The sequence below is a fragment of the Mucilaginibacter lutimaris genome (genome assembly GCF_042676625.1).
Classification (GTDB): domain Bacteria; phylum Bacteroidota; class Bacteroidia; order Sphingobacteriales; family Sphingobacteriaceae; genus Mucilaginibacter; species Mucilaginibacter lutimaris.
In genome coordinates this window covers 1,497,306-1,727,991 of sequence record NZ_JBHTIA010000003.1, presented here as the reverse complement: position 1 = coordinate 1,727,991, position 230,686 = coordinate 1,497,306, and the positions used below count along the sequence as shown (strand labels likewise).

At 43.3% G+C, this 230,686-nt stretch carries 197 protein-coding genes, 2 tRNA genes, 1 other RNA gene and 2 riboswitches (2 of these 202 only partly in view); of the genes, 102 read left to right on the top strand and 98 right to left on the bottom strand.

Features of this window, described 5'->3' with window-relative positions; all coding sequences use genetic code 11:
* The 14 genes from ACFQZI_RS08655 to mqnE all read right to left on the bottom strand — a co-directional run.
* Positions 1-359: the start of an SDR family NAD(P)-dependent oxidoreductase gene (locus tag ACFQZI_RS08655; RefSeq protein WP_377141186.1), read on the bottom strand. The gene continues 436 nt to the left of window position 1, outside the view; only the first 359 of its 795 coding nucleotides appear in the window; its start codon is at positions 357-359; its stop codon lies beyond the left edge, outside the window.
* Between the two features lie 233 nt (positions 360-592).
* Entirely contained in the window at positions 593-1,840 is a 1,248-nt protein-coding gene (locus ACFQZI_RS08650; RefSeq protein WP_377141181.1) for a tetratricopeptide repeat protein, read from the bottom strand.
* A 67-nt stretch (positions 1,841-1,907) separates the two neighbouring features.
* Positions 1,908-3,014: a tetratricopeptide repeat protein gene (locus tag ACFQZI_RS08645; protein WP_377141178.1), complete on the bottom strand. Its 1,107-nt coding sequence runs from the start codon at positions 3,012-3,014 to the stop codon at positions 1,908-1,910.
* Between the two features lie 3 nt (positions 3,015-3,017).
* On the bottom strand, positions 3,018-5,660 hold the full coding sequence (gene gyrA, locus ACFQZI_RS08640) for a DNA gyrase subunit A (RefSeq protein WP_377141175.1): 2,643 nt from the start codon (positions 5,658-5,660) through the stop codon (positions 3,018-3,020).
* A gap of 240 nt (positions 5,661-5,900) precedes the next feature.
* Complete coding sequence (locus ACFQZI_RS08635; RefSeq protein ID WP_377141172.1) at positions 5,901-7,208, bottom strand: serine hydrolase domain-containing protein; 1,308 nt, start codon at positions 7,206-7,208, stop codon at positions 5,901-5,903.
* 49 nt (positions 7,209-7,257) lie between these two features.
* Complete coding sequence (locus ACFQZI_RS08630; RefSeq protein ID WP_377141169.1) at positions 7,258-7,653, bottom strand: hypothetical protein; 396 nt, start codon at positions 7,651-7,653, stop codon at positions 7,258-7,260.
* A gap of 2 nt (positions 7,654-7,655) precedes the next feature.
* Positions 7,656-8,570 (bottom strand): oxygen-dependent coproporphyrinogen oxidase, encoded by a 915-nt coding sequence (hemF, locus tag ACFQZI_RS08625; protein WP_377141166.1) that lies wholly within the window; start codon positions 8,568-8,570, stop codon positions 7,656-7,658.
* Positions 8,571-8,691: 121 nt separating this feature from the next.
* A complete protein-coding gene (locus ACFQZI_RS08620; protein ID WP_377141163.1) occupies positions 8,692-9,936 on the bottom strand; it encodes an MFS transporter in 1,245 nt (414 codons plus the stop codon).
* Between the two features lie 117 nt (positions 9,937-10,053).
* Positions 10,054-10,251 carry a cold-shock protein gene (locus tag ACFQZI_RS08615; protein WP_067061679.1) on the bottom strand — a complete coding sequence of 66 codons (198 nt, stop codon included), beginning with the start codon at positions 10,249-10,251 and terminating at the stop codon, positions 10,054-10,056.
* 226 nt (positions 10,252-10,477) lie between these two features.
* The gene (locus ACFQZI_RS08610) at positions 10,478-10,951 is read right to left on the bottom strand and encodes a hypothetical protein (RefSeq protein ID WP_377141159.1); all 474 of its coding nucleotides are present in this window, start codon (positions 10,949-10,951) and stop codon (positions 10,478-10,480) included.
* A 268-nt stretch (positions 10,952-11,219) separates the two neighbouring features.
* Positions 11,220-12,026, bottom strand: a complete 807-nt coding sequence (locus ACFQZI_RS08605; RefSeq protein ID WP_377141157.1) for an SDR family oxidoreductase — start codon at positions 12,024-12,026, stop codon at positions 11,220-11,222.
* A 51-nt stretch (positions 12,027-12,077) separates the two neighbouring features.
* On the bottom strand, positions 12,078-12,821 hold the full coding sequence (locus ACFQZI_RS08600) for a menaquinone biosynthetic enzyme MqnA/MqnD family protein (RefSeq protein ID WP_377141154.1): 744 nt from the start codon (positions 12,819-12,821) through the stop codon (positions 12,078-12,080).
* A gap of 12 nt (positions 12,822-12,833) precedes the next feature.
* On the bottom strand, positions 12,834-13,460 hold the full coding sequence (locus ACFQZI_RS08595) for a histidine phosphatase family protein (protein WP_377141151.1): 627 nt from the start codon (positions 13,458-13,460) through the stop codon (positions 12,834-12,836).
* 83 nt (positions 13,461-13,543) lie between these two features.
* Positions 13,544-14,737, bottom strand: coding sequence for an aminofutalosine synthase MqnE (gene mqnE / locus ACFQZI_RS08590; RefSeq protein WP_377141148.1), 1,194 nt, complete (start codon positions 14,735-14,737; stop codon positions 13,544-13,546).
* Positions 14,738-14,928: 191 nt separating this feature from the next.
* On the opposite strand from mqnE, the gene ACFQZI_RS08585 reads away from it, so the two are divergent.
* The 5 genes from ACFQZI_RS08585 to ACFQZI_RS08565 all read left to right on the top strand — a co-directional run bounded on the left by ACFQZI_RS08585 (position 14,929) and on the right by ACFQZI_RS08565 (position 21,557).
* Positions 14,929-16,044 (top strand): trans-sulfuration enzyme family protein, encoded by a 1,116-nt coding sequence (locus ACFQZI_RS08585; protein ID WP_377141145.1) that lies wholly within the window; start codon positions 14,929-14,931, stop codon positions 16,042-16,044.
* Between the two features lie 145 nt (positions 16,045-16,189).
* Positions 16,190-16,301: riboswitch (SAM riboswitch) on the top strand.
* 235 nt (positions 16,302-16,536) lie between these two features.
* Complete coding sequence (locus ACFQZI_RS08580) at positions 16,537-17,850, top strand: O-acetylhomoserine aminocarboxypropyltransferase/cysteine synthase family protein (RefSeq protein ID WP_377141142.1); 1,314 nt, start codon at positions 16,537-16,539, stop codon at positions 17,848-17,850.
* A gap of 88 nt (positions 17,851-17,938) precedes the next feature.
* On the top strand, positions 17,939-18,994 hold the full coding sequence (locus ACFQZI_RS08575; protein WP_377141138.1) for a homoserine O-acetyltransferase family protein: 1,056 nt from the start codon (positions 17,939-17,941) through the stop codon (positions 18,992-18,994).
* Complete coding sequence (locus ACFQZI_RS08570; RefSeq protein ID WP_377141135.1) at positions 18,994-20,226, top strand: homoserine dehydrogenase; 1,233 nt, start codon at positions 18,994-18,996, stop codon at positions 20,224-20,226. Before ACFQZI_RS08575 ends, ACFQZI_RS08570 begins: the two co-directional genes overlap by 1 nt.
* Before the next feature lie 131 nt (positions 20,227-20,357).
* Complete coding sequence (locus ACFQZI_RS08565; protein ID WP_377141132.1) at positions 20,358-21,557, top strand: glycosyltransferase family 87 protein; 1,200 nt, start codon at positions 20,358-20,360, stop codon at positions 21,555-21,557.
* 83 nt (positions 21,558-21,640) lie between these two features.
* On the opposite strand, the gene ACFQZI_RS08560 is transcribed toward ACFQZI_RS08565, so the two are convergent.
* From ACFQZI_RS08560 to ACFQZI_RS08550, 3 genes are read right to left on the bottom strand one after another with little or no spacing between them, the layout of a single operon-like run.
* Positions 21,641-23,164: a 2-oxo acid dehydrogenase subunit E2 gene (locus tag ACFQZI_RS08560; protein ID WP_377141130.1), complete on the bottom strand. Its 1,524-nt coding sequence runs from the start codon at positions 23,162-23,164 to the stop codon at positions 21,641-21,643.
* A gap of 50 nt (positions 23,165-23,214) precedes the next feature.
* Positions 23,215-24,456: a competence/damage-inducible protein A gene (locus ACFQZI_RS08555; protein WP_377141127.1), complete on the bottom strand. Its 1,242-nt coding sequence runs from the start codon at positions 24,454-24,456 to the stop codon at positions 23,215-23,217.
* 3 nt (positions 24,457-24,459) lie between these two features.
* Positions 24,460-27,168, bottom strand: coding sequence for a putative LPS assembly protein LptD (locus ACFQZI_RS08550; RefSeq protein WP_377141124.1), 2,709 nt, complete (start codon positions 27,166-27,168; stop codon positions 24,460-24,462).
* A gap of 94 nt (positions 27,169-27,262) precedes the next feature.
* On the opposite strand from ACFQZI_RS08550, the gene ACFQZI_RS08545 reads away from it, so the two are divergent.
* The 3 genes from ACFQZI_RS08545 (at position 27,263) to ACFQZI_RS08535 (ending at position 29,692) form a co-directional block, all read left to right on the top strand.
* On the top strand, positions 27,263-28,183 hold the full coding sequence (locus ACFQZI_RS08545; protein ID WP_377141121.1) for an N-acetylmuramoyl-L-alanine amidase family protein: 921 nt from the start codon (positions 27,263-27,265) through the stop codon (positions 28,181-28,183).
* 25 nt (positions 28,184-28,208) lie between these two features.
* Entirely contained in the window at positions 28,209-29,153 is a 945-nt protein-coding gene (locus tag ACFQZI_RS08540) for an MlaD family protein (protein ID WP_377141118.1), read from the top strand.
* Between the two features lie 155 nt (positions 29,154-29,308).
* Entirely contained in the window at positions 29,309-29,692 is a 384-nt protein-coding gene (locus ACFQZI_RS08535) for an SRPBCC domain-containing protein (RefSeq protein ID WP_377141115.1), read from the top strand.
* A gap of 135 nt (positions 29,693-29,827) precedes the next feature.
* Here ACFQZI_RS08535 and ACFQZI_RS08530 read toward each other — a convergent pair whose 3' ends face one another.
* From ACFQZI_RS08530 to ACFQZI_RS08520, 3 genes are all read right to left on the bottom strand, one after another.
* Complete coding sequence (locus ACFQZI_RS08530; RefSeq protein WP_377141112.1) at positions 29,828-31,186, bottom strand: OmpA family protein; 1,359 nt, start codon at positions 31,184-31,186, stop codon at positions 29,828-29,830.
* 258 nt (positions 31,187-31,444) lie between these two features.
* Positions 31,445-32,287 (bottom strand): maleylpyruvate isomerase N-terminal domain-containing protein, encoded by an 843-nt coding sequence (locus ACFQZI_RS08525; protein ID WP_377141109.1) that lies wholly within the window; start codon positions 32,285-32,287, stop codon positions 31,445-31,447.
* A 12-nt stretch (positions 32,288-32,299) separates the two neighbouring features.
* Positions 32,300-32,728 carry an OsmC family protein gene (locus tag ACFQZI_RS08520; protein WP_377141106.1) on the bottom strand — a complete coding sequence of 143 codons (429 nt, stop codon included), beginning with the start codon at positions 32,726-32,728 and terminating at the stop codon, positions 32,300-32,302.
* Between the two features lie 94 nt (positions 32,729-32,822).
* Here ACFQZI_RS08520 and ACFQZI_RS08515 point away from each other — a divergent pair, with 94 nt between their 5' ends.
* Complete coding sequence (locus ACFQZI_RS08515) at positions 32,823-33,299, top strand: hypothetical protein (protein ID WP_377141103.1); 477 nt, start codon at positions 32,823-32,825, stop codon at positions 33,297-33,299.
* Here the strand turns inward: ACFQZI_RS08515 and ACFQZI_RS08510 are convergent.
* The gene (locus tag ACFQZI_RS08510) at positions 33,296-33,730 is read right to left on the bottom strand and encodes a DinB family protein (protein ID WP_377141100.1); all 435 of its coding nucleotides are present in this window, start codon (positions 33,728-33,730) and stop codon (positions 33,296-33,298) included. The two genes, ACFQZI_RS08515 and ACFQZI_RS08510, sit on opposite strands and share 4 nt — an antisense overlap.
* 85 nt (positions 33,731-33,815) lie before the next feature.
* Between ACFQZI_RS08510 and ACFQZI_RS08505 the strand changes: the two genes are divergently transcribed.
* The 5 genes from ACFQZI_RS08505 (at position 33,816) to ACFQZI_RS08485 (ending at position 42,331) form a co-directional block, all read left to right on the top strand.
* Positions 33,816-35,054, top strand: coding sequence for a nucleoside recognition domain-containing protein (locus ACFQZI_RS08505; protein ID WP_377141097.1), 1,239 nt, complete (start codon positions 33,816-33,818; stop codon positions 35,052-35,054).
* Positions 35,055-35,192: 138 nt separating this feature from the next.
* Positions 35,193-40,415: a PKD domain-containing protein gene (locus ACFQZI_RS08500; RefSeq protein WP_377141094.1), complete on the top strand. Its 5,223-nt coding sequence runs from the start codon at positions 35,193-35,195 to the stop codon at positions 40,413-40,415.
* Positions 40,412-41,455 (top strand): PorP/SprF family type IX secretion system membrane protein, encoded by a 1,044-nt coding sequence (locus ACFQZI_RS08495; RefSeq protein WP_377141091.1) that lies wholly within the window; start codon positions 40,412-40,414, stop codon positions 41,453-41,455. Before ACFQZI_RS08500 ends, ACFQZI_RS08495 begins: the two co-directional genes overlap by 4 nt.
* A gap of 34 nt (positions 41,456-41,489) precedes the next feature.
* A complete protein-coding gene (locus tag ACFQZI_RS08490; RefSeq protein ID WP_377141088.1) occupies positions 41,490-41,900 on the top strand; it encodes a hypothetical protein in 411 nt (136 codons plus the stop codon).
* 23 nt (positions 41,901-41,923) lie between these two features.
* Complete coding sequence (locus ACFQZI_RS08485; RefSeq protein WP_377141085.1) at positions 41,924-42,331, top strand: OsmC family protein; 408 nt, start codon at positions 41,924-41,926, stop codon at positions 42,329-42,331.
* 1 nt (position 42,332) lies between these two features.
* On the opposite strand, the gene ACFQZI_RS08480 is transcribed toward ACFQZI_RS08485, so the two are convergent.
* Positions 42,333-42,950 carry a TetR/AcrR family transcriptional regulator gene (locus tag ACFQZI_RS08480; RefSeq protein WP_377141082.1) on the bottom strand — a complete coding sequence of 206 codons (618 nt, stop codon included), beginning with the start codon at positions 42,948-42,950 and terminating at the stop codon, positions 42,333-42,335.
* Between the two features lie 99 nt (positions 42,951-43,049).
* A complete protein-coding gene (locus tag ACFQZI_RS08475) occupies positions 43,050-43,535 on the bottom strand; it encodes a DUF4126 family protein (RefSeq protein ID WP_377141079.1) in 486 nt (161 codons plus the stop codon).
* Between the two features lie 130 nt (positions 43,536-43,665).
* Between ACFQZI_RS08475 and ACFQZI_RS08470 the strand changes: the two genes are divergently transcribed.
* Positions 43,666-44,202 (top strand): hypothetical protein, encoded by a 537-nt coding sequence (locus ACFQZI_RS08470; RefSeq protein WP_377141076.1) that lies wholly within the window; start codon positions 43,666-43,668, stop codon positions 44,200-44,202.
* Between the two features lie 58 nt (positions 44,203-44,260).
* Here the strand turns inward: ACFQZI_RS08470 and ACFQZI_RS08465 are convergent, their stop codons facing one another.
* From ACFQZI_RS08465 to ACFQZI_RS08450, 4 genes are all read right to left on the bottom strand, one after another.
* Positions 44,261-47,683 carry an efflux RND transporter permease subunit gene (locus ACFQZI_RS08465; RefSeq protein ID WP_377141073.1) on the bottom strand — a complete coding sequence of 1,141 codons (3,423 nt, stop codon included), beginning with the start codon at positions 47,681-47,683 and terminating at the stop codon, positions 44,261-44,263.
* A gap of 23 nt (positions 47,684-47,706) precedes the next feature.
* Entirely contained in the window at positions 47,707-48,813 is a 1,107-nt protein-coding gene (locus ACFQZI_RS08460; protein ID WP_377141070.1) for an efflux RND transporter periplasmic adaptor subunit, read from the bottom strand.
* A gap of 34 nt (positions 48,814-48,847) precedes the next feature.
* The gene (locus tag ACFQZI_RS08455; RefSeq protein ID WP_377141067.1) at positions 48,848-50,263 is read right to left on the bottom strand and encodes a TolC family protein; all 1,416 of its coding nucleotides are present in this window, start codon (positions 50,261-50,263) and stop codon (positions 48,848-48,850) included.
* A gap of 90 nt (positions 50,264-50,353) precedes the next feature.
* Positions 50,354-50,980 (bottom strand): TetR/AcrR family transcriptional regulator, encoded by a 627-nt coding sequence (locus tag ACFQZI_RS08450; protein ID WP_377141064.1) that lies wholly within the window; start codon positions 50,978-50,980, stop codon positions 50,354-50,356.
* Positions 50,981-51,095: 115 nt separating this feature from the next.
* On the opposite strand from ACFQZI_RS08450, the gene purB reads away from it, so the two are divergent.
* Together purB and ACFQZI_RS08440 are read left to right on the top strand one after the other, a co-directional pair.
* The gene (gene purB / locus ACFQZI_RS08445; protein ID WP_377141061.1) at positions 51,096-52,442 is read left to right on the top strand and encodes an adenylosuccinate lyase; all 1,347 of its coding nucleotides are present in this window, start codon (positions 51,096-51,098) and stop codon (positions 52,440-52,442) included.
* Positions 52,443-52,598: 156 nt separating this feature from the next.
* A complete protein-coding gene (locus ACFQZI_RS08440) occupies positions 52,599-53,150 on the top strand; it encodes a NifU family protein (RefSeq protein ID WP_377141058.1) in 552 nt (183 codons plus the stop codon).
* A gap of 382 nt (positions 53,151-53,532) precedes the next feature.
* On the opposite strand, the gene ACFQZI_RS08435 is transcribed toward ACFQZI_RS08440, so the two are convergent.
* From ACFQZI_RS08435 to ppk1, 9 genes are all read right to left on the bottom strand, one after another.
* A complete protein-coding gene (locus tag ACFQZI_RS08435; RefSeq protein WP_377141055.1) occupies positions 53,533-54,339 on the bottom strand; it encodes an inositol monophosphatase family protein in 807 nt (268 codons plus the stop codon).
* A gap of 26 nt (positions 54,340-54,365) precedes the next feature.
* The gene (locus ACFQZI_RS08430) at positions 54,366-55,544 is read right to left on the bottom strand and encodes a prolipoprotein diacylglyceryl transferase (protein ID WP_377141052.1); all 1,179 of its coding nucleotides are present in this window, start codon (positions 55,542-55,544) and stop codon (positions 54,366-54,368) included.
* A gap of 33 nt (positions 55,545-55,577) precedes the next feature.
* Positions 55,578-56,897, bottom strand: a complete 1,320-nt coding sequence (gene mtaB, locus ACFQZI_RS08425) for a tRNA (N(6)-L-threonylcarbamoyladenosine(37)-C(2))-methylthiotransferase MtaB (RefSeq protein ID WP_377141049.1) — start codon at positions 56,895-56,897, stop codon at positions 55,578-55,580.
* A gap of 370 nt (positions 56,898-57,267) precedes the next feature.
* Complete coding sequence (locus tag ACFQZI_RS08420) at positions 57,268-57,729, bottom strand: PH domain-containing protein (protein ID WP_377141046.1); 462 nt, start codon at positions 57,727-57,729, stop codon at positions 57,268-57,270.
* A 202-nt stretch (positions 57,730-57,931) separates the two neighbouring features.
* On the bottom strand, positions 57,932-58,423 hold the full coding sequence (locus ACFQZI_RS08415; RefSeq protein WP_377141043.1) for a DUF6265 family protein: 492 nt from the start codon (positions 58,421-58,423) through the stop codon (positions 57,932-57,934).
* Positions 58,423-59,811: a S41 family peptidase gene (locus ACFQZI_RS08410; RefSeq protein WP_377141040.1), complete on the bottom strand. Its 1,389-nt coding sequence runs from the start codon at positions 59,809-59,811 to the stop codon at positions 58,423-58,425. The genes ACFQZI_RS08415 and ACFQZI_RS08410 overlap by 1 nt, the downstream gene beginning before the upstream one ends.
* 147 nt (positions 59,812-59,958) lie before the next feature.
* Positions 59,959-60,525: a UbiX family flavin prenyltransferase gene (locus ACFQZI_RS08405; RefSeq protein ID WP_377141037.1), complete on the bottom strand. Its 567-nt coding sequence runs from the start codon at positions 60,523-60,525 to the stop codon at positions 59,959-59,961.
* A gap of 160 nt (positions 60,526-60,685) precedes the next feature.
* The gene (locus tag ACFQZI_RS08400) at positions 60,686-61,573 is read right to left on the bottom strand and encodes a Ppx/GppA phosphatase family protein (RefSeq protein ID WP_377141034.1); all 888 of its coding nucleotides are present in this window, start codon (positions 61,571-61,573) and stop codon (positions 60,686-60,688) included.
* Positions 61,570-63,621 carry a polyphosphate kinase 1 gene (ppk1, locus tag ACFQZI_RS08395; RefSeq protein WP_377141031.1) on the bottom strand — a complete coding sequence of 684 codons (2,052 nt, stop codon included), beginning with the start codon at positions 63,619-63,621 and terminating at the stop codon, positions 61,570-61,572. Before ppk1 ends, ACFQZI_RS08400 begins: the two co-directional genes overlap by 4 nt.
* Before the next feature lie 155 nt (positions 63,622-63,776).
* Here ppk1 and ACFQZI_RS08390 point away from each other — a divergent pair, with 155 nt between their 5' ends.
* Positions 63,777-64,268: a YajQ family cyclic di-GMP-binding protein gene (locus ACFQZI_RS08390; protein WP_377141028.1), complete on the top strand. Its 492-nt coding sequence runs from the start codon at positions 63,777-63,779 to the stop codon at positions 64,266-64,268.
* Positions 64,269-64,281: 13 nt separating this feature from the next.
* Complete coding sequence (locus ACFQZI_RS08385; protein WP_377141025.1) at positions 64,282-64,728, top strand: DinB family protein; 447 nt, start codon at positions 64,282-64,284, stop codon at positions 64,726-64,728.
* A 115-nt stretch (positions 64,729-64,843) separates the two neighbouring features.
* Here the strand turns inward: ACFQZI_RS08385 and ACFQZI_RS08380 are convergent, their stop codons facing one another.
* Entirely contained in the window at positions 64,844-65,281 is a 438-nt protein-coding gene (locus ACFQZI_RS08380) for an Hsp20/alpha crystallin family protein (protein WP_377141022.1), read from the bottom strand.
* Positions 65,282-65,415: 134 nt separating this feature from the next.
* Here ACFQZI_RS08380 and ACFQZI_RS08375 point away from each other — a divergent pair, with 134 nt between their 5' ends.
* Positions 65,416-65,862, top strand: coding sequence for an acyl-CoA thioesterase (locus tag ACFQZI_RS08375; protein ID WP_377141019.1), 447 nt, complete (start codon positions 65,416-65,418; stop codon positions 65,860-65,862).
* A 380-nt stretch (positions 65,863-66,242) separates the two neighbouring features.
* Here the strand turns inward: ACFQZI_RS08375 and ACFQZI_RS08370 are convergent, their stop codons facing one another.
* Together ACFQZI_RS08370 and folB are read right to left on the bottom strand one after the other, a co-directional pair.
* Complete coding sequence (locus ACFQZI_RS08370; RefSeq protein ID WP_377141016.1) at positions 66,243-67,643, bottom strand: FAD-binding oxidoreductase; 1,401 nt, start codon at positions 67,641-67,643, stop codon at positions 66,243-66,245.
* A 1-nt stretch (position 67,644) separates the two neighbouring features.
* Entirely contained in the window at positions 67,645-68,001 is a 357-nt protein-coding gene (gene folB / locus ACFQZI_RS08365; protein ID WP_377141013.1) for a dihydroneopterin aldolase, read from the bottom strand.
* 428 nt (positions 68,002-68,429) lie between these two features.
* On the opposite strand from folB, the gene ACFQZI_RS08360 reads away from it, so the two are divergent.
* Together ACFQZI_RS08360 and ACFQZI_RS08355 are read left to right on the top strand one after the other, a co-directional pair.
* Positions 68,430-69,611 (top strand): acyl-CoA dehydrogenase family protein, encoded by a 1,182-nt coding sequence (locus ACFQZI_RS08360; RefSeq protein WP_377141010.1) that lies wholly within the window; start codon positions 68,430-68,432, stop codon positions 69,609-69,611.
* A gap of 216 nt (positions 69,612-69,827) precedes the next feature.
* Positions 69,828-71,822: a tetratricopeptide repeat-containing sensor histidine kinase gene (locus tag ACFQZI_RS08355; RefSeq protein ID WP_377141007.1), complete on the top strand. Its 1,995-nt coding sequence runs from the start codon at positions 69,828-69,830 to the stop codon at positions 71,820-71,822.
* Here ACFQZI_RS08355 and ACFQZI_RS08350 read toward each other — a convergent pair.
* The gene (locus ACFQZI_RS08350; RefSeq protein ID WP_377141004.1) at positions 71,790-73,145 is read right to left on the bottom strand and encodes a GH1 family beta-glucosidase; all 1,356 of its coding nucleotides are present in this window, start codon (positions 73,143-73,145) and stop codon (positions 71,790-71,792) included. The genes ACFQZI_RS08355 and ACFQZI_RS08350 overlap by 33 nt on opposite strands.
* 292 nt (positions 73,146-73,437) lie before the next feature.
* Between ACFQZI_RS08350 and ACFQZI_RS08345 the strand changes: the two genes are divergently transcribed.
* The 6 genes from ACFQZI_RS08345 (at position 73,438) to ACFQZI_RS08320 (ending at position 77,564) form a co-directional block, all read left to right on the top strand.
* A complete protein-coding gene (locus ACFQZI_RS08345) occupies positions 73,438-73,902 on the top strand; it encodes a DinB family protein (protein WP_377141001.1) in 465 nt (154 codons plus the stop codon).
* A 4-nt stretch (positions 73,903-73,906) separates the two neighbouring features.
* Positions 73,907-74,320, top strand: a complete 414-nt coding sequence (locus ACFQZI_RS08340) for a hypothetical protein (RefSeq protein WP_377140998.1) — start codon at positions 73,907-73,909, stop codon at positions 74,318-74,320.
* Positions 74,317-74,976, top strand: a complete 660-nt coding sequence (locus tag ACFQZI_RS08335; protein ID WP_377140995.1) for an SCO family protein — start codon at positions 74,317-74,319, stop codon at positions 74,974-74,976. The genes ACFQZI_RS08340 and ACFQZI_RS08335 overlap by 4 nt, the downstream gene beginning before the upstream one ends.
* Positions 74,976-75,401 carry a c-type cytochrome gene (locus tag ACFQZI_RS08330; RefSeq protein ID WP_377140992.1) on the top strand — a complete coding sequence of 142 codons (426 nt, stop codon included), beginning with the start codon at positions 74,976-74,978 and terminating at the stop codon, positions 75,399-75,401. The genes ACFQZI_RS08335 and ACFQZI_RS08330 overlap by 1 nt, the downstream gene beginning before the upstream one ends.
* Before the next feature lie 127 nt (positions 75,402-75,528).
* An RNA gene (gene rnpB / locus ACFQZI_RS08325) (RNase P RNA component class A) lies at positions 75,529-75,901 on the top strand.
* A 274-nt stretch (positions 75,902-76,175) separates the two neighbouring features.
* Positions 76,176-77,564, top strand: a complete 1,389-nt coding sequence (locus ACFQZI_RS08320) for a sigma-54-dependent transcriptional regulator (protein ID WP_377140989.1) — start codon at positions 76,176-76,178, stop codon at positions 77,562-77,564.
* 57 nt (positions 77,565-77,621) lie between these two features.
* On the opposite strand, the gene ACFQZI_RS08315 is transcribed toward ACFQZI_RS08320, so the two are convergent.
* Positions 77,622-78,353 carry a DUF3667 domain-containing protein gene (locus tag ACFQZI_RS08315; protein WP_377140986.1) on the bottom strand — a complete coding sequence of 244 codons (732 nt, stop codon included), beginning with the start codon at positions 78,351-78,353 and terminating at the stop codon, positions 77,622-77,624.
* A gap of 76 nt (positions 78,354-78,429) precedes the next feature.
* Entirely contained in the window at positions 78,430-78,852 is a 423-nt protein-coding gene (locus ACFQZI_RS08310; RefSeq protein ID WP_377140983.1) for a BLUF domain-containing protein, read from the bottom strand.
* A gap of 205 nt (positions 78,853-79,057) precedes the next feature.
* Between ACFQZI_RS08310 and ACFQZI_RS08305 the strand changes: the two genes are divergently transcribed.
* The 4 genes from ACFQZI_RS08305 (at position 79,058) to metE (ending at position 83,627) form a co-directional block, all read left to right on the top strand.
* On the top strand, positions 79,058-79,255 hold the full coding sequence (locus tag ACFQZI_RS08305; RefSeq protein ID WP_377140980.1) for a hypothetical protein: 198 nt from the start codon (positions 79,058-79,060) through the stop codon (positions 79,253-79,255).
* Positions 79,249-80,331: a DUF5690 family protein gene (locus ACFQZI_RS08300; RefSeq protein ID WP_377140977.1), complete on the top strand. Its 1,083-nt coding sequence runs from the start codon at positions 79,249-79,251 to the stop codon at positions 80,329-80,331. The genes ACFQZI_RS08305 and ACFQZI_RS08300 overlap by 7 nt, the downstream gene beginning before the upstream one ends.
* A 66-nt stretch (positions 80,332-80,397) precedes the next feature.
* Positions 80,398-80,877 carry a hypothetical protein gene (locus ACFQZI_RS08295; RefSeq protein ID WP_377140974.1) on the top strand — a complete coding sequence of 160 codons (480 nt, stop codon included), beginning with the start codon at positions 80,398-80,400 and terminating at the stop codon, positions 80,875-80,877.
* Positions 80,878-80,934: 57 nt separating this feature from the next.
* Positions 80,935-81,128: riboswitch (cobalamin riboswitch) on the top strand.
* A 171-nt stretch (positions 81,129-81,299) separates the two neighbouring features.
* Positions 81,300-83,627, top strand: coding sequence for a 5-methyltetrahydropteroyltriglutamate--homocysteine S-methyltransferase (gene metE / locus ACFQZI_RS08290; protein WP_377140971.1), 2,328 nt, complete (start codon positions 81,300-81,302; stop codon positions 83,625-83,627).
* Between the two features lie 188 nt (positions 83,628-83,815).
* Here metE and ACFQZI_RS08285 read toward each other — a convergent pair whose 3' ends face one another.
* The 3 genes from ACFQZI_RS08285 to ACFQZI_RS08275 form a co-directional block, all read right to left on the bottom strand.
* Positions 83,816-84,877 carry an SGNH/GDSL hydrolase family protein gene (locus tag ACFQZI_RS08285; RefSeq protein WP_377140968.1) on the bottom strand — a complete coding sequence of 354 codons (1,062 nt, stop codon included), beginning with the start codon at positions 84,875-84,877 and terminating at the stop codon, positions 83,816-83,818.
* 144 nt (positions 84,878-85,021) lie between these two features.
* Entirely contained in the window at positions 85,022-87,385 is a 2,364-nt protein-coding gene (locus ACFQZI_RS08280; protein ID WP_377140965.1) for an endonuclease MutS2, read from the bottom strand.
* On the bottom strand, positions 87,385-87,756 hold the full coding sequence (locus ACFQZI_RS08275; protein WP_377140962.1) for a DUF4296 domain-containing protein: 372 nt from the start codon (positions 87,754-87,756) through the stop codon (positions 87,385-87,387). The genes ACFQZI_RS08280 and ACFQZI_RS08275 overlap by 1 nt, the downstream gene beginning before the upstream one ends.
* Before the next feature lie 43 nt (positions 87,757-87,799).
* On the opposite strand from ACFQZI_RS08275, the gene ACFQZI_RS08270 reads away from it, so the two are divergent.
* The 4 genes from ACFQZI_RS08270 to ACFQZI_RS08255 all read left to right on the top strand — a co-directional run bounded on the left by ACFQZI_RS08270 (position 87,800) and on the right by ACFQZI_RS08255 (position 91,081).
* The gene (locus tag ACFQZI_RS08270) at positions 87,800-88,480 is read left to right on the top strand and encodes a YggS family pyridoxal phosphate-dependent enzyme (protein ID WP_377140959.1); all 681 of its coding nucleotides are present in this window, start codon (positions 87,800-87,802) and stop codon (positions 88,478-88,480) included.
* Positions 88,481-88,545: 65 nt separating this feature from the next.
* Positions 88,546-89,019 (top strand): GNAT family N-acetyltransferase, encoded by a 474-nt coding sequence (locus ACFQZI_RS08265; protein WP_377140956.1) that lies wholly within the window; start codon positions 88,546-88,548, stop codon positions 89,017-89,019.
* A gap of 3 nt (positions 89,020-89,022) precedes the next feature.
* On the top strand, positions 89,023-89,838 hold the full coding sequence (locus tag ACFQZI_RS08260) for a DUF3298 and DUF4163 domain-containing protein (RefSeq protein WP_377140953.1): 816 nt from the start codon (positions 89,023-89,025) through the stop codon (positions 89,836-89,838).
* Positions 89,825-91,081 (top strand): aspartate kinase, encoded by a 1,257-nt coding sequence (locus ACFQZI_RS08255; protein WP_377140950.1) that lies wholly within the window; start codon positions 89,825-89,827, stop codon positions 91,079-91,081. The genes ACFQZI_RS08260 and ACFQZI_RS08255 overlap by 14 nt, the downstream gene beginning before the upstream one ends.
* Positions 91,082-91,085: 4 nt before the next feature.
* On the opposite strand, the gene ACFQZI_RS08250 is transcribed toward ACFQZI_RS08255, so the two are convergent.
* From ACFQZI_RS08250 to ACFQZI_RS08230, 5 genes are all read right to left on the bottom strand, one after another.
* On the bottom strand, positions 91,086-91,790 hold the full coding sequence (locus ACFQZI_RS08250; RefSeq protein WP_377140947.1) for a DUF92 domain-containing protein: 705 nt from the start codon (positions 91,788-91,790) through the stop codon (positions 91,086-91,088).
* 108 nt (positions 91,791-91,898) lie between these two features.
* Positions 91,899-92,075, bottom strand: coding sequence for a hypothetical protein (locus ACFQZI_RS08245; protein ID WP_377140944.1), 177 nt, complete (start codon positions 92,073-92,075; stop codon positions 91,899-91,901).
* 131 nt (positions 92,076-92,206) lie between these two features.
* Positions 92,207-92,560, bottom strand: a complete 354-nt coding sequence (locus ACFQZI_RS08240) for a DUF6686 family protein (RefSeq protein ID WP_377140941.1) — start codon at positions 92,558-92,560, stop codon at positions 92,207-92,209.
* Positions 92,561-92,628: 68 nt separating this feature from the next.
* Positions 92,629-93,243: an HmuY family protein gene (locus ACFQZI_RS08235; protein ID WP_377140938.1), complete on the bottom strand. Its 615-nt coding sequence runs from the start codon at positions 93,241-93,243 to the stop codon at positions 92,629-92,631.
* 28 nt (positions 93,244-93,271) lie between these two features.
* The gene (locus ACFQZI_RS08230; protein WP_377140935.1) at positions 93,272-95,362 is read right to left on the bottom strand and encodes a TonB-dependent receptor plug domain-containing protein; all 2,091 of its coding nucleotides are present in this window, start codon (positions 95,360-95,362) and stop codon (positions 93,272-93,274) included.
* A 96-nt stretch (positions 95,363-95,458) separates the two neighbouring features.
* Between ACFQZI_RS08230 and ACFQZI_RS08225 the strand changes: the two genes are divergently transcribed.
* The 3 genes from ACFQZI_RS08225 to ACFQZI_RS08215 all read left to right on the top strand — a co-directional run bounded on the left by ACFQZI_RS08225 (position 95,459) and on the right by ACFQZI_RS08215 (position 98,088).
* Positions 95,459-96,427, top strand: coding sequence for an AraC family transcriptional regulator (locus tag ACFQZI_RS08225; protein ID WP_377140932.1), 969 nt, complete (start codon positions 95,459-95,461; stop codon positions 96,425-96,427).
* A 34-nt stretch (positions 96,428-96,461) separates the two neighbouring features.
* Positions 96,462-96,938: a DUF4112 domain-containing protein gene (locus tag ACFQZI_RS08220; RefSeq protein WP_377140929.1), complete on the top strand. Its 477-nt coding sequence runs from the start codon at positions 96,462-96,464 to the stop codon at positions 96,936-96,938.
* Between the two features lie 310 nt (positions 96,939-97,248).
* Positions 97,249-98,088, top strand: coding sequence for an MBL fold metallo-hydrolase (locus ACFQZI_RS08215; protein WP_377140926.1), 840 nt, complete (start codon positions 97,249-97,251; stop codon positions 98,086-98,088).
* 30 nt (positions 98,089-98,118) lie between these two features.
* Here the strand turns inward: ACFQZI_RS08215 and ACFQZI_RS08210 are convergent, their stop codons facing one another.
* The gene (locus ACFQZI_RS08210) at positions 98,119-98,322 is read right to left on the bottom strand and encodes a helix-turn-helix domain-containing protein (RefSeq protein WP_377140923.1); all 204 of its coding nucleotides are present in this window, start codon (positions 98,320-98,322) and stop codon (positions 98,119-98,121) included.
* Between the two features lie 2 nt (positions 98,323-98,324).
* Positions 98,325-98,969: a DUF2975 domain-containing protein gene (locus tag ACFQZI_RS08205; RefSeq protein WP_377140920.1), complete on the bottom strand. Its 645-nt coding sequence runs from the start codon at positions 98,967-98,969 to the stop codon at positions 98,325-98,327.
* A gap of 216 nt (positions 98,970-99,185) precedes the next feature.
* Here ACFQZI_RS08205 and ACFQZI_RS08200 point away from each other — a divergent pair, with 216 nt between their 5' ends.
* The 6 genes from ACFQZI_RS08200 to smc all read left to right on the top strand — a co-directional run bounded on the left by ACFQZI_RS08200 (position 99,186) and on the right by smc (position 106,290).
* On the top strand, positions 99,186-100,046 hold the full coding sequence (locus ACFQZI_RS08200; RefSeq protein WP_129875191.1) for a sigma-70 family RNA polymerase sigma factor: 861 nt from the start codon (positions 99,186-99,188) through the stop codon (positions 100,044-100,046).
* Between the two features lie 62 nt (positions 100,047-100,108).
* The gene (gene nfi, locus ACFQZI_RS08195) at positions 100,109-100,813 is read left to right on the top strand and encodes a deoxyribonuclease V (protein ID WP_377140916.1); all 705 of its coding nucleotides are present in this window, start codon (positions 100,109-100,111) and stop codon (positions 100,811-100,813) included.
* A gap of 15 nt (positions 100,814-100,828) precedes the next feature.
* Complete coding sequence (locus tag ACFQZI_RS08190) at positions 100,829-101,170, top strand: hypothetical protein (protein WP_377140913.1); 342 nt, start codon at positions 100,829-100,831, stop codon at positions 101,168-101,170.
* Positions 101,148-101,804 (top strand): ATP-binding cassette domain-containing protein, encoded by a 657-nt coding sequence (locus ACFQZI_RS08185; RefSeq protein WP_377140910.1) that lies wholly within the window; start codon positions 101,148-101,150, stop codon positions 101,802-101,804. The genes ACFQZI_RS08190 and ACFQZI_RS08185 overlap by 23 nt, the downstream gene beginning before the upstream one ends.
* An 8-nt stretch (positions 101,805-101,812) precedes the next feature.
* Positions 101,813-102,607, top strand: coding sequence for a PhzF family phenazine biosynthesis protein (locus ACFQZI_RS08180; RefSeq protein ID WP_377140907.1), 795 nt, complete (start codon positions 101,813-101,815; stop codon positions 102,605-102,607).
* A gap of 140 nt (positions 102,608-102,747) precedes the next feature.
* A complete protein-coding gene (gene smc / locus ACFQZI_RS08175; protein WP_377140904.1) occupies positions 102,748-106,290 on the top strand; it encodes a chromosome segregation protein SMC in 3,543 nt (1,180 codons plus the stop codon).
* Positions 106,291-106,361: 71 nt separating this feature from the next.
* Here the strand turns inward: smc and ACFQZI_RS08170 are convergent, their stop codons facing one another.
* The 4 genes from ACFQZI_RS08170 to ACFQZI_RS08155 are packed head-to-tail and all read right to left on the bottom strand — an operon-like array spanning position 106,362 to position 109,575.
* Positions 106,362-107,960, bottom strand: a complete 1,599-nt coding sequence (locus ACFQZI_RS08170; protein ID WP_377140901.1) for a S41 family peptidase — start codon at positions 107,958-107,960, stop codon at positions 106,362-106,364.
* A 59-nt stretch (positions 107,961-108,019) separates the two neighbouring features.
* Positions 108,020-108,637 (bottom strand): HAD family hydrolase, encoded by a 618-nt coding sequence (locus ACFQZI_RS08165; protein ID WP_377140898.1) that lies wholly within the window; start codon positions 108,635-108,637, stop codon positions 108,020-108,022.
* Positions 108,618-108,914: a hypothetical protein gene (locus ACFQZI_RS08160; protein ID WP_377140895.1), complete on the bottom strand. Its 297-nt coding sequence runs from the start codon at positions 108,912-108,914 to the stop codon at positions 108,618-108,620. The genes ACFQZI_RS08165 and ACFQZI_RS08160 overlap by 20 nt, the downstream gene beginning before the upstream one ends.
* 1 nt (position 108,915) lies before the next feature.
* Positions 108,916-109,575, bottom strand: a complete 660-nt coding sequence (locus tag ACFQZI_RS08155; RefSeq protein ID WP_377140892.1) for an ABC transporter ATP-binding protein — start codon at positions 109,573-109,575, stop codon at positions 108,916-108,918.
* A gap of 181 nt (positions 109,576-109,756) precedes the next feature.
* On the opposite strand from ACFQZI_RS08155, the gene sucC reads away from it, so the two are divergent.
* The 4 genes from sucC to nhaA all read left to right on the top strand — a co-directional run bounded on the left by sucC (position 109,757) and on the right by nhaA (position 113,636).
* Positions 109,757-110,950 carry an ADP-forming succinate--CoA ligase subunit beta gene (sucC, locus tag ACFQZI_RS08150; RefSeq protein ID WP_377140889.1) on the top strand — a complete coding sequence of 398 codons (1,194 nt, stop codon included), beginning with the start codon at positions 109,757-109,759 and terminating at the stop codon, positions 110,948-110,950.
* A 238-nt stretch (positions 110,951-111,188) separates the two neighbouring features.
* Positions 111,189-111,719, top strand: a complete 531-nt coding sequence (locus ACFQZI_RS08145) for a YceI family protein (protein WP_377140886.1) — start codon at positions 111,189-111,191, stop codon at positions 111,717-111,719.
* Between the two features lie 120 nt (positions 111,720-111,839).
* Complete coding sequence (locus ACFQZI_RS08140) at positions 111,840-112,460, top strand: L-threonylcarbamoyladenylate synthase (protein ID WP_377140883.1); 621 nt, start codon at positions 111,840-111,842, stop codon at positions 112,458-112,460.
* A gap of 33 nt (positions 112,461-112,493) precedes the next feature.
* Positions 112,494-113,636: a Na+/H+ antiporter NhaA gene (nhaA, locus tag ACFQZI_RS08135; RefSeq protein ID WP_377140880.1), complete on the top strand. Its 1,143-nt coding sequence runs from the start codon at positions 112,494-112,496 to the stop codon at positions 113,634-113,636.
* Here nhaA and trpA read toward each other — a convergent pair.
* Positions 113,626-114,396 (bottom strand): tryptophan synthase subunit alpha, encoded by a 771-nt coding sequence (gene trpA, locus ACFQZI_RS08130; RefSeq protein WP_377140877.1) that lies wholly within the window; start codon positions 114,394-114,396, stop codon positions 113,626-113,628. The two genes, nhaA and trpA, sit on opposite strands and share 11 nt — an antisense overlap.
* A 19-nt stretch (positions 114,397-114,415) precedes the next feature.
* Positions 114,416-114,871 carry a hypothetical protein gene (locus tag ACFQZI_RS08125; RefSeq protein ID WP_377140874.1) on the bottom strand — a complete coding sequence of 152 codons (456 nt, stop codon included), beginning with the start codon at positions 114,869-114,871 and terminating at the stop codon, positions 114,416-114,418.
* 166 nt (positions 114,872-115,037) lie between these two features.
* Here ACFQZI_RS08125 and ACFQZI_RS08120 point away from each other — a divergent pair, with 166 nt between their 5' ends.
* Genes ACFQZI_RS08120 through lepB form a run of 4 tightly spaced genes read left to right on the top strand, consistent with a single transcriptional unit; the run spans position 115,038 to position 120,293 of the window.
* Positions 115,038-116,537 carry a sodium:solute symporter gene (locus ACFQZI_RS08120; protein WP_377140871.1) on the top strand — a complete coding sequence of 500 codons (1,500 nt, stop codon included), beginning with the start codon at positions 115,038-115,040 and terminating at the stop codon, positions 116,535-116,537.
* Entirely contained in the window at positions 116,534-118,831 is a 2,298-nt protein-coding gene (locus tag ACFQZI_RS08115) for a family 20 glycosylhydrolase (RefSeq protein ID WP_377140868.1), read from the top strand. Before ACFQZI_RS08120 ends, ACFQZI_RS08115 begins: the two co-directional genes overlap by 4 nt.
* A gap of 43 nt (positions 118,832-118,874) precedes the next feature.
* Positions 118,875-119,582 (top strand): LOG family protein, encoded by a 708-nt coding sequence (locus tag ACFQZI_RS08110; protein WP_377140865.1) that lies wholly within the window; start codon positions 118,875-118,877, stop codon positions 119,580-119,582.
* A 45-nt stretch (positions 119,583-119,627) separates the two neighbouring features.
* Complete coding sequence (gene lepB, locus ACFQZI_RS08105) at positions 119,628-120,293, top strand: signal peptidase I (protein WP_377140862.1); 666 nt, start codon at positions 119,628-119,630, stop codon at positions 120,291-120,293.
* Positions 120,294-120,350: 57 nt separating this feature from the next.
* Here the strand turns inward: lepB and ACFQZI_RS08100 are convergent, their stop codons facing one another.
* Positions 120,351-122,261, bottom strand: a complete 1,911-nt coding sequence (locus tag ACFQZI_RS08100) for a TlpA family protein disulfide reductase (RefSeq protein ID WP_377140860.1) — start codon at positions 122,259-122,261, stop codon at positions 120,351-120,353.
* A 275-nt stretch (positions 122,262-122,536) separates the two neighbouring features.
* Here ACFQZI_RS08100 and ACFQZI_RS08095 point away from each other — a divergent pair, with 275 nt between their 5' ends.
* The gene (locus tag ACFQZI_RS08095) at positions 122,537-123,799 is read left to right on the top strand and encodes a TCR/Tet family MFS transporter (protein ID WP_377140857.1); all 1,263 of its coding nucleotides are present in this window, start codon (positions 122,537-122,539) and stop codon (positions 123,797-123,799) included.
* Here ACFQZI_RS08095 and ACFQZI_RS08090 read toward each other — a convergent pair.
* Together ACFQZI_RS08090 and ACFQZI_RS08085 are read right to left on the bottom strand one after the other, a co-directional pair.
* Entirely contained in the window at positions 123,783-124,376 is a 594-nt protein-coding gene (locus tag ACFQZI_RS08090; protein ID WP_377140854.1) for a DUF502 domain-containing protein, read from the bottom strand. The genes ACFQZI_RS08095 and ACFQZI_RS08090 overlap by 17 nt on opposite strands.
* Positions 124,377-124,449: 73 nt before the next feature.
* On the bottom strand, positions 124,450-126,909 hold the full coding sequence (locus ACFQZI_RS08085; RefSeq protein ID WP_377140851.1) for a bifunctional UDP-N-acetylmuramoyl-tripeptide:D-alanyl-D-alanine ligase/alanine racemase: 2,460 nt from the start codon (positions 126,907-126,909) through the stop codon (positions 124,450-124,452).
* A 58-nt stretch (positions 126,910-126,967) separates the two neighbouring features.
* Between ACFQZI_RS08085 and ACFQZI_RS08080 the strand changes: the two genes are divergently transcribed.
* From ACFQZI_RS08080 to ACFQZI_RS08060, 5 genes are all read left to right on the top strand, one after another.
* A complete protein-coding gene (locus ACFQZI_RS08080; RefSeq protein ID WP_377140848.1) occupies positions 126,968-127,450 on the top strand; it encodes a regulatory protein RecX in 483 nt (160 codons plus the stop codon).
* Between the two features lie 98 nt (positions 127,451-127,548).
* Positions 127,549-127,621: transfer RNA gene (locus ACFQZI_RS08075), tRNA-Gly, on the top strand.
* Positions 127,622-127,671: 50 nt separating this feature from the next.
* Positions 127,672-127,756 (top strand) — tRNA-Leu (locus ACFQZI_RS08070).
* Between the two features lie 60 nt (positions 127,757-127,816).
* Positions 127,817-128,326: a hypothetical protein gene (locus tag ACFQZI_RS08065; protein WP_377140846.1), complete on the top strand. Its 510-nt coding sequence runs from the start codon at positions 127,817-127,819 to the stop codon at positions 128,324-128,326.
* 71 nt (positions 128,327-128,397) lie between these two features.
* Positions 128,398-129,300 (top strand): metallophosphoesterase family protein, encoded by a 903-nt coding sequence (locus ACFQZI_RS08060; RefSeq protein WP_377140843.1) that lies wholly within the window; start codon positions 128,398-128,400, stop codon positions 129,298-129,300.
* Between the two features lie 42 nt (positions 129,301-129,342).
* On the opposite strand, the gene ACFQZI_RS08055 is transcribed toward ACFQZI_RS08060, so the two are convergent.
* Entirely contained in the window at positions 129,343-129,774 is a 432-nt protein-coding gene (locus ACFQZI_RS08055) for a VOC family protein (protein WP_377140840.1), read from the bottom strand.
* Positions 129,775-129,932: 158 nt separating this feature from the next.
* Positions 129,933-130,526 (bottom strand): dihydrofolate reductase family protein, encoded by a 594-nt coding sequence (locus ACFQZI_RS08050; RefSeq protein ID WP_377140837.1) that lies wholly within the window; start codon positions 130,524-130,526, stop codon positions 129,933-129,935.
* A gap of 353 nt (positions 130,527-130,879) precedes the next feature.
* Between ACFQZI_RS08050 and ACFQZI_RS08045 the strand changes: the two genes are divergently transcribed.
* A complete protein-coding gene (locus ACFQZI_RS08045; RefSeq protein ID WP_377140834.1) occupies positions 130,880-131,815 on the top strand; it encodes a hydroxypyruvate isomerase family protein in 936 nt (311 codons plus the stop codon).
* Here ACFQZI_RS08045 and ACFQZI_RS08040 read toward each other — a convergent pair.
* The 6 genes from ACFQZI_RS08040 to ACFQZI_RS08015 form a co-directional block, all read right to left on the bottom strand.
* Positions 131,812-133,929: a T9SS type B sorting domain-containing protein gene (locus tag ACFQZI_RS08040; RefSeq protein WP_377140831.1), complete on the bottom strand. Its 2,118-nt coding sequence runs from the start codon at positions 133,927-133,929 to the stop codon at positions 131,812-131,814. The two genes, ACFQZI_RS08045 and ACFQZI_RS08040, sit on opposite strands and share 4 nt — an antisense overlap.
* A 52-nt stretch (positions 133,930-133,981) precedes the next feature.
* Positions 133,982-135,181 (bottom strand): hypothetical protein, encoded by a 1,200-nt coding sequence (locus ACFQZI_RS08035; RefSeq protein WP_377140829.1) that lies wholly within the window; start codon positions 135,179-135,181, stop codon positions 133,982-133,984.
* A gap of 70 nt (positions 135,182-135,251) precedes the next feature.
* Positions 135,252-136,061, bottom strand: coding sequence for a helix-turn-helix domain-containing protein (locus tag ACFQZI_RS08030; RefSeq protein WP_377140826.1), 810 nt, complete (start codon positions 136,059-136,061; stop codon positions 135,252-135,254).
* A gap of 85 nt (positions 136,062-136,146) precedes the next feature.
* A complete protein-coding gene (locus ACFQZI_RS08025) occupies positions 136,147-137,031 on the bottom strand; it encodes an oxidoreductase (protein ID WP_377140823.1) in 885 nt (294 codons plus the stop codon).
* 103 nt (positions 137,032-137,134) lie between these two features.
* On the bottom strand, positions 137,135-137,569 hold the full coding sequence (locus tag ACFQZI_RS08020; RefSeq protein WP_377140820.1) for a GNAT family N-acetyltransferase: 435 nt from the start codon (positions 137,567-137,569) through the stop codon (positions 137,135-137,137).
* A gap of 75 nt (positions 137,570-137,644) precedes the next feature.
* Positions 137,645-138,496 carry a helix-turn-helix domain-containing protein gene (locus ACFQZI_RS08015; protein WP_377140817.1) on the bottom strand — a complete coding sequence of 284 codons (852 nt, stop codon included), beginning with the start codon at positions 138,494-138,496 and terminating at the stop codon, positions 137,645-137,647.
* 127 nt (positions 138,497-138,623) lie between these two features.
* Between ACFQZI_RS08015 and ACFQZI_RS08010 the strand changes: the two genes are divergently transcribed.
* Entirely contained in the window at positions 138,624-139,607 is a 984-nt protein-coding gene (locus ACFQZI_RS08010) for a phytanoyl-CoA dioxygenase family protein (RefSeq protein WP_377140815.1), read from the top strand.
* 66 nt (positions 139,608-139,673) lie between these two features.
* Here ACFQZI_RS08010 and ACFQZI_RS08005 read toward each other — a convergent pair whose 3' ends face one another.
* The 4 genes from ACFQZI_RS08005 to ACFQZI_RS07990 form a co-directional block, all read right to left on the bottom strand.
* Positions 139,674-140,099, bottom strand: a complete 426-nt coding sequence (locus ACFQZI_RS08005) for a MarR family winged helix-turn-helix transcriptional regulator (protein ID WP_377140812.1) — start codon at positions 140,097-140,099, stop codon at positions 139,674-139,676.
* Between the two features lie 37 nt (positions 140,100-140,136).
* Positions 140,137-140,679, bottom strand: coding sequence for a DUF4199 domain-containing protein (locus ACFQZI_RS08000; protein WP_377140809.1), 543 nt, complete (start codon positions 140,677-140,679; stop codon positions 140,137-140,139).
* A 114-nt stretch (positions 140,680-140,793) separates the two neighbouring features.
* A complete protein-coding gene (locus ACFQZI_RS07995; protein WP_377140807.1) occupies positions 140,794-141,258 on the bottom strand; it encodes a response regulator transcription factor in 465 nt (154 codons plus the stop codon).
* A gap of 74 nt (positions 141,259-141,332) precedes the next feature.
* Positions 141,333-141,791 (bottom strand): hypothetical protein, encoded by a 459-nt coding sequence (locus tag ACFQZI_RS07990; RefSeq protein ID WP_377140804.1) that lies wholly within the window; start codon positions 141,789-141,791, stop codon positions 141,333-141,335.
* Between the two features lie 70 nt (positions 141,792-141,861).
* Between ACFQZI_RS07990 and ACFQZI_RS07985 the strand changes: the two genes are divergently transcribed.
* Both ACFQZI_RS07985 and ACFQZI_RS07980 read left to right on the top strand, forming a co-directional pair.
* Entirely contained in the window at positions 141,862-142,785 is a 924-nt protein-coding gene (locus tag ACFQZI_RS07985; protein ID WP_377140802.1) for a glycosyltransferase family 2 protein, read from the top strand.
* Positions 142,782-143,957: a glycosyltransferase family 2 protein gene (locus ACFQZI_RS07980; RefSeq protein ID WP_377140799.1), complete on the top strand. Its 1,176-nt coding sequence runs from the start codon at positions 142,782-142,784 to the stop codon at positions 143,955-143,957. The genes ACFQZI_RS07985 and ACFQZI_RS07980 overlap by 4 nt, the downstream gene beginning before the upstream one ends.
* 24 nt (positions 143,958-143,981) lie before the next feature.
* Here ACFQZI_RS07980 and ACFQZI_RS07975 read toward each other — a convergent pair whose 3' ends face one another.
* Both ACFQZI_RS07975 and ACFQZI_RS07970 read right to left on the bottom strand, forming a co-directional pair.
* The gene (locus ACFQZI_RS07975) at positions 143,982-144,878 is read right to left on the bottom strand and encodes an SMP-30/gluconolactonase/LRE family protein (RefSeq protein ID WP_377140797.1); all 897 of its coding nucleotides are present in this window, start codon (positions 144,876-144,878) and stop codon (positions 143,982-143,984) included.
* Complete coding sequence (locus ACFQZI_RS07970) at positions 144,878-146,398, bottom strand: alpha-L-fucosidase (protein ID WP_377140795.1); 1,521 nt, start codon at positions 146,396-146,398, stop codon at positions 144,878-144,880. Before ACFQZI_RS07970 ends, ACFQZI_RS07975 begins: the two co-directional genes overlap by 1 nt.
* Positions 146,399-146,866: 468 nt before the next feature.
* Here ACFQZI_RS07970 and ACFQZI_RS07965 point away from each other — a divergent pair, with 468 nt between their 5' ends.
* The 3 genes from ACFQZI_RS07965 (at position 146,867) to ACFQZI_RS07955 (ending at position 150,809) form a co-directional block, all read left to right on the top strand.
* Positions 146,867-149,014 (top strand): glycoside hydrolase family 3 C-terminal domain-containing protein, encoded by a 2,148-nt coding sequence (locus ACFQZI_RS07965; RefSeq protein ID WP_377140792.1) that lies wholly within the window; start codon positions 146,867-146,869, stop codon positions 149,012-149,014.
* Positions 149,015-149,021: 7 nt separating this feature from the next.
* The gene (locus ACFQZI_RS07960; RefSeq protein WP_377140790.1) at positions 149,022-149,477 is read left to right on the top strand and encodes a DUF4268 domain-containing protein; all 456 of its coding nucleotides are present in this window, start codon (positions 149,022-149,024) and stop codon (positions 149,475-149,477) included.
* Positions 149,478-149,606: 129 nt separating this feature from the next.
* A complete protein-coding gene (locus ACFQZI_RS07955) occupies positions 149,607-150,809 on the top strand; it encodes a DUF763 domain-containing protein (RefSeq protein ID WP_377140787.1) in 1,203 nt (400 codons plus the stop codon).
* On the opposite strand, the gene ACFQZI_RS07950 is transcribed toward ACFQZI_RS07955, so the two are convergent.
* Complete coding sequence (locus tag ACFQZI_RS07950; protein WP_377140785.1) at positions 150,801-151,328, bottom strand: DUF4142 domain-containing protein; 528 nt, start codon at positions 151,326-151,328, stop codon at positions 150,801-150,803. The genes ACFQZI_RS07955 and ACFQZI_RS07950 overlap by 9 nt on opposite strands.
* A gap of 183 nt (positions 151,329-151,511) precedes the next feature.
* On the bottom strand, positions 151,512-154,085 hold the full coding sequence (locus tag ACFQZI_RS07945) for a phosphoenolpyruvate carboxylase (RefSeq protein WP_377140783.1): 2,574 nt from the start codon (positions 154,083-154,085) through the stop codon (positions 151,512-151,514).
* A gap of 189 nt (positions 154,086-154,274) precedes the next feature.
* Here ACFQZI_RS07945 and ACFQZI_RS07940 point away from each other — a divergent pair, with 189 nt between their 5' ends.
* Complete coding sequence (locus tag ACFQZI_RS07940; protein ID WP_377140781.1) at positions 154,275-156,434, top strand: FUSC family membrane protein; 2,160 nt, start codon at positions 154,275-154,277, stop codon at positions 156,432-156,434.
* Positions 156,435-156,524: 90 nt separating this feature from the next.
* Here ACFQZI_RS07940 and ACFQZI_RS07935 read toward each other — a convergent pair whose 3' ends face one another.
* Positions 156,525-157,013: a PRC-barrel domain-containing protein gene (locus ACFQZI_RS07935; RefSeq protein WP_377140778.1), complete on the bottom strand. Its 489-nt coding sequence runs from the start codon at positions 157,011-157,013 to the stop codon at positions 156,525-156,527.
* Positions 157,014-157,034: 21 nt separating this feature from the next.
* Positions 157,035-157,682, bottom strand: coding sequence for an OmpA family protein (locus tag ACFQZI_RS07930; RefSeq protein WP_377140775.1), 648 nt, complete (start codon positions 157,680-157,682; stop codon positions 157,035-157,037).
* A gap of 354 nt (positions 157,683-158,036) precedes the next feature.
* Between ACFQZI_RS07930 and ACFQZI_RS07925 the strand changes: the two genes are divergently transcribed.
* Positions 158,037-159,584 carry a M20/M25/M40 family metallo-hydrolase gene (locus tag ACFQZI_RS07925; RefSeq protein ID WP_377140772.1) on the top strand — a complete coding sequence of 516 codons (1,548 nt, stop codon included), beginning with the start codon at positions 158,037-158,039 and terminating at the stop codon, positions 159,582-159,584.
* Positions 159,585-159,761: 177 nt separating this feature from the next.
* Here ACFQZI_RS07925 and ACFQZI_RS07920 read toward each other — a convergent pair whose 3' ends face one another.
* From ACFQZI_RS07920 to ACFQZI_RS07910, 3 genes are all read right to left on the bottom strand, one after another.
* The gene (locus ACFQZI_RS07920; RefSeq protein ID WP_377140769.1) at positions 159,762-160,487 is read right to left on the bottom strand and encodes a ThuA domain-containing protein; all 726 of its coding nucleotides are present in this window, start codon (positions 160,485-160,487) and stop codon (positions 159,762-159,764) included.
* A gap of 44 nt (positions 160,488-160,531) precedes the next feature.
* On the bottom strand, positions 160,532-162,241 hold the full coding sequence (locus ACFQZI_RS07915) for a GMC oxidoreductase (RefSeq protein WP_377140766.1): 1,710 nt from the start codon (positions 162,239-162,241) through the stop codon (positions 160,532-160,534).
* Positions 162,242-162,333: 92 nt separating this feature from the next.
* Complete coding sequence (locus tag ACFQZI_RS07910; protein WP_377140764.1) at positions 162,334-163,368, bottom strand: L-dopachrome tautomerase-related protein; 1,035 nt, start codon at positions 163,366-163,368, stop codon at positions 162,334-162,336.
* A gap of 309 nt (positions 163,369-163,677) precedes the next feature.
* Here ACFQZI_RS07910 and ACFQZI_RS07905 point away from each other — a divergent pair, with 309 nt between their 5' ends.
* The 3 genes from ACFQZI_RS07905 (at position 163,678) to msrB (ending at position 169,971) form a co-directional block, all read left to right on the top strand.
* Complete coding sequence (locus tag ACFQZI_RS07905) at positions 163,678-166,023, top strand: penicillin-binding protein 1A (protein WP_377140761.1); 2,346 nt, start codon at positions 163,678-163,680, stop codon at positions 166,021-166,023.
* A 69-nt stretch (positions 166,024-166,092) separates the two neighbouring features.
* Positions 166,093-169,317 (top strand): tolB protein precursor, encoded by a 3,225-nt coding sequence (locus ACFQZI_RS07900; RefSeq protein WP_377140759.1) that lies wholly within the window; start codon positions 166,093-166,095, stop codon positions 169,315-169,317.
* 165 nt (positions 169,318-169,482) lie between these two features.
* Positions 169,483-169,971, top strand: coding sequence for a peptide-methionine (R)-S-oxide reductase MsrB (gene msrB / locus ACFQZI_RS07895; protein ID WP_377140757.1), 489 nt, complete (start codon positions 169,483-169,485; stop codon positions 169,969-169,971).
* On the opposite strand, the gene ACFQZI_RS07890 is transcribed toward msrB, so the two are convergent.
* Entirely contained in the window at positions 169,961-170,266 is a 306-nt protein-coding gene (locus tag ACFQZI_RS07890) for a GIY-YIG nuclease family protein (RefSeq protein ID WP_377140754.1), read from the bottom strand. The genes msrB and ACFQZI_RS07890 overlap by 11 nt on opposite strands.
* 142 nt (positions 170,267-170,408) lie before the next feature.
* Here ACFQZI_RS07890 and ACFQZI_RS07885 point away from each other — a divergent pair, with 142 nt between their 5' ends.
* The 6 genes from ACFQZI_RS07885 (at position 170,409) to ACFQZI_RS07860 (ending at position 174,947) form a co-directional block, all read left to right on the top strand.
* The gene (locus tag ACFQZI_RS07885) at positions 170,409-171,188 is read left to right on the top strand and encodes an XRE family transcriptional regulator (protein WP_377140751.1); all 780 of its coding nucleotides are present in this window, start codon (positions 170,409-170,411) and stop codon (positions 171,186-171,188) included.
* Between the two features lie 121 nt (positions 171,189-171,309).
* Complete coding sequence (locus ACFQZI_RS07880) at positions 171,310-171,669, top strand: periplasmic heavy metal sensor (protein WP_377140748.1); 360 nt, start codon at positions 171,310-171,312, stop codon at positions 171,667-171,669.
* Between the two features lie 64 nt (positions 171,670-171,733).
* Entirely contained in the window at positions 171,734-172,861 is a 1,128-nt protein-coding gene (locus ACFQZI_RS07875) for an aminotransferase class I/II-fold pyridoxal phosphate-dependent enzyme (RefSeq protein WP_377140746.1), read from the top strand.
* Positions 172,854-173,465 (top strand): dethiobiotin synthase, encoded by a 612-nt coding sequence (bioD, locus tag ACFQZI_RS07870; RefSeq protein ID WP_377140743.1) that lies wholly within the window; start codon positions 172,854-172,856, stop codon positions 173,463-173,465. Before ACFQZI_RS07875 ends, bioD begins: the two co-directional genes overlap by 8 nt.
* Positions 173,466-173,509: 44 nt before the next feature.
* The gene (locus ACFQZI_RS07865) at positions 173,510-174,397 is read left to right on the top strand and encodes a 3-hydroxybutyryl-CoA dehydrogenase (protein ID WP_377140741.1); all 888 of its coding nucleotides are present in this window, start codon (positions 173,510-173,512) and stop codon (positions 174,395-174,397) included.
* A 94-nt stretch (positions 174,398-174,491) separates the two neighbouring features.
* On the top strand, positions 174,492-174,947 hold the full coding sequence (locus tag ACFQZI_RS07860) for an SRPBCC family protein (protein ID WP_377140738.1): 456 nt from the start codon (positions 174,492-174,494) through the stop codon (positions 174,945-174,947).
* A gap of 146 nt (positions 174,948-175,093) precedes the next feature.
* Here the strand turns inward: ACFQZI_RS07860 and ACFQZI_RS07855 are convergent, their stop codons facing one another.
* From ACFQZI_RS07855 to ACFQZI_RS07840, 4 genes are all read right to left on the bottom strand, one after another.
* On the bottom strand, positions 175,094-176,488 hold the full coding sequence (locus tag ACFQZI_RS07855; RefSeq protein ID WP_377140735.1) for an arginine decarboxylase: 1,395 nt from the start codon (positions 176,486-176,488) through the stop codon (positions 175,094-175,096).
* Positions 176,489-176,694: 206 nt separating this feature from the next.
* The gene (locus ACFQZI_RS07850) at positions 176,695-177,204 is read right to left on the bottom strand and encodes a protease (protein ID WP_377140732.1); all 510 of its coding nucleotides are present in this window, start codon (positions 177,202-177,204) and stop codon (positions 176,695-176,697) included.
* Positions 177,205-177,318: 114 nt separating this feature from the next.
* The gene (gene ctlX, locus ACFQZI_RS07845) at positions 177,319-178,242 is read right to left on the bottom strand and encodes a citrulline utilization hydrolase CtlX (protein ID WP_377140729.1); all 924 of its coding nucleotides are present in this window, start codon (positions 178,240-178,242) and stop codon (positions 177,319-177,321) included.
* 99 nt (positions 178,243-178,341) lie between these two features.
* On the bottom strand, positions 178,342-179,784 hold the full coding sequence (locus tag ACFQZI_RS07840; protein ID WP_377140727.1) for an arginine deiminase family protein: 1,443 nt from the start codon (positions 179,782-179,784) through the stop codon (positions 178,342-178,344).
* Positions 179,785-180,302: 518 nt separating this feature from the next.
* On the opposite strand from ACFQZI_RS07840, the gene argS reads away from it, so the two are divergent.
* A complete protein-coding gene (gene argS, locus ACFQZI_RS07835) occupies positions 180,303-182,072 on the top strand; it encodes an arginine--tRNA ligase (protein ID WP_377140724.1) in 1,770 nt (589 codons plus the stop codon).
* A 118-nt stretch (positions 182,073-182,190) separates the two neighbouring features.
* Here argS and ACFQZI_RS07830 read toward each other — a convergent pair whose 3' ends face one another.
* Positions 182,191-182,484 (bottom strand): hypothetical protein, encoded by a 294-nt coding sequence (locus tag ACFQZI_RS07830; RefSeq protein ID WP_377140721.1) that lies wholly within the window; start codon positions 182,482-182,484, stop codon positions 182,191-182,193.
* A 918-nt stretch (positions 182,485-183,402) separates the two neighbouring features.
* Here ACFQZI_RS07830 and ACFQZI_RS07825 point away from each other — a divergent pair.
* The 6 genes from ACFQZI_RS07825 (at position 183,403) to ACFQZI_RS07800 (ending at position 190,907) form a co-directional block, all read left to right on the top strand.
* Positions 183,403-185,496, top strand: coding sequence for a HEPN domain-containing protein (locus ACFQZI_RS07825; protein ID WP_377140719.1), 2,094 nt, complete (start codon positions 183,403-183,405; stop codon positions 185,494-185,496).
* A complete protein-coding gene (gene cobA, locus ACFQZI_RS07820) occupies positions 185,493-186,278 on the top strand; it encodes a uroporphyrinogen-III C-methyltransferase (protein WP_377140716.1) in 786 nt (261 codons plus the stop codon). Before ACFQZI_RS07825 ends, cobA begins: the two co-directional genes overlap by 4 nt.
* The gene (locus tag ACFQZI_RS07815; RefSeq protein ID WP_377140713.1) at positions 186,256-187,761 is read left to right on the top strand and encodes a TSUP family transporter; all 1,506 of its coding nucleotides are present in this window, start codon (positions 186,256-186,258) and stop codon (positions 187,759-187,761) included. Before cobA ends, ACFQZI_RS07815 begins: the two co-directional genes overlap by 23 nt.
* A 4-nt stretch (positions 187,762-187,765) precedes the next feature.
* Positions 187,766-188,503 carry a phosphoadenylyl-sulfate reductase gene (locus tag ACFQZI_RS07810; RefSeq protein ID WP_377140710.1) on the top strand — a complete coding sequence of 246 codons (738 nt, stop codon included), beginning with the start codon at positions 187,766-187,768 and terminating at the stop codon, positions 188,501-188,503.
* 60 nt (positions 188,504-188,563) lie between these two features.
* Positions 188,564-189,469 carry a sulfate adenylyltransferase subunit CysD gene (gene cysD, locus ACFQZI_RS07805; protein WP_377141752.1) on the top strand — a complete coding sequence of 302 codons (906 nt, stop codon included), beginning with the start codon at positions 188,564-188,566 and terminating at the stop codon, positions 189,467-189,469.
* A gap of 187 nt (positions 189,470-189,656) precedes the next feature.
* The gene (locus ACFQZI_RS07800) at positions 189,657-190,907 is read left to right on the top strand and encodes a sulfate adenylyltransferase subunit 1 (protein ID WP_377140707.1); all 1,251 of its coding nucleotides are present in this window, start codon (positions 189,657-189,659) and stop codon (positions 190,905-190,907) included.
* Positions 190,908-191,063: 156 nt separating this feature from the next.
* Here ACFQZI_RS07800 and ACFQZI_RS07795 read toward each other — a convergent pair whose 3' ends face one another.
* The 3 genes from ACFQZI_RS07795 to ACFQZI_RS07785 form a co-directional block, all read right to left on the bottom strand.
* Positions 191,064-191,402 (bottom strand): zinc ribbon domain-containing protein YjdM, encoded by a 339-nt coding sequence (locus tag ACFQZI_RS07795; RefSeq protein WP_377140704.1) that lies wholly within the window; start codon positions 191,400-191,402, stop codon positions 191,064-191,066.
* A gap of 346 nt (positions 191,403-191,748) precedes the next feature.
* Positions 191,749-192,141 carry a hypothetical protein gene (locus tag ACFQZI_RS07790; protein ID WP_377140701.1) on the bottom strand — a complete coding sequence of 131 codons (393 nt, stop codon included), beginning with the start codon at positions 192,139-192,141 and terminating at the stop codon, positions 191,749-191,751.
* A gap of 182 nt (positions 192,142-192,323) precedes the next feature.
* Positions 192,324-195,278, bottom strand: coding sequence for a TonB-dependent receptor (locus ACFQZI_RS07785; RefSeq protein WP_377140698.1), 2,955 nt, complete (start codon positions 195,276-195,278; stop codon positions 192,324-192,326).
* A gap of 286 nt (positions 195,279-195,564) precedes the next feature.
* Between ACFQZI_RS07785 and proB the strand changes: the two genes are divergently transcribed.
* The 6 genes from proB (at position 195,565) to ACFQZI_RS07755 (ending at position 203,032) form a co-directional block, all read left to right on the top strand.
* A complete protein-coding gene (proB, locus tag ACFQZI_RS07780; protein ID WP_377140696.1) occupies positions 195,565-196,644 on the top strand; it encodes a glutamate 5-kinase in 1,080 nt (359 codons plus the stop codon).
* A 1-nt stretch (position 196,645) separates the two neighbouring features.
* Positions 196,646-197,893: a glutamate-5-semialdehyde dehydrogenase gene (locus ACFQZI_RS07775; RefSeq protein WP_377140693.1), complete on the top strand. Its 1,248-nt coding sequence runs from the start codon at positions 196,646-196,648 to the stop codon at positions 197,891-197,893.
* 66 nt (positions 197,894-197,959) lie between these two features.
* Positions 197,960-198,631 (top strand): TIGR02117 family protein, encoded by a 672-nt coding sequence (locus tag ACFQZI_RS07770; protein WP_377140690.1) that lies wholly within the window; start codon positions 197,960-197,962, stop codon positions 198,629-198,631.
* 216 nt (positions 198,632-198,847) lie between these two features.
* Positions 198,848-199,936 carry a tRNA 2-thiouridine(34) synthase MnmA gene (gene mnmA / locus ACFQZI_RS07765; protein ID WP_377140687.1) on the top strand — a complete coding sequence of 363 codons (1,089 nt, stop codon included), beginning with the start codon at positions 198,848-198,850 and terminating at the stop codon, positions 199,934-199,936.
* 207 nt (positions 199,937-200,143) lie between these two features.
* Positions 200,144-202,543, top strand: a complete 2,400-nt coding sequence (gene topA / locus ACFQZI_RS07760; protein WP_377140685.1) for a type I DNA topoisomerase — start codon at positions 200,144-200,146, stop codon at positions 202,541-202,543.
* 84 nt (positions 202,544-202,627) lie between these two features.
* Positions 202,628-203,032 carry a hypothetical protein gene (locus ACFQZI_RS07755; RefSeq protein ID WP_377140682.1) on the top strand — a complete coding sequence of 135 codons (405 nt, stop codon included), beginning with the start codon at positions 202,628-202,630 and terminating at the stop codon, positions 203,030-203,032.
* Here the strand turns inward: ACFQZI_RS07755 and ACFQZI_RS07750 are convergent.
* Complete coding sequence (locus ACFQZI_RS07750) at positions 203,029-204,522, bottom strand: gluconokinase (protein WP_377140679.1); 1,494 nt, start codon at positions 204,520-204,522, stop codon at positions 203,029-203,031. The genes ACFQZI_RS07755 and ACFQZI_RS07750 overlap by 4 nt on opposite strands.
* A gap of 293 nt (positions 204,523-204,815) precedes the next feature.
* Between ACFQZI_RS07750 and ACFQZI_RS07745 the strand changes: the two genes are divergently transcribed.
* The 10 genes from ACFQZI_RS07745 to ACFQZI_RS07700 all read left to right on the top strand — a co-directional run bounded on the left by ACFQZI_RS07745 (position 204,816) and on the right by ACFQZI_RS07700 (position 216,743).
* The gene (locus ACFQZI_RS07745) at positions 204,816-205,205 is read left to right on the top strand and encodes a response regulator (RefSeq protein ID WP_377140677.1); all 390 of its coding nucleotides are present in this window, start codon (positions 204,816-204,818) and stop codon (positions 205,203-205,205) included.
* The gene (locus ACFQZI_RS07740; RefSeq protein ID WP_377140674.1) at positions 205,183-206,274 is read left to right on the top strand and encodes a sugar transferase; all 1,092 of its coding nucleotides are present in this window, start codon (positions 205,183-205,185) and stop codon (positions 206,272-206,274) included. Before ACFQZI_RS07745 ends, ACFQZI_RS07740 begins: the two co-directional genes overlap by 23 nt.
* Positions 206,275-206,288: 14 nt before the next feature.
* Positions 206,289-206,957 carry a TolC family protein gene (locus tag ACFQZI_RS07735; RefSeq protein ID WP_377140671.1) on the top strand — a complete coding sequence of 223 codons (669 nt, stop codon included), beginning with the start codon at positions 206,289-206,291 and terminating at the stop codon, positions 206,955-206,957.
* A 3-nt stretch (positions 206,958-206,960) separates the two neighbouring features.
* A complete protein-coding gene (locus ACFQZI_RS07730; protein ID WP_377140669.1) occupies positions 206,961-209,111 on the top strand; it encodes an exopolysaccharide transport family protein in 2,151 nt (716 codons plus the stop codon).
* Positions 209,112-209,162: 51 nt separating this feature from the next.
* Positions 209,163-209,300, top strand: a complete 138-nt coding sequence (locus ACFQZI_RS07725) for a hypothetical protein (RefSeq protein WP_377140666.1) — start codon at positions 209,163-209,165, stop codon at positions 209,298-209,300.
* Positions 209,301-209,303: 3 nt separating this feature from the next.
* Positions 209,304-210,806: an O-antigen ligase family protein gene (locus ACFQZI_RS07720; protein ID WP_377140664.1), complete on the top strand. Its 1,503-nt coding sequence runs from the start codon at positions 209,304-209,306 to the stop codon at positions 210,804-210,806.
* Positions 210,807-210,817: 11 nt separating this feature from the next.
* The gene (locus tag ACFQZI_RS07715; RefSeq protein ID WP_377140661.1) at positions 210,818-211,432 is read left to right on the top strand and encodes an acyltransferase; all 615 of its coding nucleotides are present in this window, start codon (positions 210,818-210,820) and stop codon (positions 211,430-211,432) included.
* A gap of 14 nt (positions 211,433-211,446) precedes the next feature.
* A complete protein-coding gene (locus ACFQZI_RS07710) occupies positions 211,447-212,790 on the top strand; it encodes an oligosaccharide flippase family protein (RefSeq protein ID WP_377140658.1) in 1,344 nt (447 codons plus the stop codon).
* A 21-nt stretch (positions 212,791-212,811) separates the two neighbouring features.
* Positions 212,812-213,999: a glycosyltransferase gene (locus ACFQZI_RS07705; protein ID WP_377140656.1), complete on the top strand. Its 1,188-nt coding sequence runs from the start codon at positions 212,812-212,814 to the stop codon at positions 213,997-213,999.
* Positions 214,000-214,112: 113 nt separating this feature from the next.
* A complete protein-coding gene (locus tag ACFQZI_RS07700; protein ID WP_377140653.1) occupies positions 214,113-216,743 on the top strand; it encodes a non-ribosomal peptide synthetase in 2,631 nt (876 codons plus the stop codon).
* 61 nt (positions 216,744-216,804) lie between these two features.
* Here the strand turns inward: ACFQZI_RS07700 and ACFQZI_RS07695 are convergent, their stop codons facing one another.
* Entirely contained in the window at positions 216,805-217,185 is a 381-nt protein-coding gene (locus tag ACFQZI_RS07695) for a VOC family protein (RefSeq protein WP_377140650.1), read from the bottom strand.
* 113 nt (positions 217,186-217,298) lie between these two features.
* Here ACFQZI_RS07695 and ACFQZI_RS07690 point away from each other — a divergent pair, with 113 nt between their 5' ends.
* Positions 217,299-222,920 carry an alpha-2-macroglobulin family protein gene (locus tag ACFQZI_RS07690; RefSeq protein ID WP_377140647.1) on the top strand — a complete coding sequence of 1,874 codons (5,622 nt, stop codon included), beginning with the start codon at positions 217,299-217,301 and terminating at the stop codon, positions 222,918-222,920.
* Positions 222,921-223,100: 180 nt separating this feature from the next.
* On the opposite strand, the gene gloA2 is transcribed toward ACFQZI_RS07690, so the two are convergent.
* The 5 genes from gloA2 to ACFQZI_RS07665 form a co-directional block, all read right to left on the bottom strand.
* Positions 223,101-223,493: an SMU1112c/YaeR family gloxylase I-like metalloprotein gene (gene gloA2, locus ACFQZI_RS07685; protein WP_377140645.1), complete on the bottom strand. Its 393-nt coding sequence runs from the start codon at positions 223,491-223,493 to the stop codon at positions 223,101-223,103.
* 1 nt (position 223,494) lies between these two features.
* Positions 223,495-225,720 carry a phosphoribosylformylglycinamidine synthase subunit PurL gene (purL, locus tag ACFQZI_RS07680; protein ID WP_377140642.1) on the bottom strand — a complete coding sequence of 742 codons (2,226 nt, stop codon included), beginning with the start codon at positions 225,718-225,720 and terminating at the stop codon, positions 223,495-223,497.
* Positions 225,721-225,902: 182 nt separating this feature from the next.
* Positions 225,903-226,727, bottom strand: coding sequence for an energy transducer TonB (locus tag ACFQZI_RS07675; RefSeq protein WP_377140640.1), 825 nt, complete (start codon positions 226,725-226,727; stop codon positions 225,903-225,905).
* Positions 226,728-226,899: 172 nt separating this feature from the next.
* The gene (locus ACFQZI_RS07670; RefSeq protein WP_377140636.1) at positions 226,900-227,481 is read right to left on the bottom strand and encodes a DUF4468 domain-containing protein; all 582 of its coding nucleotides are present in this window, start codon (positions 227,479-227,481) and stop codon (positions 226,900-226,902) included.
* A 67-nt stretch (positions 227,482-227,548) separates the two neighbouring features.
* Complete coding sequence (locus ACFQZI_RS07665) at positions 227,549-228,592, bottom strand: porin (protein ID WP_377140634.1); 1,044 nt, start codon at positions 228,590-228,592, stop codon at positions 227,549-227,551.
* 567 nt (positions 228,593-229,159) lie between these two features.
* Between ACFQZI_RS07665 and ACFQZI_RS07660 the strand changes: the two genes are divergently transcribed.
* Positions 229,160-230,686, top strand: partial view of a glutamine synthetase III family protein gene (locus ACFQZI_RS07660; RefSeq protein WP_377140632.1) — the 5' portion only. Its footprint extends 648 nt past the window's final position; only the first 1,527 of its 2,175 coding nucleotides appear in the window; the start codon lies at positions 229,160-229,162; its stop codon lies off the right edge, out of view.

Sequence of the window (230,686 nt, the reverse complement as noted above, 5' to 3'; positions counted from 1 at the left end):
AAACGCACGCCGCTTAAAACGTTCACTTCAAAAAATCTTAACCAATCTTCATCAGTGATGTTTTTAAATTCTTTTGGTTCAAAAATGCCCACGTTATTTACAAGGATATCAACCTCGGGTAACTGCGAAATTAAATTTTCTATTTGCTGCTTGTCGCTAAAATCCGCTGCAATGCCTTTGATGTTTTGGTTGCCGGTTTCTGCTTTTAACTTTTCTGCAACGTCATCAACTTTGGCTTGATCGCGGCCGTTAATATAAACCGTAGCGCCTTCGGCTGCCAATGACTTAGCAATTGCATAACCAATGCCGGCGGTTGAGCCTGTTACCAATGCTATTTTGTTTTTTAGTTGTAAGTCCATAGTTTTTGTGATTGCTTATACAAGTTTAGATATTTATCGTAACGGAATCTACGTCAGCAATACAAATATGTTATGAGAGTGACATATAACGTTTGATGTGGGATTTAACTGATAAATAAGAACTTATTCACACTCTAATATTTGTTACATAATTAACATTATGTTAAGTAATTAAATATAATAATAGCCCGTGTATTGCACGGGATATTATTATTGGCCTCCTCTATGAGGAATTATTTTTTCTGTAAAGCGTTTATCTGCGCGGTAACTTTAGCTGCATTAGCACTATCTTTTTTACCCTGGTAATATGTACGAAGGTTATTCAAAGCATCGTATGATGTTGGCTGCAATTCAACAGCTTTTAACAAATATGGTTTAGCAAGGTCAAACTGCGCGTTTGCTTTTAGCATAGCTGCATCATAAGCTTTTTGTTGGTTGGTTGGTAATTTATTTGCGGCATTATATATTTCTATCGCAGGCGATATAATAATGTAACCCATGTTTAGATTAGCCTCAAAATAATTAGGATCTATTTCCAGCGCCTTTTTATACATTTCTGTTGCCTTAGCAAAATTTTGATCTCTTGTAGCTTGTAAACCTGCTTTGCTTGCAGCCGGTGCCTTCGCGATTTTTTGCCCGGCAGCATCACCTAAGTTTGAATATACCAAGCCTGCATAATAGTAAAGGCTTTTGTTTTTAGGGTCATTAGCCTGGGCGCTCAAAATTTTATCAAGCACTTCTTTTTGTTTGCCTTGTTGCAGGCTTATCTCAATTTCGGTCCTTCTTAACGCAGCGTTATTTGGATATTTAGCCAAGCCTTCGCCAATAGCTTTTATAGCACCGGTAGTATCCTTATTATCCAAGTAAATACCAACAAGGTCGCTGTAAGCGTTTTCTGCTTTAGAGTATTTTGTGGTAACCAACTTGCTGTAATTGGTGATTGCAGCAGGATAGTTTTTAGAGTTTAACGCGGCTAAACCTGTATATAGTATAGCGTTAGTATCCTCTGGCATTACTGTGCGGAAAAAATCAAACGACTTGTAAGCCAGGTCATATTTACCGCTTTCATATTCTTTTACACCCTTATTCAACTGATAGCGGGCTAACACGATGTTGGCGTTATCTATTAGTTTTTTGTTTTCGCCCTTTGAATCCAATTCTTTGGCTTTAGCATTGGCTTCAGCAGCGGTGGTAAACAATGGTAACGAGGTTGTAGCTACCGAATCTAATTCGGCAAGTGTAGCGTAAACGTTAGCTTTTACAGCAAACATTTGCGGCATAGTAGCGGCTTTTTCGTTGGCAGCGGCTTTATCTATAGACTCTTTTGCTTTTTTTAAACTTGGGATAGCCAATATTGGTTGTGACCTTAAGCTTTCAAATTTTTCGTATTCGGATTGCGCGTTGTTGATGTCGCTTTTTTGAGCAAAGGTTGTTGCGGTAACGAGGCTCAAAAGGCCAAGAATTAGAAATTTAATTTTCATTCTACAGTGTTTTAAATTGGTAATGTTTAATTACAGCCGTTACTGATCAGCCATAAAATATAGTGTATTAGTTTAATTGTTCTAACCGGTTGTTAATCCTATCCAACTGGGTCTGATTCCCGGTTTTGGTATAGGCTAACTGCAATAGTTCAAGGCAATTTTTATCCTTCGGTAACATTTCGTTGGCTTTTTCAAGCCACAATATAGCACTTGTTATATTTTTATCATCATTATTACCCTTAAGTGTGCTTTTCTTAAAGTAAAGTAAACCTAAATTAAACACCGGCTCGTAAGAAACACTATTTAATTCGATAGCACGCAGGTATAAAGACTCTGCCTTATCGTATTGGTTTAAATTATCGTAGCAATTTGCGGCTACAAAAGTTATTTCGGGGTTATTGGGGTTGTTATCAATTAAAGACGGTATCAAAGGCTCTAACGCTTTATACTCGCGTTTGTTATTGTAGATGTTTGCCTCGTCCTGTAACAACTGTTTGTTTTGTGGTAACAGCCTTCTCCCCTTTTTTACAATTTGTAAAGCTTTTGCCGTGTCGCCTAATGATTTGTAAATGGTTGAAGCGGTTGCCAGGTATTCTAGTTTTGTGCTATCTGTGCTTATAAGGTTCGAGTAGTATTTGGCAGCATCCTGTAAATTGCCAAGCTTGTTGCTGGCGTATGCTATATACGCGTTTACCTGCTTATAGCCCGGAGCATATTTTTTTGCGCTTTGGAAACAGCCTACAGCGTTCTTAAAATCGCCGTTACGGGTTAACGTAAAACCTTTACGGATATAGGCATTTGCCAGGCATCGCTTAGCATAATCAAGTTCGGCCTGGTATTTATATATCCTGCTCTTTTCCTGAAACTTATCAAGTAATTCGGCAGTTTGTGGCAGGAATGTTTCGGGCTGATTTAATTTGTTAAGCGAATCGGTATATAGAATGCTTGAGTTTACAATTATACGGTAAACATTCTTTTCCAGGTCCGCAGAGTCCTTTTTTGTTACCACCAAACTGTCCGCAGATTTTTTGGCATTGGCTAAAAATTTAAGATCTCCCTTTTGCTTATAAAAAGCAAGGTTGTTTACTACAACCTTTAACGCTTCGGACTGGCCAAAGGCAAAAGATGTAGTAAACAACGCCAAAATCAATAACCTGATCTTTTTGCTTTGCATTTATTATTCGGTTTTGTCATCATCGGCAGGCTCATCGTCTGCTTCAGCTGTGTCAATATCGGTGTCTGATTTAATCGGCGCATCCGGGGTTTCCGAAAGTATATCAGCATCAGTTTCATCAGCAATGGCTTTATCTTCAGCCGCTTCTGCTAAAACTGCTTCTTCCAGTTCTTCATCCTCTTCGTGCTCAACTTTAGCTACCGATGCTATCTCGTCGTTACCTTTCAGGGTAATTAACTTAACCCCTTGTGTGGCGCGGCCCATTGTACGTAATTCGCTTATGGCCATACGTATAATAATGCCCGACTTGTTGATGATCATCAGATCTTCTTTATCAGTAACACCTTTTATAGCAACAAGGTTTCCGGTTTTTTCAGTTATGTTAAGGGTTTTTACACCTTTACCACCACGGTTTGTAACACGATAATCCTCAATATCAGTACGTTTACCATATCCTTTTTCAGATACAACCAGTACGGTTGTTTCCTTATCGTCTATAGCTATCATGCCAATAACTTCGTCTTTATCGCTATCTAAGCTAATACCGCGTACACCTGTAGCCGTACGGCCCATTGGCCTAACGGTGCTTTCGTTAAAGCGTATTGCACGGCCCGACTGAAGCGCCATTACTATTTCGCTGCTGCCTGTTGTTAAAGTTGCTTCAAGTAACGAATCGCCCTCGTTGATGTTGATGGCGTTGATACCATTAGCCCGCGGACGGGAGTATGCTTCTAAAGATGTTTTTTTGATAACACCTTTGCGGGTACACATAATAATGAAGTTGTTCTCCAGGTATTCTTTATCCTTAAGCGATTTAAGCTTGATGTAAGCTTTAATATTCTCTTCTTTAGGGATATTGATGATGTTTTGGATTGCACGGCCTTTAGAAGTACGCGTACCTTCCGGTATTTCAAACACCCTAAGCCAGAAACACTGCCCGCTTTCGGTAAAGAAGAGCATGTAATTGTGGTTACTTGCTATTAACAAGTGCTCTATAAAGTCGGCATCGCGGCTATTGCTGCCAATTGATCCTTTACCACCCCTGCCCTGGCGGCGATATTCTGTTAACGAGGTGCGTTTGATGTAACCTTCACGAGAAATGGTGATAACTACATCTTCATCTTCAATAAAGTCTTCGGTTTGCATCTCTGCAGATGAGTGTACCATTTCGGTTTTACGCTCATCTCCGTATTTTTCACGTATCTCTGCCAGCTCGTCTTTGATGATCTGCATACGCAGGCCTTCATCAGCAAGTATTGATTTTAAGTACTCGATAGTTTTCATTAAGGCATCGTACTCGTCGCGGATCTTATCGCGCTCCAGTCCGGTTAAACGCCTTAAGGTCATATCCAGAATAGCGCGAGCCTGTATGTCGCTAAGCCCAAACTGGCTCATTAAGCCTTCGCGGGCTTCATCAGGAGTTGATGACGCACGAATAAGTTTAATTACTTCCTCTATATGATCAAGCGCTATCAACAAACCTTCTAAGATGTGCGCCCGCTTTTCGGCCTCGGCTAACTCAAATTTGGTACGGCGTATAACCACCTCGTGCCTGTGCTCAACAAAATGATGGATCAGGTCCTTCAAATTAAGCAGCATTGGGCGGCCATGTACCAGCGCGATATTGTTTACACTGAAAGACGTTTGCAGCGCGGTATATTTGTACAGGTTGTTAAGTACAATAGCCGCGTTTGAATCGCGTTTTATCTCATACACTATACGTATACCCTCGCGGTTACTTTCATCGCGAATGGCAGATATACCTTCAATTTTTTTCTCGTTAACCAGTTCGGCAGTACGCTCAATCATCAGCGCTTTATTCACCTGGTATGGTATCTCGCTAACAACTATACGCTCACGGTCGCTGCCGTAAGTTTCAATCTCGGCACGGGCACGTATCACTACACGGCCACGGCCTGTTTCTAAAGCCTGGCGCGGCCCTTCGTAACCATAAATGATACCTCCGGTAGGGAAATCGGGGCCTTTAACATAGGTCATCAGTTCCGAAACCTCTATTTCGCGATTATCAATAAGCGCGATAGTAGCATTAACAATCTCGGTTAAGTTATGCGGTGCCATGTTAGTGGCCATACCCACTGCAATACCCGATGCGCCGTTAACCAAAAGGTTAGGGAATTTTGCAGGCAATACGGTTGGCTCCTGTAAAGAGTCGTCAAAATTCAGCTGAAAATCAATAGTATCCTTATTGATATCGGCCAGCATTTCTTCGGCAATTTTTTGCAGCTTAGCCTCGGTATAACGCATTGCCGCGGGTTGGTCGCCATCTATCGAGCCGTAGTTACCCTGCCCTTCAACAAAGGGGTAACGTAAGCTCCAGTCCTGCGCCATACGTACCATGGCGTCATAAACTGATGTATCGCCATGCGGGTGATATTTACCCAATACCTCGCCCACAATACGGGCCGATTTTTTATATGGTTTGTTGTTTGCCAAACCCAGGTCGAGCATCCCGTACAATACACGCCTGTGAACGGGTTTTAAACCGTCGCGTACATCGGGCAATGCCCTTGATACAATAACCGACATTGAATAATCAATGTAAGCGGCCCGCATCTCTTCATCAATATTTATCGGAATTATTCTGTCTTCTTGGTGCGAATTCTCGTTTTCGGTTTCTTCAGCCATTGGTTTTTCTTAGTGGAAAATCTTAACAGTAAGTGCGTGTAAAAAAAGTGTTTTTATACGACGTGCGAATTTAAGAAAATATACTCAAAAAGCAGCGTTTTTTACTAACATTATGCAGCTTTTGCACATTCAAAAAGGCTTAAAAACATTAGTTGAATTATACCTCAAATGAACATTTACTTTAAATAAAAAAAGCCAAACCTGTGCGGGTTTGGCTTTTGGTAACTGCCGGGGTAAACATTACTTTCTAATAATCAATTCCTTAATTTTATCTGACAGGAAATGGCCGAATGGGGGTTCGGTGTTAGACAATATTACAACCGTATAACCTGTTTTATGGTACATGTTTAATTCGGTACAGATGCCTATAAAACCACCGCTGTGGCCGGTAATAAATTCGTTACCCAATTGCTGGTACTCCTGGCCCAGGCCCCACTCCCCTACATGCTCGTTCATAAACATGGCGGTGGTTGCGGGTTTAAGTAATACGTTGTTTTTTATTGCTTTAGATAACTTGTAAATATCTGTTACGGTTGAAGTTCCGCCGCCTGCGCCACCGTCAGGCATGGTTACCGTCATATCGGCGGGTTTACAAATATTGTTTAGCACGTATGTGCCAAAATCGAGACCGGATAGCCTTTCTATAATAAGGCCTAAAAGTAAAAAACCTGTGTTGCTGTACCTAAAGCCTTTACCCGGCGCGAAATGTGGTTTATCTTTTTCTATAGCCGGTAAAATATCGGACTTATTAAATTGCTTGTTGGCCATTGGGTCGTACGCGGGGTCTTCAAAGTAATCGCCCATACCCGAGGTATGCGTTAAAAGTTGTTTAACTGTTATGCCTGTTAATGCTTTGTTTTGCAATTGCGGCATAAGTTTACCCATACTATCGTTTAAACTAAGTTTACCCCTGTCGGCGAGTTGTAGTATGCTGATGGTGGTAAAAAGTTTCCCCATTGATGCCAGCCCAATTTGCTCGTTAACAGTGTTTGGCTTACCTGACGGATTGTTACCAAATGATTTGTTATAGAGCATATTGCCATTTTTAGCGATAATGACATTGCCGGCAAATACGTTTTGTGCCACAAGATGATGGATGTAACTATCAACGGAATCGAGGATCTGTTTTTGCGTTAGCGTTCCGGCTTGCAGAAAATTAGTACCGAGGCGCACCGGGCGCATGTGATGCTCCTTAAAATGCCCTGCCGAATCTGTCACCCATAAAAAGTTTAGCCACGAGCCGTAAGCTACGGTTTTAAAGATTAGCTCCGTTTCGGTAGCCGAAACATGTTTAATGGCTTTTAACATCACCTTGCCGCTACCAAAACGGTACTCGCTTTGCATCTGGCGAACGTTGTCGGCTATCTTTTTAGGATCAGTAAGTTGAGTACTGTAAAATTTGCTGTATGCTGCAGAATCATTTGTGTTGTAAACGTCTGTCAATTTCTGAAACAGGGCCTGCTCTGCTGCAGAGGGCGCTTTGCTTTGCGCAAAACAATAGCTTTGCGCAAATATCAGGATGTATAAGATTGGTTTAAGTTGTTTCATAATATCCTTATGACCCAACTTTTAAAAAACGGGTTACAGCCTGTTCAAATTATTTAACTTTTCGCCATTTTTCGAGCACTACGGTGCCATTTGGCAATACGCCGTTAAAGGTTAACGTGTCGTTTTTTATTTTGTACTGATATTTGATAGTGACGTTTAACAGTTTAGATGGCTCGGCGTTGAAGGTTTGAGTCTCCATGCAGGTGTCCTGATTTAGCCTGTAATCGCCACGCTCGTAATTGTAGGGTGGCTGTCCCTTCTCTATAAGCAAAGCGCTGTAATGGGCAGCGTCGTAATTGCGTTGCAGGGTATAATCCTTTGAAGCGGCTTCGGGTTTGCCGTTGTAAATGCCGCCACAATATTGCCAGCTGCCTTGCAAGCTATCATCTACTTTGAATCCAACTACAACAACTATCAATAAAAATGCGATTAAAATTCTTTTCATTGCTAAACCCAATTAATGCCTTTTTTTAACAGCGATAAGGTTTTTTCTTCCTCGCTGCCCGGCTGCGCCTGGTAGTTGTACACCCACTTGGCCGTTGGCGGCAGGCTCATCAATATCGATTCGATACGGCCGTTGGTTTCGAGGCCAAATTTGGTACCGGCATCGTAAACCAGGTTAAACTCGGTATAACGGCTGCGGCGCTGATATTGCCATTGTTTTTGGTCGTCGTTGAATTGCTTATCGCGGCTGCGGTTAACCAGTTCTATATAGGTGGGCGCAAACGTTCTGCCAAGTGCTTTTGAGAATTCAAATATCTCCTCCCAGGTAATATCATCGTTAGCGGTTAACCGGTCGTAAAAGATGCCGCCAATGCCGCGGGTTTCGTCCCGGTGTTTTATGTAGAAATAATTATCGGCCCAGATCTTAAAGCGCTCGTAAAAGTCGGCGTTAAACTGGTCGCAAATGGTTTTTAATTGCTGGTGGAAAAAACGCGCGTCATCCTCTACTACGTAATGCGGTGTAAGATCTATCCCACCCCCAAACCAGCGTACCGGCGGCGTGCTGTTATTGAATGACGAAGGCATCTCGAAATACCGGATGTTCATGTGAATAATGGGCACCATAGGATGATTAGGATGGATAACAATAGAGATGCCGGTGGCAAAAAAATCGTCCTGCTCTACATTTAGGGCTTTTTTTACGGTGTGCGGTAACTCGCCATGCACAGCCGAAAAATTTACCCCGCCCTTTTCAAATATATTACCGTTTTGAATAATCCGGGTACGGCCACCGCCGCCACCATCGCGTTCCCACAGTTCTTCCTCAAACTTTGCCACACCATCGCAAGCCTCAAGGGCAGCGCATATTTCGTCCTGTATCTGTTTGTAATCGGCAGTTATTTGTTCCTGGGTAATCATTAATTACTGAATTAGTGATTTATTTACTTATTGATATGAAAGAACAAACTTAAACAAACTATCGGTGTGGCCTATCAAATTTCAATACTAAATCTATCCTTCAGTAAATCAGTATATAGTTTTAACTGATTCCTGCCTCTTCTTCTATGTAGTTAAGGTCCTTGCCAAAGGTTTCTTTTAGCTGGCTAAGCGAGAATAATGAAATGACGGTAAGTATTACCATCATAATATATCCGCTGGTAACCATGCCATAATGAACTACAAAAGCATTAAAAGCCATATTAATGGGGATTAGCGAGCCACGCACAAAGTTTGGCACTGTGGTAGTAACCGTTGAACGAATATTGGTACCAAATTGCTCGGCTGCAATGGTAACAAATGTTGCCCAGTAGCCAACGGTGCAACCCATCGCAAAACAAGTCCACACGAATTTATCATGAGTAATGCCTTTTGAACCTAAGTAAACAAACGCGCTCACTACCGATAAGGTCAAAAATACCGCCATTGTCAACTTCCGCGATTTAGTAACTTGCGCCAGCAAACCGGCAAAAATATCACCGATAGCTATACCAATGTAGGTGTAAAATACACCCTCGCCTGCGCTTAAAGGCTCCGCGGCTCCTAAAGCCTTCCCAAACTCCGGAGAAAGGGTAACCAGCACCCCCACCACGTACCACAGCGGTGCGCCAATTAATATACAGTACAAGTATTTTTTAAAGCGTTCGGCACTGGTGAACAGAATAAAAAAGTTTCCTTTAGACACCTCGCTGTCCTGAACGCTTTTGAACATGCCAGATTCAAATGTGCCCACGCGCAGCAATAGCAAAACTATACCCAAACCGCCGCCAACCATGTAAGCGTGTTGCCAGCCGTGTTTCGCGACTGCATAAGCCGCAGCCGCACCAAATAGACCTATTACTGCAACTATCATTGTCCCGTAACCGCGCTTCTCTTTACTTAGAGTTTCGGTAACTAATGTAATACCGGCGCCAAGCTCACCGGCAAGGCCTATACCTGCGATGAAGCGAATGATGGCATAAGTGTTAACATCAGTAACAAACGCATTAGCGAAGTTGGCTACTGAGTACAACAATATCGACCCGAATAACACCTTTATCCGACCCATTTTATCACCTATTACACCCCATAATAACCCACCGAGCAGCAAACCAAACATTTGCACGTTGATGATAAATTGCCCCTGAGAAAGCATATCCGTATCGGCAACACCAATATCATGCAGGCTTGCCTTGCGCACAATGGTGAATATTAAAAGATCATAAATATCCACAAAATAGCCTAACGAGGCTACAAGCACCAGGAAGATAACATTGCGGGATACTTTTGTTGAGGCGGTGTCGGTCATAAATCAGGGTTGTAATAATAGATTGGCTAAGGTATAAAATGCGGGCAAAAAACAAATAAAATGCATAAAAAAACCCCTGCTTGTTAAACAGGGGCTGTATATATTAGGGGCAGGTAATTAAACTTTTTTAACGTTTACTGCCTGTAATCCTTTACGTCCTTCTTCTTCTTCGTACTCAACGTTGTCGTTATCTTTAATTGCATTTACACCACCTTGCACATCCTTAAAGTGCACAAACAGGTCTTTACCATCATCGGTAATAATAAACCCGTAACCTTTTTGTGTGTTAAACCATTTTACTTTTCCAGTTTTCATAATAATAAAATAATTGTATTAATAATTGTGTGTTAAGATCAGTAGGTAATTCAACTGAATTATAAAAATGGTTTAATAATCAATATAGAATGTACAACTATCTGTATCAAATATATAAAATTATTATATATCCAAATAAATTTATTATTAAGTTAAAATAAATTAAAAAACAAAAAAGTCATTGGCGTAAACCAATGACTTTCATTACGATATATGTAGGTGTGAATTATTTTACTTGCTGAAAGAAGTAAACACCGGCAGATGGTGTAACTCTTACCAAAACTTCTTCCTTATCATTTTTCAGATCAACAAAATATACAGTTGAATCAAAACCGTTGTCGCCGTTATCTAACTTAATAACTTCGTTGGCAAAGTAACCTTCGTATTTAGCTGCTATCTCTTTTTTAGCTTTAGCAGGCAGTTCTTTGAATTGTACGTTCTCAGTAACACCCATCAATTCGCCTTTAAGGTTGTAAAAGGCAGATTTTTTTACACCATCCAGTGTGAAAGTTGCTTTCTGAAATTTTGAATTTACTTTCCAGGTTACATTCTCGGCACGTACAAAGTCGCTGTTGAATTTTGTAGTTACAGCGTATGATACGGCATCAGAACCATCTTCTGATCTTGTTATGGTGTTAGCAGCAAAAACATTTACTGAAAACAATGCTGCGACAGCGGTAGATATAAATAATTTTTTCATGACCTTTTGTTTTAATTTTATGTAACAAATGTACGCCAGCATTGATAATATCCAAAATTTTGGATTATTATTATGAATATTTAATAAAATACATGTGTAAATAATTAAAATTTAAAAAATCATGCGTTTACTTAGTGTACTTTTAACAATATGTCAATAAAATTTGAATGTACTTATTGTAAAAAGTACACTAAGTTAATTTTATGTAATCAACCCCCATGTTTGTGACGGTAAAATGACAATTCCCTCAATAATATTAAGAGTTTATCTACCCGTTATCGGCAAAACCAGGATACAGAGACATGCCGCCGTCAGAAAAAATTGTTGTGCCTGTTATATAATCCGCATCGTCAGACGCTAAGAAAACCGCTAATTTTCCAATATCATCAGCCTGGCCTATACGATTGTAAGGTATAAGTGTTAAAAGTTTGTCTAAAGCTTCCGGAGTATCCCAGGCCGCTTTATTTATAGGGGTTTGAATGGCACCTGGTGCAATACCAACTACCCGAATCTTATGCGGGGCAAGTTCCTGCGCTATGCTTTTCATAAACATATTAATGCCGCCTTTACTTGCCGCGTAGTTTACATGCCCTGCCCATGGAATAATTTCGTGTACGCTGCTCATGCAGATGATCTTACCTGCTGCACGGCTAACACCATCAACCGGTCCCCTCTTTATAAACATTTTGGCAGCCTCGCGCGAGCAAAGGAATTGCCCGGTAAGGTTTATATTGATGACAGTATTCCATTCATCCAGGGTCATATCTACAAATTTGGCATCCTTTTGTAGTCCGGCGTTGTTTACAAGTATATCCAACGCGCCGTATTTTTCTACAACGGCTGCAAACATGGCTTGCACTTCGTCTTCTTTACTTACATCGGCCTTGTAGGCAAAGGCTTCTCCCCCCGTGTCTGCTATCTCTGCAACAACCTCGTTGGCTGCTTCCTGGTTATGCACGTAATTTACCAAAACCTTAGCACCGGCCTTTGCAATTGCCAATGCCACGCCTTTACCAATACCGCTATCGGCACCTGTTACAAGTGCTACCTGCCCTTTAAGTTTTTGTATTTCCATATTGTAGATTAAAGCGTTGGTTAAACAATATGGTTTTAAAAGAATAAAAATTTATAAAGCCTTTATATAATCTAAAAACAGGTAAAGCGCTTTTTTCTTATCCTCGGTCAACTCAAAATCAAGTTTGTGCATCAGGTAATCCTCCAGGTCAAAATCTGCGCGTTGGGGCAGGGTTTTCAAAAGCTCGTGCCTGTGGGCAAGGCCATGGCGCAGCGCCTGGTTAAATTCTTTAATAAAATCTTCTGCAATGGGTTTGTTAGCTATCCAGGCGGCAAATACAAACGGCAAGCGTGTAAATTTTTGCCACTCTTCAGATAAATCGTAAACGTATTTGTATTGGTCTTTTTTGCCGAATGTGCGGTCGCCAATTTGTACGAAGGCCGTATATTCATCTTGCGAAGCGGAGTAATCTAAAGCGTCCGTAATTAATTCGGGTTTTATTTTCCAAAAGTTTTTCAGCAGAACCTTAGCAAGGTTGTTTGAGCTACGCGATTCAGGGTCCAGTTGTACGCGTTTTACATGATGTATCTCGCAATTACTAAAAATAAATACCGAGTTTACCGCGCCAACCGCGCCAATGCAATAGTTAGATACTATCTCCCATTTGGGCAGGCTTAAAGTTGCGGCTACAGGTATTAAACCTATATCGGCCCTGTCGTCTATCAGTTTTTGGGCGCAGTCTGATGGTATGTCTAAACTCAGGTCTATCTTATCTATAATGGCCGAATTTTGCAGGCCGTATAAAAAGGGTTTGGTGTTAGTATAGCTAACAGCAGAAATTCTAATCTTATTCACTTATCGTTCTCTCTATGCGTTTTTTAAATGTTTGGCATTGTTGGCTTCAACAATTTCAAACTTGCTACCATTGTAAGTTACTTTATAAAGTACAAGGTTTTGGTGCGGAAATGTGTCCATTTGGGTAAGCGGCTGCTCTGTTAAGATACACATCAGCAAACGCAGCGCGCGGCCATGCATACAAATCAATACCGTTTTTTCTTCCGGATGGCTCATAATGATGTCCATTGCCTGGCGCTGGCGTTCCTCCACTTCGTTAGGGCTTTCACCGCCTTCAAATTTGGCATCGAGGTTACCATCTAACCAGTTGCGCATCAGGTCTAAAAACGCGGCTTTAGTTTCGGGCGTTGCAGGCTGGCCCTCGTGTATTCCCCAGGCAAGCTCATCAAGCCCTTCCAGTTTTTCGTATGGGATGCCAAGGTCAATAAACTGCTGGATGCTTTGCTGCGTGCGCTTTAATTTAGATATGTAGATCTTATCGAAAGGTACATCTTTATAAGCCCGGTAAAACAGGTTGGCCTGGTTTCGACCCTCGTCGTTAAGGTCTGTATCGCGGCCGCGGCCCTGCACAATTCCTTGTTTGTTTAAATCCGTTTGGCCGTGGCGTACTATGTATAATGTCTTTTGTACTTCGTTCATTTGTTCAGTAGTTCATTTGTTCATTGGTGTCAAACGGTTCAAATTTGCTTACTAATAAACTAATGAACCATTAGACCAGTGAACTAATTAATAACCGGCAGTTTATAAAAGCGCGGTTTTTCTGCTTCTGCAAACTGGTAGTCGTTGTAATCAGTTACCACATTATAAAGCGTATCGCGCTCTATTGGGTAACGGCCTGCATTTTTAATCAATTCAACCAGTTCTTTGGTGCTCATGGCCGGTTTTTGCTCCTCGGCACCCGCCATCGAATAAATTTTAGTTGTATCATCAAGTGTACCGTCAATATCATCTACCCCAAAGTTTAGGGATAATTGCGCGGTGGTACGGCTTATCATGGCCCAGTAGGCTTTAACGTGGTCAAAATTATCCAGGTAGATCCGTGCAATGGCATAGTTACGCAGATCCTCAACCACAGTTGATTCGGGCACGTTGCTCATCTGGTTATCCTGGTTACGGAACTTTAGGGGAATAAACGTTTGGAAGCCGCCCGTTTTATCCTGCAACTGGCGCAATTGCTCCATATGATCAACCCGGTGATGGTATTTTTCTATATGGCCATAAAGCATGGTGGCATTTGAACGCATACCCAGTTTATGCCATTCCTCGTGTATAGCCAGCCACTGTTCGCCCGTACATTTGTCTTTAGCTATCTGCTCACGAATTTCGGGATGAAAGATCTCCGCTCCCCCACCCGGCATCGATTCCAGACCGGCTTCCTTCATCAGCTTCATCCCTGTAGCGTAATCCATCTTCGCTTTTTTAAAGATGTAATGATACTCAACTGGTGTTAGCGCCTTAACATGCAGATCGGGCCTGTGGGCCTTAATGCGGCTAAACAATTCGGCATAAAATGGTACATCATATTGCGGCAATACGCCACCTACAATATGCACTTCGGTAACGGGTTGGTCGTCGTATTTTTTTACAATGTCCAGCATCTCGTCCATAGTGTACTCCCAACCGTCGGCACGCTGTTTTATCAACCGGGAATAAGAACAGAATTTACAATCGTAAACGCAAAGGTTGGTTGGCTCTATATGAAAATTACGGTTGAAGTAAGTTTTATCACCGTGTTTTTGTTCGCGTATGTAATTGGCAAGTACTCCCAGGTAGCCCAGTTCGGCCTTTTCATAAAGCAGAACGCCTTCATCAAATGTGATGCGCTGGTTATGGAGTACCTTCTCAGCAATGTCTTTTAGTTCCGGTAAAAGCTGAGGGTTGCTCAGCAATACCAGCAAATTATCTGATACTTCCATTTAGAAAAATATTTGAGCAAATGTAGCAAAATGCAACAAGTTTAAAACGACAGTATAATTATATTAAGTGTTTAAACACTCAAGTATGACAGTGGTGTTACACTACGTCAAAAGCTTAAATTTCGCACCATTTTAAATTGAAAATAAATTATAAATAATTCTTACTTAACTTGGCGGCTTACACTTCTGATATGAAAATTGAAACCATTGCCATACATGCCGGTAACCATACCGATGCCTCATCTAAAGCTGTTGTACAACCTATTGTTATGGCAACTACGTTTAAACGGGATGAAGATGGCGGGTTTTCATCTGGCTATCAATACAGCCGTTCGGCCAACCCAAACCGTACTTCGTTAGAGCAGGTTTTAGCGAAATTAGAAGGCGGCACCGAAGCTGCCGCATTTTCATCAGGCAACGCCGCGGGCATGTCTGTATTTCAATCATTAGAACCAGGCACGCATATTATAGCGCCTGATGATATGTATCACGGCCTGCGCAATCAACTAAAGCAACTTTTTGCAGGGATATTGGAGTTTGACTTTATTGATGTGAATGATAGCGAGGTTTTACAGGCTCATATCAAACCAAACACAGGCATTATCTGGATAGAAACGCCATCTAACCCGCTTTTAAAAATCACCGATATAAAGAAGGTAGTTGCAACAGGCCGCAAGCATAACATAAAAGTGGTTTGCGATAATACTTTTGCCACACCCATTTGCCAAAACCCAATAGCTTTGGGTGCCGACCTGGTGATGCATTCCTCTACCAAATACTTTGGCGGCCACAGCGATCTGATGGGTGGGGCATTAATTACCGCTGAAAAGAATGACTGGTGGGAAAAGATCCGCAATGTGCAAACCATGGGCGGTGCAGTGCCCTCTCCTATGGATTGTTACTACCTGGTGCGCAGTATTAAAACCCTGCCTTACCGTGTTAAAGGGCATGTAAACAATGCCCAATTGCTGGCCGCGTTTTTAGAACAACACCCGGCTGTTGAACAGGTAATGTATCCCGGGCTACCATCGCACCCGCAATATGATACTGTTAAAGACCAAATGAATTTACCGGGCGCCATGATGTCGTTCACCTTAAAAGGCGGCGAGGCGCAGGCTAAAAAGGTAATTAATTCGCTTAAAGTATTTACACAGGCCACCAGCCTTGGCGGCGTAGAAAGTTTGATAGAACACCGCGCCAGTGTGGAAGGTCCGGATACAAAGACACCTTTTAACCTATTAAGGGTATCTGTTGGATTAGAGCATATTGATGATCTGATCGCCGATATGGAGCAGGCGATGCGGTAAGAAATAAATTAAAAAATACCGGTGTTTTACGTCAATATTATAATTTATTAAAAATTTAATTTGGATTGTAAATATCCTTTGCCCTATATTTGAAACATTATTTGGTAGCGATACCACACGATCAATTTTCCCTCACACGGATTTTGGTTTATAAAGAAGCGGCGAGAGATCAGGCTCAGAGAACCGCTGGCAACCCTACAAGGTGTAGAAGGTGCCAATTCCTGTCCCGGAGAATAGTTAACCGGGGGATATAAATTTTTAATCATGAAAAGTTTAACTTACGTACAACAAAACACCTTGCAGGCCCAAACGGCTACCTCTTTAGTATACAACCAATCTCATGGCTGTATTTGCATGTGTTGCTGCTGCTGTTGATTCGGTAACACGTCCCCTTTTCTGTTTCCTGAAAAATACGTGATCTGCTGAATAGGATAGTTCTATCCTGTCGTAACCCTTAAATCTTTCTAATTAAATATCCTTAATCTACAGAATATGTCTAACTTAAAATTCGAAACACTGCAACTGCATGCCGGCCAGGAAGTTGATGCAACCACAGGCGCGCGTGCTGTGCCATTATTCCAAACTACCTCATACGTTTTTAACAGTGCTGAGCATGGCGCTAATTTGTTTGCCTTAAAAGAGTTCGGTAATATATACACCCGGTTAATGAACCCTACTACCGATGTTTTTGAAAAGCGCATAGCTGCTCTTGAAGGTGGTATTGCAGCTTTGGCAACTTCATCGGGCCAGGCTGCGCAGTTCATCGCTTTAAACAATATCTTACAGGCAGGCGATAACTTTGTTACCTCTCCTTTTTTGTACGGCGGTACTTACAACCAATTCAAAGTAGCCTTTAAGCGCTTGGGTATTGAGGTGCGTTTTGCCGAGGACGATACTGCTGAGAACATCGAAAAACACATCGACGATAAAACGAAGGCCATATATACCGAAACCATTGGGAACCCGGGTTTCAACATCCCCGACTTTGAAAAGCTTGCTGCGTTAGCTAAAAAGCACGATCTGCCGTTATTTGTTGATAACACTTTCGCAGCAGGCGGCTACCTTTTCCGCCCGTTACAACATGGCGCGCACATAGTGGTTGAATCTACTACCAAATGGATCAATGGCCATGGCACCAGCATTGGCGGTGCTATAATAGATGGTGGTACCTACGATTGGGGTAATGGTAAATTCCCGCAGTTTACAGAGCCAAGCGAAGGTTATCATGGTTTAATATTTAACGATGTATTTGGTGTGAACGGCCCATTTGGGAACATCAACTTTATCATCCGTGCACGGGTTGAAGGGTTACGGGATTTCGGCCCTTCGCAATCACCATTCAATTCCTGGTTAAATATACAGGGGCTGGAAACACTTTCGCTACGGGTGCAACGCCATGTAGATAACGCGCTTGAGCTGGCCAAATGGCTGGAAAAGCACCCGCAGGTAGAATCGGTAAATTATCCGGGGCTTGAATCATCGGCTTACCATTCCCTCGCAAAAAAATATTTAAAGAATGGTTTTGGCGCGGTGTTATCATTCAAAATAAAAGGTGATAAACAATTGGCAAACAACCTTATAGACAACCTTCAACTGGTAAGCCATTTAGCCAACGTAGGCGATGCCAAAACGTTAATTATACAACCATCAGCTACTACGCATCAGCAACTGTCAGACATCGAACAGATCTCTGCCGGGGTATTGCCGGGCGTGCTGCGTGTATCTGTTGGTATTGAGCATATAGATGATATTAAAGCTGATTTTGAACAGGCCTTCGCTAAGATTGGCCGGCTGGAATTGGCATAAGAGTTTTTTAGTTTTTTTAGTTTTTAAGTGATGTTATGAGGGGGCGGTTGTTTTAGCCTGCCGTCCCCAAAATAACGAAGAGTAACAAATGAGCACACAAAGTTTTACCTATACCGGCACGTTCGAACTGGAATCCGGCAAAAAATTGCAGGGACTTACAATTGGCTTTAACACCTATGGAAGCCTTAATAAAAATCGGGATAATGTAGTGTGGGTATGCCATGCCCTCACTGCAAATTCTGATGTTTTTGACTGGTGGAAAGGTCTTTTTGGCGCGGAAGATCATTTTAATCCCGACGAGCATTTTATTGTTTGTGGCAATGTATTGGGTTCACCGTATGGTACAGTGAATCCGCTAAGTATAAACCCTGCTACGGGCCAGCCTTATTACCTGGCTTTTCCGGAGTTTACCATCCGCGATATTGTAAAAGCACATACTTTACTGGCAGACCATTTAGGTGTCGGTAATATAGAGATATTATTAGGTGGATCGTTAGGCGGTCAGCAAGCACTTGAATGGAGCATCATAGAGCCGGAACGCATCAAAAACCTGATCCTGATAGCTACCAACGCCAACCATTCGCCCTGGGGTATCGCCTTTAATGAGTCGCAGCGTTTGGCGATAACCGCCGACCGAACTTTTTACGCCGGTACGCCTGATGGTGGCAGCAAAGGTTTAAAGGCAGCACGCAGTATAGCGCTCCTATCCTACCGCACGTACAAAACTTACGGCATTACACAGCAGGAAGATAGCGATGCCGTTACTGATAATTTTAAAGCATCCACCTACCAGGGTTACCAGGGCGAAAAACTGGTTAACCGTTTTAACGCTTACAGCTACTGGTATCTTTCAAAAGCGATGGATTCACACAACGTGGGCCGTGGCAGGCATGGTGTAGACAAGGCGTTGAGCTTGATAAAAGCACGCACCCTGGTTATCGGCATAAAATCTGACGTATTGTTCCCTATCGAGGAGCAGCAATACCTGTTCAGGCATATACCAAAATCGGCATTTGCCGAACTGGAGTCGTTTTATGGTCATGATGGCTTCTTAATAGAAACAGAAGATCTGACAAATATTATCACATCGTTTTTTAAAACCGATGTAAAAGGAAAAATAATAGAACTACAAAAAATAGCTTAATGAGCAAGAAACTTAATATTGGCCTCTTCGGATTTGGAGTAGTGGGCCAGGGATTGTACGATATCATCAAAACAAAGAACCTAAACTTAGAGATAGTAAAAATAGCTATCAAAAATCCAGAGAAAGAACGGTCGTTACCGAAAGAGCTATTTACTACCGACCGGGACGAGATCCTGAACAACCCTGAAATTAATACCGTAGTTGAACTGATAAATGATACCGAAGCCGCTTTTGAAATAGTATCGCGCGCGTTAAGCAGCGGCAAAAATGTGGTATCGGCCAGTAAAAAAATGATTGCAACGTACCTGGATGAATTGATAGAGCTTCAGCAGATACATGGCACTTCGTTATTGTATGAAGGCGCGGTTTGCGGTAGTATCCCGATTATCCGTAACCTCGAAGAGTATTATGACAACGAATTACTTCATTCCATCAGCGGTATTTTTAACGGTTCATCAAACTACATTCTTTCTAAAGGATTTTTGGAGGGCCTTGATTACGATAGCGCACTTAAACAAGCCCAGGATCTTGGCTTCGCCGAAACCGACCCAACCATGGATGTAGGCGGGTATGATGCTAAGTTTAAACTAATTATAGCAGCAGCGCATGCTTACGGTGTAGTTATTGACCCAAAGGAGGTGCTGAACATTGGCATTCAAAATCTTGCGCCTAACGATCTCCAATATGCCCGCGAGAAAAATTTGAAAATTAAATTGGTACCTGTTGCAAAAGAACTTGATGACAGGCATGTAACGCTTTTTGTTCTACCCAAGTTTGTAAACGAAACCGAGTTTTTATACAACGTAGAGTATGAATATAACGGCGTTACCGTACAGGCAGCCTTTGCCGATCAGCAGTTCTTTTTTGGCAAAGGTGCGGGTGGCCACCCTACCGGCTCGGCCGTATTGTCGGATATTGCCGCTTTACGTTACGACTATCAATACGAATACAAAAAGGCCAAGGGGGTTAATAACCTGCGGTTTACCAATAACGTAGAAGTAAATATTTACCTGCGTTACGAAGATGAGGCTTTGGTTGATTCTTTAGAATTTGAGCATATCCACGAGCGTTTTTACTCGGGCAGTTACAAATTTGTAATAGGCAAAATCAATTTGCAAAAACTAATAGATAACCAACAGCGCATAGCAGATACAAAAGCCTTCGTGGCATTCGCCGACCAACTGACTGGCGTGGCTTTAGCCGCAGAGAAACTACAGGCGGCAGAGGCATAATAATACTTTGCGCACTTTTAATTAAAGAGATTGAACCGGTAATGCCGGGCAATCTCTTTTTTATTTACGGTATATCTCCATTTCTGTTTATACCAGCCATTACGTATCATTGCAAAATTTAAAACCCTGTTATGCAAAAGCTAAAAAGCATCCTGTTTGATAAAAGATTTATACTTACACTTTGGTTTGGCTTGAGCCTTTTTGCCGTTATGAAGGATATCATAGCGCATCCCGAAAACAAGCTAACCACGCATAACAATTATATTATTTATAAGCATAACTTCCTTAACCTTATACATCAGCAAAAACTTTTTGGGCCCGAGCCGCAGTACTATTTCGACCTTAATCACTATGGTCCCGTATTCGGGTTAGTAATTGCACCCTTCGCGGTTTTGCCAAATCAAATAGGTGTTGTGCTCTGGACTATGTTCCTCGCCTTTATCTTATATTATGCCATAGTTAAACTGCCTTTAAACAATTCGCAAAAGTTGGTTATACTGTTACTGAATGTAAATAGTTTAATGGGGTCATCGGGCAATGTGCAGGTTAACCCCCTTATTGTGGCGCTGGTCATATTCAGCTTTATTTTCATCAGGAAGCAACAAGATTTCTGGGCCGCATTGATGATCATTTTAGGTACCGCAATTAAACTGTACGGTGTGGTTGGATTGGCCTTCTTTTTCTTTTCAGATAATAAGCTCAAGTTTATTGTAAGCCTTATTTTTTGGTCGGCGGTGTTGTTTGTATTGCCTATGCTGGTATCATCACCGGCCTATATCATCCAAACTTACCGCGATTGGTACCCCGACCTGTTAGCTAAAAACGCGGCAAACCTAACCTCCACCAGGGGAAATGTAAGCGTAATGGGTATGATCGCAAAGATCTTTTCAATTAGGAATTTGTCAAATACACTTATATTGATCCCCGCTGTGTTGGTTTTTGGCGCATCAATGTTAAGAATAAAATATTGGCACAATATTAAGTATCAATTACTTCTGCTGGCCTCTGTGTTGATTTTCACCATTATATTCAGCACCAGTTCCGAACCGCCAACCTATATTATAGCGTTTATTGGAGTGGGTATCTGGTATGTAAACCTGGGCAGGCCAATTACCGGTTACGAACGTTTTTTGATCATATTCGCTTTAGTAGGCACCAGCTTCTCCGCGTCTGATCTGATGCCCGCGTACCTGAGAAAAAATTACTTTATCCCGTATGCGTTAATGGCGCTGCCGTGCCTGGTAATATGGCTAAAATTAATTTATGAAATGCTTACGCGCGATTTTGATAAAAAGGAAGAAACCTTGCAAATAAGAACTGTTACAACATAACTGCAAACAACAAAAGGCTTCCGTAACAGAAGCCTTTGTTTTTGTAGAAACTCACAAATTAAATTAACTATATATTACTTGAACTATAAACTCCTGTTAGTATCCCAGTTTTCCAGGTAATGGGCTACCCTGCTCACAAACGAGCCTCCCAAGGCGCCATCAACCACACGATGGTCGTAAGATAACGACAGGAACATCATGTGCCTTATAGCTATTGCATCGCCCTTTGGGGTTTCTATAACGGCCGGTTTCTTTTTAATAGCGCCTACAGCTAAAATTGCTACCTGCGGCTGGTTAATAATAGGCGTACCCATTACATTACCAAACGAGCCAACATTCGTAATAGTGAACGTACCATCGCGCACATCATCGGGCTGTAATTTATTGCCGCGGGCACGGTTTGCCAAATCGTTAACAGCCTTAGTAATACCTAACAGGCTCAACTCATCGGCTTTTTTAATAACCGGTACAATTAGGTTACCACTTGGTAAGGCAGTTGCCATACTTATGTTAATATCCTTTTTCTTGATAATTTGCGTACCGTTTACAGATACGTTTATCATCGGGAAATCTTTAATGGCTTTTACAACTGCCTCAATAAATATAGGGGTGAATGTTATTTTTTCGCCTTCGCGCTTTTCAAATGAATTTTTAATTTTTTCGCGCCACAGCACAAGTTCGGTAACATCGGCCTCAACAAAAGAGGTAACGTGCGGCGAAGTTTGCTTACTGTAAACCATATGCTCGGCTATAAGCTTACGCATGCGGTCCATTTCAATTAGCTCATGCCCACCGGATACTGATGTTGCAGCGGGTTGAGGGGCGGCTTTTGCTCCGGCCTGCGGTTCTGTTGCCGGTGTCTGTACGGTCTCAGGTTGCGGCAACGTTGCTTTAGGCGCTTCGGTTTGCGGCTGCGGTGTGTTATTTACAGGTTGTGTAGCTGCAACAGCTTGTTGTGATTGTTCAGCAGCATATCCCTGTTGCGGTGCAGAAACGCGTGAACCGCGTTTTTGGATGTACGCCAACAGGTCGTCTTTTGTTAAACGGCCTTCGGCGCCGGTACCCGGTATCTGGTCAAGTTCATTATTGCCAATACCTTCCTGGCTGGCAATACTTTTTACCAGCGGAGAATAAAATCGATTACTATAAGTTACCGCATCTGCAGTGGTTGTTTCCCTTTGTTCTATTTGGTTAATGCCGGGGATTTCCGCGATCTGCGCAGGTTCTTCAACAACCGGCTGTTCGGCTGGCTGTGCTGTAAATTGAGATGCCTGGTCTGCAGCGGGTGCAGGTGCCGGTGCCGGCTTTGATGTAGCCTGAGGTTGGGACTGAGGAATAGGTGGCGGTATGTTATTAGCGTCTGCTTCTTCCGTTTCTATAACGGCAATTACAGAACCTACCTGTACTACCTCATCCTCCTTATAAAGTTGTTCAACTAATTTTCCTGAAACAGGCGACGGAACTTCGGAATCTACTTTATCAGTAGCAATTTCCATAACTGCCTCATCTGCTTCTATATAATCACCTGGTTTTTTAGTCCATTTAATTATCGTTGCTTCAGCAACGCTCTCACCCATTTTTGGCAGTAATAATTGGTATTTGGCCATACTAAAAACGATAGTTCTCTTGTCAAAAGTAGGCAAATATAATGGTACTGCTAACTTTCTTTCATTAAAGTATTCAACATAAATAATGCCCCTACAGCGCTTCTTTCAATGTTTTGTAAACGCTTATTTCCAAATGTGAATTTCTTTGCCACCGTTTTTCCGGCTTTTGCAACTGCTATCCATACGGTACCTACGGGCTTGTCTTCGCTACCCCCACCCGGCCCTGCAATACCGGTTATCGCTACCGAAAAATCCGACTTAAACTGTCGTAAAGCGCCCTCCGCCATTTCTGTAGCAGTTTGTTCACTTACTGCCCCAAACTGGTAAAGCGTTTCGTTTTTTACTCCCAAAATATTTTCTTTTAGGTCGTTAGAATAAGTAACCGCACCACCCAAAAACACTTGCGATGATCCCTCGTGCTGGGTTAGTAAATGTGATACATAACCACCGGTGCAGCTCTCGGCAACAGATAAGGTGAACTCTCGTTGGGCCATATAGTTTAGTATAACTTTTTCAAGCGGTATGTCTTCACCGGCAACTACGTTGGCTCCAACGCGCTCAATTATCCGGCCGGCAAATTGTTCTAATTTATCTTGTAAAGATGTTTCATCGCCGCCATAGGCGCTTAACCTCAGGCGCACCTGGCCCATTTTGGGCAGGTAGGCCAATTTTATGTTTGGCGGCAGGTCGTTCTCTATATCAGCGATCTTCTCGGCCAGGAAAGATTCCCCCTCGCCCACCGTTAGAATGGTTTTATGAATAATAACAGGCAGCTTTAACGTTTGCTTCAATTTAGGTATTACTGCGTCCTCCATCATGTTCTTCATTTCGAAGGGCACACCCGGCATCGATACATATATTTTACCGGCAACATTAAACCACATGCCGGGAGCTGTACCGTTATTATTGAGTATAACCTCGCAATTAGCGGGAACCTCGGCCTGTTTGCGGTTAACCTCAAGCAAGGGGCGGTTGTATCTTTTAAATATGTTCTCTACATTCTGCAGGGCTTCATTATTTAAAACAAGGCCGACGCCAAAATACTCAGCTATTGTAAGTTTGGTGATATCATCTTTTGTAGGGCCAAGGCCACCGGTTATTAATATAATATCGGCACGCTGCGCGGCTTCGGCAAGTGCCTTTAGTATATGTTGTTTATCGTCAGATACGGATGAGATCTGTTTAATCCTGATGCCCTCTTCATTCAACTTTTGAGCCATCCATGCCGAGTTGGTATCTACTATTTGTCCTATCAGTATCTCGTCGCCAATGGTTATGATCTCTGCCAGCATGGTTTAATTAAAGTTTTGATTGTTGGTGTAATCGCTTCGTTTGCTCAGTTTCAGATCCTGCAAAATTGATGCCTTAACCTTAAGCGTTACGTTGTATGATTTATAAAAACCAAATGGCAGCCACTGCACCGATAGGTCCCAGCAATGCAGATCGCGGTAGATAGCAAATGATGTGGCGCTGCTTAACTGCCTGGCCTTAATATCGTAACTGCTGTTATATTGTATCTTCCACTTTTGGGTAAGGCTCACATCGCCGCTCACCATTATGGTATTACTTGTAGAACTGTTTATAACCTGGTTCGAATACGAATAGCTATAGTTTATAGATATATTCCAGGGGATGTTAAAATCAATGTATGCGCCGGGGTCGCTGTTTATCATGGCAAGCCTTTGAGCCTGGTTTGGGTCCATTGTTGCCAGGGTGTTGCCAACAGGCTGCACGGTTTTAGGCCTGAATGTAGCGGGATTTAACGCGCCGCTCATAGAGAATGTGAAGCTTTGTAATAACGGGAATTTACCATCCTGCCAGCTATAACGGTTTACACGCCTGATGTATTTTCTCACCTGGTTAGCAGATATGGAGTCGCGTACCTGGGTAGTATAAGGGTCAAAAGATCCGCTAAAGTTAATATTGATCTTTTGGTTTAAAATAGCCGTATGGCCCGAAAAATTGATGTTAGCAAGCTTTAATGAATCGGCCGCGAAATTGTAAAATGTAGAGAATGTTAATCCCTGTAAGATCGGCACTTTTCTGGCTACGCCGGATGTATCGGTACTTTTAGGTTTTACTTTCGCCTCAATGGTATTATCTAACGAAAAGCCGATACCTGCCTGTTTGCCTATTGGCGGGCCACCATAAACAGATTGCTCATATATAGAATACCGCTGTGCATAGTATGGGTAAGGCACCGTAGCAGAACTTACAGCCGTACGATAAAAACCATAGCTTGGGTCGCCAAAATCCGGCTGGTAGTTAAAACTAATAGACGGGGTTGTTACGTGCCTTATGGCTATTATATTCCCTTTCCTAAACGGTATGGTACCATAAACTTTAGTAGATACCCCGGCATTTAAACTGTACTGGTAATTACGTGTAAAGCCTTGTACCGTATCCGTAACAGGTAAAACCTGCCCGGCTGTAGTACCGCGGTCAAACCTCTTGCGGATACTTTGCATGTACCATCGTTCGGAGTAGTTTATGCCAGTATTAAACTGAAAAAATTTAAGGAATGTGGCATTAAACGCTACAGGTATGGTATGTTGCAGGCCATTTTGCAGGCGTTTTGTTAAGGTGTTTGCTTTAAATAACTCGGCTTCGGGTATAGCGTTTAGTTTATTTGTACCTACCAGGCTATAACCAACCGTAATACGCTGATACCATTTTTGCTCGCCTACCCGGTCTTTTGAGTCAAACGGACTTAGTGTAGACATGTTAAAGCTGAAAGTAGGTAATTCAAGGGTTACTGTCTTTGCCGTCAGATCCTGGCTATGGCCTAAACTTACGTTTAAGTTGAATGGCGTACCAGCCCATGTTTTACCGTATGATATACTCGAACGTAAGTTATTTTGCGTTAACTGGGTAAGGTTGTAGTTGTTTTGCCCGGGGCTATTACGGTAAAAGCTTGATGTACCCGCGTTAACAGATGCGCTAAAGGTTGTACCGGGGTTGGCGTTAGGGTCTTGCGAGTGTGTCCATGCAATGTTAAAATCTTTTACAGCCGGGTCGCCTGCAAGGCCGTAATTATGCGAACCGTAGCTTAACGTTAAGCTACCGCCATATTTATATTTTTTAAGATAACGCGCGTTGGTGTTTATCTCGTACGATCCTTTGGAATACAGGGTGGCCATCGTGGTTAAGTCTATATAATCACTCAGTGCCAAATAGTAACCTATGTTACGCAGGTAAAAGCCCAGTTTTTGGTCTTCACCAAAAGTTGGTAATATTAAACCCGAGGTACGCGAATCGGGCTTAGGAAAAAAGCCGAAAGGGATTCCCAGTGGTAAGGGTACTCCGGCAATTTCCAGGTAAGCCGGGCCTGATATGATGCGATTCTTTTGGCCGATACCCTTTGTAATCACTATACCAAAGTGAGTTTCAGGGTACGGCAGGTCACAGGTGCTGAAAATGACGTTACGGTACGCCACTTCTGTTTCGTTAAGGCGTTTGGCCTGCCCGCCTGATATAAAGTTACCCTCCTGCTCAGAGGCGGGGTTCCAGATTTTACCTTTTTTGGTTTTATAATCAAATAATAACGAGTCGGATGCCACAGGCTTTTCAGTTCCCGATTTTGATAGCGGGCGACCTATATAACGCCTGGTTTTTGGGTCGATAGCGCCACGGGCAAATATCAGGTGTTTGTTTTCGTCAACCCGTATGTACTCTGCGTCAAGCTCAAAATCTTCATAAGTAACACGGGCGCGCCCATACAAGTATTTGATCTTGTTATCGTTATCAACAAAAGATGAATCTTCGGCAGTAGCTTTCACTATAGATTTCAACCCGCCCGCGCCGGGCGTAGTATCCCTGCGGGTATTTAATGGGGCGTTGTTTGGCGCCGTAAAACTGCGGCCCGTATTTTTATTTTTAGAAGGTTTAATTGTAGACTTAGGCTGAATGATTTGGCGGCCACCTACAATTTCAGGCTTTATAATTGTATCTTGGACAGCTGCATAGCTAAAACCCGCATTTGCGGACGCTGCTACGCTGACCATTGATATTAGTAAAAATGTAAAAAAAGGCCTAACTAATTTCAAAATTGATTATGAATAGTATTTTTGCAGGTACAGTTAACAGCGTTCAAAGCTAATGAAAAATAAAATATTGAACAGGTTGAAAAGAACGTTTTGTGGGTTTGCCGCGATATTATTTTGCTTCTCATTATTTTCGTTCACGCCAAAAGATCTCGTAAAAAAAGACACCGTTGTAAACAGTTTTAAACTCAAAACAGTTATTATTGATGCCGGCCATGGCGTTAAGCCAACCAATCCCCCACCCGGCCATTATTCGCCCGGTGCAAGCGGCTCTTTTTCTAACGAAAGGAATGTAACGCTTGCTATTGCATTAAAATTGCAGAAAGCAATTGAAAAAGATGTTGCGGGTACAAAAGCCGTTTTAACCCGAAGTACCGAGGAGGATGTTTCATTTGAAAAGCGTGCCGAAATAGCCAATCAAAATAAAGGGAACCTGTTTATATCTATTCATTGTAATTCACTGTCAGACAGGGTAATACGCGAACGTGTCGGCACTAAACGTGGCAAAGCGGTTTACAGGTCAGTTAGGGTGCCCGACAGGTCGGGCAAAGGTGTGTTAATGCTGGTATATGGTTTACACCGCTCGCGCGAAGAACAGAATGCTATTAAGAATAACCAGGTGGAGGAAGAATCGGGCCTTGAAGGTAATGTTTTAGACCCCAACGACCCGGTTGTAGCAATACTTACAGATGCCTATATGCGTAAATTTCGTAAACAAAGTATAAAAATTGCAAACTTAATTAACGATGAGATTGTTGGGACTGACAACAGGCGAAGCGAGGGCTTGCGTGAGCAGGGCCTTTATGTGCTTTGCCATAGTGCTATGCCTTCCGTTTTGGTTGAGACAGGCTATATAAATAACCCCGATGAAGAGGAATATTTAAACTCTGAAGAAGGGCAGGCAGAGATAGTAAATTCTATTGTGAGGGCAATAAATAAGTATAAAACCCAAATGGAACAAACTACCGCGAATTAATTTTGACAAACATCTACACACATCTATGAAAATATCAAACGAAACAAAAATTGGGGCGCTTACAGCTGTTGCCATTACTATATTAATATTGGGATACAGCTTCCTTCGCGGAAATGATGTTTTCTCGTCGGCTAATAAATTTTATGCTATTTACCGGAGTGTAGAGGGATTAACTGTATCAAAACCGGTTCTGGTAAATGGTTTTCAGATAGGCCGGGTCTCTAAGATGGCGCTTCAGGGCGATGGCCGCACTATTGTAGAGTTTAAAGTTGATAAACAATATAACGTGCCCGATAATACTTTGGCAAAGTTAGAAAGCACCGACCTTTTGGGCGGTAAAGCCATTGTTTTTGAACTGGGCAACAGCATGAAATACGCGCAAGATCAGGATACCCTGCGTGCCGATATTCAGGGCAGCCTTGCCGAAAGCCTGCAGCCTATTCAGAAAAAAGCGGAAGTGTTGATCAATAAAGTCGACTCGGCACTGGGTTCTATTAATAAGATCATGAACCCGCGTTTCCAGGCCAATGTAGACAGGAGTTTCGCCAGTATAGCAAACTCGCTGCAAACGCTGGAGAGTACAACCAAAAAAATTGATGCCATTGTGGGGGCGCAGAGTAGCCACATCAATAGTATTATGGCTAACGCGGATGCTGCATCGGGTAACTTAAAGATAAGTACTGCCAACCTTAACGGCATATCTGCAAACTTTGAAAGGTTTAGTACCGATCTGGCCAACTCTAACATTAAAGGCACATTAGATAATGCTAATAAAGCCATGGGTGGTTTACAGGCTACTATCGATAAGATAAACAGCGGACAAGGTTCCTTAGGCCTGTTAATGAATGATACTAAAATGTACGACAACTTAAACTCGGCATCGGGCAACTTAAACAACCTGTTTATTGATATTAAAGCGCACCCAAGCCGTTACGTTCACTTCTCGGTATTTGGTAAAAAAGGCGACTAAATAAAACATTAGCTATAAGGTGTTAGAGATCAGTTAAAGAAACTGATCTCTTTTTTATTTTAGTCCCCACCCTACTTCCCCTGCTAATTATTTAGTCCTCTTTTTTTGTGGAGTATTAGTTGAGGCCTCTGAAATATTTCTGCTAAATTGCGGGAGTGAAAGATCTGAAAAAATATTACCTGCTGCCTGCAACTCCCCAGGAAGTGTACATGGCCCTTACCAACCCAATTACTTTAGAATTGTGGACCGGCGAACCCGCTCAAATGTCTACTGAACCAGGTTCAGAATTTTCGCTTTGGGAAGGCAGTATTGTAGGAAAAAACATTGAATTTGAAGACGGAAAGAAAATAGTACAACAATGGTACTTTGACGGGCAAAGCGATGATTCTATTGTTACGATCAAGATCCATCCGGATAAGCATGGCTCATCTGTAGAGCTTAGGCACGCCAATATACCCGACGACGATTTTAACGATATAGTTGAAGGCTGGAACGACAGCTACTTTGGCAACCTTGCAGATTTTTTTGCAGTAGGCTAAAAAAGATTCAAGACTTTTAGAATCAAGAGTCAAGATAAAAATGTATAACAACAAAAAGAGCCGCTCCAATATTGGAGCAGCTCTTTATATTTTAAAGGTCTTGATTCCTGACTCTTGTGGTCTTGAATCTATCCGTTAGTATAAAGTAAACTCTACACGACGGTTTTGCTGACGGCCTGCTGCTGTTTTGTTGGTAGCAATTGGCTGGCTTTCACCGTAACCTGTAGCTTCTATACGTGATGCGTTAGCGCCTTTGCTTACAAGATAAGCTTTGATAGCTTCTGCACGGTCTTTAGATAACCTTAGGTTTAATGCATCAGAACCAGTATTATCTGTGTGGCCTGCTAATTTCAAGCTGAAGTTTTTATCAGTTAATAAGCGTGCAACACGGTCTAAGCTTGGGAATGATTTTTCGCGGATAGTTGCTTTACCCAAATCAAACTCAAGGTTGTTTATCGCGTCTTTAACAACACGTTTATCTTCCTCGGTGATGTAAACAACCGGTTTAGCCAATGGGCAACCAGAACCATCCACCTTAGTACCGGCAGGTGTGTTTGGACATTTGTCGTTAAGGTCTAACACACCGTCGCCATCACTGTCAACTGTTAACTTAGCTAAGTTTGCGTTTGTAGTATTTAAATCATTGCGTAATTGATCGTTTTTAGCTTTTTCAGCATCAATTTGTGCTTGTAGCATTTGTTTGGTTTGCTGGTTTTGCCATACATACTCGGTACGCATTGAGTTAACCGGGTTGTAGGTAGACATGTTAGGTGTTTTTGAACTACCCAACAAAAACTCTAAACCTGCGTGTGCATAAGAGAACCTGTCGTTTGAACTGCCTGTGGTGTAACCGTCAAAATTGTCTGACTGTACAAAGTTAACCTGGTAACCTAAATCTAAGTTTACGTTGCTTCCTAAGTTAATTTTGAAACCCAAACCCACAGGTATAAAAAATTCTTTGATAGAGTTTTCACCTGCACCGTTGGTGTAAGCAGTTGTTCCGGCACCATTTGTAATATTAGTTTTGTAACCCATGTAACCGGCACCTGCTGTTAGGTAAGGCTGGATAGATGATTTAGCATGGAACCAGCTGATGTTACCTAAAGTAACATTAGCACTTAACGCACCAGACCAACTTAATTTAGTATTAAAGCTTGTTGGTGTACCCACACCGTCCTGGCCGCGTGTACCGCTAACTTCACCACGAAGGAAATCGGCTTGTAAACCAAATGTTGGTGTGAATTGCTTTTTGATATAACCACCGTAACCGATCTCAGATTGTGGTTGGCGGAAATCCTGGCGGCCATTTGCGCCAAAAATTGTGAACGGTGTTAACAAGCCACCATGAATACCTATTGACCATGTTTTTACCGGCCCGCCAGAAAATGGCTTAACGTAGTTGGTAATGTTTACAGAATCTGTCTGCGCGAAAAGGGAACTGCCTGCAAGTAAACCTGAAAGCAGTAGGGATGCTTTTTTTAAATTTGTTTTCATATCGTATTAATTTGATGTGTCCGTTAAAATGGATACCCGGACACATGCCTCATACCAACAACGATGCCAGTAAGTGCTTCCATCACCGCTCGCTATAAACCAAAAAGGAGTTGAATGTGGCAATTTTGGAGGTAAAGTCCTACTAAATAGCTTATTATATTGAAATATTGACCAATTAAATTAAACGGTCAGGATAATTGACGATTAAGCTTATAGGAAATCTAATTGTGACTGTAAAAAAGTACATTTAAGGCTTATTTAAGCCATTACCGCTGTGGTATTAAATACGTCTTCACTAAGATTGACATCACCGGTCACAATGCTTTTTTGCATAGCCGCGTAAGGGGTAATGGCTTTTGTAAACAATCGCCAGGAGGTATCCTCGTCAATAATCACTTCAGCATCTGCATTACCAGGATGCAACAGCGATTTTGATATAATCCATTTATCAATAGTTTTGTGCAAATACCAATCACCGCCGGCATCGCCACTAATAGTGATCTTAATAATTGTTCCTCTATCAGCCTCAACATTGCGGTAGGTATGTGGCAGGGCGTACATGAAAGTATCTAAACATGGGTAAAATAATTCTTTAGTAAGTATACCCGGTTTACCAACTGCATCTCTTATCTGCTGTTGGTGGTGCCATCTCTCTGTATACTCCCGCGTAATATGAAACCAGTTCAATGATGTTTCCTCTCCTGCCCAGGCAACAGCGTGCTTCGCGTTTTCAAAAGGTTTTAAACTTTCAAGGTAGGTAATAGACTGCGCCCCGGTACTTGCTAATTGCTGAATGAGTAACTGCGGACTCATCCTTTTCATGGCGTTAACCCAGGTAGCATTTAATTGGTTAAGGTAGCCAACCAAATCCTGGTAATTATTTATAGGGTCGGTTGGTGGCGGGCCTTCGTGCCCATTCAAAAGGGCAATGCATCGCACATTGCCATCAAGCAGGTGCGCTGCAATATCTTTTACAGTCCACAAGCGTGCAACTGTGAGTTTGCTCCAGTCCTGAGGAGATAGTGAGACAAGCAGATCGATCAGCAACCTATCCAGCCTGGCGAATAAGTGCAGCGTTGGTATAGGTATTACCTGCTCCATACTTGTGAGCAGTTATTCAGCCGGGTGGATGATCACCTTCCATTGAATATCGGCATCGGCTTTATAAAGTGTAGCCGCTACAGAGCAGTATTTATTTAACGATAACTCTACAGCTTTTTTAGCTTTATCCTCATCAACATCGCCATAAATGTGAAATTCGAGGGTTATATCCTGCCATAACGATGGCTCTTTCCCCGCTTCGCGCTCGCCTGTTATCACCATTTTATAATCGGTAACATTTTGGCGTTGTTTTTTGAGGATGGCAATAACATCAATAGCAGAGCATCCGCCCAAACCCATTAAAAGCATTTGCATTGGGCGTACGCCAAAATTTTGGCCGCCGCTTTCGGGGCTGCTATCCATACGTACGGTGTGGCCGTATTCGTCTGTAGCTTCAAACCCGTAATCGCCGCTTACGCGTGATAATTTTATAGTAGGCATAGTTAAATGTAATAATTATGCTAAGGTATGCTTTTAGCAGGATATTAAAATATCAAAACCATATATTGACGCTGATTAGATAAAGTGTTAACACATGAAAAAGCTGTTACTATCTGCCATATTATTTTGCTTTGCTACGGCAGGCTTTGCGCAAACCAACCTGATATCTTACGATGACCTGAGTTATCTGCTGCACAACAACATTAATAAGGCCGATACATTTTTTATGGCTAAAGGGTATACACTCGTGAAAAAAGATGAGAAAAAGAACACCCGTAAATACGAACTTAAAATTGCGGGTGGCACTTATGTAACTAACAGTATTAGGGTTGATGGGAGGCGGATGTATATAGAAATGGAAACTAACGAGCTGGCGCAGTATAACATGATATATAACTCGGTATCACAATACATCAATAAAGAAAGCAGCACGCCCGATGTGCAAACCATTTTAGTTAAGGACCTGGGGACAATATATATTATGGTGAACGACGCTGTACCCTACAACCCCACCCGACGGGAATATACTTTGAGGATAGTAGCTGAGAAAGGTATTACGGCTTATAATTAACTCAACTGGTTTAGGTGGTGCTGCATGTGAACAATGTAATCTTCGGCTAAAAAGGCCACGGTGTTAAAGGATGGCTCATATCGGCCATTATCGCATCTCACATGTATACGTTCGGTTGGATACTTATCCAGTACTCGCGCAATTTGGCGGTTAACCAATTCCCATAGTTTTAGCAGGTCAGTTATATCAACGTAGCAGTAATGCTGCGCTTGCACCCATTCTTCCTGGTGGTATATCAGCTTAAAATCTTCCTCGTAAGTACAACGCACAAAACGCTGCAAGTTTATGTGCGCGCTATCTATAAGGTGGCCAATCAATTCCTTATTAGTCCACTTGCCTGGTACAGCTTCATTATTCCAATTTACCGTTGCAGCACCGTGGGTTAAAAAATCATCAATGGCGTTGCTCAACTTCAAGGCAGTTTCTTTCATAACGCAGCGAATTGTAATTTTTAAATCTGTTCAATCGTGTTAAATTATTCAAAAAAAATTAACTTCATCCCTTCAATAACAATCTATGGCCTTAAACTACATTTGGATAGCCTTTTTTTTGATAGCATTTGTAATAGCTTTTTGCAAATTGGTGTTTTTGGGAGATGTAGATGCGTTTAAAATATTGGTAGACGGCATGTTCGATAGCTCCAAAGCGTCGGTAATGGATATTGCACTACCCCTTGCAGGTAATATGGTGTTATGGCTGGGGATACTTAACATTGGCGAACGTGCTGGCGCCATGAACTTTTTAGCACGTATAGTTGGCCCGTTCCTTAGTCGCCTGTTTCCCGAAGTTCCTAAAAAGCACCCCGCAACCGGGCAAATGATGATGAATTTTTCGGCTAATCTGTTAGGGCTCGATAATGCCGCTACCCCATTGGGCTTGAAAGCCATGAATAGCTTGCAGGAACTTAACCCGAATAAAGAGACCGCTTCTAACGCGCAGATCATGTTTCTGGTTCTGCATACATCAGGCCTGCAACTGCTGCCGGTAACCATTATAGCACAGCGCTTTATATTACACGCCAAAGACCCGGCAGATGTTTTAATTCCCTGTATTATAGCCACATATGTAGCTACAATTGTAGGAATGATTGCGGTAGCTATTAAACAAAAAATAAATCTTTTTGATAGGGTCATACTTACCTGGCTTGGCGGGATGACGGCTTTTATACTCGCCCTGGTTTGGTACTTTACACAGTATTTAGATAAAGAGCAAATCACCACAGTATCTAAAGTATCAAGCAACCTGCTTATTTATCTTATACCCACTATATTTATTTTAGGTGCGCTATACAAAAAGGTAAACGTATTCGAAAGCTTCATCGACGGCGCTAAGGGCGGTTTCGAGGTATCGGTAAAAATAATCCCCTACCTGGTTGCCATGCTGGTTGCCATAAGTGTTTTTCGTAACAGTGGTGCGTTAGAATATTTAAATAATGGTGTGCGCTGGGTGGCTACCCAAGCCCATTTAGATACCCGCTTTGTTGATGCTATGCCGGTTGCCTACATGAAGCCCTTAAGCGGCTCGGGTTCAAAAGCCATGATGATAAATGTAATGCAAACCTACGGGCCGGATAGTTTTGCGGGCCGGCTGGGTTCTGTGTTCAACGGCTCTGCTGATACCACTTTTTATATTGTGGCCCTTTACTTTGGTTCTGTTGGTATAAAAAAATCGCGTTATGCTATCCCTGCCGGCTTATTGGCTGATTTTGCGGGCGTTATTGCCGCTATATTGATCTCTTATCTGTTTTTTGGTTAGTTAAAGCCCCCATTACTGTGTTTTAACGTCTAAATCCTTCATTTATCTGTAACAAGCTTTAATTAAATCCGTACAAGGCATAAGTAAACCATGGTTTATTTTATGCCTGGGCATTAATTAATTTTTGATATGTGATTGATGGGTAAAACTTTTATTAAAGCTTTATTTATTTTACTGCTACCCCTACTTGTAATAACGGCTGCTTCATCGGCACAAACAATTACTGTGGGCGCAGTTGACGCAGGACCCTACGGACCCGGTTCAAGTATAAGTGTGCCTTTTACCGTAACGGGCTCATGTATCAGTAACCCGGCCAATAAATTCAATCTTTATTTATCTAATGCCGCCGGAACGTTCGGTGCCGGCGAAACGCTTATAGGTTCATATACGGGATTTTACGCAACATTTGTAAATGGTATAATCCCCGCTACTGCGGCAGGCAGCAATTACCGGGTGCAGGTAAGGTCTACCCTTCCCGTAATAAACAGCGCGTCATCAAATACTTTCAGCATATCGGCTTTGCCCGGTTTAAAAGCCGGTGCTTCCTCAAACCAGATCAACGCGGCGGTAGATCCCGATATATTTGGTTCGTGTGTGGGTAGCAATAATCGTAATTATACTTTTACCAATACATCCGACGGCGGCAATCCTGCAACGGCAACTTTTTTTAACGAACTATCACAAACAAGCGAAGGTACAATACCACTTAACGGGGTGTTTATGGCCAAGGCAGCCAATTATACCGTTACCGTTAAAACAAGTAATGCGGCCGGGATCACCGGTACAAAATCTTACCAGCTTATTAATAACGTAGCCAACAATAGTTTTACCATTACAGGTAATGGCAGCGTATGTTTGGGCGCAGGTAACACGCTTGAGTACAATGTTGATATTACAGGCAATACCGGGATACAAAATAACTATCCGGGTTTGATTTATAACATTAAATGGGGCGACGGCACAGCCTCTACCTTTACACTTTGCCAAATTATTGCTGCAAATGGTAAAGTAAGCCATGCATACATTACCTCATCATGCGGCAATGTAACTAATAATCAAAAAAATGTTTTTCAGATAGATATACAGCCCACAAGCCCTTATTGTACCAATCTAACCCAGCCGGTTACCACTTATGCTAAAGTTTTGGCTCAGCCTCAAAACAGGTTCGACGCTCCTGTAGCGGCATGTTTAGGCAGCCCGGTAACATTTTCAAACAATTCTATTCCCGGTGATGACCCTAATAGTACAGCATCTGATTGTAGGAATATTGCGGCAACTTACACTTGGCTGGTTGATGGTGTGGTAGTTGCAACCGGCAGGCCACTAACCGCCCCATTAACCCATACGTTTACAACAAGTGGCAATCATGATATAACATTAAGGTTTGAAAATAACAGTGGGCTGTGTGATGCTCCCGACCTTACTAAACAGGTTTGTATACAAAAGGCCCCTGTACCCAATTTTACTATACCTGCCATATACTGCCTAACCTCGGGCCCATTACCGGTGGTTAATACTTCTGTTGTTGATGAAGTTTGTAACACCAATACTATCTATAAATGGAACCTGGTTAGCGGCCCTGCAACAGGTGTTACATTCGCCGCTAATGCAAAAACACCAAACTTTACTTTTACACAGGCTGGTGTTTACCAGTTCAGGCTGGATATAACTACCCTTAGTTGCGGTACAGTTACCGGCCCGGTAAAAGAAATAATTGTTAACGCTACCCCTACGGTCACTTTATCGCCAGATGCCGACCAGTGTGGTAAAGGCGTAACGCTTGATTTTAACCCCTCTGCTACTGTTACAAAAACTACATTAACAGGTACGGCACAGCCCTTGCCTACCACTTATGTTTGGACTGTTGCCAGCGAATCGGGCGGTACTTTTTCTTTTGCTAATGGTACCACAGCAAACAGCCAGTACCCAAGCATCACTTTTAATGATTATGGCACCTATACCATTACGGCAACACATACCAACAGCTGCGGCGGCCCGGTTAGCGCTTCGCAAAAAATAACATTTGTAGCTGCGCCAACGGTATCTGCCGGCCCGCCGCAAAATAATATTTGCGAGGGCACGCCGGTAAATTTATCAGGAACACCGGGAGTGGGTGGCCTGGTAACGGCAGTAAAATGGACCAGCTCCACCGGCGGCACATTCACTACACCAAATTCGCCCAATGCTACTTATACACCATCAGCGGCCGATATAAATGCCGGGCAGGTTCTGTTAACTTACACGGCAACCACATCGCTTGCAGCACCTTGTAACCAAATATCCAGCACAGTATTAATTACTATCGTAAAAAAAGCAACGGTAACCAGTTCAAACGCACAATCGGTTTGTAGTGGCGGCCAGTTTACATATACCATTAGATCGGCCGACCCGGCTACAACGTTTACATGGACCACAGCCTTAACATCCGGTACAGCCACGGGGTTTGGTGCTACCGGTAGCGGGGCTACTATAAACGATGTAATAACCAATAGTACTGCGTCAGATGCCGTGGTAACTTATACCATTACACCTACCTTAAACGGTTGTACAGGTACACCCTTCGCGCTAAAAGTAACTATCCAACCGTTACCTGTACTCACACAACCCGTACCTGTAGATCCGGAGATCTGCAGTAACCAGCCTGCAAATATCCCGTTGAATTCAAATATTGCAAGTACTACATATACATGGACAAGTACAGCTGGCGGGCCGGGCATCAGCGGTAACACCAACCTTACCACGGCCTCGGCGGTAACCGGCATACAGGACGTGCTTGTCAATACTTCGGCACTGCCGGGTACTGTAACCTATACCGTTACACCATACAATGGTACATGCGCGGGTACACCCAAGCAGGTAACCATAACCGTTAAACCCCTGCCCAAACAATCGATCCCCGGACCCAATGAGTCTATTTGCGCGGCAACAACTTATACCTTAAAAGGTAACGACCCTTCGCCCGGTATTGGCCAATGGACAGTTACATCAGGCCAAACAGGTGTTACTTTTAGCGGCGGCGGTACATCGCCAAATGCTGTTGCAAGCGGACTGATACCCGGCCAGGTTTATAAATTTACGTGGACAATATCGGCAGCCCCAACTTGTCCCTCAAACTCGGCAACGGTTACTATCACTAACGATTTGCAAACTGTACCGGGTACAACCACAGGTTCCACCGCCGTTTGCGCGGGCAGTAACAACGGCACGGTTACCTTAACCGGTTATGTGGGAAATATTGTTAGGTGGGAGCGTTCTATAGATGGCGGAATTAATTGGTTACCAATTGCCAATACTACACCTGCGCAAGATTACCTTAACCTAACGCAAACCACTCAATACAGAGCTGTGGTTCAAAGCGGTTCGTGTAGTATTGAAGTATCTACAGTAAGTACCGTTACGGTAAACCAACCTGTAATTGCTTCAAACGCGGGTCCGGATCAACCTGTGTGTAACACCCCAACAGTTACGTTAGATGGTAACGATCCGCTTACCTTTGGGGGCACCTGGACACAGGTTGCAGGGCCTACAGCCGGTGTGGTTATTACGGATCCCACCAATCCTAAAACTACGGTTACCGGTTTAGCAGGGGGTAATAACTATACCTTCCGGTGGACAATAAACGGCACAGCCCCCTGTGCAAGCAGCAGCGATGACGTAGATATTATCGACCGGCCCGATGTACCACCAAATTTTACCCAGAACAGGATTTCGGGTTGCGGGCCTACAACGGTGCAATTCACCAATACCTCTCCTACATTCCCCGGTGTAATTTACGCGTGGGATTTTGGTGATGGTTCGCCTGTGAGTAACGAAGTAAGTCCCATACATACTTTTCAGCCGGACGCTTCGGGCAGGGACGTTATTTACATTGTTAAATTAACCACTACGGTGAATTGTACAGCGCAGCCACCTCACACGCAAAAAATAACCATACACCCTGCTACACCAACACCGCGGATCTTTCCTGATAAAACAACAGGCTGTGGTGGCTTTACACTTACGGTAGAAAATACATCAAGGGCAAATTATGTAAATTTCAGATACGTTTTACTTGACGAAAACGGTAACATTATGCAGGAGCGCCAAACGTCAGATTCTGCTTATCACGCGCAATTTAATGTTACAGCGCCTTTAAACCCTAAAACGTATAAAGTAAAACTGATAGTAACTGATTTTTGCGGTAATACAGGCGAATCTCCTTCCATAGATATTAAAGCAAACCCTCTGGACATCAAATCGGGGATGTTTGTTACCGATTATAATAACAAGTGTTTCCCGGTAATAGTAAACCTGCATAATAACTCAACAGGTGGCAATAATTTTCAATTTCACATTACCAGTACAGATGGGTTTAGCCAGTTAGTTCCAGTTGGTTTAGACGGCACCATTCCGTATGCATTCCCTAAAGCCGGCATATATAATATTTCTATTACCGCATCAAACAGCTGCGGCATTGCAACACCTACCGATCCTAACGATTGGCGTATAGATGTATTTGAGAAACCACGCCCTGATTTTAAAGCCAATACGCCAAGCGGCGGTTGCGGTAACCTCGATGTAACTTTCACGAATACTACAATACCTGATGCATCAACCCAACCCGAAGCTTTAGCCTATGAATGGGATTTTGGCGATGGGTCGCCTCTTGGGCACCAATACTCGGGTTTTGTACATACGTATTCGGCTGCCGGTACCTATACGGTAACTTTAACTGCTACAAACACAACCACCGGCTGCTTTGATGTAATAGTTAAAACTAACGTTATAACCGTTTACCCAAAACCAATTGCCGATTTTACCGCCAGCCCGGGCTTTACAACCGCTATACCTAATTATCGTTTCACGTTTACAGATGCCACAACTATGAGTAAACCTGTTAAGTGGGATTGGGATTTTGGCGACGGGCAAACTGCTACAGGCCGTAATGTAAACCACACCTATGGCGACGTTGGTAAATTTAATGTAACGCTAAACATTGTTGATGATAAAGGCTGTACCAGTACCATTACCAAAGCAGTTGAAATTACGGGTACACCAGGTTTCTTATTCCTGCCAAATGCTTTTCAGCCAAGTGGCGATGTAACAGATCTGCAAAGGTTTATGGCTAAAGGATCGGGCATAGCTAAGTGGCAATTGCAAATATTTAACAACTGGGGCCAGCTAATATGGCAAACCACAGCGTTAGGTGGCAACGGTGAGCCTACAGAGGGCTGGGACGGCACGTTTAAAGGTGCGCCTGTGCAGCAGGGTGTTTACGTGTGGCAGGCTTCTGCTACGTTTATTAACGGCACAGAATGGAAAGGAATGTCTTACAACGGCTCGTTGCCTAAACGCAGCGGCTATATACATTTATTAAGATGATGAAGGGAACGGCTAAATATTTTATTCTATTTTTTACCATAACTGTACTTGGCTGCTTTAGTGTATCGGCGCAAGACCACATGTACTCTCAGTTTTTTAATTCTCCTATTTATCTTAACCCGGCCTTAAACGGCCAGTTCCAGGGCGATCTGCGGATGAACCTCATTTATCGTAACCAGTATACATCAATTCCCGGCAGCCTTTCCTATCTCTCGGCATCTATTGATTATAAAGTGCCTGAGTTTGGTGGTGGTTTAGGCTTGATTTTCACCCGCAGTAGTGAAGGGTCGGCTTATTTAAATAAGAATAACATTGCAGGGATATATTCGTACAGTGTAGGGTCCGAAGACTTTGTACTGTCGTTTGGTTTACAGGCAGGGGTAACCAATCGCGCGGTTGATTTTAGCAAGCTTGCATTTGGCGACCAGATAGATCCTCGCCTCGGATTCGATCCCAGCGTAGTAACAGGCGCTGCCCGGCCCGACTTTAACAACAAGTTTTATTTTGACTCGGGCGCAGGGATTAACCTTACGCTTAAAAACTTTAACATAGGGGGCGCGGCGCAACACATAAACCGCCCTAACGAGTCGTTTACAGGTACGCCCTCTAAATTACCCATGCGTGGAACTTTCCATGCCAGCTTCAGATACAACCTTACGCGCGATGATAATTTAGATGATGACGATAAATCATACATCATACCATCGGTGGTGTTTTATAAACAGGCGCAGGCCCAGTCTATTAGTGCCGGTATGCAGTATAAACGCCGTAGTATTAACGTAGGTGCCTGGTACCGTAACGGCGGCGCGGGAGGCCCAAGCGCATTTGTTGTTTCGTTGATATTTGATTTGTTCATCAATAAAGAAGGCGGCGAAAAGTTACGTTTTGGTGTAAGCCATGATGTACCCGCCGGAGGCTTAAATTATACCAATACTAGCGGCACTACCGAGGGTAGCATTGGATACGAAACTACGCTCCCCGCCCGCTCGGGCGGCGAACATAAATTCTTTGGCGCCAGCCGTTGTTATGATTTTTATTGATGTTTTTTTATACTTTTATACACTCTAATTTTTTATGGCGAAGGATTACTTAAAGGATAAAGTAGTTAAGAAAAAGTCTGCTACCATGGCGGGCTGGCTAATTGTGTTATTTGTAATAATATTTGCCGCACTGCTTGCAAAATTTGCACTATCGGGCAGTATCAAAAATTTTAACGGTTTGCCGGATAGCGACCTCGCGTATAACGTAGCTAAGCAATACATTCTCCCTACCACACTTTCAGGAAACGTTAAGTTTTCAGACTCCGATTATAAATTCGCTAAAAGATCAGATTCGGTTTACGTTATAAAATCATTTTATACCGAAAGGCATAGCGATGGTGAAAGCTCCCGGACAGATTTTACCATAGAACTTAAGTACAACGGAGGTGCCGGTGCCAGGATGACCAACTGGACCCTGGTCAATTTAGATCAGAATAACAATTAACCATTAGCATATAATTTATTGGAATGGATGCCGAAAACGAAATATTAGTTAGCGGGGTAGCGCGTATTGCCCATACACAGTACCAAACAATTGTTAGCAGTGGTAACCACACCATAATTGCCGACGAGCCTTTAGATGTAGGTGGCACAGATACGGGCATGTCGCCATATAATTTATTGCTGGCCAGTTTGGCCAGCTGTACTGCTATAACCTTGCGTATGTATATTAACCGTAAAATGTGGATAGTTGATGAGATTGGCGTTCACCTTGATATGTTTAAAGAGCAAAGCGGGGTATTGATAGAGAGCAAATTAACTTTTAAAGGCGAATTGAATGAAGAGCAGCTTAAACGATTGATAACCATTGCCGACGCATGCCCTATTCATAAGATATTAGTAGGCAATATTGCTATAAATACAAGTTTGGCGTAAGTTAGCGTAAACCTTTAACAAAAATATCTATCAGCAGCAGGCGTTTACTGTGTATCTCATCCAACTGTTCGCGGTGTGGGAAGTTAAGTTTTTTCTGCTGAAGCACACCGCCAACCTTAATGCCGTGTAAGGCATCTAAAAATAGTTCAACCACTTCTATCTTGTTAACCGTACCCGGTATATTTCCTTTCTCAATCTCTGATTGAATAGCATTTGCAAGTAGTTTAATTTCAGCGTTGCGTATATGTGCTATGGTTTCCCAGATAGGTTCGGGTAGGTTTTGCTCGTTGAGCCTAAAATAGTCGAAGAAGTTATAGTTATTTACAATAAAGTCATGGTGGCTATTCACCTGGAAAAGAAAAGCTTCGCGCAGGTCGCTAAAATGCCCGAATTTGTCCTCAAGCTGTTTAAGATAATCGGCTGCCAGCTTACGCATAACAGCCATGTATAACTCGCTCTTGTCCGGAAAATAGTAATATAGCAGCGCTTTAGACATCGAAAGATCGCCGGCTATTTCATTCATGGTTGTTTTTGAATAGCCGTAATGAAGAAAGCGCTGGTACGAGGCTTCTAAAATTTTTTCCCGTTTTATATCCTGCTGATCGTTAGCTGTACTCATTTTGTTACTAAAGTTGTCCCCTGACTTTTTTAACAAAACTATCAATTTGCCAGCCAAATCATAATTATCAACCCAAAAGATGAAATTTAAATGAAATTGTTACAATTGTTTTGCCAGCGCTGTACCGGCGCTGACGACAATAATATCCTCTAAACTGCCGATTGCAGCGTCGGGTATTCCGGTACGTTTACCAATGCTCAGTCTCAAAAACATGCAACCAAATGCCGACCCAATTGCTGCACCACCTCCTATTAATGCGCCTATTACCGGCTGTTTATGGTTAGCTTTAAATACAGTTGCCCCACATAACGCGCCCGATATAAAACGGCCAATTAAGCCGCCTGCTGCTGTGCGCTTTGGTGCAAATGGCATTTTGTCGCCAACTAACTCACCTGCGCCTAAAACCTTAAATACTTTTGATGTTGTAATGCTTTGCATGAAAGCAAAGGGCGTGTTTTTTAAAGTTTTTGAGGGCTGCCTGCTGTATACATGGCTAAGCACAACAGGGGCTGAAAATGTACGCATACCTGCAAGAACTCCAAGAGTAGCTGCCTGCCCGTAGGCACGTGCTGGTTTAAGATCCATATTGAATTTTATTTATTACAAATGTGCAATAACCATTCCTAAATAACAGTTGACCATTTATTATAGTCCCGGTTAAGAAATATAAATCATTAATTAAATTAAGTTGTTATGTTCTACAAAACTAATCACTATGAAAATACACGAAAACAATACACTTGGCAAACTGGGGGCTGCTATAGGTAAAGGCTTATTAGCGGGTATGGCTGCTACCGCTGCTATGACACTATCGCAGATGATAGAAATGAAGATAACTAAACGCGAACCCAGTGATGCCACCGTAAAGGTTGCTGAGGATACCGCGGGATTTAAACCGGCCAGTAAAGAAGATAAGCAATTACTTTCGCAAGAGATCCATTGGAGCTACGGCACTGCCTGGGGAGTTGCGCGCGGATTGATGGGCCTTACCGGATTAAAAGGCTTACCAGCCAACTTACTGCATTTCGGGGCGGTTTGGGGCACGGCGTTGGTGATGTTGCCTAAACATGATGCGGCGAAACCAATTAACGAGCAAAATCCTAAGGATATAGCTATAGATGTGCTGCATCATTTATGCTTTAACCGCCGGCCTTGTTTACGATGCATTGGATGCCGGCAGCCGCCGCGAACGCAAAGTGAGAAAGATTATGGCAACCTTAAAAGGCTTGAAACACCGATTAAAATAAGCTGATATAAAAAAGGGCCGCAAATTTAAATTTTGCGGCCCTTTAATTTGGTACTGGTGCTGGTTATGCTTCAGCTGCTTCCAGCTTAACCTTTTCTTTTTTATCCTCTTTTTTACCAAAAAAGTAGTTTTTCATATTCACGCGGATGATGTACATACATGGTACCAATATCAATGTAATAATGGTTGCAAAACCAAGACCAAAGATCATTGTCCATGCTAACGGTCCCCAAAAGGCTACGTTATCACCACCAAAGTGAATATGAGGCGCGCCGTGGGTAAACAAGCCCACAAAATCGATATTAAAACCAACCGCCAATGGTATCAACCCAAGTATTGCCGCTGTAGCGGTTAACAATACAGGCGTCATACGGGTATGGCCGGCTTCAACTACTGCATCGTGCAGGTTAGCGCCCTGTTCTATCAGCATATCGGTAAACTCTACCAGCAAGATACCATTACGTACAACCACCCCTGCAAGGGCAATGATACCTACGCCCGTCATAACGATGGCCATGGTCATACCAAATATTGCGGTACCCAGCAGTACCCCAATAATACTGAAGAAGATCTCGCTGATGATGATAAATGTTTTACCTATCGAGTTAAACTGGATCATCAGGATGATCAGGATCAAACCAAATGAGGTAAGCATGGCTCCACCAAGGAAACTAACTGCCTCCATCTGGTCTTCCTGGCCACCACCCTGGCGTATCACTACGTTATCGTCCTTTTTAAAGTTTTTGATAGCTGCAAGGATGCTTTGATTCACTTCGTTTGCATTGTAAGGTTTAATTACGTTGGAGCCCAATGTTAACACCCTGCGCTGTTGTTTACGCTTAATGTTACTGAAGGTATTAGTGTAACGAATATCTGTAAAGGCAGATATTGGCACCTGGCGGATAGCACCACCGGTTGCTAAGTCGCGATAAGTGATCTTTAAGTTTCGCAACTCATCAATGTTACCACGCTGCTCTTCCATAGCGCGTACTTTTATCTGGTAATCATCCTCTTTCGTGTTACGGAAATCGGCTGCTTTGGCACCAAATATCGCGGTAGCTAAATTCTGGGTGATCTGCCCGGTTGATATACCCTCGCGGTTTGCACGCTCGCGATCAATGTCGAACACGATCTCAGGTTTATCATTTTGTACGTCGGCCACAAGGTTTTCAATACCGGCAATATTTTGTTTTTGCAGGTATGTTTTTAACCGGTTACCGGTTTTGATAAGAGTATCCAGGTTATCGCTGATGATCTCGATACTGATATCTTTTTGTACCGGCGGGCCGCTGTTCTCCTGCGCTACCGAAATAGTAACACCCGGAACAATGTTCTTTAGTTGGTTACGTATCTCGGTAAGGATGGGCTTGGTATCTTTACCATTACGCTCGCCAAACTCCACGAAAGCAACAGTTACTTTACCACGGTTTTGGTAATCGCCCTGGTCTTCATCCTGCGGGTCGGTTACACTCTTGGTAACGTTAGATATAATTGATGAAACGATCTCTTTGTTCGGCTCGATGATCTTGGCTACACGCTGTTCTACCTTTTTGGTAACCTCGTTGGTAGTAGCCTGGTCGGTACCAATTGGCATAGTGATGTAAACGTAGGCAAAGTTAGGGTCGCCGGCCGGGAAAAACTCAGGGGTTTTACCAAGGGTTGCCGTAAGCACAATAGAGATAATGAATAAACCGAACGTACCCACCAGCATGGTAACCGGGCGTTGCACGGCTTTCTCTAACCATTTTGCATACCAGTTCTGGAACTTAGGCCAGGCGTTCTTCTGAAATCTGTCGATGATCTTTAACAGGAAGAAGTGATTTATCAGGTATAATATGATAATCAGCACCATAAAGTTACCTAAACCAAAATTGATAAGGTATGATATTACGGTAGCAATACCCAGATAAATTAACGCGCGCTTGGTTGGCTTATCAAATTTAGGGTTATCATGTTCACCATCGTGATGTGGTTTCATAAAGTCAACAGCGAATACCGGGTTCATGATGTAAGCCACAACCAACGACGCTAACAAAGTGATGATAAGCGTTATCGGCAGGAAGAACATGAACTCACCAATGATACTGTTCCAGAATGCCAACGGTACGAATGGTGCAAGGGTAGTCATTGTACCGGAGAATACCGGAAGGAACACCTCTCCTGCTGCCATCTTAGCTGCCTCTTTAATGGGCACTTTACCATTGGCAAAAATACGGTGCGTATTCTCTATAACCACGATTGCGTCATCCACTACAATACCCAAGGCAAGCAGGAACGAGAACAAAACGATCATGTTCAGCGTAAAACCTATTGCCGGCATCACCATAAAGGCGATGAAACAAGATAATGGTACCGATAGCGCTACGAAAATAGCATTGGTTGTACCCATAAAGAACATCAGGATAACAGTTACCAATATAAATCCGATAATGATGGTATTAATCAGGTCGTTAAGTGTAGTACGGGTCTTGTCGCTCTGGTCGCCGGTTACGGTAATATTTAAACCTTTTGGGAAAGTTGATTTCTGTTTCTCTTTGATCAGGGCGTTGATCTTGTCAGACGCCTCGATCAGGTTTTCGCCCGTACGTTTACTAACGTTTAACGTAATAACGTTTTTGAATTTCTGCTGCTCGTTTGTTTTTAAACGCGCATAGCTCTCCTGTTCTAAGAACGAATCTTTGATCTCGGCAATATCGCGCAGGTAAACGGCCTGGCCCTTAGGGTTACGGATAACCATGGCGGCAACCTCATCCGCGTTTTTAAAGTCGCGTTTGATGTCGATACTGCGCCTAACACCATCAGTTTTAATCGTACCTGCCGATGCAAGTATATTTTCGTTACCAACGGCCTGGGTTATATCTGAAAAAGTGATCTGCGCGGCAGCCATCTTGTTCAGGTCAACGTTGATCTGTATCTCAGGCGTTAAGGCGCCTATCTCATCAACTTTAGAAATCTCTTTAAAGCCTTCTATCTCATCTTTCAGCAGGTCAGCATATTCCTTCAATTTCTTCAGGTCATAATCGCCCGATAAGTTGATGTACAGAATAGGCAGATCCGCAACGTTAATATCCGATACAGTTGGTTCTTTAAAATTGTTGTCATTCTGCGGCAGATCCTGGCGGGCTTTGTCAACCGCGTCCTGCACATCTATTTTGGCGTCTTTAACCTTAACATTGGCGTTAAACTCTGCCGTAATGATAGATACGTTTTGTACCGAGTTTGATGTTACCTTTTTTAATCCTTTTAACGATTTAAGTTTTTTCTCTAACTGCCTCGTTACCAGGTTCTCCACGTTTTGTGGCGATTGGCCTAAAAACTGGGTAGTAATAAATATCTTAGGTACCTGTATATCCGGGAAGTTCTCTTTCGGGAGGTTGTTGTAGCTGATAAGGCCAAGTGCTGTTATCAAAAACATCAGCACGTAAATGGCCGTTTTATTATCAATAGCCCAACTTGATGGCCCGAATTCTTTTTTAATATCTTTCATATCTGTAATAGATAAAGGTTGAATTAATTAATGGCCGACTTGCTGGCTTTTACTTTATCGCCGTCTTCAATATCGGCAGCGCCTTCGGTCACTATCTGGTCGCCTGCTTTTAGGCCTTCCAATATCTCTGTTTGGCCACCGTAGGTAATACCGGCTTTAATGGCTGTACGTTTAGCAATACCGTTATTGTTTACGTAAACGTAATCGCCTTCTTCCGAACGCTGAATAGCTTTTACAGGTACAATAATAGCGTTAGGCTTAGCGTAATCTGCAATTTTGATAATGGCAGTCATATTCGGGCGAAGCGTTTTACGGGCAGGTAATTTTACCTCAACCGCGAAGCTGCGTGATGTTGGGTCGATTGCTTTTGCCGCGAACGTTACTTTTGTTTTTAACGAATCCTTAGCATCAGGAACTACTATCAACACTTCGTTACCTGTACCAATGCTACCTGCGTAGCTCTCCGGAACATCAGCTTTTACTTTTAACATATCAGCATTTACAATGCGGATGCCGGTTGTACCCGGTTGTGCCACCTGGCCAAGTTTAAGGTCCATTTGATCTATAGTACCGTTTATTGGCGAAACTATACGGTATAGATTTGCCTGCTGGCGTAAGCCCGACAATGCTTTTTTGCTTGCCTGTAAATTGGTTTGCGCTTGTAAAAACTGCACTTCGGTACCAATTTTTTGATCCCAAAGATTTTTCTGGCGGTTGTAAAGCTGTTGGTTCAGGTCAACCTGTGCCTGCGACTGCGCTATGTTTTGCTGCAATACGCTGTTATCTAACTGCACCAACACTTGGCCACGCGATACGTGCTGGCCCGCTTTTACATATATGGCCGTAATAGTACCCGGTGATTGAGGGTAGGCAGTTACGTTATCCTGCGCATCTATTTTACCCTGTATTTGTACATAATTTGTAAAGGCGCCGCTTTTTACATCTACTACACCCACTTCGGTAGCTTTGGTAGAATCGGCAGAACCTACTTCTGCTTGCAGTTTGGTTATCTGGGCGTTGATGTCGGCCTGTTTCTTTTGCAGGTCCGCCAGTTCGGCTTTTTTGTCCTTTGATTTGTTAGAGCATGCTGCCAGTAACAACAATGCGGGTATGTATATTAATTTTTTCATTTGAGTGATTGTGTATGATTAGTTTGAGTGATTGTTATTGTATGCGCCCGTATGCTTTATCAAGGTCTACCTTGCTTACCAATGAATCGTAAAGGCTTTGGATATATTTGTTATTAGCATCCTCAAGTGCTGTTTGAGCCTGCGTAACCTCGATGCTTGAACCTACCCCCTGCTGATATTTGATCTTCGATACTCTTAATACCTCTTCAGCCAAATTTCTACTTTCTTTTTGATTGTTAAGCGATTGCAGGCCATTGATGTAAGTGATACGTGCCTGGCTGGCCTGTAAACTTAAAGCGTTTTTAAGGCTCGCGAGAGCGATCTCGGATTTTTGGACCGCTATTGCTGTTTGCTTAACCTGGTAACGGCGCTGGAAACCATTAAATATTGGCACTGTTAAGTTAAGGCCAACATAAGTTGCAGGGTAACTCGTATTAAACAACGTGTTAAAGCTATTGCTTTGGTAAGCTATAGATGAATTTAATGTTGCAGATAAAGTGGGTAAATAAGCTGCTTTTTTACGTTTCAGATCAAGCTTGTTTAAGGCAACCGCGGTTTCAGATAAGTTGTATTCGATACGTTTCCTGTAGAAAGACGTATCGTTAGCTATATCAGCAACGTCATTATTGGCTTGCAACATCACGTCGGTAAGTTTATCAGTAAGTTGCAGATCATATTCGATAGGCATCCCCATCTGGAACTTTAGCATCTGATAATTAAGTACCAGTAACCTGATGGTGTTTTCGCGGGTAGTTACCAGGTTGTTATATTGTACTTTGATACGGTCAACATCAATTTTTTCTACAAAACCTTGTTTGTTTTGTGCAGTAGTTTGATCAACCTGTAACTTCAGCTGGGCTAAGTTTGCATCTAGCAACCGTATTTGCTCATTGCTAACCAAAACCTGGTAATAAGCTTTAGTTACGCTAACACCCGTTTCAATTTTGGTACGGGTTAACGAACGTTGCGAAAGTTCCTTATATGTTTTAGAAGCCTTTAAACCAACAAGGTATGAACCATCGAACAAGATTTGATTTAAGGTTACACCAAGATTTGAGTTGTACTTTTGTGTAAAGCTTGCCGGTTGCGGCGCACCAGGTGTTGGTTGCGTAATTGGGTTACCTGCCCCATCCTTTATGTTCTTGTCAATTAATACCTGATAGATTGACGGCGTTATAAAGTCAGGAAATAAAATTGTAGGGATCTTTAAATAATCCTGAAAAGTGGCGCTACCATTAATTTGAGGCAAGCCGATACCAAAAGTTTCCTTTACTTTATATTCTGCGCTTTTAACATCAAGGCCGGCGTTAACTACCGAATCTTTATGACTAAGCGCATAGTCAACTGCTTGTTGTACCGAGAATGCGTAGCTCTGCGCAACAGGCTGCGTTTGCGAGTATCCCCGCGAAGCCCCTGTTAAGCAGATGAGTAAGATGAGTATTCGTTTCATTTGTGAGTGATAATGTATATTGTTTGTTTAATGATGATGCAGCAAAGCAAATGTTTTAATTGACAGCGGTATGTCAGCAGCGCCTTTGCATTAACTTATTTTTTCTAGATGTGCTGATTTATATTTATCCAGCAACTCGTGTCCTTTTAATGTACAAACCCCATAGTTAAAATGTTCAAGCAACTGATATTGTACCTTCCATGGGCTAAACTGCGAAACAGGGAATATCAACGAATTAAAGCCCATTTCTACCTGGTTTACCCGCATATTAGCCAATATTTTCACATCAAGATCCTCCCTGATAAAACCCTGGCTTATACCCTTCGTCAAAAGTTCCTCCAACGTTTTAACCAATACCTCGGCTTTAAATTGCTGAAACTTGCCCCACGCATCTGGGTGATACTTTTGCATATCGTGAATCACAATCGGGTTTATCCTGCCAAAAATCTCCTCAGAGCATTTCATCATGTTGATCATCTCTTCAATTACATTCGACGACATGTTGATGATGTCGGTTATCTGGCATTCATCTTCCTTTAATTTCTTTTCCACCAAGGCAATTACCAGGTCATTCTTATCATTAAAAAAATGATAGATGGTTTTTTTTGACATTCCCAGGTGCCGGGCTATATCATCCATCGTAACGCTTTTAATCCCAGCTGTTAAAAACAGCTCCTCGGCGCCAAAAATTATTCTATCTATTTGACTGTTTGACATTATTGGTCAAAACTAAGGAAACATTTTTAGATTTCAAAGTTTCCTATCCAAATTACTTCGGGCTGACAATCACTCGTTTTGCACAATTGTCTATCTTTGCAAAAAATAATTATCAATGGAATTAAATTCCCTATCTGCCATTTCCCCTATCGACGGTCGTTACCGTAACACCACAGCTCCATTAGCTGCATATTTTTCTGAATACGCCCTTATTAAATACAGGGTTTATGTTGAGATAGAATATTTTATATCGCTTTGCGAACACCCTCTGCCGCAGCTACTTAATTTTGATAAGAATTACACAGAAAAGTTACGGGACATTTACAGGAATTTTAACGAGGCTGATGCTGCAAGCATAAAAGAGATAGAAAAGACTACTAACCACGATGTTAAAGCGGTTGAATATTTCATTAAAAAACAATTTGATGCTATAGGCGGACTGGACGACTATAAAGAATTTATCCACTTCGGTTTAACCAGCCAGGATATTAATAATACTGCTATACCCTATACCTTTAAGCTTGCCCTTACTGAAGTTTATCATCCGGAGATAACCAACCTTGTTAACCAGCTAAAAAACTTCGCTATAGAATGGAATGCCGTACCTATGCTGGCACATACCCACGGGCAACCAGCTTCCCCAACACGTTTAGGTAAAGAAATTAGCGTATTTGTAGAGCGGCTTGAATACCAGCTGGGTTTACTAAAAGCTGTACCATACTCGGCTAAGTTTGGCGGAGCCACAGGTAATTTCAACGCGCACCATGTAGCATACCCGCAAATAGACTGGAAAGCATTTGGTAACCATTTTGTAAATGGTGTATTGGGCCTGCACCGCTCGCAATACACCACCCAGATAGAGCATTACGATAATTTTGCGGCCCAGTGCGATGCTTTGAAACGCATCAATAACATTTTAATCGACCTTGACCGCGATATGTGGACCTACATATCCATGAACTTTTTCAAGCAGAAAATTAAGGCCGGCGAGATAGGTTCATCGGCTATGCCGCATAAGGTTAACCCGATTGACTTTGAGAACAGCGAGGGTAACCTGGGTATTGCCAATGCCCTGTTTGAGCACCTGGCAGCAAAGTTACCTATCTCCCGTCTGCAGCGTGACCTTACCGACTCCACCGTACTCCGTAACATTGGCGTACCTGTTGCGCATACGCTTATCGCTATTAAATCAACCGTTAAGGGTTTAAATAAGTTATTGCTTAACGAGGCTGCTATCAATGCCAGCCTTGAAGCTAACTGGGCGGTTGTTGCCGAGGCTATTCAAACCATACTTCGCCGCGAAGCATATCCTAACCCGTATGAGGCGTTAAAAGAGCTTACCCGTACCAATACCGAGGTTAATGCCCAAACCATAGCGGAGTTTGTAGATGGATTGAATGTTAGTGAAACCGTTAAAGATGAAATAAAGGCGATAACGCCGCGGAATTATACAGGGATATGAGCTAAAAAGGTGAAAGCAGAAAGCGAAAAGTAAAAACATCTTTAGCTCTCTGCTTTGAATTAATCCATCGTCATCAACAGGTCAAATCACTTTTATGAGGGTGCTTTAATCAAAAACCTGATTACATTTGTTAACTATAAAAAAATTTTGACATCCATGAATATCAGCGTATATACCGAAGCCACTCCTAACCCCGCAACAATGAAGTTTATTGTAAACAAGTTGCTTATAAACGGAAGCGTGGATTATGCCACAAAAGAAAGTGCCGAGAAATCGCCTTTTGCAAAGGAATTATACAAATTCAGCTTTGTTAATGGTGTGTTTTTTGCCAGCAACTTTGTAACGGTTACTAAAACCGAAGGCAGCGACTGGGATGATATCCAGCCGATATTGAAAGAGTTTGTAAAAGGTGCTGTAGAATCTGAATTAAAGGTACAGGAAGTTGAGCAGGAAGCAGATGTTGCTTTTGAAGGTACCGAAACTGAAATAAAGATCCAGCAGATCCTTAACGATTACGTTCGCCCGGCTGTTGAGCAGGATGGCGGCGCTATCAGCTACCGCTCGTTTGATGCAGGTGTAGTCACCGTTGAGCTTCGCGGTTCATGCAGCGGTTGCCCTTCATCAACCGTAACACTAAAATCGGGTATCGAGAACCTGCTTAAACGCATGGTTCCTGAAGTTACCGAAGTAGTTTCTGAAGCGTTATAATTAATTTATTACACCGATTAGTGTAGAATCGGTCCGGTTTAATTCTGGCCGGTTTTTTTGTGCCCAATAATCAAGGTGTCCCACAATTTATGACACTACGCGAGACAAATATTCAAAGCATTAAAAATCAGATAATTGCAAATATTTAATTTACAATTTTAGTTAAAGTATTACTTACTAATAAATGATTTAAACATCTTGATTATAGTGATTTATGTTATTTAAATGAGGTGTCCCACTTGTTAAAAAACGGGACAGAATGAGACACCCTGTTTTTGTGCTTTAATATTCTGACTTGTTACACATCCCTGCAAACAAAAAAGCCAATCAGTCATATCCAATTGGCTTTTGTATTTTATCGGTGTGCTCAAAAAATCACATCTTAATTGGTGAGCTTCAAATTAAAGTACTTATCAATATACTCCAACATCTCTCCGGTAATTTTACCATTAGTTGCCAGTAGTTCGCGGGTTTTAAGCACTTCTAAACCGCCTTTAAAGTTCGCTATTTCGCCCCCCGCTTGTTGTACAATGACGACACCCGCGGCGATATCCCAGGGGTTAAGGTTGTACTCGTAAAAAGCTTCGAAACGGCCTGCTGCGGTATAAGCCAGGTCAACGGCGGCAGAGCCTATACGGCGCAGCCCATGGCAGTTGCGCATCAATTCGGTAAATAATTTTATGTAGCGTTCCTGATAACTAAAATCGTAATAAGGGAAACCCGTAGCTATAAGGCTATCGGCAACGGTGGGTTTATTGCTAACTTTTATTTCGGAATCGTTTAAGTATGCCGGGGCATCTTTATGGGCGTAAAAGCATTCGTCCTGGTTTACCTCGTAAACAACCCCTAAAACCAGTTCGTCGCCATCCTGCAAGGCAATACTCACCGAGTAGGTGGGCAAACCGTGTATAAAGTTAGTTGTGCCATCCAGCGGGTCGATGATCCAGTTATAACGGTCCCCTATTTTGGTGCTTGTTTTTTCTTCGGTAATAAAGCCTGCTTCGGGCAGTATCAGTTCCAGCCCGACAACTATTTTCTGCTCAGCAGTTTTATCAACGTACGATACCAGATCGTTAAGGCCTTTATACTCTATTTTATCGGCATTAAACGTTTTGCGTTCCTCGCGGATGAAATGGCCTGCTTCTTTAGAAACATCAACCACCTGCCTTATTATCTGGTTCAGCTGCATCCTAATTAAGTTAAAGGTGTTGAATATTAGGCGTTGGTGGCGCCTGTTCTTTTATAACGCTGGTTGCCAAAGTAAACCAATGCCGCACCACCCAATACCATAATTACCGAGATCATCTCGGCCTGGGTGAACGATATGCCCGCAACATTATATTTGGTGTTTACACGGATCAGCTCGATACAAAAACGCTCCACACCTGCCATGATCATATATACACCAAACAACACGCCCGGCGCTTTAAATTTATGGCGCAACTGCCATAGTACTAAAAACAGCAGGATGCATACTACCGACTCGTAGAAAGATGTTGGGTACACCGGTAGTTTTAATTCGTTACAAAATTTACCAACGCAATTTGGGATCAGATTGTCATGGTCGCTCATATCCACATTATGCGGAAATTTAAAGCTCCACATCCAGTCGGGCGCCCAGCTTAAAAAGCCCGGTTTGGGGTTAAGGTTAGGTATCCCCCAATCGCCGTCGCCGCTCATTTGGCAACCAACACGGCCAACGCCATAAGCAAGCATCATACCCGGCCCGCCAATGTCAAGCATGGTTAAGGGCTTTATTTTGTGCTGGCCTGCAATGTATAGCACCGCCGCGCCGCCGCAAATTAAGCCACCGTAAAAGGTAAGTCCGCTAAAGCCAACCAGCATGCCTACCGGGTCGCGCATAAATTCGCCCCAGTTTTCTAAAGCGTTAAATAATTTGGCGCCTGCAAAGCCGCAAATAGCCGCCCATAGTAGTATGCTACCCATCAACTCGTGCGTATGCACGGTAACACGGCGCTGCTCGGGTTTGGGTAAAACCTGTTTCTTATTTTCGTAGTAAGCCCAGTAAGCAAAAATAATGGCTCCTAAGATACCGGCCGGCCAGCTCCCTTGTAACGATAATAAAACCGTTTGGGTGTTATCTGTAAGTTCTTTAAAGTGCGTGGCCGCGTAAGCCAGTTTAAAAAACAGTATAAAGCCAAATATGCCGTTGCTCAATAATTCTACCCAGGTAATTTGCGCGCCAACGGTTATCGTTTTTTCGAATGGGTGAATGTACCCAAGTTTCTCTTTACGTTTAAATTCCTGTGAAAACGCCCAGTAAGCGGCCATAAAAGCTATGGCAACAAAAAAGCCGAACGTTTGAACTATTTTAAAAAATTCAATTTCGGCGCCGGTAAGATATTGAATAAGGTAATAGAGATTTGGAAACATTGGTAAATGTTAAGTTTGCTGCGAATATAATAGTTAATGCACTAATATCTCTTCGCTTTCTGTTATTTCAACATCACCATCCGGTGAAATTGCTGTTAATTGCACGTTTCTTAATTCGTTAACCAATATAGGGTCGTACTTGGTTTTCACCTTAACGTAATTACGGGTAAAACCGTGCATAAAGCCATCTTTTATATCGCCTTCAAACAGCACTTCATCACTTTTGCCTATCTGGGTCTCGTAAAAGGCACGGCGTTTCTTGTCAGACAGGATGTGCAGCATTTTGCTCCTGTCGGCACGGGTTGAGCCGGGCACTACCCCACCCATTTCAGCGGCCGGCGTATTTTCCCTTTCCGAATAGGTGAATACGTGCAGGTAAGAAATATCAAGGTTATTCAGAAAATTGTAGGTGTCCACAAAATCCTCGCGTGTTTCGCCGGGGAAACCAACAATAACATCCACACCAATGCAGCAATCGGGCATCAGCTGTTTTATTTTTGCTACGCGATTGGCATACAATTCTCTTTTGTACCTGCGGCGCATCAGCGCCAGGATCTTATCAGACCCTGATTGCAGCGGGATATGAAAGTGCGGAACAAACCTTTTAGAGGTTGCCACAAAAGCTATTACCTGGTCGTTAAGCAGGTTTGGCTCTATAGATGATATTCTGATTCGTTCAATACCTTCCACCTCGTCAAGCGCCTGTATCAGATCTAAAAAGCGGTCTTCACGTTTGCCCTCGCGGATGCCGAAATCGCCAAGGTTTACCCCCGTCAATACAATTTCTTTTACGCCCGATGCGGCAATGTCTTTAGCCTGGGCTATAACGTTTTCAATGGTATCGCTCCTGCTGCTGCCACGGGCAAGTGGTATGGTACAAAAGGTACAAGAGTAATCGCACCCGTCCTGCACTTTAAGGAAAGTACGGGTACGGTCGCCAAATGAATATGAGGGTACAAACCCGTTAGCTTGACTAACGGGCTGGTTTAAAACTAATGCTTTTGGCTTTTTGGTAAGGTCGGTAATATGATCTACCAGCTGGAATTTTTCGGCTGCGCCCAAAACCATATCGACACCCGGTATTTCAGCTATCTCTTTTGGTTTTAACTGCGCATAGCAGCCCACAATGGTAACAAACGCGTTTGGATTGATCCTGAGGGCTTCTTTAACTATCTTTTTACACTTCTTATCGGCATTATCCGTTACCGAGCAGGTGTTAACTACATAAACATCAGGCGTATCGGTAAAATTAACCGTATCAAAGCCCGCGTTGTTAAACATGCGACCAATTGATGAGGTCTCCGAGTAATTAAGCTTACAGCCAAGTGTATAAAAAGCTACTTTCTTATTCATTTGCAAGGCGCAAAGATAAGATTTTTAGAGATTAGTTGATTAGTGGTTAGAGATTGGTTGTTATTGGAGTGTAAAATTGGTTGGGAATTTAATAACGCCATGCCGAACTTGTTTCGGCACCCCAGTTGTTATGTGTAAACTTCCTAATATCCCATAGTTTACTCACCCCGACTACGCAGCGCTGGTCGACCCTCGCTGCTGCGCAAAGAGGGTGAAGAAAAAAGCTTACTACTATGTTGCTGTTGTCACCAACATGCCGCTACTCATTAGGTAATGCATGTTATTAAATGTTGTTGGTGACAATGCCAACAACGGAGGAAATATTTGGCTCACCGTTGCAACAACGGTGAGCCAAATAAAAAAATGGTAACTAAGCGCTAACCAGATTCATATTGAAAGAACCCTCAATAGCGTTATTTATTTGTTTTTTAAATTCAAAAGGGTTAGCTATAGGAGAGAAAAGTTCAACTACTCCACCGGAAGTTATTCTTACTTTTCCAAAACCTAAAATTCGGCCTAACATACCTTCTTCAATTTGCAGACCTTCTGATTTGTTAAGCTGAATCTCGCAGAATTTCCTTTTTATTAATCCGGTTTTTAAAATGACACGCTTATTAGTGACAGCAAATTCCGAAGACTGATTTACAATGATTGCCATAATGAAGCTAATAACACCAACTGTGAATAATAAGCCACAGGCCGCATATGATGCACTACCGATTAACAATCCCAAAGCCGCCCAAAATATCCCGCGAAGATAAATGATCCAATGTAATTTGGCTTTGTAAAGAACTACTTCATTGTTGCTTAAATTTTTTTCGATGAAACTCATAATATAAGGTTTAAATTTATGCTAAAATATTTAGTTTTATTTTAATTAGCAAATAAATTTATTTTTTTTAAGCTTTGTTTATAAGCCGTAAAACAAAGCTAAACCGCTCTTACCGCGCAGCGAAGAGCGGTTTTCGAGCGAAGCAATCTCCGATATCCAACGGTATGGTGAGTAATTGTCGAATTGGCCTGACCGATTGATACTACCTCCGCAGCGTATAAGCAAAGACATCTTTCTTCCACTTGCCATCCTTGCCCTTCTCATCAAGTATGCAATCCATTTTCAGCGCACTAATGCGTTTGTAGGTAATGATCACCGCTTTATCGAGTGATTCAAATACCACCTCGTTTTTGTTAACGCTTTTAGCAGGCATCAGGTAGGGTTTGTTTTTATCCTCCCAGCCTATGCTCCCTTTATTAAAATGGCGAAGCTTAAGTACTGGAATGCTATCTGTTTGCTCTATCACCATAAATTCGTAAAATACCACCTTACCATCTTTAACGCATCTGAATGTGCTCACCATGTTATCGCCCATTGGTTTACCCCAAATCTCTTCCATATCGCCCCATTCATGTTTAAGCGTCCAGTTGCCTGCCATAAATGAGAGGTCTTTAAAACCGGCTTTTTTCAACTGCGCATAAGCGGAGCAGGCAAAGAGACATATTGTAAATATCAGCAGGATAACTTTTTTCATTACTTAGCTTTTTTATTGATTTCTTTTAACGCGCGTTGTAAAACACCATCCTTACCGTTTATAACATCATCGGGTGTGCGCTCTATCTCCATATCGGGAATTACGCCTATGCCTACAAAGTCGCGGCCATCCGGATAGGTGTCGCGTTTAGTGCAAATGCGGCTTTGGCTAAGCGCGGGTAAGGCAAGCGGCATTGGCTGCCCTGTGCTACCGTATGACCGCTGGCCCATTACCGTGGCCCTGCCTTTAAGGGTGCTTAATATGATCAGGAAGTCTTCGGCGGCAGATGCGGTGTTGTTGCTTGCAAGCACAATTAGCGGCGTTTTTATCTTTTGCTCTTTAATGTCATTATTAAAGGTCATGGTGTCGCCCTGATACCAGTAATCGTTTTTTGCGGATGCTATAACCTTTTGTTGCCAGGCGCTAAGTTTGCGGTTTTTAGTTGTATCGCGTAATTGGTAAATGCCCCATGCTTTGTAAGCCGCCACATTGTCACGCGTTTTCCATGCCGAACCTACCAGAACTTTCTCGTCGGTGAAGTATTTCAGGATCTCGGCACCTATCCCCGAATCGCCGCCGCCATTATCACGTATATCCAGTATTACACCTTTGGCGGCATAAAGCTGCGGCAGCACCTTTTTAAACTCGTCAATTATCTTTTCATCACCAAAGCTGTTTAGTTTTACGTGGGCAATGCCATCTATCATGTTAAAATCCAAAAGCTTCCACGGAGTGTTGCCATTGCGCCTTACCCATTTGGTACCATAGGTGTGAAACTGATAATCGTAATCAAACAACTTACCCTTTGGAGACCGCAGTTTCAGGTGGAATACTTTACTTGAATCGGTACCATAAAACATCATTGCCGCGGCCCTATTCCACAAAACATGCTCGGTAGACGAACTGATGTACGGTATAAGTTTCTTTTCGGCGTATTCTTTTGCAGGCATGCCATCTACGCTAATAACTTCGGAACCCAGCGGGACTTTTTCTTTGTATTGAACCGGAATATCTGTAACAATAAACCGCTTATTGAAATTCTCGATGAAGATCCATTTATAGCGCGATTTGTGGGTAAGCAGTTTTTCGGGGAAGCCCAGATCAGTATGGCCGTCCTTTAATAACGCGCAGAAACGTTCCATTAGCTCGTAGTATTCCCAGGTACTTTTAGTGGCCAGCATTTGAGGTATAAAAGCCTGGTAGGTACTATCCCAATTGATTTTGGCGTGATCGAAATAAGCGAAATTCTGGCTCGCCTCCGACCAAAATTTACTTAAACCGTAAAGCTTATCCTTCATAGGGATATTATCAACGGTATCTATCTGCGCGAAAGCTGGGCGTGTAAAAAGGGTAAGTAGTAACAGTAAAGGCAGGAAGCTTTTTTTCATTGTGATATAATGGTTGTGATAACCAAATTTAATGGATTACATCAAATTAAAAAGATGGCCGGCGAATTATTTTGAAAGCAATGTTAAAGAAGTTTTTATAACAACAATTAAAACAATTCAACAATAAAGCACCCCCCACTAAATAATCTAAATCCCCTCCCACCTGTAGCTTTCATTCTCCAGGCCTGTCAGGTCTACAACGCGGTTTACTACCGTCATCGCCAGTTCTTCAATAGTTTTGGGTTTGCTGTAGTAAGAGGGTATTGCCGGGCAAATGATACCACCGGCCTCGGTAACGGTTTGCATATTACGGATATGGATGAGGTTCAAGGGGGTATCCCTTGCTACCAGTATCAGCTTGCGGCGCTCTTTTAATATCACATCTGCCGCACGGCTTATAAGGTCATCAGATACGCCCGAGGCTATGCGGCCAAGGGTACCCATAGAGCAAGGCACTATCACCATTGTATCAAACCTGGCAGAGCCTGACGCAAAGGGCGCCATAAAATCATTTTTGGCGTAGTATTTAAAGGGGTAATTGCCGTGGGTTTTGTCCTCAAGTTCAAACTCCCAAACCTGTTTAGCGTTGTCGCTCATTACAATGCCAACTTCGGCAATTTGAGATCGAAGTTGCTGCAACTTATCCAGCAGGAGTTTCGCATAAACAGATCCGCTTGCACCGGTAACCGCAACAACAATTTTCTTTTTCATCATGATATAGGTACAAATAAACGGAAGAAAAGTTACAGGCACAAAAAAGGGTCGAATAACTTGTACTCGACCCTACATCTACCTATGAAAAACATGCCCTTTGAGCGGGCAATACAAATATAATAACAGTTTCTTAATTATTAAATAATTTCTTAAAATAAATTTAATGTACTGATGGATAGTTCTTTTCGATCAAAGTTTGTATAATTCCATCTACCATTCCCACTGTTGGCACATAAATACTCTTGATATTAGCGCATTTAAGTACAGTTAAATAAATTTCGCAGGCGGGGATAATAACGTCGGCCCTATCCTGGTTTAAACCCAATACGTTTATACGGTCTTTTAGCGAAAAGCTATCCAGGTAATTATACAGCGCCCTCAACTTTAAATAGCTCAAAGCAGCGCCGTCTTTCTCCTGCGATAGTTTGTATAGCTTATTGATGTTACCGCCGGTACCAATGCCGTATATATTTTTTAGCCCTTTGGTATGCTCGCGGATAAAATCCTTCATCTCTGTCCAGGTTTCATCTTTGTCCTGGTTATCTAAAATGCGGATGGTTCCTAAATTGAATGATTGTGATGCCAGCAACTCGCCATCGCTGAATAGCGAAAGTTCGGTACTACCACCGCCCACATCAATATACAGGTAGTTTTTGCTCTTATCTATGTTTACCTCCGCGTGGCTGTTATAAATAATTTTAGCCTCGCTTTCGCCGTGCACAATTTGCAGGTCGATGTTTGCTTCGGCTTTTATTCTTTCTACCACCTGCGGGCCGTTAAGGGCCTCGCGCATGGCCGATGTGGCACAGGCCATATAATCTGTTACCTTGTAAACATCCATCAGGTTACGAAAGGCCTGCATAGATTTTATAAGGTCGATAGCTTTCTTCTCAGAAATTTCCTTGTTTAAAAAGGCGTCATCCCCAAGCCTTACCGGCACACGTATAAGGGTATTCTTTTTAAAGGATATCGATTCGTTATTCTCTATGATCTCGGCTATCAGCATCCTGACGGCGTTAGACCCAACATCTATTGCGGCGTATCTCAATTTGTGTTTTTATTTTTTAGGTAGTTGTAAATATCTATCTGTGCCCGGGTTAATACTTCCGATTTTGTTTTGTGGTATTTATTAACCGCACTGCCGGTAATATCGCGGGCTTTGGTGTTATCGTTAAGTTGTATATCAATAATATCTTTTACCTCGCGGCGCAGGTCGTCATCCAGTACCGGGAAACCAACCTCTACCCTGTTATCAATATTACGGGTCATGAAATCGGCGCTGGTTAGGTAAATAAGCTCTTTGCCGCCGTTGCCATAAATGTGTACGCGGGCATGCTCCAGATATTTATCTACAATGCTTATTACCTCAATATTTTCGCTAAAGCCTTTTTGTCCCGGTATCAAACAGCACATTCCACGTACAATTAGTTTTATCTTAACCCCGGCATTGCTGGCCTGGTAAAGTTTGTTTATCAGTTGCTCATCGGCAAGGCTGTTCATCTTAAAGGTCATGTACGCCTTTTTGCCTGCCCGGGCAAACTTCATCTCGCTATCTATTAATTTATAAATAGCCGGGCGCGAGTCAATTGGCGATACTATTAGCGTTTTTAGCCCTTTAGGCAGTACATTCCTGTTTAATGCCCTAAATATGGCTACCAGGTCGGTAGTGATCTTTTTATTGGCCGTAAGTATGGTATGATCGGCGTAGATGGCGGCCGTTTTTTCGTTAAAGTTGCCTGTAGATAAGCAGGCGTAATAAAAAGGCTTACCTTTTTCCATACGCGTAACCAGGCAAATTTTAGAGTGTACCTTATAGCCGTCTATGCCGTAAAGTACGTTTACACCCTCTTCTTCCAGTTTGTTGCTCCAGTAAATATTGTTTTGCTCGTCGAAACGCGCGCGCAGCTCAACCAGGCAGTTTACCTTTTTGCCGTTCTTGGCGGCGTTTATAAGCGCGTGGATGATCTTTGAGTTCTCGGCCAAACGATAAACGGTGATGCTGATCTCCTTAACTTTTGGGTCGATAGCCGCCTCGCGTAAAAAATGGATAATGTAATCGAACGATTGGTATGGCGTGCTGATGAGGAAGTCTTTTTTGGCAATTAATCCCATTAAACTTTTGCCGAATGAAAGATCGGCAACGGGTAATGCCGCGTTCTTTTTATATTCCAGGTCCGGCCGGCCAACGTTTGGGAACGAGATAAAATTTTTAAAATTGTGGTAACGGTTACCCGGGATAAGGCTTCCCTTTTCCAGTTTCATTTTTTTAACCAGATAGCTTACCATATCCAGCGGCATTTCGCTGTCGTAAAGCAGGCGCATTGGTTTGCCCTTACGGCGTTTTTGCAGGCTCTTACTCAGCGCGTCTACAAATTTTACGCTCACTTCCTTATCAAGGTCAAGCTCGGCATCGCGGGTAAGCTGTAATGAGTAGGCTTCTATTGAATCATGATCGAATATGAAGAAGATATCCTCTAAGTTATATCGGATAATATCATCCAGCAGGATAATAAATTTAAGGTTATTGGTCTCGGGCAGCACCAAAAACCTCGACAGGTTATCCGGAAACTCTATGAGCGCGTAGCGCGATTTTTTATTTTTAGTAAGCCTTACAAAAAAGTAGATGGCACGGTCGCGCAGTTCGGGCAGCGGCAGGCTATCATCCAGCATAATGGGCACCAGGGTAGATAGTAATTTCTCCCTGAAAAAGCTTTTTACAAACTCTCCGCGGGTTACGTTAAGCTGTTTATCGTTCAGGATAAAGATCTTTTCTTCGGCCAGCTGCTTTACAATAATATTCTCGTAAAGATTGTTGAACTTACGCTCCTGCTTTACAACAATGGTTTTAATTTGGCTCAATATTTTTTTGGGGTTGTAACCCAATATCTCTTTAGCCTTTTCGTTAAGATTGGCAAGGCGGCTTAAAGTAGCAACTCTTACCCGGTAAAACTCATCTAAGTTTGATGAAAATATGGCCAGGAACTTTATCCTCTCAATAAGTGGCACGGTTGGGTCGGCTGCTTCCTGTAAAACCCTGTCGTTAAAGTATAACCAGCTTATTTCTCTGTTTATTAAGGGAATGTTCTTAGTATCCATATTGTGATAGCAACAAAACTGCTCATTTATTTGTTAAGTTAATATTAACTTATCTGCATGTAAACATGTTTTCAATATTAACTTTAATATTTGGAAGCATTATATGCCGTGTATACAAATCTTAAGTTAGATTTGCGTTAACAAAAACCATCATTATGCCTTCATTTGATATAGTTAGCAAGATAGACGGACAAACTTTAGATAACGCCATAAACGTTGCCAAAAAGGAAATACTTAACCGTTACGATTTTAACGGTTCTAAAAGCACCATAGACCTTGACAAGAAAACCAATGTGGTTACCATTGTTACCGAGGATGATATGCGCCTTAAAGCCATTACCGACGCTATTATCAGCCGGATGGTTAAACAAAGCCTCGACCCTAAAGCGCTCGATTTTGGTAAAGACCAATATGCTTCGGGCAACATGATCCGCAAGGAGGTGACGATAAAAGAAGGCATCGATAAAGAAGCTGCCAAGAAAATAGTAAAGAAAATTAAGGACAGCGGCCTTAAAGTACAGGCATCTATTATGGACGACCAGGTACGTGTTACAGCCAAAAAGATAGACGACCTGCAAGCCGTTATAAGCTTGTGCCGTACCGAAGATTTTGGCCAGCCGCTACAGTATATCAATATGCGTAACTAACATCAACACGGTTATGATCAGAGAGACGCTTAAAAGCCTTATCATTCGCGATCTGGGAAGGCTGAAGGATGAGATATTGGCTTACCAGAACGAGGAAAAAATTTGGTATACCGAAAAAGGCATCTCTAATTCGGCCGGTAACCTTTGCCTGCATTTGGTTGGCAACTTAAATACTTATTTTGGTGCAGCATTTGGCAATACCGGTTATGTACGAAACCGGCCCGATGAATTCGCGTTAAAAAATATACCACGAGCTGAGCTAATATCCCAAATAGAGAACACGATAGCCATAATCGACAAAACTTTCGATATGATCACAGATGCACAACTGGCCGAAATTTCGACAGTTGAGCATACCCTAAAGGGTATAACCAACGAATACTTTTTTATGCACCTGGCCATGCACCTTAGTTATCATTTAGGGCAGGTAAATTACCATCGACGTTTGCTGGATAATTAATTGTGATAAAACCGGACGTAAAATAACAAAAGGCCGCCCCAATTAAGGAAGCGGCCTTTTTACTAAACCAACTTTATGAAAACAATCTTTATTACTTAAGCTTTCGCTTATTAGCTTATTTTACAGCTATTTCTCTTGTTTGAAATTTAGCTTCTTCTCTTTTTGCTACTGTTAATTTTAAGATCCCGTCTGCATAATCAGCTTCAATTTTCGAGTGATCTACGCTATCCGGTAAGGTAAATGACCTTACAAATGAATTGTAACTATATTCGCGTTTGCTGTATTTTTTAGTTTCAGCATTTGCTTCTGCTTTTTTCTCGGCAGATATGGTAAGAATATTTTTATCCAGGTTGATCTTAAAATCTTCTTTCTTTAAACCGGGTACCGCTAATTCTATGTGGAACTCATTTTCGTTCTCGGCGATGTTAACCGCAGGTACGCGTGCAACTAATTTGTCGCTAATGAAAGAATCGTTCAATAAAGAATCAAAAACATCGTTAAAGAAAGGATAAGCGTTGTTTTTAAGTCCGTTGTTAAATTTTACTAATGTCATGGCTTTATATTTTATTAAGTTTTTGTTATTAATTTCGTAGATGGTTAATCAACTGTTATACCAACAGGTTTAATCTCAATTTTGCAAGACAAAATGTCTTACATTTTTATTTATTACCGACAAAATGTCTTACAATGGCTGAAAAACTTACAGATTACAAGTATAAAACCGATATAGCCATCCGTTTTTCGGACATAGACGCGCGCGGCCATGTAAACAATGCCGTGTATCTCACCTATTTCGAGGTAGCCCGTTTTAATTACTGGCGCGATGTTGCAAAATGGGATCTAAAGGAAATTGGGATAGTAATAGGCCGGTCAGAAATTCAATACCTAAAGCCGGTAACTATTGATGATACGCTAAACTGCTATGTACGAGTAACCCGTATAGGTAACAGCAGCTTTGATGTGATGCACGTATTAACAAAAACAACCGATAAAGGGGAAGAGATTTGCACCACCTGCAAAACCGTATGCATTAGTTATGATTACGAAACCAATAAGTCTATCGCCATTGATATGAATGGCCGTAAAAATATGATAGATTATGATGAGCCGAGGCTGATCTTGAATACGAATTGATTTCGTTCCCCTCTATTTGTTATTAGAGTAACCTATTAAAGATAACATCTACTATTGACTCTCCGTTAGGAATGGCGGTGTAAATATGCAAAGCCTGTAGATGTTCATTTCTTTTTTGTTGCAAAAAAGAAACGAACCAAAGAAAAAACACGCGGCTTAACCGCGTCGCTGTTAAAGGTTGTGCTAAGACAAGGCTTCTGCTATCCGCAACGCGCTAAGGCCGCATTTGGAAAGCTAATGTTCAGTTCATCAAGCTCAATTGTTTAAACTTGATCTTTCAGAATACAACTTAGCGATGGGTTTTATACCCATTGATTTAACGAGTAGTGGCCTAAACGTCAAAAGGGACTTACCGGTGTATGGGAATTATAATTATCGCATTAATTAAATATCTTCCCCGGGTTCAAAATCCCATTCGGGTCAAACACGTCCTTAATACCTTTCCAAATGGCGAAGTGCATAGGCGTATATTTTAATGCCATGTAATCCTTTTGCACCAGGCCTATGCCATGCTCGCCGGATAGTGTGCCGCCAAGGGCTACGGTCAGTTCAAAAACTTCGGTAATGCCATCTTTCAATTTGCTATTCCAGTCGTCGTCGCTCATGCCTGCCTTTACAATGTTAACATGTAGGTTACCATCACCGGCATGGCCATAACAAACAGACTCGAAACCGTATTTAGCGCCTATCTCTTTAATGCCTTTTATCAGTTGCGGCAGAGCGGCGCGCGGCACAACGGTATCTTCCTCCTTATATATAGAATTTGATTTTACCGACACAGCCATGGTGCGCCTGATGCGCCATAGCTCTTCTTTTTGTGCCGACGTATCTGCAAATAGCACGTCCTGGCAATTATGCTGTTCTAAAACTTCGTTGATCTTCTCACAATCGGCAAATATCACATCCTGGTTCGTTCCGTCGGCTTCTATCAGCAGGAAAGCCCCTATCTCATCTTTTAGGTCGAATGTAATGCCGTCATGCTCAATTACCCACTCAATGCCCCGGCGTTCCATAAACTCCAGCGCCGATGGTACCACCCCCGCCCTGAATATGGCCGACACCGCCGCGCAGGCATCTTCATTGGTAGCGAATGAGGCCAGCATCAAAGCGTCAAGCGTTGGTTTAGGAATCAACTTAGTCACAATTTTTGTAACGATGCCTAAAGTACCCTCGCTGCCTATCAGCAATTGCGTTAAGTTATAGCCTGACGCATATTTGAGCGTATTGGCACCTGTCCATATAATATCCCCGTTTGGTAAAACCACCTCCAGGTTCAGCACATATTCGCGGATGGTGCCATATTTTACCACCCTTGGGCCGCCGCTGCAATTAGCCACGTTGCCACCGATAAAACAACTCCCCTTGCTCGCAGGGTCTACAGGATAAAGCAGGCCTTTTTCTGCAACGGCGTTTATAAATACCTCGGTAATAACGCCGGGTTCAACAGTGGCCTGCAGATTTTGCTCGTCAATATCCAGGATGTTGTTAAAACGCTCCATAGATATCATTAAACCGCCCTGTACGGCTAAAGCGCCGCCAGCCAAACCAGTGCCTGCACCACGCGGCGTAACGGGTATAAGGTTATCGTTACAAACCTTCATTAAAAAAGAAACCTGCTCTACCGTTTGCGGTTTAGCAACTACCTCGGGATAATAAACAAGATCCTCGGTTTCGTCGTGGCTATAATTTTCTACTTCGGCCTGCGCGGTAAGTATATTTCCATCGCCGACAATCGCGGTTAGCTGGTTAAGTATATCGGCAGTGATTTTATTGTAACTCATGTTATTTAGTATAACTAAGGGTAATAACCGATTGTTTAATAGGCCCGCGGAATGGCGGCCTTTGCTTGCAGATGGTTACTACGGCAGTTTCTATAAAAGTAAATTCGGTTTTAATACGGTTAAGTATGCTTTGAGCCACCGTTTCTAAAACCTTACGAGTGTTACTCATTTCATCTTCAATAATGGCATAAAGCACCTCGTAATTAACGGTGTTATGCAGGTTGTCTTCATCCACGTAAATATCCGCATCAAAACCTACCTGTACATCAACCAAAAATTGGGTGCCTATCACCTGCTCCTCGGGGTAAAAACCGTGGTAAGCAAAAAATTCGGCGCCTTCTAAAGCAACTTTTATCATGTTTCAAAAGTAAAGGAATATTTGGAGGTTTAAAATTACCGGTCGCATAGTTTACTCACCCCGCCTACGCTTCGCTGGTCGACCCTCTCTGCTGCGCAAAGAGGGTGGGGAAATTTCTCATCTGTAATCTTAGCTCTTCCTCCCTCGGACAGAAGTAGTGTAATGCTTATTTTTCACCCTCTTTCCGCTTGCGGAGAGAGGGTCGCGCGCGTAGTGAGTAAACTATCAAAGCGACTTTTACACCATCTCCTTTTGAGAAGGTCGGGTTAAGGCTTGTTCTCAAAAAAGATTTTCATCTAAAAAATATGTTTAAACCGTTTAAACCTGCTTTTTGGCATAAAGTGCCTTCCGGTATTCAAAAACAAGGATTTTAGCTTTGTTTAACTCGTATTTATTCCCCTATATTTGACCAACCAATTTACCGAACCATGGCTAAGACCGACCTGTACGAAGCACCGGATTATTATCTTTTAGACGAACTTTTAACCGAGGAACACAAACTGATCCGTGCCAGTGTACGCGAATGGGTAAAAAAAGAAGTAAGCCCTATAATTGAGGATCACGCGCAACGCGCGGAGTTCCCTAAGCATTTGTTAAAGGGTTTGGCAGAGGTTGGCGCCTTTGGCCCTACCGTACCGGAAGAGTACGGAGGTGCCGGGTTGGATTATATGGCCTATGGCATTATCATGCAGGAAATTGAGCGTGGAGATTCGGGCATCAGGTCTACAGCTTCGGTACAGGGCTCGTTGGTCATGTATCCGATTTTGGCTTACGGCAGCGAGGAGCAAAAACATAAATACCTGCCTAAACTGGCCAGCGGCGAATTGATGGGCTGTTTTGGATTAACAGAACCCGACCATGGCTCTAACCCTGGGGGCATGGTCACCAATATTAAGGGTGCAGGCGACCATTACATTCTTAACGGCGCCAAAATGTGGATCTCTAATGCCCCGTTTGCAGACATTGCCATTGTTTGGGCCAAGGACGAAGAAGGAAAGATACGTGGCTTAATAGCCGAGCGCGGTATGGAAGGTTTCACCACGCCCGAAACGCATAACAAATGGTCTTTACGTGCATCGGCTACCGGCGAGTTGGTATTTGATAATGTAAAGATCCCTAAAGAAAACATATTGCCGAATGTATCGGGCTTAAAGGGCCCGTTGGGCTGCCTTAACCAGGCCCGTTATGGTATTGCGTGGGGCGCATTAGGTGCCGCTATGGATTGTTACGATACCGCCCTGCGCTACTCCAAAGAACGCGTACAGTTTGGCCGCCCGATAGGTGGTTTTCAGCTACAGCAAAAGAAACTTGCCGAAATGATAACCGAAATAACCAAAGGGCAACTATTGGTTTGGAGACTGGCCGCCCTTAAAAATGAAGGCAGGGCTACGGCTGCGCAAATTTCTATGGCTAAACGTAACAGTGTAGATGTAGCCATACACATAGCTCGCGAGGCCCGCCAAATGCTTGGCGGCATGGGTATTACAGGCGAATATCCAATAATGCGCCATATGATGAACCTTGAGTCGGTAATTACGTATGAAGGTACACATGACATCCACTTGCTAATTACAGGTATGGATGTTACTGGTGAGAACGCATTCAAATAATTCTATAAGAAATTATAGCGAAAGGTGGTAAATAATGCGTCTCAAATATTATATTTGTGTACCCATTAATGCATTACTATTTTGACTCCTTCTAAAGACAATTATGCCCATATTTTAACACGGCATGCTTGGCTCTGTATATTTTTTTTCATTTTAACATCCTGCGCGCAAAATAAGGAGGATGATGGCGAATACTCTGAAGGGTTTAAGGCTATCATGAAAACCACCGAATCTTATTGGCAGAAAGGTAAGGTAAAAGCCGGCCTGGACTATATGGATTCGGCTTTTAATAAGCTCCCCAGCCCTACTTTGGAAGATCGTTTCCGTTATTATGGTTTCCATTTTGTGTACTATCAAAAAACAGTAAGCCAGTTTGAGCGCAGCCTTGCTTATACCGATAGCATGATAGCGGTAAATAATAAAATAACCAATGCCAAGGTACATGCCCATAACATTGCCGATTATAGCTTTGCCCGGGGAGACGCTTTTTTTGAACTCAAACAATACACCGAGGCATACGAATCGTACTATCAGGGATACGCTACAGGTAAAGACCGCTCCTATTTAAATTTTGATGCCCTTGGCGATTATACCTATCGCATGGGGATGATCATGTATAAAAAAGGCCACTATCCGCTTGCGCTTAACTATTTTAAGGATTCATATAGATATTTCAAGAACTCGGGCGACGGATTTGTTGTATTCTATCGCAGGCAGGAATTGCTGGATAATTTTGGCATTTGTTTTCGCCGTATGAATCAGCCCGATAGCGCCCTTGTATATTTTAACAAGGCTTTAACGCTTATTGACAAAAACGGCTACAAATACCCAGACAGAAAATTGCACCTCGAATCGGCTAAGGGTGTTGTATATGGTAACATGGCTGATATTTATATCAGGAAAAAAAACTATGCCCAGGCTGCCGCTCTGCTTAAGAAAAGCATTGCCATTAACTTAAATCCCGGTTACGACAACCGCGATGCCCAGTTAAGCGAAATTAAGCTTGGGCAGATATACCTTGACGTTAACGAAAAAGATTCGCTGGTGAATTTGCTTAGCAATCTTCGCAGCCAGTTAGATACCGTTAAAAATGATGATGCCGAGGCTGATTATAACCGCTTACTTGGGAATTATTATGAGCAAAAAGGCGACCTGAGGAAGGCCTTAACGCATATACAGCAATATAACATTTTAAAAGACTCTATAGCACAGCGGGTCAGCAGCCTCATGCAAACGGATGTTAACCAGCAACTGGCCAACTACGAGAAACAACACGAAATAGAAACGCTTAGTAATGACAATAAGCTCCAGGTTATTTACCTGTATGTGAGTGTGTTTTTGGCGGTAATGGCTGTCATCATCATATTCCTGGTCTTTCGTAACTGGAAAAGATCTAAACGTGATGTAGAAACTGTGAACCTGCTTAATAAGCAAATAAACGAGCAAAATCATGTTTTAGAAAAGGCTTTTAATGAGTTAAACACCAGCAGCCAGGAAAAAGACCGCATACTGCGTACCGTAGCGCACGATCTGCGCAACCCTATTGGTGGTATTGCGTCCCTTACCACCATGATGGCACAGGATGAATACACTGATGAACAAAAGGAACTGATAAACCTGCTCAGAGAAACTTCCTTTAACTCGTTAGAACTGATCAACGAAATACTGGAGGCTACCAACATGAACTCGGTAGCGCTCAATTTAGAGCAGATAGAAATTAATTCGCTGGTAAATAACAGTGTGGAGCTACTGCGTTTTAAAGCCGCCGAAAAGGGCCAGACCATATTGCTTGAACCACTTAACAGGCAGCAGGAGTTATACATAAGCCGCGAAAAAATTTGGCGGGTAATTAGTAACCTGATTAGTAATGCCATTAAATTTAGCCCAACAGGCGGCGAGATAAATGTAAAGGTTGCCGAAGTTAACGGTAAAATAATTATAGCCGTACAAGACCACGGCATAGGCATCCCTGACAAGATGAAGGATGAAGTATTCAATATGTTTACCAGCGCCCAAAGGCCGGGCACATCGGGCGAAAAATCTTTCGGGCTGGGCTTATCTATCTGCAAGCAAATAATGGATAAGCATCATGGTAAAATATGGTTCGAGAGCAACGCCAACATAGGCACTACTTTTTTCATCAGTCTGCCCATCATATCGCGCAGCGTACCTACCGATCTACCTAAGCAGGTTAGCGAACCAGTGTCCTGATGATTTGATGATACGCTTCTGGGTATCAAAATTTACGTGTATTAAACCAAACCTGGGGTGGTAGCCCTCGGCCCATTCAAAGTTATCGGTAAGCGTCCATACAAAATAGCCATGCACTTTTACACCTTCCTGTTTGGCTTTTAAAACCTGCTTAATATGGTTTTGAAGGTAAGTTACGCGCCGCTCGTCGTTAACTTTTCCATTAAATACAGTATCCGGAAAAGCCGCGCCGTTTTCGGTAACAATGAGTTTCTTTATCTGCGGGTAAGCATCAAACTTTTTAAGCATTTGATAAATGGCCGGCGGGTACACCTCCCACTTCATATCGGTTAATTCTACGCCCCTCTTTTCGGCCTTCACTAAACTTGCGCCAATGTATGGGGTAAAGAAAGAGTACTTTACAATTTCGCGGGTGTAATTTTGTATGCCTATAAAATCGAAGTCGAAACTCATGTTAGCTTCGTCGCCGGGCAATATGTATTTGTTAATGCCTTTTAAAGCCGTAACCTCATCTGTTGGGTAGCCTAAGCCCAATAATGGCTCAATATACAAGCGGTTAATGAGCGCGTCGGCACGTTTGGCCGCCTGTATGTGCCGGGGCTTATCCGCAAAAGGCTCGATATATGAACAGGAGAAAGTATTGCCAATATTAGCGCCGGGCACAATACCGCGCAATAGCCTCGCCCCTGCCACAATACTTAAAACAACATGATGTATGGCCGGCAAAAAATTGCGCAGGCCTGTGCGCCCCGGTGCATGGATGCCTAAAAAATAGCCGGCGCCTGTAAATACCGCGGGCTCGTTCATTACCATCCAGTTTTTTACACGATCGCCAAATGCTTTGGCACAAATGGTGGCAAACTCCGTAAACCAGTTCACAATTTCGCGGTTCGTCCAGCCGCCTTTATCCTCAAGCGCCTGCGGCAGGTCCCAGTGGTATATGGTTACCCATGGCTCTACGCCTTGTTGCAGGCAATAATCTATTAGCTTGTTGTAATGGTCTATACCGGCCTGGTTAACGCGGCCGGTACCGTTGGGCAAAATGCGGCTCCACGATATGGAGAAACGGAAATTAGGTATATTGAGCTGTTTAATAAGATCAACGTCCTCTTTGTAACGGTTATAAAAATCACAAGCTATGTGTGGTTTATCGCCGTTTAATATTTTGCCTTTGCGGCTGCTAAAGGTATCCCATATAGACGGCCCTTTGCCATCGGCATCGCACGAACCTTCTATCTGAAGCGCGGCGGTAGAAACTCCCCAGGCAAAATCGTCGCCAAAAAGTTGTTTAGAAAGAGATGTATCCAGATTGCAGGTATCCATTAATTTGAGCTGATGCGAGCCCAAAATGTGCATTATTATTTTATAAATAAAGCGCTAAATTAAAAAACTTAGTGCATGAAAGATGAACGCATGCTTTTAAGGAACAACCATTCGCGCAGGTCGCTAACTATAGCCGCTAATTTGGTAATGATCTTCATGAGGATGTTTTTTGTTTATCCAAATGTAAAATAACAGTGTGTAGTTATCATCAGCGTATCATTATTATAATGTTAACACAATTTGTGTCCTCCGCTTATTAATTTTTTAGCGAATGATGTTTACTTTTACCGCAATGAAAAGCCACTTTATACGCCTGCTTAATTACGACCATTTTGCGAACACCCAAATGGTACAATTAATGGTAGAACAGGGCGCTACAGGCAAACCGGCAGAACTGATGGCCCACCTGCTGGCAGCGCAGCAAATTTGGTTAAAGCGCCTCCAAAGTTTGCCGGCACCACTTGCACCGCTTTGGCCCGATGCTAACGCCAACGAACTAATGCCTGTTGTAAATGCTAACTACAAAGCCTTACTGGCTTATTTTGAAAACCTACAACCGGCAGATTTTGACAGGGTGATCGCCTACAAAAATTCCGTTGGTTATTTTGAAACCATAGTGAGCGATATTATTACCCACCTCATCAATCACGGTACGCATCACCGCGCGCAAATAGGTACGCTTTTAAAATTACAGGGGGCAACCTTACCGCCACTGGACTACGTACTTTACCTGAGAAACTTAAACGAAACTGCATAATACAATGAAGAAATTAATTGCCGCCTTATTGTTAAGCTTTGTTATTTTTAGCTGTACTGATACCAAAAAACAAGAAAAAGACCTGTTTAACGAAGTTATAAAAGTACACGACCGCGTAATGGGTAAAGAACAGCTCATCATAATAAATAAAATGCAGCTGGACACCTTGATAAAAGACAGCATATCTGCCGAGGTAACCGCGGCTGCCAAATTACATACTACAGCCCTTGATAGTGCCGACTCCCGCATGGAAAATTGGATGCACAACTTCGACGCGGAAAATAAAGGCAAAAGCCACAAAGAGATAATGGCTTACCTTACCGACCAAAAGAAACAAATAGATGCTATTGACAGTAGTTTTAACAGCACTGTGGCCGCGGCGGCAAAATTTATTAAGCAAAATAAAAAAACCAAATGAGAAAATTAGCGGCATTAGCCCTTATAGCTTTAGCATTTAGCGCCTGTAAGTTTAACAGCGCCGATAAAATTACCCTGCCTATTATGGGCAACCGCGAAGCTGTTACAAAAACGGTAAATGGCAAAACAGTGGTTGATACGGTTTACCAAACCATTCCCGACTTTAAGTTTGTGAACCAGTATGGCGATACCATCACGCAAAAAAATCTGAAGGGTGATATCTACGTGGCCGATTTCTTTTTCACCACCTGCCCTTCTATATGCCCAATTATGCACCGCAACATGTTGAAGGTGTATAGCGAGTTTAAGAGCGTTCCTGACTTTAAGATCATCTCGCACACCATCGACCCAAAACACGATAGCGTAGCGGTAATGAAAAAATATGCTGATAAATTAGGTATCAGCGGCGACAAATGGTGGCTGTTGCAGGGCGACAAGGAAAAAACCTATGACCTGGGGCAGAAAAATTATTTAGTAGCTGTAAAGCAAGATGATGGTACCCCGGGTGGCTATGTGCACCAAGGTTGGTTTGTATTGGTTGATAAACAAAAGCGCATCCGCGGATATTATGATGGTACGGATGAAAAACAAGTGGCCAAGATGATAGAGGACATCAAGATCCTCCGTGCCGAAGTTAACACCGAAATAGCCCAATAATGAAGCTAAGGGTAATTGGTTTCTTAGCTCTATTGATCTGCATTATTGCCATAGCTTCATGCCAAAGCGACGAAGAACAGGAATTTAAACGTTATTATACCGGCGGCGCCGCTATCTACAAAGCCAAATGCCAAAATTGCCATGGCGCCAATGGTGAAGGTCTTTCAAGTCTGATTCCACCTCTCACCGACACCGCTTATCTCAACAAGAACCGAGCGCAGCTTGCCTGCTTCGTAAAATACGGAATTAAAGAAACTATTATAACTGTTAAAGGCAAGGCTTACGAAGGCGCTATGCCTGCCAATGTAGATATGCCTGCTATTGAAATTGCCAAAGTGATTACTTACGTAGGCAATTCCTTCGGTAACAAAATGGGTTTAATACCGGTAAATGAAATTGATGCCGACCTGGCAAAGTGTAAATAGTCCGGAAGTCAGTAAAGTTTGAAAGATAAAAGGAAATGAAATTTAATCACTTTTCGCCTTAACTGACTCTCCGACCTCCCGTCTTTCGGACTTAACTGACTTTCCGGACTAAATCCCTACCTTTGTAACCGCAAAACGTTCTATCGCTGCAGGCTTGTCCTGTAGAGGAAAGTCCGGGCAACGCAGAGCATCCTGCTTCCAAACGGGAAGGCGCCCGCAGCGGGCGACAGCAAGTGCCACAGAGAATATACCGCCCGCAAGGGTAAGGGTGAAAACGTGAGGTAAGAGCTCACGGCTTTTCCGGGCGACCGGGATCGCGGTAAACCTCAGGAGTTGAAAAACCAAATAGGTTCTGAAAGCGGTGCTGCTCGCATCCACGTCCGGCAACGGAATGTCAGAATGGGTAGGTTGATAGATCCTGCCGGCAACGGCAGGGCCAGATTAATGATAGAAGCTCCCGCAAGGGGGTACAAAACCCGGCTTACAGATTTGCTGCTGTTAAAGCCCCCGGAAGGGGGCTTTTGTTATTTAAAAGGGCGACGTTCCGAGGAGCGAGGGCAATGAGGCAATCTTCAATAAGCTTGTTGCCGACCTCTCTATCGAAGATTGCCACGCTACGCTCGCAATGACGCAATAGTTAAATGTACTTGCGACCAGCAATCAACTATTCTCTAATCCACCAATCTTTAATCTCTAAAACCAACTGCACATAATACTACACATTTTTATATATTAGCCGCAAACATTACTACCTGTTTTAAGTTTACATAACACATGGCAAAAATTTTAATAATTGACGACGAACGGTCTATCCGAAGCACCCTTCGTGAGATATTGGAATATGAAGACTACACCGTTGAAGATGTAGATAATGGCGTAGACGGCCTGGAGCTGATCCGCAAGAACGATTACGACCTGGTACTGTGCGACATAAAAATGAACCGCATGGATGGCATGGAAGTGCTAACCGAGGGCCTTAACATTAAACCCGACCTTCCTTTTATTATGATATCCGGCCACGGCACGGTTGAAACCGCTGTTGAGGCAAGTAAAAAAGGCGCGTTCGATTTTATATCTAAACCACCTGATCTTAACCGTTTATTGATCACAGTACGCAACGCCCTGGACAGGGGTAGTTTGGTGGTTGAGGCTAAGGTTTTAAAACGTAAGGTATCAAAAGTACGCCCGATTTTAGGCGAATCGCAAGCTATTTTACGCATTAAAGAAACAATTGACCGTGTTGGCCCTACCGACGCTCGTGTACTGGTTACCGGTGCAAACGGAAGCGGTAAAGAACTTGTAGCCCGCTGGCTGCACGAAAAATCTAACCGCAGCAACGGCCCTATCATTGAGGTTAACTGCGCGGCTATCCCGTCAGAGTTAATTGAGAGCGAATTGTTTGGCCACGAAAAAGGCTCATTTACATCGGCTATAAAACAACGCATCGGTAAATTTGAAAGCGCCAACGGCGGTACGCTCTTTTTGGATGAGATAGGCGACATGAGCCAGTCGGCACAGGCAAAGGTGCTGCGTGCCTTGCAGGAAAGTAAAATTACCCGTGTAGGCGGCGAAAAAGAAATTGATGTAGATGTACGCGTAGTAGCGGCAACCAACAAAGACCTGCTTAAAGAGATAGAGGCCGGTAACTTCCGCATGGACTTATATCACCGCCTGAGTGTGATATTGATCCATGTGCCACCACTTACCGAGCGACGCGAAGACATTGCCCTGCTTACCCAAAGCTTTTTGGAAGAGATATGTAACGAGTATGGCATGCCGGCCAAAAAGATATCTGACGCTGCTCTGGAAGCTCTTAAAGCCCTGCCGTGGACCGGTAACATCCGCGAACTGCGCAACATGGTAGAGCGTTTAATTATTTTGAGCGATAAAATTATTACCGATAATGATGTAAAGGCATTTGCTAACCCATCGGCCCCGGTAACTGCCGAAGCAGGTGCTACAGCAACCGCCGCCGCGCCGCAAACAGACTTTGACCAGTTCACTAACTTCCAGGAATATAAAGATTACGCCGAGCGAGAGTATATTAAATTCAAGCTCGAAAAAAACAACTGGAACGTTTCTAAAACTGCCGATGATATTGATATTCAACGCAGCCACCTCTACAGCAAGATTGAGAAATTTGGTTTGAAGAGAGGTGAATAATTCTCTTACAATTAAAAAGTCCGATACAAACATATCGGACTTTTTAATTAATAAATATTAATGTTTTATAACAGCGTCTATCACAGTCCCCAGTATTTGAATTGATGCAAAAAAGGTTATCATCCCTAAAAGATAGGCTGCTAATGATTTTATATAACCCGATATTTTTTTGGTGTTAAAAAATTGCGCGATAGCCCAGCAGCAGTAGGCTATGCCAATGATGCCGGCAATTTGCATCAGGCTAACTTTAAACAAACCTTCGGCAAGTGTAAAAACAGCGTATATCAGCATGCCCATCCCCATTACGAAACACAGCAATATCAATATCTCAAAAATGTTGTAAGGTTGTTTTCTGAAAAATACTTTTAACCATAGTGCTATAAATACACCCATAATGATGTTGGCATAGCCATAGTGGCCCTGTACCCAGGCGAACATTTTTGTGGGGGTAGAGTTTTTATCGCCGTTATAATCCACGTAGCCGTCTTCGATATGAAAAAAGTGCGTTAGAGTAGAATATATCAGCGAAGTGATAATAATAAAGATTACCGGTTTTACAAGCCTGTTCCTGTTTTCGGTTATATAACTTCTTACATTCTTTCCGGGGTGTATAAGCAGTTCTTTAATGGTATATAATATTCCCTTTTCGAGATGTAAAAGGTGTTGAATTTCGTGTGATACATAATGCGCGTCAACCCGTTTTAAAGTTTTTGGCTGGCCGCAATTCGGGCAAAATTTGTCAGAAACGATGGTATTGCAGTTTTTGCAATTAACAGTATTATCAACCATTTAAAAATTGTGAGAGGTTAGCTTATAAGTCAAAGTTCAACTATGTAAAGTATCGGAAAAAATGGATTATTACCGCTCAATACTTTACATCAAGTTCATTAGTTTCTATAAAGGCTTTTATAGCATCAATTGCAGCGCTGTTGTTACTATTAAGGTCAAGTTCCTTAACAGAGCGTAAGTATCCTACCAACTTTTGAGTTTTATCTTTATCCGCGACAGCAAAACCCATAAGCCATTTGGCAAAGCTTTTTTCTGCAATGGGTTCATCAATTAAGGTCACTACATCTTTATGCCGCTGATCGGCCTTTATCCTGGCATACAGGGCGTTTATCATATTATCCTTCCCTTCCAAAACCTGTATGAACGTCCCTTCCGAATAGAGTAAAATACCGGTTATGCCAAGTGCTTCGTTATGTAACCTCGAATTATGTAAAATGTCCATCAATTGATTTTCGTGCATCAATGTAACAGCCGTGCTAACGTAAACTATATTTTTCATGGTAGTTGCCGCAATTTACGAGTTTGCGAATGTTCTTACAACTTTTCCTTTAGGATTTGGCCGCTCAACTGTAGCCTCTTTGCACGCATTTATAAATACAGATAACCGGTTTTAAGATTAACCAGGTAAATTTTGCCATTCAAACTTATGTATATTTGACACAGCCACTAACCTGTTTTTGCATGCGATACCTTTCCCTAAAGCCATGTTATTAAAGCCAAACAAAATAACCGGTACACGTTTTCAGATAAACATCTACGCGGCGGTGACCGTATTTTTGGCCTACACCATGATATTTGGCTTTCGTAAATCGTTTACCGTAGCCACGTTTGATGGTATTACGGTAGCAGGCTACAGCTATAAAACGCTGCTTGTTTTAAGCCAGGTATTGGTTATATGTTAGCCAAGTTTTACGGCGTAAAATACATTGCCGAACTAAAGCGTACGGGCCGGGGTGCCGTTATCATATTGCTTACAGGCATAGCGTGGATAAGTTGGCTGGGCTTTGCTCTGGTGCCTGTGCCTTACAATGTTGTTTTCTTGTTTATAAATGGTTTCCCGCTCGGGATGCTTTGGGGTGTGGTGTTCTCATACATCGAAGGTCGCCGCGGTACCGATTTTATCGGCGCTACGCTTGCGGTTAGTTTTATCTTCGCGTCGGGCTTTGTACGTTCGGCGGGTGGCTGGCTTATGCTGACGTTTGGCATTACCGAGTTTTGGGTACCCTTTTTTACCGGGCTGCTTTTTGCCGCCCCGCTCCTGCTGTTTATTTACCTTATGGAGAAGATACCGCCGCCTGACGATACCGACGTTACTGACCGCATGGCACGCACACCGATGGGTAAAACGCAACGCCGGGCTTTTGTGCATAGTTTGCTGCCGGGCCTTGCCGCATGTATCCTCATCTACACTTTTGCCACCATTTTTAGGGATATCCGCGATAATTTTGGCGCTGAAATGTGGAAAGAAATGGGCTTTTTTAATCAGCCCGCCATCTTCTCTAAAACCGAAACGCTCATTACACTGGTAATACTGGTGCTGATTGGCAGTATGGTAATGATCCGGAACAGCTATAAAGCGTTGATGACAGCCCATATATTTATTGGAATAGGTTTCATTTTAGCCGGGGCATCAACCCTGCTGTTTGTTAGCCATAACCTACAGCCTATTTGGTGGATGACCATTGTAGGGCTTGGCCTGTACATGGTTTACATTCCTTTTAACGCTGTATTTTTCGAAAGGCTTATCGCTACCTTCCGTTATGCCGGTAATGTGGGCTTCCTTATTTACCTGGCCGATTCTTTTGGGTATGTGGGCAGCGTAGGCGTGCTGTTCTCTAAAGAGATCTTTAAAGTGAAGCTTAACTGGGTAAATTTCTTTTCCAATAGTGTAATCGGTTTATCGGCGTTGGGTTTATTGCTCACCGTGTTTTCGGCGGTGTACTTTGCTCGTAAGTATAAAGCGGTTGATAGGGTTTAGAAGAAGTAACTATTGGTTGATAAAGCTTTTTATCTAAATTTGGCTCGCGTAATCAGCGAATAAGCGGTGGACATTTTTGATAAAAACATTTTAAGTTTCTGGTGGGCATTACAGGAAAATCAAGTCCAATACATCGTTATTGGTGGCTATGCTGTAAAACTTCATGGCGTCCAACATCCTACCGTCGATTTAGATATTTGGTTGAACGATACCACCGAAAACAGAAAGGCTTTCAGAAACTCGCTTGTAGACTGTGCAATGGGCAACTACCTGATGATTGAGCAAATGCAATTTTTGCCAAACTGCACAGAATTTATTTTACATAACGGGCTATGGTTAGATGCAGTCACCACTGTATCCGGCTTTGATGGCCAGACTTTTAATCACTGTTTATCAAGTGCTGCTATCGCAGATATTAACGGCGTAAATGTTCCCTTTCTGCATCTCCATCAGCTTCTTACGAACAAGAAAGCAATGAACCGCGCTAAGGACCATATAGTAATTGAAGCGTTGGAAAAGTGTATAAAACCAATAGAAGAAAGTTAACACTCCTTTTCTTCATCCTTATTACTTACATTTGGGCCGATGTAAGTTCTTTACTTTCCTTCATCAACCGGTATAGGTTTTACTTAATTGTAGATTAATAGGGAATAGTGTGCAAATCACTAACTGTCGCGCAACTGTAAGTAACACAAAAGTTTTTGCCAATATACATGCCCACTGACTGTTCTAAAAATGGTTGGGAAGGGCGGCAAAAATGTTACAAGTCAGGAGACCTGCCATACCGAATTGACAATGCTTTCGCGGTATGGGGCAATGGTCGTGGTTTGATATAGTTTTCGTACAACCTGTGTTTTTTATGCAAGGGAGCGCTGTATCCATACTTTTCCATCAATCCATCCCAACAGCATTGCGAAGTTTAGCTAAACGGGCTTTTAACCGATTTATTCATTTAATCAATTAAAGCAATGCTAACGCAAAATTTAGGCTACCCGCGTATTGGTAGTCAACGCGAATTGAAAAAGGTCTGCGAGGGTTACTGGGCAGGCAAAACGGGGCACAAAAACGTGCTTACGGTAGGTAAAAACATTCGCCACGATAACTGGCTGATGCAAAAGGAGGCAGGAATAGACCTTATACCCTCGAACGATTTTTCGTACTATGATCATGTGCTTGATCATTCCCTGATGTTTGGCGCTATCCCAAAACGCTATAACGAGGTTATCCTTAAACAAGGCAAGGAAGAACTCGATCTGTACTTTGCCATGGCCCGCGGTTATCAAAAAGATGGGTTGGATGTTGTGGCTATGGAGATGACCAAATGGTTTGATACCAATTACCATTACATAGTGCCCGAGTTTTATAAAGATCAATCATTCAGGCTGTTCTCAGCTAAAATCACAAATGAGTTTTACGAGGCTAAACAGTTAGGCATCATCACGAAACCTGTACTGATAGGCCCGGTAACTTACCTGCTGTTGGGAAAAGAAAAAGAATCCGGTTTTGAAAAGATAGACCTGCTGAAGAACCTGTTGCCGGTGTATGAAGAGATACTAACTAAACTACAGGATCTCGGCGCCGAACGGATCCAGTTTGATGAGCCCTTCCTGTCGCTTGACCTTACGGAGAAAGAACAGCAGGCCTACCGCGATGCTTACAAACAGTTGCGTAAAATTTTCCCAAGATTAAAATTCATCTTGACTACTTACTTTGAGAAACTGGGCAGCAATGCCGAGCTGGTTGCTTCCCTACCTGTTGATGCCCTGCACATAGACCTGGTGCGTGCGCCGCAGCAACTGAATGAAGTGTTAGAGTTGCTGCTTCCCACTAAAACTATACTATCCTTAGGTTTAGTTGATGGCCGTAACATTTGGAAAAATGATTTTGAAACATCACTTAATATTATTAAAAAAGCAAAAGACAGGCTTGGCGATGACCGCGTTTGGATAGCGCCCTCCTGCTCGCTCATCCACTCACCTGTCGACCTGAGAAATGAGCATAATGCAGAAACACTTACACCCGAAATTAAACAATGGCTTGCATTTGCCCGCCAAAAAGTAACGGAAGTTGCCTCGCTTAAAAGCTTAGCATCAGATAGTCCCGGTGTTCGTGCCCAATACCAACTGGCCGAAAATCAATACGCTAACGGTTTACGTAAAACTTCAAGCCTTATTCATAATAATGCTGTAAAAGAGCGTGTTAAAAAGATAACCGAAAGCGATTGGCAGCGTTTAAGCGCTTTTACATTGCGTAAGCAAAAACAACAAGCATTGTTAAATCTGCCTTTATATACTACTACCACCATTGGCTCGTTCCCACAGACTGCAGAGGTGCGCAGTTGGCGTGCCCAACTCAAAAAAGGCGCTATCACCCAGGCACAATACGACCTGTATATTGCCCGGGAAACCGAAAAGACTGTTAAATGGCAGGAAGAGATAGATATTGACGTTTTGGTGCATGGCGAGTTTGAACGAAACGATATGGTAGAATACTTTGGTGAGCAGCTACAGGGCTTTACCTTTACCCAAAACGGCTGGGTGCAAAGCTATGGCAGCCGCTGCGTTAAGCCCCCTATCATTTATGGCGATGTATCGCGGCCTGATGCCATGACGGTTAGGTGGTCGGCTTATGCACAATCGCTTACTGATAAATGGATGAAGGGAATGCTAACCGGGCCTGTTACCATTCTGCAATGGTCATTCGTGCGTAACGATCAGCCAAGGTCAGAAACCTGTTCGCAAATAGCGTTGGCCATCCGTGATGAAGTTGTAGATTTGGAAGCCGCCGGTATAAAAATTATCCAGATTGATGAGCCGGCTATCCGCGAAGGCTTACCTTTGCGCCAGGCCGATTGGGCAGCGTATTTGGATTGGGCGGTAAAAGCATTCCGCATTTCGGCAAGCGGCGTACAGGACGATACACAGATCCATACACACATGTGCTATTCGGAGTTTAACGATATTATCCAGAACATTGCCGATATGGATGCCGATGTAATTACAATTGAAACATCGCGCTCGCAAATGGAACTGCTGGATGTATTTGCCGACTTTAAATATCCTAACGAGATTGGGCCGGGTGTTTACGACATCCACTCGCCACGTGTGCCCAACAGGGATGAAATGACCTACCTGCTTAAAAAGGCAAGGGCGGTTATCCCCGACGCGCAACTTTGGGTAAACCCCGATTGCGGCCTTAAAACCCGCGGTTGGGACGAAACCAAACTGGCCCTAACAGAAATGGTAGCCGCCGCGAAAGAAATGCGCGCCACTGTTACAGAGCCTGCAACTTTATAATTATATTAACGATCCCCAAATAATGTGCTAATCCAGATCCTCTCCTTTGGTGAGGATTTGGTTGAGGCATAAATATACAGACTGAAGACGAAACAATGCAAGCTTCAAAAACGCACATTTTTAAAACCGCTTTCTCGACTAACACCAACCACTATGGTCCGCTGCCCGGCGCAATCCGTGCGCATATTCTACCACTTAAACATCTTCTCTATATAAGCTATCAAATCATCCCCCATAGCTTTTTGCTCGGCAACGCTTGGGTGGCCGTTGGTGTTTTTGTAGGGAAAGAAATGGGTATATATACCCTTATCATGTAAGCCGGCAACGGCTTTTTCTATATATCCCGGCCATGGCGAACCCTCTTTAGTGGCATCCATAGCACCCAGGACACACACAATTTTAGCTTGGGGATATTTGGCTCGGATGCTTTTGATGAACCCCCGGTAATGGCTGATGATGAATTCGGGCATTGGCGGGGTATCGCCAAAGATCTTTTTAAATTGTTCGTGATTTTTGTTGGCGCTTAACCAAGAATCGTTTTGGAAGAGATTTACTACTACCAGTTCGGGCGTAAACTTATTAAAATCCCATTTGGTCTTTTCGTGAGCATACGAGCGATCGTAAATATCAGGCATTACATAATCAAACCAGCTTATCAATACGCCTATACCGCTTTTGGCAATTACGTGGAAGTCGGCGTTATAATACCTTGCCGCAACACTGGCGTAGCTTGCATAGCCGTTCTCGTAATGGTTATCGCCCCTATCCTTGCCGCTGGTATCTTCGTCGGCCATCCCGCAGGTAATAGAGTCGCCATAATATTCAATTTTGTGCCTGAATGCTGGCGGGGATAGCAATTCGCCGTCGACGGTTAGGCCATAGAACCAGGTGCGGCCCCAGTCGTATTCGGTACGTTTAAACAGTTGCAGTTTGTGCGGGCCTTTAATTAAGCCGGAGATCAGCTCATATTCCTTTTTACCTTTATCCAGCTTTAATATCTTGGCTACTTGGCCATCAACCACTACGTTATAATAATTTTGGCCGTTCTCATCGTTCAGCGTTGCTTTTACAGCCGTGCCGTTAAAGTTTATGATGACCGATGAGGCCGTCCACGATAGTTCGGCAGTACTGTCTTTCATGCCCACGCGGCCCATGTAAAAGACTTTGGAGTTGTTAAATTTTACAAGGGTTTGGGCGTGGGCATTCGTGACTGCAATAAGTAGAAATACAAATACTCTAAAATATTTCATAATTTTTTCAATTTCTATTGGTGCGTAGGGTTCCCCTCTCGAGAGGAGCAAGGGGTGTATTCTTCATTTCGCATAACACACCCCTGCCACTACACATTCCAACCACGCCCCTCTCAAGAGGGGAACTTTTATATTTAAACCTCGTTATCTTAAATATACATAAGTTATCCCATCTCCGCCCCTGTCGGGGTGTTCGTCCTCCATTCTATCTACCTGGTCATATTTTTTCAGGTACTGGCGAATCATCTTTCGCAGGATACCGTCGCCTTTGCCATGAATGATCTTTAGCGTACCAAAGCCCATCATCAACGCCCTGTCGAACAGTTTTTCAATCGCGAATAAGGCATCTTCGGTACGCTGTCCGCGTACATCAATCTCGGGACTAAAGCTGGCTATATCGCTTGTTTGGCTAACCGTGTTGCGCCTGGCCTCTTTGGGTATGGTTGATTTGGCTACTTTTTCTAATCTCTTTCTTTTTACAACAGTGCGCAGTTCGCCCATGGCAATCACCACATTTTCTTTTATCAGTTCCAGTATCTGGCCGGTGGTATCGCCGTCGATCAGTTTTACCCAATCGCCTACTTTTAGCTCTTCGTCGGCAGCGGCTTTTTGCTTTGGAACTTCGGTTTTAACTGTATTCTTCTTAACCTCGTTATTCAGGTTTTCGCGCAGGTTGCGGGTAACTTCTTTATCGGCATTGCTGCTTTTTATCTCGGCTATGGTATTTTCAACAAGTTTATTCGCGTTAAGGATGATGTTCTTTGCTTCCTGTTTGGCTTCCTTCAGCAACGCTTTACGGTTCTCATCCAAAAAGCTTTTCAGCTCTTCGTTTTCGGCAAGCAGGGTGTTTACCCGGCGCTGCTGTTTATCAAGCTTTAACTTAGTGTCAAATATCTCTTTCTTCTCGCGTTCCAGGTCTACCAATAAGCTATCCACCTTTTTTTGCCCGGCGCTTATCTTGTTTTTGGCCAGGTTAAGTACATTTTGCGGCAGGCCTATCTTTTGGGCTATCTCAAAGGCGTAAGAGCTGCCGGGCTTGCCAACCTCCAGCATATACATGGGCAGCATTTCGGTATTGTTAAACAGCATCGAAGCATTTTCGATCCCCTCGGTGTTACTGGCAAAAATTTTAAGGTTGGAGTAGTGCGTGGTAACCATCCCCCTCACCTTTTTATGATTAAGCGCTTCCAGTACAGCCTCGGCTATGGGGCCACCAAACTGCGGGTCGGTACCGGTACCAAACTCATCTATCAGTATCATGGTTTTGCCGTTGGCATCTTCCACAAACTTTTTCATTTTTGATAGGTGCGCGCTATAAGTACTCAGGTCGCTTTCTATCGACTGGTCATCACCAATGTCAACAAAAAGTTGTTTAAACACGCCTACGGTGCTATCTGCACTGGCCGGTATCAGCAAGCCTGCCTGTACCATCATTTGCAGCAGGCCAACGGTTTTCATACAAACGGATTTACCGCCCGCGTTAGGGCCCGATACCACAATCACACGGGTGGCCTCATCAATACCCACATTTAGCGGCACCACGGTTTTACGCTCTTTTTTAAAGCTGAGGTACAGAAGCGGATGGCGGGCATTTATTAGCCTCAGCTTTGCTTCATTAACCACCTTTGGCATTTCGGCCTCAATATCTATGGCAAACAATGCCTTGGCACGCACAAAATCCAACTTGGTAAGCAGGCCATGGTACGATAGCAAGAGCGGCACATAAGGCCTTAATTCATCTGTTAAAGCGGTCAATATCTTGATGATCTCGCGGCGGCGGTCAAACTCCAGGTCGCGGATGCGGTTATTGAGCGAGAAAACCTCTTCAGGCTCCATATAAACGGTTTGGCCCGATGCCGATTCGTCATGTATAAACCCTTTAAGCTTCCGCTTATTCTCTGCAAGCAGCGGGATACAGATACGGCCATCCCGCACGGTTAACGAGCCATCGGCTGTCCATCCATTTCCCGTAGCGGTTTTAAATATCTGGTCTATTTTTTTACGGGCTTCCTGCTCGGCCTTGGTAATACCCGATGTGATCTCCATCAGTTCGCGCGAGGCGTTATGGCGGATCTTCCCTTTTGGATCGATAATGGCGTCGATCTTTTTCAGGATAGCTTTCTCTATGGGCAGGTGCTCAAACAAAGCCTCAAGGTTTGGGTAAACACCGGTACGCTCATTAAAATAAGCTATCACCGCGAAAACCGTGGTGAGTGAAGCCTGTACCTGAAAAAATTCATCTTCGGACAGGAAGGAACCTTCTATACGGGCTTTGTTAGCCAGCGATTTAATATCATAAAAATTATTGATGGGCAGCGCGGCATCATTTTGCAGGATGTTCTTAAACTCGTTGGCCTGGTTCAGGAATTTGGCTATCAGGTCGTAATTGCTCATTACCTGTATCTTATCTACCATCTCCTGCCCCATAACACTCAGGCAATGCGCCTTTATCAGTTGTTTTACTTCGGTAAAGCCAAGTTTATCCGCACTGTTTTGTGGGTATAGCATTATTGAACGGGCTTTAAAGGTGTGCGCGACGCCTTATTTGTAGAATCTATTTTGGCTTTTATAATGGCATCTATCTTTACGTACATATCCTGCACCTGGTCTGGGTGGGTTGAGTAATATTTAAAGCTCTTTTTAAATTCGGCATCTGTGGTGTGGTGCTTTTTAAACACGGCATCGTACTTGGCACGGCCATATTTGTACAAACTATCGGGCATTTGGGGCACAACGTAGAGCGCACCATCGGTTAAGTGCAGGTCAGTTAGCAGGCTTATCATTTGCTGCTCCGGTATAACATCCCTGGGTACCTCTTTACTTTCGCAGGCGGTAAGGCAAATCAAACCCAAAAAAAACAAGCTTATATATTTTTGCATTCTGTAATTTAGCGGCGTTTATAAAAAACAAAATTACGTATAAATGAGCATTGCAGATAATATCAAAAGCTTAAAAAAAGAAACCGGAGAAATAAATGTGCAGTTGCTGGCTGTGTCTAAAACCAAACCGGTAGAAGACCTGCAGCAGGCATACGATGCCGGCCAGCGCCTGTTTGGCGAAAACACCGTGCAAGAGATGGTTGATAAGCAGGAGCAACTGCCTAAAGATATTGAGTGGCACCTTATAGGGCACCTGCAAAGCAATAAGGTTAAGTACATTGCGTCATTTGTAAGTATGATACAATCTGTAGACAGCATGAAGCTACTGCAGGAAATAAACAAGCATGCCCAAAAGAATAACCGCGTAATAGATTGCTTGCTGCAAATTTATATTGCCGACGAGGAAACCAAGTTCGGCTTGGGATTTGACGAAGCCATAGAGCTTTTGCGCAGCGAAGAATTTGCGGCTTTAAAAAACATCCGCATATGCGGGCTAATGGGTATTGCCACCAATACCGACAGCGAAAAACAGATAAAGGAAGAATACTACGAACTGAAGACCTTTTTTGATGGAATTAAAGTTAGCTTCTTCCGCAAGGAGGAGTCCTTTGATACGCTATCGATGGGCATGTCGGCAGATTACAAAATAGCTATTGAACAAGGCAGCAACCTGGTGCGGCTGGGCAGCACCATTTTTGGCAGCAGGGTAATAAAGACTGTCTGAATCAAAATTCACAGAATTAAAGAATTAACAGGATTGAGTTATCAAATTCAATTATCTAATAACCAATGACAAATAATTTCAATATCCGCGTTGCTGTTAAGGCAGATTGCCCGCGCCTGATGGAGCTGGTGAAAGAACTTGCCCTTTTTGAACGCGCGCCCGAAGAGGTTACGGTTACTTTGGAGGCATTTGAGGAGGCCGGTTTTGGGCCTAAACCTGTATGGAAGGCTTTTGTAGTAGAAAGCGACGGTTTGATAGTGGGTTTCGCGGTGTATTACATCCGCTACTCTACCTGGAAAGGTAGCCGTTTGTATTTGGAGGACCTGATCGTAACGGAAGAATACCGTGGCAGAGGCATTGGTAAATTGTTATTTGACAGGCTTTTTCAGGAAGTGCGCGAACTGGGCTTTAGCGGTATGGTTTGGCAAGTGCTCGACTGGAACGAACCCGCCATTAAATTTTACGAAAAATATGGCGCGAACATTGAAGCAGGTTGGTTAAACGCATCGCTATCTAAAGAACAGATAGCAAACTTATAGCTTATGAAAATTACATCCATCCTGCTTTTAGCCGTACTTGGCCTTAGTTCGTGCAAATGGGGCTCATCTCCAAATATTGATAAAGACGGCATTTTTAGGGATACGGTTACTTATACGTACCAAACTATACATGAACGCGCCGCGGATTGCGGCACCAAGCCGGATAGCACCTGTACCGTTGCAGATATCAAATACCCTGTGTTTAAAGACAAAGCGGTGTTGAACGACACCATAAAGCATAAATTATTAAACACCTTTATGCTTGGCGAGAAAGCGGACACGGGTTTAAAGGCCATGGCCACAAACTTTATTAAATCGTACAGGGATTTTAAAAAGGATGACCCAAAATCTGAAATGTATTACACACTGGAGAGTTACGCGAAAGTTATAGGTCAGGATTCGGCATTAATAACACTCGAATACGGGGGCTATGCCTACCAGGGTGGCGCACATGGCAGCAGCTTTACAGGTTTTATAAACTGGGATGGCAAAACCAACAAGCCTGTTGCCCTTGATGACATTTTAATAGACGGCTACAAACCTGAACTAAATAAAATAGCCGAGCGCATTTTTAGGAAGAATGAAAAGCTAACGCCAACCGCACCGCTTGACAATTACTTTTTTGAGAATAACAAATTTGCATTGAACGAGAATTATTTGATAACGCCTGTTGGGTTAAGGTTCATGTACAACCAGTACGAAATTAAACCATATGCGGCCGGCCAAACCGAATTAATCATCCCCTATTCAGAAATTTCTAAACTCATGCGGCCAAAATCTGTCGCTTCACAATATTTAAATAAAAATGCTGGTATTTAAGTTCGGCGGTGCATCGGTTAAGGATGCGAAAGGTGTTATTAATTTAGGCAACGTTGTTAAAAGTTACTCGGGGAATCAAATACTGGTTGTGGTATCGGCCATGGGTAAAACTACCAATGCGCTGGAACGATTAACTAATGCCTATTTTAATGGTGATGATGATATGCACCAGATCTTTGAAGAGATCAGAGAGTATCATTACCACATCGCGCACGAACTGTTTGGCGAAAACCACCCGGTGTTTGATGATATTGCCAATACCTTTGTAGAGATTGACTGGGCCATAGAAGATGAACCGCATGACAGCTTCGACTTTATTTACGACCAAATCGTATCCATCGGCGAACTGGTTTCTACCCGCATTGTGAACGCCTGGTTTAACCATACCGGCATAACCAGCAAATGGCTTGACGTACGTGGATACATTCATACCGATAACACCTACCGCGAAGGTGTGGTAGACTGGGACAAAACACGCTCGGCTATCCAAAAGGATATTCCCGCCATGTTAAGCAATGGCGTTATTGTTACTCAGGGCTTCCTGGGCGGAACGTCAGAAAATTTCACCACAACGCTTGGCCGCGAAGGGTCTGATTACACGGCATCTATTATAGCGGCCTGCCTTGGTGCGGAATCAGTTACCACCTGGAAAGATGTACCCGGCATACTAAACGCCGACCCAAAGCATTTTGCCGACACCATTAAGTTTGATGAATTAAGCTACCAGGAAGCCATAGAGATGACCTACTATGGCGCGAGTGTTATCCACCCAAAAACAATAAAACCTTTACAAAACGCCCGCATACCATTACTGGTTAAACCTTTTACCGACCCAACCGCCGCCGGAACACAGATAAAGGAAGGCGCGGTTAATAGGTTTGATAAACCAGTAATTATTGTAAAGCAAAACCAGGTACTGCTTTCTATTTCGGCTAATGATTATTCTTTTATATCCGAAAGCCATTTGAGCGAGATATTTGGATGGTTTGCCAATTACCATGTTAAGGTTAACATGATGCAAACATCGGCGCTGAGCTTTACTGCTTGTATTGATTATGCCGCCGATAAATTTGAAAAGCTTTTACAAACGTTAAAAGCCTCGTTTAAAGTAAAATATAATGACGAGCTTACACTGATAACGCTTAGGCATTATACCAATGCCGCTGTTGAGGAAGTTACGGCAGGCAAAATTGTTTTAATGAAACAAACCAGCAGGAACACAGCGCAGGTTGTATTGAAATAAACAATTATAAGTATATTAATATACAACAAGTTATCAGCGCGCAAACGCCATTTAAAAAGTTCACTTCGTTGTTGTTTAAATGGCCGCGCCTTTCCAGCGTTGCGCCCAAAACAGAATCAGCGAGGTTACCTGTTGTTCCGGCCATGATTATACCGAAGAATATAGTGTTAAGCCCCAAATTGAAGGCGAATACAAGCGCGATGATAACAGAACCGGCCAATCCTATCATTGTGCCCTCTAAACTTATTACCCCATCCCTTCCCTTTTCGCCCGGATGGAAATTTATAATATTGTAAAACCGTTTCCCGTAAACCGTACCCAGTTCTGCCGATAATGTATCGGCCGTTGCAGATGCGAAAGCCGCTGCTATAAGTATGGTTGCCAATAAAGCATTACCGGGAAATATAAAAGCTGATAAGCCCAATATAGCCGGCAAACCACCATTGGCCAGCACCTGTCGGGCATCGCGCTTTTCGGAATGTTCTTCGGTAAATATTCGCTTCTCTTTTTTTTTGTGGGCTGTTGCCAGTGTAGAGAGCAGAAAAAATATAGCCAGCATAGCAATGCCTGTGAAACCCGTACCCAGATAGATGAGCAGGGCCACTAACCCACCCGTTACAGCACCGGCCAGCGTAAGCTTACCAGTTTTATAACTGGCAAAGCAGGCAGCTATCAGGATAATGGTAAAAATAATATGGGGTATCGGCATATATTCAAACTTAACAAAATTGGTGATCGTAAGCGATAGCAAATAATTCCAAATAAAAACGCCCTTTAGTTTTTGACTAAGGGCGTTTTGTGGGTATTAATTAAAATATTAGTGTTGACTGCCGTGTTTACGGTTGCTATCGCGGTTTGATGTTTGATCGGAGCGCTGGCCGCCGCCATTGCTTATACCCTTTTGTTTTTGTGCTTCCTTAGCATCTACATATGCGCGGTCGGCGGTTGATGTTCCTTGTCCGGTTACGTTGTTTTTTGTTTCCTGGGTTTTCATAACAGATCTATTTAAGTTTACAATTAGGCCTTGCGGCCAACTGTTATAACTATGCAACAACCATACCATTTGGCGGTTTCAAGTTGCCTTATGCAAAATGAGCGTAGAGCTATCTGCAAAACCGCCTATTGCTATCTGCTAATTGTCAACTCGTTATATACTTCTAACAGATACATACTCTCCAGCATGCCGGCGTTAAAATCTTCCCACTCGGCTTGGGTAAACACAAAGTTAATATCGCGGTTTGGCGTGCAAAGTACCAGGCGCTCACTTCCATCCGGGAACGGGAAACTCCTGTCCTCAAAATTCATATCCTGCGTAAAGTTATGGAAAGCTATAAGCTGGTCGGGCGTAAAACAAAGCATCAAATTTTGATGCCATATGTTTAACATCCCGCATTCGGCACAGTGACTTATCACTGTTTGTCCTTTTTGGGTGAGTATCCTGGTTTCGCACATAGGTGTAGTGTAAGTTAGTGCCTGCATGCCCGTGGCTAACGCTCTAAAAACCACGGGCAAAAACAGGGCTTATTATCTTAATTATTCATTTTCTGTTATTCTAAAGTTGTACTGCCATTTGCCTGATAAGCAAACCTAAAGGTATAATACCTCGACGCGGGCCTCGTAGCCAGATCGGCAAAGGTTGGCGTGGTAGTATCCGGATTGCCTTTATAATAGCTTTTCATTTCCAGTTTAGCGTATTTTCCATCACTGGTTTTGATCACGATGATCTTACCCGGGGTAGCCAAGATAGCGTGTTGTGGAGCGGTCTCTGCAGTATAGGTATACCAGCCGGTTATAGCGTTTGCACCTGTAGCGTCGGTTTTATAACCATCGACCGGGGCTGTTTTTAAGTCGGCAAAGGTGCTGTTAACTACCTGTGCCTGGGTTGTGCCCGTGCCGGATGTACCACCATTTACAAAAATGCTTGTCGCGGTGAATTTTATGTCCCATTTATTGCTGGTGATGTCGGCTCCGGTAACTTCGGCGTTTTGGCTAAGGCTGTAATAAACATCGCGGCCAACGCCATTCAAGTCGGTAACGGAATTAACGCTTATGGTAACAGGCTTAACCGGTTCCGGTGTGTTGCCTTTATCTTTTGAACAAGAGGTTACCAATAAAGCAGCGCTGCTAAATAATACTAATGCAAGGGTTTTAAATTTATTCATGTTGTTTGTTTAAGTGTGTATATGATTTTTATTGTTTATTAAAATTGTAAGTGATGCCCGCATACACCAATGTGCCCGGCAGGTTGCTTATAGCGCCCGGATTTTTATAATTGCCGAGGTTATCGCCGGTTACCTGTAAACGTAATTGGTTGTTCAGGAATAGTTTTGACACCGATGCATTAAGCAGCACATAGCCTTTTACATATTCATCATTGCGGTTTACAATGCCATTGCCATCAACATCAGAGAAACCGTACCTGCCGCGATAAATAGCACGTACCGACATGGTAATGCCCGTTCTATCGTCCTGGTAAGCAATACGGGCGTTGGCCATGTATTTAGACCGGTTAAGTAAACCACCATACTGGCTTTTTTTAACCTTAATAGTTTCGCGCGTGGCTTGGTCGGTGCCAAACACCTGCCCTGCTTTAATTTTATCCAACACGTTTTGGTCATAAGCTTCCAGGTACTGCATACCGCCGGCTACCGTCCAGCGTTTCAAAAAACTGAAGCTTACATCCGTTTCTACCCCTTGCGTGTAAACTTTTTGCAGGTTGAGGTATGAAAATACCGATTGCCCGTTTGTTTTGATGGCGATGGGTTCAGAATCTATCAGGTCGCGGATGTTGTTGCGGAACGCGTTAACCGTCCACATCAAACCGTTTATGGGGCGGTAGCGGTAGCCGAAGTTGTAGGCGGTAGAACTTTCTGCTTTGAGGGCATTTAAACTGGCGGGATTTATTAGGATACTTTGAATTTGGTTTTGATCCTGTAGTTTCTGCATTTCAAGGGCTGCCTCCTCGGTGCCAAATACACTGTAGCCTACTACCGCATTGGTAAAGTTTAAATATAGCTGCCTAAAATCCGGGGCTTTATAGCCTTTGCCTGTTGATGCCAGTATCACAAACTTTTCGCTTAATTGATAGCTGGCAGCCAGCTTAGGGCTAAACTGCGAACGGTAAACACTGTGCGTATCAAAACGGCCGCCACCAATAATGTTCAGTTGTTTGAAGGGTGTCCAATCTGCCTGGCCGTATAAGTAGCCGGATTGAAAAGTTTTTTTATTGTTATAGCGGGTAGCCACAACACTTTCGTTTTGGCCTCCAATACCTCCTGTAAACCTAAGGCTGTTAATGATCTTATAATCGCCCTGTAATTCGGCACGATTAAACTTCTGATTAAAAAATGTTTCGTCGTAAACAGAGCCGTCGGCGTTATTGGTTAGCAAAGATTTTGTGCTGTAACCTGCATGGTAAAGCCTTGCATCGCCTTTAAATTTGTTTGAGAATTTATGCGTTAACCCGGCAGATATATTCAGATCTTTTTCGGTTCCGTCTCCGGTTACACGTTCATTATCTACCAAAAAATTATTGTCCGCGGTATTAGTGTAATCCCGTACCTGTACATTAAAGTTTGTTGCATCACTAAATTTATAACCCAACCGACCGTTAAAAGTGTAGCCTATAAAAGGCGATACCGTTGGACTGCCGGATTGTGGCACAAGCGTATAGCCGCCGCTACTATAACGGTTTACAAAGCCCGATAGCGATAGCTTATTTGTAGCGAAACCGCCGTTTAAAGATATATCGGCGTTTTTGTTAGTACCGTATCTGGCGGCAATACTACCCGAGCCACCCCATTGTGGCGTGGCCGATATCATATTGATAACCCCGGCCATGGCCTCGCTCCCGTAAAGCGAGGATACCGGGCCTTTAACTATTTCTATCTTATCGATATCGTTGGTTGTAATTCGGGTTAGGTCGAGGATGCCCGTGGTACGACCTATGAGCGGCATACCATCCAGCATGATCATAGTATAATCAGGGCTGAAACCTTGTATTTGTATGCCCTGTCCGTGTGCATCAGGCAACACACTTAACCCGGTCTGCTCGTTCAGGATCTCATTAAGCCTGACCATGCCGCGGTTTTTAATATCTTTATTACTGATAGTGGTTACCGGCATTGGCAATTGCATGAGGTTGCGGGCAGTACGTGTAGCAGTAACCACCACTTCTTTTAGCTTTTTGGATTTAAATGTATCTACAGATAATGTATCTACTTGCTGAGCCTGCGTAGCTAATGTGGTAAAGACAAAAAAGCAGATAACGAAATACTTCATTTATTTAGACTAATTAAAAATAATCATGCAAATTTGCTTTATCTTATGTTGTATGGTTAACGCCAAACGGATTTAAAACAACGCCAAACGGATTTTATGCACATTACTTTTAGCTCTCAGGCATCATTAACAAAAACAATAGAACTTATTTACCCTGCGGAGTTTATGGGAACAGGCAGCTTCGACGAGCGTTGCACAACCCTGAATGAAAATTGGGGTACATTCAGTATTAACGAGTTATGGTTTGATGGCATGTGTATTTGCCTTACTACTGCAAAACCTAAATTGCCCTACAACGTAAATTTCAACTGCGGCAATTTTTGCTGGATAATGAATTTTGTATTGAATGGAGACATAAACTTATGGTTTGATGGTACAAGAAAGTTATTATTTAAACAAGGTATGCATCATACATTTTTTGTATCTGCACTTAACACCAACCTGGTATTTGAAAACCAGGCGAGTTTATTAACCATTTGCCTCACCCGTAAATTTATAAGCAAACTAATTGGTAAAGAGCTGCTAACAAACAGGCTAGATACAAATGCAACAAAAACGTTTACAACAGTTGCCACCGGCGACTACCGGCACACGCGGCTGCAAGCCATTGTTAAAGAAATAATTGAAGCGTCGCAAACAGGGCATATTAAAAGAATTTTCCTGGAGTCGAGAATATTAGAAATATTATCGCTGCAACTGCAACAGGCCGAAAGCAGGAGAGCAATACCCAGCGGCTTTAGTCGCGAAGATATTGCCCGGCTGGAGGAAGCCAGGGCATACATTACTCAGAACCTACAAACGCCATGCTCGCTTATTGAACTGGCCCGCAAAACCGGCCTTAACGATTTCAAACTTAAAAAGGGTTTTAAATCATTATTTGGCAATACGGTTTTTGGTTATTTGTATGACGTACGTATGGGTACTGCCTACAACCTATTACAAAATGGTAAAAGTGTAAGCGAAGTAGCCGAACTAATAGGTTATAAGAACCCTCATCATTTTACCGCTGCATTTAAAAAGAAGTTTGGTTTTTTGCCCAGCCAAGTAAATAAACTGCGTGTTTAAAACAAATACCGCGTTCGTTTATTCCATATACAACATGGATAGATCTAAACAGGTTGTGCTTAGCGGCCAGCTTAAATGGGTAGAGCGGATAGCATCTGTAATGGATGATAAATTTAAGGTACCGGGCACCAACTTTCGTTTTGGGCTCGACCCTATCCTTAACCTAATCCCTTTCGCGGGAGATGTATCAGGCTTCATCGTATCGGCAGCGTTGCTTTATGTAATGGCAAAAAATGGTGTAAGCCGTAAGGTACTTATCCTTATGGCTATCAACATAAGCATCGATACTATTGTGGGTGCCATTCCCTTGTTGGGGCAGATCTCCGATTTTTACATTAAAGCCAACACCCGCAACATTAAACTGCTTAAAGAACATTACCAGGAAGGCAGGCATGCTGGCAACGGCAATGGTATCATCGCCATTTTGTTGATCATATTGTTTACAGTGATGGCAGCGGTAGTATACCTGGGCTATGTGCTGTTGCGCTGGCTATTTACCCAAGGTAGCTGATTGTTTACAACTTTTGGCCAGCGGTCATCAGTTTAAATTTGGTATTACGATTAAAGAACCTGGCATTGAGGCCGCGGCCGATTCTATAGCCTTAAGCCCCAATTTAATACGCAGCTCAATAAATTATTCAGGGCCGGAACGTTCAGCGTTTTGGCAAAGTAAACCATGTTTATCAGAAACGCTTAAAATAACGGTGAGGAAAGATCACCGGGAAAACTAAATTCGGCTTTTGAATAGTTTAGTGGCCCTCTATAAAAAACTCCGTTACCTCTGTGTTTAAATAAACGGTGAAATTTCTACCTTCACATCCATGAAGCTACATACTATTGACACCGGCTTTTTTAAATTGGATGGCGGCGCCATGTTTGGCGTTGTACCAAAATCCATCTGGCAAAAAACTAACCCGGCCGACGAGAAAAACCTGTGCACCTGGGCTATGCGCTGCCTGCTGGTTGAAGATGGGGACCGGCTGATATTAATAGATACCGGTATTGGCGATAAGCAGGACGAGAAATTCTTTAGTCATTATTATTTACATGGCGATGCCACAATAGACAGCTCATTAGCCGCTAAGGGCTTTCACCGCGACGATATAACCGATGTATTTTTAACACACCTGCATTTTGACCATGTTGGTGGCGCGGTTAAGCGTGACGGAGATAGGCTGCTACCGGCATTTAAAAATGCCACCTACTGGAGCAACCCGCAACACTGGGATTGGGCCGTAAACCCCAACGACCGCGAGAAAGCATCTTTCTTAAAAGATAACATACTACCTATACAGGAAAGCGGGCAGCTCAACTTTATTGATGCCGAAAATGGTATAAGCTTCACAGATGACATTAGTATAAAATTTGCTTACGGCCATACCGATGCCATGATGTTGCCACTTATAAACTATAAAGGCAAACAGGTTTTATATATGGCAGATCTGCTGCCGTCTGTTGGCCACCTGCCATTGCCTTATGTAATGGCTTATGATATGTTTCCGCTTAAAACACTTCAGGAACGTAAAGTTTACTGGAACGAAGCTGTAGATAAAGAATACATACTATACCTGGAACACGACCCTATAAACGAATGCTGCACCCTGCAACAAACCGAAAAAGGCATTAAGGTGAAAGATGTTTTCAGATTAGATGAGTTGTAATATTTCCACCTAATCTCTAATCGCTATCCTCTAATCCCTAAACTCCAGTATATCTCCCGGCTGACAATCTAAAGCCTTACAAATGGCTTCAAGTGTTTCTATACGTATGGCTTTGGCCTTACCGGTTTTCAGGATAGACAGGTTAGAAATGGTAATGCCAACTTTGTCGCTAAGTTCGTTAAGCGACATTTTGCGCCTTGCCATCATTACATCAAGGTTAATTATTATGGGCATGGCTATATAGTTAACTCCTGTTCTTCTTTAAGTTTGCTGCCTTGCGCAAAAGCTTCTGCAATAACAAATACAAATATGGCGCAAAGTACCGCTCCGTAGTTAAATGATAAAGTATTCACTACTTTTAAAGGTGGGTGTATCAGCTTAAGTTGTTTTATATAATAACTCCAATCGTAAATAAAGCCGGTGATAGTATAAGCCAGTATGTTAAATCCTATTTTCCTGATAAGACGTATACATGTTATGTCAAACATGTGTTGATTATAAATATTAGCTATCACTTTGTTAATATGATAAGCTGTATATCCTAATAAATTGATGATCAGCATCCCAGAAAGTACTTGTATAGTTTTGATCCACTCAGGCGCTTGAATATTAGGGTTAGTAAGCCTCACATGCGCGCTAACACTTATATCGCGTAAAAGATAATCGTTTCCAACTCTTAACGTGTCTCGCTTAACGCCTTGTATGATATTTCCATCCAAGGTGCTTATAAGAGCAGGCCCGGCCGGGGCAGTATCCGTTGCATTATTATAATCATTAAAGCCATCAATGGCACCTCTGTATAATTCAGGGGCATAATTTTGAATAAAGTATAGCGTAAATGCTATATAAACTAAAATTTGTAAGGTCTTGATTTTTTTCATACTAAATTTTTATAGTACAAATAAACAATATGTTTATTACAAATCAAAATTTATTTATCGAATTTCAATAAATATTCATTAAAAAACATTTAACTTTTTTATTAAAACTATTTTGATACTAATCCCATTTCTTAGTCAAATAATACTACTTTTAGAAACAAATTTGTAGCTTTGCACGTTCAATTCTAAATTAAAGAATAGAGGTTAATTAAATAAATGAGACAACTCAAAATAACTCAATCAATTACCAACCGTGAGTCGCAATCTCTCGACAAATATCTTCACGAAATTGGTAAAGTTGACCTAATAACTGCCGAAGAAGAAGTAATCTTAGCTCAAAAAATAAGAGAAGGCGACCAGGCTGCTTTGGAGCGTTTAACCAAAACGAATTTACGTTTTGTGGTATCGGTTGCTAAACAATATCAAAACCAGGGGCTTACCCTTGGCGACCTTATTAATGAAGGTAACCTTGGCCTTATTAAAGCAGCCAAACGTTTTGATGAAACCAAGGGCTTCAAATTTATATCATACGCCGTTTGGTGGATCCGTCAGTCGATATTACAGGCTATTGCCGAGCAAAGCCGTATTGTACGTTTGCCATTAAACCAGGTAGGTTCGTTAAGTAAAATAAGCAAGGCATTTTCAAAACTCGAGCAGGAATACGAACGTGAGCCCTCTCCCGAAGAGCTTGCCGACATGCTTGAAACCACCGTAGACAAAATATCTGATACACTAAGCAACAGCGGCCGCCATGTATCTATGGACGCGCCGTTTGTACAGGGTGAAGAAAACACATTACTGGACGTACTGGAAAACCAGGAGCCAAATACCGACTCTATCCTGATCAATGAATCGTTATCTGAAGAGATCAAACGTTCGCTATCTACCCTAACCGAGCGTGAGCGCGAGATCATTGTATTGTTCTTTGGCCTGGGCAGTAACCATCCGTTGTCGCTCGAGGAAATTGGCGAAAAATTTAATTTAACCCGCGAACGTGTACGCCAGATAAAAGATAAAGCCTTACAAAGGTTACGCCACACATCGCGTAGCAAGATCCTAAAATCGTATTTGGGATAAACCTTTGTTAAAAGACTAAGCCCCCGTTTAAACAAGCGGGGGCTTTTTTGTGTTATAAGGTTATGGATCCATCAGGCTATGAACACTTATCTCCTGCCGAAGCTATTGCTTACCAGGAAGAGTTACGCCATAAAATACAGATCCAGGAATTGACCACACCTATTAAGACCATTGCAGGTGCGGATATTTCCTTCGATAAAGATTCAGACATTTTATATGCCGGTATTGTTGTATTTAAGTATCCCGAGATGACGCTTATAGGCACATCAACGGCTATATCTCATACATCGTTCCCGTATATTTCGGGCTTACTGGCCTTTAGGGAAGTACCCGCATTATTTAACGCATGGAACAATTTATATACCAAGCCCGACCTGCTGGTGCTCGACGGACAGGGAATTGCCCACGAACGCCGTATGGGTATTGCCACGCACTTTGGCTTGCTTACCAATGTGCCAACCATTGGCAGCGCCAAAAGCCGCTTATATGGCAAGTTTGAAGAGCCTGCCGACAAGGCATTTGCGCAAAGCCCCATGTACGATAAAGGCGAACTGATAGGTGTTGCATTACGCAGCAAAGAACACTGCAACCCAATTTACATTTCACCGGGGCACAATATCAGCATGCAACAAAGCGTTGATGTGATAAAAAATTGTATTCGCGGCTACCGCATACCTGAACCTACCAGGCAGGCGCATTACTTAGTTAATAAGATAAGGATAGAGAACGGAGAAAGTAAAACTAAGCAGCTGGGATTGTTTGACTGATCGCTTAAACCTTACATGCCTGATATTCGCAGTTTAATAAAATATTTTTACCTGCCCATACTGCCCTGGAACATAGGTTTTAGTATAAGCGCGGTATTTTACATTGTTGCGTACGGCCCGCGTGTAAGCGGCTTTATGCTGTTTTGGAAAGCAGCGGGTTATGCTTCAACCATATTTTTACAAAGCTATACGGCTAAAAATACTTACATGTTTTACCGCAACGCGGGCTACAGTATTAAACGGATGTATGCTTATGCTTTTGCGTTCGATATGGCGATATTCATCTTGATGCTGATAATACTGTTCACCACTCTTCACTTTTTACCCCCTTACCATGCACACATTAAAAGCCGATAGTATCGAACTGGCTTTTGACGGCCGCAAAATATTGCGTGATGTGCACCTTACCTGCCAACAGGGCGAGGTAATTGGACTATTAGGGCGTAACGGTTGCGGTAAATCATCTTTACTTAAGATCATTTTTGGCACATTGCAGGCCTCGCATCGGTATGTAAGTGTTGATGACCGGTTTATACATAAAGGCTATCATTATAACCGCATAGCTTATTTGCCGCAACACAACTACCTGCCGGGTGGTATTGTAATAGAAAAGCTTGCCCGGCATATTGTTGACCCCATATCATGGGATGATTTCACCGAGCTCCCATCCTATCAACGCAGCTTTAATAAAAAAGCAGGCGAGCTATCAGGCGGCGAATTACGCCAGCTGGAAACCATGATGATCATACACAGCAGGGCCGATTTTATTTTGCTGGATGAGCCCTTTACCCACATCTCCCCCATACAGGCCGATGAATTTAAACCTGTAATTCGTGCATGTGCCGGGCGCAAGGGCATTATAGTAACCGACCATCAGTATTACAATATTTTAGAGGTGAGCGATAAAGTAATTTTATTGAGCGATGGCATAACAAAACACATTACTAATAACGATGAATTGGTTACATACGGCTATCTTAGCGGTAAATAACTACCATTATGACTATCCCTATCTATCAGGCTGATGCCTTTACCGATAAATTGTTTGGCGGCAACCCCGCTGCCGTTTGTCCGCTGGATGAGTGGCTGCCCGATGCCACCATGCAAAAGATAGCACTGGAAAATAACCTTGCCGAAACCGCATTTTTTGTAAAAAATGAAAACGGCTACCTGCTGCGCTGGTTCACGCCCGAACTGGAAATAGATCTTTGCGGCCATGCCACCTTGGCATCGGCACATATTTTATTTACGGAGTTAGGTTATGAGGGTGATACTATCTGTTTTGATACCGTTAAAGCCGGTACGCTGGTAGTAAAATGGGATGGCGATAAGTATTCGATGGATTTCCCGTCGAGGCCACCGTTCGCAGCTGATCTGCCTGAAGGATTGGTGGCTGTACTTGGCGGCAAAGCGCCGAAAGAAGTTTTACGCAACAGAGATTATGTATTGATTTATGATAACGAAGAAGATATTACCGGCATGACGCCGGATCATTCGGCATTAGCTAAAATAAACACGCTTGGTGTTATTGTAACAGCACCGGGTAAGCATGTTGATTTTGTGTCGAGATTTTTTGCCCCTGCGGCAGGTGTTCCCGAAGATCCTGTTACGGGTTCGGCGCATTGTAACCTGATACCTTATTGGGCAGGCAAGCTTGGCAAAAACACACTTCACGCCTACCAGGTAAGCGCCCGCCACGGCGAACTCTGGTGCGAATTAAAAGGCGACCGGGTGGTAATGGCCGGTAAGGCGGTGACTTATTTGAAGGGGGAGATTTACATCCCGGCGTCGTAACTTTTCCACATTGGGTGTTATTAACTCGCTTATAAATACCTCTTTAAAATATGTTAACAAGACGTATCTTTCGGGTTCAATTGCTACGAGGGTAAACTAAAAACCGCCGCCCAACAAACGTTTGCAATTACAGATAACGGATGCAGCTTACCAAATTAGAAATCAAGGGCTTTAAGAGCTTTGGCGATAAGATCACCATTAATTTTAATGAGGGTGTTACCGCCATTGTGGGCCCTAATGGCTGTGGTAAAAGCAACGTGGTCGATTCTATTCGCTGGGTGTTGGGCGAGCAGAGTACACGTGCACTGCGGTCGGAGAAAATGGATAACATTATTTTCAACGGAACCAAAAGCCGCAAAGCAGCCAACCTGGCCGAGGTATCGCTAACTTTTGATAATACTAAAAACGTACTCCCTACAGATTTTTCGCAGGTCACGCTTACACGCCGCCTTTATCGAACCGGCGAAAGCGAATACCGCCTTAACGATGTACAGTGCCGTCTGAAAGACATTACCGACCTCTTCCTTGATACGGGTATAGGCTCCGACTCATACGCCATTATCGAGCTGAAGATGATCGACGAGATCATCAATAACAAAGAAGGCTCGCGGCGTAATTTGTTTGAAGAGGCATCGGGGATCTCTAAATATAAACTTCGGAAGAAACAAACATTCAGCAAGTTAAAGGATACCGAAGCTGACCTGGAGCGTGTTGAAGACCTGCTTTTCGAGATTGAGAAGAACTTAAAAACGCTGGAGAACCAGGCAAAAAAAACCGAGCGTTATTATAAGCTGCGCGACCAGTATAAGGTGCTAAGTATCTCGCTGGCATCTTTTAGGATCGCTAATTTCAGCAAATCGCTGGCTGAGATTGAGGAAAAAGAGCAGATGCAGCGCGAGCAGAAGTCAGGCATCGCTGCACAGATAGACAAACTGGAAGCTGCCCTGCAGCAAAACAAACTGGACAGCCTTACCCGCGAGAAAAATCTTGCAGCGCAGCAAAAAGCCAGTAACGAGTTTACGGCAAAGATCCGCGCTTATGAAAGCGAAAAGCGTGTAAAGAACGAACAGCTAAAAAATCAGCAGGATAAAGAGTCGCGTTTAAAAGATGAGTTGGAGCGCGACAATAACCAATTTAAACACGTACAATACAACATAAAACGCCTTAACGAGGAGAAATTGCAGGAAGATGAAAACCTGCAAAGCATTACCTCTCGTGTGGCTGAATTAAAAGTAGCCGTTGATGAACTCCGCGCCCGGCAAGCAGAGGCCCGCAATGAGCTAAACGAACTAAACAGCATTAACGGCCGCCTGCAAAACCAGGTTTACAAAGCTGAAAAGGATATTGACATCCTGAACATACAACAACAAGCCCTTGAGCAGGAAAGCCAGCGCAATATGGAGGATGCCTCCAACAAAGAGGCCGAGCTCTCGCACTTTAACACGGTAGTTGCTGAATTGGAAGTCCGTGTTGAAACCCTAAAAAGAAATTACGACCAGGCTGTCGAGGCGGAAAATAAATTACAGGAACAGGTTGCCGAAACGGAAACTGAACTCAAGACAGTTACTGATAGCATCGCGGCCGATAGCCGTAAACTTGACGCTAAGCAAAACGAATATAACCTTACCAAAAGTTTGGTTGATAATTTAGAAGGTTTCCCCGAGAGTATCCGCTTCCTGAAGAAGAACACTGAGTGGGCTAAAACGGTTACCCTGTTCAGCGATATTTTATTTTGTAAGGAAGAATACCGCGTGGCGATAGAAAACTACCTGGAGCCGCTAATGAACCACTACGTAGTTAATACATACAACGAAGCAATAGCTGCCATTAACCTGCTAAGTAATTCGTCAAAGGGACGCGCGCAGTTCTTTATTCTTGATAATTATGAGGATATAAAACCGGTAGATAAAACGTTTGTTGACGATGCCTCAATGCCTGCCCTATCTGTTGTAGAGGTTGAAGAACGATATAAACCGCTTTGCAATCACCTGCTAAAGGATGTTTACCTGGTGAATGATGCTACCGAGCAAGACATTAACGCCATGCAACTGCCGGATGTCGTTGTGTTGATTGGCAAAAGCGGTAAGTTTAATAAATCCAAATATACCATGGCTGGGGGCTCGGTAGGTTTATTTGAGGGTAAACGTATTGGCAGGGCGAAAAACTTAGATAACCTGCTGAAAGATATAAAGCAGGCCGAAAGCCGTATCCATAATTTTAAAAATAAAAGCGAAGAACTGCAAAGCAGGCTAACTGCGCTTAAGGCATCCTATAAAACCAACGAATTACGCCAACAGCAATACGAGCTTAACCAGGTAAATACCGAACTGATAACCGTTAAAACCAAACAGGAACAATACCAGGCATTCATCGAAAACAGCCTAAACCGCAAGCAGGATATCGCCAATAAGATAGCGGGCATAAAAAACGATATTCTTACGCTTGGGCCGCAATTGCTGGAGTTAAAAGAACAAAAGCAGGCCCAATCCGAACTTATGCTGGAAAAGCAGCAGGCCTTTAACGAACTGAACGAGATGGTTACGGTGCAGTCAAACACCTACAACCAAGAGAATATCCGCTTCCATCAGCAGCAAAACAAAGTTTCGGGTTTGTTGAAAGACCTTGATTACCGCGAAACACAATTGGAGCACCTGGATGTACGCATCCGCCAAAACACTATTGAGTTAGAAAAGGCAAAAGCCGCCATTTTAGAAAACCTGCAGCAAACCGGCGATAGCGACGAAAGCCTGCTGAAAATGTATGAGCAGAAGGAAGCCCTTGAAAAAGGCACGGCAGAAGCTGAACAGGAATACTACGCCTGGCGCGCTACTATTACCGAAAGTGAGAATGAAGTATTAAAGCTCCGCCAGCGTAAAGACCAAACCGAGGCTTTGGAGAACGAATTGAAAGATGAACGCAATAGCCTTAAACTGGAGCTTAACGCCCTGCGAGAACGCCTGTCTGTAGAGTTTAACGTAGATATTAACGATCTGCTGGAGATCGATAATACCGAAGACGGTGATGAGGATGAGATCCGCGAGAAAACGGAAAAGATGAAACGCCAGCTGGATGATTTTGGCGCCATAAACCCTATGGCGGTTGAAGCCTACAACGAAATGAGCGAACGCCATGCTTTTATACAAGGGCAAAAGAAAGACCTGGCCGAGGCTAAGGCATCGTTATTGGCAACTATACAGGAGATAGATGATACGGCGAAAGAGAAATTCATGTCGGCATTTATAATGGTGCGCGAGAATTTCATTAAGGTATTCCGTTCGTTATTTAATGAGGAAGACTCCTGCGATTTGATCCTAAGCAACCCGGACGCGCCTTTGGAATCAGAAATAGATATCATTGCAAGGCCAAAGGGTAAGCGCCCGCTCTCCATCAATCAATTATCAGGAGGTGAAAAAACCTTAACGGCTACGGCTATTCTGTTCTCGCTCTACCTGCTCAAGCCTGCCCCATTCTGTATTTTTGATGAGGTAGATGCCCCGCTGGATGATACCAATATCGATAAGTTCAATAACATCATCCGTAAATTTTCTACGGAATCGCAATTCATCATCATTTCGCATAATAAGCGCACTATTGCCTGTACCGATATTATTTACGGTGTAACTATGGTAGAGCAAGGTATATCAAGGGTAGTACCTGTAGACCTGCGCGAGCTGGCGGATTAAGTGGCGTAACAGGCATAAAAAGCGAAGGCCCCAAAAGATATGTTTGAGGCCTTCGCTTTTTTTATAAATACTTATTTATGACTTGCATGATTGTTTTTATAGATCATACCCCTAAATATTTTACCTTCAGTCTCTATCCCTACTTTACGAGATTGTTCAATTGCGTTTACGCTTGATTCGCCCAAGCCTTGCACAGCTTGTGTAGACGTTGGGAAACCGCCACTTTGCAAATATTTAATGGCAAGTCCGAAAAGTTTCTCAGTTGGGTCGCCAAAATCCTTGGTGACATCATCAGACGCCAGTTTACCAGGGTATTTAGCAGTACCAGGGGTCATACCTGTATAGTAGCCACCATTGCCACCGTTGGGCGCGCTGTTTTTGGTTTCGAACTGCGGGATGTACATCTCGTATTTATTAATATCGATATCAAAGAAACCAACTGGTTTGCCATAAGTGGTGGTACCAATAAGGTTCACATTAAGCTGCGATATGGGCAACAGGTTATTAATGGTAAGCTCGCTGGCAGATGCGGTTGAGCCCGTTACTATAAAGAATACGTGATTTAAGTTAAGTGATGTAGGTATACCATCTTTAGAGAACGGAACGGTATTGCCTGCAACAGAGTAATCAAAATCAAAATAAGTATACGGCTTTTGGGTATCAGGGTCTTTACGTACCTGGTTTTTCAATAGTGTAGCCTTACGGTCAACCATGGTTTGGTTAAAGTAGTAGCTAAACATAGTGCCACTTGTTTTAGAGGCCGGGGCAATAAGGTTACTTAAATACTCGGCAGTAGAAACATAACCACCACCATTGTAACGTAAGTCTACAACCAGGTCGGTAACACCCGCTGCCGCAAATTTGGCAAATGCTTCGTTAAGTTTGGGCCTCGCGTTGGCATCAGATGTAAAGCTGTTAAAGACAAAATAGCCTACTTTTTTCCCATTACCGGCATCAACCACAGTAGTGTTTAAAACAGGGTTAACATTGTAAGTAGCAGTAGACATGGTTACGTTAAATGTTGTGAGATCCGGCTTTTTAAGTGTTAAAGTAATATTTGAGGAATTAGTGTAAGCGTTTATCAGGAAATTAACGTTTGTGCCGCCGTCGTATTTTAATCCGTCACCGGTACGGCCATTTATAGCTGTAATTTGATATCCTCGTTTTAACCCTGCAACATCAGCAGGTGACCCTGGGTAAACATATTTGACTCTTATATCAGTTGTGTTGTTGATATCGCCTATCCAAACCGGTGCAAATCCAAAATCGCCCTTTACTCCATTGAGTTCGCCGGATACGCTCCCGTCATCAATAAAGGAATATTTGGCGTATCCCGGTGCCGGTGCATAATATTCGTAAGGTTTGTTATCGTTTTCAGGATTTTTACTATACTGTGTCAAAGCGTCAATCTCTGTTTGCAAAGCATCAAGGTCGTTTGCACCACTAAAAGAGCGTGGCTTAAATGCCGCGTAGGTTGGCAAACTGGTGTTCCAGTAATATACCTGCTGCGCGTATAAAAACACCGAATCTTTGATCAGATCAAGCGTAGAGCCGGTTTTAGACGGTTGGTCGGTACCACCGGTATTATCGGGCGTAATTTTTTTGTCCTTAGAGCAAGAAGCAAATACTATTGTTGCCGATAGTATTATTAGGTAAAATAATTTCCTCATAGTTTAATTAATTATATCGGAGTAACGGTGTTATTATTATAATATTATCTAAAGTGTAACTATATTATTTCTGCAGCACATATATGGTCGATTCCGCAAGCTTCTGCGCATAACCTATCTGTTTCAGAGCCTTCTATCATGATCAGGTCGCGCCTTTCTAAATTATGTTCTTTCATTAATAAATGTAGTACATCCGGCTCGGGCTTTGGTAAGCTTTCATCGGCAAAATAACATGTTAAATAAGGTTCTAATCCGTGCCCCTCTACCTGCCGCATCTTATTAAGTTGTTGCTGTGGGTTGCCATTTGTAACTATAAATAGCTTTTTACGATCGGTAACAACATCCTGCATAAAGCTAAGCATATTTTTAAACAACAACAATTTTAAAGGCAGGCGCGATGTTAACAACATTATCTCCAGTTTATCGCGGTACTTTTCTTCTATTTTAAGCTGGCTAACCAATTCGTTATAAACTTCGCCCGGCCCTTTCTTGTTATACGTATCTATCATTAACTCGGTTGTCCTGGCCGCGCTATTTAATTCGGTATATTCCAAAAGGTTGGCAAACAAATAATAAATTTGATAGTAATAATCTTTGGCAGGATAAAGCACATCGTCAAGCTCAAATACAAAAGCCTTTTTACGCGGGTCTATATTGTTATAGTTTATGCTGGCCATCTATAATACTGATGTTATATTCATTAAAAAGCTGTTGAGATAATAACAGCACATCTAATTCCTGCTGGTTTAATAAATAAATAGCTTCAAAGCCATTATCTAAACTCAGGGTAAGCATTTCATGCGCATAGGTATCGCTTGCGGGATTGGGCAGTTTAATTATCCCCATAAATGATGGAAAGTCGTTGAAATCGCCTAACACAACATCATTATCAGCAAGTGTGGCTTTAAGCTTATGTGCCCGGGAAGAAGTGGCAGAAGTAATAAGTACTTTCAACTTATAAGGTATTTACAATTAAACCATCTTTCATTAATATCGTGCGGTCGCTCATGTCAGACAGGTCCTGGTTATGGGTTACAATTACAAATGTTTGGTTAAAATCATTCCGGAGTTTAATAAACAACTCATGCAGTTCCAACGCGTTCTTAGAGTCGAGGTTACCCGATGGTTCGTCGGCAAATATCAGCGTAGGATTGTTTATAAGCGCCCTAGCCACCGCGACACGCTGCTGTTCACCGCCCGATAGTTCGGCAGGCTTGTGAGTTACCCTATGGCCAAGGCCAAGCATCTCTAACAAACCGGTTGCTTTTTTCTCGGCATCGGCACGTGGCATACCCGCAATAAATGCCGGGATACAAACATTTTCCAGCGCGTTAAACTCCACCAATAAATGATGGAACTGAAATATAAACCCTATTTTTTGATTGCGAAACGCGCTCAGGTTCTTGTTGTTAAGCTTGCTTACCTCAATATTATCAATAAATAACTGGCCGCTGTCGGCATTATCTAACGTGCCTAGGATATTTAGTAATGAGCTTTTACCCGCCCCTGATGCACCTACTATGGTTACAATTTCACCGCGTTTGACTTCAAGGTCTACCCCTTTTAATATATGCAGGTTGCCGTATGATTTATTTATAGATAGCGCTTTAAGCATGGGCGAATTTAGTGAATAGTTGATTAGAGATCGGATATTAGTTGAATATTTTAACAGATGTTTAACAAAGCCATAGTTAGTATTATTACATAATTATTGCGATAAATATTACAATCTCTAATCTCGGGCCTCTAATCTCTAAAAACAAAATAGTAGCTTTACCGCAAATTCTTCAACAAATATGAACATTCACGAATATCAGGGCAAAGCGATACTAAAAAGCTTTGGCGTAAGAGTACAGGAAGGCATTGTTGCAGACACACCTGAAGAGGCTGTTGCTGCTGCTCAGAAAATGAAGGAAGACTTTGGGTCGGACTGGACAGTTATAAAAGCACAGATACACGCAGGTGGCCGCGGTAAAGGCGGTGGCGTAAAGCTGGCTAAAAACGCAGAGCAGGTTAAAGAGATTGCAGGCAAAATTATTGGCATGCAACTGGTAACCCCGCAAACCGGCCCCGAAGGTAAACTGGTTAAAAAGGTATTGGTTGCGCAGGATGTTTACTACCCCGGCGAGAGCGAAACAAAAGAATTTTATATAAGCGTATTGCTTGACCGTGCCAAAGGCCGCAACATTATCATGTACAGCACCGAAGGCGGTATGGACATTGAAGAAGTAGCGCACTCTACACCCGAGTTAATACACAAAGAAGAGATTGACCCTAAGGTTGGCTTACAAGGCTTTCAGGCGCGTAAAATAGCGTTTAACCTGGGTTTATCAGGCGATGCGTTTAAGGACATGGTGAAATTCATCACCGCTTTATACAAAGCATACGATGCAACCGATTCGTCTCAATTTGAAATTAACCCTGTATTAAAAACATCTGATAACAAAATTTTAGCGGTTGACGCTAAGGTTAATATTGATGATAACGCTTTGTACCGCCACCCGGATTACGCTGCCATGCGCGATACCGATGAGGAAGACCCTACCGAAGTTGAGGCAAGCAAAAGCAACCTTAACTATGTAAAGCTTGATGGTAATGTTGGCTGTATGGTTAACGGCGCGGGTTTGGCTATGGCTACCATGGATATTATTAAACTTGCCGGTGGTGAACCTGCCAACTTCCTTGATGTTGGTGGTACTGCTAACGCGCAAACTGTTAAAGCCGGTTTTAACATCATCCTTTCGGATCCTAACGTTAAGGCTATACTGATCAACATCTTTGGTGGTATTGTACGTTGCGACCGTGTTGCACAAGGTGTTATTGATGCTTACCACGAAATTGGCAACATCCCTGTACCTATCATTGTTCGTTTGCAGGGCACTAACGCTGCCGAAGCTAAAGAACTGATTGATAACTCGGGCTTAAAAGTTTATTCTGCTATCTTGTTAAAAGAAGCCGCAGACCGTGTTAAAGAAGTTTTAGCGCAATAATCGAAGTTATCTTCATAGCTATTGTAAGATAGTATTTGGGGAGCCCGCAAGGCTCCCTTTTTTTATTATTACTATATTGTTAATTTATACTTTTAGTCAAACAATACCCCTATCGGTCAGGTTATTTTGGTTATGTCTGTAAATTGTAATTCTTTAATATAATAATAGATGTTTAAACATCTATTATTATATTTGCTTCATATTAACAATCAAAAACAAAACAAAAACATAAATTATCATGGCAACAACTAAATGGGTTTTAGACCCAATGCACTCCGAAGTACAGTTTAAAGTAAAACACCTGGTTATTTCAACCGTAACAGGTTCATTTAAAACATTTGAAGGTTCGTTAGAAACTGAGAACGACGATTTTAGCGACGCTAAAGTTGAATTTTCTTTAGATGTAGACAGCATCGACACTAACCAATCGCAACGCGATGAACACCTGAAAGGTGCCGATTTCTTTGATGCGGCTACTCACCCTAAGATCAGCTTCAAATCCACCTCTTTCACTAAAGATGGTGATGATTATAAATTAAAAGGCGACCTTACTATAAAAGGTACAACCAAACCTGTTACACTTGATGTTGAGCACGGTGGCGTTGCTACCGATTTTTACGGCAACAATAAGGCAGGTTTTGATGTAAGCGGTAAAATTAACCGTAAAGAATTTGGCCTTACCTGGGATGGTGTAACCGAAGCAGGTTCTATCGTAGTAGGCGAGGACATTAAATTAACCGCCAGCATCCAGTTTGCTAAGCAAGCGTAATTGGTGATTAGCTACTGGTTGATTGGAGATAAGTGCTAAGTATATAAATTATAGAAGCCATTCGAAATACGGATGGCTTTCTCTTTTAAAACCAATCGCCGTTATATTTGCTTTATGATTATGCTTATACGTATCTACCCCGAAAACCCAAACGAAAAAGCCATTGAACAGGCTGCTGATGTGCTGCGCAAAGGAGGCATTATTATTTACCCTACCGATACTGTTTACGGTTTGGGCTGCGATATCACCAACCAGAAAGCGATAGAACGAATTTGTAAGATCAGGAACATTAAACCGGATAAGGCCAATTTCTCTTTTATCTGTTACGATCTTAGCCATATCTCGGATTATATTAAACCGATCGATAACACCACATTCCGTGTACTGAAGAAGGCTTTACCGGGGCCATTCACGTTTATATTTAACGCCAGCCACGCTGTACCTAAATTACTGAGCAGTAACAAAAAAACAGTCGGCATCCGCGTGCCAGATAATAATATCGCCCGCGAAATTGTAAGAGCACTGGGCAACCCTATCCTGTCAACATCCATCCACGATGAGGATGATATTATTGAATACTCTACCGACCCGGAGCTGATCCACGAAAAGTATGAAGATCTGGTTGATCTGGTTATTGATGGCGGCTACGGCGAAAACGTCCCTTCAACAGTTGTAGATTGCACCTTAGGCAGCTTCGACGTGATACGTGAAGGTAAAGGTAACCTCGAAGACTATTTATAATCTTATCTTTACAGCTTACCATCACTTTTACCGTTGACAAAATATATTAATCAGTTTCAGGAATTTATTCGCTCTAACGCAACCGGCGGTAACTTACTGGTTATATGTATTATTATTGCATTAGCTATTGCTAATAGTGGCTTTAGTACATCTTATAACACGGCATTAAAATTTCATTTAGGCCCCTATTCCACCATAGAGTGGATAAACGATGGGCTGATGGCCATATTCTTTTTACTTGTTGGCCTGGAGATAAAGGACGAAGCTTTAAATGGGGATCTGTCTAACATCCGGTCGGCAACCTTACCCATATTTGCTGCGGTTGGTGGCATGGTGTTACCGGCCTTATTTTATTACCTGGTTAACCACAAAACACCAACAGCAAGTGGTTGGGGTATCCCTATGGCTACAGATATTGCCTTTGTGGTAGCCATAATTAATGTAATTAAAAAGAAGGTCCCGCTATCTTTGCAGGTATTTATAAAAGCACTTGCCATAGTTGACGATTTGGGTGCAATTGTAGTTATAGCCGTGTTTTATTCAGCCGGTTTACATTCCACTTATTTGTTACTGGCGGGTATTACGTTTAGTGTGCAGCTATTATTAAACCGTTTTGGTGTGAGGCAACTTTGGGCCTACCTTGTGCCGGGCGTTTTTTTATGGTATTTTGTCCATCACAGTGGCATCCACGCTACAGTTGCAGGCGTTTTAACAGCTATGGCCATCCCCTACCAAGTAAAAGCCGACTATAGCCCGCTAAAAAAACTGATACATTTTTTAGAAAACCCTGTCAATTACATCATAATACCGCTTTTCGCACTGGCAAACAGTAACATCAACATAAGCGACGGACTTAGCGATGGCAACCACATCAATGCTTTATCGGCAGGTATATTGTTAGGTTTGTTGTTAGGCAAACCGGTGGGTATTACCTTGTTTAGCTGGCTCGCTGTTAAGATGCGCTTATCTCAATTGGGCCACAAGGTTAAGTGGATACAGGTTTGGGGTATTGGGCAACTGGCCGGCATAGGCTTTACCATGTCAATTTTTGTTACACTGCTTTCATTCAACGACACCGCAATTCAAAATCAGGCTAAATTCACTATCCTTATCGCCTCATCCATCGCCGCGTTTACCGGTTATATCTTATTAAAAAGTATAAAAACTAAGCCTTGATGCTTTGTATAAATGCCGGGATCTTATCCATATAATTATCCTCACCCAATAATTTTACAAACGCGCTTCCTACAATAGCGCCATTAGCGTATTCACAAGCTTTGCTGAACGACTGATGATCTGAGATGCCAAAACCTATAATAGTTGGATTTTTTAGCTCCATACCTTTAATGCGGTTATAATAATCTTCAATACTGTTAGTTAATTGTAAGTTACCACCCGTGATGGACGATGATGAAAGCAAATAAATAAAGCTGTTGCTCAGGGTATCTATCTTACGAATGCGTTCCTCTGATGTTTGCGGCGTAACCAGGAAAATATTGCTAAGGCCGTTTTCTTCAAAATGTTTGCTGTACATGGTTTCGTACTCATACATCGGCAGGTCGGGTACGATAATCCCGTCTACCCCTGCGGCGGCGGCAGCTTTGCAGAAACGCTCTACCCCATATTGAACAATTGGGTTTATATAGCCCATTAGTAAAACTGGCATACTCACACGGCTGCGCAGGTCTTTTAGCTGCTCAAATAATAAGCTAAGGTTCATACCGTTATCTAAAGCCGTTTGCGAGCTGTGCTGAATGGTTGGCCCATCGGCAACAGGATCCGAATACGGGAAACCTACCTCCAGGAAATCGGCTCCCGCTTTTTCCAATGCTTCGGCAATATCTACAGTGGTATCTAATTGCGGATAACCGGCAGTAAAGTATATTGATAGCAGGTGGTTATTCTTGGCGGTAAAAAGCTGATTGAGACGATTCATGGGAAAGTTATATTAAACACTATTTTACCAGGTATTGAATAATATCGTTACCATTTAAAGCACCATTAGTGTCCTTATAAGTATCGTTAATGTGTAACGTTAATTTTATTGTGGTTAACTGGTTTATAGTTGCTGTAACTACTTTGGCATTATGTGTAACGCCGTTTGAAACGTATGCATCATAAGATATTGTTAATACTTTGCCGCTAACAGTATATTTAAATGATGTATTGTAATCACTACCTGTGCCATTTTCAAGAAATTGCACCGACTCTCCGTTGGTATATTTGTTTGTTGTAGTTTCCGGCGGATTATTAGGGTGATTTACAGTTACAATTTCGCCCTGGTAGTTCCACTTTCCAACGATTGTTCCGGCTTGGTCTGTCGGGGCTGGGGTGTTGGAGTCTTTTTTACAACTAATAGTTGATGTGATAATTGCGGTAGCTAAAAAAGAAAATAATACAAGTTTTTTCATTGATAAGGTTTAAGCCACAAAAATATTATTATAAAACAGGTTTCACAGTTTTTTATCAAGATAATTTAAACCGGCCTTGTTAATGTACGCCTTGTATTATATACCTTAAACTACTACTTTAGGGCGGTTTGCTTGCAGGCAGGCTAAATATTTAAATTAGCAGAATATGTCTCCCGGAATACTACTCTCATTTATAATAGGTTATTTTTTGGTGCTTATGGTGATCTCTTACCTAACGTCAAAGAAATCATCAGACAACGATACTTTTTTTGTAGCCAACCGCAACTCTAAATGGTATCTGGTAGCCTTCGGGATGATAGGTACGGCGCTGAGCGGGGTAACCTTTATATCGGTACCCGGCAAGGTTGGCGCCCCAAGCGGCGACCAGTTCGCTTACTTTCAGTTTGTATTAGGTAACGCGGCGGGTTTTATTATTATAGCCACGGTATTATTGCCGCTGTATTATCGCATGAAGCTTACATCTATCTACAGCTACATTGAGCACGCGTTAGGTACATGGAGCTATAAAACAGCGGCGGGTATCTTCCTGTTAAGCCGCACCATAGGTTCGTCATTCAGATTATACCTGGTGGTTATCGTATTGCAAAAATTCATTTTCGATAACTATGGTGTGCCATTTGCGGTTACAGTATTAATATGTTTGGCGCTGATATGGTCATACACCTTTAAAGGGGGGCTAAAAACCATTATCATTACAGATAGCTTGCAAACCCTGTTCCTGGTATCGTCGGTATTCTTATCTATCTATTTCATTTGCGACAGTCTTAATTATAATATATTCCAGGCGGCCGAGGCTATTAAAAACAGCAGCTACTCCAAGATCTTCTTCTTTGACGACTTTCTGGGCAGCCACTTCCACTTAAGCAAACAATTCCTCGGCGGCATGTTCATCACCATTGGTATGACGGGCCTCGATCAGGACCTGATGCAAAAAAACCTGAGCCTTAAAAACATTAAAGAAGCTCAAAAGAACATGTTTAGCTTTACCGGGGTATTTGTGGTTATTAACATCTTCTTTTTAAGCGTTGGCGCATTACTTTATATGTATGCGCAACGTTACGGCATCAGCGTAGCCAAAACCGATTACCTGTACCCTACTATTGCCCTGCAATACCTGGGCATTATCCCGGCTATGGTGTTTATGCTGGGATTAACTGCAGCCACTTTTGCCACTACAGATTCAGCGCTTACCGCGTTAACCACATCATTTTGTGTCGACTTCCTGAATTTTAACAAGCGTGGTGATGTTAACAGCAAAAAAATGGTGAACGTTCGCCACTATGTACACATCGCATTTTCGGGCTTGATGTTTTTAACGATCATCGCGTTTAATGCCCTAAATAATGATGCGGTGGTAACAGCCATATTTAAAGTAGCTTCTTATACTTACGGGCCATTACTCGGCCTTTACAGCTTTGGTTTGTTTGTAAGTAAACGGCAGGTATATGATAAAGCTGTGCCGTTTATCTGCCTCATCTCCCCTGCTGTTTGTTTCTTCCTCAGCACAGAGTCAAAGAAACTACTGGGCGGTTATGTTTTTGATAACGAACTCATCATTGTGAACGGTTTAATTACATTTGTAGGCCTGTGGATCTGTTCCTCTCGAAAAATCATCACTGCAAAAGCTAATCCTTCTTTATCATGACTAAAATAGTCACTTCTAAATTGTTCCTGTTCATTCTTTTTTTAGGTTACTGCACTGATGTTAACGCCCAAGCCGATCATAAAGACATAGACATCATTCCTTATCCATCAACATTAACCGCCGGCGATGGTTACTTTTTAATTAATGCGCAAACTACACTTGTAGCTCCGTCAAGGTTTGTAAACGAAGCCGCGCAGCTTGCCAAACTGGTAAAAGCGGGTACCGGATACTCACTTAACAGAAGTACCCATTCAACAAACGTCATAAATTTTGTTTACGACAGCACTATAAAAAACCCGGAGGCATACCAGCTTAATGTTAAGCCTAAAAGTGTCACTATTACTGCCGGCGCACCTGCAGGCGCCTTTCACGCTGTCGAAACTATCAGGCAGTTATTACCAATTTCTGTTGAAACAGGTCAAAGAAACGCGACTGTACGCCTGCCATCTGTAAATATTAACGACCATCCTGCTTATGCGTGGCGTGGCATGCACCTGGATGTATCGCGGCATTTCTTTTCGATAACTTATCTCAAAAAGTTTATTGATGTAATGGCCCTTTACAAAATGAATAAGTTTCATTTGCACCTTACTGACGACCAGGGCTGGCGTGTTGAGATTAAAAAATACCCCAAACTTACCGAGCAAGGCGCATGGCGCACCTTTAACAACCAGGATACGGTATGTATGAAAAGGGCAGCCGAAAACCCGGACTTTAATTTTGATAATCAACACATCATCAAAAAAGATGGTAAAACGCTTTACGGTGGTTTTTACACCCAAAAACAATTAAAAGATCTTGTTGCCTACGCTGCTAATAAACACATTGATATTATTCCTGAAATAGATATGCCCGGGCACATGATGGCTGCTATTAATGCCTACCCGTTTTTAACTTGCAACAGCCAGAATAAATGGGGCGAGTTGTTTTCGACACCTATATGCCCCTGCAACGAAACTACATTTGATTTCGCGAAGGATATATACACCGAGATCATGGAGATCTTCCCATCCAAATATATTCATATTGGCGGCGATGAGGTTGACCGCCGCGATTGGGGGAAATCTGAAGCCTGTAAAGAATTAATGAAGCGTGAGGGTATAACCAGTTTACCCGACCTGCAAAATTACTTTATAGACCGTATGGAGAAATTTTTTAACTCCAGGGGCCGCAAACTTATTGGTTGGGATGAGGTGCTTGAGGGTAAAATAAGCTCGACAGCGATGATCATGTATTGGCGCAGCTGGGTGCCTGATGCGCCGGTTAAAGCAGCCCAAAATGGCAACCAGGTTATCATGACACCCGGCACACCGTTATATTTTGATTCGCCCGCCGATAAAAATTCCATTTATAACGTTTATCACTTTAACCCGGTACCTAAAAGTTTAACTACAGAGCAGGCTAAACTTATTATTGGCGCGCAGGCCAATATCTGGACAGAGTACATCCCATCCGAAAAGCGTGCCGACTATATGTTTATGCCTAGGATGACAGCGCTGGCAGAGATGCTATGGACAAATAAGCAAGACGATTATAAAAGTTATACCCAGCGCCTTATTCAGCAATATAAACGGCTGGAAGCACTGGATATAAATTACAGGCAACCCGATTTGGAAGGAATAATAGATAGCCGCGTTTTTATAACTTCAGATACTTTGAACATTCATTCACCGTTAAATACATCTGTTATAAGGTATACAACCAATGGTAGTTTACCTGACCAAAACTCTCCGCTGTTACGTAATTACGTTGTAAACCAACCGCAAACTATTAAGCTGGCTGCTTTTACCCAAAGTGGTAAAAGAGGCGATGTTTACACAATGAAATACTCGCAGCAAACACCGGCAGAGCCACAAAATGTTGCTGGCGTTGCCCCCGGCTTGTCAGCAGGGTACTATAAAGGCTTTTTTAACGGAACTACAAAGATAAAAGCGGGCCCTGCGGATAGCACCTTTATTACTCCAACTGTTACCGTACCTGCGTCTATTAAGGAGGGCTCTTTCGCTGTAAGGTACACCGGATATATTGATGTGCCGCAAGATGGCATTTATACGTTCTATTTAACTTGCGATGATAGCGGGGTACTAAGTATTGCCAACCGCGAAACGGTTAATAACGACGGGATGCACTCGGCGATTGAAAAAAGTGGCCAGGTTGCCCTAAAAAAAGGATTGCAACCATTTGCCTTAGATTTTGTTGAAGGAGGTGGAGGCTACACACTTAAACTACAATATAGTATAAATGGAAAAGAACGGGCTGATGTGCCCCGGGCGTGGTTTAAACATAGCCGCTAACATATAAAGCTATTAAGCATCATATTTAATTTTTAGTACTAACATGACTGGTGAAGAAAAAATAAGACAAGCATTTGAAAATAAAAACTGGCAGGAAATAAAGGTGACCGACTCCTGGCAGATCTTTAAAATAATGGCCGAATTTGTAGACGGCTTTGAGAAATTAGCTAAGATAGGCCCATGCGTATCTATATTTGGTTCGGCACGTACACATAACGATAACCCGTACTACAAACTGGCCGAAGATACCGCCCGACTGCTTACCGAGCGTGGCTACGGTGTAATATCAGGTGGTGGCCCGGGTATTATGGAGGCTGCAAACAAAGGCGCTTACGAGGCCGGGGGTAAATCGGTTGGTTTAAACATCGAGCTACCTTTTGAGCAATTTCATAATAAGTATATCGACAGAGATAAGATACTGGAGTTTGATTACTTTTTTATCCGCAAGGTAATGTTCATGAAATACTCGCAGGGCTTTATTATCCTGCCGGGGGGCTTTGGTACCATGGACGAATCTTTTGAGGCTATCACGCTTATACAAACCGGTAAAATTGCCCGCTTCCCTATCGTATTTGTGGGCGTTGATTATTGGGGCGGACTATTTAAATGGGTAGAGGAAAAAATGCTTGCACATGAGCATAACATTAGCCCGGATGACCTTAATCTTTATCGCGTTGTGGACACTGCTGAAGAGGCAGCGGAGCACATCTTCCGTTTCTATGACAAGTACGTGTTAAAACCAAACTTTTAAGAAATGCAATCCCCGAAAGGGGATTTTTTTTATTACATTTCCTCCATGAAAACAGCATGGAGCATCATAGGTGTTATTCTCTTTTCGTTTATATGCCTATGGTATATATTAAAGGCAACTTACATTTTTGCTATTTTTAATGTACCAACTGATGCCAATAAACCAGCATTAATGCCGGGTGATAAAATATATGTATCGCGCTTTGTAAAGCCTGGCATCAATAAACTTTTATTGTTGGAAAAAAGAGGCGTTCCATTATCAGTATTTAGGTGTATTGGTGCGCCCAATGATATTATTGAGATTAAGATGGGCTTATTATATAGAAACGGGAAACAAATAAATGAGCCCCTTATATGGAATGAATACCTTATAGACAAACCAACATTGAAAAGCATTATGGGATATGTTGCCAATAAGGGTTACGACTTGCATACCGTAAACGATAGCATTGTAAGGATAGCTATATCTAAAAACGACTTAAAAGATCTAAAACTTGGCTTGAGGCAATACGTGGCTTCAAAAGATTCTGTTAATGAAATGATCTTAAAAACATATCCCGGCACTACATATAATGAGGATAATTTTGGCCCTGTTAAAATACCCGCAAACAGTTATTTTGTACTGGGTGATGACAGACACAATGCTGCTGATTCGCGATACATTGGGTTTATCAAAGCAAGTGAAATTAAAGCTACCGTTATAAATAAGTAGTGCCAAAAAAGGCCTTTCTGGTTACGAAAGGCCTTTTTACATAATATAGTTTAGGTGTTATTTGAGCATAGATACTTTTGGAGCGCCGGCAACCGCTGCATCCGGGTTAGTAGTAAGTTCAACCATGTTGGTTACCTCATCAAGCACCGCTTCTGAAGAGCCGGAGTAACCCACATATTTAAACCTGATATTCCCATCTTTATCAATTATAAATTTTGTTGGTATACCAGTTACCTTAAAGTCTGATACTACTTTAGCCTGCTTGCCGCCGGCATCCTTTTCATCCATTAATACATGGAAGGTGTATTTATTATCAGCTATAAACTTTTTAACTCCCGGCAGGTAGTTGTCACCATTTTCCCAGGTGTCAATAAACAGGAACTTCACATTAGGGTTATCCTTAAATTTATTCACCGCCATTTGCATGCCGGGGAAAGATGCCTTACATGGGCCACACCATGTAGCCCAAAAATCTATAATAACAACTTTGCCTTTAAGGCTGGCTAACGATACCTCTTTACCATCAAAATCCTTTAGGGCGAACGCAGGCGCGGGTGTGTTGATCATTTCTTTGGCAAGTTTCGCCTTGCCCATATCGCTTTTCTGTTTATAAAGGCCGGCAACGTATTCATCATACCCGGCGTTGCTGCCCTTAACTTTGGGGTATGCTATAGCAAGTTGTGCTTTTAACACATCGGAGCTTTTACCTGCAAGGATCGATTTCTCTACTACTTCCTTTGTTTTTGCGTACAGTCCGTTTGCATTCAATATCATGGCATAGTGCTCATTAATCTCTGCATCCTGGTATTTCATCCCGTCGTAAACATCGTCCTGCACTTTTAATGCTTCGGGGTATTTACCCTGATTAAACAAAATAAAGGCATAGGTATCGGCATTATTCCTGTACGTTGCCCTGTTGTTCTCTCCTATTTGCTTTGCTGTCATATATGAACCAGCTTCAGCATTTTTAAAGTCGTTATCTAAAATATCTAAAGATTGTTTAGACAATACAGCCGCCTCGTCAAGGTTTTCGCCTTTTTCGGCCATAGCCCATGCGGCACTATTCAGCGCCATTGCCAGTTGCGATTTGTTTTTTACCTGCGCGGCCCACTCATTATATTTTGCCATATTTCCGGCTCCAAGGTAAGCTGATGCAATCTGCATCCTGAAATTATCCTGAATAGTGTTCTTTTCATTTTTCTCTGAATATTTTGCGCTGTATGCTGCATACAGCGCTGCTTTTTTAGTGGCATCGCGCTCCACATTTATTGCCATTCCCGCGGCGTTTTGCGCTGCTTCGCCATTAGGGAACTTAGCCATAATTACGGCGTTTAACGAATCATAAGCGGCCTTATTTCTCAACCTGTTGTAAAGAGCTGTGGCCATCATCATTTCTTTCTCGCTGCCACTTCTTGACCATTCCGCAATTTTATCCTTAACGATTTTTTGACTGGCATCGTCCTTTAAGGATGATGCCATGGTTAAATAAATTACGCCAAAATCCTTTTCACTCTGAGGGTACAATTCAAATTCCTTTTTGTAAAGTGTAAGCGCTTCCACCGGGTCTGTTTTTAGCTTACTAAAGTAATTGCCCATGCCACTGCCTATAAGGTAGGCCTTCATAGCATAAGCGCCGGGAACAGGTTGATTACCCTTATCGTTCACCAGATATACATAACCTTTTTCTGTATTATCATCTATTGCTTCACCATCGTTCATTTTAAAAAACAAGGTTTTTGTATCTGCAGGTACGGTAAACTCCCCCTTAAAATCTGTGCCGGTTTTTGTTAAAACAACGTCCGAAGCCGGGTTACGCTTATCATCTAAAAAGTAAACGGTCGCCTTTATATCCTGCTTCCCAACCAAAGGTGTGCCTGCCGGGTTGTAGGTAAAATTTATCTTTTGTCCAACAGATGGTGTTTCGTCTGAAAGTTTTAAATGAGTTGTTTGAGCGAAAGCACTGTGCATCAACAAGGCACAGGAATTGTTAGGATTAGGTTTAGTGTTTTCATATGATAACTAATTTTTTAGTCAATTTAAGCATTTAGAATAATTACTTCCAAATATTATCTAATAATTAATACAGAAGTTTAACTTATTAGTTGTTATTTTACAGTAATGGATATGCTTACCCAACCTATAAAGAAGGCTGCCCTGCCTACTGCGCGAAGTTTAAAAAATGAGAAACAATACGCCGGCAAATCTACTTATAACAATAGTTTACATTAATTGCCGACATATTTATGGATCAACCCGTACAACACGGCAAGGCTGCTTTAGGATTTATCTTCATCACCATATTTATTGATGTACTGGGTTTGGGCATTATCATCCCTATTTTGCCTAAATTATTAGAAGAGTTGGCCAACGTTGATATTAGCATGGCCAGCCAGTATAGCGGATGGCTTACGTTCACCTACGCGTCTATGCAGTTCCTTTTCGCCCCTGTTTTGGGTAACCTAAGCGATTTGATTGGCCGCCGGCCGGTTTTATTATTCTCGCTATTTGGGTTTGGTATCGATTATCTTTTTATGGCCTTTGCCCCCACTATTGCCTGGCTTTTTGTAGGGCGATTAATAGCCGGTATAGCAGGCGCAAGCACCACTACAGCGACAGCCTACATTGCCGACATTAGCACAGGCGAAAAACGTGCCACCAACTTTGGTTTAATAGGCGCGGCAACGGGGCTGGGGTTTATATTAGGCATTGGTTTAGGTGGCTTTTTGGGCGATTATTGGATAAAACTACCTTTTATAGTTGCTGCAGGATTGGCGTTGTTGAACGCCTTCTATGGCTTTTTTGTACTGCCCGAATCGCTAACCCTAAGAAACCGCCGCCGTTTTGAGTGGAAACGTGCTAACCCGGTTGGCTCGTTACTAAGGCTAAGAAAATACTCCATGGCCATAAGCACGCTAATTACAGCTTATACCATTGTTTACATAGGCCAAAAAGCTATTGAAAGTGTGCTGCCTTTTTATTTAATAGAGAAATTTCAATGGACCTTACCAAGTATTAGCGCGTTAGGGATTTTTATCGGTTTGCTGATAGCTGCCATACAAGGCGGCTTTGTACGATGGACCATCCCCAAATTTGGGATGCGCAAAAACATACTTGCAGGTATAACCTTTTACGGCATTGGCTTAATTTTTATTTCTTTTAACAATGTGGGCTGGTTAATGTATGTGTATATGATACCTTATTGTCTGGGTGGTATAGGCGGCACGGCATTGCAGGGCTTTATATCTGATAATGTTCCTGCCAATCAGCAAGGCGAACTACAGGGTGCCCTGGCCAGTTTGGTAAGTCTTACAACCATCATTGGCCCTTTGATGATGACCACCCTATTCCACCACTTTACTATTAAAGGTGCCTCGGTTTACTTCCCGGGGGCACCATTCCTGTTAGGGGCTGTTTTGATGTTTATTGCTATAATTCTTACGATACGGAGCTTTAAAAAGAAAGACCCTAAACTACTGCCGCAAAACGCGTCTACTCCAGGCCGCTAACCCCGCCGGAGATAACAAATTTCATAACATCGGCCGCGCTGCGATCAATAGGTTTTACTTTATCGGCCGATACAATTACCACCTGCCCCGCGAATGAATACGACATAGGGAAATAGACAGCAACCTCGCCCGGCAGGCCAATTGCCTTCATATCTTTCTGCACCAAAAAGCCTATCTTCTTTAAGCCAAATTCATTCACCTCAACTAAAACAGGTTCGTTAAACTTTTTTTCTTCACCTACAAACGCCTCGGTAAGGTCCTTTATGGATGAATACAGGAACTTAAACAAGGGCAGGCGGTTTAACCAGCGGGCAAACCATCTTTTAATAGGATCGGTAATTACATTGGTCACCAATATACCGGCAACCATGATGATGACTACCACATTAAGGATACCTAAACCGGGTATATATAAAGGTTTCCCCTGGCTATCTACTAATATTTCGCTGCTTAGGTTAAGGGCGGTATCTATACGCGATATGATCCAGAAGATGAGGAAAAAAGCGGCGCCAAGCGGCACTACAATCAATAATCCTTTTACAAAATAATTAAGCAGTGCACGAAAAAGTCTCTTCATCAATAATTTGTGATTTAGTGAATGACTGATAATGATTGATTTCCATATCAATTAAAAATCCGCACATTCACATCTACTCGTAAAAGTACACCCTTTTTACCCTTTGCGAAACGTTTGTTAATATTTCGTATGGGATGGTGCCAATTTGCTGGGCAAGGTCCTCTATCCTTTGCTGCTGGTTAAACACAATAACCTCATCGCCCTCTTTTACTTCCACATTGCTTACATCAAGCATACACATATCCATGGTAATGTTACCAACCGTTGGCACAAGCGTACCATTTACCAGCATTTTGCCTACGCCATTGCCAAAGGCGCGCAGGTAACCATCGGCGTAACCAATGCGTACTGTGGCTATTTTACCATCGGCCTTTAAACTGCCGTTGCGGCTGTAACCGATGGTTTCGGCAGCGGCCACCTTCTTAACCTGCGATACCGTGGTTTTTAACGTCGCTACAGGCTGCAGCCCGGTATCTTCTCGCGGAACAGCGGCATCCACGCCATACAGGCCTATGCCAAGCCTTACCATATCATAACGGGCGTTTGGCCAGCGGCTAATGCCCGATGTATTGCTGATGTGTTTAATAACCGTATAGCCCAAAGCATCTTCAATTTGTTTAAATGCTGTTTCGAAAATATTGATCTGCTGCATAGTGAACATATCGTGCAGTTCGTTATCGCTGGCCACAAAGTGCGAGTAAACAGATTGTACGCGGATGTACGGGTTTATTTCCAACAGGTCGCAAAGCGGCTCAACCTCAAACGCTTCAAAGCCCACACGATGCATGCCGCTATCAATTTTAATATGGACCGGATATCCTAACACCTCCTCTTCCTGCGCAAATTTTACAAACTCATCAAGCAGGGTAAAGCTATAAAGGGCTGGCTCTAACTTATATGTTACCAACTTATCATAAGCCAGGGGTTCGGGGTTAAGCACCATTATTGGGAGGGTTATCCCGGTTTCGCGGAGGGCTATTCCCTCGTCGGTATAGGCTACCGCAAGGTAATCTACCTTGTTATATTGCAGCATATTAGCCACTTCGAAAGTGCCGCTGCCATAGGAGAAGGCTTTTACCATAGCCATGATCTTTACACCGGGCTCCAGTTTGGCTTTGTAAAAATTAAGGTTACTAAGCAGGGTGTTCAGATTTATTTCCAGTATGGTTTCATGCGCCTTTTGTACCAGCGCGCGGCTTATTTTTTCGAATCCGAAACTACGCGAGCCTTTTATAAGAATAGTTTCTTCGTGCAGGTGTAACTTACTCAGGTCTTTAAGTAAAGATGCCGTATCAGCATAAAAGTGCTTTTGATGTACATCAAACAGCTGTTTGTATTCCTGTAAAAACGTGCCTACTCCAATAAACCTATCTATCTGTTTCGCACTCACTAATTGCGCAACCTGTTTGTATAAGGCCTCTTGCTGCAAGCCCGATTGGTAGATGTCTGACAGGATAAGTGTCTTTTTTTGATGCTGGTTTTGCTGGTTTAAAAAGTTGAGCGCTATCTCCAGCGACTGTATATCTGAGTTGTATGAATCGTCGATGATAGAGCAATCGTTTATACCATGCTTCAATTCTAAACGCATACTTACGGTTGATAAACGTTCAATGCGTTCGTCGGCGTCAGCCGGGCTGTAACCCATGGCCAGCATGGTTGCCCAGCAAACAATGGCATTCTCTACCGATGCTTCATCCCTAAAGGGCACCAGGCACTCTATTTCCTTCTCTTTATAAATGGCGCGCATATAATACTTGCCTTGTATCGTTGTTTCGCTAAACACATACAGGTCGGCAAGGTTAAATTGGCGGCTCCATACAAAGCATTCGCGGCTTTTTAATTCTTCGTGATGATCGAGCAAGGCCTCATAATTGTAAACTATTTGTTTGCAGTTCTTAAATAGCTTTAGCTTTTCTATCAGCTTGTCCTGGGGTGTTTCAAAGCCCTCATCATGTGCGGTTCCCATGTGGGTAAGCACCCCTATAGTTGGCTGAATAATAGCTTCCAGCCTGTCCATTTCACCCGGTATGGATATGCCCGCTTCAAATATGCCAAGGTTATGCGTATCGTTTATTTGCCATACCGATAGCGGCACCCCTATTTGCGAATTATAACTTTTAGGATTACGTACAATATTTCTTTCGGGGTTCATTAACTGATAAAGCCACTCTTTTATAATGGTTTTTCCGTTGCTGCCGGTAATACCTATTACATCCAAATTAAACTGTTTTCGGTGGTGCGCTGCAAGTACCTGCAAAGCGTCTAAAACATTTGCCACCACCAGGAAATTAGCATCGGGCATAATAGTATCCGGCTGGTGGTTCACTACAAAATTACGTACGCCCGCGGTATAAGCATCAGCAATAAAATCGTGCCCATCGCGGCGGCCATCTAAAGCGAAGAACAGAGAGCATGTGGGGTTATTTATACGGCGGGTATCAGTAAGTAAAATGCTGATGGCAGCGTCACTTACAATTTCGCCGGTTGCAGTTATAATGTGTTTAATTTCGTTTATGGTGTACGAATTTTGCATGATACGAATTTGCTTATATTTATATGAATAGAAGAATTTTTAACGATTTTTGGTTTTGATGGAAACCCCTAAAAAAACAAAAATTACCGATGTAAATGTTGCTATGGCCAAGGCCGAACATTATTGCGCCTACCAGGAGCGTTCGCAGCAGGAAGTGCGCGATAAACTTTACGATTGGGGTTTATGGACAGATGCAGTAGAACATATTATTACCCGGCTTATTGAAGAAAACTTTTTAAACGAAGAACGCTTTGCCAATGCCTATGCAAAGGGTAAGTTTAACCAAAAAGCCTGGGGGAGAATAAAGATAAAGCAGGGCCTTAAATTAAAAAATGTATCGCCTGTATTGATTAAAAAGGCGCTTTTGCAGATAGATGCAAGCGACTACATGGATACCCTAACCCGCATAATAGATAAAAAGGCGTCTACTATGGCCGAAAAAGACGCCTACAAACGAAGATATAAATTGCAGCAGTATGCTTTAAGCCGCGGTTTTGAAACCGACCTTACAGCTGAGGTTTTGAAAAACAGAGAGTTATAAAAAAGTTTTAAAAAAGTTTAATTTTTCCTTGCAGAACGTTCATTTCTGTCTATATTTGCACTCCCGCAAACGCAGTAATGCTAAGCAGGAACACCAATGCGAAAGTAGCTCAGTTGGTAGAGCACGACCTTGCCAAGGTCGGGGTCGCGAGTTCGAATCTCGTCTTTCGCTCAAATCCCTTTCTAAACAGAAGGGATTTATTTTTAAAAGGTTAATCACCTGCTCAGATGGTGGAACTGGTAGACACGCAGGACTTAAAATCCTGTTCCCGTTAAAGGAGTGCGGGTTCGATTCCCGCTCTGAGTACAAAAGCCCGATGCATGTCCGCATCGGGCTTTTTGTTGGTAGTTAAGACAAATCTATTATATGAAGAACCTGTGTATCCTGTTGTTTATCTTAACAATTAGTTTTTCATCAAACGCGCAAAGTAATGTTACTGCTATTAAGTCCTTCTCTTTAAATGAGATCATCAGCCTTTTAGAAAAAACATCAGGTAAAAAACAGTTAGACTCTATTTTTTCATCCCATGGTTACTTGTTTGAAAACAAGGGGTCGGTTTATGCGCCGAGTGTTAACGGGCCCGTAAAAAATGCTTATACATTGCGTTATAAACAAAATACCTTTCGCGTTATTATAAGCTATTTTAATAATACACCTTATCTCGTGAATTATTTTGCGCCAGGCGACGAAGAATTGGATAAACTTTTACTGGAAATTCATGAAAAGGGTATACAGCTGATTACGGCGCCAAACTCCAAGACAAGTTCATATGGCGAGTATCAGAAATACCGGATCAATATCTACAATGGTAACAGGAAGGTGGTAAGCATAGCCGATGTGGCTATCACCCAAGCCAATCAGTTAGTACCTTTTTAACCTGCCCTTACCCAACTTAACAATTATTTAAAACCCAGCTCTTATGTTTGCTTCATTACATCTGCAATGAAATGGAAAGAAGATCGGCTTTAAAAAATATTGGAGGTTTGTTGTTAGCCCCTGCCCTAACCTTCCCGGCTATGGCGGCAGAACGAAAATCTGTTTTAAGGATAGCGCACCTGACAGATATCCATCTCAAGAACAAATTTGATGCGCCAAAAAGGTTTGAGAGATGCCTGCACCATGTACAAAAACAATCGCCAAAGGTTGATCTGATCCTGAATGGCGGCGACGTAGTTTTCGACATGAATAAGGAAAATTTATCAACCATTGATGAGCAATGGAAGCTAATGAAAGGCATTATGGCAAACGAATGCAGCATACCCGTAAATTACTGCCTTGGTAATCACGACATTTGGTGGAACGAGGATGATAAGGGGCAGGCGCTTTATGGTAAAAAATACTCCATGGATCAGCTAAAGCTAACCTCGCCTTATTACAGTATCAGCAAAAACGGCTGGAAGATCATTGTGCTGGACAGCGTTCATCTTGATATTGACAATACCTGGTATATTGGTAAACTTGGCGACGAGCAGTTTAACTGGCTGGAGCAGGAACTTAAAAGCACAGCGGCTACCACTCCCGTACTGGTCATGTCGCACATACCCATATTAACCGCTACCAATTTAATTGAAGATAATATTGTAAACCGATGGACGATGTACGGAGGCGATATGCATACCGACACTGCTAAGATCATTAACCTGTTTTATAGGCACCCTAACGTAAAACTTTGCCTGAGCGGACATATCCACTTGCGCGAAAAACTGGTTTATAATAACGTTACCTACATTTGCGATGGCGCGGTATCCGGCGCCTGGTGGGAAGGAAACCGCCGGGAAACTGCTCCCGGCTATGGCCTTATCGACCTGTACAATGATGGTAGCTTTGAGGAGCGATACGTAAATTATTAATAAATGCCCTTTGTGTTTTAAAGGGCATTTATTATTATCAGTTTAACTTTCGTTTGGGTCGAAATCTACCATCCACTCAATGCCGTACTTGTCCCTAAATGAACCGAAATAAGTTCCCCAGGGGCTGTCGCCAATGGGATATTCTACTTCGCCGCCTGCTGAAAGCCCGTTAAATAGTTTGTCGGCTTCTTCTTTACTATCTGCAGAAATAACGATCTTGCTCCTATTCTCGTTTTCGTTTGTAGGGCCCATAAACTCAGGTACGTCATTGGCCATGAGTACACTGCCGCTGCCTATGGGCAAAGCAATATGCATGATCTTGTTCTCTTCCTTTTCAGATACCTGGAAATCGTCGCTTGCAAGATCCTTGAATCGGATAACTTTAGCGAACTCGCCGCCAAATACTGATTTATAGAAATTGAAAGCTTCTTCTGCGTTTCCGTTAAAGTTTACATGAGGATTAATAGCTGGCATAATTTTATGTTTATGTTTTTAAGTTGTTTAAAAGTGGTTCTTTAGCATTACCTATAAATATACTAACAAATACATGAGCGGCTCATTCAAAGATAAAATGAATAGCAAGAATTCAGGGTGCATTCATGACAATAAACGGGCGCTTCGCGACATTAAGATCACTCGCCTACCGTACCTGTTTTTACGTCACCTGCCTTATTGTAATTTACCATAATAACGCCCTTTGAAGTAATTGTACTTTCTGCAATAGTAAAGGCCGCTGGTATGGCGCCATCATTAAACAGCCTCTTACCTTTACCTAATGTTACTGGGTGGATGTTGAGCCAGAACTCATCAACCAGGTCGTGCTGCATTAAAAGCTGAACCAGTTCGCTGCTGCCCCAGATCTTAAGATCGCTGCCTTCCGATTGTTTAAGATTCTTAATATCATCAACTCCCTTAAGGAATACACAGTTACTCCAGCCCGACTGTGTGACGGTGGTAGATAATACATATTTGGTTACCTCGTTTACGCCCGGCCAATGCTCGGCATGTTGCGGCCAGTACGACTCAAATATGTCGAACGTTTTCCTGCCCAATAAAAAATCAGCGGGTTCCAATTGCTTTTGCATGGCCTTGCCCGATTCTTCGTCGCCGTAAGGTGCGGTCCAGCCGCCGTATTTAAAGCCGTTTGATGGATCTTCCTCCGGGCCACCAGGTGCCTGCATTACGCCATCTAAAGTAATGAATGATAGAACAATAATTTTTCTCATGATGGTTGTCTTTGATGATAATCCAAAGATAAACCCAACATGTAACTTGTGTAAGGTAGTTTAAGGACAATATAAGGGGTTGATCGCGACTTAAGGGGGCTTCGTTTTCAATGTCATAATCCCTATCTTTTTAATTATGATAGTATATTTAATATTGCAATAAGAATGCTGTTTTATCAGATAACTTCTTACAGTCCTCATAAATAGTAGTATCATTTATCAGGAACAGCGCACTAAAAAAGAAATCCCGTTAACCCGGCAACATCAATATATCATGGTACATTATAGTAATTATTATAAAAAATGTGATATTACGGGTTCTAAATATGCAAGTACACACAAATCTACTACCCATGAACAGAAGCACTTTTTTAAAGAATAGCGCGTTAGCAGCAGGAAGCATACTGGCAGGAAACGCGGTTTTGGCAAGCAGTACCACCAGTTGTAACACCGGGACAGCCATTGCGCCTGGCAAGCCTTTTAACATGAATTATGCCCCGCATGATGGCATGTTCAAAAATTCGGCAGGTGTTGACTTTTTGGATCAGATAAAGTTCATGTATGATCAGGGCTTTCGCAGTATTGAGGATAACGGAATGAGCAGCCGCACACCGGCCGAACAGGAAAAAATAGGCAATTTGCTGGCTAAGCTGGAAATGAAAATGGGCGTTTTTGTACTCGATAAAGGGGGTAACGGGGCAAATACCTTAGCCGATGGTAAGCAGGAACATATAGATATTTTTTTAAAGGGATGCCTCCAGGCGATAGAAGTATCTAAACGTTGCGGCGGCAAATTGGCTACCGTTGTGCCCGGCGATTTTGCCCGTAACCTGCCGCTTGATATACAGAACGCCAATGTAATAACCGCCCTGCGCAAAGGGGCCGAGATATTGGAGCCGCACGGCATTGTTATGGTGCTTGAGCCGCTGAGTGATACACCCGACCTGTACCTTCGTACATCGGCACAAACATACCTAATATGTAAAGGCGTTAACAGCCCAAGCTGCAAAATATTGTATGATATGTACCACATGGCTAAAAATGAGGGTAACATCATTAACAATATCAAATTAACATGGGATGAGATTGCTTACTTCCAGATAGGTGATAATCCTGGCCGTAACGAGCCAACCACCGGCGAGGTAAACTATAAAAACATCTTTAAATTTTTGCACGAGAAAGGGTACAAAGGAATTTTAGGCATGGAACATGGTAACTCGCGCCCCGGCAAAGAAGGCGAACTGCGGGTTATTGAATCTTACAGAGAAAGCGACAATTTCCTGCCCTAACGCAGTATGGTAACACTGCCGCTTATAAATTGGTTATAGAGGTTAATTATATAATAGTAAACACCCGCGGGCAATTGTTTACCGTTATAGGTACCATTCCAGGTATTGGCATAATTGCGGGCGTTAAAAACCATTTTACCATTCCTGTTAAATATTTGCAGGGTGTTATCCTGAATATCTAAATTTTTTACTACCCATGTATCGTTTATACCATCATTATTGGGGGTAAATGTATTGGGTATTACCAGGTCGGACTTTAGCTTTAGAGCAATGGTGGTTTCATCAGTACAGCCGTTTGCGTTGGTAATTTTTAGTGTATAAGTAATGTTACTCATGGGGGTGGCAGAAACTGATTTGGTATCTGTACTGCTTAAATAGATGGCCGGCGACCATTCATATTTAACGGCATCGTTAGCCGTAAGTATTACTGTTGCGCCTTGCTCAACTACTGTGGTTGTTGTATGTATCACAGCAACTGCCTTGTCATAAATTACATCTATTTGCTTTAATTCGCCTTCGCATCCTGTATTGGCAATGGCCACATAAAAAGTTGCGCTATGGTCTAAAATTTCAGTCTGGTAATTACCGCTTGTGTTTTTAATTAACAAGATTTTGTCTGCATCATACCAGTTATAAGTTTGACTACCCGTTGCACCATGTGCACTTAAGGCGGCACTTCCAATATTGCATAACACTACCTTTTCCGAAACGTCATGGATAACGCCTACGGGAGTTTGCAAAATTGTAACATCGGCATTATAACTAACAGGGTTTCCCCCTGCTAAAGCACTAAGCTTTACATTATATGTACCTGCCTGGCTAAACTGGTGTACCGGATCTTGCTGGGTTGAGCTGTTGTTTACGCCCGACGCCGGATCTCCAAAATCCCAGGTAATATTGCTAAGCGAAGAAAGGCTTGTACGTAACTTAAACTGGGTGGGCATACTGGCACATACTCCTGTAACTCTAAATTCAAAACCTGTAAAGGTGCTTAAATTACCGGCAGGCAGGCCCAGCTGTGTTGTGCTACCATTAAGGTTTATGGCATTTAGTTGAAGATTACAACCAACACCTTGTAAATCTGGTGAGTTAATAGCGTGCAGGCTGCCAATGTCAGATTCACTTATGTAGATCTTCCCGTTGGTTGCAATCTGTACTGCACCCAGTTTACTTATGGTTGCTAACTTTGTACTGCTTGTGGCTATATTGCTTGTTGCAAATGGCAACTTTATTTGGTACAGGTTGGCAGGATTAAAAAAGTTATACTCGCTTAAATAAAGTAGTTGTCCGTTCGGCGAGAATTCAATCCCATACGGGAGAACTCCTGAAGCGAAACCAGTTATTTTTTGCGCCCCAGTGGTTATTATGCCTGTGTTGGCATTAAAGTTTAATAATTCTAAAAAACCGCCTGCCTGGTTTATTCCGCCTGTGGCAATCATTGTACCATCGGGCGATGCCTTGAACACCCCTATGCCAATAGTGTTTGCCCCGGGCAAGCCAATATAAGATGTTCCCGCAAAGGATGTTACCGGGGCGCCTACACCGTTTTTTGTCACCGGCCACGCGTAAAACATATCAGAACCGGTGGCGTGTCCTATCAACCAAATATCCTTTCCGTTACCGTGCTTAATGGCTACCATCTTTTCGCTGCTCTGCTGAGACAGCAACCGGCTATTCTTTACGGTTACACCCCCAAGCCCGCCATTTAGCGTCATATCAACAATGGAGTAATCGAGATGTTCGTTACCGTATACGCCTGCGGTAAAAATATAATAAATATTATCGTTCTCGGGCGCAGGCGTTATAACTAATTGTGCTGATGAAACATTACCGGAAAGCCCTGTACCGTTATTCATTACATTGTGCTGCTTGTCCCAAACGGTTATACCATCAGTATAAAACAACAGGTTGCCGTCGATATCTGATATGCTTCCGCAAGCCTCGCTTGTTCGCAACTTGCCATTTGTGACTGCTTTTACAGGTAGTTGGTTAAAATCAAGGCCGCCAAAATTCCCAAAATACCAGTTGTTGTTTTGATTTTGTGCATATACCGGGAAAGCATATAGCCATAAGGAAAGAATGACAAGTATAGGTTTGGCCTTAAACAGGTGCATCCACTAATATAGTAATACAATTGCGTAACAAGAAACACTCAAAATCAAAATGTTACTTACCTGCCGGCTCATAAGCATACACCACATGGTAAGGCGTGCTTTTTAGTTTGGCCGATAACTGGCCAATAGAGAGATTCTCTAATTGTGGTGTAGGCTCGCATATGGAATAGGTTTTGCCTTTGTAAACAATGGGGTCGCCCACCGGCTTGTTAAACTCTACGGCCATGGTAATATGTGTTGGATACAACAAGGCAATCATAGGCAGGTTGTAAATTTCTTTCACCAGGTAAAAAAACAAGGCTGCCCTGTCATCGCAGTCGCTATAGGCTGATGCAAGGGTTTCTCCCGGCGAGAGGCGTTTTTCGCGGCCGAAATTCTCATTATCATTCTCATATAGGAATGCGTAGCGGGTAAAGCGCATCAGGTAATCAACACCTTTATGCTCATCCATGCCCTTCATGTTTCTTTTTAGTAGCGGAATGAGCGATCCATAAGTTTCCTTACTAAGCGGTATGTTGAAATAAGTTTCGAAACTTACCCCGGGGTAGTTGTTAAAAGCCTTTTGTTGATCGGTATTGAGCTTTACTTTGAAATGGTACTTTTTACGGTCGTACTCAAAAGACATTTCTTTCTCTACATCATGCTCAGGTTTAAACTCGGGCATCATAGTAACCTTGTATGAGAACGCTTTAGTAGCTTCGGCTATGGGGATATTTACCGGTATAGGCGGGTCATCGTTCAGGTCAGCCTTTGCATAATCGTGATAGTTTAAGCAAACAAATTGTTTACCATCAACCATAAAAAATGGGATATCGCTTATATCCTCGTTATTATAAATGTAAAAGATTACTTTTTGATGGGCGAGTGCCAGTCTCGCGTCATACCCCGATTTATTAAGCATAAACCATTTGTAAAAGGTGTAGCTGCCATAGTTAATTTCCTTTGGGCTAATTTGCTGTGCGACCCTGCGAATGAGCTGATAATAAAGCCAATCGTTAAGTTTATGCTCTTGTTTATAAGCTAAAAGCGAATCAATTATCGGCTGGTACTTGGCTCCGTTAACTGTATTATAATTCTGTTTTAAAACATTGCTGGTAAGTTGAATTGGCAAATCAACTATAACAGATCCATCAACCTTAACTGTGAATGGGTCTTTATAAAAATCAACGCGTACTTCCCTGCCCTGCCCCTTTGCTAACGCAAACGGCAAAATAAAAAGCAGGGTAAAAAACAAACGTGACAGCCCGCGCATGGCTTATAATTTGGTTACATTAAATATACATTGCATTAACGTTAAATTAACACAAAATGTATATTTATTTTTACAAACGCGATGGTGCTACACCGTATTTGTTTTTAAACGCGTAGGAGAAGTGTGAAAGATCTTCAAAACCAAGGTCTATGTATATATCTGAAGCTGACTTCCCTTTTTCTTTTATAAGATAATAGGCCTCCTGCAAACGGCGCTGCTGCAGCCACCGGCTGGGTGTAATATGGTAAATCTTCTCAAAATCGCGCTTAAAGGTGGCCAGACTGCGGCCTGTGAGGTAAGCAAAGCGCTTAAGCTGAACGTTAAAATGAAAGTTCTTCTCCATAAAGCCTTCCAGATCTATTTTGCCGGGCTCGTTAAAATCAAACAGAATATCCTTTATTTCGGGCTTACTTTGCAGCAATATCAGTATAGCTTCGCGGAGTTTAAGGTCCTGCAATTTATCATCAATGGTAATATCAGCCGATTGGTACGGAATGATAGATTCCATAAAGCTTTTGTATAGCGGCTGAGGCGGTAGTTTTATTGCTGCGTCGCCTCCCGCATAGTGGCCGGTCGCCTTAAAGCCATACTCCATGCTAAAATTGCGGAGGGTTTGCTGATCGAGATATACGGAAACCGACTTGAAATCGCCGTTTGGCGCCGGGATCTTCAAAAATTTAACCAGATTATTACGCCTGATAAATCTAAAATCGTCTGGATTAAAAACTATCTCTTTTTGCCCGTCGCTCATCATCATGGAACCGCTTATCTGGTATCCAAATATATGCTCGGGCACAAACTGCTCGCCCTCGCGGTTACGCGTATGGTAACACGAATAAGCCATTTTAGGGCGCTCGCTATGTAGTTGTTTTGTTGGCATTTTAATATAAAAACAAGTTGATGAGGTGACGAGCAAAGCTACGCATAGGCAGCATCACTATCACCCGATCAACCATTGCAATTAATTATTTTTTCAGGGTTAGGAATCTCTTACCAAATTCTGTATCCAGAAAATTTGGTGCACCGTCCGCATCGGTACTAATACTGGTATTTTCCCATTTTTCCAGTTCCCTCAATTTTGCCGCCTCAGAGTGTTTAACGATTGCTACCGCATCGCTGCCAAGCAAAAGATGTAATGGTGGCTCCGGGTTATTAACCACATCTATCATAACCCTGGCGGCTTTATCAGGGTCGCCGGTGGGTTTGTAGCTACCACTTTTAAACGCTGTTACGCGCGCGTCTACGGTAGTTTCATAACCTTCTACATGCGGGGCATAGGTCATAGAGTCTCCCGCCCAATCTGTTCGGAAACCACCCGGTTCAACACATATTATTTTAATGCCTAATGGCGCTACCTCTACAGCTAAACTCTCGCTAAACCCACTAAGGCCAAATTTCGCTGCCTGGTAAATGCTTACACCACCACTACCTACCCTACCGCCTATCGAACTTATTTGCAGGATATGGCCGCTTTTTTGTTTACGCATGTAGGGTAATACAGCACGAGTTACCTCTATGGGCGCGTATAAATTTGTTTCTAACTGTCTGCGCACCTGTTCGTCTGTATAAGCTTCTACAGCACCGGTTATACCAAAACCGGCATTGTTTACCAATACATCTATTTTACCAAAATGGGCAACTGTATCTGAAATGGCTTTGTGTACCTGGGGGTAATTTGTAACATCCAGCTTTACAGGATACACCTGGCCCGGATATTTATCTTCAAGATCTTTTAAGCTATCGGTATTGCGTGCGGTTGCGGCAACTTTATCGCCTGCTGCCAATACGGCTTCTGTAAGGCTGCGCCCTAATCCGCGGGAGCTGCCTGTTATAAACCAAACTTTTGTCATTGTTTTAATTATTAATTGTTTAAGACAAAGGTAGGCCGGAATAGCAACTCATGCTTTGCTAAAAAGCTCAAGTTAGTTTGTTAAAAAGTTCACCTAAATAAACTTAACTTTTATCTTTTAGCTTAAGGTCATTCACATCATCCAATAAAAAACAATGCGTAAAGTTTGTCATACCTGTTTTAGGATAATAGTTTACAGCCGCCGGCGCTGCAAGCAATATCAGTTTGGCTTTTGGCGAGTGTAACTTAGTTTCGGCAATTAAGCGTACGCCTATACCCATTTTTTGATAGGCGCTGTCGACCGCCAGATCGGATAAGTAGGTGCAAAAAGCAAAATCTGTTAACGCGCGCGAAACTCCTACCAACTTGCCATCTATACGGGCGGTTACAATAAGATTGGCATTTTGCAGCATATCTTGTATGCGCCCGGCATCATCAACAGGGCGGCGCTCGGCAAGTGTACTACGGTTCAATACATCAATAAATTCGTCGGCGCCAAGTGTTAGTTCGCGCTGAAATACAACATCTGAAACGGACATCTTAATGTTTTTAGGGTTAACGGTATCCAAATATCTAAATAACAACCAATGTACTTATTTCCAAATACAATATTATTAAGCTTTACCAGAGTATTCGCGCTTAAAACCTGAAGGGTTTTGCCCAACTATTTTATTAAAAAGTTTATTAAAATACGATATGCTTTCAAAACCAATTGCATAGCAGGTTTCGGTAACATTATTACCCTGCATCAGCAAATTTTTGGCATGCTCTATCCGGTATTGGTTTACAAAATCGGTAAAAGTCATGTTGGTTTGGCGCTTAAAGTAACGGCAAAATGCGGCCATAGTGAGGTTCACTTTAGCAGCCACCACGTTAACATCAGGCTTTTGATGATAACTGGCATCTATATATTCATATATAGCCCCCATCCGTATCTTATCTTTTAGTATAAAATCTTTAATGCTTTGGTCGGTATTCAGTATCTCTGCATCTTTGGAGTGGGCCAGCAGGTTAAAAATATCTATTAGCTCCATCAATTGATTGTAAGGGCTTAACTCGCCTAATCGCGTCAATCTCCCGGCAGCTATCGCCTTTGTTTCGCCCGTGAATGCAATTCCCTGGTCGGCCTTTTTAAATAGCTGCCGAATGGCCGCAAACTCGGGCGAAGTGTTGATCGCTTCGCTTAAAAAGCCCGTACGCAGCTGTATCACTATCTGGTGGTAATCGCTGCGTAAACGATAATCGAAGTTAAGGTGCGGGATGTTGCTTCCAATAAAAACCAGGTCGCTTTGGGTGTAGGTAGATATATGTGTGCCTACATGCCGTATGCCCGCATCAGCCACCACATATACCAACTCTATTTCGGGATGGTAATGCCACAGAAAAGTGTTTCGCAAACGTGGCGAGAACAGCTTAAAAGATTTACCGGGTTCAAAGTCAACACGTTCTAATTGGATCTCATTCATCGCCGTGTTGCATTAATTTAATTTATAAACTTAACCAATATATCAATACAGAGCAAATAATGGTCATTGTGCAGAATATTGATGCTTACCTGCCGGCTTAAATTTGTACTATCAAAACAATACAATTATGAGAACAGAAACCATGACACCAACAATGGCCCCTGCTGCACCTAAAGCTAACGAAGCGCATAAAGTAATACCGGGCAACCCATCAACCGCTACCAGCAGCCAAATAAAACTAAACGACCGTAGCAATGGTAAGCCATTACAGGTTTTAAGCGAAGCGGAATGGCAATTCTGGATAAATAATGGTTATGTGATCGTTAAAAACGCGGTGCCAAAAGAGCAGGTAAAAAAACTTGCCGACTACCTTTGGGAATATGAAGGTAAGGACCAAAATGATATGACTACCTGGTATGCCAAGCCAAATGCCCAGATGCAAATGGCCGAACTGAACAATACCGGTATGGTGGAGATCTACAATCACCAATACATGTGGGATAACCGCCAAATGGAAAAAGTGCATAAAGCATTTGCCGATGTTTGGGGTACCGAAAAACTTTGGGTTACCATAGACCGTGCTAACCTTAACTTCCCCTTGCGCCAGGGATTTGAGTATAAAGGTTTTATCCACTGGGATTACGACCCTGAAACCAAACCCCAAAATGTACAGGGCGTGCTGGCCCTTGCCGACCAAACCGATGAAACTATGGGCGGTTTCCAATGCGTGCCCGAGCTTTACCGCACCTACGATACCTGGAAACTTACACAACCGGATGACCGCGACCATTATAAACCCGACACAACTGGCTTTGATATTGAAAAAGTAAAGCTGGAAGCCGGCGACCTGCTGATATTTAACAGCCTGGAACCCCACGGCATTCGGGCGAATACCAGTGGCAACAAGGTACGCATAGCCCAATACATTGCCATGATGCCCGCCCAGGAAGAGAATGAAGAACTACGCCAATGGCGCATCAACAGCTGGCAAAGCCGTGAGGCCATGCAGGGCTACGCATTCCCCGGCGACCCCATGGAGCGCGAAAAGCAAAACCCCGTTGCAGAGCTATCGCCACTTGGCCGCAAATTATTAGGGTTAGATAAATGGTAGATATATGTTTTAAGCAAACGGCCCCGAATTACTTTGGGGCCGTTTCTTTTTGCTTATTACCTGATGCTATTTGTTCGCTGCAATAAGCTTTTGCAGGTTTTCTTTAAACTTTTGATAACTGGCAATACCTAATTTACTTTCCCATTGCTCCTCCAGATTGTGGTTTACCTGTTGGGTTATTTGTTGTATGGTAATACCGGCGCTGGTTAAATAAAACAAAACCCCTCGTTTATCGCGGGCATCTGCCTTGCGCCTTACATATCCCCACTCTTCTAATTGGTAAACCAATGCGCTCATGCTTTGCTTTGTAATCTTAGCGTGTGCGGCCAGCTCAGTAATTCGTGAGCCATCCTCGTTTATATGCTGAAAGATGTACCCATGCGATGGCTTTATCTCCGGGAACCCGGCAACTTCCAGCTTCTTATGAAGATGACCAACCATTTCATTGAGCAAAGCCCTTAAATGAAAGCTGATGTATTTCTGCTCACCCATACTGCAAATATAGTAAGGATGGCTGACTTGCAGGCCATCATTGCGCTACCAAATCCTGGTCGCTGTTTGTACGGCGTTTTAAAATTAATGCGGTTATTAAAGCTACAATTATGCCTACCGGTAGTATTTCCCTGTAGGTGTAAAATATTACACCAAAGATAGAATCGTACACCTTTTTCATGGAGTTCACATCTTTTATCTTCTCGGCTATTTCGGCAGCGCTTTTGCCGCTATGCTGGGCTTTAGTGATAAGTTGCGCAGAGAACTTTTCCATAAAATCGGGCATAAAAAAATAATAATCTACAAGCCAGGTAGCCACATACATGCTGGAGCTTATCAACGCTATCAGAAAAGCTATTGTAAAAGCCTTGCCAAAGCTTATAACGCCACCGTTATATTTATCGCGGTAACTTTTCACTGCCGGGAACATTAGCGAGAAAGCAATGATCATGGACGAGAAGCCCACTATCATGTTGCCTTCGTAGCTGCCGCTGTTATGGCATAAGCCCATGCTAATTGCCATCCATACCGAAACAAAAAGGCCGGACATCAACCCAAATTTAATTACAGTTTTTTTCATCGTGATCTGTTTTAAAGTTTATGGTTCAAAGGTGTTACAAGGCTTTTAATTTTAGCTCATACTTTAGGGTGATTTTAATAATTAACCTGTTTCAATGTCAAAATACAACGTTATTTATGGAATAAGGCTCAGCTTTTTTGCCTTATCAACCGCTTGGGTGCGGCGCTGTACATCAAGCTTTTCAAACACTTTTGAAGAATGTGTTTTGATAGTATTTAATGAAACAAACAGCCGTTCGGCTATATCCTGGTTACTTAGCCCTTCGGCCATTAGCTGCAATACTTCAAGCTCGCGCTTACTTAGGCCAAGGCGGGCAAACTGGCCTTCGTTAAAAACAAAATCGCTGGTTTTAACAAGGACCTCTTTCTCAACAACAATGGTTTTGGGTTTGGTTAACTTTATGGCAAGCCATACCCCTAAAAGTGTAAATATAAATGCTACCGCACCCGCGTAAAGCTCAAAAGAATAATCAACAATTATAAAACGCCACTCCAGCCATTTCATTAAAAATAATAAAGCGGCAAGCGATACGCTGTAAATTAAAACAGAGCGGTTCTTCGCCCAAAAACTAAATGTCATTTATTCCTTATTTACGATCTAAAAATAAGGCATTTTGTATCGGAATAAGAAATGGTTTTAAAACTCGTGCTCAATTAAACCGCCGCCTTCTTAGACAGAGCGCTTAAGGCCAGGTAAACCCCTGTAAAAACAATTACAAGCGCTATAAGGTCCATTAAGGTTATGCCATCATTAGCATTAAATTGGTAAATGGTAAACATCTCGAAATATGGCGGCGCCGGCATTATGATCATGGCCATACCCAGCGTTATCATTACCGCCCCTATTATTACAAGCAGGTATTTTTTCGCGACCTCAAAACCAAGGTGGTCTTTTACTTTGGCTTTTTGTAACTGATGGGCCGAAATAAGTAGTTCAAAGTCGTTCTCTGTACCGGTATTTAAATTACCTTGCTTTATAAACGCACGGTTAATTTTTTGATGAATTATTTTCGCATGGTCGGCATCAATTGCCCCGCTTTTAAGTAAAGCCAAAATTTCGTTTGCTTTAACATCTAATAGTTCGGCGTCTGTAATTGCTTGTTTACCCTTCAAAGTTTTAAATACTTATATAATGCTTTACTTTTATTAATATTATGGCATTAAAATTATCTATACATACTACATGAAAAGAGTATCTGTTGTTACCATAAATTTTAATCAGGATAAGATCACCGAAGAGCTTTTGGTATCTATTGCCCAAACAAATACCTACCAAAACCTGGAGGTGATTGTTGTTGATAACGGCAGCACGGTAAACCCTATCCCATTATGGACTAACAAATACCCCAATGTTAAGTTTATACGCAGCGAAACAAACCTTGGTTTCTCCGGCGGCAACAATATTGGAATTGCACAGGCCACCGGCGATTATTATTTTCTGGTAAATAATGATACTGAATTTAGCCCCGGCCTGGTTCAAAAACTGGCAGATATTTTAGACACGCATCCCGAAGTTGGCATTATATCACCAAAACTGGTTTATGATTTCGACAGAAGCATCATACAATATGTTGGCTTTACACAGGTAGATTATTATACCTGCCGTAACCGGGCCGTTGGTAAAAACGAGAAAGATACAGGCCAGTACGATAACCTGCTTGGCCAAACCGGCTACTGCCACGGTGGCGCCATGATGGTAAAAAAAGAAACCTGCGAAAAAGCCGGTTTAATGGCCGATAACTTCTTTATTTATTATGAGGAGGTTGACTGGGGCGAACGCATCAATAAATCGGGCTACCAGGCTTGGGTACGCGGCGATGCTGTTATTTACCACAAAGAATCCATGACGGTGGGCAAGAACAGCCCTTTTAAAGAGTACTTTATGAACCGTAACCGCATCCTTTTCATCCGCCATAATGCACCGGCGTTTAAAGCCTTTGTGTTTTACATTTATTTTGTGCTGATGGTAGTTCCCCGCAACATCGTAAGGTATATTAAAGAGAAACGCTATAACTTTATTGGCTTACTTTTCCGCGCCGTTTGGTGGAATGTAACGCATGGTAAAAACAGCACCGAACTGGGTTACACCATCAATAAAGTTTCATGAAAATAGCCCTTTGGATAAGCCTGTTTGTAGTTGCCTATACGTTTGTGGGCTACGGTTTCCTGCTGTATTTTATCATCAAAATAAAAAGGGCGTTTAAGGACAAGCCGATGCTGCCTGTTGTTAGCAACGATGACCTGCCTACCTGTACACTGGTAGTAGCTGCTTATAACGAAGAACACTTTATAACGCAAAAAATAGCCAACAGCCTGCAATTGAATTATCCCGAGGGCAAGCTTAAATTTGTATTTGTAACGGATGGCTCATCAGACCAAACAGCTGAAATTATTAGCCGCTTCCCTCAGATCCAACTATTGCACCGCCCGGAACGTGCGGGTAAAATTGCCGCGGTGCACCGTGCGATGGAGTATGTAGATACCGAAATTGTGGTATTTACCGATGCCAATACTTTTTTGAATACCGAAGCCATCACCCGTATTTGCCGCCATTACAGCGATAAAACCGTTGGTGCCGTGGCCGGCGAAAAACGTGTACAAATTGATGAAAGCGCCGATGCAAGCGCAGCAGGCGAAGGCTTTTACTGGAAATATGAATCGGCCCTTAAAAAATGGGATTCGGAATTGTATTCGGTTGTTGGTGCTGCGGGCGAATTATTCAGCGTACGCCGTAACTTATACCAGGATGTACCTGCCGACACGGTACTGGATGACTTTATGATATCGATGTTGATAGCCAACCAGGGTTACCGCATTATTTACGAACCGGAGGCTTACGCGCTGGAAACTGCTTCGGAGAATGTGGCCGAGGAATTGAAGCGTAAGATCCGTATCGCAGCAGGCGGTATCCAATCTATCTTGCGCCTAAAAAGTTTGTTACTTCCGTTCAAGTTCCCGGTGCTATCTTTTCAATATGTGAGCCACCGCGTGCTCAGGTGGACGGTTACACCATTTTTTTTGATCCTGGCATTCATTACTAACCTGGCAACTGCCTTTGCCGGCGATGGTTTTGTATATACCCTGCTATTTGCCGGGCAGGTTGTGTTTTATCTCCTTGCACTATTGGGTTACGTGATGGAGAAACGCCACATCCGCATTAAGGCTTTGTTTATTCCATATTATTTTTGCGTAATGAATTACGCGGTTTTAGCGGGCATCATTCGTTACTTTACAAAAAAACAAAGCTCTGTTTGGGAAAAAGCGCAAAGGAAAATATAACCAGCTATAAGCTTTGGTATTTTACTACTCCACCCCTTTTACATTCATTTTCATTACATAAACAGCTTTCGATGCAGTTATAAACAGCGTCCGCTTATCTTTTCCGCCAAAACAAATATTTGCGCTCCATGGTTCAGGGACATCTATATGGGCTACCTTTGTCCCACGTGGATCGTAGATGGAAATACCCTTACCTGCCAGGTATAAATTACCCAACTCGTCATGTGTAATACCGTCTGCACTTGCATTAGCAATAAACAACTGCTTATTAGTTAGGCTGCCATCGCGCATAATATCGTATTTGTAAATTTTGTTGTCGCCGATGTCTGATACATACAAGGTTTTACCATCAGGCGTACCAACAATGCCATTGGGGCGCACCATACTATCTAACATAACAGGTTGGGTTTTGCCCTTCATCAACACAAAAACCATGCGCGTGGTAAGATCAGGAGATTTGCGGGTCCAGTAATCTCGCTGATAATATGGGTCTGTAAAGTAGATGTTATCCTTCTTATCTATCCACACATCATTAGGGCCGTTTAGTAATCTGCCTTTATAACTTTTTAAAAGTACTGTTACCTTTTTATCCTTACTAATTTGCCAGAGCTGGTTGTGCTCATCGGCGCAGGCAATAAGGTTACTTTTGCTATCGAAATAGGTACCATTTGCCCGGCCTGCGTTATCCATAAAAACAGAAAGCTTACCATCGGTATCATATTTCCAGATCTTGTTATTTGGTTGATCGGTAAAGAAAATATTGCCTGCTTTATCTACAGCCGGCCCCTCGGTAAAAGCGAATTGCCCGGATACAAGCTCAGGCGTTGAGGCACTATCGTACAGTGGCCTTGTTTGGCCCAAAGCCACCTGTGCAACGCCTATAAAAAACAAACAAACACTTAAAGTAATGTAATGCTTCATTAAAATTTATGCCCCTTTGGGTTATCAATTAATGCTGCTACGTCATTCAATTTCGGTTCTTTATACAGTCCAAAATCGCTTAAGGCAATACATACTTTAGCCTTGGTAACCCGCAGCCTTACCTTACTTGCCGATATGTTATTTGGCAAACGTATCAGTCTGTTACCACCAATGCTTGTGGCTTTGGCTATCTCCTGCCATTTGCCATCCTCCCAGGCATCAACGGCAACTTCATCTATCCGCTGGCCAAGTTTAATATTCTCGCGCAGGCGTATCACATTAAATGTTTTAGCCTGATGCATATCAAACACCAATTGCGGTGTATTTACATTGTCATCTGTAGCCCAATAGGTGTAACGGCTATTATCAAGCAGGTTTGCCGCGCCATATTTTAACCTGTTATTGCCACGTGTATTGCTGGCCGTTAGCGTTGCACCTTTAGCAAGGTTTGTGGCAAAGGTTTGTTTTAGTATATCTCCGAATGCTTTAAGCGAGTTAACATCATTTTTATAAAGCTGCCCCGTCCTGTCGGGCGATAAACCAAGATCTAAAGCCGCGCCGCGGCCCACGCTTTGGTAATACAAATTCAGTAAAGCCTGTGGTGTTTTCACCGAATCGTCCTGGCGCTTGTGGTAAAACCATCCCGGCCTTAACGCTACATCGCATTCGGCAGGCATCCAGTATTTACCATCGCGGTGGCCTTCGGTACCTTCGTAATCTTTAACATAGCCGTTACCGGGTTTCTTCCCTTCGTCAGGTGCATGTGGCGTATAGGTCGCCCAGCTGGTTTCTCCCGCCTGACCACGTTCATTCCCTACCCACCGTACATCGGGGCCAACATCGCCAAAAATAACGGCGTTTGGTTGCAGTTTGCGGGCAATGCCCCAGGTTTCGTCCCAACCGTAATAGGTAGACCTGTCAATTTTTCGTTCCTCGCGTGCACCGCCGTAAAAGCCATCGCCACCGTTCGCGCCATCGTGCCAGGTAATAAATAAAGGGCCGTAATTGCTATACAATTCTTTCAGTTGCTCGCGGTAAACTTTGGTAACATACTCCGGCTTGCCGTATAGCGGGCTGTTCCTGTCCCACGGTGAACAGTAAACACCCATTTTCATGCCCAGCTTATCGCAGGCCTCACGGTATTCACGCAATATATCCCCCTTCCCATTTTTGTAAGGGCTTTTACTAATGTTGTGTTCGGTTGTTTTGGTGGGCCACAGGCAAAAACCATCATGGTGCTTAGCTACCACCACAACCCCTTTAAAACCGCCCGCCTTGGCCGCTGCAACTATCTGCATAGCGCTAAAATTTGAGGGGTTAATTAGTTTAGGAGCTTCATCACCATAGCCCCATTCTTTATCGGTATAAGTATCTAGCCCCCAATGTATAATACAATACATGCCGGTTTCATGCCAGTTTAACTGGCCGTGTGTAGGTAAAGGACCGTAAGGTTTAGGGGCGGGTTGAGCAAAAGCTGATGATGCGGCAATAAACAGTAAGAACAACGATAGGTATTTCATAACAATAGGTTGATGAGGTATCAATTGCTAAAGTAATGTTTTTTAAAACAGCCCGATTTTTTATGTAGAAATTATTTGCGCCGACATGCTATTTTACTAAGTTTATAAAACAAATGATATTCATATTCTTACTTTTTTTTAGCTTCCTGATACTTCTCGTATTTATGATGATTGGGATGTATTATTTCAACCAGTATCTGTACACTATTGCCATAAATAAAAAATTCCATAACTGTGGCTATAAGATCATTACTATCAGAAGTATAACACAACCACCAGAGACATTGAGTGATCAGTACCCGGGGGCTTTCCTTATTAAATATGGGAATAATCCGATGTCACATATTTACAAAAGTGTTACCTATGAAGATGAATCTCATCGAAAGAAACATTGCCTGGTGATTATAAAAAAATTGCTTTTTATAATTACATCGATCGACTATACCTTTGATAAAACCGAAACTACTCATGAAACTTGGTAAATACTTATTACTCTTATTAATACTTCCATGCTTCGTCTCCGCGCAGCAAAACATCATCTATAAGAACAGCAAGCAGCCTTTGGATACCCGTGTAAAAGACCTGATATCGCGTTTAACGTTAGAAGAAAAGATCTCTCTGTTAGGATATAACAGCAAAGCCGTACCACGCCTGGGCATCCCCGCTTACAACTGGTGGAACGAGGCGCTGCACGGCGTTGCCCGTGCGGGCGAGGCAACCATCTTCCCGCAGGCTATTGGTATGGCCGCGACATTTAATGATGATTTGCTTAAACAGGTATCAACCGTAATTTCTACCGAAGCACGCGCCAAGTATAACCTATCTACAAGTATGGGCAGGCGTTTGCAATATATGGGGTTAACATTCTGGACGCCTAATATCAACATCTTTCGAGACCCGCGTTGGGGCCGCGGGCAGGAAACCTATGGCGAAGACCCTTTTTTAACATCGCGCATGGGTAATGCTTTTGTAAAAGGCTTACAGGGCAACGACCCGCATTATTTAAAAGCCAGCGCAACCGCCAAACATTACGCCGTACACAGCGGACCAGAAGCAGGCAGGCATGAGTTTAATGTAACCATAGACGAGAAAGACCTGCGCGAAACTTATTTATACTCGTTTAAATACCTGGTTGATGGCGGTGTTGAAAGTATTATGTGCGCCTATAACCGGGTAAATAGCGAACCCTGCTGTACCAGCAACGCTTTACTTAAAGATATTTTAATAAATGAATGGAAGTTTAAAGGACACGTAGTTACCGATTGTGGCGCTTTAGATGATATTTACCTTCGCCATAAATCGCAGCCCGACCAGGTGATTGTAGCGGCCGAGGCTATAAAAGCCGGTGTGAGTTTAGACTGCTCTACCCTATTGCAAAACGATGTAATGGAGGCGATAAAACGCGGTTTACTTAAAACAGGTGATGTAGATAAAGCACTGTCTGCAACTTTGCGTACACAATTTAAACTTGGTTTTTACGATGACGCCAGGCTAAACCCCTACCACGCCTATGGTGCCGATAGCGTACACAACAGCCAGCATGTTGCCCTTGCCCGTAAAGTAGCGCAGCAAAGCATGGTGCTTTTAAAAAATAACAATAACGTGTTGCCGCTTAACAAAAGCAAATACAGCAGCTACATGGTTGTTGGGCCAAATGCAACATCTTATGATGCCCTCATAGGTAATTATCATGGTGCAGGCAAGGTGGTAAACTTTGTAGAAGGTATTACCGCTGCCGTTGGCCCTGCCGCCCGCGTTGAGTATGATTTAGGCGCCGATAACCGCGACACAACACACTTTGGCGGTATTTGGGCGGCCGGAAATGCCGATGTAACCATTGCCGTGCTTGGCCTATCCCCTGTTAACGAGGGTGAGGAAGGCGATGCTTTTTTAGCGGCAGGGGGCGGCGATAAACTGGATATTAATTTACCGGCAAGCCATATCGCGTTCTTGAAAAAACTACGTAAGGACGTTAAAAAACCAATTATAGCTGTAATTACCGCCGGCAGTGATGTGGATATTGATGCCATTGCCCCTTATGCCGATGCCGTAATATTAGCCTGGTATCCCGGCGAGCAGGGTGGCAACGCATTAGCCGATATTATTTTCGGCGATGTATCACCATCCGGGCGTTTGCCGGTTACATTCTATAAATCGCTGAGCAACCTGCCCGATTATAAGAATTACGAGATGAAAGGCCGCACCTACCGTTATTATAACGGCGAGGTACAATACCCGTTTGGTTTTGGCATGAGTTACACCAATTTTACTTATACGCCGGTTGGCCAGGTTAAAAAAAGTTACACATCTGCCGATAGCATACACGTTAACGTGAGCATTAAAAACACAGGCCATTATAATGGCGATGAAGTTGTGCAGGCATACATTCAATACCCGCAGCAGGATAGGATGCCTTTAAAAGAATTAAAAAGCTTTAAACGTGTAAGCGTAGCCAAAAGCTCGGAACAAACCTTAAGCATTAACATCCCAATTAAAGAATTACAGAAATGGGACCTGGCATCGCATGGCTGGAAAATTTATCCCGGTGAATACAAATTGGTACTGGGCAGTAACTCGCAGGACGAGAAAGTGGTGTTGCCGTTTACTGTCAATTAGTTAATCAATGTACTCAAAAGATCAGGCATCACAGTTAAAACAAGCGTTCTGGACGGCATTTGGGCAATACATGGGCCCGGTATTATCTGCCGAAGGCTTGCGTACCAACTGGATCAATTATAAAACAGGCGTTAAACATATTTTCTTCAGGATGCAGGCCGATAATAAAAAGGCCGGCATCGCTATAGAAATTGCCCACCCCGACCCCGAACTGCAACAACTATTTTTTGAGCAATTTGAAACTTACAAAACTATGCTGCACAGCACCCTGGGCGAAGAATGGAAATGGCAACTACATGCTACAGATGACTTTAGTAAAACAATAAGTCGCATTTATACCGATCTAACCCCTGTAAGTATTTTTCAAAAAGAAGATTGGCCTAAGCTCATCTCTTTTTTTAAACCCCGCATCATAGCGCTTGATGAATTTTGGAGCGATGTGAAAGTGGCGTTTGAGGCGTGAAAATATTTGTCTTTAAATTAAGTGAAGCAACACATCCTTCGCTATCACTCAGGATTACAAGTTATTTATTCCGAAGATTGTAAGATTCTGTTAGTCCAAATTCAAACATCTTTTGCTAACTTTGTTAGCATGAAGCGTTCCGGAAGTGCCGATTTGCCTTTGCATTATGGCTATGTGCCTGTTTGGCTTGCCGAACGGATGGCTAAGCTTGGCCTTGCTGTAATGGAAACCATTGTGATGGATTATGGGAAGGATGAAGTGCTCCGCCGCTTAAGCGACCCTTTCTGGTTTCAAAGCCTTGGCGCGGTAATGGGTATGGACTGGCATTCATCGGGTATCACCACGTCGGTAATGGGCGCGCTTAAACGGGCTATTAATCCGCATAGCCGGGAGTTGGGCATTTACATTTGTGGCGGCAAAGGCAAACATTCTACTAAAACCCCTCAAGAACTTTTGAGCGTATGCAACAGCACCGGCCTTGATGGTAATTACCTGGTAAAGTGCAGCAAATTAAGTGCTAAGGTTGATAATACTGCCATACAGGACGGTTTCCAGCTATACACGCACAACTTTATTTTAAGCGATACAGGCAAATGGGCTGTGGTGCAACAAGGCATGAGCGACGCCAGCAGTACCGCCAGGCGCTATCACTGGCATTCGGAGCAGCTTACCTCTTTTGTTGATGACCCACATACGGCGATACACGGCAAAAACAACGGCCTTATATTAAACATGGCCGATAAACTTGCAGACCCGTCTCGTAGCGGTGTAATGCAAATTGCTGCAGAACACCCGGACCGGATGCTGAAAGAAATAAGCCACCTGATGATGCCTAATCACCACGAGGTTAAGGCAAAGGATGTTGACCTGAAACGACTTGGGGCGGTGCTATGGCTGGCACATGAGAAGCAACCGAAAGATTTTGAAGACCTGCTGCTGCTTCAGGGGCTGGGCCCGCGTACACTACAATCACTTGCTTTGGTGAGCGAGGTTATTCACGGCACACCCTCGAGGTTTAAAGACCCGGCAAGATTTTCATTTGCCCACGGCGGTAAAGACGGGCACCCCTTTCCTGTCCCTACAAAGGTTTATGATGAGACCATAGGCGTTTTACAAACTGCCATACATAAGGCCAAACTTGGCAACGGCGAAAAAAATGAAGCTATTAAACGCCTCACCAATATAGCGCAGGCAGCCGAAAGGGATTTCACACCGAATGCTAACTTTGATAAGGTGATTGAAAAGGAAAGAAATGAATCGTGGAAATATGGCGGCCGTACAGTATTTGGTAAAGCCAAACCACCGGTAGAGCCGCAATTGAAACTATTTTAACCCGGCGCAGATCTCGTTCGCGCTGCCTAAATGCTGCTCCAATTTTGGTTTGTTTTTTACAGCGAAGTCTTTTAGCTTTTTATCGCTGTTGTTTTCGCCTTCCTTAAAAACCTTGATAGCGTTCTCATGATCAATAACCATAGCCTGGATGTATAATTTATCAAAAGCAGCGCCTTTTTTATTGCTTAGGCTATCCAGCTGTGTTTGATGTACAGCGTTTAATGAATCGGTATTACCTTTACTGCCTGAGATCTTTTTTAATTCGGCGTCTATGTCGGTATGGTCAGCTATTACCTGCTTGGCATATTCCAGCATCTGCGGGTTTTGCGAATTAGTAAGCGCCAACTGTGAAAGCTTAATTTCGGCCGCGCCAGATTCCAAAGCATTTTTCACAAAGGTTATCCCCTCCTCGTTTGCCTGGTTTATTTTGTTATAATTTTGGGCTTTGCGGTTATTACAAGCTTGTGTAAAAATAAGAGTGGCTAATGCCAGTACAATACAGGATGTTCTTTTCATCATTAAATGTTAAGCTTATAATACTAAACTAACAAGTTTAATTACATTCTGTTTACAAAAGTTTAAAGTGATGATGACGCTTGTTTGTTCCATATTTAACGATGGGTGCACCGAGTGTTAGTAAAGGGAGGGGTTATCAGAGTGATAACTCCTCCCTCACCATCCCAAAGAGGGAAATTATATTTATTAGGCCAAATTCCGGCCGGCATTTACAATACCATATACAGTACGTATAACCAACTTGTTATAAATGCTCGTTAATTCTTCGTCGTCAGTTTTGTTCAAACATTGCAGAGCGTAGTGTTGCACAATAACCAATGGCAATACAATTTTTTCGCGGATAGCTATAGAGCGGCGATCCACAGGAAACTCTTCCATAAGCACCGTTGTGCCGGTAAGCTGTAGAAGCATGTCGCGGGTTAATTCATATTCGGCTTTAAGGCCCTTCCAGAACGCGCTAAACTTTTTATCTTTTTCCATATAGGCTGTTACCCTGAAGTCGGATTTACTCATCGACATCATACAGTTATCTATCATGGTTTTAAAGAAACCCGATTTTTGATAAAGCTCCTGTACTTCTGTCCAGTTCCCATCATCTTTCATTTTTTTGAGGGCCGTGCCCACACCATAAAAGCCCGGTATATTTTGCTTTAACTGGCTCCAGGATGTTACAAAACTTATCGCCCGAAGATCTTCCAGTTTAAGCTTAGCGCCCGCGTTGCGCTTGGTTGGGCGGCTGCTGATATTGATCTGCGACAGTAATTTTAACGGACTATAAGTTTGAAGATAATCCATAAACAAAGGGTGCTCGCGTAAAGCCAGGAACATGCCATGGCTTTCCTCTGCCATTTCGGCTATCAATGCCTTATGCCTTTCGTCCAGCAGGTCATGACGGTTTGGATGCAGCGCGCTGGTGATACCCGCGTTAATTAACTGTTCGGTATTAAACCTTGCCGTTTCTACCGATCCATATTGCGAACTTACCGTTTGTCCCTGTATGGTTAGCTGTATATGCTCATTTGCTATTTCTTTACCCATGGAGGCGTAAAAACGGTGTGTTTTACCACCACCACGCGCCGGCGGGCCACCCCTACCGTCAAAAAATGCCAGGGTAATATTATGCTTGCGGGCCATAGCGGTTAATTCTACTTTAGCTTTATAGATGCTCCAGTTGGCCATCAGGTACCCCCCGTCTTTAGTACTGTCGCTAAAACCAAGCATAATGGTTTGCTTGTTGCCACGCTTTTTAAGGTGCGATTTATAGAACGGATGCGTATACAACTTCTCCATAACTTCCCCGGCATGTTTAAGATCGTTTACGGTTTCAAACAGCGGCATAAAATCAACACTCAGTTTTTCTTTGTCCCAACCGCTCCACAGAAACAGCGCAATCAGTTGCAAAATATCTGAAGCCTGTTGGCAATTGCTAATGATGAAACGCTGGCAACCCTTTTCGCCATTACTACGCTGAATTTGTTTCATCAGCCTGATGGTATCCAGTGTATCGCTGATCAGCGGATCGGCATTGGCGGGGCATTTAAAATCGGCCTGGTTAAACGGTAAGCTTTTTATTTTCGCTTCCTCATTCATTTCGGCATAGTTTTTTGGTACGCCGGTATAAACCTTTTCAGTAGTATATTTAAACACGTCGCGCAGCACACGGCTGTCCTGCCTGATATCGAGCGTGGCGAAGTATGATCCAAACAAGTGAACCTTTTGCAGCAGGTTATCTACAATACCTACAAAAAGGCTATCGTGTTCGTTCACTAAAGTTTCGCGCATCGACCTTAGCAATTTCAATATCTCTGGCTGTAGATCTTTAGGGTTATCCTGCGGGTTAAACGCATTGTCATAAAGCAGTTTTTCCAGCTCACTTAATGTATCGGCAAACCCGCGGAAAGTGATACGGCGTTTCAGATTCCTAAAATCGCGGTAGTAGCAACGGTAAATTACCTGCCTTAGTAATGATGATACCGAACGGGTGGTTTCCATATGCACGTTGGGGTTACCGTCGCGGTCGCCGCCCGGCCAAAAGCCAAGCTCTAATACCTGCTGGTTACCTTCAATATCAAACTCATCTTCTAGTTTCGATTGGATGCCCGATAAGGCGTGGTAAAAAATATTCTCCAGGAACCATACCAAGCTTACCGCCTCATCTACCGGTGTTGGCGAGGTTTTGTTGAAGAATGGTGTTTTGCCCAATTGCTGTAAAAGCCCGTCAATCGATGGTATGTCATTTATTTTCAGCGCCTCGATCAGGTCCGTCATGATACCCAAAACTGTGCCGGGGTAAAACTGGGTTGGGTGGGCGGTAAGCACCAATCGCAACGAAAAATCTTTCAATTGCTTACTAATATCTGCCCTGGCCTGCTCGCTTTGCGATGCCTGCTGTATCATGCTTTGCAACGTGCCAGTATCATCTACACGCCCAACTTTAGCAAATGACGAATCTTCAATAGCATCAAACAAAACTACCTGGCGTTCAATGTATTGTATAAACCTAAATAAACGGTTTATTTGTTCGCGGTGATCAATATTAGGAACATATTTTTTGAAGAAAGACTCGATGATCTCGGTGGGCGAATCCTGGTTGGCAGCGCCTTTATCGCAATGCGAACTAAAGAACGGGAGTAAAATACCGGTATCCTTAACCTGGTAAAAAGGCAACGTTTGAAACAAGCTGTTGTATAGCTCAAAACGCTTTACAACTTCGTGATTAAAGATAGATTCTTTTTGACTGAGCCTTAAGGTTGATGGCATGGTAGAACTGGTTTATAAAAATTATAAGAGCAATATCGCCGTGAATTTAAGTATCTAAAATTAAAATATGCTAAAAACTAAAAATTAATAACATTAAGCACATTTTAATGCAATTATTGTTATTGCAAAAGCTTACAAGTTTTATTTGTTTAATTTTGCATAACAAATATCAAGCCCAACAAATAGTACATGCAAAGCCATAAAAGAGAAATAAAAAGCTTTTTTTACAGTCAGTATTTTTCTGACGGCTTGCGCATGACCATTGGTATTATTACCCCGGCCCTGGTAATGATGCAGTTAGGCCATTTCGACTTAGGGCTAACCCTTTCGCTGGGCGCGCTATGTATATGCACTATTGACGGCCCCGGCCCAATATCACACAAACGCAATGCTATGGCAGCCGGTAACGGTATAATGCTTGCTGTGGCACTAATAACCGGCTATGCCCGCTTAAACGTGATAACTTTAGGTATAGAGATAACTGCGTTTTCATTCCTGTTCTCTATGCTTATAGTGTATGGCAACAGGGCGGCATCGGTAGGTACATCGGCCATACTGGTGATGATATTTATGATGGATAAGGCTGTGCCGCCAGCCGAAGTGCCTGTTTTTAGTCTAACCATTTTGGCAGGTGGTGTTTGGTATATGTTGTTTAGCCTGGTGTTCTTTGGCATCAGGCCGTACCGTGCTGCACAGCAAACATTAGGCGAGAATGTGGCCGATATAGCTGATTTTTTAAGGATAAAGGCTGATTTCTATGTCCAGAAAACAGATGTTGACGAAAACTATAAGAAGCTGGTAATGCAGCAAATACAGGTTAGCAATCACCAGGACGCGGTAAGAGAGATCTTATTTAAAAGCCGTATATTGGTAAAAGAATCTACCGCGGCCAGCAGGATCCTCTTACTTACTTTTATTGATCTGGTAGATATGTTTGAACAGATCATGGCCACTCACTATGATTATAATTACATACGCGAAAAATTTGAAAGCACTGGTGTACTATCAGAAATAGCCGACTTTCTGCACCATGTTGCCGATGACCTGGATAATATTGGTTATGCCATTTTAGCCAACACCCGCCCCGAAAAGTTAAGTAACCTTGAACTTAGACTGGAGCATTTAAAAAACCGTATTGATTCCATTGGTGCCGATGATAAGGAAACGAGTAACCTGGTATTAAAAAAGATATTGATAAACCTGCGCGACCTGAGCAAAAGCATAGCTAACATTTATAAATACTACCATTCTAAAGCGTCAGACAGTTTGGTGCAAAGCCCTACCAACATAGAGTACTCCAAATTTGCCAACTCGCAGGATTATGCCCCGCATATCTTTTGGGATAACTTAACCTTTAAATCCGGCGCGTTTAAGCATGCCCTAAGGGTTGCATTAGTGTGCCTGGTAGGATTTATAATGGCTAAGAATTTCTCTTTGGGCGGGCATAGTTATTGGGTGCTGCTTACCATTATTGTCATATTAAAACCCGGTTTCAGCCTGTCTAAACAACGCAATTACCAAAGGCTTATTGGTACTATAGCAGGCGGGGCAATTGGCATATTGATACTGAACTTTATACCCGGCAAAACGGCCCAGTTTGTTATTTTGGTTGTATTGATGATTGGCACTTACAGCTTTTTACGTATCAACTATATTGTGGCCGTAATTTTAATGACACCATATGTGCTGATACTGTTTAAGTTTTTAGGCCTGGGTACCATCAATGTTTTTCAGGAAAGGGTTATTGATACGCTTATAGGCTCGGGCATCGCTTTCTTAGCCAGCTATTTAATATTCCCTACCTGGGAGTTTCAGCAGGTAAACGAAACGCTCAAATCTGTTATTACTGCAAATATCAATTACCTGCAAAAAATATCAGAAAGTATTTCGGGCAAAGCAGTGGAGTTAACAGAGTACAAACTTACCCGTAAAGACATATATGTAAATTCTGCCAACCTATCGGCCATATTCGACAGGATGACTTCTGAGCCTAAGAGCAAGCAAAAAAACGTTAAAGATCTGCACAAATTTGTGGTGCTCAATCACATTTTTGCATCGTATGCTGCCAATATAGCCTCAGCCCTTATCCGCTCGGGGCAAGTTGCCCCGCATAAAGACATGCTGAAACTGGTCAAGAAAAGTATTGCAGTTTTAAAAGACACCAACAGAAAATTGAGTGGCGAAAGCATTACCCCGGCAAACACAATGCCTAAAACGGATACCTCACCGCTGCCGGATGCTGAACCCATCCCCCTAACCGCGGATGATATGCTGATGAAAGATCAGTTAGGCTTTATCAACAAGATAACGGTAGATATAGCTAAGATAACAGATAACATTTTAAGATAAGTTTTCTGTCGACCTGAATTGATAGCGGTCCTTAGAATAGTTTGTCACAAATTTTGTCGGATGTCGGACAAGTTTGGTATCCCTCTAATACTATACAACGTTATCATCACCGGCTACAAAACCATCTTCGCGTTTCTCGTAAAATTTGGTTTTGCCAACGTTTAATGAGCCGGGAGGGATCGGCGCTCCTGCTTCTGCTTTATCTAAAGCCCGTTCTATCTCCGAGTCGGTTTCCCGGTTTATCACGCGGCCTTTCTCGTACAGTGGCAAGGCAAGCAAATTGGTTACGCTAACGCCCGGCATCTTTACTTCATCGTTTTCCAGGTCAAACTCCACCTTTTCTATGGGGATCAATACCCGGCCTTCTTCGAGGTTAACGTCGTTACTTTCCATATCTATTACAATGTAACGTACCTTAAGCGCCTCCTCGTCAAACAACAATTCATATACCTCTCCAACTTTGTTCTTATGGGTATCCCTTACATCCCAGCCAAAAATATCGGGCTGCCCGTCAACTATTTCGAAATCACTATCGCTTAGTTCATACAGGTTATAATCGGTATTATTATCAGATGCCATCTTTTTAAGTTTAATTTATAATTATTTCTCTCCTTCGGCGTAAGCTACAATCTCTACACTCCTGTTTTGCGCGCGGCCTTTAGCAGTAGCATTGGTTGTTAAGGGCTTTTGTTCCCCTAAAGAATGGATAGAAATCTTATCCGGAATAATACCACCCTTGGTAGACAACCAATCTTTTACAGCATTAGCCCTGTCCTCGCCGAGTTGTTTATTAGCGCCCGCCGTACCGGTAGAATCGGTGTGGCCGTAAACTGCTATTTCGGCGGTTTTGTACCGTTTATCAAGGGAAGCGGCAATTTGTTTCAGTTTAACTTCTGCGGCGGGTTGTAAGCTGCTTTTATCGGCAGCAAACAGGATGTTCTCGCCAAGGCTGTAAATGGTGTACTTATCGTTCCCTTTAACTATAATGGCAGTATCTGTTATTTCATCATATGACGACCTTGGGATATTAAAATCAATAGCGTTCCAGTTAGGTTGTGTGGTTACAATAATATTACTGTCGCTTTTAGCAGAGTCTGTTTTAATTGTATCAGTTGTATCTACTTTTAACGGGGCAGATCTATTGCATCCCCTGTAAAGTAAAACAGCTGTTGCAATTGCAAGTATTGCAAATATGATCCATATCAATACCGAACCTTTGCGCTTTGGCTGTACGTCTAAATGTGCCATTTTATGATAACTTGTTTATTGCTTGTATAAGCATTAATCAGGCCAATAAGTTTTTAGATATTTAGAAAACTTCCTGCAGCCGGTTACTCACCCGGTCATCGCTCCACTCGACCACCCTCTCTCCGCAAGTTGAAAGATTGTAAGTCTCTGCTAAGCCTTAAAAGGAGAAGATTTCTCCTTTTCACCCTCTTTGCGAAGCAGAGAGGGTCGACCTGCGTAGCGGAGTCGGGGTGAGTAAAATATCAAATGGCATTTTCAATATTAACAAACTTGTTACACCGCCAGGCATAATATGATTTAAGCGGCGTATTTTATACATTCGTTGAATATAACTAAGCCCTGTATCAAAACGATATGAAAAATTTAACTAAACTATTTGTTGCTGCCGCCCTCCTTGCAGGCAGCACAGCCTACGCGCAAACAAAAAATGCGGTGGTTGATAACATTGTAAAAGAAGGAACAGACAACTCACAACTGGAAAAGCTTGCCCACGAGCTTTTTGATGGCGTTGGCCCACGGCTTGTAGGCACGCCGCAGTATGATAAAGCCGGCAAATGGGCTTTAGATAAATACAAAGGCTGGGGCATCACCGCCAAAGAAGAAAAATGGGGCCAGTGGCGAGGCTGGGAACGCGGTATTTCCCATATTGATATGGTTTACCCGCGCGTAAAATCATTAGAAGGCACGCAGCTTGCCTGGAGCCCCGGCATGAAAAAAGCGGTTACCGCCGAGCTTGTGATATTACCTGAACTTGCCGATTCGGTAGCTTTCCAGAAATGGTTGCCTGCTGTCAAAGGTAAATTTGTGATGATATCTATGAATCAACCAACCGGCCGCCCGGATGATAACTGGAAAGAATTTGCTTTAACAGGCTCTTTCGATAAGATGAAGGCTGCCCGTACAGAGCAAACCGCGGCATGGCGCAAGCGCATCAGCAACACAGGTTTAAATAACCGTACATTGCCGGTAGCTTTGGAAAAAGCAGGCGCTGCGGGTATCATCACATCAAACTGGTCTGCGGGTTTTGGGGTGGATAAGATCTTTAGCGCTTACACCAAAGTTGTGCCCACTGTTGATATAGCACTTGAAGATTACGGGACGCTTTACCGCCTTACCGAAAGTGGCAACAAACCACGCATCACCATTCAAACCGAATCTAAAGAACTTGGCGTTGTACCTACCTTTAACGTTATCGGTGAGATAAAAGGCACCGAAAAACCTAACGAATACGTAATGCTTTCGGCCCATTTCGACTCGTGGGATGGCGGCACAGGTGCTACCGACAACGGTACAGGCACCATCACCATGATGGAAGCGATGCGCATCCTTAAAAAAGCGTATCCAAAGCCAAAACGTACCATCTTAGTTGGTCATTGGGCAAGCGAAGAGCAGGGCTTAAATGGTTCGCGTGCGTTTGTTGAAGATCACCCTGAAATTGTTGCCAACCTTCAAGCCTTATTCAACCAGGATAACGGTACAGGCCGTATTGTTAACATCAGCGGGCAGGGATATGAAAAAGCAGGCGAATTTATCAGCCGCTGGTTAGAAGCCGTTCCGGATACCATCCGTCATCAAATTAAAACATCATTCCCCGGTACTCCGGGCGGCGGCGGGTCTGATTTCGCGTCGTTTGTTGCAGTTGGCGCTCCGGGTTTCTCGTTAGGGTCAAACAGCTGGTCGTACGGTAACTATACCTGGCACACCAACCGCGATACTTATGACAAACTGGTTTTTGACGATGTACGCAGCAACGCCATCCTAACCGCCATCCTTATTTACATGGCAAGCGAAGACCCTGCAAAATTCCCCCGCGATAAGGCAGCGCTTCCGGTAAGCAGCAACGGCCAGCCAGCCAAATGGCCCGAGCCGGTTAAGGCTAACCGCCGTGGTGGCTTAGATTAACACTAATTTAAACTTATAAAGAATGCCCGCTTCATGAATTTGAAGCGGGCATTTTTGGTTAATTCCATCCCTTGGGAGGGGTGTGCAAGATTGCGCGGTGGCCGGGAGGGTATTACGTTGTTAAAGTATAAGAAACCCCTCGCTAACCCTCCCAAGGGAGGGAATTATTTTGACCCTCTACTTCTTGCCTATCGCGTATTTTATCCCACCCAAAATATGTTTCAAATAAAGCGGATCTGAGTATGAGGTATCAGTATGACCAAGTGCCGTATAAAATGCGCGGCCGCCATCATATGTATGATACCATGCCATGGGGTGGTTAGCGCCATTCTCGCCTCCCTCATAGCTTTTTTCATCTATTTTAATCAGCACATGCAAATCTGGAGCTATCCATTTGTAATTGTACCATTCATCAAATCTGCGCCAGGTTGCAGGGAGGTGGTTGGTTGCGGGGAAGCCACGGTCTACCACATCTAATTTAGCGTCCTGCTGTTTTGGGTGGCTTTTAAAATAAGCGCCTACCAGGTTGCCATACCATGGCCAGTCATACTCGGTATCGGTAGCGGCATGGATGCCCACAAACCCCTTGCCCGATCTAATGTATTGCTCAAAAGCCTTTTGTTGCTCGTTGTTAAGTACATCGCCGGTTGTACTCAGGAATATTACCGCCGAGTATTGCTTTAAATTAACTTTGGTAAACTTGGCAGCATTTGTAGTTGTATCCACATCAAAATTATTCTGTTTACCCAGTTTCATTATAGCAGGTATGCCCATAGCTATCGACTCATGATGAAAGCCTGCTGTTTTACAAAAGATAAGCACTTTGGGTTTACCTTTAGCAAAGCTTAAACCCGTAATAAAATAAGTAAGTAATAATACGGTAAACACATTTTTGGTCTTCATAATTTTTAATGTATTGTTTCTTGATTCTAAAACTCTTGAATCTGTTAAAGGTTTCCTTTCTTCAATTCATCTACTGCGAAATTTGCGGCACGAGCGGTTAATGCCATGTAAGTAAGCGAAGGGTTTTGGCAGGCCGACGAGGTCATGCAGGCGCCATCTGTAACAAAAACATTTTTGGCGTCCCAAACCTGGTTATGCTTATTCAGCACGGATGTTTTTGGATCGCGCCCCATACGTGCGGTACCCATCTCATGGATGCCGTCGCCAATGTTGTGGCCATTGTCGTGCGTTTCTACATTTTTAACACCTGCCGCTTCCAGCATGGCTTTAGCTTCCTTCACAATATCTATCCGCATCTTTCTCTCGTTGCCTTTTATCTCGGCATCCATAGATAATACGGGTAAGCCCCACTTATCTTTAACCGTTTTATCCAGGGTTATCTTGTTCTCGTGATAAGGTAACAGTTCGCCAAAACCACCTATTCCTATGCGCCAGCCACCCGGTTCGGATAGGGCATCTTTATAGGCGCCGCCAATATTCAATTCAGCAATTTCGCGGCTCCAGCCGTTGCGGCCTGCGCCGCCCTGGTAACCAAAGCCACGCAGGTAATCGCGCTTATCGTTGCCAATGTTTGCAAAACGCACCACGTAAGGGCCATTGGCGCGCCGACCATAATAATATTTATCCTCGTAGCCCTCCACGTCGCCGCTGGCACCAAGGTTATAGTGGTGATCCATAATATTGTGGCCCAATTCGCCGCTGCTGCTGCCCAGGCCACCCTGCCAAATATCAGTAGCGCTGTTCATCAGTACCCAGGCGCTGTTTAAAGCAGAGGCATTTACAAAAACGATCTTCGCGTAATACTCATAGGTTTTGTTGCTAACAGCATCCAGCACCTCTACCCCTTTCGCCTTTTGAGTGTCTTTATCATACAATATTTTAGTAACAATAGATTGCGGCCTAACGGTCAAATTACCGGTACGCAACGCCGCCGGCAAGGTTGAAGATTGCGTGCTGAAATATCCGCCAAACGGGCAGCCCTCCCAACACCTGTTCCTGAACTGGCAGGCGGTACGGTAAGGTATTTCTTTGGTTAAATTGGCCACCCTGCCAATGATCATATGTCTGCCAAAATGTTTTTTAATACTTGCAGCTACATCCTTCTCTACCCAGTTAAGGTCCATTGGCGGCAAAAACTGCCCGTCGGGAAGATTGGGTATACCCTCGATAGAGCCGCTGATACCCGCGAATTTCTCTACATGATCATACCACGGCGCAATATCTTTATAACGGATTGGCCAGTCAATAGCCCAGCCATCCTTATCGTTAGCTTCAAAATCGAGGTCGCTCCAGCGGTAGCTCTGGCGGCCCCATAAAACAGAACGGCCGCCTAAACGGTAAGATCGCCACCAGTTGAAAGGCTTTACCTCTGTATAGGGCGACTCCTGCTCGTTCGTCCAGGCATCCATTATAGCTTCCTGCGCACCCCAGTTACGGGATATTACCGGGCGTTCCTTACGCTGCTTTTGAGTGACGTTACCGCGATGCTCAAAGTCCCAGGGGTTATAATTGGCCGTTTTGTAATCTTTTATATGTTCGTAGTTAGACCCTCGCTCCAGCATAATAGTTTTAAGTCCGCGTTCGGTAAGCTCTTTGGCTGCCCAGCCGCCGCTTATGCCCGATCCTATTACAATTGCATCATAGGTATTATTAGCTGTGGCTTTGCTATTGATATTGGGTGCGTTTACTGACATATTGTTTACAGGTTAAACCGGTTTGAGGGTACCGGGAATGATAATTGGTTTAACAATACTATTAATTTAAAGCCAATAAACCAACCCTATAATTACTTAGGCAATTGAACTTTATAAACCCTGTAAGGATATTCTACCTTGTTTTCGCCGTGGTTATATTTGGGCAACCTGTTCATTTGCGAGGCGCTTACATATAGGTAGCCGTCATTGCCGATACCAAATGAATCGGGCCATATCAGGCGGCCGTCTTTAACTAAAACATGCGTTTTACCATCGGTAGTAACGTATTGTATGGCATGTTCAGGCGAATCGCTCAGGTAAATATTCCCTTTACTATCGGCTATCATACCGTGGCAAATACCCGTCTCGGCAACCAGTTGCACTTTGGTGCTTAAATCGGCATCTGTTAGGGTAATGTTGGCAAGATATTCGGTAGCTATGCGGTACAATTTGGTTTGATTAATAGCCCGGAAGTAAAACCATTTGGCATCTGGAGTTAAAGCGATGCCGTTTACGTTAGATACAAAAGGGTTGCCCTTGTTATCAACTACGTCTTTACCGTCCAAATGAAGTTTAAGTCCCGGTTCAACAACAGTGGATCTGTCATCGCGCAGCACTACCCTGCTTTTACCGCTTTGCAGATCGAGCACCACAATGGCATGTAGCCCGGGGTCGGAAAGGTAGGCGAGCTGGCGGGAATTATCTATTACCATATCATTTAAAGCACTTTTGTCTTTCGGCAGATCGTCAAAAGTATAAATGCGTTGTACCTTGTTATCATCAAGGCTTATTTTTAGCAATTTAAAACGGCCTTGCTTCTTTTTGCCATCGCCAATAACAGCAGCACCACCCGCGGGCGACGAATCAAGCACCCATAGGTAATTCTGGTGATCAGCGTAAAGATCCTGCACGTTCACAAAATGGCTCTCCGTGGCTGCCGTATCAACTTTATTCCATTCCGCATCCGGGAACGGCACCCGCCGGCCATTCACAATCTCGGTTAATCCGAACAGGTACGGTTCGGTATGCGGGAAAGAAACGAACAGGCGATTAGTTTTAGGCGCTACCGCAACACCTATCGGTTGGTTTTGACCAAATGAGGCAACCTCAATAAGTTTTTGAGCCATAACGGAATAAGTGATTGACAAGGTAAAGATGAGAACGAAAAACTTTTTCATAATTGATATACTGATGAAAAGACATTTAGTTTTTTAACCACAAAAGACATAAAGATTTCACGAAGGGCACCAAGTATTCCTTTGTGTCCGTCGTGGCTTTCTCTCTGTGTTCTTTGTGGTATAATTTAAGCTACATCCCCACACAAAATATTTCTTTCCCTAAACATCTTAACTTAAAATTTACTTGTTAAAATTGCGTTGTTAACATTTGTGCGTGGCCCGCTATGATTTGGGCGCTTAATTTTACATCTTTACCCAATGTTCAGAGAGATAAAGAACCGTTACCTAAGATATTTCGCCATCTTTATATATGCTATAATTATTTTTTTCTGCGCCATAGAAATTAACTTCCTTTGGTTATTTGGCTATTCGCCCGATATGCAGGACATTAAACAACCTACCGTATCGGTAGCGTCAGAAGTTTATACCGCCGATGGAAAGTTAATTGGCCAGTTTTACAAAGAAAACCGTTCCCCAGTTGAATATAAAGCCATATCGCCTAACATTATCCACGCTTTGGTAGCTACCGAAGATGTGCGCTTTTACAAACATAACGGGGTAGACTTCCTGGGCTTTTTTGGCAGTTTGGTTTCTACTGCGAAAGGCGACCGCCGCGGCGGCAGTACCATAACGCAACAGTTAGCGAAAAATCTTTTTAACACCCGTAAACGTAAATCCCAGGGATTGGTAAGGTTTATTCCTGTGGTTAAAACCGTTGTTTTTAAATGTAAAGAATGGCTTACAGCCTATAAAATAGAGCACCAGTACAACAAGGAACAGATCCTGACCATGTACCTCAACACCGTTCCGTTTGGTAACAACTCTTTCGGTATAAAAACGGCTACATTAAAATACTTTAATAAAATGCCGGATGCTGTTAACGCCGCCGAAGCCGCAACGCTGATAGGTATGCTAAAGGCTACATCCACCTATAACCCTAAAACCAACCCCGGGCGTTCGCTCGAGCGCCGTAACGTGGTGCTTGGCCAGATGCTGAAGTACAACTATATTGATAAGGCTGCTTACACAGCCAATGTTGCCTTACCATTAAACCTCAACCTGAGTTACGTTGACCGCACCGGGCAGGGCGATTCTTACATTAGGCGCGCAGTTGAAAAATGGCTGGATAAATGGTGCAAGCAAAACGATTATGACCTTTACGAGGATGGTTTAAAAATTTACACCACCATAGATTCCAAACTGCAACAATACGCCGAAGAGGCCGTTGCAACCAAAATGAAGATGCTGCAAAAGCGTTTTAATAATTTATGGGGAAATAAGAACCCTTGGAGGGATAGCAAGGGTGTTGAAATAAAAGACTTTTTGCTAAAGGCCGAACAAAGGCTGCCCATATATAAATTGCTAAGTAAGAAATACAACGGCGACACCACTGAGATAAACAAGTACTTTGAGAAAAAGAAACGCATGAGCGTGTTTACCTGGAATGGAGATAAGGACACCACTTTTTCCAGTATCGACTCCATAAAATATTATACCAAAATTTTGAACACCGGCATGATGACCATGGAGCCATCAACCGGCAAAATTAAGGTTTGGGTAGGTGGCGTCGATCATAAGTACTTTAACTATGACCACGTAAACCAGGCAAAACGCCAGGCAGGTTCTACGTTTAAGCCTTTTGCCTATGTTACGGCTTTAGACAACGGCTTTACCCCTTGCGATAAGTTCACCGATAAACCGGTTACCATTAAGTTTAAGGACGAAGGCAAGGATGATGTATGGCAGCCAAACAATGCCGATTTCCACTTCTCGTACCGTGAAATGTCGCTGCGCTGGGCTATGGGTAAATCGGTAAACTCTATTACCGCGCAGGTAACCGAGCATGTAGGCTGGGATAAAATTGTAGAATACGCGCATAAAATAGGGATCGAAAGTCCGCTAAAATCTGTACCATCTGTATCATTGGGCTCTAACGATGTTTCGGTATATGAAATGGTGCGTGCATACAGTACCTTCCTTAACAAAGGCGAAAAGGTTGACCCCTTATTGGTAACTAAAATAACCGACCAAAAAGGTGACGTGATTGAAGAGTTTAAGCTGAAGGCCGAGCGCGTTTTAAGTGAAGAAACAGCATGGCTGATGCTTTATATGTTCCGCGGTGGTATAGAAGAACCGGGCGGTACTTCACAGGCATTGTGGGAGTACCCAAGCCTTTGGAAAAAGAATAACCAGATAGGCGGTAAAACGGGTACATCAAGCGATTATGTTGACGGCTGGTACATGGGTATCACCAAAGACCTGGTTACAGGCATTTGGGTTGGTGCGGATGACCGCAGCGTGCATTTCACCAGTTCGGAAACGGGCGAAGGTTCGCATACTGCGCTACCTATCTTTGGCGCATTTATGGAAAAAGTCTATGCAGACCCCAACTCAGGCTATACTTACGGGCCATTTCCCAAGCCATGGGTAAAGATCACCAAAGAGTATATGTGCCCCTCTCCGGTATATCGCGAGGATACCACAACTACAGATAGCCTCATGGAAATGCCGATGGACACAACATCTGCACCTGTAAGCAGCGAGCCGGCGCCGGAGGAAAAGAAGGAGGAAACCCCGGAGAATAAACCACCGGCTACAAAATAATTTAGGCAACCCCGCTTGTCTGGAGAACGTATTTAATATAAATTAGCAATATTGTATAAACCGCTATGTATGTATAAACGTTTCCCCTGCCATTTATCCATCAAGTACCCTTTTATATTATTTTGTATTGTATTTGCGCTAATGTTCGGCCAACAGGCTAAGGCCCAGTATTTTGGCCAAAATAAGGTGCGTTACAAAAACCTCAAGTTCAAGGTTTATAAGACCCCGCATTTCGAGATCTATTACTATCTTAAAAACGATAGCCTTATTAAACGCTTTGCGCAGGAAAGCGAACTGTGGTACACCTTGCACCAACAGGTTTTTCGCGATACATTTAACAGGCCGAACCCTATTATTCTTTACGCCAACCATCCCGATTTTCAGCAGACTACCGCCATTGACGGCGAGATCAGCGTAGGTACCGGCGGCATTACCGAAGGTTTAAAAAACCGTGTGGTAATGCCGGTAATGGAAACCAACCAAACCACCCGCCACGTATTGGGTCACGAGTTGGTTCATGCTTTTCAATACCATTTATTGCTTGGCCGCGATTCCTCCAGTTTCGAGAACATTGGCAATATACCGCTATGGATGGTTGAAGGTATGGCCGAATATCTCTCCCTGGGCAAAAAAGACGCATATACAGCCATGTGGATGCGCGATGCTTATCTTAACCATGATATTCCAACTATAAGAGATCTTACCCAAAGCAACAAGTATTTCCCTTACCGCTACGGCGAGGCCTTTTGGTCGTTCCTCGGCTCTACATACGGCGATACCATTATTGTGCCCTTCTTTAAAAACACCGCAAGGTTTGGTTTAGAGTACGGCATTCGCAGAACGTTAGGCTACGATGATAAAACACTATCGCGCCTGTGGCAAAACTCTATCGAAAACACTTACAAACCATTCCTTAAAGACACCGTACAAACCCCGGTAGGCAAAAGGATTGTTGATGCCAAAGTTGGAGGCGACTTAACGGTTGCACCATCAGTTAGCCCGGATGGCAGGTATGTGGCATTCCTATCTTCAAAGAGTTTATTTAGTATTGACCTTTACCTGGCTGATGCTAAGACAGGCAGGGTAATTAAACGGCTAACCAGTAAGGTATCAAACACACACATTGATGAATTTAACTTCATAGAATCGGCGGGCACCTGGTCGCCGGATAGCAGGAAGTTCGCCTTTAGCGTTTTTAGTAAGGGGCGCAACAGGATGCTGGTAGTTAGTGTTCCTGATGGAAAGATAGTAGAGGATGTAGCGATGGGAAAAGCCGAGCAATTCAGCAACCTTACGTGGTCGCCGGATGGAAGAAATGTTGCTTTCCAGGGCATGTCTGAAGGCCAGGGCGACCTGTACATGTACAATTTTGAATCAAAAAAGGTTATCCAGCTAACTAATGATAAATATTCAGATTATCAGCCAAACTTCTCAAAAGATAGCAAGCGTATCATATTTTCGAGCGACAGGGCCACTTATGACAAAAAACTATCGCAGGATATAACTTTTAACCTGGCCGAACTGGATATCACAACAGGCAAAATAACCGATATAAAGGTTTTTGACGGCGCAAACAACCTTAACCCGCAATACTCGTCGGATGGTAAACAGGTTTACTTCCTGTCTAACAAGGATGGTTTCCGTAATATGTACCGTTATACGTTTGCCAATGGTAAGGTAGAGCAAATGACTGATTTGTTTACAGGGATTTGTGGTATTACCGAATTTTCGCCGGCATTAAGTTTATCCGGGAATGACGATGTGATCTATTCTTATTATCGCGCGCAAAAGTATGCGATATATAACGCTAAAGTATCCGATTTTAAACCCGTTGTGGTTGATGCAGGTAGCACAAACTTTACAGCGGCAATGCTGCCGCCCCTGCGTGCTGTAGGCGTCGACCTGATCAATTACAACCTAAACAATTACCTTGCTTATAGTAAGATTCCATTAGATTCTATCCACGCGGTGCCTTATAAACCAAAATTTAAATTAGATGCTTTGGGCAGCACCGGTGTTGGAGTATCAGTTAGTTCGTTTGGAACAGGGTTGGCAAGTGGCGTGCAGGGAGTATTTAGCGATATTTTAGGCAGGAACCAGATCTATGCAGGTGTGGCCGTAAATGGCGAGATCTATGATTTCGGCGGGTCTGTACTGTACATTAACCAGCAAGGCCGCTGGAGTTTCGGCCTGGGTTTGTCGCATATCCCCTATCAGTCGGGCACCTATGGTTACAACTTTACCAACATAGATGTAAACGGAATATCAACACCTGTTTATGAGGAAAAAACTGACATCATCCGTACTTTTGAAGATCAATTGCAGGCCTTTGCCTCATATCCGTTATCACGTTCGCTCAGGGCAGAAATAGGTACATCGGCGTCCCGCTATTCGTACCGGGTCGACAGGTACAGTAGCTATTACTCTTACGCTAATGTGGCCGATGCAAATGGTAACGAGCAGCTGGTTATAGGGAACCTTCTCGATTATAAAAAGCACAAAATTTCTCGGGCGCAATTTCTTGCCGAGAATGGCATTGACCTGAAGCCTTTCAATATCTACGGCCTGAGCGCAGCTTTGGTTGGCGATGATTCTTACTTTGGTATTGCCGCTCCGTTGAACGGGCACCGTTTCCGTATAGAGGCAGAATATAATGTAGGTACATACAACTTCTTCTCTCCTACTATAGATCTGCGCAAATATGTGCGTGCTGCACCCATCACCTTCGCCGCGAGGCTTTATGGCTATGGCAGGTTTGGTAATAACGTGAGCGGTTTATACCCGTTATATGTGGGTTACCCGTTCCTGATCCGTGGGTACGAGGCGCAGACTTTCTATAATGCCAAATCGGCAAATAAAAATGGCTTTACCATAGATCAGCTTTCGGGCAGCCGCATTGCTGTAGCCAATTTCGAGGTGCGTTTACCATTTACCGGGCCGGAGAAACTGGCTATAATCAAATCAAAATTCCTTTACAGCGATCTTAACCTCTTCTTTGATGCCGGCTTAGCATGGAATAAAGGTAACGAGATCAGATTTCAGAAAGCGCCAGATGCAATTGGCCAAACACCGGTATTAGATAACAATGGCAACCCTGTGCTGGACGGTAACGGCAACCCGCAAACACAAACAACATACAATACTAACCAGCGTGTACCGGCACTTAGCGCGGGGATATCTTTAAGAGTAAATTTCTTCGGTGCTTTTGTGCTCGAGCCTTACTATGCAGTGCCGTTTAACCGAACCGATATTAAAAAGCCTGTCTTTGGGATAACCTTTGCACCGGGATGGTAATTATTTAGTTGGCAATTTTCAATTAGCAATAGGTAGTTTTCTGTCAATAGTTGAGTTATTATGTATCGATCGTCAATTGTAATGCTTAAACATACTTTTTGTTAACTCCATTGCTTACAGCGCACTGCAAACTGTACCGACATCTTATTCGTAAATTTAGGTATTATGAAAAGATCAATTTTAGCAATACTGATAGTTAGCATGTTAACATCTTTTGGATGCGATAACAGCAACGGGCAAAATAAAACGCAGCAGGAAAATAAGCCGATGGCTAAACCGGCATCTGAGTGGAAGAAAAAGCTTACGGCAAACCAGTACTACATTATGGTAAACCGTGGTACCGAACCGCCATTCCAAAACGCATATTACAATAATCACCAAAAGGGTGTTTACGTAAGCGCCGCAACAGGTGAGGTATTATTTAGTGCGGACGATAAATTTGAAAGCGGCACCGGCTGGCCAAGTTTTGTAAAAGCCGTTGACCCTACAAAAGTAGAAATTGTACACGACAGCAGCTTTGGCATAAGCCGCGACGAGGTAATAGAAAAAAGTACAGGCCTGCACCTTGGCCATGTATTTGATGACGGCCCTAAAAACAGGGGCGGCAAAAGATACTGCATGAACTCGGGCGCATTGGTATTTGTTAAAAAGTAACCGCCCTGCGTGTTGGTTGTATAGAAGGCCTGCCGTAAAAAGTAGGCCTTACTCTTACACCACTTTCATATTTTAAACCCGCCGTAAGGTCAACCCAATCCGGGTTTACAGGGCGTATCATCTTTTCTTTTTGAGGGCGTGTGTAAGTGCTTACCATTTTAAAACGTTCCATTGCCTGCTCTTCTGTATTAATTTCTTCAAAATAAACCAGGCGGTTTAATTGCTGCGCACTGTCAAAAAATAAGGTTGGCATCTCGCTGTAAAACTTAAGTGTTTTAAGTAGATCAGTGCACATGCCTACATGTAAATTTTTCCTGTTCCTGTCTGTTATTATATAAACGAACCTCTTCATTTGATAAAAAATTTTGCTGGTTTAAAAATAATTACTAATTTTATGAGCATAAAAATACTAACTATTTTAGCAATTCCAAATTTTTATGTCAAAAATTTCATCAAATATTAAATTCCTTCGCAAAAAGAAGGGCCTAACCCAACAGCAATTCGCCGACCAGGTAGGCATAAAACGTTCATTAGTAGGCGCATACGAGGAAGAAAGGGCCGAACCCAAGTACGAACTACTAAAACAATTAGCAATATTTTTTGACGTATCAATTGACGATTTTATTAACGAAACCATCGACGACAAGTGGGCTCCTAAACCAAAAGGCAACCCCGCAAACCTCAGGGTGCTAAGTATTTCGGTTGATAAGGAAGATAACGAGAACATCGAAATGGTGCCGCTAAAAGCAAGCGCGGGTTATTTAAATGGCTATGCCGACCCCGAATATGTAGGGCAATTACCAAAGCTTTACCTACCTATGTTTAAACAAGGCACCTACCGCGGTTTCGAGATAAAAGGCGACTCGATGCTGCCGTTGCAATCCGGTACTATTATAATAGGTGAATACCAGGAAAACTGGGCAGATGTTAAAGTTGGCGAAACTTATGTGATTATCTCTAAAAACGATGGTGTAGTTTACAAGCGTGCCGGCAATAAATATAAAGAAGGCCGCAACCTTAAGCTAATATCAGACAACCCCGTTTATGAGCCGTATGAAATAAGTGCTGATGATGTACTGGAAGTTTGGAAAGCTAAGGCTTATATATCTACGCACCTGCCTATGCCTACCCCCGAGCCTACTATGGAAAGCCTTACAAATATGATGGCACAGATGCAGCGCTCGATAGCTAATTTAAATAATAAGGACGTAAATTAATATACGGCAACATTTAAGTTACAATTAAGCAACAACGCATAACAATTAAGTTACATAGCATCAGGTTAAACTAATCACCCTTATCTTTATCTATAACATCAGTTAAACTAAAAAACAAGAGATGAAAAAGATTATGATGATCTGCTTATTCGTGTTAGGCGTATCGGCAGTAAGTTTTGCACAAGGTGGCGGTGGCCGCCAAATGCGCAGCCCCGAAGAAAGAGCTAAAATATTGAAAGAGACCCTTAAACTTTCTGACGACCAAACAGCCAAAGTAACTGCTATTTACGCGGCACAGGCAAAATCAATTGACAGCCTGCGTAACGCAGGTGGTGATATGCGCAGCCAAATGCGGCCTATGATGCAGGCTTCTATGGATAAGATCAAAGCTATTTTAACCCCTGAACAAGCAGCTACATGGCAAAAAGAAATGGATGAAAGACGCGCCCGCATGCAAAATGGCGGTGGCCAATCAAACTAATTTAATATTACAAATAAAAAGCGGCTATAGGCCGCTTTTTTTATTTTAGCAGAAATTTAATAGCGTGGCATCGGCAGAAAAATACATTCAAAGTAAACTTGATGAACGCGAAGCGCTGGGCAGTTACCGCAGTTTGCGCCCGCAAAGTGAGCTGATAGATTTTTGCTCTAACGATTATCTTGGCTTCGCCCGCTCCCCTGTTTTAAAAGCGGCTATACAGCAGGAAATAGATAACCACCCGTTAAGCCTGAATGGTTCTACAGGCTCGCGACTTATATCCGGCAATTTTAATTATACAGAAGAATTAGAAAAACAGATCGCCATATTTCATCAAAGCGAAGCCGGGTTATTGTTTAACTCGGGATATGATGCCAATGTGGGATTATTTTCGTCGCTTCCGCAAAAAGGCGATACCATTATTCATGATGAACTGATACATGCCTCTATTATTGACGGTGCCCGGTTAAGTCATGCCAACCGTTATACATTCCGCCATAACAGCCGGGAGAGCCTTGAGGCTAAGCTAAGGCAGGCTAAAGGCATTTGTTATGTAGTGATAGAAAGTGTGTACTCGATGGATGGAGATACCCCGCCAATAGCAGAAATCTTAAACCTTACTGAACAATACGGCGCGCATTTAATTGTAGATGAAGCGCACGCGGTTGGCCTTTATCCAACCGGCTTGGTTGCACAACTCGGGCTGGTAGAAAGAGTTTTTGCGCGGGTGGTAACCTTTGGCAAAGCGCTGGGCAGCCATGGGGCCATTGTATTAGGAAGTAATTTATTGCGCCAATACCTGATCAATTTTTCGCGGGCATTTATTTATACTACGGCAGCGCCTTTTCACCAGTTGGCATCGGTGAAGATGGCTTATCAGCTATTAGAAAAGTCGACGGCAGCAATAGATCTGCTGCATCAGAACATAGCGTTATTCAAAAAAAGTATCGAGCGTAACAATATTTACCCTTTATTGAAAAGCGACAGCGCCATACAATGCATCATTCTTGACAATAACGAAAAGGCTAAGCAGGCAGCGCAAACTTTACAAAGGGCAGGAATGGACGTGCGTGCTATACTTAGTCCCACAGTTGCAAAAGGTGCCGAACGCATCCGCATTTGCCTGCACGCTTATAATACGGCAGACGAAATAGACCTGCTTACATCAACCATTAATAACATCACCAATGCATAAACCATTATTTGTAACCGGTGTTGGCACCGACATTGGAAAAACCCTTGTCTCGGCTATACTGGTAGAGAAACTGAAATGCGATTACTGGAAACCGGTACAATCTGGAGACCTGGATAATAGTGATACCATGAAAGTGCAAAAATTAGTTACAAACACCCAAACAGTATTCCATTCCGAAGCATATCGCTTAACCCAACCTTACTCACCACATAAGTCAGCCGCGCTGGATGGTATTGAAATTAACGAACAAACCATCATCGCTCCAAAGACTTACAACCAACTACTCATAGAAGGTGCAGGCGGATTGATGGTTCCATTGAACGACCATTTCCTTGTTATCGACCTGATAAAACAACTGGATGCTGAGGTGATACTGGTATCGCAGAACTACCTCGGCAGTATCAACCACACGCTGCTATCCATCGAAGCGCTTAAGAGCCGCAGTATCACTATAAAAGGTATCATATTTAATGGCGACGAAAATACTTCGACCGAAGATTATATTATCAACTATACCGACGTAAAGCATCTTGGCCGCGTGCCCATACTCCCGGTTATAGACAAAAAGACAATTACTGATGCAGGTGAATATATTTCCTTGTAATTTGCAGCAAATTTCCACCCTGTGGGGATAAAACCAATTATACCATGAAAAATATTACAGTTATAGGCTCGGGCACTATGGGTAATGGCATTGCCCATACCTTCGCACAGAACGGGTTTAACGTTTCGCTGGTTGATATAAGCGACGCGGCCCTCCAAAAAGCTCTGCAAACCATAGCCGGCAACCTCGACCGCCAGATAAAAAAGGGCGCGATAGACGAGGCCGCGAAAACCACCACCCTTGGCAATATCAAAACTTACACCGATGTAACCGAGGGCGCTGCCCACGCCGACCTGGTTGTGGAAGCTGCTACCGAGAACCGCGAAATAAAATTAAAGCTGTTTAAGCAGCTAAGCGAGGTTTGCCAACCCGGGGTTATACTGGCATCAAATACATCATCCATATCTATTACCGAAATAGCATCGGCAACTGCCAACCCTGCCAATGTTATTGGTATGCACTTTATGAATCCCGTACCGATGATGAAACTGGTAGAGGTGATACGCGGCTATGCTACTACCGATGAGGTGACCAATACAATTATGGAACTTTCACGCCAATTAGGTAAAGACCCGGTTAAGGTGAATGATTATCCGGGCTTTGTTGCTAACCGGATACTGATGCCGATGATAAACGAGGCTATTTACACACTGTTTGAGGGCGTGGCCGGCGTACATGAGATTGACACCGTTATGAAATTGGGTATGGCCCACCCTATGGGCCCGCTGCAACTGGCCGATTTTATAGGCTTGGATGTCTGTCTGGCAATATTGAAAGTACTGCACAACGGCTTTGGTAACCCTAAATATGCACCATGCCCTTTATTGGTTAACATGGTTACGGCAGGCCACCTCGGCGTTAAAAGCGGCAGCGGGTTTTATAAATATACCGCAGGCAGCAAGGAATTAGTAGTTGCTGAGAAATTTGTATAGCACATTGTCATGGTTACCTCGTCGAACCATTGATAAATTATGTAAGAAACTATAAGAGTCTCGATATGCTCAGACTGACATTTATATTAAAATCATGAACAAGGAAGCTGTAAATTATCCTGATCACTTAAGCGTAACAACCAGCCGCGTATTCAACTATCCGCAAATGGACATATTTGATGCCTGGACCAACCCGAGGAAGTTAGCCAAGTGGTGGGGCCCAAATGGTTTTACCAATACTTTTAATGAACACGACCCAACACCCGGCGGCCGGTGGCGGTTTACCATGCATGGCCCGGATGGTACTAATTATAAAAATAAAGTTGATTACATAGAGGTAACGCCCGAAAAAATCGTGCTTGACCACATAAACTGGCCGCTATTTAGGCTTACGGCCACATTTGAGCCGATTGCAGGTAATCAAACTAAACTCACCTTTAAACAAGCTTTTGCCAATGCAGAGGATCTTGAAAAAGTAAAGCCGGTAGTAGTAACTGCTAACGAACAAAATCTGGATAGGTTGGGTGCGGTTTTGGCCGAGGAGCAATAATTCAGTATATACTCAATCTCATTATAAGCCTGTCTAACCATTATCGAAGCGTAGAGGTCTTCGACAAGCTCAGACTGACAAAAAAATCACATTAAAAAAGCACCACTAAATAGCGGTGCTTTTTTTGTTTCTGTAGGATTGTGATCTTAGGTAGTATAACCTAAAATCTTCAGTACCTGTTTACTGTTTTGCTCCTCGCCAAATACCTCAAAGTTGAACGTTTCATCGCGGTTACGGCGAATAATAACGTGTTTAGGTGATGGCAGCAAACAATGGTGAATTCCACCATATCCGCTCAATACTTCCTGGTATGCGCCGGTATTAAAGAAACCCATATATTGTACCTTACGCGTTTTAGGCATAAACACACTATTCATGTGGGCTTCCTGGTTGTAGTAATCCTGCCCGTCGCAGGTTATACCGCCAAGGTTAACACGCTCGTACTCGCTATCCCAGTTATTTATGGGCAATAGCACATATTTTTGGTTAAGCGCCCAAACATCCGGCAGATTGGTAATGAAAGATCCGTCGAGCATCAGCCACTTCTCGCGGTCGTTTTGTTGTTTACGGCCTAATACTTTGTACAATATGCCCGATGCTTCGGCTACGGTATATTTACCAAACTCGGTAATAATATCCGGTTCCATCGTATCGTGCTCGGCACAGATCTCTTTGATACGGCTCACGATCTCGTTGATCATGTATTCATAATCAAAATCAAACACCAACGAATCTTTAAATGGCATACCGCCGCCAATATCAAGGGTATCTAAAGCCGGGTTTATTTTTTTGAACTTACAGTAAAGTGTAACGTATTTCTCCAACTCGTTCCAGTAGTATGGCGTATCTGAAATACCCGAGTTGATGAAGAAATGTAACAGCTTAACATTAAAGTTAGGGTTGTTCTCTATTTTATTGTGATAAAAATCGATGATGTCCTCCATACGGATACCAAGGCGCGAGGTGTAAAATTGCGAGTCGGGTTGCTCCTCTGCCGCTATGCGGATACCCAGGTTGCATGGTGTATCCATTTCTACCTCGTCATCGTACAGGTTAAACTCCTCCTTGTTGTCCAACACCGGGATGATGTTGGTAAAACCATCGTGCAGCATATCAATAATGTACTGTTTATACTGGAAGGTTTTAAAACCATTACATATTACGGTTATGTCCTTGCTAACTGCGCCTTTCTTCTCCAGCGCGTCTATCATGGGCATATCAAAGGCTGATGATGTTTCGAGGTGGATCTCGTTCTTCAGCGCCTCTTCTACAATATGCTTAAAGTGCGAGCTTTTAGTGCAATAGCAATACTTATACGTACCGCGGTAATTATTTTTGATGATAGCCTGCTGAAAAAGCAGTTTAGCCTGTTGTATTTTCTTGCTGATGATGGGCAGATAGGTAAAACGCAGCGGGGTGCCGTACGTTTCTATCATTTCCATCAAATTAAGGTCATGGAAGTATAATTCATCCTCTATTATCTCGTAACCATCCTGTGGGAAACCAACGCTTAGGTCAAGAAATTCCTGGTAACTCTGCATTCTTTAAAATTTGGTGCAAATGTATATTTTAAACGGATGAATTTATTATTTGTTGGATGGAATTTTTATAGTACAAATGTAATTTGTTTAAAGGAGGAAATAACATGATACAGGACGACCAAAACAATTTGTTGGGATGGGCTTGCCGAACTGTTGGCGAATAGATTATCGCCAGTATCATTCGACAAGTTCATACCAACAATCCACTACCTAATGTAAACAAATGACACAGTATTTTTAACAGTTAACCCGCTTACGCCCGTACTATTGTAAGTAATGGTGTATTTAGCAGGTTTATCAATAGCATAGCCCTTTAAAAGATCGGCAGTTGCAGACAGGCTTTCATTAGCTTTAAGCGTGATGTAACTATCCCCCGGGGGTGGCATCATACGTTTTGCCATAGCGCCTTTGTAATTCACCTCTGTACCATTTTCGTCTTTTATATCCAGGTACTTACTCAGCAAAGGTTCAAACGGAGTATGCCATTTTAAAAAACGGGCAGTATCGGCTTTATTATTTTTCACGGTGAATTTCAATAATACAGAGTCGCCAATTTTGATCGTATCCCTGATAGACATTTCTGCTACAAGAGCTGTTGGCGTTATTGCGGTATCTGTTAAAGCTTTTGCGGAATCAATTGATGCTTTTTCGCCCGAACGAACGCCGCATGATGATAATGCCAAAAGGGCAATCGCTAATATTTGATAGTTTTTCATAATGGATATACGTTGCAACATTAACTAACGCGACAGGAAATTGTTGTTTTAATATGAATAAGAGGTACAACCTATATGATTTAATCAAATACTTGATGTTAACCACTCAACTCATTAATCATTAACCTTCAAATGCACCTCCGCCATCATACACCTTGCACTACCCCCACCATTAGATTCGATGGTGTTAATATCGAAATAAACCAGCTTACCAAACTTTTCTAATATGGTTTTCTGCTCGTCGATAAGTGAATCATTAGCTGTTTGCGACATTACTATTAGGGTGTCACCTGCGTTATTTTTCACCTCAAGCATATTGCCTGCAAAGTGGTTCATCTGGTCGAAAGAAATATTTATAACTTCCTTACCGGCAGATTTTAACGAATCAACAACCATCTCCTTTTCCTGCGTATTGGTGATACTATCTAAACAGATAACGGCGAACTTAGTCCCGATAGCCATCAGCACATTGGTATGGTAAATGGCTTGTCCGCTTTGGTCGAAGGCGCCAAATGTTACTGCTTTATAGCCGGTGTATTCGCAAAAGGCTTTTAGTACCTCTGCATTGGTGCGGGGAGAAAGGCAGGCGTAGGCTGTTTTGTTTACCCTATCCAGCACCATGCTTCCGGTACCTTCCAAGAATTGGTCTTTGGCTTCAAAACGGCTGAGGTCTACAACATGATTGGCCTTAAAGTTCTCTTCCAGTTGGCGGATGATATCTTCCCTCCTTTCCAACCTGCGGTTTTCTGCCTGCATTGGGTACAGGAAAATATCCCCGTTATCATGAAATGACACCCAGTTGTTAGGGAAGATAGAATCCGGTGTGTGCGGCTCATTGGTATCATTTACTACGGTAACATTCACGCCGTTATCGCGCAGCACATCCACAAAACCGTCAAACTCCTGCTGCGCTTTTTGCTGCACGGCCTGCTGGTCGGCATCCTGTTTCTGAAAGGCGTTGCTCCCGGCCGTTTGCGCGTTAAAGCCAAACGCCACCGGGCGTATCATTAATAGGTTATTGGTGCTTTGTTGGGTCATTGTCTGAACTCGGATTAAACGAATTATGTTAATTAACAGAATGCATTATGGGGTCGATTTTAGAATTCTAAAAAATTCATTAATTATATAAATTCAAGTTCAGACTCTGTCCCGTTTAAGCGGCATACTCATACAGTGGAAACCGCCGCGGGCGCGCGAAAGTTCGGCGCTTGGCATCAATATGAGGGTGTCTTTTATTTGTTGTGCATCAATTTCACCGGCTTCCATTTTGGGCAACAGATCGGTAACGTGAATCACATCAAAGCCGCTTTGCTTAAAGGCCTCTACGGTTTTATCGTTACGGTCATAGCCCACCACCACCCCATCTTTCAGGGCCAGCAGGTTACAGCTATCTGTCCATTGCTCGCGGGCATCAAACGGAAACTCGTCGTTACCGGAATAAATAAATTGAGTAGGCTCGGTACACTCCAGGTCCTTCTGGCTAATGTTATCCAGCAGGTCTTCCAGCGTGTTAAACGTTTTGGGCTTTTTACCTTTTCTGAACTGTACTATCTCGGGCTTGTCCTTGTTTTTTTTATCTGCAAACCAGGCGATGGGTTCACTTTGCGACTGCTCACTTTCGGTAATGGTTAAGGATCGCAGCAACACCCACACGTTACGTTTCACTTGCGTAAACACCGTATCTATGTGCATGTAATCGCGCTTATGGGGAATTTTCACAATGGTGATCTTGCTCACCACATCGGCCTCGAACAGCAGTTTGATAGCCTCGTTAGCTCCGCTGATGGATGTCCGCTCGCTGCAACCTATTATTAAATGCTGCGGACTAACCATCATCACATCACCGCCCTCTATGGTGGTTTTTTCCTCGTTAGCCTCTCCCGGCCGCAAAAAGTGCTGCTTGTTTTCCGGTATCTCTATAATTTTATCCCGGTACGCAGCAAACAAAGGATGGTTGAAAAAGATATAGCGCATCAGCAAGGTCTCGCGCGAACGGGCCTTTTTGGCCGGTTTATTCAACAGGATGTGATTATTAATAGCAATCCCAAGATCGCGGGAAAAGATCAGGTTAGGGATCGGCGCGAAGATCATGGTATCATCCGTTAACGAGCCGGAGATGAAGATCTTGGCCAGCTCTACCGGGTCGGTATCTATCAGTTGGAGTTGCAATTTGTAATTACAGCTTTCAATAGCGCATACGGCAGCTACCAGTTTTTTTCGTATATCGGTTTGCTGCAAAATATCGCTCAACAGCGTTTGTATTTCAATAACCCTGGTAGAGTTATGGAAGGCGGCATTATCCGGCTTAAAAAAATCGCGATTAGCGGTATCGCTGTCTATATTCGCAAGTTTGCCTTTTATCTTAGCCGGATCAAGAAAGTACATCAGTAGCTTAATGTAGTAATCGTATTCCTTGCGTCGCATGGTATCCAGGTGCACAATGTCTTCAAAAAGCCAATCTTGCGCCTTGGAGGGCACAACTTTGCCCAAACCGCTATCGGGGCTATGCACCAAAAGCGAACGCAAGGTGCCAATTTCAGATGTTACATCTATCTTAAAATCCTGATCATTAAGTGTCATAAATGGTTATAAAGAAGAAACAAAGCTATTGTTTTTTGGCGTGGGTTCATAGCTGATTATTCACTGACCATGTATGCTCTTTATAGCATTAGAAGTTGCACAATCATAAAGTGTCCCACTATTTATGACACTACGCGGGACACTTATGCAAATATCTAACTATCAGATATTTATAATTTATTAAAATCCATCTTTTATTAAAGTTATACTTCTTAATATATAGTTTAAATAACTACAAATCAATGCAATATATGTATTTAGCAGGGTGTCCCGTTTTTAGAAAAACGGGACGGAATGGGACACCCTATTTTGTGACCCGTCCTGAAAAAAGTTTACACTTTCGGTTATTGATCCCGCGTTGGGTTTACACTGTTACAAGTAAACAAAAGTTGCTTACATCCATCACAAAGGCCACAAAGAAAAATGGTACTCTTGCTTCTCCGCTTTGAGAATGAATACGTCAACCAAATTCCATCAACTATCAACCATAAACCATTAACTATTATTATTTTTGCGCGATGGATTTTATTATAGAGGCTGTTGTTAAGGCCGTTAAAGATTTATACCAAACCGATATTGCCGCCAAAGATGTAAACCTGCAGGAAACCCGTAAGGAGTTTGAGGGGCAGGTTACGCTGGTTACCTTCCCATATACAAAAGTATCGCGCAAAGGGCCCGAGCAAACCGGCGCTGAAATTGGCGAATACCTGCAAAACACACTACCCCAAATAGCCGCTTTTAACGTAGTTAAAGGCTTTTTAAATATTGTTATTGCTGATAGCTACTGGCTGAATGCGCTGCACACGGATATACTTACCGATAGCTTCGCGACTGCAAAACCAAACGGTAAAAAGGTGATGGTAGAATATTCATCGCCAAACACCAATAAACCTTTACACCTTGGGCACATCCGTAACAACCTGTTAGGTTTTTCGCTGTCGGAGATCCTGAGCGCGGCCGGGTACGAAGTTATTAAAGCCAATTTGGTTAACGACCGCGGCATCCATATTTGTAAAAGCATGGTGGCCTGGCGCGAGTTTGGCCAGGGCGAAACACCGCAAAGCAGCGGCTTAAAAGGCGACCACCTTGCCGGGAAATATTACGTTTGGTTTGATAAGGCTTACAAACAACAGATACAGGAACTGGTTGAGGAAGGCCAAACCGAAGATGAAGCCAAAAAGAATGCCCCTTTGATAAAAGAAGCCCAACAAATGCTGCAGCAATGGGAAGCCGGCGACGAAGCGGTGATCAACCTCTGGAACACCATGAATGGCTGGGTTTACGAAGGCTTTGATGTTACTTATAAAAACTTAGGCGTAAGCTTTGATAAATATTATTACGAAAGCGATACCTATTTATTAGGTAAGGATATTGTAGAAGAAGGCCTTGCCAAAGGCGTATTCTTTAAAAAAGAAGATGGCTCGGTTTGGATAGACCTTACTGAAGACGGCCTCGACCAAAAACTTGTTTTACGTGGCGATGGTACCTCTGTTTACATCACCCAGGATCTGGGTACCGCTCAGTTAAAGTATGATGATTTTAAGATGGATGAATCCATCTACGTGGTAGGTAACGAGCAGGATTATCACTTTAAGGTGTTGTTCCTAATCCTGCAAAAACTCGGCAAGAGCTGGGCGCAGGGTTTGTACCACTTATCTTACGGAATGGTGGACCTTCCGTCGGGTAAAATGAAATCTCGTGAGGGAACTGTGGTTGACGCAGACGACCTGATGGCCGATATGTTTGGTACCGCCAAAGAAACTACCGAAGCTATGGGCAAGGTGGCCGACTTTAGCGAAGCAGATAAAAATAAGCTCTACCGAACTATTGGTATGGGTGCGCTAAAATATTTCCTGCTAAAGGTTGATCCTAAGAAACGCCTGTTGTTCGACCCGAAAGAGTCTATTGATTTCCAGGGACACACCGGGCCATTCATTCAGTACACCCACGCTCGTATCAAATCGGTGTTAAGCAGAGCAGGTTATGTTGCAGAAAGCAGCACACATGATGTTACCGGACTGGATAGCGTAGAACGCGACCTGATAGTAACGCTTACCAAATTCCCGCAAACCATTCAAGAGGCGGCTGCAAACCATAGTCCGGCGCTGGTAGCCAACTATGTGTATGAGCTGGCTAAAAACTATAACAAGTTTTATCACGAAAAGCCTATTATGCAAGCTGAGAACGAGAACTTAAAACAGTTCCGTTTACAGGTATCTGCCGCGTCAGCAAAAGTCATCAACAAAGCTATGAGCCTGCTGGGTATTGATGTACCGGAACGTATGTAGTTGCAGAGAAGCAAGACAACAAGATATAAGAATCAAGACAGAAAGCCCTTAGCAAAATGCAAGGGCTTTTCTTTTAAGTCTTGTATCCTTACTCTAATTTTCCTGGCTCTCTTAAAACTTATCTCCAGTGCCCTCTTCTCCAAACATAACCACGCTGACCACGTATCCAGTTACCTTGTACATATACGCGGTTAGCACGTGGGCGCACGTAATAGCCATTGCGATAAACATAACGGCGGCCGCTGTACACCCATTCACCGGGCACCCAATAAGCATTAGCATAGGGTGCTACAGGCCTTACATAAACCGGCTCTACCGGCTGCTCGGCAACATAGCCCTCCGTAGCGCATGATGAAAGAAATAACGAGCCTGCTATGGCACCTATCATTCCTATTTTTGATAATGTTTTCATCTGTAGTATGTTTTAATAATAAACTGTACGACGGTTGGGAAATAGAAAGGTTTATTGGAAAAAATGAAAACCTTGCAATCATTCCCTCCCCCGGGAGGGGTGTGCGGGGTTGTGTGCAGGCAGGGAGGGGTTTCTTAGATACGCTTCAACAACCCCTCCCTGCCCTCCCAAGGGAGGGAATTGGAACGCATATGGTTGTATATCTCACTTCTTAAGCTCTGCGTTACCTTGCATTCGTCGCAGGTTTTCTTTCAGAAGACCAGCTAAAACAAAACCATTCCCTCCCTTGGGAGGGGCGCGTAAGGCTGTGCGTTGGCAGGGAGGGGTTTCTTCGATACGCTTCAATAACCCCTCCCTGCCCTCCCAAGGGAGGGATTTTTAATAAATTACCAGCACTAACTTAACCCTACCGTCCTAACTGCGGCCTTGCAATAAGCGGCAGCACTACAATTGCTAAAGCAGAAACGTTAAAAGCTTATTGGACAGCCGCGTGTTTTTTCTTTGGTTCGTTTCTTTTTTGCGACAAAAAAGAAATGAACATCCACTGCCGATTCATATATCACTGCCATACCTAACGAAGAACTAATCAACCCCCAGAGATTGCCTTGGTGCAAGGGAGGTGTTCTTCAGTATATCGCAGAACCCCTCCCTGCCCTCCCAGGGGAGGGAATTAAAATTTATTCCGTCATCCAAAATCAAATCACACTTTTTTTAAATTAATTCTACTAATTCCCTATACTTTATATATATTTGAAACAGAAAAATGAAACAAACAGGATTTACATATTATAACAACTTGATTAACTGCTGTATGTGGGCGGATACATCGTGGTTGTAAGTGTGTAAATAAAGAATACCCGCCTCTTCAGCCAAAGCAGAAGGGGCTTTTTTTTGAGATAACTAAATTACGTACCGAATATGCAGAGCTTCAGAACAGAACTGGAGAACCCGATAGTGGAGCAGGACATCATCGACCTGGAAAGGAAGATCCGAGCTTTTCGAGAGGGTAAGATACACGACGAAAAGTTCAGGAGCCTTCGCCTTGCGCGTGGCGTTTACGGCCAAAGGCAGCCGGGCGTGCAAATGGTGCGTATTAAATTACCATTTGGCAAGGTTACTTTTAAGCAGCTTTTAAAAATTGCGGATATAGCCGACGAATATGGCAGCGGCAACCTGCACTTAACCACCCGTCAGGATATCCAGATCCATTACGTTAGCCTTGACCGTACCCCACAGCTTTGGGCCGAGTTAGAGCAGGACGATATTACGCTTCGCGAAGCATGTGGCAATACAGTTAGGAATGTAACCTCTTCCCCTACTTCGGGTATCGACCCGCTGGAGCCTTTCGATGTTTCGCCATACGCGCAGGCTACTTTCGAGTACTTTTTGCGGAACCCCATCTGCCAGGAAATGGGCCGCAAGTTCAAGATAGCGTTCTCATCAAGCGATGCGGATACCGCTTTTTCTTACATACACGATATTGGCGCGATACCAAAAGTAAATGAGGCCGGCGAACGCGGATTCAAGATCCTGTTAGGCGGCGGACTTGGCGCGCAGCCATTATTGGCAAGTCCGGTGGAGGATTTCCTGCCGGAAGACCAACTGATAACTTACATAGAGGCCATCATCCGCATCTTCGACCGCCATGGCGAACGCAATAACCGTAACAAGGCACGTTTAAAATACCTTATCCAAAAGATAGGGCTTGAGGAAGTTTTGCGCCTCGCTAAAGAAGAGCGCACCGCGCTAAAGGTAAAAAGCTGGCCAATAAACCGCGATACCGTGCCGAAACCTGCACTTCCAGAAGAAATCGAATATACGGAAGTTGAAATAGAAAACCCATTCCGCTACGAGCAGTGGTTAAACACCAACGTGTTTGAGCAAAAGCAAACAGGCTTTTACGGCGTGTATATAAAAGTGCCTGTCGGGGATATTCCGACGGCAACCGCGCGTAAGCTGGTAGATGCCATAAAACCATACGTTGGCGACGAGATCCGCATCACACAAAACCAGGGTTTATTGTTAAAATTTGTGCGTAGAGAAGCGTTACCGGCACTTTATGCCGGCTTGCATGCTTTGGATCTTGCCGCCCCGGGTTTTGACAGTCTTGCGGATGTAACTACCTGCCCCGGCACCGATACCTGTAACCTCGGCATTAGCAACAGCATGACGATGGCCAAGGTGCTTGAAGACCTGATCTACAACGAATATGAGGAGTTTATCTTTAACCGGGAGATCAAGATCAAAATAAGCGGCTGTATGAACAGTTGCGGCCAGCATGGTTTGGCACATATTGGCTTTCACGGCAGCTCGTTAAAAGCGGGTACAAAGGTGTTACCATCGGTACAGGTGATGCTGGGTGGTGGTACGGTAGGCAACGGCGAAGGCCGTGCCGCCGAGCGTGTCATCAAAGTACCTTCTAAACGGGCCACGGACGTTTTAAGGGCGGTTTTGGACGATTATAAGTCTAATTCTCCCGAAGGAGAAACCTTCCATGCCTATTACGACAGGCAGGGTAAAGATTATTTCTACCGCCTGCTAAAACCACTTGCCGACCTGACCACTCTTACCGACGATGAATTTGTAGACTGGGGCCACCAGGAAACTTACGTTTCCGCAATTGGTGTGGGCGAATGTGCCGGTGTGATCATCGACCTGGTAGCTACCCTGCTTTACGAAAGTGAAGAAAAACTGGGCTGGGCAAACGGTGCTTATAACAAAGGTTTATGGGCCGATGCTATATACCATTCATACAATACCATGGTGAGCGCGGCGAAAGCCCTGTTGCTTGATAAAGGCGTTAACAGCAGTACCCAGACCGGTGTGATAAAAGAATTTGACAATAACTACGTGGCCACCGGCGATTTCGCCCTTGAAGGTACTTTTAACGACCTGGTGCTGCAAATAAACAAAAACGAACCATCTGAAGAATTTGCCACCGCCTACAAACAACAGGCAACAGACTTTTTAGAAGCGGTTAAAACAAAAAGAGAGGCAGTACTGCAATCATGATACAAAACAATACAAATATAAGAGAGCCACGCATTACCCTTGTTGGCGCAGGCCCGGGCGATGCAGAGCTGATAACGCTTAAAGGCATCAAAGCCCTGCAAACTGCCGATGTGGTTTTGTATGACGCTCTGGTAAACGATGAAATTTTAGATTTTGCACCTGCCGATGCCGTTAAGGTTTATGTAGGTAAACGCTCAGGAGATCATTCCTTCTCGCAGGATAACATTAACCGTTTGATGGTTGATTACGCCTTAAATTACGGCCATGTGGTTCGCCTAAAAGGTGGCGACCCGTTTGTATTTGGCAGAGGCCATGAGGAACTGGAGTTTGCTGCCGAGCATCAAATCCCTACGCAGGTTGTACCGGGTATTTCAAGCTCGATAGGTGTGCCAGGCTTGCAGGGCATCCCTGTAACGCACCGTGGCGTTAGCGAAAGTTTTTGGGTGATTACCGGCACCACCAGCGATGGCAAAATATCTGCCGACCTGTATGATGCCGCTAAAACCAACGCCACCATTGTGGTGCTTATGGGCATCCACAAACTGGCAAAAATAGCGGAGATCTTCAAAAATGAAGGTAAAGGCCAGTTACCTGTTGCCGTGATACAAAGCGGAACCACCGTTAACGAAAAAGTTGTTGTTGGCGTGGCCGATACCATTGTGGCACTGGCAGCAGAACAAAGCATTACTTCACCCGCACTGATAGTACTGGGCGAAGTAGTTGCATTGCACCCTACATTTAAATTGGTAAAAGAAGTTTATGAGGTTGTTGCCAAAGGATAATAGTTTAACAGAAGTTCGACCTCAGGAGACACAGGGCAACCAATTGTTCCCGGTGTTTCTAAAGCTGAACAACCTGCATACCGTACTGGTTGGCGGGGGCAATGTTGGTTTAGAAAAACTGACCGCCCTGCTCACCAACAGTCCGGCTGCTGCTGTTACTATTATATCCAAGGAGTTTTTGCCGCAGGTGCATGCCCTTGTAGCGCAATTTCCATTGGTAAAAATAGTCCAAAAGTCTTTTGAAGAAACCGACCTCGACAATGCCGACATCGTAATAGCCGCTACTAACGACAGCGATCTGAACAAATATGTTCGCCAATCGGCACATGACCGTAAGCTGCTAATTAACGTGGCGGATAAACCTGAACTTTGCGATTTTTACCTGGGCTCCATTGTGCAAAAAGGAGACCTTAAAATAGCTATATCCACCAACGGTAAATCGCCAACTATAGCCAAACGACTGAAAGAGGTTTTAAGCCAATCCATCCCCGGTGAACTGGATATTACCCTGCAACAAATGGCCGAGGTGCGTAATACCCTATCCGGCGATTTTACGCACAAAGTAAAAGAGCTTAACCGCGTTACCGAAATATTGCTCGGCCCTAAAAAAGCGCCAAGCAACAACAACATCAAATTATTAGTTTGGGGAACTTTTGTGGCTTTCCTGGCTATAACCATTACCGCCCTATGGCTCAAAGACCCTGCATTTAAAAACTATGTGGAAAATATCCCGCCGATGTTTTACTACTTCCTGGGTGCGGGTTTTGTGTTCGCGCTGATAGACGGGGCCATCGGTATGTCGTACGGAGTAACGTCGACTTCGTTTTCACTTTCTATGGGTATCCCCCCTGCCTCGGCAAGTATGGGTGTACATTTATCCGAAATAATGAGCAACGGCATTGCCGGCTGGATGCATTATCGCATGGGTAACGTAAACTGGAAATTGTTTAAGCTATTGCTGTTGCCCGGTATTATCGGAGCAGTAACAGGCGCTTACTTACTTTCGTCATTAGAGCATTACGCGCAGTACACCAAACCGGCTGTATCAGTATATACATTAATTTTAGGTGCGGTAATTTTCTCGAAAGCATTAAATCTGAAAAAGAAGCGCACCACAGGCAAAATAAAACGCATCTCATTATTAGGCCTTGGCGGGGGCTTTATAGATGCCGTTGGCGGTGGCGGCTGGGGATCGATCGTATTGTCAACCTTAATAGCAGGCGGTCGTCACCCACGTTTCTCATTGGGCACGGTGAAGCTATCTCGCTTTTTTATCGCGTTGATGGGTTCGTTAACATTTATTACCATGCTCAATAGCGGGCATTGGGATGCAGTGGCGGGTTTGGTTATCGGCAGTGCGCTGGCATCGCCGGTGGCGGCACGTATCTCTAATAAAATTTCGGCAAAAGCCATCATGATGGCGGTATCAGTAATTGTTATGCTCATCAGCATCCGCAGTATTATTAACTTTTTATTGAGGTGATATAATGGCAGATACTACCTACATAACGCAATTGGTACACGGTAAAAGCCCGGTTGAGGCCTTACAGGCACTGGCAGGATTGTTTCCGGGCGAGATCGTATTCTCTACCAGCTTTGGCTGGGAAGACCAGGTGATCTCGCACATGATATTCGTCAACAACATTCCCATTAAGGTTTTCACGCTGGAGACCGGCCGCCTGTTCCCCGAGACCTATTACGTGTGGAACCGCACCATGGAGATCTACGGCCAGCCCATATACGCCTACTATCCCGACAATAAAAAGCTGGAAGATATGGTGAATGCAAAAGGCCCCAGCAGTTTCTACGAGTCGGTGGCTAACCGTAAGGAGTGTTGTGGCATCCGCAAGATAGAGCCTTTGCACCGTGCGCTTGCGGGTAACCAATGTTGGATAACCGGCATCCGCGCCGAGCAATCGCCAAACCGGGAGGAAATGAGCGATGTGGAATGGGACGAGGGTAACCAACTCGTTAAGTTCCATCCCATCTTTAATTTTAGTTTAGAAGATGTAAAGGCTTACATCAAACAATATAATATACCTTATAATACTTTGCATGACAGGGGTTTCCCGAGCATTGGCTGCCAACCCTGTACGCGTGCGTTACAACCCGGTGAAGATTTTAGGGCAGGCCGTTGGTGGTGGGAAGATCAAAGCAAAAAAGAGTGTGGACTACATGCGGCCTCACCCCAACCCCTCTCCAAAGGAGAGGGACTATTAAAATAACAGTTAAACTGTAGTGATGGGTATTAAACCCATCGCTACTTGAACAGAATAATTAAGGAAATGAGTAAATACCGGTTAGATTACCTGGACGAGTTAGAGGCAGAGGCCATATATATTCTGCGGGAAGTTGCGGGGCAGTTTGAAAAGCCCGCGCTGCTTTTTAGTGGTGGTAAGGATTCTATTACCATGGTGCATCTGGCACTAAAAGCCTTTCGACCGGGCAAGTTCCCATTCCCGCTGGTGCATATTGATACCGGTCATAATTTTGAGGAAACCATCACCTACCGGGATGAGATGATAGCCCGCATAGGCGAAAAACTGATCGTAGGCCATGTTCAAGATAGTATTAACGAAGGCAAGGTGATTGAGCAGAAAGGCAAAAACGCCAGCCGAAACCCGCTGCAAACGGTCACCCTTTTAGATACCATTGCCAAACACGGCTTTGATGCCTGTATTGGTGGAGCCCGCCGCGACGAGGAAAAAGCGCGCGCCAAAGAGCGTATCTTTTCGGTACGTGACGAGTTTGGCCAGTGGGACCCCAAACGCCAGCGCCCCGAGCTTTGGGATATTTACAACGGCAAGATTCATAAAGGCGAGAATGTACGCGTGTTCCCAATAAGCAACTGGACGGAGCTTGACGTGTGGAATTACATCCGCCGCGAGAACATCCCGTTGCCTACCATTTACTTCGCTCACCAGCGCGACTGTATAACCCGCAACGGGCAACTAATGGCAGCATCGCCATTCCTGAATATGGATGCAGATGATGTTGTAGAACGCCGGAACGTACGCTTCCGCACCGTGGGCGACATGACCTGTACCGCGGCAGTAGAATCTTATGCTTTTGAGATTGACGACATAATAGATGAAATAGCTTCATCGAAAATTAGCGAACGCGGCGCCCGCATGGATGATAAAGTAAGCGAAGCCGCCATGGAAGACAGGAAAAAGGGAGGATATTTTTAACTCACCCCCTGCCCCCTCTCTACTTTGTAGAGAGGGGGAGGAAAAGTCAAGAAGCTACCCTCTTTCCGCGCAGCGAAGAGAGGGTGGTCGAGCGAAGCAATGACCGGGTGAGTAAACTACGACGTAAATAAAACAGGGCGTTTAATACCCCCCCTAACCCCTCTCAAGAGGGGAAATATATTAGAGAATGGATATACTAAAATTTATAACAGCAGGCAGTGTAGACGATGGCAAGAGTACCTTGATAGGCAGGTTGCTGTACGATAGCGAAGCCATCCTGGCCGATCAGCTGGAGGCCCTGCATGCTTCGAATCGTAAAAATGACGATGGCACCATTGACCTGGCCATATTAACCGACGGGCTTAAAGCCGAGCGTGAACAGGGCATCACCATTGATGTGGCCTACAAATATTTTGAGACGGATAAACGCAAGTTCATTATTGCGGATGCCCCGGGCCATATCCAGTACACCCGTAACATGGTTACCGGTGCAAGTAACGCGGCTTTAGCCATTATTTTAATAGATGCCCGTAAAGGTGTTATTGAACAAACAACACGTCATTCCTTCCTGGTTTCGCTGCTGCAGATCCCGCAGGTTGTGGTAGCCATAAACAAGATGGACATGGTTGACTATAGCGAAGATGTGTTTAAAAAGATCGTGTCTGATTATAAGAAACTGGCCGCAAAGGTTAACCTTAATAATGTTACCTATATCCCGGTGAGCGCGTTAAAAGGTGATAACATCGTTTATCCCTCATCAAAAATGACCTGGTATTTAGGTGATAGCCTGCTACAGCATTTAGAGAACGTGGAGCTAATCATCGACGATTCATCGGCACATGCCCGTTTGCCTGTGCAATGGGTAGTGCGCCCGCAAACCGACGAACTGCACGATTATCGCGGTTATGCCGGCAGGGTTTCGAGCGGGTCTTTTAAAGTGAACGATAAAGTAACCGTTCTGCCGTCGGGCTTTAGTTCTACCATTTCTAACATAGAGTTATATAATAAAAATTTGGATGAAGCCTTAGCAGGCACATCTGTTACGGTGCACCTTGCCGATGAGATCGACATTAGCCGTGGCGATATTATTGTGAACAGCGCCGGGCAGCCGCAGCTAAGCAACGTTATTGAAGCCGACCTGTGCTGGATGGACACCCGTCCGCTGGATACCGGCATGACCTACCTGGTGCAGCACAATACCAAAACCATTCGCTGCAAAATACAGGAGATCATTTACAAGGTGAACATTAACACCCTCGAAAAAGAACACGACGAAGAGTTCAAACTGAATGATATTGGCCGGATTGTGATCAAAACAGCCGACCCCCTGGCCTTCGACCCATACCAGGTAAACAAGGCCAATGGCGGTGCTATTATAATAGACAGCCGCACCAATGTGACCGTAGGCGCGCTGATGCTGTGCCAATCGGTAGAGTAACCCCGAATAATTTATAATTATTTATATACTGTTAAGTGAAGCGTTACCCTGTGCGAGGTGCAACTCGTGCAGGGTTCTTTGGTTTTAATCAATCCCACATCGCCATACGGACTTTATTCGGGGATAGCGAAGTCATGCACGTTATAACAAGTCGGCTCAGGCTTTCTTAACAAACACCGATTTAAGCGCCATAGCACCGAAACCGTCTATTTTACAATCGATGTTGTGATCACTATTCACCAAACGGATATTTTTGACCTTTGTGCCGGCTTTGATGGTTTGCGAAGTACCTTTTACAGGCAGATTTTTGATGGTTACTACCGTATCGCCGTCCTGCAGGATATTGCCGTTACTATCTTTAACTACTAAAATGTCTTCCGCTCCCTGCTCTTCCGCGGCGGGCCATTCGTGTCCGCATTCCGGGCAAACCAGCATGCTTTCAAGTTCATAAGTATAGGGGGATTTGCAAACCGGGCAAGGGGCTAATTCGCTCATGTATTTAAATTATTAAGGCCGCAAAGTTAATAATTCTTGCTATAACGCGATTAGGTATCCGAATGTGTTTTATAGGCCGACACCATTATCCATGATTATTACACAGCTATACGGATTTCACAATGCATACTAACCGTTTCTAAAAATCCTTGGTTAATGTAGCTTAGTTTTATTTAGTGTAATACGTAATAAATATGGGTCTGTAACAGATTTGGTGTTATAAAACTTAAGGTAGGTTTCTGTGCTGTCTAAAACGGCATATTTAAACTTATCAGCAGCGCCGCAAGAAGAAAGATAGTTTAATTTAATAGTATCATTACTTATAGTGTAAGTCCCAAGGTCTTCCTCAACACCAAGAACATATACTTCGCATCTTAAACCGTCCACTTTGTTTCAAAAAAAGTGATGTGGTGCAGTTTGCAGCGCCTTCCCTGCCTGCAACTAAAATGTTTTCGCTTTCTAATGCCTCATAATTTATAAGGCCATAAGGCCAAATCAGCACAAGAGTTAAAAGCGACAAAACTATCGCTATCTTATATAGACGTAGTTTGTTGCTAAACTTCTCCTTAACAGCAAAACATAACTGCCTAAACACTGCAAAAGCAAGTGTTAAAAACACCACAACAATTGCCAGAAGCACAAACACCACAAAAAAGCCAAACATTCCCTCCCAGTAATAGGAAGTATTAATAACAAGAAATAATATAATTGCGGATAAGACAAGCCTGTTTTTTAGCATACAAGTATTTAGGAATTGCTAACTTACATTCTTTCGCATAAAAAAAGCGGGCAGCTCGCCCGCCCGCTTTTTTGAAAAACTAAATTATACCTAAAAAACAAATAGGATCTTTGTGATAGTTGATAGCATATAGTTCATGGTTAATAGCCAGAGTTGCTTTACTATGAACTATTAACCATTAACTATTTGCTACTGCTCAACAACCCATCCAGCGTAACCGATGCGTAGTAAATGCCGCCGATTGTGGGCCCACCCGCGTATTGGATATAGCGTTTGTTGAATGTGTCTGTAGCGCCAATTTTAAACGTTGCATAGTAGGCCGGTATACGTAAGGTAACCTGCGCGTCAACGGTGTGTATGGCAGGGACTGTCCCGGTAACCAGCGGGCTTTCCCACAGGTATGCCTGCTGCCATTTATACACCACGTTGAAACCTAAATTTTTAACCACCTCACGGTTCCCAAAAGAGAAATTACCGCTCCACTCGGGCGTGTTAAAGCCTGTCACGAAAATATCTGAGGTTTGCTGCGCCTTCAATTTGTTAAAGCTTACGTTGCCGGATACCGTGTACCTACGATAAAAGTTATAACTCAACCCGGCAGACGAACCATAGTTATTGTAAACATTTTTAGCGTTGGTGTAAACCCGGTATCGGCTTTGCCCCTGGCTGGCTGCGTTGTTGGCTGTTGCTGTCGTAGGGTCGCGGTTAATATCAAGCATAGCTAAAACAGCCGCGTCTGTTCCAACCGTTGTTCCATTCGGCACAAATACCTGCACCTGGCCCAGGAAGCCGTTGTAACGGTTGGCGTAGGCATCTATATCCAGGAAAACTTTATTATCAAAGAAAATACCTTTATACCCTACCTCAAATGAAGTGATCTGTTCCGGGCGTGCTTTTGGCAGGTCGGCCACCTTTAGCAAGTCGCGGTTTGCTAAGGCGGTGGCATCATCGCCGGTGGTTGATTGTGCTTTTACGGCAGCGTTAAACGCCGTTACCGATTGTTGGGTATAGCTGTTATTCAAATAACCCAAGCCCTCATTAATGAATTCTAAACTACCCACACGCTTAACACGGCCATTATTTACGTAAGATAAAGCTTCAAATAATGACGGGAAGCGGTACCCGTTCTGGAACGTGAACCTGAAATTATGATTGTTTGTTGGCGAATATACCGCAGCCAAACGTGGTGTAAACTTTGGAGAGAAATAAGGGTTGCGATCCCAACGGACAGACCCGAATAATTTCAACTTCTCATCAAAAAACGTTTTGGTTACCTGTGTAAAGGCCCCGTATTTTTTATAGGTAACGTTATCGCCAAAGCTGCCATCGGCAAGCGGTGTATTACGGTCGGCAATGGGGCGGGTAAAATCAACAAAGTTATTACCATCAGGTGTTATAGCGTAAACACGTACATCGGCACCAACTAACAGGTCAATAAATTTTACGTGTTTGGTAAGGTCCCATTGCGCCTCGGCATTGTACATCTTGCTTTTCTGCACCAGGGCAGCACCGCCTGTTACCGGCGCATTAGGTATCAGGCTCGATCTGATATCCCAGTTATTGATACCGATGATCGTTTGCCTCAGATCGTTAAATGCCTGCGTGCCGGGCTCTACCCTGCCGGCATCTGCAGCGGCACGGGCGGCATCATTAGCGGCAGCAAGGTTAGCCGATGTTAACGCGCCGCCGTGGGTGTTGGCGTAAGCGGTTAAAGCATTTTTGTAAGCCGTACCCCATGCCGAGTTACTGGCATGGTTCAGGTCAAGGTTATCGGCCAGTGGTTTTACGTTGAACGATTTACCGGTATTCTCGATAGACTCGTAAGCACGTATCAAAAAGTCGGTCCCTTTTAATTCCACCTTGTGGTTTTGTACAGATGCACCATTCAGTGATATTTTGTTACCACGCTGAAAAACACCATCCATATTGCCATAGCGGTAAGTGTAAGATAGTTGTGTAGTAGGTGTTATTTTGTATGCCAGCGTACCATCAAGTTTAAGGTTGGTTACTTTAGGGTCAACCAGGTCAACCTCATTGTAGCCGGTACGGGCAACAGTTAAATTAGGCCTTGCCACGCCATCAACCACAATTCCTTTTATAGATACGGTGTTGCTGCCTGCCAGCGCGTCATCGCCATATTTGTTCCAGCCATCGTAAGCAGCGTTGCTTGTACCGGTAAGTTCCGGGTATGCCGGGTTTGCGGTTTTCAAATTGCCGGGGTTTTGATCCAAACGGGTGTTCGATTGCCAATCCTTACCGGTGAGATAGCTGGCGTTAACCTTAAACGCGAACTTGTCGTTCCAGGCTTTCGCGTAGCGGATAGCCGTTTCATTGATAGCGCTTGGGCTAATACCTATTCCATCCACATGGTTGATGCCTGTACGATGATAAAAGCTAAGGCCCTGCGTTTTAAACGGATCTTTAGTGAACAAATTAGACAAGCCGTTTATGGCATTTGTACCATACAAAGCCGCGGCGGCGCCCGGGGTTAGCTCTATACTGGCAATATCCAGTTCTGTTGGGCCAATGGCATTACCAAGGGGCACACCAAGCGTGGCCGACTGCATGTCCACCCCGTCTGCCAGTTGCATAAACCTAAAGTTATTGGGGCTATTAAAGCCTCGGGTATTGGGTACTTTGAGGGTAATACTTGTAGTGGTCATCTGCACACCTTTAACATTTTCCAGCGCGTCGTAAAAGCTTGGGCCCGGCGATTGCTTAAGCGCGGTAATGCTCAATTTTTCTATTGCTACCGGCGATCTCAACAACTTTTCTTCCCTCCGCGATGCGGTAACCACCACTTCATTTATCAGCAGGGCCTGGGTTGATAGCTGCACATTTATAGAGCTGTTAGCATTGCGGATCACAAACTCCTGCGTTTGGAAACCTACACCTGTAAAAACCAGTGTGAATGGTAATTTGGCGTTGGTTTGTAGTGTAAATTTACCTGTTGTATCTGTAGCAGTGCGATTCTCGGTGCCTTTGATGGTCACGGTTATACCTATCAGAGGCTGGCCATGGTCATCATTCACTTTACCACTAAGGGCATAATTACCATTTAGTTGAGCCGACGCAAACGCCGGCAAAAGAGTTAAAAAGAGCGTAATAAGTTTTAAGAAATTTGTAAAAGATTTCATCGAATTCAGGTTGAAAAAAATTGAAATAAGTTATTGTTTGTTAAAATCCTCGGATGGGATTAACAACAACAGCATGCAGTTAGGCGCTGCATTTGGGTCATTGAACTTGAAGTAAAGGCAATAAAATAATACATTGTCTATAGAATAAGTAGACAAAAGTATAAATTCTTTGTCACCCACCAAATAAAATCGTATTATTTTATAAATAATATTTAGATAACCTGCTAAAAAGCCGCCGTTTACACAGGAAATACGTATTATTGTCGACTAAACTGCTATACTTTAAATGTCGTTCAACTACCGCCGCATCATCATTAAAATAGGTTCTAACGTTATAACCCGTGCAGATGGCCTGCCCGATGTAGAGCGCATTTCGCATTTGGTAGACCAAATAGCAGCCATTAAAAAACAAGGTATCGAAGTGATACTGGTATCATCGGGCGCGGTAGCATCCGGCAGGAGTTTGATCTCCGTTTCCGAAAAGTCCGATGCGGTGTCCATCCGTCAGTTACTGGCATCCATCGGCCAGGTAAAGTTGATCAACATTTACTCCAGTCTGTTCGAAAAGTTTAACATCTTGTGTTCGCAGGTATTGGTAACCAAAGAGGATTTTCGCGACAGGCTGCATTATCTCAACATGCGTAACTGTTTAGAGATACTGCTGCAACACCAGGTTATCCCGGTCATTAACGAGAATGATGTGGTATCGGTAACTGAATTGATGTTTACAGATAATGATGAACTGGCAGGATTAATAGCCGCCATGTTGAACGCTGAGGCGCTGATAGTATTGAGCAATGTAGATGGCATTTACACCGGCGACCCCAAATTAGAAACTTCAAAAATAATACAGGAAGTAAATGACGAAGGTTTGGATTTTGCATCATTCGTAAGTTCGGGTAAATCGCAGTTTGGGCGTGGTGGCATGATCACCAAATCAACCATAGCGCAAAAAACAGCTAAACTGGGCATAGCGGTACACATCGCCAATGGCACAAAACATAACGTCCTTACAGATGTATTGGCTAATAAGATTACCCATACCTGCTTTAACCCTACCAAAAAGGCATCGGGCAAAAAGAAATGGATAGCCCACTCAGAGACCGCCGCTACAGGCGTGGTGCAAGTGAACGATGGCGCCAAAGCAGTACTTACCTCTAATAAAGCATCCAGTTTGCTGCCGGTAGGTATTGTTGATATAATATCCGATTTTAAAAAGGGCGAGATCATTAAAATTGTAGACGGGCATAACAAAACAATCGGCCTTGGCCTGGCCGAATACAGTTCGGAAAAAGCCCGCGAACTAACCGGACAAAAAAACCAGAAAGCGCTGGTACATTACGATTACCTTTATTTGCAGGGATAACATGAGCTATAAACACTACTTTGAGAACGCACTGATTGCCGGCAGAAATGCCGCGCTATCCCCTGCTGTTATAAATAAGGTTTTATTGGATGTGGCTAAAGCGGCTGTTGAGCAAACCGATTACTTACTGCAGGAAAATCAAAAAGACCTGGCCCGCATGGACAGTGCCGACCCAAAATATGACCGCCTCGCGCTTACTGCCGACAGAATAAAAGCCATAGCGGGCGATATTGAAAATGTGGCAGGGCTGGATAGTCCGCTGGGGAAGGTGTTATCAGATAAAGTACTGCCAAATGGTTTGCAGGTAAAAAAAGTGCGTGTGCCGTTGGGCGTAGTGGGTGTGATTTATGAGGCAAGGCCAAATGTTACGTTTGATGTTTTTGCCCTGTGTTTTAAAACCGGCAACATCAGCATATTAAAAGGTGGCGGCGATGCCGATAACTCCAATAGAGCTATCATTAAAATCATTCACTGTGTATTAACGGCACATGGTATCGATACGAACTTTGCAACCCTGCTGCCTGTGGAACGCGAAGCTACCGAAGCGCTGCTTAACGCGGTTGGCTATGTAGATGTACTGATACCCCGGGGAAGTCAGTTGCTCATTAATTATGTGCGCAACAGCAGCAAAGTTCCCGTTATTGAGACGGGTGCCGGTATTGTGCATACTTATTTTGATGAAACCGGCGACCTCGAGAAAGCCATCTCCATAATAGACAATGCCAAAACCCGCCGTGTAAGCGTTTGTAATGCGTTGGATTGCCTCATCATCAACAGCAAACGCCTTGGCGACCTGGTACACATTACCGAACCACTTGCCGCCAAACAAGTACAACTTTATGCCGATAAAAAAGCTTTTGAGGTGCTGAATGGTCACTACCCTGCCGAATTTTTGCAAGAAGCCCAACCCGAACATTTTGGCACCGAGTTTCTATCCATGAAAATGTCTGTAAAAACGGTTGATACCTTAGAGCAGGCTTTGCAGCACATCGCCATCAACAGCTCCAAACATAGCGAGGCCATTATATCTGAGGATGAACTGAATATCGAAACGTTCCTGAACCGTGTTGACGCGGCAGCGGTGTACGTAAACACCTCAACCGCCTTTACAGACGGCGCGCAGTTTGGCCTCGGCGCGGAAATTGGTATCAGCACCCAAAAGCTTCACGCCCGCGGCCCAATGGGGCTGGAAGAGTTAACCAGTTATAAATGGATAGTTAAAGGGAATGGGCAGGTAAGGAAAGGGTAAAAATTCTTTTAGCCAATGGGTCACTTTTGATAGCAAAAAGTAATTAAGTACATAAACCTTACTCAATTGAAAAAATTCCTCAAGATCACTTTAAGTGTAGTTTTAGGGTTAATAGCCTTTATCGCGTTGTACCTAATGGCAGCCTTTGGGCTTTCTAAAATAGCTGTTGAAGCAGAGCCTGCACCCGCGCAAACCATCGAAATTTATATCCTTACCAACGGAGTGCATACTGATGTTGTTGTCCCTATTAAAAACGACCAGATAGACTGGAGTAAAGAAGTAAAGTTTGAAAACACGGTTAGCAAAGACACTACCGCTAAACTAATCGCCTTTGGGTGGGGTGATAAGGGCTTTTATCTCAATACCCCTACCTGGGCCGATCTTAAATTCAGCACAGCGTTTAAGGCGGCATTCGCGTTAAGCACATCGGCTATACATGCTACTTATCATAAACAGTTGGTAGAAAGTTCTTCCTGCAAAAAGATAGCCATTAGCGAAGAGCAATACGCCCGTTTAATTACATACATCCAAAACAGTTTTCAAAAAGATGCCAACGGCCATGTTATCAATATAAAAACCAATGCCAACTACGGCGAAACTGATGCGTTTTACGAGGCAAACCGCCGTTACAATTTATTCTACACCTGTAACACCTGGGCCAACAACGCCCTAAAAGCCTGCGGCCAGCGCGCCTGTTTATGGACGCCAATGGATAAACCGATATTCGCCAAGTATTAGAGCTGTACTTGCGCTCGTCTTTGACGAGTGCTTAACGTAGTCCTGCGATTATATCGCGTCGCAGACGCTAAACCATTTTAAGCACTCGTTATAAACGCGCGCAAGGTGAGAAATCCAACATATCAATAAAATCCACCTAATCCCGGTCCCATTTTACCCTCCTCTGACCCAAGCCGCAATCATCATAAATACTAAAACCTTATCTTTGCAGCCAATATGAGTAAGCACGGTAGGATCTTAGTGGCAATGAGTGGTGGCGTTGATAGTTCTGTTGCAGCGGTGATGCTGCATGAACAGGGCTATGAGGTTATTGGCCTTACCATGAAAACCTGGGACTATGCCGCAAGCGGTGGCAGTTCTAAAGAAACCGGATGCTGTAGCCTGGACAGTATTAACGATGCCCGCGCTTTGGCCGTTGGCTACGGCTTCCCGCATTATATATTGGATATCCGTAACGAGTTTGGCGATTTTGTGATCGATAACTTTGTGGATGAATACCTTGCCGGCCGCACCCCTAACCCATGCGTGCTTTGCAACACCCACATTAAATGGGAAGCCCTTTTAAAACGCGCCGATAAACTCGATTGCGAATTTATCGCGACAGGGCACTACGCCAACATCCGCGAACAGGATAATGGCCGCTACGTCATATCAAAAGGTAAAGACGAAAATAAAGACCAATCATACGTACTTTGGGGAGTGTCGCAGCAAAATTTGGCACGTACCAAATTCCCGTTAGGCAGTTTCTCTAAACCGGAGATCCGCCAGATGGCCGTTGATATGGGCCAACTGGAACTGGCAGGCAAAAGCGAAAGCTATGAGATCTGTTTTGTGCCCGATAACGACTACCGCGCGTTCCTGCGTCATAAAGTTGAAGACCTTGACGAGCGTGTAGGCCCGGGTAATTTTGTATTAACAAACGGCACTGTTGTAGGCAAACACCAGGGCTATCCTTTTTACACCATTGGCCAGCGTAAGGGTTTGGGTATTGCTTTAGGTGTGCCGATGTTCGTGACCAAGATACAGCCGGAAACCAACACGGTGGTATTGGGCACTATTGAGGAATTGGAAAAGAAAGAAGCCTGGGTGCGCAACCTTAACCTGGTTAAGTACGAAAGCATTAAAGAACCTATTGAGGCAGTTACAAAGATCCGCTATAAAGACGCCGGTACCGAAAGTAAGATCGTACAAATAGGCGACCATATGAAAGTATCGTTCGACCACATGGTATCGGGTATCGCTCCCGGGCAGTCGGCTGTTTTCTACGAAGGCAGCGACCTGTTGGGTGGTGGATTTTTGATTTAATATATGTTGTAAGGTTAAAAAGTTTGAATGTTGTAAAGTTGTTTTCTTTACATACACCAAACTTTATAACCTTATAATTACATACTCCCTTTAGGCTAACAATGCCTCAAAACATTCAAACTTTAAAACATTACAACCTTTCAACAGTATAATTAATTTGCGTTTCTACCGCATTTTATGTTTTCTTTGCAAAAAAACACCCGCTTAATGGCTAAAAATTTACTCATAGTTGAATCTCCGGCGAAAGCCAAAACCATCGAAGGATACCTGGGCAAGGACTTCACCGTAAAATCCAGTTACGGCCATATCCGCGACCTTGTAAAGTCGGAAGATGCTATAGATATCAACAACAACTTCAACCAAAAATACGAAGTACCCGCCGATAAGAAGCAGGTAGTGAGCGAATTAAAGAAGTTAGCTAAAGAGGCAGATATTGTATGGCTCGCGTCCGATGAGGACCGCGAGGGAGAAGCTATATCATGGCACTTATATGAAACTTTAGGTTTAAAAGAGCCGGACACCCGCCGTATTGTTTTCCACGAGATAACAAAACCGGCTATTATGCGTGCCATCGAAAATCCGCGTAAAATAGATTATAACCTGGTAAACGCCCAACAAGCCCGCCGCGTTTTAGACCGTCTGGTGGGTTTTGAGCTTTCGCCCGTATTATGGAAAAAGGTTAAACCATCGCTTTCGGCAGGCCGTGTACAATCGGTAGCCGTTAGGTTAATTGTTGACCGTGAACGCGAGGTAAATAAATTTACTGCCGAGGCCGCGTTTAAAATAGTGGCCCTGTTTGGTAAAGGCCGCGATGCGTTTAAGGCAGAATTGCCGGAGCGTTTTGGCAAGCAGGAAGATGCCGAGAAGTTTTTACAGGATTGTATCAACGCCATATTCGAGATAAAATCGCTGGAAACAAGGCCAACTAAACGCTCGCCTGCCGCGCCCTTCACTACATCTACCCTACAGCAGGAAGCCAGCCGTAAGCTGGGTTACTCGGTAGCGCGTACCATGCAGGTGGCACAGCGCTTGTACGAATCTGGTTACATCACCTATATGCGTACCGACTCGGTAAACCTGAGCGATACAGCTTTAAATGCTGCAGAAAAAGAGATAACATCTGCTTATGGCGATAAATACCATCAGTTAAGAAAATATAAAACTAAAAATGCCAGCGCGCAGGAAGCCCACGAGGCCATTCGCCCTACCTACTTTAACAACCATACTATTGATGGCGAAAGCAACGAGAAGCGCCTTTACGAGCTGATCTGGAAACGCGCTATTGCTTCGCAAATGAGCGAAGCACAGTTTGAGAAAACCGTCGCGAAGATCAGTATATCAACCCGTAACGAGGACCTTGTCGCCAACGGTGAGGTAATGAAGTTTGATGGTTTCCTGAAAGTTTACCTGGAAAGCAGCGACGAAGAAGAAGATAACCAAACTGCCGATGGCGAGAACGCCATATTGCCGCCATTAACCAAAGGCCAGAAATTAGACCTCCGGGAACTATCTGCTACCGAGCGTTTTTCGCGCCCGCCTGCACGTTACACCGAGGCAAGTTTGGTAAAAAAGTTAGAAGAATTGGGCATAGGCAGGCCCTCAACCTACGCCCCTACCATATCTACCATCCAAAACCGCGGCTATGTGGTTAAAGAAGAGCGAGAGGGCCGTCAAAGGAACTTCCGTGTGATTACGCTTAAGGGTGGTAACATCAGCAAAGAAACCAAAACGGAAAATACCGGTGCCGAACGTGGCAAGCTATTTCCTACTGATATTGGCGCCGTGGTGAACGACTTTTTGGTGCAGCACTTTAACGGTATTGTTGATTTTAACTTTACCGCCGGTGTAGAAAAACAGTTTGATGAGATTGCCCAGGGCATGCAGGACTGGACAAAAATGATCCGCAAGTTTTATGATCCGTTCCACAAAGATGTACAAAACACCATAGAAACGGCAGATAAGGCAACCGGAGAGCGCGAATTAGGCGTACACCCCGAGAGCGGCAAAAAAATATCGGTACGTATTGGCCGTTACGGACCATTTGTGCAGGTTGGCGATAACCCGAGCGACGACAGCGAAGAAAAACCTTTATATGCAAGCTTACGCACCGGCCAGAGTATAGAAACCATTAGCCTGGAAGAAGCCCTTGAGCTTTTTAAACTACCTAAATCCCTTGGCGAATATGAAGGTAAGGTAATGAAGGTAGCTATAGGCCGTTTTGGCCCATACATAAGCCATAACGGAGCATTTATATCTGTACCAAAAGAGATAGATCCGCTTGATGTTACCCACGAACAGGCAATTGAGCTGATAGAAGCTAAACGTAAAAAGGATGCCGAAAGGTTAATAAAATCCTTCCCCGAGGATGAAACCGTAAAGGTTCTGAACGGGCGTTGGGGGCCATATATTGAATTTGGGAAACTGAACGTTAAGATACCTAAAGACATAACCGACCCTACTACCCTTACCTATGAGCAATGCAAGGCCTTAGCCGATGCCATGCCTAAGGATGCTAAGAAAGGGCGCTTTGGTAAAGCCGCACCGGCAGCCAAGCCTGTAGCAAAAAAAGCGCCGGCTAAGAAAAAAGCGGCAGCAAAGAAGAAATAGTAATTGGTTATTTAGGTGAATGGGGAGTGGTTACATTTTGATAACCATTCACTACTCACCTAATCAACCACTCACCATATTAACATGATAAAAGATCTTCCACCTAACGTAGTTAAAGATATAGCGGTTGCAGTTGCCTTAGAAAATGAAAGCGCCGAAAGCAAGGTTTGGTATGTGTACCTTATCAATCTTAAAAACGTTCCGTTAGAGAATGTACTGGTAACATCAAAAGGTTATGGTGAAAAAGATGGCGAGCAGGTGAAAACTTCTATTCTACGCCACTCATTCCCGCTTATCGAACCTAACTCATACAAACTTATCGAACCTATAGATGAGCAAACATTCGGGCTAAATAACGAGTACTGGTTAAGTTATTACATTGGCCGCGAGATCTTCGACAAAAAGTTTATATTCCTGCCGGAAAGCATTATAGATGATAACTTTATAAAATTGCCGGTGGTAAATAAACCCGGCGTAATGATCCTTTAAGTATTAAGGTCGTGCAGTTGATATACAGATGACTTGATTTGGCTGTATAATTTTTTATAAACCGGAAATATCTTATGGTATATAGCAAAAGCTTCGGGGTTAGGCTCAATCTCTACCCTGTCTTTTGCCTCCCTGCTTAATATGGGATCAATGTCTACACCAAGAGCCTCCATAGCCAAATAAATTGCGCCCATAGCAGATGAATCGCCGCCTTGCAGCACTATTAGCTTTTTACCGGTGATATCTGCCAGCATTTGCACCCATGTTGCCGATGTTATAAACCCGCCGCTAATAACGATCTCCTTTATAGGTTCCGCCTGGTTTTCAACGGCGTTTAAAACATCATTTAATGCAAAGCAAATACCCTCTAAAGCCGCCCTTAAAAAATGCTGCTGCTGATGCTTAAAGTTAATATTGATGAACGCCCCGGAGCTTTTGGCATCCCAAACAGGCGCACGTTCGCCGTATAGGTAAGGTAAAAACACCAGGCCATCGCTACCCGGTTTAACAGTATCTATCGACTTAAACAGATATTGATAATTTTCGGCAGATACAGTTTCCATTTTAAGGAAATCCTTTAATAGCCAGTCTACCGCCGCGCCGCCATTATTAACCGCGCCGCCGCATATAAAGGTATTGGCGTTGAGCAGGTAATTGAACGTCATGGCGTCGTAATTATAAACCGGGGTTTTGCTGCCTACCCTAACAGCACCGCTTGTGCCAATGGTTAGCGCACCTATGCCGGGCCTAACAGCATTGCCGCCTAAGTTAGCGCAACAACCATCGCTTGCGCCAATAATAAAAGCTGTATCGGTACCTATGCCGGGTAAAATTCCCGTTGAAGACAGATATCGTTTATGATCTGTATTAACAGGTACAGATAAGTGAGCAGGTACAAGCCCGGCAATGTTTAACGCCTCTACGTACCAGTTTAACTCCAATACATCAAACATGCCCGTGGCCGATGCAATGGAGTAGTCCACCTCAAAAACACCAAAAAGTTTAAACCAAATATATTCCTTAATGGATATAAACTTAAAGGCCCTGTTAAACAAACCGGGCTCATTCATCAGTAACCAGATCAGTTTGCAAAAGGGCGACATAGCATAAATGGCAGTTCCGGTGTGCCTGTACAAATCTTCACCATCTACGCTTTCGCGTATCCTCTGCGCTATTTCGCCACTTCGTGCATCTGCCCATAACATCGCATCAGCAAGGGCATTTCCCTGCTCATCAACCGGCATTATACTATGCATTGCACTGCTAAAGCTTATGGCAACAGGGGCCGCATTTAAGTTAGTGGTTATTTTACTGATGCAATTCAATAATGCCCTCCATATCAGATCGGGATCTTGCTCGCTATAGCCGGGCTTGGGGTTACTTGTTGGGTAATAACTTTGGGCGGTGGCAAGGGTGTTACCGGCAATATCAATGGCTACGGCCTTTGTGCTGCCAGTGCCTAAATCAATACCTACAAAATATTTTTGCATAACCTTGAAACCTATTTAAAACTGCTGCGTAAACTTAGCAGAAGATATTTAAAAATAATCCACATTGACGGAATTTGTCAACAAACACTACCCGAAATGGGGAATTTAATTCAGTATCGACTTTTTTACCCTTACTTTTAAACTATAAATCTAAATCAATAATTTACGTAGTATGCTGTTTTATAAATGTTTGGTGCGGTTTACAACAGCAGGGTGTATAATTGGCATGATATTTTTAACTGTGGTTTAATATTAAAATATCATATTTATAACCGAAACCACGATTGATGGGCATGAAAAAAACTTTATTGATTGTTGATGATGATTTGAGTATTTTAAAGTTGCTCAATTTTATCTTGTCTAAAGATTATGAGATTGTTGTAAAGAACAACGGTATCGAAGCCTTTAGCTGGTTAGAGGATGGCAACATGCCAAAACTTATAATTTCTGATTTACAAATGCCTTATTTTGACGGACAATCTTTCCTGAAAAATGTTAAAATAAGCGGCTTTTACCGCGACATACCTGTTATTATGCTCTCGGCAGCGCATGACCTTGACGAGCAGGTTGCTAACATGCCCTTTAAGGTTGATGCCTATATGCATAAACCCTTTAACCCTACTACCTTAAAAACTGCCATTAATCAAGCCTTAAAAGTTTATGACGAACAAGACAGCGACTGACTGGAACGAAAATTCTAATTCGCAGATCAGGATTGCATACGCGGGTTTGGAATTGAAGGACTTGATTGCTAACGACCTGGCAAACTTTCAGATAGATTTTAACGATACACTTAACGAACTTGAGGCTTACCTCGGCAATCAATCTATACTAACCATACCAGATATTATATTGGTGGAGGTTGATAAAGATGAGGAGTGCTTTGAACTGGTTAAACGCCTTCGCCAAAACTTTTTGATGAACGGTCTGATCATCGTTATGCTATCTACCCGTAAGGATAAAAAGCTGGTGCAAAAAGCCATGCAGATGAAGCTGCACGATTTTTACACCTATCCCTTTGCCACATCAGACCTGCGTGAGCGTTTAAACTTTCTGGTTAAGTTTAAGCTGATAAAACCACGCTTGCTTGAGTTATCGGTACATGTGGATACCACGTATAAAATGCCTTTTGGCAAGCGCTTTTTAGACCTATTTATTGCCGGGGGCATGTTCATATGCCTTTTACCGGTTATGGCCATTGTTGCCATAGCTATAAAACTCGACTCTAAAGGGCCTATATTTTATAAAAGCAAACGTGTGGGTACGGGCTACAAAGTTTTCGATTTTTACAAATTCCGCAGCATGCGTACCGATGCCGACCAGCTCTTAGCGCAAATGGCCATAACGGATAACCAGTATGCAGCCGAAGAAGAGGGCGCATCTAAATCGGCCTTTGTAAAAATTAAGAACGACCCCCGTATAACCAAATTAGGAAGCTTCTTAAGAAGCAGCAGTTTAGACGAATTGCCGCAACTGTTTAACATCATCAGAGGCGATATGTCGGTAGTGGGTAACAGGCCTTTACCAGTGTATGAGGCCGAGATGCTTACATCTAACGAATGGTCGATGCGTTTTTTGGGCCCGGCCGGTTTAACCGGTTTATGGCAGATAAGCAAACGCGGAAAAGAAGATATGAGCGAGCGCGAGCGTAAGAAGCTTGATAATTTTTATGCTCAAAAGTACTCGTTATGGCTCGACCTTAAGATCATTATAGGCACAATACCGGCCTTGTTCCAAAAAGAAAAAGTTTAAATACCAGCATTACCTTGAAAACACTTTATATATTAATATTATTCCTGCTTAGCACTGTAGCCCTGCACGCCCAGGAAAGTTTTGTTAATGAGGTAAACTATCCGTTTCTGGATAAACTTATTGCTACCGCAAAAAAGAATTACCCCGAGGTAAAAGTACGCCAGGCCCAAATTGCAGCAGCGCGGGCATCGTTAACCCAATCAAAAGTATTATGGCTGGATGCTATAACCGCATCATACATTTACAGCCCTAAAAATTCTCTTAACCTTACCAACCCTACATTTTTTAACGGCTACCAGATAGGCTTTTCGGTAAACATCGGGCAGTTGTTATCAAAACCCTTTGCTACACGGGTAGCAAAAGAGAATGTTAATATTGCCGTATACCAGCAGCAAACTTATAACTTAACCGTTGAGGCTACGGTTAAACGCCTTTACTTTCAATACCTTGAAGCACAGGCCGATCTGCGTAACAGGGCAAGGGCTGTTACCGATGGCGAAATAGCCGTTAAACAATTAAAATACACGTTTCAGAAAGGCGAGACCACCTTTCATGATTATAACGAATCTTTAACAAGTTTATACAATCAAAATTCATTTAAAGTACAAAGCGAACTGGCAATGTTAACGGCTAAAGCCAATCTTGAAGAAATTTTGGGTGTTAAATTAGAAGAGGTTAAATAGAACATGGAGTTAGGGAACTTTTTTAAACTTTTATGGAAACATAAAAACCTGCTGATCATTATTCCGCTGGTGGCCATTATCGTCTCTTATTTCCTGGTAAAAAACCTGGCAGATAAATATGTATCAACGGCCCAGATAGCCACAGGTATTGTAGATCAGTCGCGCCATTTACTTGATGCCGACCCAACAGGTGCCACGAAAGAGCAGTCTATAGCACACGAATTTAGCAACCTGATAGAGATAATGAAACTTAAAACCCTCATTAATCAGGTATCGTACAAATTGATCCTCCACGATCTTACCGATAGCGTTCCGTTTAAACCGCATAGTAAATTATTTCTCACCATGAACCCCCGCGCCCGTGCACATGCGGTGGAACTGTTTACCAATAAGTTTAAAAACATGCAGCCCCTATCCTACTACAATAAGGACGAGGAAGGCTTAAACGAATTATTGCGGTCGATGAAGTATGATGAGCGTTCGCTCCGTAAAGACCTCCTGATTGTCCGTTCTGAGGATAGCGATTTTATCTCGGTAAGTTACGAATCAAATAACCCGCAACTGTCCGCATTTATTGTTAATATATTGTGTACGCAGTTTATAGATTATTATACCCATACTGTTAGGCAAAACGAAACAGATGCGGTTAATTACCTGGCAAAATTGCTGGAACAAAAACGCGACTCGCTTAACAAAAAAACGGCCGCGCTTCAAAATTACAAGATCAAAAACGGCATCCTCAACCTGGAAGAGCAATCAAAATCACTGTTTGACCAGATCATAGTTTTTAACGACCGTAAACAACAGGCCGAAAAAGACGTAGCATCTTACAACGGCGCCATTCAAAAAATAAACAACAGGTTTAAACCAGGCGAGCGTCAATATATCGAAGCCACCATCAGCAAGTATAATCAGGACGTTATAAACTCGCAGGACCAGCTACATATCCTTACAGACAGGTATGTACGCAGCGGCTTTAACCCTAAGCTTAAGCCCGCTATAGATTCATTATCCAATAAACTTTCGGCACAAATAAACCAAACATCAGATAAGTATATTACAAACCCTTTAACCGCTAAGGACGATCTTGTTAAACAGAAGCTTACGCTTGAAGTAACAAGAGACCTTGCCAAGTACAGTATCCAGTCAATTAACAACGCGGTAAAAGAACTTAATGCTAAGTTTCAGCGCCTTGTACCATTTGACGCCAACGTAAAAACCTTCAATTTTGATATTGATATAGCCAGTAAGGAATACCTGGACGTATTGAACAAATATAACCAGACCAACCTGCAATCAACCTTTTCCATAAGGTTGCGCCTTGCGGAGTATGCTACGCCGGATGCTGCCGAGCCATCTAAAAAAATGCTGCTTATTATTTTAAGCGGTATTATCGCCTTCGCGTTTTGCGTTATAATATTGTTTGGTTTATTTTTTATGGATGATACCATAAAAGAACCTGCCGACCTGGTTAAGCGTACCAACCTGCCGCTGCTAGGGCATCTTAACACGGTATTAGGCTCGCTTGATCTTAAAAAACTTTGGGATGTTGAACACCGGGATAAAATGCGTTTGTTTAAAGAGCTGATCCGTTCTATCCGTTTTGAAGTAGACCAGGAACTGCGGGGCGAAAAAGTTTTGGGCATAACCAGCCTAAGTAACCACGAGGGTAAAACGGTTTTGGCCATAAGCCTGGCCTACTCTTACTCCATGATCAATAAAAAGGTGCTGTTAATAGATGGTAACTTTGATAACCCAACCATAAGCAATACCGTTAGTCCCAAGGTATATTTAGAAGATTATTTTAAGAACAACCCCGATAACTACCAAAGCTTTAGCAATACCACAAATGTTATGGGTAACCATGGCGGCGATGTAACCCTGCTTGAACTTAGCGATGAAAATTTTATACGCAGCAGGTTTAACGAACTTAAGACCAAGTACGACATCATTATTATTGAAACGCCGCCCCTCTCATCGCTCAATAAGTCAAAAGAGTGGCTGCTTTTTGCTAATAAAGTAATTTCTGTTTACGAAAGCAATAAGGGCATTGCCAAATGGCAAAAAGATGATGTAGATTATTTGCGTAACTTAAACAGTAAATTTGCCGGCTGGGTACTCAATAAAACTGATCCTAAAAAAGACAGGTTTTAATAACCAACCCTGGCAATATCTACCTTCTGTAAACCTTTAATTCTATAAGCCATGAGGATAAAACCCACAGAAAAAAAGGGCGATGTTTTTGAGAACCTTACTCCGCTGGAACAAAAAACACGTAAAGCAGCAATAGTATTTGCCTTTATAGGTGTATTTGTTTGGGCAGCTAAAATATTATTCTTTTAATAAATGATTCAAAACCAGGCAAATAACAACTTTATTGTAAACTTTTCCCGCAGGTTATTGTCGGGCCGGGTTTCTACACTAAAGCTTGCTTTAATATTGTTGCCTGTAGCAGTTGTTATAGCCGTTGCTATATCAATGTTTGGCATATTGGCCGCGGGCGCTTTATTAGCCTTGTTTGTAGGTGTACCCGTTGTACTGGGTATTGTAGCATATCCCATATTTGGTATTGCGGTGTTAATGGTAGTATCGTTCTTTTTAAACTACGTATCTGAATTTGTACCGCCAGATACCCCTACCGGCATTTTACTTGATGCCATAACTTACCTGCTCATATTTGGCTTCCTGCTGAAATTTAAGTACGATAAAGATTGGTCGTACTTTAAAAATCCTATCAGTTATCTTGTACTGGCCTGGCTGGCCTATAATTTTATAGAAGTACTTAACCCTGCGTCTCCCTCAATACTGGCATGGGTTTATACAGTGCGTACCGTTGGCTTTATTATGCTGATGTACTTTATATTTGTGTACCAGGTGCGCACCTTGTCCCAAATTAAATTCCTGGTAAAGCTATGGCTGTTGCTGGCGTTGCTATCGGCAATATCAGGTTTCCAGCAGGAGAATTTTGGGTTGTTCGCGTTTGAAAAGGCCTGGTATTACTCAGATCCTTTAAGGTTGAGCTTCCTGTATATCAACGGGCACCTGCGCAAGGTTGCCATCTTCCCTGATCCGGTTACGTTCTCCTATAATATGGTTGTGGCCGCGGTATTATGTATGTGCATCATGTTCACCAAGATCAGGACGTATAAAAAGGTTCTGCTTGGCTTGGCTATCCCCTTCTTTTTTTTGGTGATGCTATACTCCGGTACAAGGGGTGCATTTGTTTTACCCCCCGCTGCTTTGGCTATGCTGGCCATTATTAATTTTAATAAAAAGATACTGATGTTTGTGGTTGGCGCGGGCGTTGTACTATTGGGGCTTATATTTATGCCTACATCCAACCAGTTCATTAAACGCTTTCAAACGGCCTTTAAACCTTCAGACGATGCCTCGTTTAACGTCCGTGCCGAAAACCAACGGCGTATTAAACCGTATATATTGTCGCACCCTATAGGCGGCGGTTTAGGGTCGGTAGGTATATGGGGGCGCCGGTTTGCGCCAAACTCATTCCTGGCAAAATTTCCGCCCGATAGCGGTTATGTGCGTGTGGCGGTAGAGATGGGGTACATTGGTTTAATATTATTTTGCACCCTGATGTTTGTTATATTAAAAACAGGCATCAATAATTATTACCTCATCAAAAACCCCGAACTTAAGATCTATTGCTTGGCGATGATATTGATCATATTTGTGTTTAATATTGGCAACTACCCGCAACAGGCGCTGGTGCAATACCCGTCAAATATTTTATTTTATCTTGCATGTGCGCTGTTAAGCGTTACCTTACGGATAGACAAACAGGAACAAAAAGAACAAGCTGACAAACAATGCGCCGAATTAAGCGCCTGAAGAATATTATAATGTCGTTACTAACAGTAGTAAAGTCGAACCCAAAACTTAAAAAGTTTGTACATTGGATGATAGTACAACAGCGCCGTGCGGCACCAAGGCTATGGGTAAAGTGGTTTATTAACCCTTTTATACACAAGCGCGCCAAAGGCTCCATCGTTATGTCTAAATCGCGACTTGATCTTTTTCCTTTTAATGATTTTGAACTTGGTGCCAATAGTGTTATAGAAGATTTTACGGTTATAAATAACGGTGTAGGTGCCATCAAAATAGGCGATAATACGCGGATTGGACTTAGCAACATTTTTATAGCGCCAATAACTGTAGGCAATAATGTTATGTTTGCGCAGCACATTGTGCTATCGGGCCTTAACCACGGGTTTGAGGATATTACATTGTCGCCAAGCCAGCAAGATGTGGTAACCAAGCAAATTACCATTTGCGACGAAGTTTGGATAGGCGCCAACAGTGTAATTACGGCCGGTGTTACTATTGGCAAACATGCGGTAATTGGTGCCGGCAGCGTAGTAACAAAAGATATACCCGAGTATTGCGTTGCGGCAGGCAACCCGGCAAAGGTTATAAAAAAATATAATTTTAAAACCGCTACCTGGGACCGTGTTTAGCCGTATAAAGCAATATGCCCAACTTAAAAAAACTTGTAAATAAGCATACCATATCATTAGCCACAAGTGCGGCCATGCCGGTGATTGGTATGCTGGTGCTCTCGTTAATGGCGCATAACCTCCCCGCGGCCGATTTTGGGAACTATATATTCCTGTTAATTACCATATTACTGGCCGATACCTTTCGTAACGGTTTTGTACAAACCTCGCTTATTAAGTTTTACGCGGGCACCAGTAAAAAAAAGACGTTTGAAGTGGCCGGTTCGGCATGGTATGTTGGATTATTGCAAGCCGGTGTGTTTGTAGCGGTTGACGCTGTAGTGTACCTGGTTTACCGCAGCAAAAGCGCCGATGCCGAAACCACCATACAATGGTTTGGTATTATTTACATGACCACCCTACCTGCAGCTATAGCCTCATACATTTTACAAGCCGAAGAAAAATTTGGCCGCATGCTTATTTTACAGGTTATTAACCAGGGCCTGTTTCTTGCATTTATACTTACGCTGATATTCGCACACAAACTATCTTTTCAAACTGCGGTTTACGCCTATTTCGCGGGCAGCGCTATAACATCGCTCCTCACTATATTTAACGGATGGGCAAAGGTCCGCACCTTAAAATACCGCACAAAAGAAACCATTAGCAAACTGGCCCATTTTGGCAAGTTTAGTGTGGGCACATCCATAAGTTCGTACCTGCTGCGCAGTTCAGACACGTTTATTATTAAAATAATGTTTAATCCGGCATTGTTGGCGGTTTACTACATTCCCCAACGTTTAATGGAGGTGTTTGAGATACCGATGCGTGCGGGTGTTGCAACTGCCATGCCCGAGCTGTCTGCCGCGGTACATAAGGATAACGAAACTGAAGTAGCAAGCATCATGAAACGATACGCCGGGATGCTTACCGTTACGCTTATACCAATTGCGGTTGTTGCTTTTTTAATAGCGGGGCCGGTTATAACCATTTTGTTTGGCAAACAATATATGGATACCGAGGCAGTAAATATCTTTCGCCTGTTTATGTGTTATGTAATGTTAATGCCTATCGACAGGTTTTTTGGCATCACGCTGGATATCATTAATAAACCACACCTTAATATGCTTAAGGTTATTTTAATGCTGGTGGTTAATGTGGCCGGCGACTTCATAGGCATCTTTATATTTCATAGCCTTTATGCTGTTGCTATCGCATCATTATTTACCTTTTTTGCCGGGGCTATATTTGGCTATTGGGCTTTAAAAAAACATTTACATTTCACTATAAAAGATATATTTAGTTTGGGCTATGCCGAATTGAAAAGCATTGTTACCCATTTACTGGAAAAATCTAAAACAGAAAAGACAGAAGTTTAATTATCATTATAGAAATTCAATATGGGCATAATTGTATTTATCCTCTCCACAATTTTCACATTAATATTTATTTACCTGGGTGTATACAGCCTGTATCTTTTCGTATTCTCTGTTTTAGGCAAGTTAGTAAAACAGCGCACCCCTCCTGCTGCAACATCTTTTAGTAAGTTTATAATTTACATTTGCGCATATAAAGAGGATGCCATTATACTTAGTTCTGCCGCGCAGGCCTTAACTATTGATTACCCCAGGGATAAATTTCACGTTTGTGTTATTGCCGATTCGATGCAACCCGAAACCATCGAACAATTAAAAACCATGCCTTTGCAGGTTGTTGAAGTTGTGTTTGAGAGCAGCACAAAATCTAAAGCCCTGCATGCCGCCATAGCCGCCACACACCAGGATTTTGACGCCGCTGTAGTATTTGATATTGACAATGTTGCTGCACCCGACTACCTGCACCAAATAAACAATTACCTGCACGATGGTAACCGGGTTATACAGGGCCACCGTATAGCTAAAAACACCGAAACCCCTGTTGCCATACTGGATGCCATTAGCGAAGAAATTAACAACCACATTTTCCGCAAGGCACAACAGGTATTTAAACTCTCGGCAGCCATTATTGGCTCGGGTATGGTGCTGGAGTATAAGTTATTTAAGGAAACCATGGCTCAAATTGATGCCGTTGGCGGTTTTGATAAAGAAATGGGACTGGTGCTTACCCGCCAAAAGATCCACGTGGCCTATGCTGATAAGGCTTATATCTTCGACGAAAAAGTAAGCAACCCCGAAGTATTTAAGAAGCAACGCCGCCGCTGGTTATCGGCACAATTTAACCTGCTCAAAACTTATGGCTTAACGGGCTTTAAAGAGCTGTTTGTTCATGGCAATTTCGATTATTTTAACGAGATCTATCAAACAGCCATCCTGCCCCGTATATTAATGCTGGGTTTAATGCCGTTTATGCTATTGGTATCGCTTTTAACACCGGGCGTTGGCCCAAGCTGGCAAATGTGGCTTACGGCAACAGCCTTGTGCTACATTGGTATATTAGTTGCAGTACCTGGTCAGTTCTTTAACAATAAGTTGCTTGGCGCGGTGCTTAAAATACCTTTAATATTTTTCGCTATGCTGGCATTGCTGTTCAAATTAAAGGGCGCGAATAAAAAGTTTATTCATACCCCGCATAATCCGGACGCCAATTAATACGTAAGTATACACACGCTGCGGAAATAACAGTATAAAAACGGGGAATATGCTTCCCGGTACATTAATTAAATTAACAGGTATATAAATTCAGTTCCGGGTTTAATAAACATATGGAAGTAGTATTAAATAATACAACAATTGATTATCCAAAAGAGAAACCGCTTCACAGCCTTGTAGAGGATAGTGCTGCCACATTCCCCGGGAATATTGCATTGCGCTTTCATGATACTACGCTTACCTACAGCCAGCTTAATAATACGGCTAACCAACTTGCGCAGGAGCTTTTAAATAACGGGGTTAAACCCGGCGATATCATCGGTATTGCGCTCGACCGTTCCGCAGAGCTTATTATTTCTCTTTTAGCGGTATTAAAAAGTGGAGCAGCATATGTACCGCTCGATCCTGAATACCCGAAAGACCGCATCGAGTTTATGCTTGATGATTCGGCAGCTACCATACTCATTACTTCCACAAAGTATAAAGGCCACTTTGCATCAAACACCACCGAGGTTTTGGTGGAAGAGGCGCTAACTGCTTCTAAGAATTATCCCGCCGAAAATCTTAAAGTAGACGTAACCGGCCAAAGCCTGGCTTATGTGCTTTACACATCCGGCTCAACCGGTAAGCCAAAAGGTGTGCAGATTGCTCACCACAGCCTGGTTAACCTGATGTACAGTTTCCAAAAAACACCGGGCATTACCTCAAAAGACGTTACACTGGCTGTAGCCACTATTTCGTTTGATATTGCAGGGATAGATATTTACCTGCCGCTGTGTAGCGGCGCGCAAATCATCATGGCCGATTCCATTACCGCTAAAGATGGCCGTGCTTTGTTAGATATTGTGCGCAATGAGGGCGTTACAATTTTACAGGCAACCCCCTACACCTGGCGTATGATGCTGGAAGTTGGGTGGAACGAGCCATTACCCTTAAAAGTTTTTTGCGGTGGCGAAGCATTGGCGAAGGACTTGGCTGAAAAGCTTATCCCGCTGTGTAAAGAGCTTTGGAACCTTTACGGCCCTACCGAAACTACCATCTACTCCATCATAAAACACATTACCGACCCTAACGATATTACTATTGGCTGGCCAGTTGATAATACGCAGGTTTACATTCTTGATGAGGAAAAAAACAATCTTGTAAATGGTGAAATAGGCGAAATATTCATCGGCGGCGTTGGAGTTGCCTGGGGGTACTTAAACCGCCCAGAACTAACCGCAGAACGTTTTATAGATAACCCTTTTACGCCCGGCGAAAAAATTTACCGCACCGGCGACCTTGGCAAACTTAAGCCCGATGGCGACATTGTATATCTTGGCCGTATCGACCATCAGGTGAAGGTGCGCGGCTACCGTATAGAGCTTGGCGAAATTGAGCATAATCTGGGTAAACAGGAAGGTATAAAACAAGCGGTTGTCATAGCCCGTGAAGATACGCCCGGCATCCCCCGCTTGGTAGCTTACGTGGTTTTAGAATCGGGCCAAACCGGAGTACCCGAAAAAAGCATGCTTGATAAATGGGATGAGGCCTTGCTTGCCGTATTGCCGGAGTACATGATGCCTGATGATTACGTACTGATGGACGTTATACCATCTACACCAAACGGCAAAATAGACCGGAAAGCCCTGCCCAAACCCGATTACAGCCATATAAACCGGTCCGAAAAATATGTTGCCCCACGTACCAGCAACGAAAAACTGGTTACCGATATATGGGAAGAAATGATGGGTCTTAATAAGATCAGCATCTTCGACAATTTCTTTCAGCTGGGTGGCCGCTCGCTGGTGGCTGTAAAAATAATGGCCCGTTTAGAGCAGGAAACGGGCAAACGGCTTCCGCTGGCTACTTTGTTTGAACACTCAACAGTAGAAAAACTGGCCGCGCGTTTGGAGATAGATGCCGAAGCCATCACCTGGGATTCGTTGGTGCCCATAAAGCCGCAGGGTAGTAAAATGCCCTTATATATTGTACATGGCGCCGGCTTAAACGTTCTGCTATTTAACGCCCTTGCCATGAATATGGACGATGAGCAACCCGTTTACGGCCTGCAAGCCAAAGGGCTAAATGGCATTGACGAACCGCTTGATGTAATGGAAGAGATCGCCGCCAACTATGTAGAAGAGATCATCAACCACGACCCGGTTGGCCCATACGCCGTTGCAGGTTATTCCTTAGGTGGATTGATCGCTTATGAAATGGCCAAACAAATGCTGGCAATGGGCAAAGACCTAAAGATGCTCGCTATGTTTGATACCTATGCAGACCAGACCCAGCGATACGACTCGCCGGTAAAGCGGACCATAGATAATACATGGATGTTTATCAAACAGGTGGCATATACTCCGGTGCTTTTTGTACAAGACCCAAAACGTACTATTGAGTACAAGAGCCGCGAAGTTGGTCGCCGAATACAAAAGGTATTTAAAAAACTGTTCCCCGATAAGGTAAAGAAAAAAGAAGGCTTCTCGGCTTACACCGATGATATACACGACAGGAGCCTCACCGCGCAAAAGAACTATCTTTTAGAACCGGTCAATGTAACCATCGAACTTTTTAGGGCCAAGAAAAAAACCTTCTACATGAACGATTTTAAGTTTTTAGGCTGGAAGCCTTTCGCCCTCAAAGGCGTAAACGTTCACGATATTCCGGGAGAACACAATACCATTTTCGCCCCGCCAAACGACAAGCAATTCGCCAAAGTTTTGCAGGAATGTTTGGATAAAGCAGCAAAACAGAATTGAGTATGTTATAAAAATAGCGACGGGTTTTATACCCATCGCTACAGTTCTGCAATCGCACAAATTACAATGGCTTCCCTATCTCCCAATGATGGCCGTATGGGTGTATAAAATGCCCTAAGCGATAACCATAGGGCTGATCTTCTACCGCGTAAACGGTTTTAGTCCCGGCAGCTACGGCTTGTTCTGCCAAAGCATCCGGATCATCCACCATCAACCCTATCCGCACACTTATCCCGCCCAAATTTTCCGGCGAAAAATTACCGTAACCGGGTGATGCATCTGCCACTACAATGTGAGCACCTTGTATAGCCAGTTCGGCAACCGTGTTGCCATCCGGGTCGGTGTTTCCGGCAATTAATTCGGCGCCAAAAGCCTTCTTATAAAACTCAATGGCGGCAAGGCCGTTGCTAACACTCAGGGTTGGCAGGATATAACTTATCATAACCAGTTGATATTTAGGCTAAATCTATCGAAATAATGTGAGCAAATATATTTTGGCCGGTATATAATTTTGCTAAAAGTTTTATAAATTCATAGCCATTTACCAACCTGTCTATGAATTACTTTGCCAACCTTTTCCGTTCACGAAAGGGACAGATAGTTGTATCTGTATCATTAATATTAATTGCCTTAGTTATCTTTTTTGCCAGGCAGCACCAACGCAACAAGCAACTAAAAGTTGATGCTGCTTTCGGTAAGTACATCGAATCGTACACCACAGGAGTCATCTCTAAACAAAGCACTATTCGAATAAAATTGGCCGGCGAAGTACAGGTATCGCATGCGCAGAACGAACAATTAAAAGACGGCATCTTCGATTTCTCTCCATCTATAAAAGGTAAAGCCTACTGGATAGACGACCGCACCGTTGAGTTTCGCCCGGCAGAAGTTTTAGACATCGACAAAAAATACACTGCTGATTTTAACCTCGGCAAAATAATTAAGGTAGAAAGCGATTACGAGCACTTCAAATTCGGTTTCCAAACCATTAAACCCGACTTCAGTATAACATTCGCCGGGTTACAGAGCGAAAGCGCTACATCCGGCCAAAACATGAAACTCATAGGCAATATTCAAACGGCTGACGGTGAAGAGCAGGCAGCTATAGAAAAACTACTGGATGTACAATATGCAAGTCCGGTGAAAGTAAGCTGGCAGCATAACACAGTCGCTAAGTCGCATCAGTTCACCATCACTAAAATTACCCGCACTAATACCGCTAATGCGCTCACCGTAAACTGGGATGGCGACAAACTGAATATCGACAAAAAAGGCAACCAGGAATTCCGCGTGCCCGCGCTGGGCGAGTTTAAGGTACTGGATATAAAGGCCGTACAAGATAACGACCAATATGTATCCGTACAATTTTCTGACCCTATTATGGTCGGTCAGGACCTGAGCGGTTTAATAGGCATCAATAATTCATCAGACCTCGCCTACACCATCGATGGTAGTATTGTAAAGGTTTATGCCCCCGAGCGCATGCAGGGCAACTTCAGCGTTTTTGTGAATGAGGGCGTAGAAGACATTTATCACAGAAAGATCAAGACCGGCTTTACTGCCAACGTATTTTTTGAGAACCGCGAACCGGCGGTGACCATCCCCGGCAAGGGTGTTATCCTGCCGGATTCAGGTAAGTTGATGATGCCTTTTGAGGCTGTTAACCTCAATGCGGTGGATGTAACCATCATTAAAATTTACGAGAACAACGTTCCCCAATACTTTCAGAACAACGGTTTTGACGGTGGTTACGAACTGCGCCATGTAGGCAAGCCCATTGTACAAAAAACGATCCGTTTAGATACCGACAAAGGATTGAACCTCAGCAAAAAGAACCGCTTTATGTTGGATGTTGACCAACTGATGCGTGCTGAGCCGGGTGCAATTTATAGGGTGGTGATAGGTTTCAGGAAAGATTATTCGCTGTACAATTGCAGCGCAGGCAAACTTGTGGCTAAAAGTAGTGACGACGATGAGTACGGTGACGAAGGTGGCGAATACGCAGGGGACAATACCAGCAAAGTGAACGACGAGGATGATGAGTTTTGGCAGCGTTACGATAATTATTATCCTGAAGGCTACAACTGGCAGGAACGTAACGACCCATGCACCGAATCGTACTTTAGCAAGCAGCGATGGGCAACGCGTAATATCATCGCATCAAACATTGGCCTGATTGCCAAACGCGGCAACGATAATACTATGACCATTGCGGTAACCAATATCCTGAGCGCCGAACCGATGAGCGGCGTTGAACTGGAACTTTTGGATTACCAGAAACAGGTAATCTTTAAAACGACATCAGATGGCGACGGAATGGCTACATTCAGCCTTAAACGCAAGCCTTACCTATTGGTTGCTAAGCAGGGTAAAGAACGCGGATACCTCAAACTGGATGATGGTAGCTCCCTCCCGCTATCGCGCTTTAATGTTGGTGGTGAGCAGGTACAGAACGGCCTGAAAGGGTTCCTTTACGGCGAACGCGGTGTATGGCGCCCGGGCGATTCCATTTTTACAACTTTTATTCTTGAAGATAAACTGAAAACCCTGCCGGCAGACCACCCGGTTGAGTTTGAATTATATAATCCAAACGGGCAATTGTACAAACGTATCACCCGCACAAGCTCGGTTGACGGTTTCTATAGCTTCCATGTTGCTACCGAAACATCTTCGCCAACAGGAAACTGGAACGCGCGTGTAAAAGTAGGCGGGGCTACCTTCGAGAAGAAGATAAAGGTGGAAACCATAATGCCAAACCGCCTCAAATTAAAGCTTGATTTTGGCAACGCTACTGAACTAACAAAAGGAAGCGGCGCGAATGGTACACTTAGCGCTCAATGGCTATTCGGCGGCATTGCACAAAACTTAAATGCCAAGGTAGATGCCTTCCTGTCATCGCAAACAACAAGCTTTAAGGGCTACGAAGACTATAATTTCGACGACCCTACCCTTGCGTTCAACACGCAAACACAAACCGTTTTTGAAGGCAAGTTGAATGAGAATGGCGTAGCATCGGTAAACACTAATATCAACGTGGAAAAGCAAGCGCCGGGACAACTGCGCGCCAACTTTGTGGTGAAAGTATTTGAGCCGGGCGGCAACTTTAGCTTGCAGCAGGCAAGTATGCCATACAACGTATATGATGGCTACGTAGGCATTAAAACACCAAAAGGCAGCGATTTAAGCGGCATGCTAGTGACCGATAAAAATCACAACATCGAGATTGCCGACGTAGATGTGAAAGGACACGCTTTTGCAGGTACCCGCAATGTGGAGCTTGAGCTTTACAAAATACAATGGCGCTGGTGGTGGGACGAAAGCGGAAACGAGCTAAGCAACTTTACGCAAGACCGTTACAACAAACTCATTAAAACAGCCAATGTGCAGTTGGTAAATGGTAAAGGCAACTGGAACCTGAAAATTAACCAGGCAGATTGGGGCCGTTACCTCATCCGGATAAAAGACCCGCAAACCGGGCACTCTACAGGTAAAATAATTTATGCCGATTGGCCAAACTGGTCGGAGCGTTTGCAAAATACCGACCCTACCGAGGCGGCAATGCTTTCCTTTACTTCTGACAAACCGAATTACAAGGTTGGCGAAGAAGCTACCCTCACCATCCCGACAGGTGGCGATGGCCGTGCATTGATCAGTTTTGAGAATGGCAGCAAAGTTTTAAAAACCGTGTGGATAGACACCAAAAAAGGCGAAACACGCTACAGCTTTAAGGTTGATGAAACCATGGCGCCAAACGTTTTTGTGAACGTAACGCTGCTGCAGCGCCATGCACAAACGGTAAACGATCTGCCTATCCGCATGTATGGCGCTATCCCGCTGGTGGTAGATGATCCCGAGACGATCCTGAAACCCGTTATCAGCATGCCAGATAAAATAAGGCCCGAAACACAATCGGCCATTACTGTGTCTGAAGCCTCGGGCAAGGAGATGACGTACACTATTGCCATTGTAGATGAAGGCTTGCTGGATATAACCAATTACAAAACGCCCGATCCACATGATGCTTTCTACGCCCGCGAAGCCCTCGGCGTTAAAACCTGGGATTTGTTCGACTACGTGATAGGCGCGTTTGGTGGCGGACTCGAACGCATCCTGAGTATTGGTGGTGATGGCACAAACGGAACAAACAAAAACGTATCGGTTAACCGCTTTAAACCTGTTGTGAAATTCCTTGGGCCTTTCCATTTGGCTGCAGGCGATAAGCAAACAACCAAATTTACGCTACCGCAATACGTAGGCTCTGTTAAGGCCATGGTTATTGCGGGGCACAACGGCGCTTATGGTATGGCCGAAAAGGCCGTTGCTGTAAAAAAACCATTAATGATACTGGCTACCTTGCCGCGCGTGTTAGGCCCTACCGAAAGTATCAAACTTCCGGTTACCGTTTTCGCGATGGAGAACAACATAAAATCTGTTAATGTGCAGGTGCAATCTAACGCGTTCAGCAACTTAATGGGTAACAACAGCAAGGTGGTGACCTTCGCCAAACCCGGCGACCAATTGGTTACGTTCAACCTTAATGTGAAAGATTTTGTAGGCGTTGGCAGGGTGAAGATCATCGCAAAAGCCGGTGGCGAAACCGCGGCTTATGATGTGGAATTAAATGTACGCAACCCTAATCCGCCTGTTACCCGCATCTTCGAAAAAGAACTTACATCGGGCGCAATGTACGGCGCTATATATAATGCAATAGGCATTAATGGCACCAACAAGGCATCTTTAGAGGTGTCCAGTATTCCGCCGTTAAACCTGGCTAAGCGTTTGGGCTACCTTATCACCTACCCTCATGGTTGTGTGGAGCAGACTACTTCGGCCGCGTTCCCGCAATTGTATCTAAGCCAGTTGCTTGATCTTTCGCCAAGGCAAAAAGCGGAAAGCGAGCGGAACATCAAGCTTGCCATAAACCGCTTAAACGGATTTAGGGTACCGGGCGGCGGCCTGAGCTACTGGCCTGATGGCGGGCAGCCCGACGAATGGGGCACCAACTATGCCGGGCATTTCCTGCTCTCGGCACAGGCAAAGGGCTATAGCTTACCATCCGGGTTTATCGACGAATGGAAGAAATTTCAGAAACAAAAAGCCGTAAACTGGTCGCCCGACCCACGTACTAATATCCATGGCTATTATTACTACACCGACCTGGTGCAGGCTTATCGTTTATACCTGCTTGCATTAGCAGGCGCGCCAGAATTGGGCGCCATGAACCGCTTGCGCGAATACCAATACATTAGCGTGGAAGCCCGCTGGCGTTTGGCAGCGGCCTACAAACTGGCAGGCCAGCCGGAGATAGGTTTACGGATGATAGCCGGGCTACCTACTACCATTAAGCCGTATAGCAGCATGTACGGCACATACGGCTCAGATCTTCGTGATGAAGCCATGATACTGGAAACCCTTACCCTGCTTGGCCAACAGCAAAAGGCCTCGGGCATGGTACGCTCAGTAGCGGCCAAACTATCGCAAGATAGCTGGTATAGCACGCAAACCACCGCCTATTCGCTCATCGCCATAGCTCAATACTGCGGTGTGAACAAAAGCGGCGGTAAGTTATCGTTTAACTATAACGCTGGTGCGTCAAAGGGTAATATCAGTTCGCAATCGTACCTGTGGCAGCAGCAAATAGCGGCCAATGGTGGCAAGGTTACCATGAAAAACACAGGCAGTAATAAGCTTTATGTTCGGTTAATTCAACAAGGGCAGCCGTCATCCGGGCAGGATGTTAAAACCTACGTTAACCCGGATGTGATGCAAATGCGTGTGGCGTATTTTACCCTCGGCGGCAAAACCATCGACCCAACCTCCCTTAAACAAGGCAGCGATTTTGTGGCCCAGGTAACCATAAAAAACCCGGGCAAACGCGGCAGGTACGATAATTTGGCGCTAACGCAGATCTTCCCATCCGGATGGGAAATATTGAACAGCCGAATGCTGAATAACGATGAGGCCTTTAAGTCTTCACCATCCGATTACCGCGACATCCGCGACGACCGGGTGAATACTTATTTCAGTTTAGCCGAAGGCAAAGAGGTTGTTTACTACGTGATGCTAAATGCTGCTTACGCTGGTAAATATTACCTGCCTGCCACCTATTGCGAAGCCATGTATAACCATGATATTAACGCGCTGATAAAAGGCCAATGGGTTGAGGTGGTGAAATAGGACGACAGAGATTAGTGGTTGGAGATTGGAGATTAGGTTTAAATCGTCATTCGAACGAGCGAGGCCAAGGCTTGTGTGCTGGCGCAACGAGAAATCTTCTACACGGGATTAGCAGATTGTAGAAGGGTTCTCCTCTCTACCGCTCGTTAGAAATGACTTTGAAAATTAATCAAGAAAGTATTACCCCTCATACAACTCCAGCGGCAGGCCGTCGGGGTCTGTAAAGAACGTAAAGCGTTTGCCGGTGGTTTCGTCAATACGGATGGGTTCGGTGATCACCTGGCATTCGTTCAGGTGGAATACGGCCTCTTCAATATTGTTTACCTCGAAAGCTAAATGGCGAAGGCCAAGCGCTTCCGGTTGGGAAGGGCGCGTAGGCGGAGGGCCGGGGAACGAAAAAAGCTCGATCTGATATAGTCCGTTGACTTCCAGATCGAGCTTGTATGATTTACGGGCTTCACGGTAAACCTCCCGGATTGCCGTAAAGCCTAATACCTCAGTATAAAATTTTTTAGAGCGTTCATAATCTGAACAGATGATAGCAATGTGATGTATCCTGTTCAGCTTTAACATATTATTCGCCTAAAATTACATGCAGTACATTATCATGTACCATTTTAATATCGGTGATGTTACCAAAAAGTTCATCATCAACAGTAGTGTTACCAATGCCGTTAACGGTGCCTAACAGGCTAAACTCAACCTCGCTGGTAGCCATCATTTCTATAAAGCGTTCCTGATCATCAGGCGCAACGGTTACTACTACCCTACCTTGTGCCTCGCCAAACAAGAAAGCGTCTTTACGGATGCTGCTATCACTCTCAATGTCAAAACCTAAGCCGTTTGGCATAGCAGATTCAACCAGCGCCATATATAAACCGCCATCAGCCACATCATGTGCCGATTGTACAACTTTATGTTTGATGAGTTCTTTGATCACCTGGTGCATCGCGTATTCCTTATCCAGGTCAAAATAAGGCGCAGGCGCTTTTAAAATTTTGTGATAAGATGCCAGGTACTGCGAAGAAGCAATGTCATTTTGCGATTCGCCAACTAAATAAATTAAGTCGCCCGGCTGTTTAAAGTCAAGCGTCATTAAGTTACTTTGGTCATCCATTACACCCAACATACCAATAGTTGGCGTGGGGAATACCGGGCCCTCATCAGATGACTGATTGTAGAAGCTTACGTTACCACCTGTTACCGGTGTCTCAAATTTTGTACAAGCCTCGCCCATCCCTTTAATAGCTCCAACAAACTGCCAGTAAACTTCGGGCACGTAAGGGTTACCAAAGTTTAAACAGTTGGTTATTGCAACCGGCTCGCCACCCGCACAGGTAATGTTACGTGCAGCCTCGGCAACGGCTATAGCGGTACCCTTTTGAGGATCGGCAAATACATAGCGCGAGTTACAATCACAGGTAAGCACAATAGCTTTATCGGTATCCTTAACAGCCACAACTGCCGCGTCGCTTGGGCGGTTGGTGGTCATGGTTGCAGTACCTATCATAGAATCATATTGGTCAGTTACCCAACGTTTTGATGCCAGGTTGGCATGACCTATCAGGTGCTCGGCCACGTCAACTAAGTTGGCAGGCTCGGCAACATCTTCTATCTTAAATTTTTGGTTCTCGGCAAAGTAAACAGGCTCTCGGTATTCGCGTTGGTAAACCGGAGCACCGCCGCCTAAAACAAGGTCGTCAGCAGGTACATCGGCAACTTTTTCGCCATTCATAAAATACTCCAGGCGTTTGGTATCGGTAACCTCGCCAATAATAGCGCAGTTAAGGTCCCATTTATCAAACACAGCCTCAACCAACGCTTCTTTACCTTTTTCAACCACGATAAGCATGCGCTCCTGAGATTCGGAAAGCAAGATCTCGTATGGTTTCATGTTTTCCTGGCGCATAGGTACACGATCTAAATGAATGATCATACCGTGCTCGCCTTTGGCGCTCATTTCGGAGTTTGAGCAGATAATACCTGCCGCACCCATATCCTGCATACCAATTACAGCACCTGTTTTAATAACTTCAAGCGTAGCTTCTAACAGCAATTTTTCCTGGAACGGGTCGCCCACCTGTACGGCCGGCAGATCATTCACCGAATCCTCGGTTATATCTTTCGACGCGAAGGCCGCACCATGTATACCATCCTTACCTGTGGCCGAACCAACTATATAAACCGGGTTCCCTACACCATATGATGTAGCAGAAACAGTTTCGCCTTCTTTAACAATACCTGCCGAAAACGCGTTCACCAGCGGGTTGATATTGTAACACTCATCAAAAAAAAGCTCGCCGCCAACGGTTGGGATACCAAAGGCATTCCCATAATGGCTGATGCCTTTTACCACACCTTTTACCAGCCATTTGGTTTTATCGAGGCTCAGGTCGCCAAAGCGAAGAGAGTTCATCTGCGCGATAGGCCTTGCACCCATGGTAAATATATCGCGGTTTATACCGCCCACACCTGTTGCAGCGCCCTGGTATGGCTCAAGCGCAGATGGGTGGTTGTGTGATTCTATTTTAAAAGCGCATCCTACACCGCCGCCAAGGTCAACCAATCCGGCGTTTTCTTCACCTGCCTTAGCCAGCATACGCGGGCCATCTTTTGGAAGTGTTTTAAGCCAGGTGATAGAGTTTTTGTATGAGCAATGCTCGCTCCACATTACCGCGAAGATAGATAGTTCGGTAAAGTTGGGCACGCGGCCTAATATTTCCTGTATACGTGTATATTCTTCGGGTAAAAGTCCCAGATCGCGGGCGGTTTCAACGGTGGTTAATTCCTGGTTCTCCAATGTGTTGTGTTTTATGTTGAAAGGATGCGCAAAATTAGCAAAAAAGGCTAAAAGCCGAAAGTTTAAAGCAGAAAGCTTTGGGAAAAGTAGCGGAATACAGGCAGGCGAAAGTTAGGGCCAAAAAAATGGCGATAGGTACACCTATCGCCATAAACACATCTACCACAAATCACTTATCTTTCTCACTCAGCCATCTGGAAATTCATTGGTATAGTATATCTAACCCTAACCGCGTTACCATTTTGATAACCGGGCCTCCAGGGCTTGGCTAATTTAAGCACGCGGATGGCTTCTTCGTCCATTCCATAACCCGCTCCTTTAATAACGGTGATATCTGTTAAGTGCCCGTCTTTTTCAACCACAAAGCTAACGGTTACCCGGCCGCCAACACCCGCATCCTGGGCCTGGGCAGGAAACTTTAGATTCTTGTTTAAGAATTTAGACCAGGCGTCTACCCCACCTATAGGCGACGGCATGGACTCCACAGTAACGTACTCCTTTTCATCTGTAACACTTGGTTCAACCCCGGTACCATTTAACATGCCCGGGCCCGGATCAGGCATTTGCTCCTGCCCGCCCTTGCCTTCAGTGGTAACAGACGAAACTTCTTTGCCTTCCAGTTCATCTATTTTTGGCGGGTTGGTTGCCATTTCATCCGGTGTTACTTTAAACGCCGTATATTTTATAGTTGATGCTGCCGGCTGAGGTTTTGCAGCTGCGGGCTTTTCAACAACAGGCTCAACCTTTTTGTCTGGTTTTACCGGCAGCGGTTGTATTGGAATGTCGTCTATTACATGAATTACTTCACTGTCACCCGGAACTTTCCCTACCGCATAAGTGTACGTTACGGATGCAGCTACGATGGTGGTAATGGCTATGGCAATAGCCTTTAACATGGTACTACCATAATGTTGCCTTAGTTCGAATGCGCCGTAAGATTTGTTCCTGCCGGCAAATACAAGCTCGATCCAATCGGGATTGTATAAATTAAGTTTTGTGTTTAGCATAGCGTTTAAAATTATATTTTACTAATTAACGCATTTGCCAAACAAAAAGTTGCATAATATCCAACTTTTACCAAATAATAAATTGAACATACAATTAAATGCAATTTTTATATTGCAAATAACCATTCGTTAAAAATTATATTTGGTTAAATCAATCTAATAGCGGTACAGACTACCAGTTTTGAGTAGAGATTTTTTTTACGGCGTCTTTTTTTACAATTACAGGCAGCTTATCAATCGCCGTTTTAAGTTTGGAACCTGTTGCTATGCTGAATGCAGCAACCTGATCGAGGTAATTATCGGCGTCTTTTTTGCCATATTTGCCTTCCATTTTCTCTAAAGGGACTTCTATCCCGGGGATGGATACCATATTGCCGAAGCGGTCGCGCTGGTAGGGTTTAAAAACAAAGTTACTGATGCGGTAGCGGTAACGGCCATCCTTGGTTTGAATGTTTAAGGTATAGCTTATCTCGCCAGCCTCTTTACGCATAAGCGATACGCCGTTATATACCAAAAACCTGCCAGATGTATTCAGTGTATTTTCGGCCTGGCCTTTTGCGGGTTTGGTTGCTGTATTTAAAGAAGCTGCAAACCCCCAAGCCCTGTTATATAAGGTATCGGCAGTTAAGGCAGGTTTATCAATAACCCGGTAATAGATATAGTTATTACCTTCATCAAAGGCTAACGAATCTTTTTGCGCGAATGCTAGCTGCGCGCACAATAAACAAACCAGGCTAAAGAATATTCTTTTCATGTTATAAAGATAAGGCATCCATATTATATACGGATGCCTTATAAAATCAAATCGTTTAAGTTTTAGGTTAGAATGCGTATACTGCCGCAATCAGGAATTGCGATGCGTTTTTAGTTGGTGCGCCACTTTTATTGATGAAGCCATCGTTTATGTCTTTATTGTTATCTAACCTAAACTCAGGGATAACAGTTAACGGACCAGCTTTTATATTAGCAGTTAAGGTAGTTGCAAATACCGAGCTGCCGGGTGCCGGGCCTGCTGTTAAATATGAACCATTCTTAGTTTTAAAATATTCGCCCCTTAAACCAAAGGTTACATCTTTAGATACAGCAAGCTGCGGGTATAAGGCCACACCTGTAAAGCCGCCTGTACCGGCTACCTCGGCTGGTTTAAATGTAGCGGCATTTAAGCCCAACTTAAAGGCATTTGTTATTTGATAACTGGTGGTCAAATCAAACTCGGTGCCCGATAGTTTACCTGTTAAAAGGTTCAGGTATGCGGTCCAGCCTTTAACAGGTGCTACCATTAATTGCGCGCCAAAAGTGTTTACCTGGTCTACCGAAGTATAAGCATTCCACGAATCGTTAAAGATGCCCGCCATTAAGCTCACCTTATCGGTAAAGGCGTACGTTGCTTTAAAACCCGGGTTTTGGAACGGGCCGTTGGTAAACAGGTACGAAGTTGAATAGTTAAAGTTACCCACCGGGCTAATAACCTCGTAACCCATAAATGTTGCCATATAACCACCTGTTAAGTTAAACTTATCGGTTACATCATATGACACGTACAGGTTTTGAATATGAAAGCTATTGCCATCGCTGCCGTTAGGAATAGACTGAGCCTGCCCGCGGGGACCAAAAGATAATTCGCCTACAAAGGAGGCTTTACCTACCTTTTTCTTTAAAGCAAGATCTATCATACCAATTGAAACCGAATTATTATCGGTTGCAAAGCTTGTAGGGATGTTGCTGTGTTTAGAAAAATCGTATTTGTAATAAGTATCAACCGAACCTGATATTACTAAAGGAGGATCGGCTTTGGTAGTGTCCTGCGCATTTGCGGCAAATGCCGTAACAGCAAAAAAGGATAAAAGTAAAAGTCTTTTTTTCATGGATAAGGGATTTAATTGTTTTTAATGTAATTATTGTTAGTTGATTGTTTGTTTATTTAATAAGTATCGCATCATTACCAATAACCATTACTTATAACGCTTATATAATTACTATAATTTTTACATTTATTTAAAAAGTATATAAATAAATAGCATAAACATTATAATTTTCTTATTTAAATATATTTCTATTAATTATTTACTAAATACACAATAAATTTTTATAAAAACAAACATTATTTTCAATAAAATAACAAATAAAATAAAATTTTATTAACATAATTGCGATTTAAATCATTTAAACACAATAAAAAGTTAATAATTAGTAATTAACTAATTAACTAATTAAAATATTATAAAATATAATTTATATTCTTAAATAACATCAAAACCAACTTTATCAAATCAATATTTATATAAATAAGGCTTATTAATATAAACCCTCCTTCAAATTTTCGTTTTTTAACAATTACACCGCGGCTAAAGCGTTGCGAAACATAAATGTTTGCAAAAGGCCCACTATTTTAAATGATTTCATAATTTTGAGCTGAACCAATTATCATTGCCATGCCTAACATCCGTTTTCAGGCCATTACGGCCGTTTTAAACCGAGAAATCCCCGAAACCAAACTACCATCAGCCAAAATATCCGACTACTTTGGTGTAAATGTTTTTGATAAGCAAAAAATGAAGGAGTTTCTTTCAAAAGATGCTTATACCGTAATTATCGATTCAATCGATAACGGTGTACCTATCCCGCGTGATATGGCCGAGCAGGTAGCCTCCTCAATGCGGTCATGGGCAATGGGTAAAGGCGCTACACATTATACGCATTGGTTTCAACCACTTACCGGCACCACTGCCGAAAAACACGATGCTTTTTTTGAGCCAACAGCCGATGGTGGCGCTATAGAACGCTTTAGCGGCGATGCGCTTGCGCAACAAGAGCCCGATGCGTCAAGCTTCCCCAGCGGCGGCATCCGTAACACTTTTGAGGCGCGCGGCTATACGGCCTGGGATCCATCCTCCCCGGCGTTTATTATAGGCCGTACACTTTGTATCCCTACCGTATTTGTATCATATACCGGCGAAGCGCTCGATTATAAAGTACCATTATTAAAAGCGCTGAGTGTTTTAGACAAGGCTGCTGTTGACGTATGCCATTACTTTGATAAAAGCATTGAGAAGGTTAATGCTTCGTTAGGTATAGAGCAGGAATATTTTTTGGTGGATACCGCATTATTTAACGCGCGCCCGGATCTATCGTTGACAGGCCGCACCTTATTTGGCCACATGTCGGCAAAAAACCAACAATTAGAAGATCATTACTTTGGCTCTATACCGGCACGTGTATATGCCTTTATGCAGGATATGGAGACCGAGGCCCTGCAATTAGGAATCCCCTTAAAAACCCGTCATAATGAGGTCGCGCCGTCGCAGTTTGAGTGCGCCCCGGTTTATGAAGAAATAAACCTGGCTATTGACCATAACCAGCTATTGATGGATATTATGGACCGCGTGGCCAACCGCCATCATTTCAAAGTATTATTACACGAAAAGCCCTATGCGGGCATAAACGGTTCTGGTAAACACAATAACTGGTCGCTAATAACTAATACAGGTAAAAACCTGTTATCGCCGGGTAAAACGCCTAAGAACAACCTGATGTTCCTGACGTTTTTTGTGAATACCATCAAAGCCGTGCATGATAATGCCGACCTGTTACGTGCATCCATCGCTTCGGTAAACAACGACCACCGACTGGGCGCTAACGAGGCCCCTCCTGCCATTATATCGATATTTTTAGGTAGCCAGCTGAGCGAGGTGCTTGATGAGATAGATACATCTCGCCTGAGCAAAAAAATTAAGGAAGAAAATTCGCTTTGGCAGGGCATCCCTAAAATACCGCAGATCTTAAAAGACAATACCGACCGTAACCGCACCTCTCCTTTCGCTTTTACCGGTAATAAATTTGAGTTACGTGCGGTAGGCTCGTCGGCAAATTCTGCCAGCCCCATGACGGTACTTAACCTGATCATGGCCGACCAATTGAAAAAGTTTAAGACCGACGTTGATAAGCTGATCAAAAAGGGC

Excerpts from the sequence above, each read along its gene's own strand:
- ACFQZI_RS08650 (WP_377141181.1), bottom strand. The coding sequence starts at position 1,840 with ATGAAAATTAAATTTCTAATTCTTGGCCTTTTGAGCCTCGTTACCGCA.
- ACFQZI_RS08645 (WP_377141178.1), bottom strand. The coding sequence starts at position 3,014 with ATGCAAAGCAAAAAGATCAGGTTATTGATTTTGGCGTTGTTTACTACA.
- gyrA (WP_377141175.1), bottom strand. The coding sequence starts at position 5,660 with ATGGCTGAAGAAACCGAAAACGAGAATTCGCACCAAGAAGACAGAATA.
- ACFQZI_RS08635 (WP_377141172.1), bottom strand. The coding sequence starts at position 7,208 with ATGAAACAACTTAAACCAATCTTATACATCCTGATATTTGCGCAAAGC.
- ACFQZI_RS08630 (WP_377141169.1), bottom strand. The coding sequence starts at position 7,653 with ATGAAAAGAATTTTAATCGCATTTTTATTGATAGTTGTTGTAGTTGGA.
- hemF (WP_377141166.1), bottom strand. The coding sequence starts at position 8,570 with ATGATTACCCAGGAACAAATAACTGCCGATTACAAACAGATACAGGAC.
- ACFQZI_RS08620 (WP_377141163.1), bottom strand. The coding sequence starts at position 9,936 with ATGACCGACACCGCCTCAACAAAAGTATCCCGCAATGTTATCTTCCTG.
- ACFQZI_RS08615 (WP_067061679.1), bottom strand. The coding sequence starts at position 10,251 with ATGAAAACTGGAAAAGTAAAATGGTTTAACACACAAAAAGGTTACGGG.
- ACFQZI_RS08610 (WP_377141159.1), bottom strand. The coding sequence starts at position 10,951 with ATGAAAAAATTATTTATATCTACCGCTGTCGCAGCATTGTTTTCAGTA.
- ACFQZI_RS08605 (WP_377141157.1), bottom strand. The coding sequence starts at position 12,026 with ATGGAAATACAAAAACTTAAAGGGCAGGTAGCACTTGTAACAGGTGCC.
- ACFQZI_RS08595 (WP_377141151.1), bottom strand. The coding sequence starts at position 13,460 with ATGAACGAAGTACAAAAGACATTATACATAGTACGCCACGGCCAAACG.
- mqnE (WP_377141148.1), bottom strand. The coding sequence starts at position 14,737 with ATGGAAGTATCAGATAATTTGCTGGTATTGCTGAGCAACCCTCAGCTT.
- ACFQZI_RS08585 (WP_377141145.1), top strand. The coding sequence starts at position 14,929 with ATGAAAATTGAAACCATTGCCATACATGCCGGTAACCATACCGATGCC.
- ACFQZI_RS08580 (WP_377141142.1), top strand. The coding sequence starts at position 16,537 with ATGTCTAACTTAAAATTCGAAACACTGCAACTGCATGCCGGCCAGGAA.
- ACFQZI_RS08575 (WP_377141138.1), top strand. The coding sequence starts at position 17,939 with ATGAGCACACAAAGTTTTACCTATACCGGCACGTTCGAACTGGAATCC.
- ACFQZI_RS08570 (WP_377141135.1), top strand. The coding sequence starts at position 18,994 with ATGAGCAAGAAACTTAATATTGGCCTCTTCGGATTTGGAGTAGTGGGC.
- ACFQZI_RS08565 (WP_377141132.1), top strand. The coding sequence starts at position 20,358 with ATGCAAAAGCTAAAAAGCATCCTGTTTGATAAAAGATTTATACTTACA.
- ACFQZI_RS08560 (WP_377141130.1), bottom strand. The coding sequence starts at position 23,164 with ATGGCCAAATACCAATTATTACTGCCAAAAATGGGTGAGAGCGTTGCT.
- ACFQZI_RS08555 (WP_377141127.1), bottom strand. The coding sequence starts at position 24,456 with ATGCTGGCAGAGATCATAACCATTGGCGACGAGATACTGATAGGACAA.
- ACFQZI_RS08550 (WP_377141124.1), bottom strand. The coding sequence starts at position 27,168 with ATGGTCAGCGTAGCAGCGTCCGCAAATGCGGGTTTTAGCTATGCAGCT.
- ACFQZI_RS08545 (WP_377141121.1), top strand. The coding sequence starts at position 27,263 with ATGAAAAATAAAATATTGAACAGGTTGAAAAGAACGTTTTGTGGGTTT.
- ACFQZI_RS08540 (WP_377141118.1), top strand. The coding sequence starts at position 28,209 with ATGAAAATATCAAACGAAACAAAAATTGGGGCGCTTACAGCTGTTGCC.
- ACFQZI_RS08530 (WP_377141112.1), bottom strand. The coding sequence starts at position 31,186 with ATGAAAACAAATTTAAAAAAAGCATCCCTACTGCTTTCAGGTTTACTT.
- ACFQZI_RS08525 (WP_377141109.1), bottom strand. The coding sequence starts at position 32,287 with ATGGAGCAGGTAATACCTATACCAACGCTGCACTTATTCGCCAGGCTG.
- ACFQZI_RS08520 (WP_377141106.1), bottom strand. The coding sequence starts at position 32,728 with ATGCCTACTATAAAATTATCACGCGTAAGCGGCGATTACGGGTTTGAA.
- ACFQZI_RS08515 (WP_377141103.1), top strand. The coding sequence starts at position 32,823 with ATGAAAAAGCTGTTACTATCTGCCATATTATTTTGCTTTGCTACGGCA.
- ACFQZI_RS08510 (WP_377141100.1), bottom strand. The coding sequence starts at position 33,730 with ATGAAAGAAACTGCCTTGAAGTTGAGCAACGCCATTGATGATTTTTTA.
- ACFQZI_RS08505 (WP_377141097.1), top strand. The coding sequence starts at position 33,816 with ATGGCCTTAAACTACATTTGGATAGCCTTTTTTTTGATAGCATTTGTA.
- ACFQZI_RS08500 (WP_377141094.1), top strand. The coding sequence starts at position 35,193 with ATGGGTAAAACTTTTATTAAAGCTTTATTTATTTTACTGCTACCCCTA.
- ACFQZI_RS08495 (WP_377141091.1), top strand. The coding sequence starts at position 40,412 with ATGATGAAGGGAACGGCTAAATATTTTATTCTATTTTTTACCATAACT.
- ACFQZI_RS08490 (WP_377141088.1), top strand. The coding sequence starts at position 41,490 with ATGGCGAAGGATTACTTAAAGGATAAAGTAGTTAAGAAAAAGTCTGCT.
- ACFQZI_RS08485 (WP_377141085.1), top strand. The coding sequence starts at position 41,924 with ATGGATGCCGAAAACGAAATATTAGTTAGCGGGGTAGCGCGTATTGCC.
- ACFQZI_RS08480 (WP_377141082.1), bottom strand. The coding sequence starts at position 42,950 with ATGAGTACAGCTAACGATCAGCAGGATATAAAACGGGAAAAAATTTTA.
- ACFQZI_RS08475 (WP_377141079.1), bottom strand. The coding sequence starts at position 43,535 with ATGGATCTTAAACCAGCACGTGCCTACGGGCAGGCAGCTACTCTTGGA.
- ACFQZI_RS08470 (WP_377141076.1), top strand. The coding sequence starts at position 43,666 with ATGAAAATACACGAAAACAATACACTTGGCAAACTGGGGGCTGCTATA.
- ACFQZI_RS08465 (WP_377141073.1), bottom strand. The coding sequence starts at position 47,683 with ATGAAAGATATTAAAAAAGAATTCGGGCCATCAAGTTGGGCTATTGAT.
- ACFQZI_RS08460 (WP_377141070.1), bottom strand. The coding sequence starts at position 48,813 with ATGAAAAAATTAATATACATACCCGCATTGTTGTTACTGGCAGCATGC.
- ACFQZI_RS08455 (WP_377141067.1), bottom strand. The coding sequence starts at position 50,263 with ATGAAACGAATACTCATCTTACTCATCTGCTTAACAGGGGCTTCGCGG.
- ACFQZI_RS08450 (WP_377141064.1), bottom strand. The coding sequence starts at position 50,980 with ATGTCAAACAGTCAAATAGATAGAATAATTTTTGGCGCCGAGGAGCTG.
- purB (WP_377141061.1), top strand. The coding sequence starts at position 51,096 with ATGGAATTAAATTCCCTATCTGCCATTTCCCCTATCGACGGTCGTTAC.
- ACFQZI_RS08440 (WP_377141058.1), top strand. The coding sequence starts at position 52,599 with ATGAATATCAGCGTATATACCGAAGCCACTCCTAACCCCGCAACAATG.
- ACFQZI_RS08435 (WP_377141055.1), bottom strand. The coding sequence starts at position 54,339 with ATGCAGCTGAACCAGATAATAAGGCAGGTGGTTGATGTTTCTAAAGAA.
- ACFQZI_RS08430 (WP_377141052.1), bottom strand. The coding sequence starts at position 55,544 with ATGTTTCCAAATCTCTATTACCTTATTCAATATCTTACCGGCGCCGAA.
- mtaB (WP_377141049.1), bottom strand. The coding sequence starts at position 56,897 with ATGAATAAGAAAGTAGCTTTTTATACACTTGGCTGTAAGCTTAATTAC.
- ACFQZI_RS08420 (WP_377141046.1), bottom strand. The coding sequence starts at position 57,729 with ATGAGTTTCATCGAAAAAAATTTAAGCAACAATGAAGTAGTTCTTTAC.
- ACFQZI_RS08415 (WP_377141043.1), bottom strand. The coding sequence starts at position 58,423 with ATGAAAAAAGTTATCCTGCTGATATTTACAATATGTCTCTTTGCCTGC.
- ACFQZI_RS08410 (WP_377141040.1), bottom strand. The coding sequence starts at position 59,811 with ATGAAAAAAAGCTTCCTGCCTTTACTGTTACTACTTACCCTTTTTACA.
- ACFQZI_RS08405 (WP_377141037.1), bottom strand. The coding sequence starts at position 60,525 with ATGATGAAAAAGAAAATTGTTGTTGCGGTTACCGGTGCAAGCGGATCT.
- ppk1 (WP_377141031.1), bottom strand. The coding sequence starts at position 63,621 with ATGGATACTAAGAACATTCCCTTAATAAACAGAGAAATAAGCTGGTTA.
- ACFQZI_RS08390 (WP_377141028.1), top strand. The coding sequence starts at position 63,777 with ATGCCTTCATTTGATATAGTTAGCAAGATAGACGGACAAACTTTAGAT.
- ACFQZI_RS08385 (WP_377141025.1), top strand. The coding sequence starts at position 64,282 with ATGATCAGAGAGACGCTTAAAAGCCTTATCATTCGCGATCTGGGAAGG.
- ACFQZI_RS08380 (WP_377141022.1), bottom strand. The coding sequence starts at position 65,281 with ATGACATTAGTAAAATTTAACAACGGACTTAAAAACAACGCTTATCCT.
- ACFQZI_RS08375 (WP_377141019.1), top strand. The coding sequence starts at position 65,416 with ATGGCTGAAAAACTTACAGATTACAAGTATAAAACCGATATAGCCATC.
- ACFQZI_RS08370 (WP_377141016.1), bottom strand. The coding sequence starts at position 67,643 with ATGAGTTACAATAAAATCACTGCCGATATACTTAACCAGCTAACCGCG.
- folB (WP_377141013.1), bottom strand. The coding sequence starts at position 68,001 with ATGATAAAAGTTGCTTTAGAAGGCGCCGAATTTTTTGCTTACCACGGT.
- ACFQZI_RS08360 (WP_377141010.1), top strand. The coding sequence starts at position 68,430 with ATGGCTAAGACCGACCTGTACGAAGCACCGGATTATTATCTTTTAGAC.
- ACFQZI_RS08355 (WP_377141007.1), top strand. The coding sequence starts at position 69,828 with ATGAAAACCACCGAATCTTATTGGCAGAAAGGTAAGGTAAAAGCCGGC.
- ACFQZI_RS08350 (WP_377141004.1), bottom strand. The coding sequence starts at position 73,145 with ATGGATACCTGCAATCTGGATACATCTCTTTCTAAACAACTTTTTGGC.
- ACFQZI_RS08345 (WP_377141001.1), top strand. The coding sequence starts at position 73,438 with ATGAAAAGCCACTTTATACGCCTGCTTAATTACGACCATTTTGCGAAC.
- ACFQZI_RS08340 (WP_377140998.1), top strand. The coding sequence starts at position 73,907 with ATGAAGAAATTAATTGCCGCCTTATTGTTAAGCTTTGTTATTTTTAGC.
- ACFQZI_RS08335 (WP_377140995.1), top strand. The coding sequence starts at position 74,317 with ATGAGAAAATTAGCGGCATTAGCCCTTATAGCTTTAGCATTTAGCGCC.
- ACFQZI_RS08330 (WP_377140992.1), top strand. The coding sequence starts at position 74,976 with ATGAAGCTAAGGGTAATTGGTTTCTTAGCTCTATTGATCTGCATTATT.
- ACFQZI_RS08320 (WP_377140989.1), top strand. The coding sequence starts at position 76,176 with ATGGCAAAAATTTTAATAATTGACGACGAACGGTCTATCCGAAGCACC.
- ACFQZI_RS08315 (WP_377140986.1), bottom strand. The coding sequence starts at position 78,353 with ATGGTTGATAATACTGTTAATTGCAAAAACTGCAATACCATCGTTTCT.
- ACFQZI_RS08310 (WP_377140983.1), bottom strand. The coding sequence starts at position 78,852 with ATGAAAAATATAGTTTACGTTAGCACGGCTGTTACATTGATGCACGAA.
- ACFQZI_RS08305 (WP_377140980.1), top strand. The coding sequence starts at position 79,058 with ATGTTATTAAAGCCAAACAAAATAACCGGTACACGTTTTCAGATAAAC.
- ACFQZI_RS08300 (WP_377140977.1), top strand. The coding sequence starts at position 79,249 with ATGTTAGCCAAGTTTTACGGCGTAAAATACATTGCCGAACTAAAGCGT.
- metE (WP_377140971.1), top strand. The coding sequence starts at position 81,300 with ATGCTAACGCAAAATTTAGGCTACCCGCGTATTGGTAGTCAACGCGAA.
- ACFQZI_RS08285 (WP_377140968.1), bottom strand. The coding sequence starts at position 84,877 with ATGAAATATTTTAGAGTATTTGTATTTCTACTTATTGCAGTCACGAAT.
- ACFQZI_RS08280 (WP_377140965.1), bottom strand. The coding sequence starts at position 87,385 with ATGCTATACCCACAAAACAGTGCGGATAAACTTGGCTTTACCGAAGTA.
- ACFQZI_RS08275 (WP_377140962.1), bottom strand. The coding sequence starts at position 87,756 with ATGCAAAAATATATAAGCTTGTTTTTTTTGGGTTTGATTTGCCTTACC.
- ACFQZI_RS08270 (WP_377140959.1), top strand. The coding sequence starts at position 87,800 with ATGAGCATTGCAGATAATATCAAAAGCTTAAAAAAAGAAACCGGAGAA.
- ACFQZI_RS08265 (WP_377140956.1), top strand. The coding sequence starts at position 88,546 with ATGACAAATAATTTCAATATCCGCGTTGCTGTTAAGGCAGATTGCCCG.
- ACFQZI_RS08260 (WP_377140953.1), top strand. The coding sequence starts at position 89,023 with ATGAAAATTACATCCATCCTGCTTTTAGCCGTACTTGGCCTTAGTTCG.
- ACFQZI_RS08255 (WP_377140950.1), top strand. The coding sequence starts at position 89,825 with ATGCTGGTATTTAAGTTCGGCGGTGCATCGGTTAAGGATGCGAAAGGT.
- ACFQZI_RS08250 (WP_377140947.1), bottom strand. The coding sequence starts at position 91,790 with ATGCCGATACCCCATATTATTTTTACCATTATCCTGATAGCTGCCTGC.
- ACFQZI_RS08245 (WP_377140944.1), bottom strand. The coding sequence starts at position 92,075 with ATGAAAACCCAGGAAACAAAAAACAACGTAACCGGACAAGGAACATCA.
- ACFQZI_RS08240 (WP_377140941.1), bottom strand. The coding sequence starts at position 92,560 with ATGCAGGCACTAACTTACACTACACCTATGTGCGAAACCAGGATACTC.
- ACFQZI_RS08235 (WP_377140938.1), bottom strand. The coding sequence starts at position 93,243 with ATGAATAAATTTAAAACCCTTGCATTAGTATTATTTAGCAGCGCTGCT.
- ACFQZI_RS08230 (WP_377140935.1), bottom strand. The coding sequence starts at position 95,362 with ATGAAGTATTTCGTTATCTGCTTTTTTGTCTTTACCACATTAGCTACG.
- ACFQZI_RS08225 (WP_377140932.1), top strand. The coding sequence starts at position 95,459 with ATGCACATTACTTTTAGCTCTCAGGCATCATTAACAAAAACAATAGAA.
- ACFQZI_RS08220 (WP_377140929.1), top strand. The coding sequence starts at position 96,462 with ATGGATAGATCTAAACAGGTTGTGCTTAGCGGCCAGCTTAAATGGGTA.
- ACFQZI_RS08215 (WP_377140926.1), top strand. The coding sequence starts at position 97,249 with ATGAAGCTACATACTATTGACACCGGCTTTTTTAAATTGGATGGCGGC.
- ACFQZI_RS08210 (WP_377140923.1), bottom strand. The coding sequence starts at position 98,322 with ATGCCCATAATAATTAACCTTGATGTAATGATGGCAAGGCGCAAAATG.
- ACFQZI_RS08205 (WP_377140920.1), bottom strand. The coding sequence starts at position 98,969 with ATGAAAAAAATCAAGACCTTACAAATTTTAGTTTATATAGCATTTACG.
- ACFQZI_RS08200 (WP_129875191.1), top strand. The coding sequence starts at position 99,186 with ATGAGACAACTCAAAATAACTCAATCAATTACCAACCGTGAGTCGCAA.
- nfi (WP_377140916.1), top strand. The coding sequence starts at position 100,109 with ATGGATCCATCAGGCTATGAACACTTATCTCCTGCCGAAGCTATTGCT.
- ACFQZI_RS08190 (WP_377140913.1), top strand. The coding sequence starts at position 100,829 with ATGCCTGATATTCGCAGTTTAATAAAATATTTTTACCTGCCCATACTG.
- ACFQZI_RS08185 (WP_377140910.1), top strand. The coding sequence starts at position 101,148 with ATGCACACATTAAAAGCCGATAGTATCGAACTGGCTTTTGACGGCCGC.
- ACFQZI_RS08180 (WP_377140907.1), top strand. The coding sequence starts at position 101,813 with ATGACTATCCCTATCTATCAGGCTGATGCCTTTACCGATAAATTGTTT.
- smc (WP_377140904.1), top strand. The coding sequence starts at position 102,748 with ATGCAGCTTACCAAATTAGAAATCAAGGGCTTTAAGAGCTTTGGCGAT.
- ACFQZI_RS08170 (WP_377140901.1), bottom strand. The coding sequence starts at position 107,960 with ATGAGGAAATTATTTTACCTAATAATACTATCGGCAACAATAGTATTT.
- ACFQZI_RS08165 (WP_377140898.1), bottom strand. The coding sequence starts at position 108,637 with ATGGCCAGCATAAACTATAACAATATAGACCCGCGTAAAAAGGCTTTT.
- ACFQZI_RS08155 (WP_377140892.1), bottom strand. The coding sequence starts at position 109,575 with ATGCTTAAAGCGCTATCTATAAATAAATCATACGGCAACCTGCATATA.
- sucC (WP_377140889.1), top strand. The coding sequence starts at position 109,757 with ATGAACATTCACGAATATCAGGGCAAAGCGATACTAAAAAGCTTTGGC.
- ACFQZI_RS08145 (WP_377140886.1), top strand. The coding sequence starts at position 111,189 with ATGGCAACAACTAAATGGGTTTTAGACCCAATGCACTCCGAAGTACAG.
- ACFQZI_RS08140 (WP_377140883.1), top strand. The coding sequence starts at position 111,840 with ATGCTTATACGTATCTACCCCGAAAACCCAAACGAAAAAGCCATTGAA.
- trpA (WP_377140877.1), bottom strand. The coding sequence starts at position 114,396 with ATGAATCGTCTCAATCAGCTTTTTACCGCCAAGAATAACCACCTGCTA.
- ACFQZI_RS08125 (WP_377140874.1), bottom strand. The coding sequence starts at position 114,871 with ATGAAAAAACTTGTATTATTTTCTTTTTTAGCTACCGCAATTATCACA.
- ACFQZI_RS08120 (WP_377140871.1), top strand. The coding sequence starts at position 115,038 with ATGTCTCCCGGAATACTACTCTCATTTATAATAGGTTATTTTTTGGTG.
- ACFQZI_RS08115 (WP_377140868.1), top strand. The coding sequence starts at position 116,534 with ATGACTAAAATAGTCACTTCTAAATTGTTCCTGTTCATTCTTTTTTTA.
- ACFQZI_RS08110 (WP_377140865.1), top strand. The coding sequence starts at position 118,875 with ATGACTGGTGAAGAAAAAATAAGACAAGCATTTGAAAATAAAAACTGG.
- lepB (WP_377140862.1), top strand. The coding sequence starts at position 119,628 with ATGAAAACAGCATGGAGCATCATAGGTGTTATTCTCTTTTCGTTTATA.
- ACFQZI_RS08100 (WP_377140860.1), bottom strand. The coding sequence starts at position 122,261 with ATGCACAGTGCTTTCGCTCAAACAACTCATTTAAAACTTTCAGACGAA.
- ACFQZI_RS08095 (WP_377140857.1), top strand. The coding sequence starts at position 122,537 with ATGGATCAACCCGTACAACACGGCAAGGCTGCTTTAGGATTTATCTTC.
- ACFQZI_RS08090 (WP_377140854.1), bottom strand. The coding sequence starts at position 124,376 with ATGAAGAGACTTTTTCGTGCACTGCTTAATTATTTTGTAAAAGGATTA.
- ACFQZI_RS08085 (WP_377140851.1), bottom strand. The coding sequence starts at position 126,909 with ATGCAAAATTCGTACACCATAAACGAAATTAAACACATTATAACTGCA.
- ACFQZI_RS08080 (WP_377140848.1), top strand. The coding sequence starts at position 126,968 with ATGGAAACCCCTAAAAAAACAAAAATTACCGATGTAAATGTTGCTATG.
- ACFQZI_RS08065 (WP_377140846.1), top strand. The coding sequence starts at position 127,817 with ATGAAGAACCTGTGTATCCTGTTGTTTATCTTAACAATTAGTTTTTCA.
- ACFQZI_RS08060 (WP_377140843.1), top strand. The coding sequence starts at position 128,398 with ATGGAAAGAAGATCGGCTTTAAAAAATATTGGAGGTTTGTTGTTAGCC.
- ACFQZI_RS08055 (WP_377140840.1), bottom strand. The coding sequence starts at position 129,774 with ATGCCAGCTATTAATCCTCATGTAAACTTTAACGGAAACGCAGAAGAA.
- ACFQZI_RS08050 (WP_377140837.1), bottom strand. The coding sequence starts at position 130,526 with ATGAGAAAAATTATTGTTCTATCATTCATTACTTTAGATGGCGTAATG.
- ACFQZI_RS08045 (WP_377140834.1), top strand. The coding sequence starts at position 130,880 with ATGAACAGAAGCACTTTTTTAAAGAATAGCGCGTTAGCAGCAGGAAGC.
- ACFQZI_RS08040 (WP_377140831.1), bottom strand. The coding sequence starts at position 133,929 with ATGCACCTGTTTAAGGCCAAACCTATACTTGTCATTCTTTCCTTATGG.
- ACFQZI_RS08035 (WP_377140829.1), bottom strand. The coding sequence starts at position 135,181 with ATGCGCGGGCTGTCACGTTTGTTTTTTACCCTGCTTTTTATTTTGCCG.
- ACFQZI_RS08030 (WP_377140826.1), bottom strand. The coding sequence starts at position 136,061 with ATGCCAACAAAACAACTACATAGCGAGCGCCCTAAAATGGCTTATTCG.
- ACFQZI_RS08025 (WP_377140823.1), bottom strand. The coding sequence starts at position 137,031 with ATGACAAAAGTTTGGTTTATAACAGGCAGCTCCCGCGGATTAGGGCGC.
- ACFQZI_RS08020 (WP_377140820.1), bottom strand. The coding sequence starts at position 137,569 with ATGTCCGTTTCAGATGTTGTATTTCAGCGCGAACTAACACTTGGCGCC.
- ACFQZI_RS08015 (WP_377140817.1), bottom strand. The coding sequence starts at position 138,496 with ATGAATGAGATCCAATTAGAACGTGTTGACTTTGAACCCGGTAAATCT.
- ACFQZI_RS08010 (WP_377140815.1), top strand. The coding sequence starts at position 138,624 with ATGAGAACAGAAACCATGACACCAACAATGGCCCCTGCTGCACCTAAA.
- ACFQZI_RS08005 (WP_377140812.1), bottom strand. The coding sequence starts at position 140,099 with ATGGGTGAGCAGAAATACATCAGCTTTCATTTAAGGGCTTTGCTCAAT.
- ACFQZI_RS08000 (WP_377140809.1), bottom strand. The coding sequence starts at position 140,679 with ATGAAAAAAACTGTAATTAAATTTGGGTTGATGTCCGGCCTTTTTGTT.
- ACFQZI_RS07995 (WP_377140807.1), bottom strand. The coding sequence starts at position 141,258 with ATGACATTTAGTTTTTGGGCGAAGAACCGCTCTGTTTTAATTTACAGC.
- ACFQZI_RS07985 (WP_377140802.1), top strand. The coding sequence starts at position 141,862 with ATGAAAAGAGTATCTGTTGTTACCATAAATTTTAATCAGGATAAGATC.
- ACFQZI_RS07980 (WP_377140799.1), top strand. The coding sequence starts at position 142,782 with ATGAAAATAGCCCTTTGGATAAGCCTGTTTGTAGTTGCCTATACGTTT.
- ACFQZI_RS07975 (WP_377140797.1), bottom strand. The coding sequence starts at position 144,878 with ATGAAGCATTACATTACTTTAAGTGTTTGTTTGTTTTTTATAGGCGTT.
- ACFQZI_RS07970 (WP_377140795.1), bottom strand. The coding sequence starts at position 146,398 with ATGAAATACCTATCGTTGTTCTTACTGTTTATTGCCGCATCATCAGCT.
- ACFQZI_RS07965 (WP_377140792.1), top strand. The coding sequence starts at position 146,867 with ATGAAACTTGGTAAATACTTATTACTCTTATTAATACTTCCATGCTTC.
- ACFQZI_RS07960 (WP_377140790.1), top strand. The coding sequence starts at position 149,022 with ATGTACTCAAAAGATCAGGCATCACAGTTAAAACAAGCGTTCTGGACG.
- ACFQZI_RS07955 (WP_377140787.1), top strand. The coding sequence starts at position 149,607 with ATGAAGCGTTCCGGAAGTGCCGATTTGCCTTTGCATTATGGCTATGTG.
- ACFQZI_RS07950 (WP_377140785.1), bottom strand. The coding sequence starts at position 151,328 with ATGATGAAAAGAACATCCTGTATTGTACTGGCATTAGCCACTCTTATT.
- ACFQZI_RS07945 (WP_377140783.1), bottom strand. The coding sequence starts at position 154,085 with ATGCCATCAACCTTAAGGCTCAGTCAAAAAGAATCTATCTTTAATCAC.
- ACFQZI_RS07940 (WP_377140781.1), top strand. The coding sequence starts at position 154,275 with ATGCAAAGCCATAAAAGAGAAATAAAAAGCTTTTTTTACAGTCAGTAT.
- ACFQZI_RS07935 (WP_377140778.1), bottom strand. The coding sequence starts at position 157,013 with ATGGCATCTGATAATAATACCGATTATAACCTGTATGAACTAAGCGAT.
- ACFQZI_RS07930 (WP_377140775.1), bottom strand. The coding sequence starts at position 157,682 with ATGGCACATTTAGACGTACAGCCAAAGCGCAAAGGTTCGGTATTGATA.
- ACFQZI_RS07925 (WP_377140772.1), top strand. The coding sequence starts at position 158,037 with ATGAAAAATTTAACTAAACTATTTGTTGCTGCCGCCCTCCTTGCAGGC.
- ACFQZI_RS07920 (WP_377140769.1), bottom strand. The coding sequence starts at position 160,487 with ATGAAGACCAAAAATGTGTTTACCGTATTATTACTTACTTATTTTATT.
- ACFQZI_RS07915 (WP_377140766.1), bottom strand. The coding sequence starts at position 162,241 with ATGTCAGTAAACGCACCCAATATCAATAGCAAAGCCACAGCTAATAAT.
- ACFQZI_RS07910 (WP_377140764.1), bottom strand. The coding sequence starts at position 163,368 with ATGGCTCAAAAACTTATTGAGGTTGCCTCATTTGGTCAAAACCAACCG.
- ACFQZI_RS07905 (WP_377140761.1), top strand. The coding sequence starts at position 163,678 with ATGTTCAGAGAGATAAAGAACCGTTACCTAAGATATTTCGCCATCTTT.
- ACFQZI_RS07900 (WP_377140759.1), top strand. The coding sequence starts at position 166,093 with ATGTATAAACGTTTCCCCTGCCATTTATCCATCAAGTACCCTTTTATA.
- msrB (WP_377140757.1), top strand. The coding sequence starts at position 169,483 with ATGAAAAGATCAATTTTAGCAATACTGATAGTTAGCATGTTAACATCT.
- ACFQZI_RS07890 (WP_377140754.1), bottom strand. The coding sequence starts at position 170,266 with ATGTGCACTGATCTACTTAAAACACTTAAGTTTTACAGCGAGATGCCA.
- ACFQZI_RS07885 (WP_377140751.1), top strand. The coding sequence starts at position 170,409 with ATGTCAAAAATTTCATCAAATATTAAATTCCTTCGCAAAAAGAAGGGC.
- ACFQZI_RS07880 (WP_377140748.1), top strand. The coding sequence starts at position 171,310 with ATGAAAAAGATTATGATGATCTGCTTATTCGTGTTAGGCGTATCGGCA.
- bioD (WP_377140743.1), top strand. The coding sequence starts at position 172,854 with ATGCATAAACCATTATTTGTAACCGGTGTTGGCACCGACATTGGAAAA.
- ACFQZI_RS07865 (WP_377140741.1), top strand. The coding sequence starts at position 173,510 with ATGAAAAATATTACAGTTATAGGCTCGGGCACTATGGGTAATGGCATT.
- ACFQZI_RS07860 (WP_377140738.1), top strand. The coding sequence starts at position 174,492 with ATGAACAAGGAAGCTGTAAATTATCCTGATCACTTAAGCGTAACAACC.
- ACFQZI_RS07855 (WP_377140735.1), bottom strand. The coding sequence starts at position 176,488 with ATGCAGAGTTACCAGGAATTTCTTGACCTAAGCGTTGGTTTCCCACAG.
- ACFQZI_RS07850 (WP_377140732.1), bottom strand. The coding sequence starts at position 177,204 with ATGAAAAACTATCAAATATTAGCGATTGCCCTTTTGGCATTATCATCA.
- ctlX (WP_377140729.1), bottom strand. The coding sequence starts at position 178,242 with ATGACCCAACAAAGCACCAATAACCTATTAATGATACGCCCGGTGGCG.
- ACFQZI_RS07840 (WP_377140727.1), bottom strand. The coding sequence starts at position 179,784 with ATGACACTTAATGATCAGGATTTTAAGATAGATGTAACATCTGAAATT.
- argS (WP_377140724.1), top strand. The coding sequence starts at position 180,303 with ATGGATTTTATTATAGAGGCTGTTGTTAAGGCCGTTAAAGATTTATAC.
- ACFQZI_RS07830 (WP_377140721.1), bottom strand. The coding sequence starts at position 182,484 with ATGAAAACATTATCAAAAATAGGAATGATAGGTGCCATAGCAGGCTCG.
- ACFQZI_RS07825 (WP_377140719.1), top strand. The coding sequence starts at position 183,403 with ATGCAGAGCTTCAGAACAGAACTGGAGAACCCGATAGTGGAGCAGGAC.
- cobA (WP_377140716.1), top strand. The coding sequence starts at position 185,493 with ATGATACAAAACAATACAAATATAAGAGAGCCACGCATTACCCTTGTT.
- ACFQZI_RS07815 (WP_377140713.1), top strand. The coding sequence starts at position 186,256 with ATGAGGTTGTTGCCAAAGGATAATAGTTTAACAGAAGTTCGACCTCAG.
- ACFQZI_RS07810 (WP_377140710.1), top strand. The coding sequence starts at position 187,766 with ATGGCAGATACTACCTACATAACGCAATTGGTACACGGTAAAAGCCCG.
- cysD (WP_377141752.1), top strand. The coding sequence starts at position 188,564 with ATGAGTAAATACCGGTTAGATTACCTGGACGAGTTAGAGGCAGAGGCC.
- ACFQZI_RS07800 (WP_377140707.1), top strand. The coding sequence starts at position 189,657 with ATGGATATACTAAAATTTATAACAGCAGGCAGTGTAGACGATGGCAAG.
- ACFQZI_RS07795 (WP_377140704.1), bottom strand. The coding sequence starts at position 191,402 with ATGAGCGAATTAGCCCCTTGCCCGGTTTGCAAATCCCCCTATACTTAT.
- ACFQZI_RS07790 (WP_377140701.1), bottom strand. The coding sequence starts at position 192,141 with ATGCTAAAAAACAGGCTTGTCTTATCCGCAATTATATTATTTCTTGTT.
- ACFQZI_RS07785 (WP_377140698.1), bottom strand. The coding sequence starts at position 195,278 with ATGAAATCTTTTACAAATTTCTTAAAACTTATTACGCTCTTTTTAACT.
- proB (WP_377140696.1), top strand. The coding sequence starts at position 195,565 with ATGTCGTTCAACTACCGCCGCATCATCATTAAAATAGGTTCTAACGTT.
- ACFQZI_RS07775 (WP_377140693.1), top strand. The coding sequence starts at position 196,646 with ATGAGCTATAAACACTACTTTGAGAACGCACTGATTGCCGGCAGAAAT.
- mnmA (WP_377140687.1), top strand. The coding sequence starts at position 198,848 with ATGAGTAAGCACGGTAGGATCTTAGTGGCAATGAGTGGTGGCGTTGAT.
- topA (WP_377140685.1), top strand. The coding sequence starts at position 200,144 with ATGGCTAAAAATTTACTCATAGTTGAATCTCCGGCGAAAGCCAAAACC.
- ACFQZI_RS07755 (WP_377140682.1), top strand. The coding sequence starts at position 202,628 with ATGATAAAAGATCTTCCACCTAACGTAGTTAAAGATATAGCGGTTGCA.
- ACFQZI_RS07750 (WP_377140679.1), bottom strand. The coding sequence starts at position 204,522 with ATGCAAAAATATTTTGTAGGTATTGATTTAGGCACTGGCAGCACAAAG.
- ACFQZI_RS07745 (WP_377140677.1), top strand. The coding sequence starts at position 204,816 with ATGAAAAAAACTTTATTGATTGTTGATGATGATTTGAGTATTTTAAAG.
- ACFQZI_RS07740 (WP_377140674.1), top strand. The coding sequence starts at position 205,183 with ATGACGAACAAGACAGCGACTGACTGGAACGAAAATTCTAATTCGCAG.
- ACFQZI_RS07730 (WP_377140669.1), top strand. The coding sequence starts at position 206,961 with ATGGAGTTAGGGAACTTTTTTAAACTTTTATGGAAACATAAAAACCTG.
- ACFQZI_RS07725 (WP_377140666.1), top strand. The coding sequence starts at position 209,163 with ATGAGGATAAAACCCACAGAAAAAAAGGGCGATGTTTTTGAGAACCTT.
- ACFQZI_RS07720 (WP_377140664.1), top strand. The coding sequence starts at position 209,304 with ATGATTCAAAACCAGGCAAATAACAACTTTATTGTAAACTTTTCCCGC.
- ACFQZI_RS07715 (WP_377140661.1), top strand. The coding sequence starts at position 210,818 with ATGTCGTTACTAACAGTAGTAAAGTCGAACCCAAAACTTAAAAAGTTT.
- ACFQZI_RS07710 (WP_377140658.1), top strand. The coding sequence starts at position 211,447 with ATGCCCAACTTAAAAAAACTTGTAAATAAGCATACCATATCATTAGCC.
- ACFQZI_RS07705 (WP_377140656.1), top strand. The coding sequence starts at position 212,812 with ATGGGCATAATTGTATTTATCCTCTCCACAATTTTCACATTAATATTT.
- ACFQZI_RS07700 (WP_377140653.1), top strand. The coding sequence starts at position 214,113 with ATGGAAGTAGTATTAAATAATACAACAATTGATTATCCAAAAGAGAAA.
- ACFQZI_RS07695 (WP_377140650.1), bottom strand. The coding sequence starts at position 217,185 with ATGATAAGTTATATCCTGCCAACCCTGAGTGTTAGCAACGGCCTTGCC.
- ACFQZI_RS07690 (WP_377140647.1), top strand. The coding sequence starts at position 217,299 with ATGAATTACTTTGCCAACCTTTTCCGTTCACGAAAGGGACAGATAGTT.
- gloA2 (WP_377140645.1), bottom strand. The coding sequence starts at position 223,493 with ATGTTAAAGCTGAACAGGATACATCACATTGCTATCATCTGTTCAGAT.
- ACFQZI_RS07675 (WP_377140640.1), bottom strand. The coding sequence starts at position 226,727 with ATGCTAAACACAAAACTTAATTTATACAATCCCGATTGGATCGAGCTT.
- ACFQZI_RS07670 (WP_377140636.1), bottom strand. The coding sequence starts at position 227,481 with ATGAAAAGAATATTCTTTAGCCTGGTTTGTTTATTGTGCGCGCAGCTA.
- ACFQZI_RS07665 (WP_377140634.1), bottom strand. The coding sequence starts at position 228,592 with ATGAAAAAAAGACTTTTACTTTTATCCTTTTTTGCTGTTACGGCATTT.